Genomic DNA, 230,686 nt, shown 5'->3' with positions numbered 1-230,686 from the left:
CAGGGTCTCGTTGAGGCACTCGTCGCGGAAACTGCCGTTGAAGCTTCGACGAAGCTGTCTGCATCGGCTTGGTACAGGTCACCTGCCGACTGCCTGAAGGGCCCGTCTTGTTGATCTCCTGACATCCTACTCTTGCGCCCTTTAATCTCCCGGCGGACATGCTGACTAGCCGGCGACGATCAGGCGTTTTGCGGCGCTTGAAAATCAGCAAAGGTCGTTGCAAACAAGAGTTGCGGTTTCGTCGGGTCGTTGTTCGCTTTTGGAAGACCGGCAATTACTTCGCGGGCTTTCGTGAGAAGCGCGCCTAAAACGGGGCTTGGCGGTATACTGCGCATACTGCAGCCTTAAGCGATGGGGATACTGTGACGGGCACTGGTACTTCGGTGATGCCGGGCCGTTCCGGCCTGCAAGCCTCCAAGCGTGTCTGCCTGCTGGGCGCCACCGGTACGATCGGTCGGGCGACATCTGCGGCACTTGTGCGGCGGGGATATGAGGTGGTCTGTTTGGTCCGGCCGCCCGCTGGTTCCAGTGGAGCGAGGGTGCCAACGACACTCTCTCGAGTAATGGAGGGTGTCTCTGTCCGGTTCGTGGATGTTTCCGATCCCGTATCACTGGATCGCGACGGGTTTTCCGGCTCCAGATTCGATGCTGTGATCTCGTGCATGGCCTCGCGCACCGGCGCGCCGAAAGATGCCTGGGCCATCGACCACCGCGCGCAGCTGAACGTTCTGGAAGCGGCACAGCGTGCAGGCGTTGATCACTTCGTCCTTTTGTCTGCAATCTGCGTGCAAAAGCCGCTCCTCGCCTTTCAACGCGCCAAGCTGGCGTTTGAGGCAGCCCTGCTGGCATCCGGTCTTCGCTATTCCATCGTGCGCCCGACCGCTTTCTTTAAATCCTTGTCCGGCCAGATCGAACGCGTCCGCAATGGTCGCCCCTTTCTGATCTTCGGAGACGGCACACTGACCTCCTGCAAGCCCATCAGCGATGGCGATCTGGGCTGCTATCTTGTCGACTGCCTGGAAGATGCACGCCTCTGGAACTGCATCTCGCCGATCGGTGGGCCGGGTGAGGCGATCACACCACGCCAGCAGGGCGAAAATCTCTTTGAACTCCTCGGGCGCCAGCCGAGGTTCCAATCGGTTCCAATCGCCTTGCTCGACGGCATTATCGGTGGCCTCGCAACCCTTGGCCTGATCGCACCGTCCCTGCGCGAGAAGGCGGAACTGGCACGGATCGGCCGCTACTACGCAACCGAATCCATGCTTGTGCTCGATCCGCAGACAGGGCGGTACGATGCGGATGCCACGCCCTCGACGGGGACCGAGACTTTAATCGACTTCTACCGCTCTGTCGTGGCCGGCGGTGTCTTGCCTGAGAGGGGAGACCACGCCGTCTTTTAGGTTTCTGTGAGGCCTGAAGGATTAGCGGTCTGAGAACGCAGGGTTCCATTGCCACTTAGTGCCTGGCCGGCGGTGGGTTGAGGCGATCTTAAGGCATGATGGGGTGCAGGACATGGCCAGAAGAGGGAAGATGATGATGACGATATTTGCCTGGGTGGCCGGGTTCACTGTCCTTGGGATCATCGCCATGGCGGTCTGGCTTTATGAACCCGACAAACAGCGTGCCGCGTTGGAAGAAATCTATGCAGGCGAATATCGCATTATCGACGGAGTTCGTCTGCGGCTGCGCGATACCGGCCCGTCGGACGGCCAGGCCGTTGTCATGCTCCACGGTTTTGGCGCCAGCCTGGATACCTGGGAGGATTGGGCAAAGGCCTTGTCGACACGTTACCGGGTTGTTCGCTTCGACTTGCCGGGATTTGGGCTGACCGGGCCAGATCCGACAGGCGACTATACCGACGCTCGCACCATAAAGATCCTGGGCGACCTGATGGACCAGCTGGATGTGGACCGCGCCAGCCTGATCGGCAATTCCCTGGGCGGACGCATTGCCTGGAACTTTGCCGCCATGCATCCGGATCGGGTGATCAATCTCATCCTGATCTCTCCCGATGGTTTCGCCAGCCCCGGCTTTGACTATGACAAGCAATCAGAGACGCCGCTGATCATGCGTGCTTTGCCCTACACGGCACCGCGCAGCATGTTGAAGGCTAATCTGGCAGCGGCATACGGAAACCCGGACGTCCTGAGCGAGGCAAGCGTCACCCGCTACCACGACATGATGCTGGCACCTGGTGTGCGTCCAGCAATCCTCGCACGCATGAGCCAGGTGATCCTGCGCGAACCCGGTCCAACGCTCGCCCGCATACAGGCCCCAACGCTGCTTCTCTGGGGTGAGAAAGACGGCATGATCCCGATCAGCAATGCGGATGATTATCTGCAAGACCTGCCAAATGCCACGCTGGTGCGCCTACCGGGACTCGGTCATTTGCCCTTTGCGGAAGATCCGGTTCAGTCGCTTCTCCCGTTGGAGCGCTTCCTGTCAGGCAAGGCGCCATAGGGCCTCCATTAGGGCAGGGGTACAAACTCTGGATGACGTAGGGACACAACCCCACAATTTGGCCGTTTCAAGGACGCTTCACATCTGTGGTCGGCGGGTGGTTTCAGTGATCGAGCAGAGAAGCTGGGGTATTTGAACCGTTTGCAGGCCGCCGAGCTGGTGTCGATCGGCTATTCCGTCGCCTTCAGCGTTACCCCTTTTTGCTTGAGCAGCCGTACGATTTCCTGCATCCCCAACTGACCGCGCAAGCCGATCGACCCGCGTCACGACCAGGCTGTCGCCGTCGCGCATGAATTCCAGAAGCGTGTTAAGCTCCTTCCTATCCTGCTTGGTCGATCCGGATTTCTTTTCCTCCCGGATGACCGTGCACCCCGCCGCTTTCAGAGCCGCCTCTTGAATCGCCAGATACTGATCGATGGTGCTGACCCGCGCATACCCGTAAATCGCCATGAAGCGTCTCATTAGCTTCTAGACCTTCTTTGGGTAGCGTCTCATAACTGCAGAATCAAACCAAATGATACACTGATTTACGTCTCACGGAGATTGTCTCAGCAGGTATACCCCAAACGAAGCTGTGGCTTCATTTTGCGGAGGGTTCGGTCGTTGACCACCGATGCGCGTAGAATAGAGGGGACAGAGACGTGCCCAATCGAAAAGCTGCGTGATACGTGCACGGTGCGAGAGAGAATGTGTTGCGAAGCTTATAAACTTAGTGTCATCTCTTCATGAGATGAAGCGGGTTGATTGGTGGGGGGATTACCACCTGACCTATGTCGCGATGACGCGCCAAAGGGAGGATCTGTATCTCTATTTCGGGTGCCGCTCCTTCGAGATGAGTGGTGGGCTGACGAAGATCCTGTCGCGGCAAAAGGCGAAGGAGACAACCCTCGACTACGAGCGCGGCACGCTCTACCGCGACGCGCTTCACTTTGCCGAAAACCGAGGCCTACACATCGTTCACGTGGCGCGAACGCTGCTGCGAGACCGCCTCGACTGGACGCTGCGCCAGAAGAAAAAGCTCACGGATCTCGCCAACCGCCTTCGCGCGCTCGGTGAATGGCTCGGCTTGCGGCAATCCCCGCTAGCCCAATCAGCCAAGGAGTCGGAACCCATGGTCGCCGGCGTAACCCGGTTCGAGAATTCCGTCGCAGATACGGTCAGCGAGAGGCTCGACGCTGATCCGGCCTTGAAGAAGCAATGGGAGGAGGTTTCGATCCGGTTCCGCTATGTGTTCGCCGATCCCGAAACCGCCTTCCGGGCGATGAACTCTGACGCCGTGCTGGCGGATAAGGACATGGCGCGGCAGTTACTTCAGAAGCCTAAGACCGAACCGGCATCGATCGGGCCGCTGAAGGATAAGACCGGCATTCTTGCCAGCGAAACGGAGCGCGACGCGCGACGCGTCGCCGAGGTCAATGTGCCCGCCCTGAAGCGTGACCTCGAACGCTATCTGCAGATGCGAGAGAGCGTTACCTGCGCATCGGCTTTGCCCGCGAGGGCGGCCGCGTGCTGGAGGCGGTCAAGGGCGTCGCCTTCCGCGTCGGCCGGGAAAAACTCGGCATCGTCGGGGAGAGCTGTTCGGGCAAGAGCCTGTCCAGCCGGGCGCTGATGGGCGTTCTGCCCCCTCACGCGCGGGTTTCGGCCGATGCCATGTCCTTTGCCGGCATCGATCTTCTCTGGGCTTCGCCGGCAATTGCGCGGCGGCCGCATGGGCATGATCCTACAGGACCCGAAATTCTCGCTGAACCCGGCCTTGCGTGTCTGCCAGCAGATCGCAGAGGCAATCCGGCTCGGCGACTGCACGATGCCCCGCGCCGCCGTGCGTCGGAATGTTCTGGAGGTGCTGGAGGCGGTGCATATCCGTTCTCCCGAGCGCGTCTTCGATCTCTATCCGCAAGAACTTTCCGGCTACATGGACCAGCGCGTGATGATCGCCATGATGGTGGTGCGCGAGCCGGAGCTGCTGATCGCCGACGAGCCGACCTCCGCCCTCGACGTCGCCCTGCAGGCGCAGGTTCTGGAGATCATGGACGAACTGGTGCGCAGGCGTGGCATGGGGCTCATCCTCATTAGCCACTATCTCAACCTCGCCTCGCGCTTACGCGCGGGTTGCTGGCCTGCCTTCCCGCCATTGACGGGCCGCTGACGCCGCAGCCGACCTTTGTGCGCGAAGCGAGCTGGAGCGAGGCCGGCATATGATCCGCATCGAAAACCTCACCGTGTGCTTCGGCAGCGCCATCGCCGTCCGCTACCTTAGTCTCTCGGTGGCGCCGGGCGAGAGTTTTGGCCTCGTCGGCGAAAGCGGCTCGGGACAATCCACCGTGCTGCGCACCCTCATGGGCCTTAACCGCGGCTGGACGGGCACAGTCAGCCTCGGCGGCATCGGCCTGCGCAAGGGGCGGCGAGCGGAGCTGGTCCGCCTTGCGCAGATGGTGTTCCAAAACCCTTATGCCTCGCTCCACCCGCGCTATACGATCGGCTAGGCTCATCGCTGAGCCGATGCGCATCAACCGCCTGCCGGATCCCGACGGCCGCACGGTCGAACTGCTAGAGATGATCGGTCTGACGGCGGCGCACCGCTTCCGCTTGACGCACGAGCTTTCGGGCGGCCAGAGCCAGCGTGTGGCGATTGCCCGCGCGCCTTCGCTGTCGCCGCGCCTTCTCCTGCTCGATGAGCCGACTTCGGCGCTCAATGTTTTCGTACAGGCGAAAATCCTCAACCTGCTCAATCGGTTGCGACGGGAACTAGACCTTACCTTCGTTATCGTCAGCCACGATCTCGCGGTAATTTCCTATATGTGCGACCGGCTGATGGTGATGCAGAACGCCTCGTCCGTGGAAACACTGACCGGCGAACAGTTGCGCGCCGGGGACATGTAAGCCGACTATACCCGTACGCTCTTCCTGGCGAGCCATCGTCGATTGAAGGTCGCTCAACTGGGCGATGAGTTCTGAACCCCAAGCTCAAGCGCCGGACGCTGGAGTTTCCGAGCCGTGATCACGATGACTTGCTGGTTCCGCGCCTCGATCGTCTCACGGCCATCAGCACTAGCGGATGGCACTCAAACGTATAGCCTATTTTAGCTCCGTTCTATCTCTCGCCGTAGTACAATCAAGCTCGTCAAGTCATCTACACTATCCATCGCTGAGACTTCGTTCCGCAGTTCGTTCAGTGCGTTGATGGATCCGACCTCAACCTCCACGACGAGGTCGAGCTGGCCGCTGACCGAAGACACCTTGCGCACGGCCGCGTAGCCGGCTAGCCGGTCCAGCACGCCGAGCGAGGGCGTGCGCTTCAGCGTCACCAGCAGGAAGGCCTGGATCTGGCCGTCGTCGAGCTGGCCGATATCGGCGCGGTAGCCCCGAATTATACCCGCCTTTTCCAGTCGCGTGACGCGCTCCGTCGTCGCACTGCGGGACAGCCCTATGCGACCGGCAAGCGATTTCATCGGGATGCGCGCTTCCTTGGTGAGGATGCTGAGGATAATCCGGTCGATGCTGTCCGTGCCCTGCATAATGCTCCTCTCAGCCACGCCGACAAGATGACGGTTATTGCATACACAGTGCTGGCGCAACCGGCATAATGCCGGGTGCGCCAAAGGGCCGTTCATGCAAATCTTCGTATCGAGAAGAGGATTGCCATGAACGACATACTGAAGACGACCCCGGATTTTTCCCTCGACGCCGCAGCCGGCCTGCTCAAGGAGCATTATGGTCTTGCCGGCAAGCTCTCGCCGCTCGCGAGCGAGCGCGACCAGAATTTCAAGGTGGAATCGACCGAGGGGACCTTCATCCTGAAGATCGTCAATGCCGCCGAGCCGGCGGTGGAGAGCGATTTCCAGACAGCACTCCTCGCCCATATCGGCACCCACGCCGGCGATCTGCCGGTGCCGCATATCCGCCCGACGCTGTCAGGCGAAAGCTTGGCCTTCATCACCAGCACTCACGGCGCCGCGCACCGCCTCCGCCTCGTCAGCTGGGTCGAGGGCGTGCCGCTCGCCGAGACGGGCCGCAGCGAAGCCGCGCTCGAATCCCTCGGCCGCATGCTCGGTCGCTTAGACGCCGCCCTGAAGGGCTTCATGCATCCCGGCGCGTTGCGCGATCTCGACTGGGACATCCGCACTGCCGCCCGCTCGGCGGGCCGCCTTTCGCATGTAGCAAATGCCGAAGACCGCGCCCTCGTCGAACGCTTCCTCAAGCGCTTCGCCACCGTCGCGCCGCGCCTTTCGACGTTGCGGGCCGCCGTCATCCACAATGACGCCAACGATTGGAACGTGCTGGTCGATGCCGCCAACCACGACCGCATCTCCGGCCTGATCGATTTCGGCGATGCGCTGCACACGCCCGTTATCGCGGAAGTGGCGATCGCCGCCGCCTATGCCGGTCTCGATCATGCCGACCCGATCGGCGCCACCGCCGCCATCATCAGGGGCTTCCATGCCGAGTATCCGCTGCTTGAAGAGGAAGTCGATCTCCTCTTCGACCTCATCTCGATGCGCCTCGTCACATCGGTGGCCATCTCCGCCTCGCGCCGTGTCCACACCGAGGACAATCCGTATCTCACGATCAGCGAGCGCCCGGCGTGGACGCTGCTGCGCAAGCTCGACCGCATGAACCCGCGCTTCGCCACTGCCATCCTGCGCAAGGCCTGCGGCTTCGAGGCCGTGCCCGGCGCCCGCGCGGTCATCGACTGGATCGAGACGAACCGCAAGTCGCTAGCGCCCCTCCTCGAAAAGCCCGCGGCGACCTATCCCGCCGCGCTCGTGCCCTATGCGGACCCCGCCCATCCGATGACGATCGCCTCCGCCGCCGAGCGGCCGGACGAGGCGCAAGCGATCTGGGAAGCCTATTGCCGCGAGATCGGCGTCGAGCTCGGCATCGGCCCCTTCGCCGAGGAACGTACCGTCTATGCCGGCGAGATGTTCGTCTCCCGCTTCATCGAAGGCGCGCGCCGCACGCACCATCTCGGCTTCGATCTCTTCCAGGCCGCCGGCACTAGGGTCTTCACGCCGCTTGCCGCGACCGTCGTCAGCGTCGAGGTCGAGAGGGATCCACTCGGTTATGGCTGCCTGATCGCACTGCGCCACGAGCCCGAGGGCTGCCCGCCCTTCATCTCGCTGTGGGGCCATCTCGCCCATGAAGCCGTCAACCGCCTGAAGGCCGGCGACCGGTTGGAAGCTGGCGCGCTGGTCGGCGAAATGGGCGCGCCGAAGGAAAACGGCGGTTGGGCGCCTCATCTCCACCTGCAGATCTCCACCGACACTACGCTCTCGGCCACCGAAATCCTTGGCGTCGGCGAGCCGCGCTATCTCGACGTCTGGACGGAACTCTTCCCCGATGCCCGCACCTTCGCCGGCATCGCGAAGGAATTGTTCAAACGCCAGGGCCGCTCGCATGAGGAGATCGTCAAGATGCGGCGCGATCTGCTCCTGCCGAACCTCTCGATCTCCTACGACAAGCCAATCAAGTTCGTGCGCGGCGAAGGCGTCTGGCTGATCGATGACAGCGGCCGGGCCTATCTCGACTGCTTCAACAATGTCTGCCACATCGGCCATGCCCATCCGGCCGTAGTGGAGGCGATGGCCAGGCAGGCGGCGACGCTCAACACCAACACGCGCTACCTGCACGATAACATTGTCGCCTATGCCGAGCGACTCACGGCGACGCTGCCGAAGGAGCTGACGGTCGCCGGCTTCGTCAACAGCGGCTCGGAAGCCAACAGCCTGGCGTTGCGCATGATGCGCGCCCATACCGGCCGCGAAAACGCCATCACGCTCGACTGGTCCTATCACGGCACGACGCAGGAGCTGATCGACATCAGCCCCTACAAGTTCCGCCGCAAGGGCGGCAAGGGCCCCAAGCCGCATGTCCATATCGCTGCCGTGCCGGACAGTTATCGTGCTCCGTCAGACTGGCCGATCGAGGAGCACGGCAAGCGCTTTGCCGAAAGCGTCGCCGAACAAATCGCCGTCATGAAGGCCAAGGGCGAGGGGCCGGGCTTCTTTCTCGCCGAATCCATCCCGAGCGTCGCGGGCCAGGTCTTCCTGCCGGAGGGTTATCTCAAAGAGGTTTACCGGCTGGTGCGCGAGGCGGGCGGCGTCTGCATCGCCGATGAGGTTCAGGTCGGCTTCGGCCGCGTCGGGAGCCATTGGTGGGCTTTCGAAACGCAGGGCGTCGTGCCCGACATCGTCACCATGGGCAAGCCGATCGGCGACGGCCATCCGCTCGCCGCCGTCGTCACGACCCGCGAAGTCACCGACAGCTTCAACAACGGCATGGAATATTTCAATACCTTCGGCGGCAACCCGGTCTCCTGCGCCGTCGGCCTTGCCGTGCTCGATGTCATCGAGGGCCAGGACCTGCGCGGCAATGCGCTTGCCGTCGGCAATTACCTGATGGACGCCTTCCGCGACATGCAGAAGCGCTACCAGGCAATCGGTGACGTGCGCGGCCTCGGCCTTTTCATCGGCATCGAGCTTGTCACGGACCGCAAGACCAAGGCGCCCGCCACCGAATTCGCCCGCGCCGTATCCAACGGTGCGCGCTGCCGCGGCGTCTTGATGGGCACCGAAGGGCCGCATGACAACGTGCTGAAGATGCGCCCGCCGATGATCTTCTCCAGGCGCGACGCCGATCATCTGATAGCCGTGCTTGAGGAAACCTTCGCCGGCGTAGAGAAGACGCTCGGCTAACGCCCAGACATCATTCTTTCAAAACCTGTCAGCTGGGGCGCTTTCCCCCGGCCGGGAAGACGCATGCCAAAAGGATCAATCAAGGAGGAGAACACCATGAAGACTACAATACTGGCCCTCGCGGCCGCAGCCTTTGCCGCCGGCACGGCCTATGCCGGCACGGTCGATGTCATCAAGGAGCGCGGCGAGGTGCGCTGCGGCGTCAGCCAGGGCGTGCTCGGCTTTTCCGGGCCGGACAAGAAGGGCGTCTGGGGCGGTTTCGACGTCGATTTCTGCCGGGCGGTCGCTGCGGTCACACTCGGTAACCCGGACAAGGTGGCCTATGTGCCGCTTTCCACAAAGGACCGCTTCACGGCGCTGCAATCGGGCGAAGTTGACCTTCTCTCGCGCCAGACGACCTGGACGCTCTCGCGCGACACCGATCTCGGCATGAGCTTCGTCGGCGTCAACTACTATGACGGCCAGGCCTTCATGGTGAACAAGGAGGTCGGCGTGAAGAGCGTCAAGGAGCTCTCCGGCGCCTCCGTCTGCACGGAAACCGGCACGACGACCGAGCAGAACATGGCCGACTATTTCAGCGCCAACAAGATGGAGTACGAGGTCATCGCCTTCGAAAAGCCGGACCAGACGATCCAGGCCTTCAACACCGGCCGATGCGACGTCTATTCGACGGATGCTTCCGCGCTCTACGCCCAGCGCCTGACGCTCAACGATCCCGACCGTTTCGTGGTGCTGCCCGAGGTCATCTCCAAGGAGCCGCTCGGCCCGGCCGTGCGCCAGGGCGACGACCAGTGGTTCAAGATCGTACGCTGGACGCTGTTTGCGCTGATCGAAGCCGAGGAAATGGGCATCACCAAGGAGAATGCGGCTTCCCTCGCCGAGAGCGGCACCGTCGCGCAGAAGCGTTTCCTCGGCATCGAGAGCGAGGCCGGCAAGACGTTGGGGCTTGATTCGAAATGGGCCTATCAGGCGATTTCTGCCGTCGGCAATTACGGCGAAATCTTCGAACGCCACCTCGGCAAGGACAGCCTGCTCAAGATTGATCGCGGCCTCAATCGCCTGTGGAATGACGGCGGCCTGATGTACGCCCCGCCCGCTCGCTGACGTAGACTGGGCAGCTACCGCGGGATGTTTACCGCGGTAGCTGGCTATGTCTCGCAGGCAACCTTGCAGGTTCAAAATTACCTTTTGGATATTCCGACCCGACACCCGTCGAAGACACGAGTGGGCTAGGGAATGATTGTGAGGGAGTGACCCCGCTGAGGCAGCGCATCGACTACGCCATGCGCGCCACCGGTCTGAGTCATCGCAATGAGCCTTGTCTCCTCCGCGGAAGGCGATCCAGCTCGCCTCCCGAGCAGATTCGAAATAATTTAGGCCTATCGAGAACTTAGCTCAATTTAGAAAGTTGAACCGATTCGTTAGCTGATTTGTTTTCGGTGTTAATGGTGACGTTAAGTTTCACCGAGCCGTCTCGCGACGTCTTTCCTGGTTTCCTCTCCTGAATAGCCCTGAGTTTCGTAGACACCCTCGGGTTAGATTTTCTGTTGCTTCTCGAATTCGACGGGCGACAGTATTCCGTTTCTGACGTGCTTGCGTTTGGGATTGTAGAACATTTCGATGTAGTCGAACTCGTCCTGGTGAGCTTCATCGCGTGAACGGTAGACCTTGCGGCGTATCCGCTCCCGCTTCAGAAGATTGAAGAAGCTTTCAGCCATCGCATTGTCATGGCAGTTGCCGCGTCGGCTCATCGAGTGAACCCGATTGTGGTGCTTGAGGAACGATGCCTAGTCCATGCTGGTGAACTGCGAGCCTTTATCCGAGTGGACCAACACCTGATCCTTCGGCTTGCGTCACCACACCGCCATGAGCAGCGCCGGCAGCACGACGTCGGTGGTTTGACAGCCGGAAAACTCTAGTTCCCGGCGGTCCAAGGTTTGGTCCCAGAGCAAGCCGCTTGGCAGCAGAGGTCTCGCGCCAGTTGGTAAACGAGCGTTCGCCTTCTTCGGTCAAAGAGATAGCATAGATGCCTAGGCGGAAGGGTATATCGGTTCGGCTTTGTGCGATCCCAATGCCGTTGCTAGCCATAAACTCAATCTGCCGCTGGGAAAAAGCGTCTGCGCCGAAGGCCGAATGAAAGTCGGCGTGGAGCGTGTCGCCAAGGCATCCTTTCATCATCCACACGTGTTGAACGTGTCTCCGGCATAGGAAAGGCGCCACAGTTCCTGCGCGCCTGACAACTCCATCATGCACTCGCCGCCTGCCGTAACTTCCATGAAACTTCCTTATAAGGGAATGTAGATTGCAATTATGGCATCTTATTGCGCCAGTCTTTGAGTTTCAAGACGTGAAAATTTTCAGAAGGTCATCGAGAACGCTGGAAATACGCTATTGACTGCTATGTAAAATAATGCCGAAATAAGGTGGTATGTTCCACTATTAGGGAGGCTCTCGTGCGAACACTCAAGTTTATCGCGGCTACTACGCTGTTGGTGGGGACAGCCATATCAAGTCCAGCCGTTTCTCAAACCAAGCTCGACATTGCCATCATTGGTGAACCGCAGTCACTCGATCCGATGATGTCCACCCAAGACGTGGTCAGCATTGTTACGCAGCACTTCATCGAGACGCTTTACACATTCGACAGCAACTGGAACATCGCTCCACTCCTCGCTGAAGCACTGCCGGAAATCTCGAACGAGGGAAAAACCTATCGGATCAAGCTTCGCGATGGCATCATCTTCCATGACGCATCTGGGATGGATAGCGCCGATGTGGTTGCCTCTTTGGAGCGTTGGAAGGCCCAATCGACCCGAGGCAAGGGGGTGGCAGAACGTATCGCGGCGATCACGGCTATCGACCCATTGACCGTTGAGATTTCGCTAACGGAACCTTATGCGCCTCTTCTGTCGTTGTTGGCATTTTCGAATTCTGCTGCCGCCGTCTACCCCCAGGAAGTTCTTGGCGAGACACTGAGTGCCATCGTCGGGACAGGGCCCTACCGCGTTGTCGAGCATAAGCCTGATCAATACATCCAACTGGCTCGGTTTGATGGCTACAAGCCACGCAGCGAGCCTGCCGACGGTACGGCGGGTGCCAGAGCCGCTTTGGCCGATGAACTCCGCTTCGTACCTGTTCCTGATGCCAACACCCGTGTCGAGGGGTTGTTGTCGGGTCAATTCGACTATGCCGACGGACTTCCCGTCGAAGCCTACGACCGAATTGCCACGAGTAACGCGGCGGAGCCTGTTTTGCTTGATGGCTTCGGCTGGCCTGTCTGGGCAGTCAATCACAAGGCGGGCTTGCTGACTGACCGCGACATCCGGAAGGCTTTGCAAGCGGCTTTGCCTTTCGAAGACATGATGTTTGCGGCTTTCGGTGACGACAAGTTCTTTGCCACCGAGGCGTCCATGTATCCTGAAGGTTGGCCTTGGTCAGTTTCGAACGGTACGGAGCTCTACAATGTCAATGATCCAGCGAAAGCCGGCGAATTTCTGAAGGCTGCTGGCTATGACGGAACCCCTCTGCGCATCCTGACTTCACGCCAATACGAGTTCCATTTTAAAATGGCGGAAGTTGCCAAGGTCGCACTGGAGGCAGCCGGTTTTACCGTGCAGATGGATGTGGTTGACTGGGCCACTCTCGGGCAGCAGCGTAATGACCCGACAGCGTGGGACATCTACATCACGCATTCGCCGTTTCTCCCCGAACCAGCGCTGACCGATCTTTACTTCGCTACGTCCCGGCTCGGCTGGGCGAATGCGGAGAAAGATGCCGTCCTTGCCGCCTTTACTGCGGAAACCGATCCGACCAAGAGGTTGGAGCTTTTCGGAAAGCTGCAAGGGCATCTGATGGAGGATGTCGGTTTCATCAAGACTGGCAGCTTCGCCGCCCTGCAAGGTCAACGGAAGGGTCTCACGGGCGTCAATCTCTCGCCTTGGCCCTCCTTCTGGAATGCCGCCAAACCCTAAGGGTTGTGAACTATCGCGGGTCAGTTTTCTGGCCCGCTCCTCCCTCTTGAAAGGTCCCTATAATGTGGCGGTATGTCCTCGAACGGCTAGCCGGTCTGGTCGTTGTCGTCTTCTTTGTTCTGACGATCGCTTTCGTGATTGTCAGGCTCGCACCCGGTGATCCAGCAGCGCTTCTGCTTGGGCCTGATGCGACAGCCGCTGATGCCGCATCATTGCGAGAACGTCTGGGATTGGACCGCCCGATCTTCATCCAGTATCTGTCCTTTCTCGCAGGTGTTGTGACGGGCGATCTTGGACAATCGATCTTTTTCAACCAGCCGGTTACCCAAGTTCTGGCCGAACGGGCGGAGCCGACTGTGTTCCTTGCACTCTTTTCGCTCCTCTTTGCAGTCATGATTGCCGCACCGATTGGGATCTATGCCGCCTACCGGCGCGGATCACTACTGGATCAGGGCGCTGTTTCACTGGCGATGCTTGCGGCCTCCATTCCCTCCTTTTGGACTGGCCTCTTGTTCCAGCGCTATCTCGCCACGGATTTGGGATGGTTTCCATCGTCCGGCTACGGTGGTCCGGATGCTGTTTTTCTGGAGCGGATGCAGCATCTCCTTTTGCCCTCCTTGGTCCTCGGAATTGTGAATTCTGCGCTGATCCTCCGTTTCACACGCGCCTCCATGCTGGATGTGCTGGGCGAGGACTACATCCGGACTGCGCGGTCCAAGGGTATGGGGGAGCGCCGCGTCATCCTGCGCCACGCGCTGAAGAACGCGGCTATTCCCATCGTCACTGTCGTTGGTCTTACCTTCGCCTTGCTGGTGTCGGGTGCAGTGGTAACCGAGCGAGTATTCAACTTACCCGGTATGGGAAATCTTGTCGTGAACTCAGTGCTGAGGCGCGATTATCCTGTCATCCAAGGCACGCTGATTGTGGTTGCTACACTTTATGTCGTCATCAACCTTGTCGTCGATCTGCTCTACGCCGTTATCGACCGGCGTGTGAAATATTGAAAGGTCTCGAGAGATGGCAGGCAGCAGTATCGCCACCACACCCGGCTTCACTCGGCTTCTATTCGCGCGACGCAGCGTTCTTGTCGCATTCCTTTTGTTCCTGACAGTCGTCGCCTTGTGTCTCTTGGCGCCAATGATTTCCCCTGCAGATCCAATGAAGATGTCAGTCCGGGCGCGATTGACCCCGCCATCAGAAGTCTTTCTTCTGGGCGCTGATGCCTACGGTCGCGATGTGTTGTCACGCTTGTTGCATGCGGGGCAGACCTCACTTCTGATCGGACTCGGGGTGGCAATCCTGTCAACTTTGATCGGCGTTACGCTGGGGCTGTTGGCCGGCTTTGTGAGGCCACTGGATACCGCGCTGTCCAGGCTCGTCGATGCCATGATGGCCTTCCCGGACATCCTGCTTGCAATCGCGCTCGTGTCTATCTTCGGCGGGTCAGTCTTCAATGTGATGCTTGCGCTGTCCATCGTCTATGCGCCGCGGTTCGCACGCATCAGCCGCGCATCGACCTTGGTTATCCGTGAACTGCCGTTTGTGGAGGCAGCACGGTCGCTTGGTTCAAGCTCCGGCTACATCATCCGCAATCATGTACTGCGCAATATCGTCTCACCGGTCATTGTACAGGCTACCTTCATATTCGCGTACGCGATGCTGGCAGAAGCGGGATTGTCGTTCCTTGGTGTCGGGGTTGACCCGTCGATTCCGACCTGGGGCACGATGATCAATGAGGGACGGCAATACATCGATGCGGCTGCCTTCCTGATCCTGTTCCCCGGCCTCGCCATTTCGATCTCTGTCTTGTCACTTCAGATCACCGGCGACGGGTTGCGTGACGCGCTTGACCCCAAAATTTCCAAGGAGCTTTAACGATGGCACTGACATTGACCAACTTTTGTTCCGTTGCGATGCCTCAAGCGCAGGCAATCTATGTCGGTGACGATGGGCGGTTGTTGGACGGACCCGCACATGGTGCGCAGGCAATCGATTGTGGCGGACAGTTCCTGTCTCCGGGTTGGTGCGATCTACATGTGCATGTCTGGCATGGCGGCACCGACATCTCGGTCCGCGCCGAACAGGCCGGTCGCGCCTACGGCGTAACAGCGATGGCGGATGCCGGATCGGCTGGCGAGGCTAATTTCCTCGGTTTGCGCGAGTACATTATCGACCCGGCCGCTGAAACCATTCGGGCTTTCCTCAATATCGGGTCTATCGGGCTTGTTGCCTGCAACCGTGTGTCAGAGTTGATCGATATGCGCTCAATCGATGTGGATCGGACCCTTGCAGTGATCGAAGCCAATCGAGACGTGATCTGCGGTGTGAAGGTACGCGCATCTGGTGTCATCGTAGGGGCTTGGGGTATCACGCCTGCCAAGATTGCCAAGCGCATCGCCGAAATGAGCAATCTGCCGCTGATGGTCCATGTGGGCGAGCCACCGCCCCTCATTGATGAGATCTTCGATATCCTGACCCCGGGTGACATCGTCACCCATTGCTTCAACGGCAAGAAGGCGGGGTCAATTCGCGATACGGCCGCCATTTTCCAGCAGGCTCTTCGCCTGTCGGACCAGGGCGTACGGATGGATATCGGCCATGGGCAAGCGTCGTTTTGCTTCGCGACCGCCCGTTCGGCGATTGGCGATGGGTTGAAGCCGTGGTCGATTTCGACCGACCTGCATCTACGAAATATTGATGACGCGGTTAAAGACCTGGCCACCACTGCCTCGAAGCTGATGGCCGTTGGCCTATCGTTCGAGGATACCATCACCGCCATCACCAGCCATCCCCGCGAGACAATGGGCCTTAAACCGGTGCCTGAGGTTGGGCATCGGGCTGATTTCACACTCTTCCGAGTGAACGAAACGGCTCATGATGTGGTCGATAGTCTGGGAAATCACGCCATATTGAACAGGATGCTGGAACCCGTTGCTACCTTGATCGGGAAAGACTGGCAACCCGCCGGCCGGAGGGGGGTATGACTACCCTGCTGTCTGTGGAAAACCTCAGTGTTGGCTTCAAAGGACATGGCGGGACAGTCACCGCCTTACGGAATGTGTCGTTCAAGGTGGCTACCGGCAAAACTCTTGCTCTTGTTGGCGAAAGCGGATCGGGCAAGTCGGTATCATCGCTCGCCATCATGGGGCTTCTCGCATCGAACGCTCGGATCCTTGGTGGCAATATTCGTTTTTCGGCGCGAGACGGTCACGACATCGACTTGCTGAATGCAAAGCCGGGGCTGCGCCGTAGCCTTCGCGGCGCGGATATGGCGATGATCTTCCAAGAGCCCATGTCCTCGCTCAATCCGCTTTTCACAGTGGGTGACCAAATCGGTGAAATGGTGCTTGTCCACGAAGGGCTCGATCTCCCCGCTCGTCGTCGTCGCGTAATCGAGATGCTGGAGCTGGTGGAAATTCCGGCAGCCTCCACTCGGCTGGACCAGTATCCTCACGAGATGTCCGGGGGAATGCGCCAGCGCGTGATGATTGCGCTGGCGCTGATCTGTCGTCCACGTCTGCTAATCGCTGACGAACCGACCACCGCCTTAGACGTAACCGTGCAGGCGCAGATCCTGGATCTGATGCGGCGTTTGCAAACGGAAATGGGCATGTCGATCCTGTTTATAACCCACGATCTGGGCGTTGTAGCGGAAATCGCCGACAATGTGGCCGTGATGTATGCCGGCTCGATTGTAGAGGCAGGTGATGTCGGACCGTTATTCGATATGCCAGCTCACCCATATACGCGTGGTCTGATGGCCTCGATTCCTCGCCCAGGTCGAAAACCGGGTACGAAGCTAGTCCCAATTCCTGGTGTCGTCCCAGCGTTGTCCGCTCTTCCATCGGGCTGTGCCTTCGCACCGCGATGCGGCCTTGCAGATGCTGATTGTTCTGCGCCTGTCAGTCTGCGTAACCTCGACTTGGGTACTCAGGTCGCCTGCCATCATCCACAACTGAGGGAGCAGGCTCATGTCTGATGCCTTTCTCCGTCTGCGCGGTCTGAGCAAGAGCTTTCCGACAGTCCGGGGCCAAGTTCATGCGGTCACGGATGTCAATCTGGATATTCCACGCGGATCTATCACCGGATTGGTTGGGGAGAGCGGCTCAGGCAAGACCACACTTGGTCGAGCTCTTTTGCGCCTCACCGAGCCCACCGCCGGACAGACCTTCTTGGAAGGCACAGACATCAACACGCTTGATGCAAGGGCCATGCGCGGACTTCGCAAGCGAATGCAACTTATCTTCCAGGATCCTGTTTCCTCGCTCAATCCCCGGCTCAAGGTAGGACAAATTGTAGCTGAAGGACTGATCGCCCATCGATTGGGCACAGCTTCCGAACGGCGCGCCAAGGTGGCTGATCTTCTCTGCGAAGTTGGACTTTCACCCGAAGCCGCCGATCGCTATCCTCATGAGTTTTCAGGAGGTCAGCGTCAGCGTATCGGCATCGCTCGTGCACTCGCTTTGGACCCTGAGTTCATTGTGGCGGACGAGTGCGTATCGGCACTTGATGTGTCTATCCAGGCGCAGGTGCTGAACCTGCTGATGGAGCTACGTGAACGGCGCGGCCTCACTATGTTGTTCATCGCCCATGACCTGTCTGTAGTGGAATACCTTTGTGACCAGATCGCGGTAATGTATCTCGGGCGGGTCGTTGAGGTGGGGCCGGCAGCGCAGGTTTATCACGAACCTCGACATCCCTATACCCGCGCCTTGATTTCGGCCATCCCAAGCCCTGATCCCGGCCACAGAAAAGCCCGCGAAATTCTGCCCGGTGATATCCCCAGTCCGCTAGATCCACCGTCAGGCTGCGTGTTTCGCACACGGTGCAGACTTGCAGAACCCGACTGCGCCATTGCTTTCCCGGCCCCTGTTCTGGTCGGGAATAAGCACACCGCGCACTGCATCAAGACGAAGGACATTGCATGAACGTGGAACAGACCCAGCCAACCCCAGAGGCGCGACTGAAATCGCTGGGGCTGCTGCTGCCCCAGGCCGCTCCGGCACCAATTGGTGCTTTTCGCAATCTGCGTATCGACCGTGGGACAGTTTACGTGTCGGGCCAAGGCCCGGTGCGACCAGACGGTACTTTGATAAGAGGGCGAGTTGGTGACGAGATCACAGCACAAGACGCAACTGACCATGCCCGTCTCGTCGGACTAAATATGCTCGCTGTGCTACGCGATGAATTCGGCACGCTCGACCGCATTGCCGGTGTGGTAAAGCTGGTCGGGTTCGTTAATGCCGTCCCCGGCTTCGAACGACATCCAGAAGTGATCGATGGCGCATCTCGTCTGATGCATGATGTCTTTGGCGAAGGCGGTATCCATGCGCGGTCGTCGCTGGGCGTCGCATCGCTGCCGAACAATATTCCTGTCGAGATCGAAGGCATCTTCGAGCTTAAGCCCTGACTGCGGAAGGACGAGATCATGCCGCTTCAACATACAATTCAAGACAATTCCGACTGGGCGTGGCACGACGCAAACAGATTGAGCCGCGTTATCAACGTGAACGGTACCATGACATCGCTTGGTGCCAGTCGCGCGCATCCCGAGGTTGCTCATGCGACGGCTCAAGCCATGGGTCACTTTCTGCGCATTCACGAGATGCAGGCAAGGGCCAGTGAAACCATTTCCGCTCTCACGGGGGCAGAAGCTGGCTGTCTAACCGCGTCAGCAAGTGCGGGCATCACGTTTGCAGTAGCAGGATGCATGACCGGACTTGACCCAGTTCGCGCAGAGGCCTTGCCCCGTAACCCTGGTCCCAGATCGGAAATCTTGGTTCAGGCCGGGCATCTCTGCGGCTATGGTGCCCCGGTGTCTACGGCCATTGAACTCGCCGGAGCAACAGTCAAAAGCATCGGGCAGTCAACCTTGGCCATGGACCATCAATTGCGTGGTGGCGTCAGCCCAATGACGGCTGCGGGACTTTATGTCGTATCCCACCATGTGGTTCACTATGGCCAGATCCCATTCGCCCGATTTGTTGAAATCTGTCATTCCGCAGGGATACCGGTGATTGTTGATGCGGCGTCCGAGTATGACCTGCAGGGTTTCATCGCTGCTGGGGCCGATCTTGCAGTCTATTCTGCTCACAAATTCATGGGCGGCCCGACCGCCGGCATCATTGCTGGCCGTCGCGATCTCGTGCGTGCAGCATACCTTCAAAACATCGGTATTGGCCGCGGTATGAAGATTGGCAAGGAAAGCATGGCAGGTGCCATTTGCGCGATGGAGATGTGGATGGCTCGTGACCACGCCGCTGCTCGCTCCGCTGAACGTTCTGCGCTGGAGATGTGGATGTCTCAGTTTGCCGGCATCCCCGGCATACTGCCTCGCATTGTGTCCGATCCAACCGGCAATCCGCTTGACCGGCTACAGATCGACGTGGATGCGGAAGTCGCGGGCTCGACTGCAGCTGCGATCGCGCTCCATTTAGGCCGCCTGGATCCAGCGATTGTCGTACGCAATCATGAAGTGGAGTTGGGCTACTTCCAGCTTGATCCCTGCAATCTGGCCCCTGGTGAAGCGGAAATCGTGGGCCGAACTCTTCGTGAAGTTCTATTGTCTGCCTCTTCAATTCCACACTCCGCCGATGATGCCGACGATGCACGCAACGGAGGGGTAGCTGCATACATGAGTTGGCTATCTTGACGCCAGGGGTTGCAATCGCGCCTAGCTCCCATAATAAGGGAGTAAAAGTTCAGGAGTGGAGCATGGAAGACACACCGCGTTCCCGCACAAGCGGAATCGATCGCAGCCTGCAAATTCTTGATTCACTCACGGAAACAAATCGTGAGATGAACGCCTACGAGCTTTGCAAGGCAATTGGTGCGCCGCAATCGACTGTGTACCGTCTGGTCGATGAACTTGTGGAACGAGGAATGTTGACCCGTAGAAGCGACGGCCAGATCTGGCTCGGGCCTCGGCTTATGCGCTATGGTCTTTGCTACCGTGCCTCGATGGATCTGTTTGCGGAAGCCCGTCGTGAGATGCGCCGGCTTTGTGAGGAAACGGGCGAAACGGTGCAACTGTGTTCGCGCGACGAAGGTATGATGACTGTGATTGCAATGGTGGAAGGCGAAGGGCACTTCCGCGTGACGTCGGACGTGGGGACTCGGGTCCCGCTGAACTGGACAGCATCGGGCCGCCTTCTGCTTGGGCATCTCGAAGAAGGCGAGCGTATCGCAGCTTTTGCAAGGTCGGCGCGGTCATCACCAACGGGTAGAGCTGAAACCGATCCGCTGGTTCTTGCCCGGCAGTCGTCAGAGGACTTTCAGCGCAGACTTGCCATCCAGATGGGGCAATCCGAATATGCGGTTGCTTGCATAGCCGCTCCTATCCGCGATGAGCAAGGAGCTTGCGCCGCTACCATCTCGATTGTCTTGGCGGATAGTCAAGCTGATGCTCGTGCGGATGAACTCGCGACAGCGGTCAAGAATGCTGCGCGTCGCATTGAACTTTCGATTGGCTTTGACCAACCGTCTTGAGCCTGCCGCCAATGATGTGACATCGCCCCCACAGTCTTTAAGAAGGCCGTGGTCACGGCCCGGATGTGACTCCGGGCATTTAGCCTGTCTGACGCCGAGCGGCTGACAGATGCCGTGCCACGAATTCTCGCCGGATTCTCACCCAATCTTCAGATTGAGTGACGCCTTACGGGCCGTCCGAGAGGTCCAGAAAGAGCTTCACCAACGCCGCATTGATGAAGTAGTCACTCTCGCCCGAGCAACGGTCGTGGCGGAAGTCTCAGCCACGGCTTCGAGCATATAGATGACCGAAGCCGCCCAGTCCCCTGTGTCCCGAACGGCCTGAAGGTGCCGATAATAGTCGGCCTTGTCGCGGGTGATGAAGCGCGGCAAGTACAGCACTTGGAAAGCCGTCCAGACGGTATTTCTTAACTCTCATCAGGTGTGGGCAGATATTGCGGGAAGGGGTTCTGTGGTGACCAGCAGCATGGGGGGGCTTTGAGCAAACCATCTTAGCAGGGCGAGGGAAGACATGTTTTGCAACGGCCCCCGATCATTCCGGTCGCCAGTGCCATCCCTTCGACCAACAATCACCTAAGCCTGTTCGGTTTCAATCGTGCAACCCGCGTCAGTCCGGGCCGTGTTGGCTGCCTTCAGCGTCCTGAAGTCCAAATCACCCAAGGCGGCCTTAAGATCACCACCTCACCCTTGCTATCTCGCGTCCCGGACTCTCGGACGGTCGCGTGATGCGCGACGAAAACGACTATCCAGGCATGGACGCCGAAAGGTACCGCATCACCTGCTTTAGAGGTGTCGGCAAGGCAACAGCAGAGTACTGCGAAAAGGGAATGTCCTCGGTCATCGTCGCATCCACTATATTAAGTGGACCGACGCAACCGTACCGACCGCTGTGACGAATTCCCGTTTTGAAAGGAAGGGATTCCCCTAAAGGCCCGGCGGAGACGCCCGCCGGTGCATTGGTGCCTTCGGATCAGATTCTGCTTGACTAAATCACAGCGCCATAGTTAGTTCGTCAACAGAACGAATTAATAAGGTGCTAAATGGAACCCGCCCAGTCCCACTCGTTTTCCCGGCAGGTTTCGCTTTGCATGACGATGCAGTCGATCATCCATTGCGGACCAATCTCGCGCGCTTCGATCTCGAAACAGACCGGGCTTTCAAAGCAAACGGTCTCGGAACTCGTGCGCATCCTCGAAGAGGAAGGCTGGGTCAGCGAAACGGGCCGGACTTCTGGCCACGTCGGTCGTACGGCCACGACCTATGAACTGATCCCAGACAGTGCTTTCATGGCTGCCGTCGATCTGGGTGGCACAAAACTTCGTGTGGCCATCGTTGATCTGGCCGGTTCTATCGTCGCAGAAGTTGTCGCTCCGACCCATCCCGATGGTGGCCGGGCCGTTGCGGTCCAAATAGGTGAGCTGGTCGAGGCCGCGGTCATGCAAGGCAATGTCGACCGGACGCGGGTTCGGCAGACGGTTGTCGGTTGTCCGGGTGTCCCGGATCAGGCCACTGGATATGTGCGCTTCGCGCCAAACATTGCAGGAATCGATAGTTTTGATTTCCGGGGTGCCGTGTCTAAGGAAACCGGCACGCAAGTCATGCTGGAGAATGACGTCAACCTTGCCGTTCTGGGCGAGCAATGGCTTGGGGCAGGGCGCGGGATCGACCATCTCGCTTTCATTGCCCTGGGAACCGGCATTGGTGCAGGCCTGATCGTGAATGGTAACTTGTTGCGTGGGGCGTCCGGCGCAGCAGGGGAACTTGGCTATTTGCCCTTTGGCGCCGATCCGTTCGAGGCCGAGTCACTGCGGGTTGGTGCTTTTGAACGAGTGACAGCCACTCAGAGTATCCGTTCGGCTTATCAGTCGGCGACTGGGCGCGCCATCGAAGTGCCAGCGATATTCTCAGCTGCCGCAGAAGGCGATGCAGCAGCACAGGTTGTCCTTGACGGCGTAGCCCGGCAGCTTGCCCGCGCGGTGGCCACACTAGGCGCTGTGATCGCGCCCGAGGTCGTTATCCTTGGTGGCTCGATTGGCGCGCGCCCGGAGATCATCGCGGCGACCGAAGCCGAGCTGGCGCGCTGTTTTCCCTTCCCAATCCGTGTCGTTCCAAGCCTGCTTGGCAACCACGCTGCTCTCAGCGGTGCCGTGGCGATCGGCCTTACCGAACTGCATACGGCGCTCTTTGCTCAGTCCGCCCCGGGTGCAGTCGTAACGCTCCCGGCGCCTAAGCCTGGCTTGATCCCGAGGGCAGCAGAATGACCGGCCGCGACACCTTGATCACCCGACTGCGCGCCCGTCTGGACACGGCCGCAGCGACCGATCTGCTGGCACGGGCAGTGCAAGCGGCCTCGGTCACCGGTGACGAGGCCAACATGGTTGCGATGCTGCGGCCCGAGATGGAGCGCCTTCGCCTTTCACCACGTGTCGAGGAATTCCTCGCGGGCCGCCCCAACATAAGCGGGCGACGACCCGGCGCAGGAACAGGTCCGGACCTGCTGTTCATTGGGCATACCGATGTGGTCCACCCTCGCGACTGGAGGGATTATTGGGCTGGTCACGCCCAGCAAGACCCGTTTGGTGCGGCAGTCGTCGATGGCGAACTTTGGGGGCGTGGTGCTGCCGATCTTAAAGCAGGCATATGCACTGCGCTGGCCGCGTTGGACTTGATTGACCGGTCGGGCATCCGTCTCGCAGGCAGCGTCTCATATGCTTTCGTCGGCGACGAAGAGAGCGGCGAGACTGGAACGGGCATCAGCGCGGGCGTGCGGCAATGGGCCAATTCCGTCACCTCTGGCAAACTTCCCCGCCCTGACCTTGCTGTCTATGTCGAGCCGACACGATTGCAGGTGCTGCCTACGCAGATAGGGTTTTACATCGCGGACGTGAAGCTAACCGGACAAGCGGCCTACTTTGGTCGCCCCGATCTTGGCCGGGACGCATTGCGGGCCGCGCACAGAGTTTTGCAGGCGATTTGGGATCATTCCGACCAGCTTTCAACAGCCCGCGAGCATCCGCTACTGGGTCGGGCCTTCACATTGGTTACAGGGCTTGAGGCCGGCGGCCTGATCGCAGTACCTGGCGAATGCCGTTTCTCTATGATCGGCAAGCTGCTGCCGGGTGACAGCCTTGATCGCGCGACCGCCGAACTCGAAGCGGTGATCCGCGCAGCGACCCCGGCGGATATCGGCATCGAGATCGTCTTTCCAGCTGGGCGTGACCATCCACGCGGCGGATCGCCTGCCGGCATTGCGGTTGATCATGACTTGGTCAGGACCTTGTCCAACTGCATTGCATCTGTCCGCCCGGATCGCGGCGGCATCGAAGGGGCACCGTTCTGGTCGGAAATGCCCTTCCTCACACAGACGATCGGCATCCCGGCTGTCTACTGCGCGCCCGGTGACATCTCGATCTGCCACACCAACTTCGAGCGGGTGCCGCTGAAGGACTACCACGACGGCATTCTGGCCTTCGCGGCTTTCATCGCCACCACTTGCGGAATCCTGCCCGAGTGATCGGGCCAACATCAGGGAGAACGACCGTGAAAATTGCGACGAGGAAACTTCTGGCATCGCTTTCGGTGCTCACGCTGCTGGCACTTTCCGCCAGCGCGCAGACCGTTGGGCCATCGGGCGAGGCAGCTACGCCCGCGTCCGAAATCACCTTGGACGAAGCGCAGGCGGCTGAACTTAAAGTCAAAGGTCTCAAGGCGGCCCTGCTCTGGCACGACCAGGCCGACTTCGTGAACGCGGTAACGGCAGGTGCGACTGATGAGTTCACCCGCCTGGGGATCGAAGTTGTCGCTACCACCTCGGCTGGGTTTGATAGCGCCAAGCAGTTGGCCGATGTCGAAACCACGATGGCACTGAAACCGAATATCATTCTGTCGCTGCCTTTGGATCCGGTGGCTTCAGCTGCAGCGTTCAAGAAGGCCAGCGAAGCCGGCATAAAGCTGGTGTTCCTGTCGAACCTGCCTGCTAACTACAAACACCCCACGGATTATGGCGCCATTGTAACAGATGATCTGTTCCAGATGGGCAAACAGGCGGCAGATGTTCTGGCGACTTCGATGGGTGGCAAGGGCAAGGTCGGTTGGATTTTCCATGATGCTGCCTATTACGTCACCAACCAACGCGACAACGCCTTCAAGACCACGATCCAGAATGACTACCCCGACATGCAGATTGTGGCCGAAGCCGGGATCAGCGACCCGGCACGCGCCGAAGAAATCGCCAATGCGATGCTGCTGCAAAACCCTGATCTTGGTGGCATCTACGTCACTTGGGCGGGCCCGGCCGAAGGTGTGCTGGCAGCTCTTCGCGCGACTAGCAACACCACAACCAAGATCGTGACGCTGGACCTGTCGGAACCCATCGCGCTTGACATGGTCAAAGGTGGCAACGTGGCCGGGATCGTCGCTGACGAGGCTTACGAGCTGGGTCGTGCCATGGCGGCCGTTGGTGCCCGCGCCGTCTTGGGGGTCGAAAACCCGCCCTTCATCGTCGCCCCCGCATTGACCGTCACCAAGGATAACGTCGTCGAGGGCTGGCAGAAGTCCCTGCACAAAGACGCGCCGCAGTCAGTGCTCGACGCCTTGAAGTGATGCGACCTGCTGCGCCCGGTCGTCGCCTGGCGCAGCACCACTTCTCGCCCTTCTCTCTGTTTGGACGCATGTTATGAACTTTACACTCCCCTCGCGCGCCGCCTTGCAGGGACTGATCGTCTATGCCGGCTTTGTTCTGATCTTCCTTTTCTTCTCGGTTATGCTTTGGGATCGCGGGTTTCTGTCGGCCCAGAACCTGACCAACATCGTCTTGCAGACGGCGCCCGCGACGGTGCTGGCCGTCGGGCTTGTTTTTGTGCTGGCAGCTGGGGAAATCGACCTGTCCTTTGGCGCTGCCGTTGCATTGGCCGCGATCGTCGCGGCCATGGTGATGCGGGTCTATCCTTGGCCTATTGGCGTGCTGGCTGGAATGGCAACCGGCATGGCCGTTGGGCTGGTGAACGGTGCTATTGTCGCCTATGCGCGGCTGCCCTCCTTTCTGGTCACACTGGCCACTATGGGCGTCGTCGCCGGACTGGCGCGTGAGTTGTCGAACCTGCAATCCATTCCTGTCACCGCAGAGCCATTCATCGCTGTCTTCGGCGGCGGCCGCGTTTTCGGCATCCCTTCGCTGGTTCTCTGGACCATGGCAGCGCTGGTAATCGGCCATCTGATCTTTCGGGAAACCCGTTATGGCGCACATGTTCTGGCCACAGGCGACAACCCGAGGGCGGCCCTGGTATCTGGTATACGCGTCGTGCGCCTGCGGCTTTCGGTCATGGTGCTGTCTGGGGCCTGCGCGGGTCTGGCTGGGCTCCTCTATGCAGGCCGCCTACAGGCCGCCCGCTATACCTTGGGTGAGAGCGATCTGATGACGGTGATCGCAGCTGTCATCGTCGGTGGCACAGCTTTGAGCGGCGGTCGGGGGACTATTCCGGGCGCGCTGGTCGGCAGTCTGATGATGGGCATGTTGTCAAATGGGCTGATCCTGATGGGCCTGTCCGTCTCTTGGCAGATGATCATCAAGGGCCTGATCGTACTGGTTGCCGTTGCCGTTTCGTTGCGCGAACCCAACCGCTAACAGGAGGCTCCTCATGTTCCTTGACGTCCTGCGCCGCCGCAATCCTGATTTCATCCGGACCGCACAGTCCCTGCATCAGGCCGGAATGATCCCCGCGAATTCTTATGTTCTCGATCTGGATGCTGTTACCGAAAACGCTCGCATTATGCGCGCTGAGGGCGACCGACTGGGCCTGAAGGTCTATGCAATGACCAAGCAGGTCAGCCGTAATACTGGGTTTTCCCGCGCTGTGATGGCGGGTGGAATTGACCGGGCGGTGGCCGTAGACATGGCCTGTGCCATCGCATGCCAAAACGCGGGCCTGCGGATCGGCCATCTTGGTCATCTGGTTCAAGTGCCCCGCGCCGAAGCCGCCATGGCCGCGCGTGACCTTGCACCCGACTATTGGACGGTGTTTTCAGACGATAAGGCCGCCGAGGCGGCCACTGCTGCAAAGGCGTCGGGCCGCGAACAAGCCCTTCTTGCCCGCGTCCAGACCCAAGGTGATACGTTTTACCGGGGTCACGAAGGCGGATTTGCAGCTGAAGCTGCGGTTGAGGCCGCGCGCCGGATCGACGCGCTGGATGGCGCGTGCTTCGCCGGGATTACCACCTTCCCAGCGCAGCTTTACGATCATGCCAGCCGTAGAGTGCGCCATACCCCGAACTTGGCCACCCTGCAGCGCACCGCAGATGCGCTACGCCGGGCTGGCTTTTCAGACCTTGAAATCAACGCCCCCGGCACGACATCGCTGGTCACCTTGCAGGCACTGGCCGAAGCAGGCGCGACGCAGGTGGAGCCGGGCAATGGTCTGCATGGCACGACGCCGCTGCATGCAGTGGATGACCTGCCAGAACGTCCCGCCGTTCTTTATCTGACCGAAGTCAGCCACCTGCACGCTGGTCGCGCCTATTGCTTTGGCGGCGGGCTCTACATTGATCCGGTGTTCCCGGAATATGATGTGCAGGCTTTGGTTGGCCCTGAACCGACCGTTGATGCCGCATCCTTGCGGTCGGTTGAAATCCCGCCCCCTGCTGCGATTGACTACTACGGCATGATCGACGCCACCGGGCCAACGCCACCGCGCACCGGCGACACCGTTGTTTTCGGCTTCCGCGGCCAGGCCTTCGTCACTCGCGCCTATTCCGTGGGGATCGCCGGAATCTCGACTGGCAACCCGCAGGTCATATCCATTGAGAATATTTTTGGTCAGCCAGAGCCCTGGCCCCGTTTGCGTAAGGCAATATCATGACCCCAGTTCTGCAACTCAAGAACATCCGCAAGTCATTCGGTGGTGTCACCGCGATTCAGGACTTCTCGCTTGACCTTAATGCGGGGGAAGTGGTGGCTCTGGTAGGAGACAATGGCGCCGGCAAATCCACACTGATCAAGATGATCTCGGGCGTTTACCCCCCATCCTCGGGCGAGATCCTGCTGGATGGTGAACCCGCCAGCTTTGCCGATGCCTCAGTTGCGCGCGAGCGTGGGATCGAAGTGGTCTATCAGGACCTTGCCCTTGCCGACCAACAGACGGTCTACATGAACCTCTTTCTGGGCCGCGAACCCGTGAAAGGCCCACTTCGCCTGCTGGATCGTAAACGGATGATCGCGGAAACCGAGGCTCTGGTGAAGGAACTTGATGTGCGCATCCCTTCGGCCTCCGCTACCATCCGCGACCTGTCGGGTGGTCAAAGGCAGGGTGTCGCCATTGCGCGCGCCACACATTGGGCCAAAAAGCTCGTCCTTCTCGATGAACCCACAGCAGCACTTGGGGTTGCCGAAACCGCACGGGTTGAGGCGACAATTGAGGCGCTGAAGCTACGTAAACTTGCTATTTTCATCATCTCGCATAGCCTTGATCAGGTATTCCGCCTGTCTGATCGCATCTGTGTCCTGCGCCGGGGTCAGCAGATTGGCATCAGGGAAACGGCCAAGACCGACAAGAACGAAATCATCGCCATGATCACAGGGGTTGCGGCATGAACGGCCCGGGACACCTGATGGTCGCTGAAGGTACAGAAATTCCTGCAGCGATCGAAGAGGGCTGATGGAGTGGATGCCCCCTCCCGACGGCATCGCAATGTGCACCTCAAGGCATCGCGAACCTAGCCCTGTTGGCGAAGACTATTGAAGATCACGAAGCCGGCCTCGAGCTTATCGTTGTAGAGACCGGCCGACTGTATCTGGACCAAATCGAGGCGCTGTCCTCGCGCATCGCGTCGCTGGTGGCCTGAACCCTAATATCCCTCCAGTGTTAGGGAGCAGAGCAATCAGAGCAGTGATCTTCTTGCCTCAAAGCTAGGAAAGAAGGTGTCTAGAAATCTCGGGGCTATTCAAACGAACGTCCGACGAGCCAATATCCCGGACGATGCGTGATCCGTTTCCAGCGGGCGATGATCTCGCCGGCAACAAGCGAGACGGGTCAAATTTGCCTGACGAGCTTTGCTTTCGATGATCCATCAGTTCATCGCTGGACGGACGTGGAAAACGCGGGGATTTTCGGCAATTGCAGAGGCAAAAATCAGCAAGTGCACAAATGTTGCGCGCCGCAGCATCTGTGCGATGGATTCATGCAGTTTCAGTGGCTGATTTTGAAATTATGCTTTCAATCTCAGGTTTGCGAGACTAAACTGGAAGGAATAGCGGCACCTGAGCCCCGTTTCGATCGCGTCCATGACGCGCATCGGCGGGGCTTTTTGCATTGGGAATCGGATGAAGCGAATCGTAGACATTGGTGTGCTTTTGTCACGCAGCGGCATGTATGCCGCCTTGTCGCGGGCTAGCCGCGACGGCGTGTTTCGTGGCGTCGAGGAGGTCAATGCCGATCCGGGGCTCGATGTATCCTTTCGCGTCACCGAACGCGACCCTGACGGACGGCTTGACCGTTATGCGCCTCTCTGCCGCGAAATCCTGCGTGGCTCCGGCGTGCGCCATATCTTCGGCTGCATCACATCCGCAAGTCGCAAGGAGGTCATTCCTGAACTCGAGCGCTTCGACGGAATCTTGTGGTACCCAGTGCCTTATGAGGGATTTGAGGCGTCCGAGCGGGTTGCCTACATGCATGCCTGCCCGAACCAGCATCTGCTGCCGCTTTTGGACTGGGCGCTGCCCACGCTGGGAAAGCGCGCCTATCTCGTCGGCTCCAATTATATCTGGGGCTGGGAGATGGCGCAGATCGCGCGCGAAAAGATCGCAGCTGCGGGCGGACAGGTCCTGGGCGATCGCTACCTTCCCATCGGTGACACCGAACTCGACCACATCATCAGTGATATAAGGGCATTGAAGCCGAGCTTCATACTGAATTCGCTCGTCGGCGACAGCGCTTACGCCTTTCTGGCGCGGCTCGCCCAGTTAAAGCAAGAGGCCGAATTCGTCGATGGCTTGACCGTGCTGTCGTGCAACTTCACCGAATGCGAGATCGAGGCGGCAGGCGAGGCGGCCGAAGGGCTGGTTTCGGCCGGTCCGTGGTTCGAGCCAGACGGCGGGAGGGGCGGATCGTTTTACGAGATGGCGCGCCAGTCCGTGCATGAACTGGCCCTGCTTCTGCATGGTCGCGCCGAGGCAGAAGAGCTTCCCCTGGCGGAACTCCTGCACACGGCGCTCAAGGCGGGCCGCACGACGCGCCTTGATCCCGTGCACCTGCATGCGCGCCAGCCGGCGATTGTCGCGCGTCTGGAAAATGGTCGGTTTCAGGAGATCAGGCGACTGCCTGTGATGCGTGCCGATCCATACCTCACGCAAAGGACGCAGCCCGCCTATTCGGGCTCCCACTTGAAGGTGGTGTCATGACCCGCATCAGGACAGAAAATCTGGGTGGAGCAACCGCGTGGATCCTGCACCGACCTCACCCTTCCGTAAATGGGCTTGTCCGCCAACTCGGGGTCATTGGCCTTGAGGTCCACGAGGTCTGGCCCGAGCTTCCGGTCGAGACGATCGAGGCAGACTTCATCTTCTACGATGCAGACATGGGCCACGACGAGCAGTTCCCCTGGACGCCCGGACAGTCACCCATGCCGATGATCGCGCTTATCGGATCGGAAGCGCCGGGCCGCTTGCGCTGGGCTATGGAAATGGGCGCGCACGCCCAGCTCCTGAAGCCGATGAGCGACAAGGGCGTCTATGCCGCTCTTCTCGTCGCGCGCAGCAATTTCGATCGGGCCAAGGCCTCCGAAGCCCTGATCGCCGATCTGCAGAGCCGCCTTTCGGCACGTCAGACGATCGTGCGCGCCGTCATGCTCTTCGTGATGAAGGGCAAGACGGAAGCCGAGGCCTATGACCTTCTGCGTCAGACCGCGATGGCTTGGCGCGTGACGATCGAGATTGCCGCCGAGCGGCTGGTGGCTAATCACTCGCATGAAAGGGGTGCCGACGATGGCAGACGCATCGATCCCGCCTGAATCCTTGGCCGCACCGGAAAGCGGGCCATCCGTGTGGCGGCAACTGGCTGAACGCAAGCTGGCGCTATTGGGGCTCCTGATCACCTTTGTCTGCGTCGGTGGCGCGATCTTCGCCCCGTTGCTTGCACCCTTCGATCCCTACGAGCAATTCTTTGACGGCCTCACCATCGAAGGCGCGCCCTTGCCGCCGAACACGATGTTCTGGTTCGGCACGGATCTTCTGGGCAGAGACCTGTTCTCACGCATCCTGTATGGCGCGCAGACCTCGCTCGTGATCGGGCTGGTTGCCAACGGAACCGCCTTGCTGATCGGCACGCTGGTCGGCGTGACCGCGGGTTACTTCCGCGGCATCATCGGTGCGGTGCTGATGCGCTTCACCGATCTGATGATGGCCTTTCCGGCACTGCTCCTGGCGATCTGTCTGGCTGCGATCTTCTCCCCGTCCCTCTGGATCGTTGCGATGGTGATTGCCTTTGTGAACTGGGTCCAGACGGCACGCGTGATCTTCACGCAGACCTCCTCGCTCGCCGAACGCGACTATATCGCGGCGGAAAAGACGCTTGGCGCCGGCCATGGGCGCATCCTGTTCAAGCACATCCTGCCACATCTGATCCCGACTTTGATCGTCTGGGGGACGCTTGGAATCTCCACCACCGTCCTCTTGGAGGCGACCTTGTCGTTCCTCGGCATCGGTGTTCAACCGCCGATTCCCTCCTGGGGCAACATCATCTTCGAGAACCAGACCTACTTCCAGTCTGCACCTTGGCTGGTCTTCATTCCCGGGGCGGCGATCCTGTTGCTGGCGCTTGCGTTCAACCTCGTCGGCGACGCGCTACGCGACATTCTCGATCCGACACAACAGGGGCGTGACTGATGGCTGCCTATATCCTCAGACGCCTGGTTCAGTCGGCGCTTATCCTGCTCGGCGTGTCCTTCATCACCTTCGTCCTTCTTTACGTCCTGCCGGCAGACCCGGTCCGTCAGATCGCCGGTCGCTCCGCAACAGCTGCAACTGTCGAGAGCATTCGCCAGCAGCTCGGGCTGGATCAGCCGTTTCTCGTGCAGTACGGCAACTATCTCTTGAACCTCGTCCAGGGCGATTTCGGACGCTCTTATCTTCAGAAAACGGAAGTCGCCGAGCTCCTGTTCTCGCGCCTGCCGGCAACCTTGCTCCTGCTCGTTGCAGCGATCGGTTGCGAGCTCCTGATCGGCCTGCCGCTCGGCATCGTGGCTGCGCTCAATCGCGGCAAGGCGATCGACAACGGGCTGATGCTAACGAGCTTCCTGACGGTCTCTGCGCCGCAATTCGTCGTGGCGCTGTTGTTGCTGTTCGTCTTTGCGGTGAAGCTCGGCTGGTTCCCGATCGGCGGATACGGCACCTTCGCCCATCTCGTTTTGCCGGCCGTGACACTCGGTATTCTCGGCTCGGGCTGGTACTCGCGCATCATGCGATCCTCCATGGTCGACGTATTGCGGGCCGACTTCATCCGTACCGCCCGCGCCAAGGGCCTCGGCCGCAGCAGGGTCATTCTTGGACATGCCCTGCCCAACGCCATCCTGCCGATCATCGCGATGATCGGTATCGACATCGGCCTCTTCATGTCCGGCATTGTCGTTGTCGAAAGTGTCTTTGGCTGGCCCGGTATCGGTCAGCTGGCCTGGCAAGCGATCCAGCGCGTCGACATCCCGATCATCATGGGCGTCACGCTCGTCTCTGCCTGCGGCATCGTCATCGGCAACCTGATCGCCGACCTGATTTCGCCGCTCATCGATCCGCGCATCAAGCTGCGCTGAAACCGTCAACCCACAGGAGTAAGGCCTATGAAGAAGCTTATCCTTTCAACTGCGCTCGCAACCCTCATGGCCCTGCCGGCCTTTGCGCCGGCCACGGCCCAGGAACCGAAGCATGGTGGCAATATGGTCGTTACGTATAAGGACGATGTCGCGACGCTCGATCCGGCGATCGGTTATGACTGGCAGAACTGGTCGATGATCAAGTCGGTCTTCGACGGTCTCATGGACTACGAACCCGGCACCACCAACCTGCGTCCGGGTCTTGCCGAAAGCCATGAGATTTCCGAGGACGGCTTGACCTATACATTCAAGCTGCGCCCCGGCGTCAAGTTTCACAATGGCCGCGAACTCGTGGCTGACGACGTCGTCTACTCGATCAACCGCGTGATCAACCCGGCCACGCAGTCACCCGGCCAGGGCTTCTTTGCGATGATCGACGGCTATGACGCCGCTGCTGAGGGCGAGGCCGAGACCGTCTCGGGCGTGTCTGCGCCCGATGCCAGCACTGTCGTCTTCAAGCTGTCGCGTCCGGACGCAACTTTCCTGCACGTCATGGCGCTCAACTTCTCGTTTGTCGTTCCGAAGGAAGCGGTCGAGGAAGCCGGAGCAGATTTCGGCAAGAAGCCGGTCGGCACAGGGGCATTCAAGTTGACCGAATGGACGCTCGGCCAGCGCCTCGTCTTCGAGAAGAACGCCGATTATTGGATCTCGGGCGTTCCCTATCTCGACAGCTTCACGGTTGAAGTCGGTCAGGAGCCGGTCGTCGCCTTGCTGCGGGCACAGAACGGTGAGGTCGATATCCCAGGTGACGGCATTCCGCCGGCCAAGTTCGTCGAAGTGATGCAGGATGAGGCGCAGAAAAGCCTCGTGGTCGAAGGCGGCCAGTTGCATACCGGCTACATCACCATGAATGTCACGAAGGCGCCGTTCGACAAGGTCGAGGTACGCCGTGCCGTGAACATGGCGATCAACAAGGATCGCATTGTTCAGGTTATCAATGGACGTGCCGTTCCGGCAACCCAGCCGCTTCCGCCATCCATGCCGGGCTACACTCAAGCTTACGAGGGCTACAAGTTCGACCAGGAAGGCGCAAAGAAGCTCCTGGCCGAGGCCGGTTACGCAGAGGGGTTTGAGACCGAACTCTTCGTCATGAACACCGATCCGAACCCGCGTATCGCCCAGGCGATCCAGCAGGATCTGAAGGCAATCGGCATCAACGCCTCGATCAAGTCCCTGGCGCAAGCCAATGTGATCGAGGCAGGCGGTGCCGGCAATGCGCCGATGATCTGGTCCGGCGGTATGGCCTGGATCGCCGACTTCCCGGATCCGGCAAACTTCTACGGGCCGATCCTTGGATGCGGCGGTGCCGGCGAAGGTGGCTGGAACTGGTCGAAATACTGCAACGCGGACCTCGACAAGATGGCCGCAGACGCCGATTCCATCGTCGATCCTGCAAAGGTGGACGAACGCCTCGCCAAATGGTCCGACATCTACATGAAGGTGATGGAAGACGCGCCCTGGGCGCCGGTGTTCAACGAGCAGCGCTATACGATGAAGTCTGCCCGCATGGGGGGTGATAACGCCCTGTATGTCGATCCGGTGTCCATCCCGGTCAACTACGACTACGTCTTCATCAAGGAGTGATGCAGCCATGTGCAAGCACTGCAATCACACGATCCACGCCCATCAGCACCATTTCGGCTGGGACAATTCCTTTGCTCCGGCACTCAATGCTGCACCGGGCGAGACGATCCTGTTCCAGTGCCTTGACAGTTCTGGGGGCCAACTTGGCCCCCAGTCCACCGTCGAGGATGTGCAGGCGCTCGATTTCGCCAAGATCAACCCGGTGTCGGGTCCGATCTATGTCGATGGTGCGAAGCCCGGTGACGTGCTGAAGGTGACCATCGAGAGCTTCACGCCGCAGCTTCGTGACGGCGCCGGCTTCGGCTGGACAGCGAACATCCCGGGCTTCGGGCTGCTGGCCGACCAGTTCACCGTGCCTGCGCTCAATGTCTGGAAGTTTGACGCGACGAGCATGGAGCCCGCGCTGTTTGGCAAGACCGCGCGCGTGCCTCTCAAGCCCTTTGCGGGAACGATCGGCAATGCGCTTGCCGAGAACGGTCATCATACGGTTGTGCCGCCGCGGCGTGTGGGCGGCAATCTTGATATCCGCGATCTTTCCGCTGGAACGACGCTTTATCTGCCGGTCGAGGTCGAGGGTGCGCTGTTTTCTGTTGGCGATACCCACGCCGCTCAGGGCGATGGTGAGGTTTGCGGCACGGCCATCGAAAGTCCCTTCGATGTCGTTTTGACACTTGACCTGATCAAGGATCAGCCACTGAAGATGCCGCGTTTCACGACGCCAGGGCCGGTCACGCGTCATCTCGATTCCAAGGGCTATGAGGTGACGACCGGCATCGGTCCGGACCTATGGGCTGCGGCGAGGGATGCCGTCTCCGGCATGGTCGATCTTCTCGCAACGACGCAGAAGATGGATCCTGTCGACGCCTATATGCTCGTCTCGACCTGCGGTGATCTTCGGATTTCCGAAATCGTCGACATGCCGAATGTCGTGGTGAGCTTCTACTTCCCGAGGGCCGTCTTCGAATGACCGCATCCATGCTTTCTCCCGTGGCCGAGCCAATGGCTGACGTCGTCTTGTCGGTTCGCGACCTGCAGGTGTCTGCCCGCTCGGACCAGGGACTTGTCCCGCTGGTCGATGGGCTGAGCTTTGACCTGCATCGAGGTGAGACCCTTGCGATCGCGGGAGAAAGCGGTTCGGGCAAGTCGATAACCTCGCTGGCCTGCATGGGCCTTTTGCCCGAACCCGGGGTGCGGGTGACAGGCGGTTCAATCCGCTTCGAGGACACCGAACTGACGACCCTGCCGGAAAAGCGGATGCAGGCGATGCGCGGCGCGCGCATCGCCATGATCTTCCAGGAGCCGATGACCGCGCTCAATCCGGTCATGAGCATTGGCCGCCAATTGATCGAAGCGATCCGCGCGCACGAGCCGCTATCGGTATCGCAGGCGCGCGCCCGCGCGCTCGAAGCGGTCAAGGCGGTGCGTCTCTCGCAACCGGAGAAGCGGCTTGAGCAATATCCGCATGAACTCTCTGGCGGCATGCGGCAACGCGTCATGATCGCCATGGCAATTGCGCTGCGACCCGCCGTTCTCATTGCCGACGAGCCGACAACGGCGCTCGATGTCACGGTTCAGCGTGAAGTTCTCGATCTGCTGCGCGACCTGCAGAAGGAGCTGGGGACCGCCGTCATCCTGATTACCCATGACATGGGCGTTGTTGCCGAAATGGCCGATCGCGTGATTGTCATGCGCAAGGGGCAGATGATCGAGGCCGCGGGCACGGTCGATCTCTTCGATGCGCCGAAAGACCAATACACGCGCGATTTGCTTGCGGCGGTGCCGCGCATCGGGGGCGGGGCTGAGCGTCCCGCTCTTGAGACCCGCGATGTGCTCGTGCGTTATGACGATGTATCGGTGAATTTCCCAATACGTGCGGGGCTTCTTGGACGGGTTGCGGCGCGTGTGCATGCGGTCGAGCATGTTTCGCTGGAGATATACCGTGGCGAAACTCTGTCGCTCGTCGGCGAATCCGGCTGCGGGAAGTCGACAATGGCAAAGGCGCTGGTCGGACTGGTGCCCCACGACGGCCGCATCGAGATCAACGGTCAGGCCATGGGGGAACTTCGCGCTGCCGGCCGCAAGGCGATCCGGCGCGATTTACAGATCGTCTTCCAGGACCCCATGGCAGCGCTTGATGCTCGCATGACCGTCGGCGAGCTTATCCGCGAACCGCTTGTTATCCACGGGATTGGAACGCCGGCCGAGCAGAAGGCACGCGTGCGCGAGCTCCTGGAGCGCGTGGAGATGTCGCCGAGCGTCTACAATCGCTATCCGCACCAGTTTTCCGGTGGTCAGCGTCAGCGCATTTGCATCGCGCGCGCCTTGGCTCTGAAACCGAAGCTGATCGTCTGTGATGAAAGCGTCGCTGCCTTGGACGTGTCGATCCAGGCAAAGGTGCTTGACCTTCTGCGCGACCTGCAGAAGGAAAGCGGCGTGACTTATCTCTTTATCAGTCACGACATGGCAGTGGTGGAGAATATCTCCGATCGTGTCGCGGTCATGTATCTTGGCCAGATCGTGGAAATGGGGACGCGCGCGCAGCTTTTCGGCAATCCGCAGCATCCATACACCAGGCGCCTCTTGGAAGCCGTCCCTGTTCCGGACCCGCGCCGAAAGAGATTGGCCGCTCCCCGCCTGGCGGGTGAGATCCCGAGCCCGGTGTGGAACGTCGGCGTACAGCCAGAGCGGGTCACGTTGGTCGATATCGGCCATGGCCACCTCGTGGCAGATCTCGGCTAGATCACGGGCGCCCGCACCGCGGATTTCGATCACTCTGCTTGTGTGACCAAAACTGGCTTGTCGTCAGAGCAGGACTTTGACCGAACTTCGTTCTTTACCCTCAATGGTGGCGACTTACCTGCCTTGTCCTCGCGCTTGTACAGCATGATGTGCGGGAACGGGATTTCTACGCCTCGGCGGTCGAAGACCTGCTTGATCAGCTCGTTGTAAGCGCGGCCGGTTGCCCAGTGGCCGCCGGGAACGGTCTTGATGCGCGCGCACCTTGACGGGGCTGTCGCCGAAAGCGGTTACGCCATGCATCTCGAGCCGGTCGATGATCATCTCCCGCCATTCGGTCTGCATCAAAAGGTCGAACGCCTCGTGTATCGCCTCCTTCACCTCGGCGATGTCCTCTCGCCAGGCGACGCCGATCTCGGCGCAGAACAGCCCGCCGCGCTACCCTCAATCCAAGACCTGCCTGAGATCCTCGACGTCATAGGGCTTAGCAAGCCACTTCACCTGCGTACCAAGTTGCGCACCATCTTTCAGATCAGAGGCGGACAGGCCCGACGCGATGATGATGCGAATGGCCGGCCATCGCGTCTGTACCTCTTGAGCCAAAGATGTTCCTGACACATCCGGCAGCCCGATGTCCGTTATCATCACGTCAATCGCATTCTCCTGCAGAATTGCCATGGCTTTGGCTGCCGTTCCCGCCTCGAAGACGGTATGACCAAAGTCCGAAACCATATCACTCGCGGCCATAAGGATGAGTGGTTCGTCTTCAACCAGAAGAACACTGAGCGTGCGCGCTTCATCTTGTTTTTGGGCTGAGCCTATATCCAGCTTTGGCGCGCGCCTGCTGTCACGATCCAGGCAGGCTCTTACACGATGGGCCAATTCGTCTCGGGTATAGGGTTTGCTTAAGAGCTCGACGCTTTCGTCCAGACGGCCGCCGTGGACGATCGAGTTTTCGGTGTATCCGGATGTGAACAGAACCGCCAATCCGGGAATGAGCTCTTGAGCGCGTTTGGCCATTTCGTGGCTCTTCAACGGACCCGGCATAACGACATCTGTAAACAAGAGATCGATTGGCATCCCGCTCTCGACGATTGCCAGGCCGCTTGTCGCGTCTCTTGCGCGCAACACTTTGTATTCGAGATCGACCAGCAGTTCGACGACAGTCGCACGCACATCGTCGTCATCCTCGATCACGAGGATGGTTTCGCTGCCACCGCGAGCCGGACCTGTCCAGGTAACCGAGGTGATGGCCTCCTGTTGCCGTATCCGCGGCAGATAAATGCGGAATGTCGTGCCTTCCCCCAATTCACTATAGACTTTGATGTGTCCGTTGGACTGCTTCACCAGACCGTAGACCATGCTCAGTCCGAGACCGGTTCCCTGTCCTGGCGGCTTGGTGGTGAAGAAAGGTTCGAAGACCTGGTCAATGATGTCTTGCGACATGCCTGATCCCGTGTCGGTGACAGCTATAAGGACATACTGTCCGGGCTCGATGTCTGGGTGTTGGCGCGCATACCTGTCATCCAAATAGGCGTTGCCCGCTTCAATTGTGAGCTTGCCGTGTCCGTTCATGGCGTCACGGGCGTTTATTGCCAGGTTGAGAATCGCACTTTCGACCTGTGTTTCATCGACCAGTGCATTCCACAGACCACCCGCAATGATTGTCTCAACTTCGACCCCCTCGCCGAGGGCTCGTCGAAGAAGATCATCCATGCCTCGCACCAGCCTGCCCAGGTTGATGACTTTTGGTGCCAGGGGCTGCCTGCGCCCGAACGCAAGCAACTGTGCTGCTAGCTTTGCACCACGAGACACCCCGGCAATTGCGTTCTGCACCCGCTGCTCGGCGCGGATATTTCCGGCGACATCCTGGGTCAGAAGTTGCAGATTGCCGCCGATGACCTGGAGCAGGTTGTTGAAGTCGTGCGCAATTCCACCCGTGAGTTTACCGACGGCTTCCATCTTCTGGGCTTGCCGTAGCTGACCCTCAATGGCCTCTCTTTCAGCGATCGTTTCATCGACCCGTTTCTGAAGGGCTGCATTGAAATTCTCAAGTGCGGCGCGCGCTTCGATCTCGGCGGTGATGTTACGGGCTTCAATGACCGTCCCAATCGCGACTCCATTGGCGTCGAGGATCGGGCTTGCAGTGAAGCCCACGGGATAGAAGCTGCCATCCTTATGGATAAACGTCTCCTCACCCTGCACCCGATGCTCTTCCGGGAACGCCCGGTCGATTGCACACTCATGCAGCGGGAACGGCCGTCCGTCCGGATAGGTGTGATGAATGACGTCATGAAGCGGACGTCCCTTTGTCTCTTCGAACGTGTATCCCGTCAGTCGTTCCGCTGCCGGGTTCATGTAGACGCATTCCTGGCGATGATCCATCAGGAACACCGCCATGGTGGTGTTATCGAGGACAGTATCCAGACGCTGCGAGACTTGTTCCAGTGCGCGAAGTGCTGCGTCACGCTCCGTCGTATCCTCAATCGCCGCAAAGAAAACGGGGCGATTCTCGTCCTGCAGGAGCTGTAGCGATACCGAGACGTTGTAATCGCTACCATTCTTGCGCCGGTGCACAGTGTTAAACTGTTGGATCAGCTTTTCACCTGAGCGAAGCGGGGCAAGCAACGCGTCGAATTGTTCCGGCGACACCTCCGGCTTGATGTCGATTGGGGTGATCTCTCGCAACTCGTCCATGGTGTAGCCGAGATTTTTTCGGGCCCCCCGATTAACCAGGACGAAGTTGAGAGAATGCGCGTCAAAGACAAAGATTTCGCTGGCAGCATCCTCGACGATCCGCCCGAGCCGCTCGCTGGCCGAAGATGACGTCAAGCGGTGCAATTCGGCAGAGGCGCGTCCTGCATAGAATAACAGCGTCTCCTGCGGCTGCCGCGTAGGATCAAGTGGTTCGTCGTTGACAAGTGCGAGCAGTCCGATGCTGCGCCCGTCCGTCCCTTTCAGTGGTACCCCGAGATAGCTCTCAGCGCCGATCTCTGCCAGAAGCGGATCTTTGGGGAACAGCCTGGATACATCGGCAGGGTAGTGGCACATTTCATCGCCAAGTACCTTTGCGCAGGGTGTGCCATCCAAATCGTACTCAAAGTAGTTCTGTCGACGGCCATCACCCCAGGCAGACAGAACCCTTGCCCGTAAAGGATTGTTCGGGTGAAGGTCGCATAGCAGAACCCACCGTGCGCCCAGCGCCTCAGCCAACCCCTCGACAAGCCCATCCAGGAACGGCCTCCCGATCAACTGCGAGCATTCAATCAGTCTCTGTCTGGCAGCATCGGCGCGTTTGCGAGCAGTCATGTCACGCGCAATCTGCGAAGCGCCTAGCACCTTGCCGTCCTGATCTTTGATCGGCGAGACGGTGAGCGAGATGTCCAGCAACTCGCCATCCTTGCGCAGCCGTTGTGTTTCTAGATGATTCACGCTCCCAGAACGGCCAACCCGAGCAAGGATCTCATCTTCCTCTGCATGGCGCTCGGCAGGGATGACCTGGCTGACGTGGTGCCCGATCATTTCGTCGGAGCAATAGCCGAACAATTTGGTGGCGCCCAAATTCCAACTTGTGACGATGCCGTTGAGCGAAATGCTGATAATCGCATCATCGCAATGCGCCACGATCGCCTCGAAGCTAGTTTCGTCGGATGCGTTCTCAAAGGTCTCAGTCAATGGTCTGTCTCATTGTAAGGCCCAGAGGCTTCAGCATCTGAGGAAATTTGGCGGCACTTAAGGAGAGTAATGCTCCGATACTGACAACCTAGTTATGACAGAAAGAGCAGATGGTACAACGATTTGTCGGACCTACCTCGGTCGGACCAGCGCCGAGCTTGCCGCACCGCAGAGCCCCTGGCTGCGGAGGCGGTAGCAATGGCAGCGTGGCTAGGCTGGGCATGACGCAGCACGAGCCCCTCCTTCGCTGCAAATGACATGAATGTGGTTGGGACCGAGTGCCCGAACGATGTCTGCCTGGGTTCTCGGGCGTGTTTAACGCTAACGGCCGCTTTCGGAAATGATTGCCGCCTAGCGCCTTTATGTAAGTCGTGCAGCTTGTCGTCACACGCAACTAGAAGTGGACATTCGTCCGAGCAAGCTGATCGCCTCCGGAAGGCTGGTGGAGGGTGAATTCCTAGCAGTCATCTCGTTCTGCTCTAGAGATCGAATGCTGACTCGCCATCGATCGCGAACAAGCATCCGTCGGCTGTCGCAACTTGGGAACCATTGAGACATTGAAAGGTTGGGCACCCGATACTTCACAGATTTGGATGGTTCCCCAATGCCCAGCGAAAAGACGTTGTACGACCTGTTCCTTGATACGCTCAAGGACATCTATTTTGCCGAAAAGCAGATCCTGAAGGCGTTGCCGAAGATGGCGCGGGCAGCCCAGTCCGAAGAGGGCAAGGCTGGCTTCCTGCAGCACCGCGACGAAACCCAGGGCCAGATCGAGCGCCTGGAACAGGTGTTCGAATTGCTCGGCAAGTCGCCGCGCGGCAAGACCTGCGAAGCCATACAGGGCATCCTCGCCGAGGGCGAAGAGATCATGGAAGACTACAAGGGGACTGCTGCCCTTGATGCGGGTATCATCTCATCGGCGCAGGCTGTCGAGCATTATGAGATCGCCCGCTACGGCACGCTCAAGTCCTGGGCGAAGCAGCTCGGTATGAAGGAAGCGATCCCGTTGCTGGATGCCAATCTCCAGGAAGAGATTGCGACCGATCAGAAACTGACGGCACTCGGCGAGGCGTCGGCAAACGTCAAGAGCATGAAGAAGGCCAGCTAAGCTGCCTCCAATGACTGAAAGACCGCCCGTTTGAGGCGGTCTTTTGCTTTCCAAGCGGCTTTCCTCACCACCATCAGAGCGCGTGCTCCAGGAGTTCTCCATGGCCAAGACATCAACCCGTGGGTCCGTTGGGTCCAAAACTGTGACTGCCAAGATCCACGACCAGACGATGCAGCGCGGCGAAGGCGGCGAACTGCATCAGATCGCCGAGGATGACGCGCCCCTGCTGACGACAGCTCAGGGCGGCCCGGTTTCCGACGACCAGAATTCTCTGCGCGTTGGGCCACGTGGTCCTCTGGTGATGGATGATTTCCATTTCCGCGAGAAGATCTTCCACTTCGACCACGAGCGCATTCCCGAGCGGGTGGTGCATGCCCGTGGCTATGGCGCGCACGGCTATTTCGAAACCTACGAGTCTCTTGCGGACTATACAAAGGCCGATCTCTTTCAGCGTCCCGGAGAGAAGACCGAAGCCTTCGTTCGTTTCTCGACCGTTGCCGGCAACAAGGGCTCCGCCGACCTTGCCCGCGATGTCCGCGGCTTCGCGGTCAAGCTCTATACCCAGGAGGGCAACTGGGATCTGGTCGGCAACAACATCCCGGTCTTCTTCATTCAGGATGCCATCAAGTTCCCGGATCTGATCCATGCCGCCAAGCAGGAGCCGGATCGGGCATTCCCGCAGGCGCAGACCGCCCATGACACTTTCTGGGATTTCATCAGCCTGACGCCGGAAAGCATGAACATGGTCATGTGGATCATGTCGGACCGGACGATCCCGCGCTCCTTCCGCTTCATGGAAGGTTTCGGCGTTCACACCTTCCGCTTCGTCAACGAGAAGGACGAGTCCACCTTCGTCAAATTCCACTGGAAGCCGAAGCTGGGTCTCCAGTCGGTGGCCTGGAACGAGGCCGTGAAGATCAACGGCGCAGATCCGGATTTCCATCGCCGCGATCTCTGGCAATCCATTCAGTCCGGCAATTTCCCGGAATGGGAATTGCAGGTTCAGCTCTTCGATCAGGAGTTTGCCGACAGCTTCGACTTCGACGTGCTCGACCCGACCAAGATCATTCCCGAAGAAATCCTCCCGCCTGTGGCCATTGGCCGGCTAGTGCTCGATCGCATGCCCGACAACTTCTTTGCGGAGACCGAACAGGTTGCCTTCATGACGCAGAACGTTCCGCCGGGCATTGATTTCAGCAATGATCCACTGCTGCAGGGCCGAAACTTCTCCTATCTCGACACGCAGCTCAAGCGCTTGGGTGGGCCGAATTTCACCCATTTGCCGATCAATGCGCCCAAGTGTCCGTTTGCCACCTTCCAGCAGGACGGCCACATGGCGATGCGAAATCCCGTAGGCAGAGCGAATTACCAGCCGAACTCTTTTGGCGAAGGGCCGAGGGAATCGCCGACGCGTGGCTATCGCCATTTCTCGGCTGAAGAGCAGGGCACCAAGGCACGTCTGCGCCCCGAAAGCTTTGCCGACCACTATAGCCAGGCGCGGCAGTTCTACATCAGCCAGACGCCCTCGGAGCAGCGCCATATCGCGGCGGCCCTGACCTTCGAACTGAGCAAGGTGGAAACCGCCGTAATCCGTGAGCGCATGGTCTCCCATCTTCTCAACATCGATGAGACGCTGGCCAATACCGTGGCCCAGAAGCTCGGGTTCAAGTCGATGCCGAAAGCGGCGGATGCAGCGATGCCCACGCGTCAGGATCTGGAGCCGGCACCATCGCTCAGCATCGTGGAACGCGGCCCGAAACGTTTCGAAGGCCGCAAGCTCGGCATCCTGATCACCGATGGCGTCGATGCAAAGCTGCTCAAAGGTCTGACCACGGCGATCACCAAGGAAAAGGCCGTCTTCGAGCTGATTGCGCCGAAGGTCGGCGGCGTCAAGGCGTCGGATGGGACCTGGATCGAGGTCCACCACATGATCGATGGCGGGCCATCGGTCCTCTTCGATGCCGTCGCGCTGCTGACATCGTCAGAGGCGATGGATGACCTCGTCAAGGAGGCAACCGCACGGGATTTCGTCGCGGATGCCTTCCAGCATTGCAAGTTCATCGGCTACGACCCATCGGCCATACCGCTTCTCGAAAAGGCAGGCATTGCGGATGCTCTCGATGAAGGCATCCTCGTCTTGCCCGGCGAGGAAGGTCTTGAAGGCTTCGTGTCCTCCCTTGGCAAACTCAGGGTCTGGGGACGAGAGCCGTCCGTGAAGCTGGGCAAGGCTTCCGTACCGAAGTAACCGGTTCGGCCCCCAGTTGATGGGGGCCAGCCATCGTCTCTGCTTCAGAGCGACCGGGCCTTCGGGTCGTCGCTTGCAAGCAGGCGTGTCATCGCCTCGGTGATGGTGAGGTCGTCGTAAGGCTTGGAGAAGAAGCGGCTTCCGACCGGCAGCATGCTCTCTTCGACGATGGCTGCACCGGAAGCGACAATCAGTTTCAAGGGTGGCCACCGATCGCGGATGTAGTGGGACAGTTTGATACCGTCCATCGTCCCTGGCATCTGGACATCGGTGAATACGAGATCGATGTCTTCCCGTCCTTCGAGAATGCGGATCGCCTCGTCGGCGTCGCCAGCCTCCAGCGCTTCATAGCCCGCCGACAGGACCAGATCGACTGCGCTCATGCGGATTATCGTATTGTCTTCCACGATCAGGACGACGGGTCTGCCGTTCTTCATTGTTCACTCGCTGTATGAGAATGGCTGCAGTTTTGCAGCCTTGGGCGGCTCAGGAACCGATCTGTCCCTATGCCGCCGGCGAAAAGTCGGTCTGAAGTCCTGACCTTTCCGTATGCCTGATCGTCACAACTGTGCCTGGGGAAGCGTCGCTTACCGTCAATTCGCCTTCGAGATTCTTGACGAGCGCCTCGACGATACCGGTGCCTAACCCGGCCTTGGGCGCGTCGTTCCCGATAGGCATTCCAGTTCCGTCGTCGGATATGGAAAGGGTCCAGTCTTTGCCCGAAGACAGATAGTTGATCTCGATCGTTCCGTTCCGATCGTCGCTGAAGGCATGCTTCAGAGCGTTGATCACGAGTTCGGTAACGATCAGACCCAGACTGATAGAGATATCCGCCGGGACGGTGCTGTCATCGACCGTCACCTGGATCGACACCCGCTCGGGCTCCGCGATCATCGATGCGCCGAGACTTTGGCAAAGCTGCGTGAAATAGGCACGTAGCTCAACGCTGCCGCCGGCAGAGGTGGAGAGCTGACGCTGCAGGGCCGCAATCGACATGATGCGGTGACGGGCGTCATGGAGATGCCCACGGACCTCCTCCGACTGAACGCGGCGCGCACTCTGCATGAGGACGCTGGCAATGATCTGCAGGCTGTTGGCGACCCTGTGCTGGACTTCCTGCAGAAGGATGGCCTTGTCGCGAACCAGATCGTCTTTCAGGCGAGCCTCAGCGCGCATGTCGGTCACGTCGGTGATGGCGACAAGCAGGCGGATATGCTCGAGGTCGCCGTCGTCGAGCTTTCGCGCATTGATGATCAACTGTCGCGTTTTCTGGTCCGGACGCTTCAGGTCGATCTCGTAGGCATCGATGCTCACACTGCCGGTGACGGTCGCCGTCAACAAGGAGTCGAGCCTCGGCATTGCCCATTCCCCGTGCCCGAGTTCGCCGAGGCGCTTGCCTGTGACGGAGGCCGTGGCAATCTCGAATGCTCGGCAGAAGGATGCGCTCGCTGCGATGATCCTCAGATCATCGGACAGAAAAAGCAGCGGTTCGTTAGACGATGTCACCACGGCAAGTGTGCTTGCCGCTTCAAAATGCACTGTTGGTGTCTGTGGCATATAGGGGCCCTCAAGGGCCGAAGACTCACGGCGCAAGTCATCACTCGGCAGGAGTGTCGACAGAAACGATGAGGTCAATTCCGACTGGAGGAGGATAACACACCGGATGTGCCTGCCATGCATCATTTGTTTGATTGATTGGTGAAAACGAAGCTGGAGCGCCTGAAGCTTGCTGATTATCAAGCGAATGCGGCGTTCTGCCTCCGGGAGCGACTGAGGGCCTTGGAGTGTCTGTTGAAGGCCGCCTTAGGTCGAGGTGCAACCCGGTTTGTCATGCTCGATGATAACGCATCTAGCCTGAAGACCTTTCCCATCTGCAGTCGGCATAGGTCCGATCAATGTGTCAGATCACTCACCCGCATCCTCAAGGTCACAACGACCCCTCCGGCGGTCCATTCGTGCGCAATAGAGCCCCCGAGGTGACCACTGACGGTGCGGTGGAGAAGCTTGCTTCCATATCCTTCAGGTGAGCGGCTCGGTATGTCTGGCCCGCCCTGCTCGCTCCAGAGGATCTCGACATCCTCTTCGACGGTAGAGCCGGAGATATCGAGCAAACCTTGCTCGGACGACAGGGCGCCGTATTTCAAAGAATTGGTCGCCAACTCGTGGATCACGAGGGCAAGGCTTGTCGCCGCCTTTTCGCCGATCCCCATGCGAGGAACGGCGACACGGATCCGACCTGCGAAGGCGCCGATGTCATCATAAGGCGCCAGCAGAACCGAGAACAGGTCGCCAAGCAGGGCGGCACTTCCCTGACCATTGGGTAGAGGCCGTACCAGGTCATGGGCACGACCCAGCGCGGTCAGTCGCTGGGTCAACTGCTTTGCCATCTCCTCTTTCGTCTCGGTCGTCCGTGACGTGATTGTCGTCAGGCCAGACGCTAGAGCGAGAAGGTTCTTCACCCGGTGGCTCATTTCGCCGGCAAGCAACTCGTGGCCTTCCTCCGCCTGCTTGCGCCCCGTAACATCGAGAAAAATGCCCGACATCTTTCCAGCGGCGGCATCTCCGTTGCTTCCTTGACCCCGTGCCGAAATCCATCGCACATCCGATGCGCTCGTCAGGATTCTAAAGTCGATCTCGAACTGCCCTTCGATGACGCGGGTCGCCATGAAGGCCGTCCTCACGCGGTCGCGATCCGCAGGATGAACCTGCGCGGACAAGTGTTCAAAAGTCAGTATGGTGTCCGGAGAGATGTCCCAGAGTTCGAAGCCTCTGGCATCCATGACGAATTCGTCGTTTTGAACAATCCACGTCCAAAGAGCGACCCCGGCGGAGTCAATCGCGCTTCGCAGTGCTTGCACGTCCCAGTCTGTATGCGTTGGACCGTCGTCGTTCATGCAGGCTCTCCCGTTCGACGGTGCAGCGCATCGATCCACAATCCGTGGACGACCTTACAGGCAAAAGACTGCCAGTGACCAGTCTGTTCCGTTTCCGACGCAATTCCCTGATGCGCATCCGGAATGCGGAGACGAAAACTCGTCGCTTCAAGCGAAGAAGATGCAAAGCGAGCCAACGTCGGAACATTAATCACGCCGTCGTGTTCTTGCTACGAGACTTAGCAACCAGGTCTGCAAAGAGGAAAACCCATGAAAAAGATGATTTTCGCGGCGGCGCTCGTGTGCGCCTCGGCAGTGTCTGCCTATGCCCAGACCACGACGGTTCCGGCCATGGATGGCGACACGCCTGCCGTAGCGACACCGGATACGCCGAATGCTACTGCCCCTGTGGAGGGCGCAAATTCCTTCACCGAGGAACAGGCACGGCAGCGCATTGAAGAGGCAGGCTACACCGGCATTGCCGACCTCATGCTCGACGATCAGGGCATCTGGCAGGCCACGGCGATGAAGGACGGCAAGTCCATGCCGGTCGCCATGGATTACCAGGGCAACGTCGTCTCGAAATAATTTTGCGGAAACGCAGAGAAAGGTCATTCCCATGAAAACCGTTACCGGACTTTTTGACAACTACAATGATGCATCCGCCGCAGTCAGCGCACTGGAAGCGCGTGGCATCCCGTCCGAAGACATCAGCATCGTTTCGAACAATGCCGACAACCGCCACAGGCATGAAGACAACGACAACGGTGCCGCAGAAGGTGCGGGTGCCGGTGCCGGTATCGGCGCTGTCGTTGGTGGTGCCGGTGGTCTTCTCACCGGTCTCGGCATCATGGCCATTCCAGGCGTTGGCCCTGTCGTCGCCGCCGGTTGGCTTGCGGCCACTGCTGCAGGCGCCATTGCCGGTGCAGTTGCCGGTGGTGCAGCAGGCGGATTGATCGGTGCACTCACCGATTCCGGTGTCTCCGAAGATGAGGCCCATGTCTACGCGGAAGGTGTTCGCCGTGGCGGCACACTTGTCACAGCTCGCGTGGATGACGGTATGGAAGCCGAGGCGGAAGCGATCCTCAAGCAGTCCAATCGCGTCGATGCGATGGCGCGGCGCCAGGCCTATTCGGAACAGGGTTGGACGAAGTTCGATCATTCCGCTGATCCCTACGGCCCAGCCGAAATTGAGCAGGAGCGGGACCGCTATCGCGTTCGCACTCTCTAACCAATAACAATCGAGGATCGGCTCACGCCGGTCCTCGAACTCGTTCTGAAACATCATTTATCAACAGGGATGTCGGTTGGCTTTCCGGAACCCCAGAAGGTCACCCATGCGAAGCATTTCCGATACCATCGAGCGGCTCGCTCGTGCCCGAGCGAATGCGCAAGGCGGCACTTACCAGCCGAGCACGTTGACCAGACTGGACGGCCCGGTGCAAAACCCCGGCCAGCTAACGGGCTGGTATCAGTGCCCGGACAACCCGGCTTCGCCACCTGCTCTTGTGGTGGTCCTGCATGGTTGTACGCAGTCGGCAGCCGCTTACGATCATGGATCCGGCTGGTCACGGCTCGCCGAAGACTATGGTTTCGCGGTCCTCTTTCCGGAACAATCCCGCCAGAACAATGCCAATCTCTGCTTCAACTGGTTCCAGAGCAATGACGTCACGCGCGACAAGGGAGAGATCCTGTCGATCCGCGAGATGGTGGCAAGCATGATCGACCTTCACGGCGTCGATCCGCGTCGTGTGTTCGTCACCGGCCTCTCGGCGGGTGGCGCCATGGCCAATGCGCTCCTCGCCTCTTATCCCGAGGTCTTTACCGGTGGTGCGATCATCGCAGGCCTTCCTTTCGGGGTCGCCTCCACGGTGCCGGAAGCATTTGATCGGATGCGGGGGCATGGCCTTCCATCCTCAACGATGCTCGATGCCAAGCTGAGGAACGCCTCAGCCCATGAAGGACCTTGGCCGACGGTATCCGTATGGCACGGAACGACCGACAACACCGTTTCAGACGCAAACTCCCGTGCGATCATCGATCAGTGGCTCGGTGTCCACGGGGCGGACGTGGGATCGAGCGAGGCTCAGCTTCTCGATGGCGGCCACGCGCTGGAAACCTGGAAAGACGCATCCGGCCGTGATGCCATCGAGCATTACCGCATCGTCGGAATGGGTCACGGAACGCCCGTCGATGCGGCTTCCGGATACGGTCGACCAGCTGCTCACATGCTCGATGTCGGGATATCCTCCACCGTGCACATAGCGCGCGCCTGGGGATTGACCCCGTCCTTTGAGCGGAGAGAAAAACCCGCAGCGTCAGATGCGCCAGGCGCTAAGTCGCAGCCTAGTCAACCACAGATGCCTGAGGGAGTTCAGCAGGTCATCGAAGACGCGTTTCGGGCCGCAGGACTGATAAAGTGAAGTCTCACGGATATCAGGCTTTGCTGCCGAGGCTGCCTGCCGATGTCTGCTTCGCATCGAAGCCGCGTGACCACTGCTGCGAGGCTCATGCCCAAGATCGTTAATCCCGGATTTCCGGAGCTTCCTGGCTCCCCAGATGTTGCCAATCATAACCTGCTACGAAATCTGCCGCTGCCAAAGTGCGGATAGTCCGCGAATGAAGGACAAGTCCATGATTAGATTTTTTGCTTGGTCCATGTTCACCACGATGGCGCTAGTCTTAGCTTACTGAAGTATTGCCCGTGCCAAGCGGTGGGCCCGCTTCGAGCGGCGACTAGGTAACTTGCCACCTCTTTATCATGTGGACGGTGTCCAGACTCTCCTGAACAGCCTCGATTGCACTGCGATTGCCAAGATTGTTGACCCGTCTGCACAAATCAACGAAGGCGGCTACGACATCGAGCATGAGCACACCGGCACCAGCCATCACGTGGCCGATCAGATCATCACCACTGTGGTGCGGAAAGCGGGCGCCCTCGCCACCACGGAGGGACCGGCCGATGCAGAATGAACCGATGATCGCGATTCACTCACTTGTTCGCTTCTCTAGACTGGCAGTCCTGGTCCGGGTCCTTCCAAATGTAAAACGCGTTCCAGACGCCCGGCCACGCGTCGAGCACGTAAACGCTCGACCGGTCCCCCCCGGGGTGGGACCAAATTCTTCGCTACAAGACCGACCGAGGCAACTACCCCCAAGGTGATGATGATCAGCGGGACGACGGGCCAATGAAAAAGACGATCGCCAGACATATGAGCAGGCAAGGGCGGTAGATGGTCAGTTTTGTCATGTGTTGCTTCTGATATTCTGCAGGCGGACGATATTGGGGAGCCAAGTTCAGCGCAAGAGTTCATACACCCCGTCGCGCCGACCGAGGGTGGCAGCCCATATCGGCTGCTTAGTGCCCCAATTCGGCCATTCGCGATGCTGGACCTAAATCCCGTAACCGGTCGCTCGCTGCGCCGCCGACGACAAGCCAGTGTCTTTGTACAACCCTTGTCGTCCAAGTCTGACGCGAACAAACTTCGCTGCTGAATCCAGTGAAGATTTCAAATCGTGATCGTTCAACCTGACTGGATATACAATGCTGTCTGATTTGTATTTGACTGCTGCTGACTTGCGATGAGTTGGGTGGCATCCGCTCCGCTCATGGGCCGTCCGAACAGGTATCCCTGGATGAGATCCGGCTTGAGGGCCGAAAGCACAGCCATCTCCTCACGGGTTTCGACGCCCTCGAGCACGCAGCGCAAGTTGAGCTTGGAGCACAGGGCAATGATCGCGGCGACGATTTCGCGCGATGTGAGGCTGTGGGCAACCTTGCGGATGAAGCTCCTGTCGATCTTGACCTTGTCGAGCGGAAGCTGATCGAGATACTGGAAGCTCGAATAGCCAGATCCGAAATCATCGAGTGCGACCCTGCAGCCGCTGCTTCTCAACCTGTCGAGAACAGCGCTCGATGTTGTGAGATCGGACATCACCGCTGTTTCGGTGATCTCGAATTCCAGACGACCCGGCGAAATTTCCTCCTTCATGATCTGACCTAGAAGCGAGAGGACAAAGGTCTGATCCGAAATGTCCCGTGCTGACAGGTTGAAGGACAGACTGATGTCGTCAGGCCATTTCTTCAGCTCCGCCAGGCCCTTGCGGAACAGGATGGCGGTGACCTTCTGAATGAAGCCGGAGCGCTCGGCGACACGGATGAAATCGTCAGGACGGACAAGCCCGAGCCTGGGATTTTGCCAGCGGGCCAGTGCTTCGAAGCTGACGATCCGCTGCCTGCTTGGCGAGTATTGTGGCTGAAACAGCAGGAACAGCTCCTGCTCGAGGTTGCCTTCGCGCAATTCCCGTTCGATGGCGATGGCGTTCTCCATCTCCTTGCTGTCGGTGGTGTCGAAAACGATGCACTGTCCGCGGAACCGGGCCTTGGCTTTGTAGAGAGCAAAGTCGGCCTGCTCGTAGAGCTGTGTGCTCGCCATTCCCATGTCCGGATAGTGCGAGAAACCCGCGGAAGCGCCGACCGAGAGCTCCTGGTTGTCAATGATATAGGGCGCAGTGATCGCCTTTAGCCAACTGCCGGCAAGCGCTCTGACCTGCGATTCTGTGACGTTGCCGGTCAGAACGACGGCAAACTCGTCACCACCGATCCGGCCAATCATGGCCCCCTCGAAATGCAGCTCCGTGGCCCGCGCCACGGAGGCGCGCAACAGGCGGTCGCCCATCGAGTGACCGTACACATCGTTGATGCCCTTGAAGCCGTCGAGATCGAATATGCCCAGCCAGAATGGCGTACGCTGCTCGATCAGCCGGTCGATCTTTTCGAAGATGGCGCGCCTGTTCGGGATCCCGGTCAGCATATCGGCATCCGCAATGGCCCGCGCCTTGACCGTCAGCTCATCGGCCAGCAATCGTGCGTCGATCTGGCGAATGATCGCATGCCTGAGCAGTCCCGTCATACTCACTGAAGCGAAGGCAGTCGCAACTACAATGGAAACATATTCTGCGTAGAGGTCCTCAGGGAGAGACGTGGAGAACCAGTAAAGGGTGGCCAATGTCAGTGGAACGCTAATCATGACCGTGCGCGTCGTGGCGCCGGTGATTGCAAAAATGAAGGCGAGCAACACGAAGTATATGTAACGCGTTTCCACATTGTAGACGAGCAGGTAGCTCAAGAGGTTGAGGTACATGAACAGATGCATGGCCAGATTATGCAATTCGAGCTTGGCCAGAGACATTGTCCGGTTGTTCGCTAGAAGCTTGTGAAACAGATAGAAGCCGAAAGCCGTCGTCGTACTGATGAGGGAGAACGCGACTAGCATAAGGCCGGTCTGTGTCTGCCAGTGCTCCCAGGTGACGAAGAGATAGTAGCCGCAGGCGGGGATCAGGATCGGTCGCAGGATCGGGATATAGGCATCCACCATTGCCTGCTGTCGTGCCGGGTCGGTCGATATCCTGAGCTGATTGAGCAGATTGGCAATTTTCATGGAGAGAGTTTTTTGTTTTCGCCTGATCCGGAAGTTTGGCGCTCTGATGGAGATAAACGCATAGATTTTCCCCGTTTATTGTCTGCCGTCAAAGCGTGTAGTCGCGGTCCAGCCCGACTTTTTGTGATTGTCGGGATATATATCAGTGAGATTTAAAACAGGTTTACGGCATGCCCAATTTGGAGCAGCGCGAAATTTTCCCAAGCCAATGCGTGCGCGATGATCGAAATCGTCAGTCTCAGCAAGGCCTATGGCGCCAGCACGGTTCTGGACGATGTCAGTCTGACGCTTGCCAAAGGCGGGTTGAGGGCGATCATCGGGCCAAACGGCGCGGGCAAGTCCACCCTTCTGTCGATCATCGCGCGCCTGATGCTGCCTGACGCTGGCACGGTTCATCTCGAAGGGCTCGATGTCTTCCAGGCCAAGGGCGAACTGCTCGCCCAGCGCCTTTCGATCCTCAGGCAGGATAACCACATGGCCGCGCGGCTGACCGTCAGCGATCTCGTCGCCTTTGGTCGCTATCCCTATTCGAAGGGACGGCTGACGGTTGCCGACAAGGCAAAGATCGACGAGGCGCTGGCTCATCTGAAACTGCGACCGCTTGCCGATCGATATCTCGATGAACTCTCGGGCGGCCAGAGGCAGCGCGCCTTCTTCGCGATGATCCTGTGTCAGGACAGCGATTACATGCTGTTCGATGAACCGCTCAACAATCTCGATATTCCGCATGGCGTCGCCATGATGGCGCCCTCAAGCAGCCGAGCCGGGATCTCAGCAAAACCCGCAAACGTTGGTGCGCACAAGCTCTTCCCGTTGATCCTCGAGCCTGTCGAACTCCTGGTCAAACCTTGAAATCCGACAGCGGCCTTCCGCCACCCTCTGTCATATCCGGGCGATGATGCTCCCTTGCAATCTCGCCGGTTCTGCTCAGGCTTTGTGATCGAGGAGAGCTTCAGCGAGACGAACTGATCCACCGAGCCCAACAGCCACACATACTGAGCCAGACAGAAGATGGGGTCAGGCAGAAGCATCTCGACACGGCTGCGAATGGTGTGGAGCATGGCTTCATGCCGATACCGATGAGCAGTGACCTCATACAAGTCGAGATCCAAATACGGGGTCATCGATGCGTCGATGATCAGCCAGATGAAGGCTCTGGAGGATGAGAGCCATCGGATGAGGAAGATGTATGCCGAGATGAGCGTGCAGGCCGAGCTTCTGAATGAGGCTCTTGGGAAGTAACGCGGCTATCTCAACGACGGGAGATGGCTGGGCAAGCAGTGGTGGGGGTGCACGGGGTGAGCATTGCGGTTGCCTGCCGTTGCTTCCATGTCAGTAAGACCTGCTCTCTTTATAGCGCCAAGCTGAACGACGATAACGAGGAGGTCGCCGATCTCCCCGTCGGGCTGACGCGGGCGAAGAAGACCTGGGGCTTCGGCCTGTGCTTCCTTTACCTGCGCAATATGTCCGGGGACATCGCTGGAACCACAGGCGTGTGTGCGGCATCTGTCGCAAGTTCGACTTGTATCTTAGGATCAAGCCACGCTGGCGTTTGAAGCAGGACAAGCCCGATGCGTTGACTGTGCCGGAAGCAACGAGCCTGGTCTGGTCCAGGGGTTTCATGGCGGATCGTTTGGAGGATGGTCGGCAATTCCGACTGCTGAAAGTCTTGGATAACATCAACCGCTGGGGCCTGGCATCCAAGTGAACTTTTCGACGCCTGCAGAACGCGTCATCCGCACACTGAGCCAGATCGTCGAATGGCGCGGTAAACCGACGATGATCCTCCGTGACAATGGCTTCGCGCGCCGTCGGCAATGTTAGAGCAAGATTGCCGATAACGAACGGCCGAATATGGGCATTGGCAGTTCGGAAAAAGTCGGCAATGAACTTGATGTCGGCGAATGCTGCGATCGCTAAGGGTAGCCAAGCTTATTCAGGTCAAAGACAGCCTAGCTCGTCATGGAATTTCATCGGTAAAAACATGATAATAAAACTCATGTTTAAACTTGACTCCTTTTGTATCCTTTAATACGACCCGCTCTGTCCACTAGTTCTGAGGGGTTGAACCATGAAATTCCGGGCCATAGCGACGCCATGCGCGTCCACGCGTCACCGTGTCCAATTTCTTGCTGCAAGTGTTGCAGTGATAGGCATTTGCTTGCCGAGTGCCGGTCAGGCCGACGATACGATCCTTGATCAGATCGTGGTTTCGTCGCGATCGGACAAGAAGCTCCTCGATGTGCCGCAAAACATCACGGTCGTGACCCAGGAGCAGTTGGACGACTACAACATCCGAGACATTCAGGATCTCGTGCGGCGGGAGCCCGGCGTATCGGTCTCAAGACAGACTTCAAGCGTCAATCCCTGGGGGCAGCTGACTGGCTTTACGATCCGCGGCATGGGCGGTAACCGCGTGCTGACCATGGTCGACGGTTCGCGCGTTCAGGAACTCATCACCGACGGCAGCCGCGACTTCTTCGACATGAGCAATTTCAAGGCGGTCGAGATCGTCCGTGGGCCCAATTCGGTCCTGTGGGGTGCCGACGCACTCGGTGGGTCCGTCATGTTCCGCACGCTCGATCCCTCGGATCTCCTTGCAGATAGCGACAAGCCCTGGGCGTTGGAGATGAAGACCAGCTATGACAGCTTCGACGATAGCTGGAACAAGCAGGTGACCGGCGCCTATGATTTCGGAGACCTGCAGATCCTCGGCAGCTACGGCCAGACCTCTTCGCATGAGGCCGAGTTCAGCAATGCGCGTGCCGACGGCGGGATCTGGGGCTGCAGCCGGCTCTATCTGGGATGCAACGAGCTCTTCCCCGCGGACACAGATGTCGACAACGCACTTCTCAAGATGGTCTGGGCGCCGGATGCCCAGAACACGGTGAAGCTGACGGGAGAGCTCTTCGGTCGCGCGACGGAAGTTCTCCAGCTCTACGACATGAGCGCATCGGGCACGGGCATCCCGTCCACCAGCGCCTATATCAACGACCCCTATGTCCGCGATCTCGACATGAGCCGCAAGCGGTTCGCGCTTGAACACGAGTGGCTGGCGGATCTGCCCTGGCTCGACAGCCTGAATTGGCGTCTGTCTTATTCGCCCCAGGAGCGCGTAACCGACAGCGATCAGCGCCGCGTCTATTCGAACCGCGTCGAACTGCGCAATCAGTATCGTGACTACAGCGAAACTTTCCTGGAAGGCGACATTCAGCTGAAGTCGAGCTTTGATCTCGGACCAACCCGTCACAGCCTTACCTACGGCTTCGATGGCGATCATACCAAGGGTGATTACGCGGGTATCAACACCACCTACAACTCCCTGACCGGGACGACGACGGTGGCCACCAACCAGGGTTTCAGCTTCCCCCGCGTCGAGACACAGCGCGCCGACGTCTACATCCAGGACGAAATCGCGCTTCTTGATGATCGCCTGACCCTGACGCCGGGCCTCCGGCTCGCCACCTATTCGATCGACCCGACAGGGGATGCGACATATCCCGGGCTGCCCGGCTATGCGCCCGCGAAAAAGGAAAGCACCGAGCTGCTGAAGGCCTTCAGCGCAACCTACAAGCTCGACGAGACCTACTCTGTCTATGCGTCCTACGGAGAGGGCTTCAAGATGCCGACCTCGGCGCAGCTCTTCCAGTCGAGCACGGACATCTTCAGCGGCTCCTCCATCATCCCCAATCCCGACCTGCGACCAGAATCGGTTCAAAGCTACGAGATTGGACTTCGTGGTGAGTATGAGCGCGGCTTCTTCAGCGTGAACGGCTTCTATGCCGACTACAAGGACTTCATCCGCAGCCTCCAGGCAACAACGATCCTCAATGGCAGCGGCACGCCCGTCACGGCCTATACCTCGAACAATGTCGAGGATGTCATGCTCTGGGGCATCGAGTTCGGTGGCGAATACGAAGTTCTGGATTACACCACGCTCTCGACCAATCTGAGCTGGAGCAAGGGGCGCCAGAAAGTCAGTGCATCCTCTGCCGAAACGGCCTTCGATGGTGCGGCACCGTTTACCGCGGTTCTCGGGGTGAAGCACGAACTGCCGGAATACCACCTGCAATTCGAGCTGTTCGGCACCTTCGCTGCCGGCCGAACCGAGGCAAGCAACAGTGCCTATTACCTGCCCTCCGGCTACGCGGTCTTCGATGCCTATGCCAAGTGGACCCCGAGAGAAAACCTGGAAGTGACCTTCGGGATCGAGAACATCTTCGACCGCCGATACTTCCCGAACACGCTGACCGGCTACAACACCGTCGCCGGCTCGGCGGCGGTTGCCAATGTCAATCCGCTGGAACTGCAAACGGGGGCCGGTCGCACATTCAAGGTCGGCGCGACGGTCAAGTTTTGAGCCATACCGGTGCCGGGCAAGCAACCGGCACCACCCTTTTCAGAGGGAGCATCATGTCGACCCTGTTTCAACAGTTCAAACGTCTGATCGTCATTTGCATCTCGGCTCCGGGAGGCAAGTTCAGCGTTGCGCTTTATGCCCTGGCCATCGCTCTCAACCTCGGCAGCGTCTACGCTGCAGTTCGTCTGGTCGAGTGGACGGGTCAATTCTATTCTGCCATCGAAAAGGTGGACGGACCCGAAGTGCTCCGGCAGATTGGTATCTTTGCCCTGATCATCGCTTTGAATTCCGCGCGCGGCTTATCTTACGAATACCTGCGCAAGGTGCTGGAGATCCGCTGGCGGAAGGCTCTGACTGACCATGCGATCGCCTTGTGGACCCGCAACAAGGCCTTCTGGCATATGGCGGCTGACCCGGTCGATCGCATCGACAATCCCGACCAGCGAATTGCGGAAGACTGCCGCCTGTTTGCGCGCGGCCTGCTCGGCGAGACATTGGATTTGATCGGCGAGATCGTCGGCCTGTTTTCCTATCTGACAGTGCTATGGGGACTGTCCAACTTTGCCCTGTCGCTGGCTCCCCTCGGGCTGGACCTCGAGATCCCGCGCTACATGGTCTGGGCGGCCTTCCTCTATGTGGCGATCAGCAGCCTGATTACCCATCAGCTGGGTAAGCCGCTTAAAGGTCTGCTTGCCGAGCAACAGCACAAGGAGGCGAGCTTTCGGTTCGGCCTCGCTCGCTGGCGGACGGCTTTCGACGAGGTCGCACTTTCAAATGGCGAGGCGGCCGAACGGCGAAGCTTTTCTGCCCGCTTCGACGCGCTGGCTGCCAACTGGCGGCGACTGATCCGCGCCGAGCTCGTTCTGGGCAGCTTTACCTTCCCGTTTCGGCATTCCGTGCTGCGGATCCCGCTCTTCGTGGCGCTGCCGGGCTATCTGGCCGGTCATGTTGCCTTCGGTGGTTTGATGCAGCTCAGCATGGCCTTCTCCCAGGTAGTCACCACACTGTCCTGGTTCATCTTCTCCTATCGGGATCTCGCCGAACTTGTGGCCACGGCATCGCGCCTCGACGGCTTCCTTCAAGCCGCCGAGCGCCACGGATCGCATCCTTCGCCACTATCCAGGATAAGCCAATCACAGTCTCTCACGCTGCAGGACATTAGGGTTTGCTCGGCCCAAGGTGAGCTTCTCCTGAAACTGCCTGATATCTCGCTTGATCCCGGCTCTACCTTGCTTCTTCGGGGGCGATCTGGAATCGGCAAGACGACGTTGGTCAAGCTTCTCGCCGGTTTCTGGCAGCATGGCTCCGGTTCAATCGCGCTTCCTTCGGACAAGGTTCTTTTCCTGCCGCAGAAGGCCTATATGCCGCTCGGCTCCCTGGCCGATGCCGCCGCCTATCCCCGCACAGTGGGTGATTTTGGACAGGAGACTGTGGCATCGGCCCTGCACGCCGTTGGTCTCGAACGAATGCCGGAACGTGCCGCGATCGAAGCCGAACGCGACCTTGCCTCACTGTCGGGCGGTGAAATGCAGAGGCTCGCACTGGCCCGTATTCTGTTGCAACGACCGGATATTGCAATCCTCGACGAGGCAACCAGCGCGCTCGACCAGGCGGCCGAAACCGAGCTTCTGGCACGGATCCGCGAGCATTTGCCCGACATGATCCTGATCCTGATCTCGCATCGCGTCCCCCAGACGCCATCAGACATGCAGATCCACGATATCGACACCCATCCGAAAGTGCTGGCTGTCGCCAGCTGACGCCATCCTCCATCGAACCCATGACGGAACAGACATGACCATCAACGAACCCGTAACCCGACACCACCTGCAGGCAAAGGCAGAAGATATCATCCGGCGGCTCCCCGACATGGGCAAGTTGATGATTATCGGAAAGGGCAAGGGCGCCACCCACGAACGCATCGGCAAGGTCGAGATGGTAGGGGAAGTCTCTGGCCGCTTCGTCTGCGGTGGCGCCCATCACAAGTCCAGTATCGATCCGACCCTGGTCTGCGAGATCGTCTTCGATATCTCCAGCATCATGCAGAACCAGGTTTATCCGCGTCTGGAATTCAACAAGGCTGACGGCGGCACGCTTTTCGCAGTGGTCGGCTTCGAAGGGCTCGAACCTTTCGCAAATGTCTTGTCGGATCTGCAGAGGACTGTCGATCCGAAGAAGCGGGACCTCACCCGGCCTGACAGACCGGATCTGGACCCTGCCGATCCGGGACGTCTGCCACTGGATCTAGCCTTGGCCGAGGGCTCTGCGATCACCATTCGTTATGACGAGCCCGGCTTCAGCCAGAGCTGGACGGGACCGGTTACCAAAGTCAGCCCCGGCATGGGCTTCATCAACATCATGACCGAGGATTTTCATCTGCATCTGCTCGGCGGCACTGTCGCACGCTGGGAAGAGACAGAGGTGGCCGAGGGACGGATGCAGCTTGCCGCCATAAACCACGAAGGGCAGCTGGTCGGCTTGACCCTACTGGTTCCAGCATTTGAAGATGCAGTTTGACGGTGGAGAAGGGCATGGTGGAACATCAGCCGGGCAGTTGGCGGGACGGTCATACGGGCGAGATCCTGCAGCATCAGGCGCTAATGCAGACGCTTGCTGAAAAGCAGGCGGTCTTGCTGGGCGAGACCCATGACCGATATGATATACATCGTTGGCAGTTGCATGTCCTTGCGGCGTTGCATGCTTACAAGGCTGATATCGTCGTCGGTTTCGAGATGTTTCCGAGACGCGTTCAGCCGGCGCTGGATCGCTGGGTTGCTGGTGCGCTCACCGTTGAGCAGTTTCTCGAGGAAGCGGAATGGGCAACGGTCTGGGGCTTCCAGGCCGAACTTTACCTGCCGATCTTCCACTATTGCCGGCAGTTCCGTCTGCCGATGAAAGCGCTCAATTGCCACCGACAACTGGTGACGGAGGTTGGCAAGCTCGGGTGGGAGGCGATCCCGGAGGCGGAGCGGGACGGGTTGACGCCGGCACAGCCAGCGACGGCAGCCTATCGTCGCTTTCTCTTCGAGTATACGGGAGGTTCAAGGCCGGAACGTACGGCTCAACATGCGGACGATCCTCAGTTCGATCGATTTGTTCGGGCCCAGCAGACCTGGGACCGTGCGTTTGCCTGCAATATCGCAAAGGCGATTGCGGCGGATCCGTCGGCTCTGGTCGTCGGCATCATCGGACGTGGGCATCTGGAATATGGTCACGGCACGCCAGCGCAGCTTGCCGATCTGGGGATTGAGCACGTTGCGGTTCTGTTGCCCGAGGACAGCTTGGAATTCGAGATTGAAAGAAAGCCCGGCATGGCCGATGCCCTCTTCTGGCTTGCTCGACTCGAGGCACCTGAATGAATCGCCAAATTCCACGGTGCTTCTTTGCGCAGCACTCGTCTCTTGGCGATGTTCATCTCAACTGGCGCTCATCCTTGGCTCTCTAGACAGAGATGGTCCGTAGAGGCGAGAGGTCGTTGTGGGGCCGAGCCGGCGACGTCTTATGTTGCTCAATCCTCAGTTGGACGACATGTCCCTGGGAACTGTCGATGGTGTCGACATGTTTCCGTCGGTGCCACTTGGCACTCCCACCCAAGCGAGGGGACGGCCCCAATTTTCCAAGCGCATCCTGCCCTTCGATCTAGCTACTTCTCAATTCCAATCCGAACTGATGGTTTGCTCGGGTATTTTGGAATGCTATTGGCACTGCTTGTGGCGATACTGGAGGCAAAGCGACGGCAAACAGCCTCACGATCGCAAACCGCAACATAAGCCCTTTCGAGGCTATTGCGCTGAAGGTGATCAATTCCTTGTCCGCATGTTACTCTTCTCTAAACGCCCTGGTGATCTGGTCGGTAAAGGGCTTCGCGAGGAACGAGATGACAGTCCTTTCCTCGGTCTCGATATAAACCTCGACGGGCATGCCGGGTGTGAGCTTGGCCGCGAGGTCGCCGAGGTCATTTGGGGAGAAGGTCACGCTGGTCTTGTAGAAGGGCAGGTTTGTTGCCTTGTCGACGATGGTTGCGCCTGGGATCATGTCGACGGCACCAACGATTTCCGGCGTGGTCTGCCGATTGAAGGCCGTGAAGCGCATGCGCGCGGTCTGGCCCACGAAGACACGATCGATGTCGGTGGGGGCGACCTTGACATGGACGTTGAGGGCACTGTCCCTCGGTACGATGGCCATGATCACCTGGCCCGGTGCCACAACGCCGCCGACGGTATGCGCCTGCAGGTCGTAGATCGTGCCGCTTTCCGGCGCCTTGACCACCGTGCGGTCGAGCCGGTGGGTGAGCTGAAGGGCACGTTGCTCCAGTTCTGAAAGCCGGGCTTCGACCGAGACGATCTCCTTTTGCAGTTCCGTCCGGCTGGTCTGGTCGACCGACATCAGTCGGACCTTGAGTTCGCTGATCTGGCCTTCGGCCTCGGCAACACGGGCGAGAAGATCGCCGATCGTGCCCTCGATGCGAACCATCTGGCGGCGCAACCCGCGCAGTTCAGCCGCCTTGGCGAGGCCCTTCTGCACAAGACCTTCCTGCATGGCGAGTTCTTCGGCGAGCAGTTCGCTCTCGGAGTGGTTCGCCTTTTCCTGTTCTCTCAAGCCGTCGATCTGGTTGCCCAGCTGCGAGATCTGCATTTCGATCTGCTGCTTCTGGTTTGCCCGCATGTCCCGGTTCTCGGCAAACAGCTTGCTCTCCTCCCGCGTGATGTCCGGGGAAAGATCGAGACCGTCAAAGGACAGGAGGTTTTTACCGTCGCGCTCGGCAACGAGGCGCGCGCGCATCGCCTTCAGCTGGGCGACCTGCGATGTGACTATACCGAGCTCGATGCGCAGCTGCGTGTCGTCGAGGCGCAAGACGACGTCGCCCTTGTCGACCAGAGAGCCTATCTTCACAGGGATCTCGACGATTGTACCACCATCGACATGCTGGACCTGTTTGGTCTCGCCGATGACGACGAGTTCGCCCTGCGAGATGACGGCGCCCGCGAGCTTCGCCTGGGCGGCCCAGCCGCCAATCCCGACCGTCAGGGCAAGACCGAGTACGGTCGCTGCGAGCATGCGTCCCTTCAGCCCCTTGCCGGAGAGCGAGACTTGCGTGTTCTTGTCATCAAGGCGCTGTGACATGGTGTGTCCCCTTACGCAGTTTACAGTTTCGGCCCGAAGCGGTGCCGATGATGAGGTTCTGATCAGGCCACGAGGCCCTCGACCTGGCCCGGCAGATGGAAAGCTGTTAGGATCAGGTCGTCTTCATCGAGGTCGTGCGCACTGATGATGACGATCTCGTAGTCCTGATCACCGTCGATGTCCGTCACGAGCTGCAGCACCTGATGGCCCGCATCGTCGTCGTCGATCATCTTCTTGTAGAGTTTGACCAGGGTCTTGTGGTCGTGGCGGTCGAGTTCCAGCGAGTTCTCGCCATCGTCGAAGTAGAGTCGGCCCAACTCCCGTTCGAGCTTCGACAGGTCGACCTTGTCGCCGACGTCGAAGTCGCGGATCTCGTCATGGCCTGCACCGTAATTGCTGATTGAGGCGACGGAGCCGAAAACGAAACTGTCCTGACCGCCCCTGCCATAGAGAATGTTGACGGCAGAACTCGCAGTGATCGTGTCATTTCCGGCCCCACCGACGGCATTCTCGATCGAGGTCAGGCGATCGCTGCCGATCTCCGCCCCCGCTGCGACGCCCGCCTCGAGATCGATCCCGACCGCCATGGTCGCGGAAGATGCATCATAGGTGTCCGCACCTTCACCACCATGGATGACGTCGTCGCCGTCATCGATGCCCGGTGTCGGCGCATCCAGCGGCATCTGGGCCGAAGTGCGCGCTTCAAGAACGGTCTGGACACCTGCGACGAACACATCGTCGCCCTCATCACCGACCATGACGTCATCGCCAGCACCGCCGGCAAGCGTGTCGTGGCCCGTGCCGCCGTCCAGCACGTCATTCCCTGCGTCTCCCGTCAGGACATCATCTCCAGCCTCGCCGAACAGCCGGTCGTCGCCGTCACCACCGGACAAAATATCCTGCCCTTCGCCCCCCATCAGTGTGTCGCGTCCGGCCTCGCCGAACAGCATGTCGTTGCCGGCGTCGCCGAACAGGACATCGTCGCCCTCGCCGCCGAAGATGCGGTCATCGCCATCACCACCATGAATGACATCGCGGCCTTCGCCACCGATCAATACGTCGTCACCCAGGCCGCCGAGGATCAGGTCGTCGCCCTCGCGCCCATAGACCGTATCGTTGCCGGCTCCGGCGTCGATCAGATCCTTGCCCGGTGTGCCGAGGAGAATGTCGTCTCCATCGGTTCCGGTGATCTCGGTTTCGGCATGCGCACGCAGATCGAGAAAGCCCTGGCCCTGGACCGAGGCCTTGCCGTCGCTCAGCGTAAAGGTAAGGTTTACCAAGCCTTGGCTGTCGCGTTCGGGGACATAGATCCAGGCATCGTCGCCATAAGCGCGGATCTCGCCCGATGTCGCGCGGATGGCGGAGATCGTCAGCGGATCGCCGTCCGGATCTACGGCTGCGCGCGCAAGGTCGGCCCACATCAGGAGCATCGACAGGTTGACGAGGCCCGTTCCCAGATAGATCGGCCCACGGGACAAGGGGGCACGATTGGTCGGCGCCGGCGGGTTCCCGGAAGTGCCTCCACTCGAGGAGCCCCCGCCAGACGAGATATCGACCGGCAGACCGCCGTCATCAGGCGCATCGCTGTTGCCGTCTCCCGCCTGACCAGCGGCCGGGGCATCGTTTGCAGCACGAGGAAGCCCGAAGGCTGCAAGCTTCGGCTTGGCCACGCTTGGCGTGACGAAGCGGAAGTCGTTGGCCGCGACATCAATCGATACCCCCTGGAACGGGCGTCCGGCATAGCCGCCTTCGAGCGTAAAATCCTGAGCGTTGAAGCGGATTGAGGAGTAGAGCCGGCGCGGTGGCTCGATCTGCTCGACCACGTCCTCATAAGCCCGCTGGATCTCCTGCCAGAAGGCGGCGATGTCCAGCCCGGCCTCGGGCGCATCCAAAACCGGTGCTGTCGTACCGTCGTCGAGAGCCACGGGCTTCTGTTCGTCCGGGGCTTGTGCATTGGGCGACGGATTGACGATCTCGCGCAGCCGCCCGAGATAGGCGCCGAGCCCCATGGAAAGCACGGCGAAGATGCCCGGCGACCAAAGCGTGCGATCAGGCGTATCGGGCAGAGCAAACCTGCGCGCCGGCGCCTTGGCCGATTGGGCATCGCCATGGCCGAGCTTCAGGGCCTCGTCATGATCGGTAATGGAGCTTGCCATGACCCCTTACTCCGCCGCGATCGGCATCAAGCGGGTCGGCCGCAGCGGCTTCTCCTGCGTGTTGGCCGGGACCTTGATGATCTCCTCCTTCGGACCGAAGGAGACGAGCTTGCCGCCCTGGACCACGCCGACCATGTCGACAGCCTGCAGCACGCTCGGGCGATGCGCAACGATGACGACGATGCCGCCGCGTTCGCGCACCTTGACGATCGCCTTCATTAGCGCCTCTTCGCCCTCGGCATCGAGATTGGAGTTCGGCTCGTCGAGCACCACCAGGAAGGGATCGCCATAAAGCGCGCGGGCAAGCGCCACGCGCTGCCGCTGGCCGGCCGAGAGCGACTGGCCACTCGGGCCGATCTGGGTCTGGTAGCCGTTCGGCAACCGCACGATCAGATCATGAATGCCGGCGGCGCGTGCGGCCCGGAAGATCATCTTGGAATCGGCATCCGGATCGAAACGGGCGATGTTGTCGGCGACCGTCCCGTCGAGAAGGGCCACTTCCTGGGGGAGATAGCCGACATTCTCGGTGAAGAAGCTGGTCGGCCACTGCTTGAGATCGGCGCCATCGACGCGAACCGAGCCGCGCAAAAGCGGCCAGATACCGAGGAGCGAGCGCGCGAGCGTGGTCTTGCCGCCGCCGGACGGACCGATCAGCGCCAAGGCCTGACCGGCCGAAAGCCTGAAGGAGACGTCGCTCAGAAGCACGGTACCGGTCGTGGGGGCGACCGTCGTCATGCCTTCGACGACAAGGTCCTCGCTCGGCGCCGGCAGGTCGAACTGTGTCGGCGGACGGTCGAGCACGGCGAGCGTGTCCTTGATCCGCGACCAGGAGCGGCGTGCCGAGATCACGCCCTTCCACTGGGCGATCGCCTGGTCGACCGGGGCAAGGGCACGGCCCGTGACGATCGACGAGGCGATAATGGCGCCGGCTGACATCTCGCCCTGGATGGTAAGATAGGCGCCAAGCCCAAGTGTTGCCGACTGCAGCATCATGCGCAGGACCTTGGAAATGCCGGCAAAGGTGCCGGCGATGTCGGAGGTCGCCGTCTGGGTATCGAGGTGACGGCGGTTGGCGCTTTCAAAGCGGTCGATCGCGCGGTCCGTCATGCCCATCGAATGGAGGATGTCACCGTTGCGGACATGATTGTCCGAGACGTTGTTGCGCTGGATCGCGGCCCGCGTCATCTCCTTGGCGTGGCGGCGCGAGAGAAGCTCTGCCGCGATTGTCAGGCATGCGAGGAAGAGCGCGCCGCCGAGTGTCATCATTCCGAGCACCGGATGCAGCATCCAAACGAAGACCAGGTAGACCGGGATCCAGGGCAGATCGAACAGAGCGACCGGGCCTGCACCCGACAGGAAGGAGCGGACCGTATCGACGTCGCGGCCGCGCTCAGACGCTTCCGCCGAGGAATAGCCGAAGCGCGGCATGTCGATCACCACCCGGTGGACGAGCGGCGCGATCTGGCGATCGACATTCGAGCCGAAACGCACCAGCATCTGCGATCGCAGGATGTCGAACATACCCTGGAACAGGTAGAGGCCGACGGCGATCACCGAGAGCCAGATCAGGGTCGGCACGCTGCCGCTGGTCAGCGCCCGGTCGTAGATTTGCAGCATGTAGAAGGCGCCGGTCAGCGCCAGAATATTGATAATGCCCGAAAGGCCGAAGACGAAGCCCGTCACGAGGCCGATACCGGACAGTTTGTAGCTTGACTGCTTGTTCATGGCTTCCCCCACTCAACGTCTGTCTGCCGGCCCGGGCGGGCCGGCAGTGCTGCCATGTCGTCCTCAGGATACGCCGAGGAAGTCGTTGATCGTCAGGTTGTGGCGGCCTTGCAGCGAGAGTTCGAAGTCCGCCGCATTGTCCCCTTGCGTATTGCCCCTGATCACCGTGAACTCTTCGCCGTCGCGCATCTCATGCGTGATGGTCACGTCGCCGATCGCATCGATGGTCTGGCCTGCCTCGAGCTTCATCGCACCCATGCCGGAGAAGTCGATCCGGTCGCCGGTCTGGAAGCCGTAGATCGTGTCGCCATTCGCATTGGCTGCCGAGGTGAACTTGAAGATATCGTCGCCAAGCCCGCCATCGATGACGTTGACCGCAGAAGAGGCTGTGATCGTGTCGTGGCCGGAACCGCCGATGAAATTCTCGAAGCCGTAGAAGGTATCCGAGCCCGTTGTCCCGCCGCTCACCGAGCCACGCTGGTTGAAGCCATTGCCGAGATCGACCGTCAGGTTGGCGCTGGTCGCTGCATAGTCCAGCGTGTCGGTGCCGTCTTCGCCATAGTAGACGTCATTGCCGTCATTCAGCGTCGCAATCACCGTGTCGTCGCCGGCACCCGCCCAGACACGGTCGTCGCCTGCTCCACCCTCGATCACGTCATTGCCGGCATCGCCGAAGATGAGGTCTGCACCGGCCCCGCCGAAGACGATGTCGTTGCCACCGCCGGCATGCACCTCGTCATCGCCGAGCCCGGCATTGATGACGTCATTGCCGTCACCGCCCGACACCACGTCGTCGCCGTCCTCGCCACGCAGAATGTCCGAGCCGCCCTGACCGACCAGAACATCCGTCCCAGCACCACCCAGGATCGTGTCGTCACCACCGGCGCCAACAAGTGCATCCGCCGAGGCTGTGCCGATCAGCGTCAGTGCTGCAATCGGAACCGGCGTTGGCGTCGTTCCACCACCCGTGCCTGTGCCGCCGCCTGTGCTGCCACCAGAGCCACCACCTGTGCCAGAGCCGGCGCCATCGCCGTCCCCTTCGCCTTCCGAGGCGCCGTCGTCCTCATCTTCACCATCGTCGATGCCATCGTCGTCTTCATCGTCGTTGTCGGTCTGGCCGTCATCGCCGCCGTCATCGTCGCCATCACCGTTGTCTTCCCCGCCATCGGTGGGGCCATCCTCGAGATCCGACGAGAAGATGTCTTCCGGCAGGCCGGTGAGACCGGTGTTGCGGGTGACGATGTCAGAGAAGCCCTGGCCATCAATGAAGTTCTCATAGAGGTCGAAATTGTCGAAGCGCTCCAGATAGTAGAGGCGATCCGCTTCCTGCAGGCGATCGAACTGCTCATGCAGGACGACCCAGAAGGTGTCGCCGGCCATGCCACCGTTGAAGTGCCTCTCGGCAAGACCACCGACCCAGAGATCGACGCGATCAATGCCCTTAACCAGACCGGTACCATCGGGCTGGACCGCGACGACATTGCCGTTGATCGCCTTGAAGGCTGCGATCTGGTCGGCCTGCAACACGAGATCCGGATACGCTGCGATGAACTGCGCAAGCACGACATCGCTGAGCCCGTTGCGCTGCTGGAAGTCCTGCCAGCTCGAATAGGGGTTCATCGAACCGCCATTGGCTTCGAGGAACTCGACAGCGAACTTGATGTAGGGATCGGTCGAGGCTTGCAGATCGGCCTTGACCTGATTGAGCGTGCCGAGACCGACGTCGCGTCCACGCGCCACGTTGAAGGCGAAGAGATCGGCGCGGATACGCACGAGGTCGTTTCGAACCGCATCGACGATGTTGAAGTCCACGTCTTCCGCGGGTTGCTCGACGATGCCAGCAAGGATCGCACCGGTGCCGAGCTGCTCGTAGCCGGGCTTCGGATCGTAACCCATCGCCTGCAACTGGGCGATCTCTGCCGCTGTGAACACGTCGTTGGTCGGGTTCAAAAAGGCATCGAACAGATTGACCGAGACGTTTTGCCCATCCGGCCCCTTGACCATGATCGTGTCGCCGATCAGCGAGTGGCCGATACGGTAGACCGCAGCCGCAAACTCGTGGCTGATGCCGGCGTCTGCCTGATCGTTATAGCCTTCGAAGCCGTGGCTGCCGTCGCCCTGGATGCCGCCGATGAGCGCATCGGCGAATTCCGTGAATACGACGCGCTGGTACTCGGCCTCGTTGACCATCTTGGCCGCCTGGAAGAGTTCTTCCGGGGTGCCCTCAAAACCCGCAGCCTGCAGCTTCTCGACATGGAAGTTGTGGTTGCGGGCCCAGATGGTGTGCATCGAGGTCAGAGTGAAGTTCTCGTTCGCACGACCGTCACCGCCGATATAGTGATCAAGCGGGCTGATCATCGGGTTGGCGTCGAGCAGAAGCGCATGGCTCGAGCCCATGAAGTCACCGGCGAGTTCTCGGACAACGGTCATGTTGTACCCACCCGCCTGCGTCCACAGGGTCGGATAGTACTCGAGCAGGGTCTTGCCAGTGCCGAGGCCCGGCCCTTCGAAGATGGTTCCGGCTGCCCGGTGATGATCGAGCAATTCGCGCAGCGTCGACATCAGGTGGAAGCCCTCCGCCGAGGGATCTTCCGGACCCATCAGGATCCGCGAACCGACACCGCCGGCGCCGTCGCTTTCCCGCAGGAACTGACCTACGATCACATTCGAACCATAGACCTGGTTCTGGTCGACGTAAGGCGAGGTCTTGTTGATATGCTGGGGCGTATCACTCGCCGATTGCAGCGGGCTCGCCAGCGAGCCACGGGTGAGATCGGTGAAGTTGGCCGCCGTCGGTCCGGGGATGTCGGCACCGTCGATGATCACCTTGCCGGCCCCACCCTTTGGCAGGAAGTCGAGACCGTGGTCGAAATACTGACCGAAGGCCATGAAGAAGATGTTGGCCTCATTCGGCGCCTTTGGCAGGTTTGCCTCCTGCGCACCGATGGCATTGGAGATCGCCCGTGGATCGAGCCCGTCGAAGATCGGGTTGAGGGCCCGGTTGATGATGTTGCCCTGGGCATCCAACTCGACACCGTCGCCATAGCGGGCTTCGGTCAGGCGGAGGAAGGGCTCGTCGGCAGAGCCGAACGTCGGATTTTCGATGTTGTTGCCGTTGCCCGAGAGATCACGGACGCCGCCAGCACCTGCCGTATCATCATCTCCCTCGAAGGCGGGCAAGCCCTTGAGGAGGTTGGTGATGCCCTGGATGTCGCGCGCTGTGTATTCAAAGGCGCCTGCGGGACCGGGAATTGTACCGGGGTTCTCGACCCCATGTTCGCTCGGGACAGCAAGCTGTGGCACCTCGCCCGAGAAGGTTATCGAGTGCGGCCCATTCGAAAGCGTTTTCGTGCCGTCGCCGTTCTCTGTCAGCGCATAGTCTGTCGGATTCGCGCCTTCGGGGATCTCAACGACATCCTGTGCACGCAGGGTACCGATGATCGTGTCCTGGCCCCCGGCGCCTCGGAATAGAATTCGATGCGCGGACTCCAGATCCGCAATGTTGACCGTGTCGTCTCCCTCGGAACCTTCGATCGTAATCGTATTGAAGTTGAGGCTGGTCGGGTTGAAGTTACCGATCGGGATGACAAGATCGTTCCCCGGACCGGTGTTGATGATGATTTCCTCGATATTGTCGAGCTCGGCGATCACGTTGTTGTTGGCCGTACCATTGCGAGTGATAACGATCTCGGTGTTGGCATTGAGAGTCCGGCCAGGCAGCGCGAGCCAGTCGGCTCGGGCATAGATGCGATAGGTTTCTGCTGTATTGTTTCCGTTGACGATGAAGGTGTCATTGGTGCCTGCGCCACCATCGATGAAGTCGCGACCATCTGTACGGGTAAAGACCGGTATGCCCAGTACCAAGATCGGATTATCCACCGTCCAGCTAATGGTGTCATCGCCAGCGCCAGCGTTGATCGTGTCATTGCCACCATTACCTGCGATGATATCTGCCCCATTCGTGCCGTTGATGCTAGTGCCGAGACCACTTCCGCCGATCGTGTCACCGACGGGAGTGGTCGGTGCGGAGGTCACCGTCGTCAGCGCACCAGCGCCATCGGTATATGTCACTTGAACCCGCAGCAGATTGCCGACCTGTGCCGCAACTGGCGTAAACGTCGACGCGGTGGCAGCTGCGATGTTACCCCAGGTCGCCCCATTGTTGGTCGACACCTGCCACTGATAGGCAAATGCGCCGAGGCCATCCGGATCTGCAATACCTGCCGTATTGACGGACAGTTGCTGGGGCCGCGTGGGCGTCAAATCGGAAATCACGGGAACACCGCTCTGACCTTCCTGCGCGTTCGTTACGGTGACCGCGAGAGCCTGGGTGTCGACTGCAATTCCGTCCGAGACCTGGACCACTACGTCATAGACGTTGTTGCCGCCGGCATCCGTCGGTGCTTCGAAGTTCGGCGCAGAAATGAACGACAGAACACCAGTGTTCTCATCAATCGAGAACAATCCGGCATCTGCCCCACCGCTGATCGAATAGGTCAGCACCTGACCCGCATCGAGCTCCGTTGCGGTTACGGTGGTAACGACGGTCAAGTTTTCGGGACGAGAGACTGCGGCCGTATCACCGCCGCCGTTCGACGTAATGACGGGTGGCCGGTTCAGCAGATCCTCGAGCAAGACCGTTGAACCGTCTCCGAAGCGCAAGGCTTCGATGTTCGACAGGCGGTCCGTTCCGTCAGACGTAACCAGCCCAAGCGTACCGTCTGGATCGACCGATACATGGGTGACAGTGACGCTACCGTCCGTGTTGACTTCAAACGAGTAATTTTCGCGCACATCAGAGTAGACTGCGACGTCGACATCTCCCGATTTGCCGCCGTCGACGATTTCGCGAACGATCTTCATCTGGCCTGGCGTGATCGTACGCTCAAGCAGAAGGTCGGAGAGAGCCTTGCCGCCGAAAGCCGGCGCCGTATTCGCCGGGATTTCACCATTGACGAGCTGCGACTGCAGATAGACGGGACCTGCGAGGCTGTCGGCCGTATAAATGGGTCCATCTGGCGTTGGCGAGATCCTGATCCGCACATTCAACCAGGCGTCGCCATCAATGACGTCGTCGCCACCGCGGCCTTCGATGAGATCGCTGCCGCCGCCGCCGAGCAGGATATTGCCGTCGTCGAAGGCGATTTCGGCTTCGCGGGCGGCTTCGCCTACAGTTGTGGATGTCTGGACGAGGTTGCCCAGCAGTTCCCGCAGGCCGGCGATGCGATCGATGCCTGCCTGGCTGAGGTGGTGCTTGACCATGGTGTTTTCGGCGCCGGCAAGGTTCGCACCCGGCTCGGCCTCGGGATCCGGCGTTGACGGGAAGGCCGTCGCGCGATTGTCACCGCGAAGCACGTCGTTCTGCTTGTAACCCGAAAGACCTTCGACAGCGTCGAAGCGGTTGCGCAGGATGTCTTGCTGGTCGGTCGTGAAAATCGGCTTGGTCAGATCCGCATCGGCATTTTCGCTGTTGCCCTTGTAGATCGCCCAGTCATAGCCCCACATGCCTTCATTGCGCATGACGCTTTCGCCCTGCACCATGATGTCGTCGCCGGACTCGGCGTCAAAGTCATGTTCGTTCTCGCCGGCGAACATGACGTCGTGGCCGAGGATAGTCGAGTTGAAGAACAGTTCGGAATTGTCGCCGGCTGTCGTGTCGAAGCCGTTGCCGCCTTCGATCCAGTCGTCGCCTTCGTTGCCGAGCAGGAAGTCGCCGCCTTCGCCGCCGAGCATGAAGTCGTTACCCTCGCCGCCGAACATCTCCTTGCCATCGGGGCCGGCGATGAGGACGTCGGACCCCTGGTTGCCGAAGACGAGCGCCAGGCCGGAGCCGCCATGGATGACGTCGTCTCCTTCCTCACCCATGAGGAAGTCGGTTTCGCCGATGTCGGTGCCGGAATTGGTGATGATATCGTCGCCTTCACCCCCGTGGATCTTGTCGACACCATAGCCGGCTTCGATCCGGTCATTGCCGCCACGGCCCCAGACGGTGTCGTCGCCGCCACCAGAAATGATGATGTCGTCACCGTCAGTGCCCTGGATCAAGGCGTGATCGAGACTGTTGAACTGGAGGAAATTGGTGCTCGCATCCCGCTTCACCATGGGCGACAGCGCGTTCTGGAAGAGATCGGTACCCGTCGGATCGTCGTACCCCCACTTCTCCTGCTCGGTGAGGTCGACGTAGAGCACATGATCCGGGACGGAGAAGATGTCGCCCGGCACGGCATATCCGGTCTCGCCGATATCGGTGTTGCGGATGACCATTTCGGCGAAGGAATTGGCTTCCAGTTCGTTGAGAAGGTTCAGACCCTGGGTGCGCGACAGATAGTAGAAACGGTCGCCGTTCTGCAGGTTTTCAAGCTGGAGTTCGAAGACGAAGGAGAAGGTCGAGCCCAGCATGCCGCCGAAGGCCATCTTCTTCTCGGCCAGACCGCCAATCCAGAGATCGACGTCGTTGAGGCCGCCAAGGCTCTGCGCATATTGCCCTGTGCCATTGAGGAAGGCCTGGCGATCCGTCTCATTCAGCGTGCTGTCACCGAAGACGAGCTTCATCGCTGCATCACGTTTGGCCTCAGCAGTCGTGGCACCGGTAATCGTCGCATGCGTTCCATAGGCAGCGATAAAGTTAACGATCGACGCCGGGTTTTTGAGGTTCATGCCGAAGTCGACCCAGTTCTTGTAGGGGTCGAGCTGTGTGTCGCCGTTGGCGATTTCCTTGAACTGGGCGCGCGCAGCATTGAGGCCCGGAAGACCGGTCTCGCGGCCGCGAGCGATGTTCAGCGCCGCAAGGTCGAGCGGAATGCCAACCAGATGGTTGCGCAGAACGTCCGTGACGAATTCGTCGATCTCGTTGCCGACCTGCCCGGTCATGCCGCGGATGACGGCGCCGGCGCCCTGGTCGGCGGTGATCTGACCAGGTGCGTAAGCTGTCGGGTTCAGGAAGGCGGTGAACAGGTCCATCGACGACTTGGCACCTGAGGCGCTCACGCTGTCTACGGTCTCATTCAGCATCGAATGGCCGAAGCGATATACGACATGGGCGAACTCGGCGAAGATTGCCGGATTGATATCCATCGACGGATTGAAGACGAAGGCGTCGACATCCGGCTGGACCTTGCGGGCGAACTCTTCGAAGACCAGATGCTGGTACTGCATTTCGGTGGTGAAACGGGCTGCCTGGAACAGACGCTCGCCATCCCAGTTCAGCGTGGCAAGGTTGCCGGGCAGAGCCGTCACGTCCGTCGCGAGCCATTCGTTCAGGAAGGCGAAGTTGCCGCTTTGGGCCGCAGCGATCGCCTTTGCCTTCACCTGCTCGACAATGCGGTTGTGCTCGGAGTGGAAAATGTGGTGGACGGCGGTTAGGCCGATGTTTTCGTTGCCGCGACCGTCGCCCGTGACGAAATGCGCGTCGAGGAGCTCGTTGTCATAGGTGGTGGCCTGACCGAACTCATTGAGCGGGATGGCATTGTTTGCGACAGCATCGGTATCCGCCGTCTTCATGATGGCGGGGGTGGCCGGGTTGCGGTCGTTGTCGACCAGGCCGGGCACAGCATTATGCGCGATGTCGTCGAGGAAGGCATGGCTGGTCAGGACGGCATTTGCGAGGCTTATCGGCGTCGTGAGGTTGCCTTCAACCCAGACGATGTTGTTCGGAGTGCCAGTGGCGACCATCGGAAGGCCATTCGGGCCGCGGACGAATTCGCCGTAGGCGTCCATCTTGAACAACGGCACGGCCCCGACGAACTCATCCGTCAGGTTAATGCCAAACATGTCACGCGCCTGTTCCTTGACTTCCCCCCATGTCGCGATCCCCTTGGCCCCTTCGAGCAGGTGACCCGTCGATACGGGCTTGCCGTCGACCAGCTTGTATTCGCGCAGGAAAAGTTGCTTCGAAGCGACGGAGGAGTAGGTCTGGTTCTGATCGACGAACGGCGTGGTCAGGTTGAGCGGCTGTTGTGGCGCGCGTGTCAGCACCATGTAGTTGGTGAAACTGCCGGGCACGTAGAGCGGGTCATCCTGTGCCAGCGGAATGTAGATCTTGTCGTTGCCGCCCTTCTGGACCAGATCGAGGCCGTGATCGAAGAACTGGCCGAACAGCGTGAACCAGGAATTGTAGGGCGCCGATAGGCCTTCGTCCGGCGCCACGTTCTCGATCAGTATGGAAGGGCCATCGAAGGTGATGCCGTAGGTCGTCTCAAGCGCAGGCGCCACCGTCTTCGTGACGTCAGCAATGAGCACTGCAACAGTCTTCTGTTCGGCTGCCGGAAGCAGACCGTTGGCCGTCTTGGCCGAAGCCAGAAGCCCATCGAACTGCGTCTTGATTGCCGTCACAGCGTTGAGGACATTGCCTGTGAAGCCGGCCTGCAGGAGGGCCGTGTAGATCGCAGCGGGGTTGGACAGCGTCTGATCGACGATGAGGTTAGAGATCAGTCGGGGATCCGCATCGGCCACGGCGCCGGTCGGGTTGTAGGCGCCGCCGATCGTTGTGAAACTGTTCTGCCCGGTCCGGATCTGAAACGTGTCCCCGTCGCTGACGCGCCACTCGTCGCCCAGCAGGTCGAGGAACGGCTGATCGACGGCGCCCCAATTCTCGCGACCGGCGCCCAGATTGTTGAAGCTGCCGTCCACCGTACGAAGGCCGTAGGGAACGTGCTCTGCGCTGATGGCGAGCGTCGCACCGGGCATGCCTTCCGATACAACATTGCCGAGCTCGTCGACCCAGATATTGGTCAAGGCCTTCGCATCGGCCCCAGAATGAGCGATCGAGTTTGCTTCGGCGATCTTGATCTGCCGCAGGATGAATTCGAGATCGTGCTGGTTGACCTGGACCATGCTTTTATCGGGGAAGCCCCCGCCTCCGATGTTCGCCCCTGTACGTCCTGTCAGGGTTTTGTCAGGAGAGCAGGGTCTCACAGCCACGCGGAATGGTAAGGGTACTTGGTCTCGCGAAATCATGGATCAAAGTCCAAACTTAGTTCAGACCTTGGTCTGAACTTCTGCAGAACGCAGTCGACAAGAAGACTTAAGCGTGCATCAATTCGAGCCCAAGTGTAGGCAGGGAAACTGCATCACTATACTGGGTGCCTCTGGAAGGCGCGGGGGAAGGGAAAACCGATGCTTATGCCCTGGGCAGAACTCGGCCCGGTGTGATGAACACCAAGTCGAAGAAGATTGCACATGAAATTGCGCCGCTATCCTTGGTCCAGAGCGCCTGGACAAGGCTGAAATCCCTGTCGCTGTCGGCACAGTTCCTGATTGCGGCATCCCTGATCGTCTTTGGCCTGATGACCGGCGTGAGCCTGTTTGTCGCCGCACAGGTCGAAAAGGCGGCCCGGAATGCGGCGGGCTCCGCAGGAGGCGTCAGACTGCAGACCCTCGTCGCCCCCCTGTTGGAGCGCGCCGAAGACGGGGAGTTTCGCTTCGATGAGAAATTTCAAGCCAATGTTTCGAGACTGATCGGGACCGGGCCTCCGGGACAGCGGATCATCAACATCAAGATCTGGTCTGCCGATGGCCGACAGGTCTATCCACCTGATGCCTCCGGGGAGCCCCTGCTGTTTGACGAGCTCGAACAAGCCCTCGCCGGAAGGACGATCGTCTCCCGTACCACGGTTGCCAAACACGCCTATACGGACGAAGAGGAAGCCCAGTCTCTTCTCGAGGTTTATAGTCCTCTCGTCAGGTCGTCCGAAGGTGTGGTTTTGCTGGCGGGTGAGATCTACGAAGAATCCGAGGTGCTCGAACGGCAGATTGCAGAGACCCGGCGAACGTCGATGGCTGGCGTCTTTCTTCTGTCTGTGCCGATGCTGTCAATGCTCTATCTTGTGGTCAGGCGAGGCGCGCAGCTTATCGAACAACAGCGCCGAACTCTGAAGGAAAGCCTCCGCAACGCGATCGAGCTGTCGGTTGAAACAATCGCCTCCGCCTCCTCGCCGACAATGCGCGGACAGAAGCCGGCAAGCTGAATGAGCGCATCCTGGATCAGATCGGTGCGGACCTGCATGATGGTTCGGTTCAGCTTCTCACGCTCCTGAAGCTGCGTTTGAGCGATCTGGTCACGCCGCGGCCGGATGTCTCCCCAGAGATGCGGGATGCCCTCACCAAGATCCTGGATCTCGTAGGCAGTGTTCTCGATGAGGTACGTAACCTGTCGGCCGGGTTGGTGCTTCCCGAGCTCGAGCACGCCACCATCGACGAGGCTCTCCAGTTGGCAACCAAGCGTTACCTCGAGATCACGGGACGTGAAACGGTCTTGACTGGGGGCGCGGGCACGGATCTGCGCATTCCTGATCTGTCGATCTGCCTCTACCGGTTCGTTCTCGAAGGGCTGATGAACAGCTACCGTCACGCCCACGGTAATTCTCACATGGTGCGCTGCAGCTTCAAACGCGGACGTCTGTTCGTCGCGGTGGTGGATATTGGCCAACGCCCGGTCTTGTCGTCGAAACGTGAGGTGCAGAGGGCGCGATTGGGCAAGGTCAGCCAGAAGCGACGCGTTCGCACATTTGGTGGTCGGGTACGCTACTTCCCACGCCGAAACGGTTCATTTGTTGTGGCCAGCTTGCCGATCGGAAATGTCGACTGATACCAAGTGTTGATGACAAGAACCCATAGGATCGGTTCCTATCATCGACACTTGGTACGATCGTCAGCTTGCGATCCGGTCCCGCGGCGACGTCCGGTTCCTCACGGCAATCACGAGTTCGACGCGATTGCGGACGTTGAGTTTGCTCATCAGTGAAGTCATGTAGTGTTTGACCGTCTTTTCGCTGATGTTCAGGCCGACACCGATTTCCCTGTTCGTCATGCCCTTGAGCAGGCCGCTGACGATCTGCTCCTCGCGATGGTGTAGCTGCTCACGCGGCTGTGCCTTGCGCCGCAGCTCCGACGTCTTCATCGACACGATGACTTTGGTTGCAAAGCCGGGTGTGATGTAGGTCTCGCCGCTGTGAGCACTGATGATGGCGTGATGCAAATCCGAAGATGATGCGCCCTTGAGGACATAACCGCTGATACCAGCTTCGATGAGTTCGACGGCGGGCTGGATCGCGCTGGAAGCCGTGAAGACGATAACCTTGGTCGCGGGATAGGACGCCAGCATAACGTCGATCGCTGCGAAGGCATCTCCCGGCATGCTCAGATCCATGACGATTACGTCCGGATGATGGTTTTCCAGGATGTTCAGGGCATCCACGCTGTTATGCCCCATCGCCACGACATCAAGATCAGCCTTGGTCCTGTACAGGCTGACCAGTCCCTCCAACAGTATCGGATGATCGTCTACAAACGCGACACGTACAAGCATTACCCCTACCCCTCTAGGGATATATTTACCATGGCAAATACCTTTCAGGAAGCAGTTGTTTAAGTTTCAGTTAATACTGGCGCGGCCTTTTCTGGTAGAGTCGGCGAGCCGGCGCCTCGGCTGCAGTTGCTGGTCTGCGCTGGGCCACGACTACTGTGATACCAGTTTGACCCTCAAAGCGATTTACGGCGGGCCAGCTTATATTCTAAACTGTATATGTTTATTATCTAATATTTACTTCTTGGAAGCCGTTAGTTGGCGAGTGATGAGCTTGGCGTTTGCGCTTACTGTCGGGTTCGACCAGACAATCTGGAAAGCCCGTCATTGGGAATTGCGCGCTGTCGGTGGACGAGCTTCAACGCAGCCTAACGCGCAATCGCCAGAGGTTTCCCCGTTGGCTCGTGGATCATGACGTCCATCGGCAAACCATAGATGCGCTGGAGTGCTTCAGGCGTCATGATCGTCTCTGAGGCTCCCTGTATGATCACGCGGCCTGAATGGAGCACCGTGATGGTATCGCAAAAGCGGGACGCCATGTTGATGTCGTGCAGCACGATGATGATGCCGAGACCCTTCTCCTGAGACAGCTTGCGGACCAGTGAGAGGACCTCGATCTGATGGGAAATGTCGAGGGCCGAGATCGGTTCGTCGAGCAACAGGTATTCCGTATCCTGAGCCACCAGCATGGCGAGCCAGGCACGTTGTCTTTCACCGCCGGAGAGCGTGGCGACGAGGCGGTCAGCGAGCGGGGCGACACCGGTCAATGCAATTGCTTCCTCTGTCTTTTGTCTGTCCACCTCGCCGAAACGACCGAAGGCGCCTTGCCAGGGATAGCGTCCAAGCGACACGAGTTCGCGGACGGTCATTCCGGCAGCCGAGGGTAGGTGCTGCGCCAGATAGGCGACCTTGCGCGCCAGCGCCCGGTCGCCCCAGGTGTCGAGCCGTCGTCCGTTCAGGGTGATGCTGCCGCTCGTGGGCATTTGCTGACGTGCCAACAGTTTCAGAAACGTCGATTTGCCTGAGCCGTTGTGCCTGATCAGTCCGAGAACCTGGCCATCGATCGGGATCTCAAGCGTCAGTGGCGCAAGAATGGGCCGTTCGGCCACATCGAAGGCGACGTCGCAAAGAGAGAAGGTCGATCTCTGTCTGTTCAAGATTTCATCCTTTTTACTCGATCTGGGCAGAGACTGCGGCAATCCTCGATGCCCGGAATGCGATCCCTCAGACAGCAGACTTTCCGGCGACGCACGCGCATCCGTCTTCCTCGACGTAGCGGATGGCATCCGTCATCGGGGCGGGTAGGTTGAAGGCTGGGTTTTTCCCGGGAAGCTGCCGGACAATCCACTCGAGATAATGCGCCGCATTGCCCCAGAATACTTTTCTCGACAGGCCGCTCTGCCTTGCCAAGGCATCAATGAGCGGGGTCAGGTGCGTGGAGACCAGCAGGGAGGCTGCCTGGTCTGCCTCCTCTGTCGTGAAAGCGGTGGGCAGACGCAAGGCGACCGGCTCGCCGTCGTCGTCGACGACGATCACTGTGTTCTCGATCTCGGCATGAACGGCTTTTCCCCCGATCACGGATAGGGCCGTGACGGGGATGATCACGGTTGCCAGATATTTCTGCGACCATAGGGAAACCAGATAGCCATCGGGTTTGACGCCAAAGCGACGTGCGTAGCTTTGTATGAGACAAGCAAAGGCATCGGCTTCCAGCACCTGTGCGGATGGCTCCACCCTGCGGATTTCCGTTCCATGGGACAGTCTGTCCCTGATCGGCGACAGCAGGCCGCTCAATCGTGCGAGCCGATCCTGCGGACTGCTGATCCCGTTCATGGGTGTCTCCGGTAAAGGAGCCACAGGAAGTAAGGTCCACCGACGAAGGCCGCGAGGACGCCTGCCGGGATCTCGTAGGGGAAGTGAATGCTGCGACCGAGCCAGTCAGCTGTGGTCATCAAGGCTGCCCCGATCGCTGCGGCGCACAAGGCCCGGTTCAGCGGTTTCGGAGGCGTGGTCATCGCCGCGATATGGCGCGCGATCAGTCCGACAAAGCTCAAGGGGCCGACGATCAAGGTTGCCGCGGCGGTGAGGACGGCTGACAGCGACAGGAGCCACGTTCGGCACCGTCGTGGGTGAAGCCCCAGTTCGCGCGCCGCCTGGTCTCCGAGTGGCAGGATTTGCAGCCAGCGTCGAAAAAGCGGAAGCAGAGCAAGAGCGACCAGCAAGATCGCCAATCCCGCCCACCCGGTGATTGCGGTCGCACGGTAGGTCGGGCCCATCGACCAGGCCAGCACATAGACCGCACGCGGATCGCCGCTTGCCAGCACGACAGTGATGAGCGTGGCGGAAAAGGTGCCGATGGCGGCACCTGTGAGCAAGGCCGGTCCGGGCGCATGGGCGGATTTGGCGGTGATGGCCATCATCACCAGAAATGTCGCGAGCGCCCCGCCAATGCCGCCGAGCAACATGACCAGCGGAGAGGACAACACTCATGGCGGTGCGGGTCACAAAGAAACATGTCTTGAAAGCTCATGTTAAGCTTTTGCGGGCGCTGCATGCAAGCACAAAGCCCAAGCCGCGAGCCGGTATCGCCCAAAGGAGTTGGCGTGCGCCACTGTCGATCCTCTCGCAAGCAGACAGCCAACGCCCAGCAGGACCTGATATCGGTTGGAACAAAGTCGGGTCGGGTGGCTTTTGCAAACTTGGCGCGGCTGTGGCTGGTCGAGTGTCGGTCGCATCCCGGCGAATAGGCCGGAACCGTTCCCGTGGGGACGCGATAACGAGGTGAGTTGATGAATGAGACTAGCAAGGTTCGCCTGACGGTGAACCGGATATCCCGCGAGATCGACCTCGACAACCGAACCACATTGCTCGACCTCTTGCGAGAAAACCTGCAGCTCACGGGCACCAAAAAAGGCTGCGATCATGGCCAGTGCGGCGCATGCACCGTCATCGTCGACGGACGTCGGATCAATTCGTGCCTGACACTCGCCGTCATGAACGAGGGCGCTGAGGTCACCACGATCGAGGGGCTGGGCGCGCCCGGCGATCTGCACCCGATGCAGGCCGCTTTCGTCAAGCATGACGGGTTCCAGTGTGGCTACTGCACGCCCGGTCAGATCTGTTCCTCCGTCGCGATGCTCGAAGAGATCGCGGCCGACGTCCCCAGCCACGTTACCGATGACCTGATGAACAAGGCACGACCGACCGCCGAGGAGATCCGCGAGCGGATGAGCGGCAATATCTGTCGCTGCGGTGCCTATTCCAACATCGTCGATGCCATTACCGAGGTCGCGGAAACACGCTCATGAAAGCCTTCACCTATGAACGCGCGGCCTCGGCCGAAGCGGCAGCGCAAATTGCCGCGTCAAATCCGCATGCCAAGTTTATTGCAGGCGGTACCAATCTTCTCGATCTGATGAAGCTCCAAATCGAGACGCCGACCCATCTGATCGATGTCAACGGGCTGGACCTCGACGAGATTGAACCGACGGCGGAAGGTGGCCTGCGGATCGGGGCCTTGGTGCGCAATACAGATCTGGCAGCCCATGAGATTGTCCGTCGAGACTACCCGCTGCTTGCGCGGGCGCTGCTTTCCGGTGCTTCCGGGCAATTGCGCAACCGCGCCACGACCGGCGGAAACCTTCTGCAGCGGACCCGCTGTCCCTATTTCTACGACACCAATCAACCCTGCAACAAGCGGCAGCCGGGCAGCGGCTGTTCGGCCATCGGCGGCTTCAGTCGGCAGCATGCGGTCCTCGGGGTAAGCGACGCCTGCATCGCGACCCATCCCAGCGACATGGCCGTTGCGATGCGCGCGCTCGATGCCGTCGTCGAGACTGTGAAGGCGGATGGCAGCCGGCGGGTCATTCCGCTTGCCGACTTTCACCGTCTGCCGGGAGACACGCCGCATATCGAAACGGTCCTGGAGCAGGGCGAGATCATCGCGGCAGTCTGTCTGCCGCCGCCGATCGGCGGCACCCAGATCTATCGCAAGGTTCGCGACCGCGCATCCTATGCCTTCGCGCTCGTGTCTGTCGCAGCCGTGATCCAGCCGGACGGGTCCGGGCGGATCACTCTCGGGGGCGTCGCGCACAAGCCGTGGCGGATCGAGGATGCGGAGGCACAACTGCCGAACGGTGCTCAAGCGACGGCGGCAGTCTTGCTCGCTGGCGCCCGACCCACGGACCAGAACCGTTTCAAGCTCGCTCTCGTGGAGCGCTTGCTGAGCGCCGTCATTGCGCAAGCCAAGGATTAAAGCTCATGAAGTTCGACAGGCCAGAAACGACCAATCCCATCGACAATCTGAAGGTGATCGGCCGGCCCACGCACCGGATCGACGGCGAGCTCAAGACGACGGGTCGCGCCACCTATGCCTATGAGCACTGGGATCTCGGTCTCAAGATCGCCTATGGCTATCCGGTGGCTGCCGGCATTGCCAAAGGGCGCATCATCAAGATCGACAGCGAGAGCGCCCGGCAGGCACCTGGCGTCATTGCCGTGGTCACCACACTTGACGTCGGAAAGCGCGAGAAGGGTGAGCACAATACGGCAACGCTCTTTGGCGGAGATGTCGTGCAGCATTATCATCAGGCAATCGCGCTTGTCGTTGCCGAGACATTCGAGCAGGCACGGGCGGCTGCTTCGCTGATCGACGTCTCCTACGAGCGCGAGGAGGGGGTTTTCGATCTGTCCGAGGCCATGAAAACGGCAGAAAAGCCTTCGGAAGATGAGGCGCCCGACAGTGCCTTCGGCGACTTCGATGATGCCTATGCTCGCTCGTCTGTGACGCTCGATGCCGAGTACAGCACGCCGGACCAGTCGCATGCGGCGATGGAGCCGCATGCCTCGATGGCAGTCTGGGACGGCGATGAACTGAAGATCTGGACCTCGAGCCAGATGATCGACTGGTGGCGGACGGATCTTGCGACCTTCCTTGGCATGGACAAGGAGAAGATCCGGCTGATGTCACCCTTCATCGGCGGAGGCTTCGGCGGCAAGCTGTTTCTCAGGGCGGATGCGGTGCTTGCCGCGCTGGGTGCCAAGGCTGCTCGATGCGCGGTCAAGGTCTCCCTGCCGAGGCCGGTGATCATGAACAATACCACCCATCGGCCGGCGACGATCCAGCGTGTCCGGATCGGTGCCGATACAAAGGGCAAGATTGAGGCGATTGGACATGAGAGCTGGTCCGGCAACTTGCCGGAGGGAAGCCTCGAAACGGCGGTCAACCAGACGCGACTTCTCTATGCGGGCGAAAACCGCATGACCGCCATGCGCCTGGCCATGCTCGACCTGCCCGAGGGCAATGCGATGCGCGCGCCGGGCGAAGCGCCGGGCCTTATGGCGCTCGAAATTGCCATGGACGAGATGGCCGAAAAGCTCGACATCGATCCCGTCGACTTCAGGGTCATCAACGACACGCAGGTTGATCCGGAGAACACGGATCGCCCGTTCTCGAAACGCGACCTGATCGGTTGTCTGCGCCTCGGGGCGGAACGCTTCGGGTGGAGCGATCGAGGCCAGCCGGGAGCACGACGCGACGGCAACTGGCTGATCGGAACCGGTGTCGCCGCTGCCTATCGCGACAACTTGCTCGTTGAGTCCGGTGCCCGTGTCCGCCTCGAAAGCAATGGTCGGATTACCGTCGAGACTGACATGACCGATATCGGCACGGGCAGCTACACCATCATCGCGCAGACCGCTGCCGAAATGATGGGGGTGACGCTGGAGGAAGTCGATGTCCGGCTCGGCGATTCCAGCTTTCCGGTATCCGCCGGCTCCGGCGGTCAGTTCGGTGCCAATTGTTCGACGGCTGGCGTCTATGCAGCCTGCGTCAAGCTGCGCGAGGCCGTCGTCAAGAAACTCGGTCTCAATGCTCAGGACGTTCGATTCGAAGGCGGTCAGGTTCGCTCGGGCAATCATGCTATCCCGCTATCGGATGCTGTCGGTGCTGATGCTCTGGTCGGCGAGGACACGATCGAATGGGGTGATCTCTCCAAGATCCATCAGCAATCGACCTTCGGCGCGCACTTCGTCGAAGTGGGTGTGGATGTCGTCACCGGAGAATGTCGCGTACGGCGCATGTTGGCCGTATGCGCCGCTGGCCGCATTCTCAACCCGATTACCGCGCGGAGCCAGGTGATCGGCGCGATGACCATGGGCATTGGGGCCGCGCTTTCGGAGGAGCTTATCGTCGACACGAGCCGAGGCTTTTTCGTCAACCACGATCTCGCCGGTTACGAGGTGCCCGTGCACGCGGACATTCCGAGCCAAGAGGTGATCTTCCTCGACGAAACCGATCCGATGTCGTCACCGATGAAGGCCAAGGGTGTCGGCGAACTGGGGCTGTGCGGCGTATCCGCGGCGATTGCGAATGCCATCTACAACGCCACGGGTGCTCGTATCCGCGACTATCCGGTCACGCTGGACAAGCTGATCGGACATCTGCCCGCCGATTTTTGATCTCGGACCGCTAGAGGGCGCGCGCGGCATCGATGTCGGGCGCGTCTTTGCTCCCCGTGTGAGGGTGCCGCCTATGGAAGGCGGAGCGTTGCGATCCTGTCGAGTTTGAGGATAGCATCACAGCCTCGGAACTGGCGTACTTTTCGCGGTGCGCCGGCAAACTACGATGGCGAGGTCACAGGGCCGCCTGTTCGCTAATGCCTTCGGGAGAGGCCAAGTGCATGATCGAAAGACCAGAATTTTTCCTGCGCCAGCTGTTCGACCGTGCCGTAGAGGTGGCGGATCCGATGCGGACGCTCAAGGATTTTCTGCCTGAAAAGCCGAAGGGTCGGGTGATCGTCGTCGGAGCTGGTAAGGCGAGTGCGCGGATGGCGGAAGCGGTCGAGGCGGTCTGGGGTCCCTGTGAAGGCCTCGTCATCACGCGTTATGGTTATGGCAGGCCATGTCATGGCATCGAGATCGTCGAGGCGGCCCATCCGGTTCCCGACGAAGCAGGCCTGAAGGCGACGGCGCGTCTGCTGGATCTGGTCGAAAGTGCCGGCGAAGGTGATTTCGTGCTGGCGCTGATCTCGGGCGGAGCCTCGGCGTTGCTGGTCCAGCCGGTGCCGGGCGTCTCGCTTGCCGAAAAGCAGGCGGTCAATCAGGCCCTGCTCGCGTCAGGCGCTCCGATCGACCGGATGAACACGGTTCGAAAACATCTCAGCCGAGTGAAGGGTGGGCAATTGGCCGCCGCAGCCTGGCCGGCTCAGCTCTTCGCCTTGATGATCTCGGATGTGCCGGGAGACGATCCGGCCTTCATTGGCTCCGGTCCGACCGTTGGCGATCCGTCGAGCCCGGACGACGCTCTGGCCGTGATCGATCAATGGAAGATAGCGCTTCCTGGCGGGGTTCGCGAGGCATTGGCACGGGGCTCCGGGGTCGTCAGACCCGGCGATCCGCGCCTCGCCCGCGTGCGCAACGTTATCTATGCCGCGCCCCGGCAATCGCTGGAGGCGGCTGCGGAACTTGCCCGAGAGGCGGGTTGCGATGTTCGCATTTTCGGCGATGCCCTGGAAGGCGAGGCGAGGCTGGTGGCCGAGGCCCAGGCGAAAGAGGCTCTAACCTTGCAGCACTCCCTGCGTGCCGGGGATCCGCCGATCCTTCTCCTCTCCGGCGGCGAACTGACGGTCACCCGGCGCGGCGACGGCATTGGCGGGCCCAATGCCGAGTTCTGTCTGGCGCTTGCGCTGGCTCTGGATGGCGCCGCAGGTATCCATGCGCTCGCTTGCGACACGGATGGCGTCGATGGTGCCGCCGAAGTCGCCGGCGCTGTCATCGGTCCCGAACTTCTGAAGAAGGCTGCCGAACTGCGTTGCGACCCAGAGGTCGCTCTGCAACGAAATGACGCCCATTCGTTCTTCGCAGCGTTGGACGCGCAGGTTGTCACCGGCCCCACCCTGACCAACGTCAACGATTTCCGCGCGATCCTCGTGCAGCCGCGTCCGACCCCATCAAGGCTTTAGCCGAAATTTCCGTTCACTGACGAAACCCGACGCGTGATGGGGGCTGGTGCTCGCTGCATTGGTGTGCCTGCGAGAAATCCTGTGGTTGGTATCTATCATGATAAATTATTGCATTCGAGTTATCTATGTGAATTAATAGCGCACATAAAGGATGCCAAATCGAAAGGATTTCCCCATGAAGAGGCTGTTCCGGAGCGCATTTGCCGCTGCCGCCTTGAGTGCCGCCATGACCGCCGCCCAGCCGGCGAGCGCGCAGACCCCGCCCAATGTCCTCGTCGTCGGGCAGATCGCCGAACCCAAGTCTCTCGATCCGCATACGGTGACCGCCACCAATGATTTCCGCATTCTGGTGAATGTTTATGAGGGCCTTGTGCGCTTCAAGGACGGGACGCTGGAGATCGAGCCGGCACTTGCCGAGCGCTGGGATATTTCTGAGGACGGCAAGACCTATACGTTCAAGCTGCGTCAGGGCGTGAAGTTCCACGACGGTTCGGACTTCACCGCCGAGGCCGTCAAGTTCAACTTCGACCGGATGCTGAAAGAGGACCATCCTTTCTACAATACCGGCCCCTTTCCCCTGTCGTTCAACTTCGCCTCGGTCGAGGCCGTCAACGTGATTGACAGCCAGACTGTCGAGTTCAAGCTGAGCGAGGCTTTTGCGCCCTTCCTGTCCAATCTCGCCTATCCCACGGGGCTGATCGTTTCTCCGGCTGCGGTGGAGCAGCATGGCGCCGACTATGGCCGGAACCCCTCTGGTACCGGACCCTTCAAGTTTGCCGAATGGCTGTCCAACCAACGTGTGGTCGTCGAGCGCAACCCGGACTACTGGGGTGAGGCTGCGGCCCTCGAAGCCGTCGTCTTTCGACCCGTGACAGATGCAAACACGCGTGTTGCCGAAATGCTTTCCGGAGGCATCGACGTGATGGTCGAAGTGCCGCCGGACAATCTCACGACCTTCCAGCAGGATGCCGCGTTCTCTGTCGCCGAGCAGGCGGGGCCGCATGTCTGGTTCGGCATCCTGAACACGAAGAGCGGTCCGTTCGCCGACAAGCGCGTTCGTCAGGCCGCCAACTACGCCGTCAACAAGGAGACGCTGGTCAACGATGTGCTCCAGGGCACGGCAACAGTGGCCGCTGGACCGATTCCGCCTGCCTTCAACTGGGTGGAAAGCTCGGTCGAGCCATATGCCTACGATCCAGAGAAGGCCAAGGCCTTGCTTGCCGAGGCAGGTGTCGAGGCGCCGGAACTGACATTCTACGTCACTGAAGGCGGCTCGGGCATGCTCGATCCGGTGACGATGGGCGCAGCCATTCAGGCCGATCTGCAGGCTGTCGGCTTCAACGTCAAGATCGAGACCTATGAGTGGAATACCTTCCTCGGTCGCGTGAACCAAGGTCTCGACGGTCAGGCTGATATGGCCGAAATGGCCTGGATGACGAATGATCCCGACACCGTGCCCTATCTCACGCTGCGCAGCGATGCGATGCCGGACAAGGGAGGTTTCAACTCGGGCTACTATTCCAATCCTGAGGTCGACGCTTTGCTGGAGAAGGCGCGCACATCGACGGATCAGGCTGAACGCGGCAAGCTTTACGCCCAGGTCCAGCAAATCGTGCATGACGATGCGCCCTGGCTGTTTGTTGCCAACTGGAAGCAGAACGCGGTCACGACGGCTGCTGTCCAAGGCTTCAAGCTTCAGCCCTCCTTTCTTCTCAACCTGCACGGTGTGACGAAGCAGTAATCCTCCTGCGACTGACGCCAGCGGGTAATCCGCTCGCCGGCGTCAGCCTTGAACGTTCCCGGAGGTTGCGATGTCGGCCTATATTCTCAAACGTCTGATCGCGGTCGTGCCCGTGCTGTTCGGCCTGTCGATCATCGTCTTCCTGGTGATGGCCCTCATTCCCGGGGATACGGCAACTGCCATTCTCGGCGCTTACGCAACGCCTGAGAACGTCGAGCGGATCAATCGTGACCTCGGTCTCGACCAGCCTCTGTTTCAGCAATACCTGGTCTGGATCGGCAATGTGCTACAGGGTGATTTCGGCCGCTCCTATGCCCTGAACCGACCCGTTCTGGACGAGGTCCTCGAGCGTTTCGGCGCGACCCTCATCCTTGCCGGCGTCTCTCTCGTCTTGTGCACGGTCATCGGCCTTCTCGCCGGTGTTGTCTCGGCTGTCCGGCAATTCGGATGGGCGGACCGCGCGATCACATTCTTCGTGCTGGCCGGGATCTCCATGCCATCCTTCTGGCTGGGGCTCCTTCTCATCTACCTCTTCGCGGTCAAGTGGCGCATGCTGCCGGCCTCGGGCATGTATGCCGTCTATGGGGGAGGGGACATCAAGGACCTTCTGCTTCATCTGGTGCTGCCCGCCGTCACGCTGTCGGTCGTCGCGGCAGGCGTGATCGCGCGTCTGACGCGGGGCGCCATGCTGGAAGTGCTTCGGCAGGACTTTGTCCGTACAGCCCGTGCCAAGGGACTATCGGAACGGCGGGTCATCTATGGTCACGCGTTTCGATCGGCACTGGTCAGCATCATTCCGGTGATCGGCATCCAGTCCGGCTTCGTGCTCGGCGGCGCCGTCTATATCGAGACCGTGTTCCAGTGGCCGGGTGTCGGGGCCATGCTGGTGAAGGCCATTTCAAGCCGCGACATCCTGCTGGTCCAGGGCGGTGTGCTCGTCGTTGCCGCGAGCTACGTGCTCTTCAACCTCGTCGCCGACGTTCTCCAATCCATGCTCGACCCGAGGATCCGCACGTGAGTACTGTTTCTGCGGTCATCCAGCCCAAGGTCGCGTCGGGGCGGATTACATCCTGGCGGCTGCTTCTCAACAACCGTCTCGCGGCGGCAGGTCTCGTGCTTATCGGGTTGATCGCTCTCCTGATCCTGCTGGTACCGATCCTGCCTCTACCCGATCCCGATGCCACCGCGCCGGCAGATCGGCTGAAGCCGGTTCTGACGGCCGGACACCTTCTCGGTACGGATCAACTTGGCCGCGATATCCTGAGCCGGCTTTTGTGGGGCGCGCGTCTGTCTGTCACGGTCGGCTTCACGGCGACGCTAATCGCCGCGCTGATCGGGTCGGTGATCGGCATTGTCGCTGGCTATGTCGGTGGACGCACGGACAATGCCATCATGCGTGGCATCGACATGCTGATGGCCTTTCCCTACATCCTGCTGGCGCTGGCGATCGTTGCCGCGCTCGGGCCGGGCCTGATGAACGCGCTCTATGCCATCGCCATCGTCAACATCCCCTTTTTCGCGCGCAATGTGCGCGGCGTGACGCTCGGATACGCCCATCGCGAATTCGTCGATGCTGCGCGCCTGTCCGGCAAGGGGCACCTGTCCGTCATGTTCACCGAGGTGTTGCCGAACGTGGCGCCGGTCATCGTCATCACGATGTCGACGACGGCCGGCTGGATGATCCTGGAGACGGCGGGCCTCAGCTTCCTCGGTCTGGGCGCGCAGCCGCCCCAAGCCGATCTCGGGTCGATGCTGGGCGAGGGGCGGGCGCAGCTCTTCACCGCTCCGCATGTGTCGATCGTGCCGGGCATCATGATCTTCCTCATCGTCATCAGCTTGAATGTGCTGGGTGATGGCATTCGCGACGTTCTTGATCCGCGTCTGCGCTCCGGGGCGCTGGCGCGTCCCGGACCTGTCACGGAAATTGCGACCGATCGAAACGTTCCGGAGAACTCAGTCCGGGACGCTGCTCTTTCCATCGAAGGTCTGGAGACCGGTTTCCGCAGCGGAGACGACATTATTCCGGCCGTGCGTGGGGTTTCCCTGCATGTGAAGCGTGGCGAATGTCTCGGGTTGATCGGTGAAAGCGGGTCGGGGAAGAGCGTTACGGCACTATCTGTGATGGGGCTCGTTGCCTCCCCACCGGGCATCATCCAGAGTGGCGCCATTTATGTGGGCAATGAAGACGTGCTGGCGATGCCGCAGACACGACTGATCTCCCTGCGTGGCAGCCGCGTCGCCTATGTATTTCAGGATCCCCTGACCACCCTGCACCCCATGTATCCCGTCGGACGGCAAGTCGAGGAAGCGATCGCCGCGCATCAGTCGCTCGGCACACGTGAGCGCCGTGAACGGGCGATTGCGCTGCTTGAAAAGGTTGGCATACCGGAGGCCCGGGAAATGGCGAAACACTATCCGCATCAGCTTTCGGGCGGCCAGCGCCAGCGTATCGGCATTGCGATGGCGCTTGCCAACGATCCCGATGTGATCATCGCCGATGAGCCGACGACCGCTCTCGACGTCACCGTGCAGGCCCGCATTCTGGAGCTCTTGCGTGATCTTCAGCGCGAGCGCGGGATGGCGCTTCTCTTCATCACCCACGATTTCGGCGTCGTGTCGGAGATTTGTGACCGCGTCGCCGTGATGAAGGACGGTCAGATCGTCGAGACCGGTGAAACGCGTGCGGTTCTCGCCAACCCGCAGCATGACTACACGAAGCGGCTGATCGCCTGCGTGCCCGAACTCGGCACCGGGGCGCAATTCCTGGAGCGTGTCGCCAGGCTCTTCCCTAAGCAGAACGCGGAGGCGTCATGACGAAGTCTGCGATCCAGGTCCGTGAGCTCACCAAGTCCTTCGGTGGCGGGCGCAGCCTGTTCGGCAAGGAACGGCACGAGGTCAAGGCCGTGAAATCCGTGTCGCTGGATCTTATGCGCGGTGAAACGCTTGCCGTCGTCGGGGAAAGCGGATCGGGAAAGAGCACGCTTGCCCGCATGCTGGTCGGGCTCGAGACGCCGACCTCCGGCAGTATGCTGATCGGGGGCAAGGATGCGGAGGCGCTTCGGCGGGAAGGGCCGCGGGCCTTCGGCAAGACGATCCAGTATGTCTTTCAGGATCCGGTTGCTTCGCTGAACCCGCGCAAGACAATTAGCAGCATCCTCGAGACCCCGCTCAAGCTGCTGTGCGGATACGAGGCGCCCAAGCGGCGCCAACGGATGAACGAGCTGCTGGACGCGGTCCAGATGCCGGAGAACACGCTCTCGCGCTATCCGCACGAATTTTCCGGCGGTCAGGCGCAACGGATTGCGATCGCCCGGGCCCTGGCAGCGGAAGCGGAGATCCTGGTGTTCGACGAGCCGGTGAGCGCACTCGACGTCGGTGTGCAGGCGCAGGTGCTGTTGCTTCTCAGCGATCTGAAAACGCGTTTCGACTTGTCCTATCTGTTCATTAGTCACGACCTTGCCGTTGTCGAGGCAATCTGTGACCGCGTCGCTGTCATGTATTTCGGTGAGATTGTCGAGCTGGCACCCGCTGCAAGGCTTTTTGCCGATCTTGAACACGCCTATACAAGGCGGCTCGTGGCCAGTGCGCCTCGCATCAGGAGAGAATGACGCGCGATGACCGATACTGAGGAGAGGGCGAAGGCAGGCAGCGAAGACGGTAAGCGCTTGTTCACCCCGGCGGGAAAGCCGAAGCGCCGACCTGATGCCATCGCCGATCTGATGAAAGACTTCATCCGTTCGCAGGGTCTCCAGCCCGGCGATCGTCTGCCGCAGGAGCGCGAGTTGATGGACCGCTTCAAGGCCGCCAAGGGTACGGTGCGCGAAGCGATGAAGGCGCTGGAAACCCAGGGGCTGATCTTTACGCGCAGCGGCCCCGGCGGCGGTGCCTTCGTCGCCGCTCCTTCCGCCCGGCACGCCATGGAGCTCTTGTCCACCCACTTCTTCTTCAATACGCCCACCCTCTCCGACATCTATGCAATCCGCAAGACGCTGGAGCCTGAGGTTGCCGCCTCGCTTGCGGGCCTGATTTCGGGCCATCAACTGGCGCTGCTCGAACGGACGATCCGCCTCTACGATCACCCTCCGGTCGATCCTGACGATCAATATCGTCAACGCGTCGCTGAACTCGATTTCCACTCGCAACTGGCTCAGTTCTGTCCCAACCCGCTTCTCGGGTTTCTCTGCGGCCTGATGCACAATCTGTTGCGCGATCTGCCGCTAGCGAGGCAGATCTATGCCGACCCGGCGCCCAGCTCGCGAGAAGAGGGGCTCTCCTACCAGTACCGGCTCATGGCGGCCATGAAGGATGGACGGACGGAGGATGCGCGCTCGATCGCGGCCGAACACATGGCATTCGCCGAGGCCTATATGCTGGGGCGGGCAAAAACGATCGGATAGTGGCGGGGCAGGCGAGGAGATCGAGCTATGGATTGCACGTGGCACGTGCAAAGTGCAGTGGGTCACTTCGCCTTCGATATTTTTGCGAGCCGGTGGAGCCAGATCGCGTGTCGCGCGTTTATTCCCGCGGTCAGTCGGGGGCTTTTCGAAATAACATGATGCAATTCTTCTCGGGCTACGAGGCTCAGATCTCTCTGGGTCTGGTGATCTTGCTGTTTGGTCTGTTCGTCTGGGAGAAGTATCCCGCAGAGGTGACCGCATCCGCCGGTGCGGCAGTCTTCATCGTTCTCGGCTTCGTGCCGACCGACAAGGCGATGGCGGTGTTTTCGAATTCCGCGCCGCTGACGATCGGAGCGATGTTCGTTCTCACCGGGGCTCTGGTGCGCACGGGTGTCCTGGAACGGGTGGCGGCCGTGGTTCTCGAACGATCGAAGAAACGGCCACAGCTGGCGCTTGCAGTGTTCCTGCTGACTGCCCTTGTCGCGTCGGCTTTCATGAACAACACGCCGGTAGTCCTTGTCCTGATCCCGATCGTGATCCGGCTCGCCGCCTCGCTCGACATTGCCGCGACAAGGCTTCTCATTCCCGTATCCTATGCCGCTATCCTGGGCGGAACCTTGACGCTGATCGGCACTTCGACCAACCTGCTCGTCGATGGTGTCGCGCGCGGGCAGGGCCTCGAGCCCTTTTCGCTTTTCGAAATCACGCCGATCGGTCTCGCGGCAGTCGTAACGGGCATGCTCACCATGCTCGTGCTCGGAAAGTTTCTTTTGCCGGATCGCCGCGAGGAAGGTGGCGAGCTGGATGACCAGGACGAGGCCGAATTTCTCTCGGAAATCACCGTGCTCGCAGATGGTCCGTTCACCGAAAAACCGATCGGCGAAATTGCGGAATTCAAGCAGCCGGGCCTGCGCATCGTCGGCCTGCATGCCAATGGCGAGGTGATCCGCAAGGATGTCGAGACCATGACCCTGAAGAAGGGCGATGGGCTGATCATTCTCGCCAGATCGACCGATCTCTTGACTCTGAACGATAAGGAAGGGTTGCGTGTCGGTCAAAGACGCGGAGCCGCGCCCAAGGGCGAGGTCATCGTCGTCGAGGCGGTCGTTGCCCCCGGCCGCTACGGCAATCGGACGCGTCTTTCCAGTCTGACCCTTGGCCGCCGTTTCGGCGTACGCATCATCGGTGCCCACCGACACCGGCATGTGCCGGGTCCGGACCTTGCCAATGTCCGTCTTCGGCCGGCAGACAAGCTGCTCATCGAGGGTACCGCCGAAGCGCTGGACGAACTCTCGCAGCAGAATGAGCTGATATCCGTCACGCGTTCGTCCGCCCGTGCCTTCAGGCCGACCAAGGCGCCTTTGGCGTTGCTTGCTCTCGGTCTCGTGGTGCTGCTTGCTGCATTCAATGTCATGGACATCGGCATCCTGGCGATGATCGCCGTGCCGGCTATCCTGATCTTGCGCTGTATCGACGCCGATGAAGCCTGGGGCTCAATCGAAGGTGGTATTCTGATCCTGATCTTTGCGATGCTGATTGTGGGGCAGGGATTGCAGGAAACCGGAGCCGTTGCACTGGTTGTTGAAACGGCAATGCCGCTGATGTCGACTGTCTCTCCCTTTGTGCTGGTGCTTCTGGTCTACACGCTGTCGTCGACGCTCACCGAATGCGTGACCAACAACGCGGTGGCCGTCATCCTGACGCCAATCGTCATCGGTCTCGGTCAGCAATTGGGTATTGATCCCAGGGCTCTTGTGGTGGCGGTCATGTTTGGTGCAAGTGCAAGCTTCGCCACGCCGATCGGCTATCAGACGAACACACTGGTCTATGGCGCCGGGAACTACCGCTTCAGCGATTTCGTCAAGATCGGCTTGCCGATGAACATCATCGTGGGCTTGGCGTCCTGCTACGCCATCTATCTTTATTATGGTCTTTGAGGAGTAGACGCATGGATATCATCACCGGATTTTTCGGACTGGTCGAGGATCTCACATGGGGATGGGCTTTGATCCCCATGCTCGTTGTCTTCGGCGTGTTCATCACGGTGATGACTGGGTTCGTGCAGGTCAGGTTCTTCAAGCGAATGTTTCGCGTGCTGTTCGCCAAGAACCAGACCGGCGATCCGAATGCGATCAGCGCACGTGAGGCTCTGCTCGTGTCGGTCGGTGGACGCGTCGGTGGCGGTAACATTGCAGGTGTTGCGGTCGCGATCACGCTCGGAGGGCCGGGTGCGGTCTTCTGGATGTGGGCGATTGCGGTCATCGGCATGGCGACGAGCCTCGTCGAATCGACGCTTGCCCAGCTTTACAAGCGTTCCAACGGTGACGGCACCTATCAGGGCGGGCCTGCCGGCTACATCATCTATGGGCTCGGCGCGAAGCACAAATGGCTGGCCGTGGTCTATGCCGTGTGCCTGATGCTGGCCTTCGCCTTCGGTTTCAACGCCTTCCAGGGCAATACCTTTGCCGGTGCCGTCTATGACAGCCTCGGCGTCGAGCGTGTCTGGAGCGGCATTGGTCTTGCGATCATCACCGGCTTCATCGTCTATGGCGGCATCCGCCGTATCGCGAAGGTCGCTGATGTGATCATTCCGATCATGGCCTTCATCTATATCGGCCTGACACTGCTGGTCATCCTGTCCAACATCACGGAGATTCCGGGCGTCATCTGGTCGATCATTGCCAATGCCTTTGGCCTGGAAGAGGTCGTCGGCGGCGGCTTCGGCGCTGCCCTGGCGCAAGGACTTCGCCGTGGGCTGTTCTCCAACGAGGCCGGCCTCGGATCCACCCCGAACGTTGCGGCGACGGCCGATGTCCGCCACCCTATCAGCCAGGGTATCACCCAGTCCTTCTCGGTGTTCATCGACACCATCGTGATCTGCACCTGCACGGCCTTCATCATCCTGCTCAGCCCCGTCTATCAGCCGGGCGTGGAAGGCATCGACGGCATCGTACTCACCCAGCAATCGCTGGTCAGCCAGGTCGGCGAGTGGTCGCAGTATTTCCTCACCTTTGCCATCCTGCTCTTTGCCTTCAGTTCGATCATCTACAACTACTATCTCGGTGAGACGGCCCTGAAGGTCATGACCGCACGGCCGGGCGCCTTGCATGTGCTGAGGTTTGCCATCGTCATCGTCGTCTTCCTGGGGGCAACGGCTCCAGGCGCAACGGCGGTCTTCTTCTTCTCCGATCCGCTGATGGGCGTGCTCGCGGTGGTCAACCTCACCGTAATCCTGATGCTCTTCCCCGTCGCCTTGCGGATCCTCGACGATTTCCGCGCGCAGCTGAAGGCCGGTGTGGAGCGGCCGGTCTTTGAGCCGACGGCGTTTCCGGATCTCGATCTTGATCACTCCGCCTGGCCTCATGCGCAAAGAGTGGCGGGACCGAACGGGGGCGCTCTCGCCAAGGCTTGAGGATGTTTGTGGGGCGGCGGCAACGCGGCCCCCGCAAACGTCTCAAAGCGGTTGATGATATTGTCGGCTGATTGATGCCGCCTCGGTTTTCCGGGGCGGCATTTTTGTGCTCGCCTCGCTAGGGGAACGTCCCCATCATTTCCGTTGACACGCTATGGGCGCGCTACTAGCCTGTGTGGAAACGTTACCACATCGGGAGGAGATAACGATGAAACAGGCGCGGTTGAACCGCCTCTTCGGCACGTCTGGAAACTGCTTCGACGTGGCCATCGATCACGGCATGTTCAATGAACGCACGTTTCTCGCCGGTATCGAGAACATGCGCAAAGCCATCGAGGTCATCGCTGCGGCAGGCCCTGACGCGATCCAACTGCCGCCGGGTACGGCGCCCATGCTGCAGTCGATCCCGGGCAAGGCTCGCCCAGCGCTCGTGCTGCGTACCGATATTGCCAACATCTATGGCAACCCGCTGCCGAGTGCTCTGTTCTCCGAGGTGATCGATCGTCCGGTCGAGCAGGCGATCGCGCTCGATGCCGCCTGTGTCGTGGTCAATCTGCTGATGCTGCCCAACCAGCCCGAGGTTTATCGGGCCTGCGTGCGCAACGTGAACAGCCTCAAACGCGAATGCGAGATCTACGGCATGCCGCTGATGGTGGAGCCGCTGGTCATGCAGGACAATTCCAAGGGCGCCTATATGGTTGACGGCGCAATCGACAAGATCCTGCCGCTGGTCCGCCAGGCTGCCGAACTCGGCGCGGACATCATCAAGGCCGACCCCTGTGACGACGTCACGGAATACCATCGGGTGATCGAGATCGCTCAAGGGCTGCCGGTGCTCGTGCGCGGCGGGGGCAGGGTCTCCGATGAGGAAATTCTATCGCGTACCAGGGTGCTGATGGAACAGGGAGCTCGCGGCATCGTCTACGGCCGCAATGTCATCCAGCATGCCAATCCGGGCGGCATGACGCGGGCGCTGATGGCGATCGTGCATGAAGGCGTAACGGCGGAGGAAGCGTCGCGCCATCTCGCCTGAGATTGCGTGACGGGAGGAGGACCCCATGAAGACCTTTCGTTTCGGCGTCATCGGCTGCGGCCTGATGGGCCGCGAATTTGCCAGCGCCGCTGCGCGCTGGATGCATCTGACCGACGCCAAGGCGAGGCCAGAGATCGTCGCCGTCTGTGACACCAATACGGAGCTGATGGCGTGGTTCCAGACCCACGTTCCCTCCGTTCGACAGGCAACCACTGACTACCGCGAACTTCTCGCCAATCCGGAGGTCGACGCCATTTACTGCGCCGTTCCGCATGTGCTGCACGCCGAGTTTTACACCGACATCATCAAGGCAGGAAAACATCTGCTGGGTGAAAAGCCCTTCGGGATGGACCTGGCGCAGAACAGGGCGATCATGGCCGTTCTTGCCGAGCATCCGGAAAGCATCGTTCGCTGCTCGTCGGAAATGCCTTTCTTCCCCGGCGCGCAGAAGGTCATTGCCATGGCGGCGAGTGGCGAGATGGGCGACATTCTCGAAGTCGAAGCCGGCTTTCTGCATTCTTCCGACATTGATCCCAACAAGCCGATCAACTGGAAGCGCATGGAGCATGTCAACGGCGCCTATGGCTGCATGGGGGATCTGGGCATGCATGTGCTGCATGTTCCCTTGAGGCTTGGCTGGCGGCCGGAAACGTTGCATGCCAACCTCGTCAAGCGGATCACCGAGCGGCCGGATGGCAAGGGCAACAGGGTACCCTGCACCACCTGGGACAATGCGACGATCAGCAGCCGCGTGCGTACCGCCGACCAGGATTTCCCTCTGGTTCTCAAGACATGGCGCATCGCACCGGGCGAATCCAACACCTGGTACATCCGCATCCTCGGCATGAAGAAGAGCGCCTTCTTCTCGACCAAGCAGCCGCGCCAGTGGCAGTGGATGGATTACCAGGGCAGCACCCAGTCCTGGAACACGGAAGACCTTGGCTATGGCTCTGTCTTCCCCGCCATCACAGGCAAGATCTTCGAATTCGGCTTCGCCGATGCGATCCAGCAAATGTGGGCAGCCTTCGTCGACGAATTGGCGGGTGGCACGGCGAACGGCTTCCCCTGTGCAAGCCCCGCGGAAGCGGCTGCCCATCACGCCGTGCTGACGGCCGCGCTGCAATCCGGTCTGGAAAACCGGGTCGTTTCTGTCGACTACGATTGAGGTGGGACCATGCGACGCTCCGAGATCAACGAAGCCCTGCGGTTTGCCATCGGGATGCTCGAGATCTGGCGCTGGTCCCTGCCTGTCTGGGGGCAGTGGGGCGCTGCCGACTTTGCAGCCCATCCCGAGGCCTCGCGCTATCTGGCCAGCCGACAGCTCGGCTGGGACGTTACCGACTTTGGCTCCGGCCGCTTTGTCGAGCAGGGGCTCGTGCTCTTTTGCCTGCGCAACGGCATCCTCGGCATGGAGGGCGAGCGTAGCTACGCGGAGAAGCTGCTCTTCATCCAGGAAGGCCAGTTGACCCCGGCCCATCTGCACAAGGCGAAGCAGGAAGACATCATCAACCGGGCGGGTGGCGATCTCGTCATCGAATTCTGTGCGGCTGATGCGACGGGCAAGGTCACCGAATCCGAGGTCTCTGTCCTTGTCGACGGCATCGAGCAGCGTCTCCAGACCTGGGAGCCTCTTGTCCTGCATGCTGGCCAGAGCGTAACGATCCCTACGGGTCTCTATCACCGCTTCTATGGCGCGAAGGGCAAGGGCCCGGTGCTGGTCGGCGAAGTCAGTCAGGTTAACGACGACAGGACCGACAACTATTTCCTCGAACCCATCGGCCGTTTCGCCGAGATCGAGGAGGATGAGCCGCCGCTGAGACCCCTCTGGAACGAGGGGACTGTCTGATGAGAGCCGGGGAGGAGGTTCAAATCAGACAAGACACCGGAACGGCTGGTGGCATCGTCTGCGTCGGCAACTTCATCGTCGATCGCATCCACACTTTGTCCTACTGGCCGGAACAGGGCAGCCTCGCGCATATTCTGCACCAGGATATGGGCGTCGGCGGCGGTGCGGCCAATGTGGTGACCGACCTCGCTTCGCTTGGGTTCAAGGGGCGGCTTTCGGTGGCGGGTGCGGTGGGGAACGATCGGGACGGCGCCTATGTCCGGGATCGTCACGCGGCCCTCGGTGTCGATATTGCCGGTCTCCGCATTCTTGATGGCCAGGCGACGGCACATACCCATGTCATGAACGTGCCGGGCCAAAGCCGTACCTTCTTCTATCACGGCGGCTCCAACGACCTGCTGACGGACGATCTCATCGACCCTGCTGCCTTTGCAGCCAGTGGGCACAGGTTCTTCTATCTCGGCTATCTCATGCTCCTGCCGGCTCTCGACCGGAAGGATGCAAGCGGCTCTTCCGGGGCGGCGCGTCTGTTGAAGGCGGCACGCGAGGCGGGACTGAAGACCTGCGTCGATTTCGTCTCCAGCGAGGACCCTGCCTTTGCCGACCAGGTCGCCGTTGCACTACCCCATTGCGATTATGTGATCGTCAACGAGACCGAAGCCGGACGCGCAACGGGTGTGGCCGTCCGCGACAAGTCGGGCACTCTGCTGCTGTCAGCTGTGGAAGAGGCTGGTCAGCGCCTTCTGGACGGCGGGGTGGCGCAAGGCGTCGTCATTCATGCGCCGGAGCTCTCCATCTGGCTTTCACCTGACAAGGCCCCGGTTATCACGCCTGCACTTGCCGTCGATCCGGCCGCCATCGTCAGCCCCGTGGGGGCCGGAGATGCCTTCTGCGCGGCGGTGCTCTACGGTCTGCACGAGGGCTGGCCGATCGAGACCATTTCGGCTGTTGCCCATCGCGCGGCGGTCCATTGTCTCGGCGGCGCGACTGCTACCGACGGCATACCCGACATGTCGATCCTGCTCGCCGAAATCTGAACGACTGCAATCAGATGTCTGCAGGGGCCGGCCCGGTCGATTCCCGGATGACCAGATCAACGGGCATGCGCGTGAGCGAGGCGGGCCGGCGTTCCAGATCCTGCCTGTGGTCCTGCAGGCGCTCTTCGAGCCTGCGGGTCGCTTCGAGTGCGACAGCGCGGATCGGCTGGGCGACCGTTGTCAGCCGTGGCAGGACATAGGCTGCCTCCGGCAGGTCGTCGAAGCCGATGACGGAGCAATCGTCCGGTACGATGCGGCCGCTGTCGCGGACGGCGTGGATCGCTGCAATGGCTGCGATGTCCGTGGTTCCGATGATCGCGGTGATGTCGGTGTGATCTTGCAGAACGGATTGCGCCAGCGCGTAGGTGGCGGCGAAGCTGTGATCCTCGCCGATCGCTTCGATGGCCGGTGCAAGTCCATGTTCGCGCAGCACGGCCCGAATGCCTTCCATGCGAAGCCGGATCGGCTGGCTGTGTCCCGGCGCCCCGACAACTGCGATCTTCTGATGGCCGAGATCCACAAGGTGCCGGGTCATCATGCGTCCGCCTTCCACATGATCGGCCATCACGGTATCGTCTGATATGCCGACGAGTTCGCGGTCGATCGCGATCATCGGGATCCCGGAACTGACCAGCGGCCGGAGATGCGCCGTGCCGCCGTAGGCGCTGGCGACAATGACGCCCTCCACCCTTTGCGCGCGCAGCATCGCGACATAGCGGGCCTCGTGCTCTTCGTTTTCCGCCGAACTGCAGATCAGGGTGTGGTAGCCGCGTTCGAAAAGTTCGCGCTCGATGGTGTTTGCAAGAATACCGAAGAAGGGGACATCTATGGAGGGCAGCATAAGGCCGATCATCCGGCTCGCTTCGCCGCGCAGCATGCGAGCGCCCTTGCTGGGCGCATAGTTGAGGTCCCTGATCGCGGCTTCCACGCGCTGGCGCACCTCTGGCGAGACATAGCCACTGTTGTTCAGGACGCGCGAGACTGATGATACCGACGTTTCGGCAACCTTCGCGATCGTCCTGATACTGGCAGCCATTCCGGTATTCCCGCATCCGTTATGGTGATCGGAGTACGCAGAATTGCGGGCCCCGGCAAGTCGCGATTGTATCGTCGGCCAAGACTACCAGAGAGGGGCGCTCGCCTCGTCTTCGAGTATGGTGTCTCTCCAGCTATTGCTTGGGGGCCGCACCGGTGTCTCAAAGAGCGTTTGCCTGATCATTCCCTTCCGGCCGTATCTGTCATGCTACGTCGTCCCTTTGCTTTGCAAAGAGAGGCGCATTTTACTTAAGATTCACGATAATTCCGAACGTTCGCTTGCCGTTAATCTGCCTTTCGTGGCTGTTTGGTAGGGATCGGTGCATGGTTATTGCAAGCGATCCACGTCTGACTGAGGCAGGCCACGCCGATGCGGGGGCAGAAACGTCGTTCGTCGTCGAGGCCGTGACGGAAGCCTTCTTCCAGTCCGCCGACTATGCGGCGCTGCATGCGCGCTCGAATGCGTCGGCTTTCCAGCATCCGCTCTGGCTCCAGGCTTTCCACCGTCATCTTGCCCCGTCGCGGGGCGCGCAAGGCGTGACGCTCGTGGGACGGCCGGGACCCGGCAATCCTCCGTGTTTCGTTCTGCCGATGATAGCCCGGAAGCTCTCCGGCGTAACGATCCTTGAAAGTGCGGATCTCGGCGTCAGTGACTACGCGGCGCCGCTGGTTGATCCTGACTGGTGGGAGCGACAGCATGATCATGCTGCGGTTCGCGCCTGTGTTGCCGCTGCCTTGCCATCACATGACATCTTGCGGGTGAAGCCGATCCGCGATGAGCATCTGGCCCTCTGGCAGGCGTTCCTGCCGGGAAGCACGAAGACACTTGGATTTTCCGCCCATGCCACTTCGCTCGTAGCCTCGGTAGAGCATTGGCGAGAGCAGGCGCTGACCGACAGTTTCGCACGCTATCTTGCCCGCAAACGCAAGCGCTTCTTCAAGACGGAAGGGGCAAGGCTTGTTGTCGTTCAGGGAGAGCAGGCGATCGCTCATGCGATGGAGCGGTTGGCACAGCTGCGCGAGGGCCGTTTCGAGCAGGACGTGATTGCCGCGCCCGCAGCGCGAGCCTTCTACAGCGCCGTTGCGCAATCCGGGGAGCAGGCAGGTTTTGCCCGCGTCTATGCGCTCGAACTGGGCGGCGAGGCGATCGGTTATACCTTCTGTCTCGCGTTTGGCGGACGGCTCCACTACCTGCTGATCGGCTGCGATTACCAGACCCATGGGCGCCATTCGCCGGGTTTGCTGCTCTATGATGGGATGATCGGCGACTGGATCGAGGCCGGTGGCGAGATCTTCGACTTCACGATCGGTGATGAGCCCTTCAAGGCAGATTTCGGCACGGTGGCCACCCCCCTTCATGTGTTGACGCATACGCCGACCGTGCGAGGCGCATTGGCGCTGGCCGCGATCCGTTGGCGCGAGCGGTGGCGCGAGGCTTCTGCCGCCACAACCACGACACCTTTTGCCCGCCGCCAGACATCCGGGGAGGACAATGGATGAACGCGCGCCCAGCATTCCTCGAAAATTCGGTCATCGTTGCTGCGCATCCGGACGATGAACTGCTGTGGTTCAATGCGATTTTGCATGAGGTCGACGAGGTGATCGTCGTCTACAGGGATTTCTGGGCCCAGCCGGGGCTCGGCGAAAAGCGAGCTGCCGCTCTCGCCGATTTTCCCCGCGCGGGCGTCAGCTGTCTGAATATCGCGGAATCCGGTGCGGCTGGCTGCGCAAATTGGGATGACCCGCGAGAAAGCCCGGATGGTCTCGTCCTCAGCTTCGAAAGCCAGCGACGGGAACTGACGCGCATGTCGCGCCTCGCGCTTGGCAAGGTCGGCATGGGTGAGCAGCGCGTGGCCGAATATAGTGTTCTGACGGCCTATCAGAACAACTTCGTGAAGATACAAACCTTGCTGCGGGAGCGCCTGCGTCCGGGCATGAACGTCTTCACACACAATCCCTGGGGCGAATACGGACATGAGGAACATGTCCAGCTCTTCCGCGTGCTCCAAGGGCTGAGGGATGAGATCGGCTTCAATCTCTGGATGTCGAATTATTGCACCAATCGGTCTCTGCCTCTGGCGATGCGATACTTCCAGACATCTCCCGGACAGCCGATCCGTCTGCCGACCAACAAGGCATTCGCGGAAGAGGTGGCCTCTGTCTACAAGAGGCATGATTGCTGGACCTGGGCGGACGATTGGCAATGGTTCGATGACGAGTGGTATCTGCCGGCACCCCGTCAGGGCGCGACGCCACAGCCACATCAGCACCTGTTTCCGCTCAATCTTTTCACCATCGATGTCGCGCAGAAGCGACCCTGGCTCTCGATGGCCGTCGGCTCGGCTGCGGCGGCCTCGGCGCTCATGGTTGCCGCCGACTTCTAGCTGTGCGCGGACGGGTAACGATCAACGCCGGCAGAACAACAAACGTCAGTGACACGGGCTTAATCTTGAACGGTGTTCCAGTGCAAACAACGCATGAAAACTTCAACATCGCCGCACCCTTCTGGCAAGGCGCGCATGCTCATCCCGGTGCGACTGCCCTGGTCGTTGCGCGGCGCGAGTTTACCTATGAGGCCCTCGCGCAAAAGGTTGCGCGCCTCGCCGGCCATCTGGCGCCGCGGCTGAGACAACGGCGCGTCGGGATTTTCGCCACCCGAAGCCTGGAGGGTTATGTCGGCATTCTCGGCGCCTGCATGGCGGGTGCGACCTATGTGCCGCTTAACCAGAAATGGCCGCCGGAGCGGCTGGTCACGCTGCTGGGGCTGCTCGAGCTCGATGCGCTGATCGTCGATCGCAATGGGATCGGCCTTCTGACGCCGGAGGTCCTGGCTGCCGCGCCCGCCATCATCATCGGACCGGAGCAGGCCGATATGCCGGCAACGGCGGATGCCGCGATCACGCCGCTCGACGCCCTGACTGACCCGCCGCTTGGCGAACCCGCGATAGTGGGGCCGGATCATGAGGCCTATATCATCTTCACCTCCGGCACGACCGGGCTTCCCAAGGGCGTGGTGATCTCGGCCGCTTCTCTTGCGTCCTATCTGGTGCAGGCGCGCCCATGGACGACGCTTGGGAAAGAAGACCGGGTCGCCGAAGCGCATGACCTTACCTTCGACCTCAGTGTCCACAATCTGTTCCTGACACTGGAATCGGGCGCCGCACTGCATGTGATGTCGGCGCTTGAGCTATCGGCACCGCAGCATTTCATTCGCAGCCATGGCATCACGGCCTGGATGTCGGTGCCGACGATCGTCAACATGATGCGTACGGCGGGTTCACTGAAGCCCGGACTGTTCGAGACGATTCGCCTGTCGGTCTTTTGCGGTGAGCCGCTGCCGGGCATGACGGTCGAGGCCTGGAAGGTTGCCGCGCCGAACAGCGCCATCGACAACATCTATGGGCCGACGGAATGCACCGTCGTGATGCTCAGGCAAAGCGTGGGTGCCGAGATGCCGCTTACGCCAGGGCGCGGGGTGGTGGCGATCGGCACACCCTTCAGCGACGGCAAGATCGCCATCCTCGGTCCTGACCTGCAGCCGGTGGCCCCGGGTGTGCCGGGAGAAATCGTGCTGGGCGGGCCGCAAGTCGGCATTGGCTATTTTGCGTCGCCGGAACAGACGGCGGACCGTTTCCGCGACATGAATGGTGAGCGCTGGTACCTGACGGGGGACCTCGGCCTGTGCGATGCCGAGGGCATCTACCACCATCTTGGCCGGACGGATAACCAGGTCAAGGTCAAGGGTAACCGGATCGAGCTGGAAGAGGTCGAGGCGCATCTGCGGCTGGCGGCGGACAGCACGGTCGTTGCGGTCGTGGCCTGGCCTCATGTCGATGGCGCTGCCACCGGACTGGTCGGATTCGTCGCCGGCAGCGATGAAACGGCTGCATCGATCCAGGCGAAGATGTTGCGGTCGCTGCCGCGCTACATGGTCCCGGAAGCCATTCATCTCCAGGATACGCTACCCGTCAACATCAACGGCAAGGTGGATCGGCGCGCATTGCGTGACATCCTTGAAGGGGGCGCGTCTTGAGCATCGTTTTCGAGCAAGAGCCACTTCGCCCGCTCAGCCGCCTCATGCAGTGGCGGCGTGCCTGGTTGACGATCGACGCCAATCCAGCGGCGCGCAACTTTGCCGGGACCATCCGCGGGCTGCTTCTGATACACGGGCTTTTCCTCGCGGCTCTTGCCGTGAGCCTGCAGATCAGTCTGTCGGCACTTGCACTGATCGGATTGACCCTTCTTGCTGCCGCGCGCTGGCCAGAGCGCCGGCTCACCATTCTGATCACGTCGAGCCTGGTCTTCCTGTTGCTCCGGCCCTTCCGAACCGCTGACATGAACACGCTTGTCGTCGACTTGGCTGCGGTGGTCGGGAACGGCGTGTCCGTGCCTCCGCTCGCCCTCCAGGTGTTCGGTGTCGTCCTTTTCCTCGGTTTTGCGCAGCTCATGATCGCAGGCCAGCGCATGAGCAGCGGCATCTGGTCCCGCCGTCCTGTGTTGGTGCAGCTTGTCGGCTTCCTCGCGGTGCTTGCTGTTGCCGCCTTCGTGCCGCCGGGGGACTACGGGCATGCCATGCTCTGGGCTTTCCTCGCTGTCTGGGCATCCTGCTTCTGGTTTCTCGCCTATGCGGCCGTTGACCTGAAGGCCAAGGCTGCAGCACCGGACGGCGTGCGGGCGCTCTACATGCGTCCGGTCTGGGGCGGTGACGTCGCGCCGTTCGGCAAGGGCCTGTCCTTCCTCAAGCGCTTCGAAGCAAAGGATGACGACGCCCTGGCGGTGACGCGTCTGAAGGCACTGAAACTCGCCGTCTGGACGGCCATTCTCAGCTGGACTGGGCTTGCGGCCACGACACTGTTTCATGAGATGCTGGGTGTGCCGAAACTCGGCTTCATGATCCTCAATCCGCAGGATACTGCGGCCATGCCCCTTGGCCTGCAATGGGCAGGTTTGATCGTCAACTACGGTGTGGATCTGCTGATCATTGCGGCCTGGGGCCATGCGATTGTCGCCGTGGCGCGGATGATGGGTTACAATATTCCGCGCAACACCGTGAACCCGCTGGCATCCCGCTCGATCGCCGAGTTCTGGAACCGCTACTACTATTACTTCAAAGAGGTTCTGGTCGATTTCTTCTTCTATCCGGCCTTCATGCGCTGGTTCAAGACATCGCCACGCCTGCGGATCGCGTTCGCGACCTTCTGTGCGGCCGGGTTCGGCAATTTCCTCTACCATCTGATCTTCGTCTCCCATGTCTTCGCAGACGGGACGCCGTTCGACGAACTCGATCGTTTTGCAACGCTGGCCTTTTATGTCGGTCTGCTCTCGGCGGGCCTGATCATCTCGCAGATCTGGGGCCGCAAGACCTCGCCGGCGGATGGCTTCTGGCGTCACGATGTTCTGCCCCGGATCAATGTGGCGCTGTTCTTCTGCTTTCTGAAAATCTTCGACAGTGTGTGGCTCGAAGGCCAGCTGTCGGATCGCTTCCACTTTCTGTTTGGCCTGTTTGGAGTTTGACCTGCCATGACCGTCGACAAGATTGCATCCATCCGTGCTCGTGTTCAGGGACTGCTCGAAGAGCGCGGCGACAGGCAGCCGCTTCTGGATACGGATTCGCTCTTCTTCAGCGGACGGCTGGATTCGCTCGCGGCCACGCATTTGATGATGCTGCTCGAGGAGACTTTCGGGATCGATCTGGCTGCTGCCGATTTCGACGTGACCCGTCTCGACAGTCTCGCCGAGATCGAAGCCTTTGTCAGCGAGACGCAAGGATAAGGCTTCACGGCGGATAAGATTTCCCGGCAATCCACGTCGTCGTGTCGTGTCAGGACGGCGCTCTGCATAGGTCCGGTCCGTCTTCAAGGAAGTGCTTGTATCGATCTCCGCAGTGGCCTAGTAAATATTTTCCTGAGGTTTACTGGTTTCCTTGGGAAACAGGTGGAGGAGGGACAGGCCGCCGTGGTGACGATCAAGGAAATCGCGAAGGCCGTCGGCGTTTCGTCGGGGACCGTCTCCCGTGTCTTGAACTACGACCAGACGCTGTCGGTCTCCGAGGCCAAGCGGCAGGCGATCATCGAAACGGCCGAAGCGCTGAACTATGCGACGCCACGCGCGCGCAAGAGCGCCCATCTTCCTCCGCTCAATATTCCGATGGCCAGCCATGCGGACGTGTCGGCGCATGTCGCCATCGTTCACTTCCTGGCGCCGCAGGAGGAGCTGGTCGATCCCTATTATGTCGGTGTGCGGCTCGGCATCGAGGCCCGCTGCCGCGAGTACAAGATCGAGATCGCACGGGTGTTCAATCCCGATGTGCCCGTCGATCTTGCGCTGTTGACGGGTATCTCCGCAGCGATCGTGGTCGGGCATCATCCCAAGGCCGAAATCGAGGCGATGGCCAAGGTCTGTCCGCATCTGATCATGGCCGACTACAATCCCCGTATGCCGCAATTCGACTGCGTTCGCGCTGATCTGGGCGAGGCGACGACAACTATCCTCGACAGTCTGGAACAGGCGGGATATCGCCGGATCGGCTTTGTCGGCGGCTACGAACTGATGGACAATGATGCGCTGATGCATGGGGAGCAGCGCTGCAAGGCCTTCATCGAATGGCACGAGGCGCGCGGGAGCTACCAGCCCGAGCTCATGGCGCTTGGGCAAAGCGAGCGCTTCGGCCAGAACCTCCGGCTTGAGACCGGCTACCAGCAGGCGAAATCGCTGCTCGCACTCGATACGCCTCCCGATGCCATCGTTGCGGCGAACGACAATATGGCGATCGGTACCTACAGGGCCATCCAGGAGGCCGGGATGTCCATACCGGATGATGTCGCTGTGGTGGCCTTCAACGACATTCCTGTTGCGCAGTTTCTCAACCCGCCGCTGTCGACCATGCGCATTCCCGGCGAGCTGATCGGCGAAGTGGCTGTCGACCTGCTTGTCGAGCGGCTGAACGGGCGCGACTATTCCAAGCATGTTACCCTGCCGACCGAAATGGTCTGGCGCGGCAGTGCGAGAAAGCCTGTGCGCACTTAAGTCTTCGTGGAAAGGTTCTGAGATCCTCGTGACTTACCGCAACGCACAAAATATTTAGTAAAAATTTTCTTGGCTGGCTTCCGATTTTGAGGAATAGTGACCGTGAGGCAGGGGATGGAGCTGCCGCGTTCAACGACACATTGGGAGGAAGACATGGATTATTCTCGCGCGTTCAAGCGCTCGATTTCGGCCACAGTCGCCGGCGCAGCACTTCTCTGCAGCACCGCCGCCTTTGCCGGCGAAGTCACCATCTGGTGCTGGGACCCGAACTTCAACGTCGCCATCATGAAGGAAGCGGCGGCGCGCTATACCGCCAAAAACCCTGACACGACCTTCAACATCGTCGACTTCGCCAAGGCCGATGTCGAGCAGAAGCTGCAGACGGGTCTGGCCTCCGGCATGACTGACACGCTGCCGGATATCGTGCTGATTGAGGACTACGGCGCGCAGAAATATCTGCAGTCCTTCCCCGGCTCCTTTGCCGCGCTGACTGACAAGATCGACTATTCCGGCTTTGCCAAATACAAGGTCGACCTGATGACACTCGAAGGTCAGGTCTATGGCGTTCCCTTCGATTCCGGCGTCACCGGCCTCTATTATCGCACTGATTATCTTGAGCAGGCCGGCTACAAGCCTTCCGACATGGAGAACCTGACCTGGGACCGCTTCATCGAGATCGGCAAGGACGTGAAGGCCAAGACCGGCCATGAGATGATGGCGCTCGACTCGAATGACGGCGGCCTGATCCGCATCATGATGCAGTCCGGCGGCCAGTGGTATTTCAACGAGGACGGCAGCCTCAACATCACCGGCAATGCTGCGCTGAAGGCCGCACTCGAAACCCAGGCCCGCATCGTCAACGAAGGCGTTGCCAAGCCAACCAGCGGCTGGAATGACGGCATCAGCGCTCTGACTTCGGGCGATGTGGCCTCGGTTCTGATGGGCGTCTGGATTACCGGCACCGTCAAGTCGCAGGCCGACCAGGCCGGCAAGTGGGCGCTGACCGCGATCCCGAAGCTCAATATCGAGGGTGCGACGGCTGCGTCGAACCTTGGCGGTTCGAGCTGGTATGTGCTTGAGGCGTCTGCCGAGAAGGATGAGGCGATCGACTTCCTCAATGAGATCTATGCCAAGGACCTCGATTTCTACCAGAAGATCCTGACCGAACGTGGCGCCGTGGGCTCGCTGCTTGCTGCCCGCACCGGTGAAGCCTATCAAAAGCCCGACGAGTTCTTCGGCGGCCAGACGGTCTGGCAGAACTTTGCCGATTGGCTCGTACAGGTACCTGCCGTCAACTACGGCATTTTCACCAACGAGCTCGATACGGCTGTCACGGCCAATTTCCCGGCGCTCTTGAAGGGCACACCGGTGGATGAGGTCTTGAAGGCGATCGAAGACCAGGCTGCCACTCAGATCCAGTAAACCCATCCCACAGGGGCGTCTTCCCAAGATTACGCCCCTGTCCTCCCGGAGACGTGCGGCGGCAACGCCGCGCGCCTTCCCTTTGCATAACATGGTTCAGTGACCACTGATCGGGTTCGGGGATAACCGCATGGCCACCACATCCAGATCCAGTTTGAAGCGCCATTACGATGTCAACGGATGGCTGTTCGTGGCGCCCGCCATCGGGCTGATCTCGCTCTTCATGCTCTATCCGATTGCCCGCTCGCTCGTTCTCTCCCTGTATTCGGGACGCGGAATGATGCTGAAGTTCTCAGGCACGGGTAACCTCGTGCGTCTCTGGAACGATCCCGTCTTCTGGCAGGCACTGCAAAACACCGTCATTTTCTTCATCATTCAGGTGCCGATCATGATCACCATGGCACTGATCCTGGCGGCCATGCTGAACAATCCGAAACTGCGCTTTTCCGGCCTCTTCCGGACGATGATCTTCCTGCCCTGTGTTGCCTCGCTGGTGGCCTATTCCATCCTGTTCAAGAGCATGTTTTCGCTCGACGGCGTGGTGAACAACACGCTGCTGGCGATCGGCATCATCGGCGAGCCGATCGGCTGGCTTACCGATCCCTTCTGGGCCAAGGTGCTGATCATCATCGCCATTACCTGGCGCTGGACCGGCTACAACATGATTTTCTATCTGGCGGCGCTGCAGAATATCGATCGCTCGATCTATGAGGCGGCGAAGATCGACGGCGTGCCGTCCTGGGGGCGTTTCGCCTTCCTGACCATTCCGATGTTGAAGCCGGTGATCCTGTTCACCACGATCACCTCGACGATTGGCACGCTACAGCTCTTCGACGAGGTCTATAACTTCACCGAAGGCACGGGCGGGCCGGCCAATTCGACGCTGACCTTGTCACTCTACATCTACAATCTGACCTTCCGCTTCATGCCGAGCTTCGGTTATGCGGCAACCGTCTCCTATGTCATCGTGCTGATGGTGGCGGTTCTCTCCTTCCTGCAATTCTATGCCGCGAGGGAACGTCGATGATGACAACGCTTCGCCGCCGCCTGCCTGATATCGTGCAGTATGCCGTGCTGTCGCTTGCCGCCTTCCTCTCGATCTTTCCGTTCATCTGGATGGTGATCGGCGCGACCAATACGACAAGCCAGATCATCCGCGGGAAGGTTACCTTCGGCACGGCGCTCTTCGACAACATCGCGTCCTTCTTCGCGCAGGTGGATGTGCCGCTGGTGTTCTGGAATTCGGTGAAGATCGCGCTTGTGGGAACGGCGCTCACGCTGCTCGTCTCTTCGCTTGCCGGCTATGGTTTCGAGATGTTCCGCTCGAAGCTCCGCGAGCGCGTCTATACCGTGATCCTGCTGACGCTGATGGTGCCGTTCGCGGCTCTGATGATCCCGCTCTTCATGCTGATGGGGCAGGCGGGGCTTCTGAATACCCATATCGCCATCATGCTGCCGATGATCGCGTCTGCCTTCATCATCTTCTATTTCCGCCAGGCCTCGAAGGCCTTCCCGACCGAGCTTCGCGATGCGGCCAAGGTCGACGGGCTGAAGGAGTGGCAGATCTTCTTCTACATCTATGTGCCGGTGATGCGCTCCACCTATGCGGCGGCCTTCGTCATCGTTTTCATGCTGAACTGGAACAATTATCTCTGGCCGCTGATCGTGCTGCAGTCGAACGATACCAAGACGATCACGCTTGTCGTGTCCTCGCTCGCTTCTGCCTATTCGCCCGAATACGGCACCGTGATGATCGGCACGATCCTCGCCACCCTTCCCACTCTTCTCGTTTTCTTCGCCATGCAACGCCAATTCGTGCAGGGCATGCTCGGCTCCGTGAAATAGGACTTTGAAATGCGCATTATCGAGAACTTCAACCGGGACTGGACCTTCCTGGCCGGCTTCGAACTCGCCTTCGCCTCGGCCCGCCAGTCGGGCGAAAACGTCCAGCTTCCCCATACGGCGGTCGAGCTGCCCTACAATTACTTCGACGAGAAGAGCTATCAGAAGGCTTTTACATACCAGAAGGTGATCGCCTGGGATCCGCGTTTTGAGGGCCGCGAAGTCTCGCTGGTTTTCGACGGGGCCATGGCTGATAGCGTGGTCTATCTGAATGGTATTGAGATCACTGCCCACAAGGATGGCTACACGCCGTTCGAGGCCCGGCTCACGCCGCATCTGAAGGCTGGTAACAATCTGCTGACAGTGAAGATCGACGGCTCGGAAAACCCCGAGATCCCGCCCTTCGGCGGCGTGATCGACTATCTCACCTATGCCGGCATCTATCGCGACGTCTGGCTCAAGATTACCGCGCCGGTTTCGATCAAGAACGTCAAGATCGAGACGCCGGATGTTCTGGCCGAAGCCAAGCAGGTGACGGCGAAGGTCTGGATTTCCAATCCAACCGATCAGGCGCTTTCGGGCAAGGTCACGGCTGTTCTGAAAGATGGTGCAGGTCAGGAGATCGCGCGGACCGAGGCGACCGTATCAGGCGCAGAGGTCTCGCTCGGCTTTTCCGGACTTCAGGGCATCACGCTCTGGGATATCGACAATCCGGCGCTCTACCGTCTGACCGTTATGCTGGAGACCGCTGCCGGTACCGATGAGACGACGAGCCGTTTCGGCTTCCGTTCTGCCGAATACACGATCGAGGGCTTCAAGTTGAATGGCCGTGTGGTCAAGCTGCGGGGCCTCAACCGCCATCAGGCCTGGCCGCATCTCGGCTATGCCATGGGCCGGCGCGGTCAGGAGAAGGATGCCGACATCCTGAAATACGACCTCGCTTGCAACATCGCCCGCACCTCGCACTATCCGCAGTCGAAATACTTCCTCGACCGCTGCGACGAGATCGGCCTGCTGGTCTTCGAAGAAATCCCCGGCTGGCAGCATATCGGCGGCGATGCCTGGAAGGCGGAGAGCGTTCAGAACGTCCGCCGGATGATCGAGCGCGACTGGAACCATCCCTCGATCATCATCTGGGGCGTGCGCATCAACGAGAGCCAGGATGCCCATGACTTCTATGTCGAGACGAATGCCATGGCGCGTTCGCTCGATACCACCCGCCAGACAGGCGGCGTGCGCTACATCACCGAGAGCGAGCTGCTCGAAGACGTCTACACAATGAACGACTTCATTCTCGGCATGGAGGAAATGCCGGGGCACAACCGGGAGCGCCTGGTGCTGCGCGAGCAGCGCGAGGTGACAGGGCTCGACCGCAAGGTGCCCTACATGATCACCGAATATGGCGGTCACATGTATCCGACCAAACGCTTCGACCAGGAACAGCGGCAGGCTGAACATGTTGGCCGGCATCTGGCGATCCTCAATGCTGCTGCGGGCGACCCGTCGATATCAGGCTCCACCGGCTGGTGCATGTTCGACTACAACACGCACAAGGATTTCGGCTCCGGCGACCGCATCTGCTATCACGGCGTCACCGACATGTATCGGGAGCCGAAATTCGCCGGTTACGCCTATGCCTCGCAGGGCGATCGGAAGGACGGGATCGTGCTTCAGCCGGTCAGCTTCTGGGCGCGTGGTGAGCGCAATATCGGCGGCGTGTTGCCGCTGATCGTGCTCACCAATTGCGACTATGTCGAAATCCGCATGGGGCATATCGTCAAGCGGATCGAACCCGATACGAAGGCCTATCCGCATCTGCCGCATCCGCCCTGCATTCTCGACCACAGCATGGTGACGCCGGAGGAATTCGGCGAATGGGGCATGACCTGGCGGGATGGCGAACTCGTCGGCTTTATCAACGGCGAGGAAGTGGTTCGCCGCCATCTGCCGGCCGATCCGCTGCCGACGACACTCGACATCGCGGCCGATGACACAGAGCTCAGGTCTGGCGAGAAGGACACGGTTCGCGTCATCCTGCGTGCGCTCGATCAGGGCGGCAATGTCTTGGGTTTCTTCGACGATCCGGTCGAGGTCAGCTTGCAAGGCCCGGGCCGTATCGTCGGCCCCTCGCTTCTCGCCTTCAAGGGTGGCGCGGTGGGCGTCTATGTCGAAGCCGGAAACGAAGCCGGTCACTTGACGCTATCTGCGACTTGCCGTCCCTTCGGGACCAAGCGCATCACCTTCAACGTCACCTGAGCGAGGCTTAAATGGCAGAGGTCCGGCTCACCGATATCCGCAAGTCCTATGGCTCGCTCGAGGTCATCAAGGGGGTAAACCTCGAGGTGCGTTCGGGGGAGTTTGTCGTCTTCGTCGGTCCCTCCGGCTGCGGCAAGTCCACGCTGCTCCGGATGATCGCAGGGCTTGAGGATATCTCCTCCGGGGAGCTGACGATCGGCGGCACCGTGATGAACGATGTCGATCCGTCCAAGCGCGGCATTGCCATGGTGTTCCAGACCTATGCGCTTTATCCGCACATGACCGTGCGCGAGAATATGGGCTTTGCGCTCCGCTTTGCCGGCATGGCGAAGGACGAGATCGAGCGCCGCGTCAATGCGGCGGCGAAGATCCTGGAACTCGACGCGCTGATGGATCGCAAGCCCAAGGCCTTGTCCGGTGGTCAGCGCCAGCGTGTTGCCATCGGCCGTGCCATCGTGCGTCAGCCTGACGTTTTCCTGTTCGATGAGCCGCTCTCCAACCTCGATGCGGAGCTGCGCGTGCATATGCGCGTCGAGATCGCCCGGCTGCACAAGGAGCTCAACGCCACGATCGTCTATGTCACGCATGACCAGGTCGAGGCGATGACGCTGGCCGACAAGATCGTCGTCATGCGTGGCGGCATTGTCGAGCAGGTCGGAGCGCCGCTTGTGCTCTATGACGATCCTGACAACATGTTCGTCGCCGGTTTCATAGGTTCGCCCCGGATGAACTTTTTGCCGGCGGTGGTGATCGGGCAGGCGGAGGGTGGACAGGTGACGGTGGCGCTCAAGGCGCGACCGGATACGCAGCTGACGGTTGCCTGCGCGACCCCGCCAAAGGTTGGCGATGCCGTGACCATCGGGGTGCGCCCCGAGCATTTCCTGCCTGATGGCAGCGGGGATACGCAGATGGTGGCGCATGTCGATGTCGTTGAGCATCTCGGCAATACCAGCTATGTTTATGCCCATACGGTACCCGGCGAGCAGATCATCATCGAGCAGGAAGAACGCCGTCATGGTGGCCGGCTGGGTGATGAAATCACGGTCGGGCTTGCGGCGAAGACCAGCTTTCTCTTCGATGCCTCGGGGCGGCGTATTCGCTAGACGAAAGGCCCGGATCGATAAGGCCAAAAGGCGTGTGGAGGCACGCTTTTCCCTTTCGCACACGTGCTCGCCGCGCTAGGCTCAAGCCCATGAAAAAGGTCTTCAATCCTCCTTCCGTCCGCCGTCCATTCGGGCACTACAATCACGGTCTGCTTGTGCCGCCGGGTGCGAGCATTCTGGTCACCTCCGGCCAGCTCGGCATCCGCCCCGATGACACGATCCCACCTGATGTCACCGGCCAGGCCGAGCTTTGCTTCGAGGCGATCAAGGCCATTCTGGAAGAGGCCGAGATGACGTTCGCGGATGTGATCCGGATCTCCGGCTTCGTGACGCGGCGGGAGGATTTTCCGGCCTATATGGCGGTGCGTGATCTCTACACGCTTGATCCCAAACCGGTCTCGACTCTACTGGTGGTGGGGGGCTTCACGCGACCGGAATTCCTGGTCGAAGTCGAGGTGACGGCCGCCAAGGTGGTTTGACCGCCAGCCTTTCGCTCAGAAATTTTCCATCTCGCGGCGCACCTTGGCCATGAAGGCGGCACGGGTTTCTTCCGTGCAGTTGTTCATGTCGTAATGGGCGAGATATTTGACCGGTGCGCCGATCTTGATCTGGGCGCGGATGACGCGCTTGACGATCTTCTTCGGTGGATTGCCGGCGAGGAAGGCGCGCATCGGGGTCGCGCCATAGGTCATGACGGCGGCGAGCTTTCTGATGTGACGCAGCGTCGGGGTGAGCTTGCCGTCTACCAGGTCGAACGAGACGCCGGGCAGCCAGACGCGGTCGAAATAGCCCTTCAGCATAGCCGGGAAGCCGAAGTTCCAGACGGGTGTGACGATCACCAAACCTTCTGCCTTTTTCAGGCGGTCGACATAGGGTTGCACCAGCGAAAGATTGTCGGGAATGTCGTGATAGACGCGGCGGTCATGGGCTGACAGCACCGGGTCGAAGCCCTCTTCGTAGAGATTGCAGCCGTCGACTTCGTGGCCGGCCTTTTCCAGGCTCTCACAGGTGAGCTTGTAGAGCGCCCGGCCGAAGCTTTCATCGAGGGGGTGGGAGTGAAGGACGAGTACGCGCATGTCAAAAGCTCCAAGTCGTTGCCCGCCGCCTCAGCAGTCGGGGTCCAGTTGAAAACTTCCGCGCCGTTTGTCCCAGCATCCCAGTCCTTCGCCGCCTGATGCCGAGGGATGGAGGATGCCATGTGATGTCGCATGAGCCGAGCGGTTCGGCCGGGAGTACCTTCGGAATGTGTGTGTGGCGGCTTCTTTCGTTCATCCTTCAGATGTTATGCGTTGAGTGTGGGGTACCCCCCTCTGTCCTGCCGGACATCTCCCCCACAAGGGGGGAGAGCGGATGGGCGCGCCGGCTTCGTTCCGTCAATCGTTGTGGGTGGCGCAATCTCGTCAAACCGTTTTTCATAAGTTCAGCGTCCTCAATCACTAACCCCGGACTGAAACGGTACTGGCTAGGTGGGGCGCCGGCCCCATCCCGCTCTCCCCCCTTGTGGGGGAGATGTCCGGCAGGACAGAGGGGGGTACCAAGCGCACCAACCTAACCGCCGAACCCCTATTCCCCAGCCTCCGCAAACACCTCCAAGCCCGGAAACAGATAATTCTTCCCCGCGGCAAAATCGAAATCCGGATTTTCCCAGGCGATCATCTTGCCGGGGTTCAAGAGACCCTTCGGATCGGTTTCCCGCTTGAAGGCGAGCTGCACCTGGTCGGTCTGCTTCATGCCGCCTTCCTCCAGCGTATAGCGGTGCGGGTTGAAGATCGGGCAGCCGTTTTCCTCGTGGATGCGGATGATTTCTTCCAGCCGTTCCTTGGTGGTGTAGCGCACCAGCGGCAGGCCGGCGCACTGGATCTGGCCGTCGAACTTGATGAATTCGAGATGGCCGATGACCTCGTCGGGGAAGAGGTCGGTCATCACGCGCACCTTCTCGACATGATCGGGGCCGGGATACTGGACCTGCAGATAGGTGATGTTGGTATCGAGCTTCAGGGCTCGCAGCGTCGTGTGGTTCCAGGTCAGCTCATAGGCATGCGGAATGCCCTTCATGCTTTCGACCGTGTCGGAGCGGAAGCAAACATCCCCCTTCATCCGCTCGGCGAGCGCCAGGAAGGGTTCCATCGAATGCGGCGCGACCATCAACACGACCACTGACTGGCCTTCCTTCAGCCAGGGCTTGTGGCGGGTGAAGTAGTCGAAGGGAATTGGGGCTGCGATAGGGGCGACTTCCTTCAGCAGGATGCCGTTCTTGTGGGAGAGCGCATCGGCGAATTTCACCGCGTCCATGAACTCGTCATAGCCGACGATGACATCGACCCAGTCGTAAGCCGGGGCAAGCGGCATCTCGACTTCGGTGATGATGCCGTTGGTGCCATAGGCGTGGGAGACCTTCTGCAGATCCCAGGCGGAGAGTTCGAGCACACGCGGCTCGGCCTCCATGGTGACGACACGCAGGCGCAGGATGTTGCCGAGGTCGCGCAGGCCGCCCCAGGTGATAGAGCCCACGCCGCCGGAACCGCCAGCGATGAAGCCGGCGACTGAGGCTGTCTGCTTGGTCGAGGGATGGAAGCGCAGTTCCTGGCCGGAATGTTCCTTGGTCTGGCGGTCAAGCTCGGAGATGATGATACCGGGCTCGCAGATGACGCGACCGGGCAGGATCTCCTTCACCTTGTTCATGTTGATGAGGTTCAAGACGATGCCACCCGAAAGCGGCATGGCCTGGCCGTAATTGCCGGTGCCGCCACCGCGCGGGGTGACGGGCACGCCATGGGCATAGGCGACTTTCAGGACCCGGATCACCTCTCCTTCTGATGTTGGCGAGACGATCAGGTCACCCACCACATTGTCCAGTTCGGCCTTCAGGATCGGCGAATACCAGTAGAAATCGCGGCTCTTCTGTTTGACCAGAGCCGGATTGTCCTCGACGGCGATGCCTTCCAGCTCCTCGATGATTTTGGCGTAATCAGCCATGTCTAAGCTCCAAGAAGTGGGTCAAGGTCGCGGTAATCCGGCAGGCTTCGGTCGATGCCCATGCCATTCCGCATCACGATGCGGTCGGCCTGCGGACGGGAAAGGAATTCGCTCCAGCGGCGGGCGCTGAAGAGGACGAGATCCGCCTTGCCGCCAACCGCGATGCGGCCGTGATCGGAGCGTTTCAGGATGTCGGCCGGTGTGCGGGTGACGACGCGGGCGGCCGTCTCCAGCGGATGGTCGAGATGGATGATGCGGACCGCCTCGCGGAAGACTTCGACGGGATCGAGATCGCCGTAGGCATAGAAGGGGTCGCGGGTGTTGTCGGAGGAGACGGCGGTGGCCAAGCCTGCGGCAGTGAGTTCATGGAACAGGGTGACGCCGCGCTGGCGGGGTGTGCGGCTGGGATGGCGGTCCTGCAGATACATGTTGCACATCGGCAGCGAGACGACCGAGAGGCCTGCCTCTGCCACCAGATCGATGGTGCGTTTCGCCAAATCGTCGTCCTGGCGCGCCAGCGAGCAGCAGTGGCCGACGGTGACTGCGCCCTCGAAGCTGTTGCGGATCTTGGCTTCTGCGATGGTCTTCAGCGTCAGGGTTTCCTTGTCCTGCGTCTCGTCGACATGCAGGTCGATGTCGAGGCCTTTCTCCCTTGCGGTGCGGAAGAGGATGTCGAGCTTTTCGTCGAGACCCGGCATCAGATAGGTGACGCCGCCGAGCAGGCCCTTATGGGTGACGATGACATCGACCAGATCCTTGAAGAAGGCCTCGTCGGTGATCTGGTCGAAGGGGAAAAGGGCGGCAGCCTGCAGATCGACCTTGCCGGCCCAGGCGTCACGGACTTCGGCGAAGACCTCGAAAGAGATGCGGTGCTGGGGCGCCAGGCTGTCGAGATGGGTGCGGATCAGGCTGGTGCCATGGGCATAGGCCGTGCGCAGCGAGAATTCCATGCGGGCCCTGACGTCTTCAGCCGTCCAGCGGGCCTCGCGATCGGCCTTGACCGCTTCCAGAGCGCCCCTGAAGTCACCTGTCGGGTTCGGCCGGCGGTCCCAGATATGGCCTTTGTCGAGATGGGTGTGCATGTCGACGAAGGTCGGCCAGACCATGCCGTTGCGGAGATCCGTCGACGGCAGGCCTGATGGGGCCTCGCCGGGCTTCAGGATCGCCTCGACCTTGCCGTCGGCCACCACGATGTCGGCGCTGATCAGGCCCTCGCAGGCGGGTGCTTCGACGCCGTCGACGCAGACTTCCGGCAGCGTCGCATTGGCAAGGACGAAGCGCTTGGCGGCGGGCAGGTTGGTAATCGGGCTCGACATCAGTTTTCTCGTTTCAGGCTGCTCTCGTGCCAGCGATGCAGCGCCAGCCAGGAAATGAACGAGGTAATGGCGAAGATCACCACACCGAGGCAGGAAAGCAGGAAGAGGGCGGCAAACAGGCGCGGAATGTTCAGACGGAACTGGGCCTCGAGCAGGCGGAAGGCAAGGCCCGATCCGGCGCCCGCCGAGCCGGCGGCAAATTCTGCGACGACGGCAGCAATCAGGGCGAGGCCGCCACCGATGCGCAGGCCCGTCATGAAATAGGGAAGCGAGGCCGGGAGCTTCAGATAGAGGAGGGTCTGCCAGCGCGAGGCGCCGTAGAGGTCGAAGAGATTGAGCAGGTTATGATCGACGCTCTTCAGGCCCTGGACCATGTTCGACAGGATCGGGAAGAAGGCGACGAGGAAGGCGCAGATCAGCAGCGCCACTTGCGTCGAGGGGGAATAGATCAGGATCAGCGGGGCGATCGCGACGATCGGGGTCACCTGCAGGATGACGGTGATCGGGTAGAAGGCGATCTCGATCCATTTCGACTGGACGAGGGCAACGGCGATGCCGACGCCGCCCAACAGCGCTAGCCCAAGCGACATCAGGGTGATCTTGGTGGTGACCCAGAGGGCTGGCGACAGCGTGCCCCAGTCCTTGAACAGGGCGCCGGCAACCGCGATCGGGCCGGGCAGGATGTATTGCGGAACGCCCGAGACCCAAACGCCGACCTGCCAGACGATAATCAGCAGACAGACAACGAGGATGGGAACGAGGATTTTCAACAGCGTTTCGGCCGGTCCGGTCATCAGTGATGCTCCCCGCCCATGGCTTCGATCAGGGTCTTCGAAACGGTTTCACAGGCCTGACGGTATTCCTCGGAGGTGCGGTAAAATGCGTCCCGTTCCAGGCTGGTCTGCAGCGGGAAGTCGGCATGCACGCGGCCTGGCCTTGCCTTCATCACCACAATGCGGCTCGAGAGGTAAGCGCTTTCGAAGACGGAGTGGGTGACGAAGATTACCGTGATGCCGGTCTCCTTCCAGAGGGCTAGCACATCGTCGTTCAGCTTCTGCCGGGTGATTTCGTCGAGGGCGGCGAAGGGTTCGTCCATCAGGAGCAGCTTCGGCTTGGTGACGAGGGCGCGGGCGATCGAGACGCGCATCTTCATGCCGCCGGAAAGTTCGCGCGGATAGGCGTCGACGAAATCCTTGAGGCCGACGCGGTCGAGGGCTGCGAGGATGTCGGCCTTCGCCGCAGACTTGGAGATGCCTCGGAGCTTGAGCGGCAGGTAGACATTGCCGAAGACGGTCGCCCAGGGCATCAGCGTCGGTTCCTGGAAGACGAAGGATATGTCGCCGTCGGGCAGGCCCTTGGAGTTGATGCGGGAGCTTGGCCAGTCGATGGTGCCGGTTGTGACGTCACCGAGGCCGGCGATGATGCGCAGTGCCGTCGACTTGCCGCAGCCGGAGGGGCCGAGCAGCGAGACGAACTCGCCGCCGTTGACGGTGAGCGACATGTCCGTGAGTGCGACCGTGCCGCTGGAAAAGACCTTGGACACGTCCTTCATCACCACGAGCGCCCGGCGCTGTTCGGGAGGGGGCGGGGTGATGGGGTCTTCGGTGGCTGGCAAACTGGTCATTCTGTCTCGCGTTACATCCGCGTTGCATTCTGGTGTTGCGGTAGGCGGAGGCATAGGGGTCCAAATTAGTGGGTGGGCCGCCCCCTCTGTCCTGCCGGACATCTCCCCCACAAGGGGGGAGAGCGGATTGCGGTAACCGTTCTACCCTCCCCTTGAGGGGGAGGGTCGGCACGCAGTGCCGGGGTGGGGTGATGTCAGCGGATACGGCCGATCACCCCCACCCGCAGCTTCGCTGCGACCTCCCCCCTCAAGGGGGAGGTGGAGACTACTTCTTCAGCCCCATGCCCACGCCCTTGCAGACGAACTGGGTGGTGTAGGCCTTCTTATAGTCGAGGTCTGCCGGCTGGACGCCGATCTGGACCATGGCGTCGAAGAAGGCCTTGTACTTCTCGTCGGTCATGCAGCCGATGCCCTTTTCCAGCGCTTCGGCGGATTCGACGATGCCATATTCCTTCATCTTGGCGATCGAATACTCGATCTGACCATCCGTCATTTCCGGATTGTCCTTCTTGATGAGGTCGTTGGCGGCCTTGTTGTCGCCGTAGAGGTAGTTGTACCAGCCTTCAGCCGAGGCATCGACGAAGCGCTGGACGAGATCGGGCTTGCTTTCGACCATGGTCGTCGTGGTCGTGATCATCGTCGAATAGGGATTGTAGCCGTTGTCGGCGAGAAGGAAGACCTTCGGTGCCCAGCCGGCCTGCTTCTCGATCTCATAGGGTTCCGACGTCAGGTAACCCTGCTGCGCGGACTTCGGGTCGGCGATGAAGGGGGCGGGGTTGAAGGTATAGGGCTTGTACTTCTCGTCGGTGAAGCCCTCGAAGTTCTTCTTCATCCACTCATAATAGGTGACGTAGCCGTCCTTGCCCATGAAGATGCTATCGAGCTTGGCGAGGTCGGCAAACTTCTCGATGCCCTGATCGGGATGGGCGAGCAGGACCTGTGGGTCCTTCTGGAAGATGGCTGCGACGTCGATGAGCGGGATGCCTTCCTTGACGGCATCCATTTCGCCGAGCGGGCTGCCCATGTAGAAATCAACCTTGCCGGCGATCAGCAGTGCGCGGTTCGCAGCCTGCGGGCCGCCCTGGATCACGGTGACCTTCAGGCCGTATTTTTCATAGGTGCCGTCGGCCACGGCCTGGTAGAAGCCGCCATGTTCGGCCTGGGCCAGCCAGTTGGTGCCGTAGGTGACCTCGTCCAGAGCGAAGGCCGTCGTGGTCGAGGCCAGCGCGGCGCTGAGGCCGAAAAGGGCGAGAAGGCTTGTCTTGGTGAGCGTGTCGCGCATTGATCGTTCCCCTGTTCGTTGCAGGACCCGTTTTCGGGCTCCCTTTTCAGTCATTTGATCGGTCCGATTGCGTCTTGAAAAGCATCAAATTTCGCCCGCATCGATGCTTTTTTTGCACTGCTCACGAGATTGATGCATAGTGATGCGGCATGACTAATTTTTACGCAGCGGAGGCCTCGTGCTGCACTCCAGAAAGCTCATCTACATCAACGAAATCGTCCGTTGTGGCTCTATCCGGAAGGCGGCCCAGCGCCTCAATGTCGCATCATCTGCGGTCAACCGCCAGATCCTGGCGCTGGAGGAAGAACTCGGGGCGCCACTCTTCGAGCGTTTGCCGAAAGGGCTCAGGCTGACGGCCGCTGGTGAGCTCTGTGTCGAGCACATCCGCGATGTGCTGAAGAACTACGAGCGGCTTGAGGGTCGGATCCGCGGCTTGAAGACGCCGCATGCCGGCAAGGTGTCGCTTGTCACGACGGTCGGGCTTGCCTCCGGGCCGCTGCCGGAAATCCTTGCCGGTTTCGTCGCCGAGCATCCCCGCATCCAGATCAAGCTGCGCAATGATGGGGGCTCAACGACGATCAATCCCGTGCTGACCGGCGAGGTCGATCTCGGTCTCGGCTTCAACATCCCGGCGACCCCCGGTATCCGCACGCTTGCGAATGTCGATGTGCCCGTGGGCGTCGTGTTGCCGCCCGGGCATCGGCTGGCGCGGGAGGAGGGGCCGATAGACCTCGTCGAGGTGGTTCAGGAGCCCTTGATCCTGGCGCAGTCAGGCACCAGCCTGCGCAACATCATCGATCTGGCGCTCGCTCCGCTGCCGCTGCTCGTCGAGCCTGTTGTGGAGACCAATTCCTCGGAATTGATGAAGCAGCTGGTCAAGGCCGGTACGGGGCTCACCATGCTCAACCCGCTCGATGCCGTCGCCGAATGCCGACGCGGCGAGCTGATCTTCCGGCCCTTGACCGAGGCGCATGTCCGTCATCAGCCGATGAAGCTTTTTGCCCGTGCAAGGGCGCCGCTCGACTCCGCGACCAGCCTTTTCGTCGAATATCTGATGCAGGAGCTTTTGGCGCTTGTTCAGGATCTCAAGGCGCGGGGACATATTCCTGAGACCATTCGCGGTCAGAGCTGAGGGGTGAGTGTCCGGTCAGCTGGGCGTGTAGAGGTTCGAGAGCGGATAAGCCACGACGTCGCGCAAGAGTTCGATGAAGCCCGCGACCTGATGGCGGCAGATCGCGGCACCCTTTTCGGCAGTGCCCTTCGAGGCGTCGCCGACCACGCCGTGCGGGTTCAGGTCATGGGCGATCCAGGCGAGCGAATGCGGCGGCAGGGGTGTCAGATAATTCGAGCTGGCGCGCATCTCCTCGGCTTTCGAGATAAAGTTCTGGGCCTTGTCCATTCGGACGAGCTCGGGGCGAAAGTGCAGCATCAGCGATGTCTCGACTTCACCGCCATGGATGCCGTAGCGGCTCTCATGCTCGGAGATCATGCCCTCCGGGTTTCCGAAGCGGCCCCATTGGGTCGAGACGACGACCATCTGGTGTCGGACCCGCAGTTCGCGGCCGACAATGCTCATGATGTCGACATTGCCGCCATGGGAATTGACGATGACGAGCTTGCGAATGCCGGCTTCTGCCACCTTCGCGCCGATGGCCGTCCAGGCCGGGATCAGGATCTCCGGGCCGAAGGACAGGCTGCCGGGCCCGTACACATGCTCGTTGGCCTTGCCGATTTCCTGGGTGGGAAGAACGAGGAAGTCGAGATCATCGGGGCGCTGGGTCTGCAATTCCGCCAGCATGCCGTTTGCGATGGCCACGTCGGTGGCAATGGGCAGGTGGGGTCCGTGCTGCTCGGTCGAGGCGATCGGCAGGATGGCGATCGTCGTATCCGGCGAAAGCCCTGCAAAATCCGTCGTCGTCAGTTCGTTCCAGAAAAATGGTCTGGTCATTGCCGTCTGCCTCTGCGTCTCTGTTCACCTCGTTCGATAAGGCAAAATCGTGGGGTCAGAAAAGCATCATATTCCGCTCGCGCCGATGCCAAATTGCGCTCGCGCGGCTTGCCGCTTTCAAGTTCCGGGTCAAAGGCGACCGGCGACAGCAGTGAGGCAGCGGCGCGACGCCGCATTGCCGGAAGGCAGCTTTGACCCCAGTTATGGAAGACGAAAACTCTCCCCGTGAAAGGCGACCATGTCCGCGCAGGTGACCGTCTGGTTCGACAGCAGTTGTCCTCTCTGCCAGCGAGAGATCGCCTTGATGCGCCGTCTCGACAGTCGCGGTGCGATCAACTTCATCGATGCGTTCGACCCTCAAGGCAGTTGTCCGATCGATCGAGCCGAGCTTCTGGCCCGGTTCCATGCAGAAGAAGGGGGAAAACTCCTGTCGGGTGCAGCGGCTTTCGCGGCGATGTGGCGGGCCATTCCCGTGTTGCGACCGCTCGGTCTCCTGGCCGGATGGAAGCCGCTGACGCCCGTCTTCGAAGCCGCCTATCGGGGTTTTCTGCGCATCCGCCCGCGCCTGCAGCGTCTGGTCCGTTCCTCCTCAACTTCATGATTCCGTTGCGGTAAGTTGTTCCTTGAGGCTGTCTCTTCGTGAGGTTTGCCAGCCTTGTCTGGGCGAATGACGCAAAGGCTCTGGATCGCCGATCTATTCATGTGTTTCCGTCTCAATTCTTGCTGCAATGCAGCAAGCGCTCCGGCAATACAGTGACTCCTGCGACTAACGGAGAATGTACGATCTCCGGGGGATTCGTTACTCCTAAACAATTGTCTATTCCGCCTTGGGACAAGGATTGGCGGAATCGACGTGGAGGCAAGGGGCGTCCCGGGGGACGTCTCATCGAGGAAAGGGAGGAGTACTCGTGACGGATAAATCTTCGTCTAACGCTTACTGGTCAGCGAACGTTCGCATCATCTACATCTGCCTGGCGATCTGGGCCATCGTATCCTACGGATTCGGTATCCTGCTCCGCCCGGCTCTGTCCGGCATCGCCGTCGGTGGAACCGATCTCGGCTTCTGGTTCGCCCAGCAAGGCTCGATCATCGTCTTCATCGCGCTGATTTTCGGCTACTCGGCGTACATGAACAAGATCGACCGCGAATTCGGCGTCGACGAGCAGTAAGGCGGACCAACAATGGATCAGTATACACTTAATCTGCTGATCGTAGGCGCGTCCTTTGCGCTCTACATCGGCATTGCCATCTGGGCTCGCGCCGGGACCACGGCCGAGTTTTACGCTGCAAACCGCGGCGTCAACCCGGTCATGAACGGCATGGCCACTGCAGCCGACTGGATGTCGGCGGCTTCCTTTATCTCGATGGCTGGCCTGATCGCCACTGTCGGCTACGGCAACTCCACCTTCCTTATGGGCTGGACCGGCGGTTACGTTCTGCTCGCGCTCCTGCTTGCTCCCTACCTGCGTAAGTTCGGCAAATACACCGTTCCGCAGTTCATCGGTGACCGCTTCTACAGCCAGGGCGCGCGCCTTACGGCTGTCGTCTGCCTGATCATCATCTCGGTGACCTACGTTATCGGTCAGATGACCGGTGCCGGCGTCGCCTTCTCGCGCTTCCTGGAAGTCAACGTCTCGACCGGTCTGTGGATCGCGTCTGCCGTTGTTTTCTGCTACGCCGTTCTCGGCGGGATGAAGGGCATCACCTATACGCAGGTCGCCCAGTACATCGTTCTGATCATCGCCTATACCATTCCGGCGATCTTCATTTCGCTGCAGCTGACCGGCAACCCGATCCCGTGGTTCGGCCTCTTTGGCACGCATACGGAATCGGCACTGCCGCTCTTGCAGAAGCTTGACCAGGTCGTCACCGACCTCGGCTTCAACGCCTACACTGCTCAGGGCTCCATGCTGAACATGACCCTGTTCACGCTGTCGTTGATGATCGGCACCGCCGGTCTGCCGCACGTCATCATCCGCTTCTTCACCGTTCCGAAGGTCTCGGATGCCCGTTGGTCTGCCGGTTGGGCGCTCGTCTTCATCGCCCTTCTCTATCTGACGGCTCCGGCTGTTGGCGCCATGGCACGCCTGAACATCATCGACACGATCTTCCCCGGCGGCACGCAGCAGGAGGCTGTCCTTTACGACGAGCGTCCGGACTGGATGCGCAACTGGGAAGTCACGGGTCTTCTGAAGTTTGAAGATAAGAATGGCGACGGCCGTATCCAGTACTACAACGACAAGTCCGAAGGCTTTGCCGCCACGGCTGCCGAGCGTGGCTGGACGGGCAACGAGCTGACGATCAACAACGACATCCTCGTTCTCGCCAATCCGGAAATCGCACAGCTGCCGGGCTGGGTTATCGCTCTCATCGCTGCCGGCGGTCTTGCAGCCGCTCTGTCGACTGCGGCCGGTCTGCTTCTCGCCATCTCGTCTGCGATCAGCCACGACCTGATCAAGGACTTCCTGAAGCCTGATATCTCCGAAAAGGGCGAGCTTCTGGCTGCCCGTATCGCGATGGCTGGTGCAATTCTGGTCGCAACGCTTCTGGGTCTCAACCCACCGGGCTTCGCGGCACAAACGGTTGCTCTCGCCTTCGGTCTGGCGGCTGCAACGATCTTCCCGGCTCTGATGATGGGCATCTTCTCGAAGCGCATCAACTCGGTCGGCGCCACGCTCGGCATGATCGTCGGCCTCGTGGTCACCTGCTTGTACCTGTTCACCTATCTGGGCTGGTTCTTCATTGCAGGCACCAACATGATGGAGAACGTTCCGGCCAACTACATCTTCGGCATCCCGCCGACGGCGTTCGGCCCGATCGGTGCACTGCTCAACTTCGCCACGGCCTATATCGTGTCGATGATGACCCAGGCTCCGCCGAAGCATGTACAGGATCTCGTCGAATCCATCCGCGTTCCGCGCGGTGCGGGTCAGGCGACTGGTCACTGATACCGATCAACCGGGAGGGGCGAGCATATCGCCCCTCCTGTCCCTCAAACAGCCAGGGCACGGTCGTGCCGCATGAGGGCAAATCCGATGATCCAGGCACAATCCGACGTGCTGGCATTCCTCGAGACGGTCCATCCTTACGACAGTCTCCCGAGAGACGAGATCGAACGGGTCTCGACCCGCTTCCAAGAGTTTTCCTTTTCGGCCGGTGCCGAAATCTATCACCGCGGCTCTCCGCTGCCCGGCATATTCCTCATCATGGACGGGGCCGTGGAAATCATGGATGCCACCAATACGGTGGTCTCCGAGCTCGCGCCTCGCAACTCCTTCGGCGAACGCGGCCTGTTGGCCGACGGCTTTGCGGCAACGACGGCAACGGCCCGCGGCGACTGCGCGCTGCTGATGCTGCCGACGGACGAGTTCCGCCGCCTGATGCAGGAACAGCCGGTATTCGCCCGCTTCTTCACGCGCGGCCGGTTTGCCGATAGCCGGCGCGGCGACATGGCCATCCAGAAGGTCAGCGAGTTGATGTCGCGACCCCCTATCGTCTGTGCGCCGACCGATACGGTGCGCTCGGCTGCCGCCCTCATGCGGGAGCGGCATGTCTCGAGCCTCGGCGTCGTCGATGGCGGGCGCTTTCTCGGTATCCTCACCACCCGAGACCTTGCGGGGCGCGTGCTTGCGGAGGGGCTCGACCCTGACGCGACCCCGGTATCTGCGGTGATGACTGCCGACCCGGTCGGATTGCCCGGAGAGGCGTTGGGCTCCGACATCCTGCATCTGATGCTCGAGCGGCGTGTCGGCCATCTTCCCGTCGTCGAGGGTGAGCGGCTGGTGGGAATGATCACACAGACCGATCTCATTCGCTTCCATGCGATAAGCTCGGCGCAGCTGATCCGGGACATCGCGACGGCTGAAACGCCGGAGGCGATGCGTGCGATCACGACACGCATCCCGCAGCTGCTCGTTCAGCTCGTCGGCAGCAACAACGCCCATGAGGTGGTGACTCGGCTGATTACCGATATCGCCGATAGCGTCACTCGCCGGCTGATCATGCTGGCGGAGCGGGAGCTTGGACCGCCTCCTGTTCCCTATGTCTGGCTTGCCTGCGGCAGTCAGGGGCGGCAGGAGCAGAGTGGCGTCAGCGACCAGGATAATTGCATCTTCATCGAAGACGGCGTCGAACCGGAGGAAATGCCCTGGTTCCAGCAACTGGCCGCCAAAGTCAGCCGTGGTCTCGACATCTGCGGATACTTCTATTGTCCGGGCGACATGATGGCGACCAATCCGCGTTGGTGCCAGCCGGTTTCGGTCTGGCGAAACTATTTCCGCGACTGGATCTACAAGCCCGATCCGACCGCGCAGATGCTGGCCAGTGTGATGTTCGATCTGAGGCCGATCTGCGGTGCGTCGTCACTCTTTCAGGATCTTCAGGCGGAAACTCTCGAAGAGGCGAGCCGCAACTCGATCTTCACCGCCCACATGATCAGCAACTCGTTGAAGCACGCGCCGCCGCTTGGACTTCTCAGGGGCTTTGCCACGATCCGCAGCGGCGAGCACCGCAACCAGATCGACATGAAGCACAATGGTGTGGTTCCAGTTGTCGATCTCGGACGCGTCTATTCGCTGATCGGCAAACTTGCCCCGGTGAATACGCGAGCGCGGCTGCTTGCGGCGGAAGAAGCGGGTATCATCTCCGGTGCCGGAGCCCGGGATCTCGTTGCAGCCTACGATCTCATCGCGGACATGCGCCTGCGCAACCAGGTTCGGCAGGTGCGCGACGGTCGCAAGCCGGATAACTTTCTGGCACCCTACGATTTCGGTGATTTCGAGCGCTCGCATCTTCGCGATGCCTTCGTCGTCGTCAGAACCATGCAATCGGCGCTCGCCAATGGCGGACGGGCGCCCGTCTGAAGGAATGAAGAATGCTGTTTGAGTTGATCGCCGCGGTGGTGACCGGTGTTGCTCTGGCCGGTGTGGCGATGCTGCTGCGCTGGATAAGCCGGGGTTTGCTGCCTAAGTGGATCGTCCCGGCCATGGCTGGCCTCGGCATGTTGAGCTATTCGATCTGGAGCGAGTACAGCTGGTTCGATCGTATGAACATCGCCTTGCCCGGTCTCGCGGTCTCCTGGAAAAACGAGCAGACGGCGTTCTGGCGCCCCTGGTCCTATATCGAGCCTGTGACCACGCGTTTCACAGCCGTTGATCTGAAGTCTGCCAAGCGGAATCCGAACCAGCCGGGTCTGGTCATGATTGACATTCTGCTGTTGGCCCGTTGGCAGCCGGTTACGCCGGTCAGAGTGGTTTTTGACTGCCAGAATGCGCGGCGCGCCGATCTGGTCGATGGGAATGTCAGCATTGCGGATGATGGGAGTCTCATGGGGGCAGAGTGGATCAAGCTGGAACCTGACGATGCGGCCTTGAAAATTGCATGTTCGGCCGGATGAGGGGATCATGGTGACCAGGATCAGCCTGCGCGGACGTATCCTGCTCTTCTTCGTGGGGCTGGCTGTCGGTGCTGTTGCGGCTTTGGCCGTCGGTCTGTGGTTCGGCTACCACCGCGAAGGCAGCCCGGACATGCTGAACGCCTTCGTGCAGAGTGCTATCGCTGCCGGCTTTCTGATCCTCGCTCTGATCACCTGGGTCTGGTTCCTCTTCGACACCCATCTCGCCCGTCCCATCGACAAGGTGGCATCGGCCATGCGTGCCCGGGCGCATGCCGATGTGGGCAATGACTTTCAGGCAGAGGAAGCGCGCTATCTTGGCGATCTTGCCGATGCCGCCTCCGCAACCGCAGCGACCCTTGCGCAGACGCGGGGCGCCCTGGCGGAACAGGTGCAGCGGGAGACCACGCGTCTGTCGTCCGACAAGAACAAGCTCGAACAGCTGCTCGCCGACGTGCCGCCTGCCGTTCTTCTCTGTACGGGCCGACATCATCTCGTCTTCTACAACGGGGTGGCGCAGCAGATGCTGACGGGCTCGCAGCGCCCGGTCTGTCTTGATCGCAATATCTTTGACTATCTGAGCGACGGGCCGATCCGTGACGCGCATCACCGGCTTCTGGAAAGCTCGGATCCGGACACGGTGGTCGAGTTCATCTGTCTCAGCCCCTGCGGTCGGCGCAGGCTCGCCGGGCGCATGAGGCTTGCCAGCGACAACGGCGGCGATCAGGCGGCCTATGTCATGACCCTTCGCGATGTGACGACGGAGGTTGCGGCCTATGCCCGGCGTGACGCTCTTCTCGGTGACGTGTTCCTGCAGGTCAGGCCCATCGTCTCTGACCTGCGCCATGCACTTGTCTCGCATGGGCCCGGCACAGGAGGCGATGCCCCTGTTTCGGTGCAGCTTCAGGCGCTGGATGCGACGCTCGCGGATCTCGAAGCCCGCTTTGAACGCTGTCGATCCGATGGTTGGCCAATGGCGCCGACGGATGTGAGGGAGCTCGCCGGCCAACTCCGCCGTGACCTTGAGGGGCAGAAGCTCACGCTCGACGCCGAGGTCGCCGAAATTGCCGTCCGCTGCAATGCCTTCGATATCGTCAGTCTCCTGGGACACCTCGTTTCCCGGGTCAGCAAGGCGACTGCTGCTGCCCATTTTCATCTTGCGGTTAGCGAGGCCCAGGGGGCTGCCGATCTTACCTTGTCCTGGAAGGGCGGCGCCGTGTCGCCCGAAAGCGTGGATGAATGGCTGGGAGAGCCGGTCTTCGACGGTGGGGTGACCTGTGAGACGATACTCAGGACCCACGGCATCGTTCTGGTCGTTGGGGCCGATGATGACGCGCCGTCGATCTCGACCCGGCTGCGGCCGATCGAGCGGCTGCGACCGGTCGGGGCGGACGTGTCGCGGCATGTCGTCTACGATTTCGATCTGCTCTCGCGCCTGCACTACGAGAAACTGTCCGACGCGCGGCTCGATAGCCTGACCTATGTGGTCTTCGATACGGAAACAACGGGGTTGCTGCCGGAACAGGGCGATGAAATCGTCCAGATCGCGGCCGTCCGCATCGTCAATGGAAAGCGCGTCAAGAACGAGGTTTTCGACCTGCTCGTCAATCCGGGGCGGCCGATACCGCCGTCCGCATCCGCAATCCATGGTGTGACCGAGGCGATGGTCGCAGATGCCGTCAATGTGCAGGAGGCCGTGCGCCAGTTTCACCGCTTCGCCGAAGGTGCTGTGCTCGTGGCACACAATGCGCCATTCGACATGGAGTTCCTCACGCGGCGGGAGAAGGAAGTCGGGCTGCGCTTCACGAACCCGATCCTGGATACGGTGCTGGTGTCAGCCACCGCCTTCGGCCGCGCCGAAACACATACGCTCGATGCTCTCGCCGACAGACTGGGCGTGCACATCGATGAAGAAGACCGACACACTGCGCTGGGCGATGCGATTGCGACCGCCGACGTCTTCATCAAGCTGAAGGACATGCTGGCCGGCCGCGGCCTGGTGCGGTTTGGAGAGGTCCTGACAGAGTTGCGCACTCATCAGAGGCTCGTTCGCGATCTCAATGATCAGGCACGCGTGTCCTGAGCGTAAGTCAGCCCTGACGCTATCCCCGCCAACGACCGCTTTCAGTCAAGGTCCGTGGCGATGACAGGTGGGTGACAGGTTTCGCTGCTAGGTCTATGGTTACATCTTCCCGTGGAGGCGGGACAGGTGGGACTGGGAGGAGCAGGTCACGGCCTGAAGCGGCGTCGTCCGCATGCTGCGCATCTGCGCTCTCCCCACAGATCATTCGTAAGCGGCAATGACCGCATTGATGGTGGAGGACTATCTTGAAACACTTTTTCCTGGCTTCGTTCCTTGCAGGCGCTCTCGCCCTTCCGGCTGCGGCTGCGGACTATACGATCATGGCTCCTGCAGCGCCTGGCGGCGGCTGGGACCAGACGGCCCGCTCGCTGCAGCAGGTCATGCAGGCTGAAGGCATTTCCGGCAATGTTCAGGTCGTGAACGTTCCCGGCGCCGGCGGCACCATCGGTCTCGCCCAGTTCGCCAGCCAGCAGAAGGGCAATGCAAACGCCCTGATCGTCGGTGGTTACGTCATGGTCGGTGCGATCCTGACCAACCAGTCGCCGGTTACTCTGGCGGACGTTACCCCGATTGCGCGCCTGACCGGCGAGTATGAGGCCATCGTCGTTCCCGCCAATTCCGAGATCCAGAACATCGGCCAGCTCGTCGAAAAGCTGAAGGCCGATCCCGGCGCCGTATCCTGGGCTGGCGGTTCGGCTGGCGGCGTTGACCACATTGGTGCCGGCCTGATCGCCAAGGCTGCCGGCGTGGACCCGACCAAGATCAACTACATCGCCTATTCCGGCGGTGGTGAAGCGCTTGCTGCCATCCTCGGTGGTCAGGTCACCGTTGGCATCTCCAGCTACGGCGAGTTCCAGGCACAGGTCGCTGCAGGCACGCTTCGTCTGCTGGCCGTCTCCAGCGCCGAGCGCATCGAAGGTGCGGACGCTCCGACACTGAAGGAAAGCGGCCTTGATGTGGTTCTGCAGAACTGGCGCATGGTTGCTGCCGCTCCGGGCCTGACCGACGAGCAGAAGGCGGCCGTCTCGGCAGACGTCGAAAAGCTCGCAAAGTCGGCCGGCTGGCAGGAAACGCTGAAGACCAAGAACTGGCAGGACACCTACCTTGCTGGCGCTGCCTTCGAAGAGCAGCTCGCCAAGGACATCGCTGCCACCGAGACCATTCTCAAAGACATCGGTCTGGTGAAATGAGCACGGAAGATCGTTCTTCCGGACATCGTACGCGTCGCCCAGATTGGGCGGCGCTGGCCATTGCCGCGGTGCTTGTCGCCGTGGCGGGCCTTATCTTCTACGATGTCGCCCGTCTGCAAGGCGGAAACATCTATTCCGGGATTGGTCCAGCGACGGTGCCAAAGGGCATTGCCATCGGTCTGATCGGCCTTGGCATCTGGACTGTGTTCGCTGCCATACGCCGTGATTTTCCCGAGCGCGAGCACCAGGAGCTACCGCCTGTGCTTTTCATCGTGGCCGGGCTCGCAGCGCAGATGCTGCTCCTGAAAACGCTGGGCTTCTCGCTTGCAACAGGTGTGCTGTTCGCTCTTACCGCGGCCGGCTTCGGCAAAAAGCAGTTCTGGATCTCGCTGCCCGCAGGCATAGCTCTCTCGTTCGTCGTGTGGATCCTCTTCGCGCGCTTCCTGCAACTGTCCTTGCCGGCGGGTCCACTCGAACGGCTGTTCTTCTGAGGGGAACCCCGTGAATACGTTTGATTTCCTTCTCCAGGGGCTGGCGATCGCCGCTCAGCCGATCAACCTGTTCTACGCGCTCATCGGTGTTACGCTTGGCACGCTCGTCGGCGTCCTGCCGGGCATCGGTCCTGCGCTCACCGTCGCGCTCCTGCTGCCGGTGACCTACCAGCTCGATCCGGCCGGATCGCTGATCATGTTCGCCGGCATCTATTACGGCGGCATGTATGGCGGCTCGACGACGTCGATCCTGCTCAACACGCCAGGCGAGAGCGCATCAATCGTGACAGCGCTCGAAGGCAACAAGATGGCCCGCGCGGGCCGCGGCGGGCCGGCCCTTGCCACGGCCGCGATCGGCTCCTTCGTTGCCGGCCTTCTGGCAACCATAGCACTTGCTTTCATTGCGCCCTATGTCGTGAAATTCGCCCTGTCCTTCGGTCCGCGGGAATACTTCGCACTGATGATGCTCGCCTTCGTCACCGTCTCGGCAGCATTCGGGGATTCGACTTTGCGTGGTCTCACCGCGCTCTTTGTCGGCCTCGCCTTCTCGATCGTCGGTATCGATCAGCTGACTGGCCAGACGCGACTGAGTTTCGGCGTGCCGGATCTGCTCGACGGCCTCGAGGTCACCACGCTTGCGGTTGCGATGTTCGCCATCGGCGAGACGCTCTACGTGGCCGCGCAAGGTGCGCGGGCGCCTGAGAAGGTCGAGGCGGTGCGTGGTTCGCTCTGGATGAACAAGTCCGATTGGAGCCGCTCCTGGAAGCCCTGGCTTCGCGGTACGGCGATCGGTTTCCCGATTGGCGCCATGCCTGCCGGTGGTGCTGACGTGTCGAGTTTTCTCTCCTATTCGACGGAGAAGCAGTTCTCCAAGCATCCGGAAGAGTTCGGCAAAGGTGCGATCGAGGGCGTCGCCGGGCCAGAAGCGGCCAACAATGCCTCGGCTGCCGGAACACTGGTTCCGCTGTTGACGCTCGGCCTGCCGACCACGGCTACTGCTGCGATCATGCTTGCAGGTTTCCAGCAGTTTGGCCTGCAGCCGGGCCCGCTGTTGTTTGCGACCAATCCGCAGCTCGTCTGGGGTCTGATCGCCTCGCTGTTGATCGCCAACTTCATGCTGCTTGTGTTGAACCTGCCGCTGATTGGCCTCTGGGTGCGGCTCCTGACCATTCCAAAGCCCTGGCTCTATTCCGGCATTCTCGTATTTGCCACGCTTGGCACGATTGGCGCCAATCCGTCGGTGTTCGAACTCGGTCTGCTTTTGACCTTCGGTGTGCTCGGCTATGTCATGCGTGTCTTCGGTTATCCGATCGCGCCTGTGATCGTCGGTCTGATCCTGGGTCCGATGGCCGAGCAGCAGCTGCGCCGGGCCTTGTCGATCAGCCAGGGCGATCCGACCGTGCTGGTCACGTCTCCGATCGCAGCGATCCTGCTGGCGCTCGCCGCCATTGCGCTGGTTGTCCCGATGATCCTTCGGGCGCGGGGTAGGGGCCAGGTGCTGGCACAGGTTGCCGCCAGCGAAGACTGATGCCTCAATTGCCATGTGCCGATGCAGGATCCGATTAACTCGGCCTGCATCGGTTGCATGGCTGTCGTGACTTTCCGTCCATTGTAATCTGGCCTTCGGAGTATCATCTTCTGCTTGCAAACGAAGAAAGCGAGCAAAGAAATGTCTAGCCTCCGCAAGTCCATCCAGCAGGGTTTCCTCGGTCGTGCCATCGCCGTTCTCGGTGCAGCAAGCTCCGCAGCGGCTGCTGTCGAAGGGCATCGTCGTCCGAAGGATCACCACCTGAAGACACTCGGCATCAACCCTGCCGATTTCCCGCGCTACTGATTGGCCGCGAGACAAAGGGTGCCGATAAGGCGCTCGGGTGAGGGCGAATAGCCCAGATGCATGTTTCTGAGCGCCCCATCGTGGGCGCTCTTTTTGTTTGAACGATCTCGAAGCGCGCTATCTGCCGAGCCGTTCCCCTGCTGCAGTGAGGGCAATGTTCACGCCAGCCGGCAGCCACTCAAAATCGATGCTTCCGCCGAGTTGATGGATAGCACTGGTTCGTGCCAGCTTGCTGCCGAAGCCTTCCTGGCTGGGAGCCTTGATCTCGGGCAGAGCGACATTCTCCTGCCATTCCAGATGCAGCGCATCCTTGTCCATCCGCCATCGCACATCCAGTCGTCCCTCCGCGTCGCGGAAGGGGCCATACTTTGCCGCATTGGTCGCTAGCTCGTGAAAGATCAGGGCAAAGCTCGTTGACGCATGTGGCCCGAGGAGTATTTCCGGACCTTTCAGGGTGACTTGTCTGTCGCGATCCGCCAGGTGCGGGGACAGGATTTCTTCCAGAAGTGTATGGAATGCAACGGTTTCCGCAACTGATGATCCGGCAATGATGGCCGGCTGGATCAGGTGATGCGCCTTCGCCAGGGCCTGCAGGCGACCGTGCAGTGATTTTGCCATCTCGCCGACCGACGGCGATGAGCGCGCGGTCATGTTGATCATGCCTGCAGTTATAGCGAAGAGGTTCTTGACGCGATGGTTGAGCTCCCGCAGCAGAAGCTGACGTGCTTCTTCGGCCACCTTGAGATCGTGAATATCCGTGCAGGTGCCATACCAGCGGCTGATCTCGCCGTTCTTGTCGCGCACACATTGAGCGCGCCCGATGACCCAGCGATAGACACCGCTGCGATGCCGAAGACGGTACTCCACGTGATAGGGTTCACCTGTCTCGAGGCTATGGAGCCACTTCGCGCGGGTTTCTGTCCGGTCATCGGGGTGAAAGACATTCTCCCATTCCGAGCCGTCGGTGAAGCCCTCGCTGACGCCTGTGTATTCGTACCAACGCTGGTTGAAGTAGTCGTGGTAACCGTCCGGTCGTGTCGACCAGATCATCTGGTCGATCGAGTTCACGATGGCTTCGAAACGCTGTTCACTGTCCCGGAGAGCGGCCATGGCCGTTGCTGCTTCGGTGACATCAGACGCTTGGACGAAGATGCCAACTGACTGGCCAGTGGCATCAATGACAGGCTGATAGACAAAGTCGAGATAGCGGGCCTGTCTTTCGCCCTCAGGCGATACCAACTCGATCGGGACGGACTTGCCCTGATAGGGCTTTTGCGTCGTGTACACCGTATCGAGCAAGCTGATGAAGCCTTGATCCTGGACTTCCGGCAGTGCATCCGCGACCGGGCGGCCGACAAGATCTGAACGCTGAACCAGCGCTTCGTATGCAGGGTTTACCAGCTTGAAGATATGCGAAGGCCCTTCCAAGATGGCGATCGCAGCCGGTGCCTGAGCAAAGAGGCGACCTAGCCGGACAATCTCTTCTTGCGCCTGCCGACGTGCCAACACTGCAGCCGTCGTTTCGTTGCCCTGGTTGAAGATGCCGCAGATCGCTCCGAATTCGTCACGGATCGGGGTGAAGCTGTAATTCCAATAAGTCTCGGTCTGCACACCGTTGCGCATGATGGGCAGGAGCTGGTCATAAGTCGAAAGCCCGATCCCCGTCGCCATGACGGAATCGAACTGCGGTCCGACAACCTCCCAGATGTCCGACCATACTTCGGCAGCCGGTCGGCCCAAAGCCCAGGGATGGCGGTCTGCCGGAATGGGTGCCCAGCTATCGTTATAGAGGAGCCGCATTTCCGGGCCCCAATAGATGGCACTCGGAAAGCTGGAGTTCAGACAGATGGAAAGCGCCGAGCGCAGGGCGGCGGGCCACTCCTGGATGGGGCCGAGACTGTCCGCCCAGTCATGGTTCAGGATGAGTTCGGCCATCTGGCCGCCATTCCTGAGAAAGCCGGGTGTCAAGTTCTGTTGCTCGTCGTTGGACATATATCCGCCTGCCTTGAGCTTTCCGTTACGGCTTATGCCATGTCAGATAAGACAAACACGTTTCAGTGTCTATTGCCGCTTATCGCCCGGTCTGGGCAGTCTTCGCATTTCAAAATCGCCAGTCGCCAAAATATTTTTGAGCGCGTACGGAACTTTTTTATGGGGCCGTTGTTGTCGATGGTGGCCTGTTCCAGGACTGGGTATGAATGTCTGATCAAAACTCCTCGCGCCGCGACGCACAAGACGCCGGCGACCGCCTTCTTGCGTCCCATCCATCCGAGGATCCGTTCGCGGCAGCCTTCAAGGCTACCCGAATGCCGATGCTGATCACGGATCCGCGCCAGTCCGACAACCCGATCATTTTCTGCAATCAGGCGTTTTCGAACCTCACTGGCTACAGCACCGATGAGCTCATCGGGCGTAACTGCCGTCTGCTGCAGGGACCGGAAACGGACAGCGGTGCGATTGCCCGTCTGCGCGAGGCCATTGCGGCAGAGCGCGACCTTGCGATCGACATCCTCAACTATCGCAAGGACGGCAGCCAGTTCTGGAATGCGCTTTTCGTCAGCCCCGTCAGGGATGCTGACGGTGAGGTTGTGTATTTCTTTGCATCGCAGCTCGATTTCACGACGATCAAGAGCAAAGAGCTCGACCTGGCAGAGGCGCGGCAATCGGCCGAACGTGAGGTCGCACGGCGGACGCATGACCTGTCCGAAGCGCTGAAGGCCCAGACCCTGCTGGTGCATGAGGTCGACCACCGTGTGAAGAACAACCTCTTGACCATTGCCTCGATCGTCAAGCTGCAGGCGCGAATGTCCGAAGACGACCTCGTGAAACGAACCTTGTTTTCGGTGCTCAATCGCGTCGAGGCGCTGAGCACCGTGCAGCGAAAGCTGTTCACGAGCAGCGACCTCGGGCGTTTTGATGTTTCGGACTTTGCCAAGGATCTGATTGAGGATCTGGTGGGCGCCTTGAAGCGCGACGACATCCGCGTGACGACCGACCTGTCGCCTGTGCTCGTTCCAGCGGTGAAAGCTTCGCCGCTCGCTCTCATCATCAACGAACTGGTGCTGGATGCCGTACGCCGGGGACTGAGCGATGGGGGTGGCGATATCCATCTGCAGGTGCGCCGGACCAACGGGCATTTCGTGATCCGGGTTACGGACACGACGAAGCCGGTCTCCGTCAATCCGGGGGAAGAGGCTTTTGGCAGACTCATGTTGGAGACATGTGCCAAACAGCTGGATGCCAAGATCGGACGGGAGGTCGAAGGCTACCGGACCGACGTCCAGGTCACAATGCTCGTCGAAGACGCAAAGGAAACAGACACTTGAAGATCATGATCGTCGAGGATGAGGCGCTTCTTGCCCTGGAACTGGAGCTTGAGGTGGAGGCCGCCGGCCATGTCGTCGTGGGCACTGCTGCGTCGCGCAATGCCGCATTCGACATCATCGAAGCCAGTACGCCGGAATTCGCCTTCGTCGATGTTCACCTAAGCGATGGTCCCTCGGGAATCGAGATTGGTCGTCGACTGGCTGAGCGCGAGGTCCCGTTCGTGTTCGTCACGGGGAATGTCAAACGGATACCGGAAGATTTCGTCGGCGCCATCGGGGCAATCGAGAAGCCTTACACGATGAACGGCCTTCAGAATGCCCTGACCTATATCAGTGAGCAGGTGGCCGGCGGTCAGGTGGCTAACCCGCCGCCGGGCTTGATCCTCGCCAAGGGTCAGGCGGTTCAGAACGACGCCATCAGCTGACAGGGCTGGCGCGGACCGCCGCCATAAGGCTGGTAGGTGTTGTCGCTCGGACGATAGGAGCGATAGCGTTCCATGCAGGCCATGACGTGGCCTTCGTCTTCCATGCCAGCACCAGAATTGCTCCCGTCGGCACTGACGGTCATGACCCTTGCGTTGCCTTCTTCCAGCTCCGCCATGACCTCGACCTGATAGGGTGAATCACAAGCGCGAATGTCGCCGCTGAAGCTGCGATAGGCATTGCGGACGGGATCGTAGGAACGATAGCGCGCTTCACACCAGGAGAAATGCTCCGGAGGCAGCGTGTCGGCGCCGAAACCGGACGTCGCTTCGTCGATCGCTGCAGTGACAAGAGTGTCGATGTCACCAGCCTCGGAACCCTGTTCTGCGGTCGCGGTCTGCACGCTCTGATCCGATGCCCCCACGTCGGGTTCGACCATCACCACATGGCTTGCATAGCGCGGCGGCAGACGCTCCAGGTTCTGTGCGGACCTGTCGATACGGACGGGGTCCATCGTCCAGAGGTCCCTGATATCAAGGCCGGTGAAGTTGTGGGGGGCTTCTTCCGGTGCGAGCGCCGCTGACGTGAGGACGACGCCACCAATCACCATCCCGGCGGCGAGCGCTGACGCTGACAGCAGTTTTATCAAGGGTTTCATCGGGATCTCCATTCATCGTCTGTGACAGAAGAATGAAGTTCCCGTCGGAGGGTTCCCGATGAAACGTGTCTTGCCCTTGATTATTCGACTGTTTCTCCGAAAGGAGGTTAACAATCGAAATGCTTCTCAATGGTTGTGACGCGGAGGCGTCTTGGAAATCTGGCGGAATTCCTCTGCGTTTTTGATCGTCGCGCCATCGGCCAACTGGGTGACTGTCTGACGATAGAGCCGCTGCCAGGGTGTCGCGTCTTTCGGCACGGGCGGAATGCCCTCGGCCTTGCGCCTTTCGATTTCCTCGTCGCCCACCAGCATGTCGCAACGCCCCTCATTCAGGTCGATGCGGATGGTATCGCCGGTCCTGACCCAGGCCAGACCGCCGCCGGCTGCACTTTCAGGCGATGCATTGAGGATCGAGGGGCTGTCGGCCGTGCCGGACTGGCGGCCGTCGCCGATCGTCGGAAGGCTGAGGATGCCCCGCTTGATGAGGTGATCCGGCGGCTGCATGTTGACCACTTCGGCCGAACCCGGCCAGCCAAGCGGGCCTGCGCCGCGAATAACGAGAACGCAGTCTTCGTCAATGTCGAGGGCCGGGTCGTTGATGCGCTTGTGGTAGTCCTCCGAGCCGTCGAAGACGATCGCGCGGCCCTCGAAGATGCCTTCGCGGCCCTTTTCCTGCAGGTAGCGTTGGCGGAAACCCTCGGAGATGACGCTCGTCTTCATGATCGCAAAGTCGAAGAGGTTGCCCTTCAGCACGACGAAGCCCGCACGTTCACGCATCGGCTCAAGGTAGGGCTTGATCACCTCCCGATCCGTCGCCTCCCTGCCTTGCAGGTTCTCGGCCATGGTGCGGCCGGTTACCGTGCGACAGGTTGCGTCGATCTTTCCGGCCTGCATTAGCTCCCACATGATCGCCGGTACACCGCCGGCGCGGTGGAACCGCTCGCCGAGATAGGCGCCGGCCGGCTGAACGTTGGCGAGCAACGGAATGTCGTAGCCGTGAACCTGCCAGTCCTCGGGCAGGAGTTCGACGCCAGCATGTTTGGCCATGGCCATCAGATGCGGCTGAGCGTTGGTCGATCCGCCGATGGCAGAGTTGACCCTGATGGCATTGAGAAAGGCTTCACGGGTGAGAATGTCCGAGGGGCGTACATCCTCCAGAACGAGTTCTACCGCCCGCTTGCCGGTGCGATACGCCATCTGGCCGCGTTCGCGGTAAGCGGCGGGAATGGCGGCGCAGCCGGTGAGCGACATGCCGAGTGCCTCGGCAATCGCGTTCATGGTCGAAGCGGTGCCCATGGTGTTGCAATGGCCGGGAGAGGGGGCCGAATCGAGGGCGCGTTCGAGGAATTCCTCGCGGCTGATCTCACCGGCCGCATATTTGCGACGCGAGCGCCAGATTACCGTGCCGGAACCCACCAGTTCGCCATCATGCCAGCCGTCAAGCATCGGGCCGCCGGAGAGCACGATCGCCGGGATGTCTACCGTCGATGCAGCCATTAGGGCAGAGGGCGTGGTCTTGTCGCAGCCGGTGGTCAGCACGACGCCGTCGAAGGGATAGCCGTAGAGCAACTCGACCAGGCCCAGATAGGCAAGGTTGCGGTCAAGGGCGGCCGTCGGTCGCTTGCAGTTCTCGAACAGCGGATGCGACGGGAATTCGATCGGAATGCCGCCAGCGTCGCGGATGCCGTCGCGTACGCGTTTGGCAAGATCCAGGTGATGACGGTTGCAGGGATTGATGTCGGAGCCCGATTGGGCGATCCCGATGATCGGCTTGCCGGAGCGCAGCTCCTCCGGCGTCGTGCCATAGTTCATGAAGCGCTCCAGATAGAGGGCGGTCATGTCGAGGTGATCGGGATTGTCGAACCAGTCTTGGGAACGGAGGCGGCGTTTCGGTGTTTCAGACTCGGTCATAGGCGGCACCTTTGCGGTGGTTGATTTTTTCCAGGTGAAGCAGAAGGGCACTGTGGTCGAGTTCGCCATTACCGTCTGCAACGAAGGCTTCGAAGGCCTGGCGAACCTCCGATGTCAGTGGGAGCTCAAGGCCAAAGGTCTCGGCCATGGCGGCGACGGCATTCAGATCCTTCAACTGCAGGCGCGAGGGGCCACCCGGCTCGAAGCGCCGCTCGACCATGCGCTGGCCGTGCAATTCCAGTATGCGGCTTTCGGCGAAGCCGCCGCGGATTGCTTCGCGGAACTTCTCCCGCGACGCGCCGCCGGCTTCAACGAGCATCATGGCTTCTGCAATGGCGCCGATGGTGATCGCGACGATCTGCTGGTTGGCGAGCTTGCAGATCTGGCCAGCACCTGATGGGCCGACATGCGTGACCCGGCCCAGCGGGGCGAAGATTTCCGCAAGGCCCTCGATGATCTCGGCATCGCCGCCCGCCATGATCGCCAGCGTGCCGGCTTCCGCCCCGACGACGCCACCTGATACGGGTGCATCGACATGGGCGACGCCGCGATCAGCGAGGCGTTTTGCGTGATCTTTTGCAATGGGCGGTGCGATCGATGATGTGTCGATGACGACCGTGCCCTTTTCCAGCGCTTCGGCCGTACCCTTGGTGAAAAGCACGTCCTCGACTACGGAGCCATCCGACAGCATGGTGAAGACCACGTGGGCGCCGGCGACGGCGTCTGCCGGGCTCTCTGCAAGCCTGGCACCGGCTGCGGCCAGAGGCTCTGCCTTGCCGCTATCGCGGTTCCACACCGTGACGAGGAAACCTGCCTCAAGCAGGCGCCTGGCCATGGGCGCGCCCATCAGCCCGGTCCCTAGAAAGGCGATCTGCCTGTTTTCAGTTCCCGTCAAAGCTTGCCTCCCAGTTCATCCTCGATATGCACCCGAATGATTTCATCGAAAGAGTTTTCGGCGGTGAAGCCGAGTGCGCGGGCGCGGGTTGCTTCGAAGCCCGGCGCCCAGCCGGCGCAGATGCGCATGATCATCTCGTCGGGCTCGTGGCGGATGAGATTGACCGCTTTCTCCCCTGCCACGCGGCGCAGCGCTTCGATCTGCTCGCCAACGGTTGCGCTGAGGCCCGGCATCGACAGGTTGCGGCGTGGGCCGACCGTTTCCAGGTCGATGTTTGCGCCGTGGATGAGGAAGCCGACCGCAGATCTGGGCGAGGCGTGCCAGTGGCGGACATCCTCGCCCACCGGCAAGACGGCCTCCTGGCCGACCAGCGGCTCGCGCAGGATGTTGGAGAAGAAGCCCGAGGCTGCCTTGTTCGGCTTGCCGGGGCGAATGCAGATCGTCGGCAGGCGGATGCCGATTCCGTCGAAATACCCCTTTCGGGAATAGTCGGAGAGCAGCAGTTCGCAAATCGCCTTCTGCGTGCCGTAGCTGGTGAGCGGCGTGGTGTGGAACTCGTCCGGGATCGGGTAAGGCAACGGCGCACCGACGACCGCGATCGATGAGGTGAATACCACTCGGGGGCAATAGCCGTCAGCCATGTGCGCAAGCCGGATTGCCTCGAACAGGTAGCGGGTGCCGTCGAGGTTGATCTTGTAACCCTTTTCGAAGTCGAGTTCCGCTTCCCCTGAGACGATCGCAGCGAGATGGAAGATGACATCGGGGCGCGATGCGATCAGGCGCTCGGCAGATGCGGGCTCAGACAGATCAACGGTCTCGATCGTCACCCTGCCGTCGAAGCCTGCGGGAGCATCTGCAGCCACGAGATCGGCGAGCGTCATCGCCTTGATCTGCCGTCCCTGCAGCTCTCCATCGCGTGTGAGCCGTTGCGCCAGCTTGCGTCCGACCATGCCGGCCGCGCCAATCACCAGAATATGCATGTGACAAAGTCCTCCCATGTCATTCTTCGACCCTGCGTGCATCTGCACAAGGGCCTTCTTCAAAAACTATTTGTAAGGTTGTCTGATAACCTTATATCATTCTCGTGGAAACCGAATTCTTTGTCCATCTCCAGATGGGCCGACGGGGAGACTGATGATGGCCATGGAAAGCGCAATTGAGGGCAAGGATTTGTGGAGCATGGCGGGCAACCCGATTCCTAGCCTCATCGAAGTGCTCGGACCTGACATGGTCGTCGTCGGCGCCGAAGTCGAGCGCTACTGCCGGGATTGGCATGGGGATGTCACGACCGGCGCTGTGGCGGTTGTCCGTCCGCGAACGACTGAGGAGGTCTCGCTTGTCGTTCGAACCATCCGCTCTCTGGGGTTAGCGATCGTGCCGCAAGGCGGCAATACGGGGCTGGTTCTCGGGGGCATTCCCGATGCACCGGCGAGCCAGGTTGTCGTCAGTCTCGAGCGCATGACGGCGATCCGCCGCATCGACGCGGATGATTTCTCCGCCGTCGTTGAAGCGGGCGTCATCCTGCAGGACTTCAAGGACAAGGTGGAGGATGCAGGGCTCTACTTCCCGCTTGCGCTCGGTGCGCAGGGTACCTGCCGGATCGGCGGCAATGTGTCGACCAATGCAGGCGGCATCAACGTGTTGCGTTACGGCATGACGCGCGAACTCGTGCTTGGTCTCGAAGTGGTGCTGCCGGATGGCTCGATTTTCGAAGGTTTGTCCACGCTGCGCAAAGACAATCGCGGGATCGATCTGAAACAGTTGTTCATCGGGGCGGAGGGCACGCTTGGTATCGTCACCGCCGCTGCCTTCAAGCTTGCTCCGCCGGCTGAGAAGGTTGCGACGGCTTTGCTGGGGCTCGGAGCCTTGTCAGACGCGATCACGCTCTATCGGCGTGCACGACGCGACTGCTGCGACCTCATGTCGGCCTTCGAGTTCATGCCGCCGATCGCCTTCACCCTCGCGCAAGAAGCAATTCCTGATCTCGCCATGCCGATGAGCGCCGATTATCCGGCCTATGTGCTGCTTGAGATCTCGGGTTCCGGCCTTGTGGATATCGAAGACCTGATGCACCGCTTTCTTGAAGGCGTGCTGGAGGACGGCCTGGTGCTGGACGGCGTCGTCGCAACGTCGCGGAGCCAGGCCCGCTCTCTCTGGCTCTTCCGCGAGGGGATGAACGAGGGGCAGGCCAAGAGGGGCCCGCATCTGCGAACGGATGTGTCCGTGCCCCTGTCGCGACTTCCGGAGTTCGTTGAGCAGGCTGAAGCGGCCATCGCAGCGCGCTTGCCGGATTGCACCTGCGTTTCCTACGGTCATGTCGGTGACGGCAATGTCCATCTCAACGTGTTGCCGCCCTCGGGTCTTTCCCGCGACGAGGTGGCCGAGAGGATCTACACGGCGAAAAGTGTCGTGAATGATGTTCTGGATGGTTTCCAAGGTTCGATCAGCGCCGAGCATGGCATCGGCCGTCTGAAGAAATCGGACTTTCTCTTGCGTGTGCCAGCCACGCAGTTGCACCTTCTGACTGCTATCAAGCGTGCCATCGATCCCTCTGGGGTCATGAACCCCGGTTGCCAATTGAATTCGAGTGCGGATTCGTGAAATACCGGAGCAGGTGGCAAGGAGACCAGCGGGCATGTCGATCGATCTCGGGCAGTTGAATTTCGGACAGATCAGGCGCAGTGAGCACCTGCCCGCCCGAATTGCCGCGCAATTGGCCGACGAGATCAGCCAGGGACGTCTTAAGCCCGGCGAGCGATTGCCGACCGAGCATGTGCTGGCCAAGACGCTCGGCGTCAGCCGCTCTGTCGTGCGCGAGGCCATCGCGCAGTTGCGGAACGAAGGCCTGGTGGAGACTCGACAGGGTGTCGGTGCCTTCGTCAGCGAACCTTCGGCCAGACCGATCCGTATCAAGGATGGCGAACTCTCCGAGCCTCAGAGCTTTCGCGCGCTTTTCCAGCTGCGTGTGCCACTCGAAATCGAAGCGGCGGGGCTCGCCGCCGTGCACCACACCTCGGAGGATCTTGCGAAGATCGACGAGGCGCTGTCGCGCATGACGGGGGCCGAGAAGTGGACGGAGCAGGGCATCGTCGCCGATCTCGCCTTCCACCGGGCCGTCGCCGAGGCGACACACAACGAGTATTTCGCGCTGTTCATCGGCTTCATCGCCGAGCGCATCAGCCTGGCGATCGATGCGGCACGCTCCCGCGCCGTGCTTGAGGAAATCGTTGAAGTGACCATCGCCGAACATGTCCGGCTGAGAGACGCGATCGCCAGGCGCGACGGTGCGGGCGCACGCGAGGCCATGCGCGCCCATCTGCACGGTGCTGCAAGCCGGATCGATCTCAGCCTCGAGCAATTCTGACGCGGTTCGCGCGGCGGCTTTGTCCACAAGTCTGTCGTCCGGGGTAGACAGGCGTCAAATCTGACCCTATGAATTTGCATCAAGAGTTGTCAGACATCCTGACAATATGGCAGGCGACAGGGTCGTTCATGCCGGAGGACAAGGAGGAGGTCCGTCTTGCAGCGCCGTCAAAGTCTCGAATCCGTCTATATTCTGCCGGAAGATTCCTCCCAGGCTGTACTGGTCGGCAGGGTTTGGTCGAAGGCCGCCGCGGGTCCTTGCCCGGTAATCGTGCGTAACGGCACCCTCTACGACGTGACGGGTCTTGCCTCCACGGTTTCCGGACTGTTCGAGTTTGAAGATCTCGCCGAGCGCTTGATGGCTGAGGAGAACCTGCCTGCTCTGGGCACGCTCAACCAGTTCCTGTCCGGCGAGGCCGGTCATCTGCTCGCCCCCATTGATCTTCAAGCCGTCAAGGCCGCCGGTGTCACCTTCGCAGATAGCATGCTGGAGCGGGTGATCGAGGAGCAGGCGAAGGGGGATGCCGGGCGTGCCCAGGCCATCCGCGAGAAGCTTGCACCCGTTTTGGGCGACAGCTTGCGGGGACTGGTCGCCGGCTCCGAGCAGGCGGCGAAGGTGAAAACACTGCTGCAGGACATGGGCCTCTGGTCGCAATATCTGGAGGTCGGGATCGGCCCCGACGCGGAGATTTTCACCAAGGCTCAGCCGATGTCGTCGGTCACCTGTGGCGATAGTGTCGGCATTCATCCGATTTCCCAATGGAACAATCCGGAGCCCGAAATCGTTCTTGCCGTTCGTTCCGATGGCAAGATCATCGGCGCGACGCTCGGCAACGATGTGAACCTGCGAGATGTCGAGGGCCGGTCGGCGCTGCTCCTGGGGAAGGCGAAGGACAATAATGCCTCGTGTTCGATAGGGCCCTTCGTCCGGCTTTTCCATGGCAGCTTCACGATGGACATGCTGCGCAAGGTTCGCGTCTCGCTGCTCGTGCGCGGCGAGGACGGCTTTGAAATGACGGGGGAAAGTCCGATGGAAGCGATCAGCCGGGCGCCGGAGAACCTTGTTGCCCAATTGCGCAACCGCAACCACCAATACCCCGATGGTGCGGTTCTGTTCCTCGGCACCATGTTCGCGCCGGTCAAGGATCGCCGTGCTGCTGGCCAAGGCTTCACGCATGAGGTTGGCGATCGCGTCGAGATTGCGACACCAACGCTTGGTCGTCTGGTCAACTGGGTCGATCGCACGGATGCCTGCCCGGAATGGACCTTCGGAACACGTGCTCTTTTCCGCAACCTGGCCCAACGCGGCCTGCTCGACAAGGCGTGAGGGCGTATGACCAGAATTGTCGATCTCTTCTACAAATTCCTCGAATTGCTTCTGATCCTGCTCTTGTCGGGCATGGCGATCATGGTCTTCGTCAATGTCATTCTGCGTTACGGCTTCAACTCCGGCCTGACTGTCTCGGATGAAATGGCCCGCTATTTCTTCGTATGGTTGACCTTTGTCGGCGCGGTCGTCGGCTTTCGCGAATACGGACACATGGGCGTGGAAAGTCTGGTGGCCCTATTCGGTCGGCGCGGCCGGGTCATCTGCATGATCTTGTCCAATCTCCTCATTTTCGGCGTTTCTGCCATCTTCTTCTGGGGAACCTGGAAGCAGTTGCCGATCAATGCCAGCATGAGCGCACCCGTTACGGGACTTTCCATGGGCTGGGTGTACGGTATCGGCTTCTTCACCGGCGCCGGCTGTAGTCTGATCGCGCTCGAACGCCTCTTCCGTCTGGTCACCGGGCGTGTCACCGAAAGTGAAATCGCAGCCTTTGCAGGCGAACACCACGGCATTGAGAAGCTGGTGGAGCGCGCCTGATGACCCTTCTTGTCTTTATCACCTCGCTCCTCGGCGCCATGGCCATTGGCGTTCCGGTCGCCTTCGCTCTGATGTTCTGCGGCGTGACGCTCATGTGGTACATGGGCATGTTCAACAGCCAGATCATCGCGCAGAACATGATCGGGGGCGCCGACACGTTCACGCTGCTCGCCATCCCGTTCTTCGTGCTGGCCGGCGAGTTGATGAATTCCGGCGGCCTGTCGCGGCGCATCATCGAGTTTGCGATTGCCTGCGTTGGCCACATCCGTGGCGGCCTCGGTATCGTTGCCATCATGGCCGCCGTGATCATGGCCAGCATCTCAGGCTCGGCCGCTGCCGATACGGCAGCTCTGGCCGCAATCCTGATCCCGATGATGGCAAAGGCGGGATACAACGTGCCGCGCTCTGCCGGCCTCATTGCGTCCGGTGGTATCATCGCACCCGTCATCCCGCCGTCGATGGCGTTCATCGTTTTCGGTGTTGCCGCGAATGTGTCGATCACACAGCTCTTCATGGCGGGGATCGTGCCGGGCATGTTGATGGGGATCGCGCTTGTCATTGCCTGGCAGATCGTGGTTCGCAAGGACAACGTGAAGCCCTTGCCGAAAGCGCCGGCGAAAGAGCGCTTGCGAGCCACAGGGCGTGCGGCCTGGGCGCTCGGCATGCCGGTTATCATCCTGGGAGGGATCAAGGCCGGGGTGGTGACGCCTACGGAGGCGGCTGTCATTGCGGCTGCCTATGCCATGTTCGTCGGCATGGTGATCTATCGGGAACTGAAACCGAGGGATCTGCCGCGGGTCATCCTGCAGGCGGCCAAGACAACCTCGATCATCATGTTCCTGGTGTGCGCGGCCCTGGTCTCCGCCTGGTTGATCACTGCGGCCAATATTCCCGGCGAGATCACGCGCTACATCGAACCTCTGATCGATCGGCCGATGCTGCTGATGTTCGTCATCATGGCACTGGTTCTCGTCGTCGGAACCGCATTGGACCTGACACCGACCATCCTGATCCTGACACCCGTGCTGATGCCGATCATCAAGCAGGCGGGCATCGATCCGGTCTATTTCGGCGTCATGTTCATCATGAACTGCTGCATCGGCTTGATCACGCCGCCCGTTGGCGTGGTGCTCAACGTGGTCAGCGGGGTCGGGCGCGTACCGCTCGGCAAAGTCGTGACGGGCATTGTTCCGTTCCTGCTCGCGCAGGTGCTCGTTCTCGTATTGCTCGTCATATTTCCCGAGATCGTCATCGTGCCGGCGCAGTGGCTACGGTGAGGAACGAAGTTCAACCAACTCATTAAAATCCAAGGGAGGATACACCATGAGGAAGATACTACTCGCAACGACAGCACTGGCATTCGCCGTTTCCGGAGCCGTTCCAGCTTTTGCGGAATTCAACGACCGCACCATCCGCGTATCGAACGGCATCAATGCCGATCACCCTGTCGGGAACGGCATCGAGGCCATGCAGAAGTGCCTGGATGACAAGTCCGGTGGCAAGCTGAAGCTGCAGGCGTTCTGGGGCGGTGCCCTCGGTGGCGACCTCCAGGCGACCCAGGCTCTGCGTTCGGGCGTCCAGGAAGCCGTGGTGACGTCTTCGTCGCCTCTCGTCGGCATCGAGCCGGCGCTTGGTGTCTTCGACCTGCCGTTCCTGTTCGGCTCCGCTGACGAGGCCTACAAGGTACTCGACGGCGAGTTCGGCGACATGATGAACCAGAAGCTCGAAGCCGTTGGCCTCGTGAACCTCGGCTATTGGGAGAACGGTTTCCGCAACCTGTCCAACTCGGTTCGTCCGGTGACGAAGTGGGAAGACTTCGAAGGGATGAAGGTTCGCGTCATGCAGAACAACATCTTCCTCGATACCTTCCAGAACCTCGGCGCAAACGCTACCCCGATGGCATTCGGCGAAGTTTTCTCGGCACTCGAGACCAAGACCATCGACGCCCAGGAAAACCCCTATGTGACGATCGACACCTCTAAGTTCTTCGAGGTGCAGAAATATATCACTGAGACGAACCACGCCTATACGCCGTTCCTCTTCCTGTTCTCCAAGGCGATCTTCGATACCTATACGCCGGAAGAACAGGCGGCCTTGCGCGAATGCGCAACGGTTGGCCGTGATGTCGAGCGATCGGTTATCGCCGACCTCAACAAGCAGTCGCTGGAGAAGATCAAGGCAGCCGGCCTTGAGGTGAACACGCTTTCGCCTGAAGAGCAGCAGCGCATCCGCGAAAAGTCCATGATCGTCTATGAAAAGCACAAGGAGACGATCGGTGCCGAGGTGGTGGACGACATTCTCGCCAAGCTCGCCGAACTCCGTAAGTGACCTCCCTGGTCGTGGCGCTCTTGAGCGCCGCACCAGAAGAAGCCCGCAGCGGGAAACCGCTGCGGGCTTTTTATACCAAGTGTCGATGATAGGAACCCATAGGATGGCTTATTTCGAGTTCCTGGCTAGGCGCGGCGCGCCGGGCGATGCCTCCCGCATCGGCCAAGCGGCGCAACAACGCCAGGGGCCTGCAATAAGCCACCCTTGGTCGGCTTCCCGCCCATTCTGGCGTCGTCGAGTTCCTTGACCGATGCTTCAGCATCGCTCTTCGGACCTCTCCTAGTCAGAAAGTGCGGTCGAGCTGATCCTATAGCTCCCTATCATCGACATTTGGTATTAGTCTGTCATTCGGGGACAGATGGCAGGACCTTGTCTCGCTTCTTCAATTGCTGCTCACGGAAGAAGATGAACAGGCCCGATCCGACGATGAGGGTCGCACCGACGATCATTGTCAGTCGAGGCACTTCGCCGAAGAAGAAATAGCCGAAGACAACAGCCCATAGCAGCAGTGTGTATTGGAGCGGCGCGACGGTCGCGGCGTCCGAAATTTTCAAGGCGCGGTTGACCAGCATGTGCGCGCTCATGGCAACGATGCCGAGAAGCCCCAGCAACAGGATTTCATTCACCGACGTGATCGGTGTCCAGCCGAAGGGGGCGGCAATCAGGCCGACCACTGCGGCTCCACCCGTCTGGAACAGTACAAGCGTCTTGTCCGGCGTGCCGCGCAGGCTGCGGCCCGAGAGCATCATGAAAGCGAAGGCGGCAGTGCCGATGATCGAGATCAGAGCGGGTGTGGTGAACATGGCGCTCGACGGCTCGAGCGTGATCACGACCCCGATGAAGCCGATAGCAATTGCGGACCAGCGCCGCCAGCCGACCTTTTCTCCCAGCAGGAAAGGCGCTGCCGCCGCCACATAGATCGGCGCTGCGAGCCAGTAGGTCATGACATCGGCCAGCGGCAGATACATGACCGCGTAGTAGAAACAGAAGAGTTCCAGCGTCGAAAGCACGACGCGCGTGAACTGCAGCCAGGGTCGCTCTGCCTCGACGATCGGCTTCAGGCCGGCCATCCAGAGGAAGGGCGCAAGGATCAGAAGTGCTGCAATGCTGCGGATCAGGATGACCTGGCCGAGGCCATAGCTCGCAACCAGCCATTTGCCCATGGCATCGTTCATCGCAAAGAGCAGCATTCCGAGCAGCATGACTGCAGGGCCTGCCATCCCGGCCAGTCCGAGTGCCCTTCGCGAAGCCTCATCTGTCGTGTGCGTTGTCATGGCTCCTCCTTACAAGCGTCCGATTCTCGTCTGTCATGTTGTCTGACAATTCAACAGTTGTATTGGCTGATGGGCCGTCGGTTGACAAGACCACAAGGGTGGCGTTTCGCCTTGGACCTGCTGATCGCACGGGCTGGGCGAACTCCGTTGACGTCCCGGCTCACCCGAGAGAGGAATTTTCCCAACACGCATATCTTTAGAATACCAATCTAGTCGTGATTGTTGACGTGGCGCTGATTATGACGAAAATGTGTCAATATCAGCCGGAGCCAATGAGTGGCTCCGTTCGTGGGAGACTGCCATGTCACATGCGATCGCGAAGCTTTTCGGTGACCCCAAATCCAGGCGTTCTGTCGAGGTTTGCCGGCAGCGGGCCGCGGTTGCCGCCGCGACTGTTTCGATCGGCTTTATAGCGGTGCTGATCGTCACGCTTTAAGTTTCTGAGCATCCGGATCAGCGGGTAAACGTTGATTGTCCGTGCCGGACGATCTTCGTCACGGCCTAGGTTTTACCGGCCCTTGAGCGCCACTCCCGGGCATAATCGTCCAGTCCGTCTAGCGTGTCGACGATGCTCCGCATTTTAACATCAATCGTGATCCCCGTCAGCAAGGCCGCGCCGATTGCCGTGCCGGTGGTCGCTTCCGATGCGTGGACTGGACGCTTCATTAGCGTGTGGAGCGCGCGAAGATAGAGTTGATTGGCGGCAAATGGACCCTCGACGATGATCGGCCCCTCTGCCTCGATGAGGTCGAGACAGGTTTGGGTCATCAGGGCCTGGTAGAGGCTGGCCGCGGCCAGTCGTTCGCTCACAGAGCTCGTCTCGTTCATCCAACGGAAATGCGAATCCGGGAATGGGCCGGTACCCATCACCACGCTCGGCAGGATCATCGAACCTGCGTCGATCACCGCTGTCGCGGCAATCAGTTCCTCCTCCATGGGGACGACCGCCATGTCGCGGGTCAGAAGGTCCCATTCGCGTCCGCCCATGAAGCGGGCCGAAGGAACCGCCTGACCGTTGGCGTCGACATTGACCAGCGTATCGCGCGAGGGATCCAATCTTTGCGGCTTGGCGCCGACGCCGAAGCAGATCACCCAAGTTCCCGTGGACACGACAGTGCAAGGGCTGCCGAAGCCGACGAGATGCGGCAATAGCGACGCGTTGGAATCGTGAAGTCCGCAATAGACGGGTACCGGGATCTGCAGGCCGATCGCGTGGGCCACCTCCGGTCTGATGGGCCCGAGGGCATCGAAAGCGGAGCGCAAGGGGGCCATCCGCTCGCGGATACCAAGGGTGTCAACCAGCTTCGAATAACGCCCTTCAAACGGGTGCCAGAGATCGGTGTGGCAACCAAGCGAGGTCCGCTCGTTGGCGACAACACCCGTCAGGCGGTAAGCCCAGTACTGCGGATAAGTGAGGATCGTTGCGACCTTGTCGAACTTGTCCGGGAAAGTTGTCTTCTGATAGTGTAACTGCGCCCCGACGTTCAGGCCCCCTGTGAGAGCTGGCGAGAAGGTTTCCGAAAAATGCGGCCGCAGCTTGCCATAGGCCTCAGTTGTCTCGTGTGGGTAGAGATGTTCGTAGTCCAGCACCGGCATCGCAAGGCTGCCCTCGTCGTCCAGCAGGGCTGCCGATGCGCCATGCGTGGTGATCGACAAGGCGTCGAAGCCAGGTCCGGCGGCGAATTCCCTCAGAGACCCCAGCAGGAACGCCCAAAGCGCCTCGACATCGAAGTGCGGGTAGGGGGGAGCGGGGATGACCGTATTCGCGGTTTTTCGGATTGCCAGTTCGGTGCCGGTCGTCCCATCAACCAGCACCACCTTGGCATTGGTCTTGCCGATGTCGATGACGGCGATGCGTTGGAAAGACTGGCTCATGGCATGTGAAAGACGGGTTTTAGATCGACGGCCCAGGGCGAATTGTCGGGGTTGGTGGCCATGATGTCGGACATGTGGCCCCACCAGCGTATCATCACCGGGTGAGATGGCAGCGCCGCCATGCCGTGGTTCCGGGTGCGGGTCAGGACGCCGATCAGCAGGTTCGTCTCCGGATCGAGATGGATCGTGTAGTCGCTGATACCGGCATCATGCAGCAAGTCGACGAGATCAGGCCAGATCTCGTCATGGCGCTTTTTATACTCCGCCTCCATGCCCGGATTGAGCTTCATCTTGAAGACGTGGCGTTCGGTCTCGCTCATTGCGCGTTCCTCGCATGCTTGATCCGCCGCGCGACGATGGGGAGCGCGATGGTGATGATCAGGAGTAGGCCGATGAAGATCGACATGACGATGCCGGGTACGTTGAGGAGACCGAGGCCGAAGGTGACGAGGCCCATGACGAAGGCTGCGATGACCACGCCGACGATGGTGCCCGAACCGCCGAGGATGGAGACGCCGCCGAGCACGACCATGGTGACGACTTCAAGCTCCCAGCCTTGAGCGATCGAGGGGCGGGTCGAGCCGAGGCGCGATGTCAGGCAGACGGCGGCGATGCCGCTCATCAGGCCGGTCAGCAGGAAGAGGATGAATTTGACCCGCTCGACCGGGATGCCGGAGAAGCGTGCGGCGAGCGGATTGTTGCCGATGACATAGACATGGCGGCCGAAATTAGTCCGGTGCAGGAGGATGGCGAAGAGCAATGCCATCACCAGGAAGAGGACGAATTCGAAGGAGATGACCCAGAAGACGTAACCCTGGCCGAAGAAGGCAAATTCCGGCGGGTATTTGCCGAAGGCCTGGTCGCCCAGAACCAGATAGGAGATGCCGCGGAAGAGGCTCATCGTGCCGATCGTCACGACGATCGAGGGCAGCTTCAGGCCGGCGACCAGCAGGCCGTTGAAGGCGCCGCAGGCAAGGCCGGTGGTGATCCCGATCGCGACCAGACCCGGTGCCCCGACGCCAAGCTGTGCTGCATAGCCCATGGCTGTCGATGCGAGCGCGATGATCGCGGCAACCGAGAGGTCGATCTCGCCGGCGATGATCAGCAGCGCCATGGCAAAGGCGATCAGCGCCTTTTCCGTGAAGTTGAAGGTGGCGTCCGACAGGTTCCAGGCATTCAGGAAGTAGGGTGAGGCAAACGAATTGGCGATGAAGATCAGCACCGCGACGCAGAAGAGCAGCACTTCCCAGCTTCCCAGCAGTCGGCGGAAGGGTGTTTCTAGCCGGTCGGGGATGACGCGCTTTGTGTGTTCATGTGCGGTGCTCATGCCGTCGCCTCCTTTCCGGCTGCGCGGTCACGCAGGATGATACGGCCCTTCTTGGCTTCTGCGCGGGCGTTGAAGACGACGGCGAGCACGATGACGATGCCCGAGATCGCCATCTGGGCGAAGGGCGAAATGCCGATGACGGGGAGCGCATTCTTGATGACCCCGAGGAAGAGGGCGCCCAAGACCGTGCCGATGACGGTGCCTATGCCACCTGCAATCGAGATGCCGCCGATGACGCAGGCAGCCACGCTGTCGAGCTCGAAGCCGGCGGCGATATCGACATAGGCGACCGCATAACGCGACACCCAGAGGTAACCGGAGAGGCCGGCCAGCGCGCCCGAGAGCACGAAGGCCAGGAAGCGGGCGCGACCGACATCAATGCCGGCATAGATGGCTGCGACCGGATTGCCGCCGGCGGCATAGGTCGAGCGACCGAAGGCGGTGCGGGCAAGAATGAAGCCGACGAGCAGGATGACTGCGATCGCGACCCAGGAGAGGATCGGCAGGCCCAGCACCGGCAGGCGCGGCACGCCGAGAAAGTCCGGCTGCATCTGGTGTGCATTCACCCAGGCGCCGCCCGAGAGCACGAAGCTCATGCCGCGATAGATGGTCAGCGTGCCGAGGGTGACGACGATGGGCGGGATTTGCAGCGCCCAGACGAGGAAGCCGTTGATCGCGCCCAGCGCTGCACCAATGCCGATTGCAATGAGCACGAGGAGCGCCAGCGGCAGGCCCGGATAGGCGCTGTCGAGCATGGCGACTGCCATGCCGGTAAAGGCGAGATTGGCGGCAACCGAGAGGTCGATCGACTTCGTCAGGATCACGACCATCTGGCCGAGCGCCAGAATGATCAGGATCGAGGTGTCGTTGAAGATCGTGACCAGATTGTCCGGGTTGGCGAAATTGGGCGCGCGGGTGGTGAAGCCGAGGATCATGCCGATGATGATCAGGCCCAGCAGCATTTCCCGGTTTTTCAAAAGGTTCTGCATTGTCATTCCTCACGCATTGCCGGTGGCGGCGCGCACTAGCGTCTCTGCGGTCAGGCCTTCGCGCTCGAAAATGCCGGCTTGCAGGCCCTCGCGCATGACCATGACGCGATCCGACATGCCGAGGATTTCGGGCAGTTCGGACGAGATCATGATGATCGAAAGACCTTCGCTTGCGAGCTCCGAGATGAAGGCGTGGACGGCGGCCTTGGAGCCGATGTCGATGCCCTTGGTCGGTTCGTCGAGAATGATGACCTTGGGCGAAGTGGCGAGCCATTTGCCGATCACGACCTTCTGCTGGTTGCCGCCCGAGAGTGTGCCGACGGGCACCGAGAGGGCAGCCGCGCGCAGGTCGAGCCGTTCGGCAAAGCGGCGCGCAAGCTTCAATTCATTTGTCGCCTTCAGGAAGCCTGCAACCGAGGTGCGGATCAGCGAGGGCAGCGACATGTTCTGGTAGATCGGCAGTTCCAGCGCCAGACCATGTCGGCCCCGTTCCTCGGGTACATAGACGATGCCGGCTGTGATCGCATCGGAGGTGTTGCGAATGGCGACCTCGCGACCTTCGAGTTCCAACCTGCCGGATTTCGGCCTGTTGATGCCGAAGATCGACTGGCAGAGCTCCGAGCGGCCGGCGCCGATCAGGCCGTATACGCCGAGGATCTCGCCCTTGCGCAGGGTGAAGCTGATATCGCGGAATTCGGTTTCGTGGCTGTAGCCCACGACACTGAGGACCGGTGCACCGATCACGGCCTCGGTCTTCGGGAAGACGTCGTGCACGTCGCGTCCGACCATCATACGGACGATCTCGTCCTGGGGCGTGTCCTTGAGAATGCCGGAGCCGACCATGCGACCATCGCGGAAAACGGCATAGTTGTCGGCGATCTCGTAGAGTTCGTCGAACTTGTGGCTGATGAAAAGGATGGCCTTGCCCTGGCGCTTCAGGCCCTCGACGATGCGGAAAAGATCGTCGATCTCCTTGCGCGACAAGGCTGCTGTCGGTTCGTCCATGATGACGATGCGGGCATCGACGGAGAGTGCACGGGCGATCGCGACCAGATGGCGCTGGGCGATCGAGAAGTCCTTGAGCTTGGTGGTCGGGTCGATGTCGCTTTCCAGCGCCTTCATCAGCTGCCGGGACCGCTCATTGATGGTGCGCCAGTCGATCAGGCCGAAGCGGGTGCGCGGCGCGTGGCCGAGGAAAATGTTTTCGCCAACGGTGAGTTCGTCGAACAGCACGGTTTCCTGGTGGATGGCGGTGACGCCTGCATCGATGGCTTCCTGGGCGTTGGCGAAAGCGGTCGGCTTGCCGTCGATCAGGATCTCGCCTTCGTTCGGGCGGTAGATGCCCGTCAGGATCTTGACGAGCGTCGACTTGCCGGCGCCGTTCTCGCCGATCAGCGCGGTCACCTTGCCCGGATAGAGGGCGATATCGACCCGATCCAGGGCCTTTACGCCCGGGAAGATCTGGGAAATGCCCCGCATTTCGAGAATGGGCTCGCCAGCCGGGATCGCGCCCGCCGCGAGCTTGGCAGATTGAACGGTCATCATTTGCTTACCGAATGAAAGAGAATCCCGGCGGCTTTGGCCGCCGGGTCTGGTCCGCCGAGATCAGAAGATCTTGGAGAATTCCTCGATGTTCGAGGCGTTGTAGACGAAGGGATCTGCCATGGCGGCTTCGCCATTGTCGCCAACCTTGATCTTGCCCATGCGACCGGCTTCGATTTCCGAGCCCGGAGCCGCATCGGTTTCGCCCTTGACGATGCGATAGGCGATCTGGGTTGCGGAGTAGCCGAGGTCGATCGGGTTCCAGATGGCGAATTCCTTCGTCGCACCCGACTGGATGGCGCCGGCCATCTCAGAGGGGAGGCCGAGGCCGGTGACATAGACGTCGCCGATCTTGCCGGCATCCTTGACGGCCTGCGAGGCGGCGAGAACGCCGACAGTCGTCGGAGCGACGATGACCTTGACGTTCGGCTGCGAGGTCAGGAGGCCATTGGCTTCGCGGTAGCTCTTGTCTGCCAGGTCGTCACCATAAACGGTGGTGACGAGGTTCAGGCCGGGGAAGTCCTTCAGCTGTGCCTTCATTTCCTCGATCCAGATGTTCTGGTTGGTCGAGGTGGTGGTGGCAGACAGGATCGCGAAGTCGCCCTTGCCGTCGGGCAGGTGGTTGGCGGCGAGTTGCAGGCACATCTTGCCGATCAGCGCGTTGGATGACGGGTTGAGGTGCATGATGCGGCCTTCAGGCGCTACGCCCGAATCCCAGGAGATGACCTTGATGCCGCGGTCCATGGCCTTCTTGAGGGCCGGGACGACCGCATCAGGATCGTTTGCCGAGATTGCGATGGCGTCGACGCCCTGGGCGATCAGCGAGTTGATGACTTCGATCTGGCCTTCAGCCGTTGTCGAGGTCGGGCCGGTGTAGATCACTTCGACGCCGCCGAGTTCCGCAGCTGCTTCCTGAGCGCCCTTGTTGGCGGCTTCGAAGAAGCCAATACCAAGTGACTTCACCACGAGTGCGATTTTCATGTCAGCTGCCTGTGCGGCAGAGCCCATGGTGGCGAGTGCAATGGCGGCACTGGCCAGCAAGATTTTCGTCAGTTTCATGTTTTCCTCCCAGGTTGATGAACTGCTTTACTCTCCCTCCCGGCGCCTCCTCTTAAGCGACCGACGAGGTATCCTCTCTTGCCGATGAAGCCATGGGCTTCACGGTTATGAGCTTCACGCCGGCGTCGGTGACCATGGCGGCCGCCTCGTCGGAAATTCCGTCATCGGTGATGATCGTCGACACCTTGTCGAGCGAACACAGGATCAGGCTCGACCGCTTGGCGAACTTGCTGGAGTCCACCATGACAATCAGCTCTTCGGCCTGGCGCACCAGCTTCTGTTCGCTCTGGATGACGAGTGCGTCGGACTCCATCACGCCAAGCGCGTTGATGCCCTGGGCGCCGATGAAGATGCGTCGGGCGTAGAAATTGCGGATCGCGTCATTGTCGAAAGGCGACAGGATCAGGCTCTGGTCGCGATAGATCGCGCCGCCAGGAACCGAAACCGTGCATTTCGAGTGCTTCACCAGGTGCTCGGCAATGGCGAAGGAATTGGTCATCACCTGCAGGCGGCGGGCCGACATGAAATGCACCATCTGGAAGGTGGTGGTGCCGCCATTGATGATGATCGAATCACCTTCTTCGCAGAGATCGACCGCTGCGCGCGCAATTGCGCGTTTCTTGTCGATGTTGACCGATTCGGAGACGCGGAAGGGGCGTGCTGCAAGATTGCCAAGCTGTGGCGGGTGAACCGCTTCTGCGCCGCCACGGACGCGTCTCAGCTTTCCCTGCACATGGAGAGACGCGATATCCCTGCGGATCGTGGCTTCTGAAGCCTCGGTCAGCTCGGCAATATCCTGCACCGTGATCACAGGCTTTTCCTGGATCGCGCTCAGAATGATGCGATGGCGTTCGCGTTCGTGCATGGGGTCCTCCTGACGTTGATTTATTCGCAATGTTTTTACGCTGTCAATCAGAAACGATCAAAAATAATAATACTGCAGCGCAACATGAAAAGTAATGATCGAAATTGATTGACAATCAGGTGAGGGCTGCGCGATATCTGCCAACAAGATGGAGATGAGCCGGCACTGTCGGTTCATGAGATAATTGCAGGGAGGATGTCATGACGGGCCAAACCCGCCTTCTCGAAAATCGTTGGGATGATGCTTATGCCGCCACGCTTGATGAGCCTGGCAAGCTTCTGTATCGATCCAACCTGCTGGGTGCCGACAAGCGCATCACCAATTACGGCGGCGGCAACACCTCCGCCAAGGTGATGGAGATCGATCCTCTGACCGGTGAAACGGTCAAGGTGCTCTGGGTCAAGGGGTCTGGCGGTGACGTCGGGACGATCAAGCTCGATGGTTTCGCGACTCTCTATCAGTATAAGCTCGAAGCACTGAAGGGCATCTACAAGGGTGTGCATGACGAAGACCGCATGGTCGGTTTCCTGCCGCATTGCACTTTCAACCTGAACCCGCGCGCGGCGTCCATCGATACCCCGCTGCATGGTTTCGTATCCTTCACGCATGTCGATCACATGCATCCTGACGCGATCATTGCGATTGCGGCCTCGAAGAATTCCAGGGAATTGACGCAGAAGATTTTCGGCTCCGAGATCGGATGGCTGCCCTGGCGCCGCCCGGGTTTCCAGCTCGGTCTCGACCTCGAAGCCTTTGTGAAGGCCAATCCGACTGCAAAGGGCGTCGTGCTCGAAAGCCATGGTCTGTTCACCTGGGCCGATGATGCCAAGGACTGCTATCTCCTGACGCTCGAGATCATCAACAAGGCGATCGAGTGGTTTGCCAAGGAGACCGAGGGCAAGACGGTCTTCGGCGGTGCGGTATCGAAGAGCCTGCCGGCATACGAGCGTCGTACGATTGCTGCCCGTCTGATGCCCGAGATCCGCGGACGGATCGGCAAGGGCGAGCGCAAGCTCGGGCATTTCGACGACCAGGATGCCGTGCTGGAATTCGTCAATTCGAAGAACCTGCAGCCGCTGGGGAGCCTCGGGACGTCCTGCCCTGACCATTTCCTGCGCACCAAGATCCGGCCGCTCATCGTCGATTTCGATCCGGCAAAGCCGGATGTGGACGCGGTTCTTGCCGGTCTGGACAAGGCTCTCGAAGCCTATCGGGCCGACTACACCCGCTATTACGAGACCTGCAAACACGACAATTCGCCCGCCATCCGTGATCCGAACCCGGTGATCTTCCTGGTTCCTGGCGTTGGCATGCTGTCCTTTGCCAAGGACAAGGCGACGGCCCGCATTGCCGGTGAGTTCTATGTCAATGCGATCAACGTCATGCGCGGCGCCTCGACGGTTTCCGAATATCAGGGACTGCCGGAGCAGGAAGCTTTCGATATCGAATACTGGCTGCTCGAAGAGGCAAAGCTGCAGCGCATGCCGAAGCCGAAGAGCCTCGCAGGACGCGTAGCCTTCGTCACCGGCGGCGCCGGCGGCATTGGCCGGGCGACCGCCGACCGGCTGATGGCGGAAGGTGCCTGCGTGGTGCTGGCCGATATCGATGCTGCAGCACTGGAGCAGACGGTCGCCGACTTCTCGAAGCGCCATGGCGCGGATGTGGTCCGCTCCGTTCAGCTCGACGTGACGCGCGAGGATGCGGTTATACGCTCCTTCTCCGAAGCCTGCGTGGAGTTCGGTGGCGTGGATATCCTTGTCTCGAATGCCGGGATTGCCTCTTCGGCGCCTGTCGAGGACACGACGCTTGCGATGTGGGACAAGAATATCAGCATCCTGGCGACCGGCTATTTCCTCGTCTCGCGTGAGGCTTTCCGTCTGTTCCGGCGTCAGAAGCTCGGCGGCAACGTCGTCTTCGTTGCCTCGAAGAACGGTCTTGCCTCTTCGCCCAATGCCTCCGCCTATTGTACTGCGAAGGCTGCCGAGATCCATCTCGCCCGCTGCCTGGCGCTCGAAGGTGCAGACGCCGGCATCCGGGTGAACACGGTCAATCCGGACGCGGTGCTGCGTGGGTCGAAGATCTGGAACGGCGAATGGCGCGAGCAGCGGGCGGCCTCCTCGAAGATCGAAGTCACCGATCTCGAGGAGCATTACCGCAACCGCTCGATGTTGAAGCTGAATGTTTTCCCGGAAGACATCGCCGAAGCCATCTACTTCCTGGCGTCGGACCTGTCCGCGAAATCGACCGGCAACATCATCAATGTCGATGCCGGCAATGCGCAGAGCTTCCCGCGCTGATCTCCCAAGCCGTCGCGGCGCATGCGCCGCGGCGGGATCCTACTTGCGGATGATCACCCAGATGGCATGGATGATGCCCGGGATATAGCCGAAGAGCGTGAGCAGGATGTTCAGCCAGAAATGCAGGCCGATGCCCACCTGGAGGAAAACGCCGACCGGCGGCAGGAGGATGGCAAGCAGAATGCGAAGAACGTCCATGATGGCTCCGATTTTCAATTCAGACAGCAGATAAACGCGCTTCGATGGTAATCGTTCGCGCGAGGTGGAGGAAAGAATGAGCGAGATCCGAATTCCCGTCGATATCGTTGCGGCTGACAATGACAAACGCGAGGCGGCTCACCGCAGCGATTTCCAGGCGCTGGGCGAGAAGCTGGCGCGGAGCTCGATCGATATCGAGAGCGTGACCGCGAAGGTCGCGGACTTTTTTGTCGCCGTTCCTTCCTGGGGCGTGGGCACCGGCGGCACGCGCTTTGCCCGATTTCCGGGGCAAGGAGAGCCGCGGCACATCTTCGACAAGCTCGACGATTGCGGCGTCATCCAGCAGCTGACCCGCGCCACGCCGACAGTCTCTCTGCATATCCCCTGGGACAAGGCGGATCCGAAGGAGCTGAAGGCCAAGGCGGATGCTTTGGGGCTGGGCTTCGACGCGATGAATTCGAACACTTTCTCTGATAGCGCCGACCAGCCGCATTCCTACAAATATGGGTCGCTCAGCCATGTGGATGCAGCGACCCGCCGGCAGGCCGTCGAGCACAATATCGAGTGCATCGAACTCGGTGCAGCCCTCGGCTCCAAGGCACTGACCGTCTGGATCGGTGATGGATCCAACTTCCCCGGTCAGAGCAACTTCACCCGCCAGTTCGAGCGTTATCTCGACGCGATGCGCGAGATCTACAAGGCGCTGCCGCACGACTGGCGACTGTTCTCCGAACACAAGATGTACGAACCGGCCTTCTATTCCACCGTCGTGCAGGACTGGGGCACGAATTATCTCATCGCGCAGACGCTGGGAGAAAAGGCCTATTGCCTCGTCGACCTCGGGCATCATGGGCCGAACACCAATATCGAAATGATCGTTGCGCGGCTCATTCAGTTCGGAAAGCTCGGCGGCTTCCACTTCAACGATAGTAAATATGGCGATGACGATCTGGATGCCGGATCGGTCGAACCCTACCGGCTGTTCCTGGTGTTCAACGAGCTGGTCGATGCCGAGCATCGCGGCGTAAAGGATTTCCACCCTGCCCATATGATCGATCAGAGCCACAATGTGACGGATCCGATCGAGAGCCTGATTTCCAGCGCCAACGAGATCCGTCGTGCCTATGCGCAGGCGCTGCTCGTCGATCGGACCGAACTGGAGGGTTATCAAAACGGCAATGACGCACTGATGGCATCCGAAACGTTGAAGCGTGCCTATCGGACCGATGTCGAGCCGATTCTTGCAGAAGCGCGGCTGCGGGCTGGTGGTGCCATCGATCCGGTGGCGACCTATCGTGCCAGTGGCTACCGGTTCCGCGTTGCGGCCGAGCGTCCTGCGGTCAAGGGTGGCTCCGGCGGGATTGTCTGAGCCAGGCTTGCTTCTCATCTCGTGAAAACGCCCGGGCAATACCCGGGCGTTTCCTTGTCAAAGCGTTCTCCCGACGCGTTTTTATCTTATTCTTCGCGCTGGCCAGTGAGGCTCAGCAGAAGCTGGAACAGGTTGACGAAGTTCAGGTACAGCGACAGAGCGCCGAAGACGGCGAGCTTCTGCTGGCTCTCCTGGTCGAAGTTCTCGGCATACTGCTGCTTGATATTCTGGGTATCCCAGGCGGTCAGGCCGACGAAGACGACGACGCCGATCACCGAGATCGCGAACTGCAGGGCGCTCGAGCCGAGGAAGATGTTGACGATCGAGGCGATGACGACACCGATCAGACCCATCATCAGGAACGAGCCGAACTGCGACAGGTCACGCTTGGTGGTGTAGCCGTAGAGGCTCATTGCGCCAAACATGGTCGCGGTGATGAAGAACGTGCGGGCGATCGAGGTTCCGGTGAAGACCAGGAAGACCGACGACAGCGACAGACCCATCACGGCCGCGAAGGCCCAGAAGGCCATCTGCGCGGTCGCGGCCGACATCGCGTGGATGCGGAACGAGAAGAAGAAGACGAAGGCGAGCGGGGCCAGCATCACGACCCACTTCAAGGGGGTCGAGAAGATCGGCACGTAGAGCGCCGGGGTCTGGCTCACGACGAAGGCGACGATGCCGGTGATGACCAGCCCGAGGCCCATGTAGTTGTAGACACGCAGCATGTGCTTGCGCAGACCTTCGTCGAAAAGTGCTGCGGACTGGGCCTGAGCACCGTAGCCGAAGCGGTTCTGGATGGGATCCATAGTCAGTTACCTCCTTGAATGGATCAGTAAAGGGTCCGGGCAAGCTTGCGGGCCTGTTCGGCCAGCCTGTCCGGGTTTTGGGTTTCGGAGATCAGCGCGTAAGCAACCTCGCCGATCTGCCAATAGGCTGCGTTGGTCTGACCCTCCTGCTTCAGCAGCACCTGCTGAACGGCAAAATTGCCAGGCCTGACGGCGAAGAGGGACAACCTCTCGCCGAATTGGGGCTCGACCTCGAGCTCGACGCTCGGTCCGTAGGTCGAGGGGAAAATCTGGGCGTCCCGCACGGTCCAGTCATCCGGCATGGCCGGCAGAACGATGGCCGTGGCGGAACGGATCTCGGCCGGATCGAAGCGGCTCGTTTCGGACTGCGAGCTCATCTTTTCCCGCAGCTCCGCCGTCTGATGCGCGCGCACGGCCTCCTCGACGAACTGCGGCGGCGGCACTGAGGCCACAACTTCGCCGATGCTGCCGGGGGCGATCCAACCATGGGCGATCCAGCCGGCGCCCACGAGAAGCACGACTGCCGCCGCACGCCGAATGACGTCGATCGTGCGCGGACGGTTGAAGGCGCTTTCCAGCACCCGTGCCGCATCGCGCGTTTCCTGACGCACGACTGCTGGCATGCCCGCAAGCGCCAGCCGCAATTCGTCGCGCACACGCAGATCGGCCATGACCTTGGCGGCGATCGCAGGATTTTCCGACAGATAGGCCTCGACCTCGATACGGCGACCAACATCCAGCTGGTCGTCGACATAGGCGTGCAGGTCGGCCTCGATTACAGGATCATTGCTGGTCATCGGGGTTTCCTCCAACGATTCTGAGGTGGGGCACGAGGTTCGCGTCCTCGCCGCTTTCCATCGCCCTTAGCCGGGCGCGGGCGCGGGAAACGCGGGACATCAGCGTGCCCACGGGGATATTCAGGACATCGGCCGCTTCCTGATAGGAAAGCTCCTCGATGGCCACGAGATGGAGCGCTTCGCGCTGGTCTTCCGGAAGAGACAGGAAGGCGTCGCGTACCTGTGCAAGCCGTACCGAATGCTCCTGACCCGCAGGCGCCACCATATCGGTCAGCTCCAGTGTCGCATCCTGGCGCCGACTGGCGGCGCGGTCCCGGCGAAGGCGGTCGATATGCGTATTGTGCAGGATGGACATCAGCCAGTTGCGGATGCTGCCCCCGCTCTTGAAGGTCGACCTGCGCTCCAGGGCCCGGATAAGTGCATCATGAACGAGGTCTTCCGCCTCGTCCGGATTTCTGACGAGCGAACGGGCGTAGCGTCGCAGGGCTGCGAGCTGGCCAATCACATTGAACGGGTTCGAGTTCGTCGTCATGCCCCAGTATACGGAGCCGACAGCGATCCTATTCCATCGCCGAAAAGATTTTTTTCACGGGCCGACAATCGAGCCCAGTCCCCAGGCCGCAGCATAGACGAGGCCGCCGGTCGTCCCAAGTGCGATCACGCCCATGCCCAAACCCAGGATCGTCACCAGACCGTCCCGCTCCATGAGGCCAAGCGCGATCATCACGAGGGCCGCCACGGGAAGCATGTTGCCGAAAGGGATCGGTAGCGCGACGGCGATGGCAAGCAAAAGAACGGGTAGGCCAAGAAATGCCTGAGCACGTGGTCCGGCGAAGTGCCGCAGGCGGTTTTTGCGCAGGAGAGTTTCCACGCGCGCCACGAGGGGCGCCGTGTAGCGAACCATGAGTTCGATCGTTCCGCCGGAAACCTGCCGTCGTCCCAGAAATTGCGGCAACCAGATGCGTCTGAAACCCGCGATGATCTGGAGCGAGATGATCGCGAGGCAACTCCCGAAGACGAGGCCAAACGGACCGGGGATGGGAGTGAGCGCCGGAAGAGAGAGGATCAGGATTGCAAAGGCGATGCTGCTGCGGCCCATGGCCGACATCAACTCATCCAGGGTTACTGAACCCGCTTCGGCGACATGGCCTCGAAGCCTGGCCAATCGTCTGGATGCCACCCCGCCCTCAGCAGTGGTGCTGTCTAGCGGCGCGATTATGGTCATGGGTTTGGCTCTCCTGTAACCGCCAAGATGTAGGAGAGCTTTTGGTCGACGCAAGATCGCCTGCCCGCATTTGGTCGGCTACTGGCGCGCCGCGATTAGCCGGACCAGAGCGCGGAAGCTTTCGACGTCGCCGTCCGCCTTGTCGAGGAGGTCGATCGGAAAGAGGACTGCCTTCCGGTTGGCGTCGGAGAGCGAGGACGTTTGCAGATCCTGTTCCGCCGCTTGCCGGGCCTCTGCCATCGCTTGATGAAGGTCATCCGGGTCGAGCAGGCCCTTGTCGATCATGCGGCGGACAAGAGCAGAAATCGCGAGATAGAGACCTTCAAGCTGAGGATTGGCTGTGTTCATGGTGATTGCCTTCAATCTATCCGACGCTTGGAATCGAGATCTATGCCCTGTTCGGTTGGTTCGTCCTCAAGGTCGGCCTTTTCGTCTCGTTCGGACAGTTCCAGGCGATCGCTCCTGGTGTCGTGCTCCTCGCGTGGCGTCTGATGGCCGTGCGCTTCGGTGGTCTTTGCGGTGGTCATGCGGGCTCTCCTCCACTTCACATGCATATCGAACGTCGTCGTCCATCGTCGGTTCCGGCGCGGTCGTGTCGAATGGGCGGAACCTCGGCGCTTGTTTGCAGGTTTCCAATGTCCCAGCAAAGGAGACATCCATGACTGAAGAGATCGAACATTCGCGCAAGCGGCAAGTCGAAGAGGGCAAGTCTCACGCGGAAGACATGCCGGCGGCCGGTCCTCACGACAAGAAGGAGCTGCAGGATCCGATGAAGACGCCGGGCACGGGATCGCTGCCGGAGATCGGATCGCAAAAGACGGATCTCGGCCCGGAGTGACACTTCGCGCATCCGAAACGACAAAGGCCGGCGCGAAGGCCGGCCTTTCTCACTTTTCTCAAACGCTCTCAGTCAGATATTCTCGGCTACGCTTTCGCCGGCGAGACGTTCTTCTTCTTCCCGCTCTTCCCGATTGTACTTGATCGAGGACCACAGCGAGATGCCGATGAGTGCCGCACCGCCAAGACCGGTGATCACTTCCGGGATGTGGAACAGTGTCTGCACATACATGATCACCGACAGGATCAGGATGGCGTAGAAGGCGCCGTGTTCGAGGTATCGATATTCGGCGAGCGTGCCCTTTTCGACGAGCATGATGGTCATCGAGCGCACATACATGGCGCCGATGCCAAGGCCGATCGCGATAATGAAGAGGTTCTGCGTCAGTGCAAAGGCGCCGATGACGCCGTCGAAAGAGAAGCTGGCGTCCAGCACTTCAAGATAGATGAAGGCGCCGAGGCCACCCTTGGCCGCTTCGCTCATGGCACGCTGCGAGGCGTCGAGCAGACCGCCGAGAACTTCGACGGCGAGGAAGGTCACGAGACCATAGATCGCCGAATAGACGAAGGTCGTCGCCTCTTCGCCCTCAAGAAGATTGGAGAACAGCAGGATCAGGAGCAGCACGAGCGCAATCTCGATACCCTTGATCGAGGCGGAGCGCGCCATATGACTTTCGAGCCACTCGATCCAGTGGATGTCCTTCTCCTGGTTGAAGAAGTAGGTGAGGCCGACCATCATCAGGAAGGTTCCACCGAAGGCCGCGATCGGCAGATGCGCATCGTTCATGATGCGCGCATATTCCGCGGGCTCGCGGGCGGCGAGGATCACGGCTTCGATCGGGCCGATCTGCGCCGCGATCACCACGATCAACAGCGGGAAAATGATGCGCATGCCGAAGACGGCGATGAGGATGCCCCAGGTCAGGAAGCGCCGTTGCCAGACGGGCGTCATGTCCTTGAGCTTGTTGGCGTTGACAATGGCGTTGTCGAAGGACAGGGAGATTTCAAGCACGGCCAGGACCGAGCAGATGAAGAAGATGGTCGCCATGCCGGAGATTGTGCCGCTCATCTGCCATCCGAGAACGGCGCCGAGAAGCAGGCCGATCGCCGTGACGATGAAGGCCCAGCGGAAGTAACCGAGAGTGGAAATGCCACCCGTTGCTGCTGCAGTGCTCACGTGCGGTCCTCCAGGCTGGAGGAGACGAGATTAGGGGAGATGCGAAGCGCCCTGCACGCCTTCGCATGAAGCATGATCCAAGTGTTCATTTTTCTAGAATCCGCCGGCTGAAATTGCTGGCGGTACCGACATCACGAGAGCGCCGTAAACTCTCGCCAGAGGGGCCCGGCACCAGGTTTGGGCGCGGTGATGCTGAAATCACGGCGCCTCACATTCTTGTTAACGAACATTGGTCCGACGTCAAGAATTAAGGCGGATAGGGCGGATTAGTTGATCGTATCAGGCATTGGCGATGGCCTGCCCGACCAGCGTTGAGGCAAGAGGAGCAAGGCTCAAATGGCTGAAGATCATTCTCTCGTCGACCTCGAGCGCTTCGTCGAAGCGCAGCGGGAAACTTACGCACAGGCGCTTCGGGAATTGCAGGGCGGCCTGAAGCGCAGTCACTGGATGTGGTTCATCTTTCCGCAACTGGAGGGGTTGGGCCGATCGCCCACTGCCCAGCGATTTGCCTTGAGGTCGCTTGATGAGGCGCGTGCGTATCTGGCGCATGCTATCCTCGGAGAGCGCCTGCGTACGGTCACCCGGGCCGTATTGGCGCATCAGGACCGAAGCCTTGTGGAGATTTTCGGTCAACCCGACGACATGAAGTTCCGATCATCCATGACGCTGTTTGCGGCTGCTGCCGATCCCGAAGACACTGCGATCTTCCGCGAGGCTCTCGACGTGTTCTGTGGCGGAGAGCCTGACGCAATCACGTTGCAGCGTCTCGCCGGTTAGGCGGAGCTGATCAGTAATATGGGGCGAATCGAGAGGCTGTTGCTGACGGTGCAGATTTCCTCGGCGCGGTGCGCAATCCTCGACTGATCATGCGGATCGAGAGTGCCCTCGAAAGCCAGTGTCACGGTGATCGAGGCGAAACGCGAGGGCTCGTCCGAGGCCTTTTCCCCTGTCACCCCGACCTGCAGCCCCTCGAACTCATCGGTGAGGCCCAGTTCGCGGGCGGCGATCCGCGCGCTCATGCTCATGCAGGCGGCAAGCGATGCCAATAGCAGGTCGAGGGGGTTGAAGCCGGCCTGGGTCGGCCCGGTCACGATTTCAAGCTCACCGCCGGTCGCGGATCTGATAACGGGATAGCCCCGTCGCCCCAATATGGCTGTCGCGCCGATCGGGCGGCTCCTCAGATCTGCCATTCCAATCCCCATTCTGCTTTATGGTTCAGAATAGGGATCGATGCATGGCGCGACAAGCTGTGTCAGATGCTGTTGCCTATGCGCGCCGTGCCGGTTTCGCCGTTGTCGCGGATCCATTTCAGGCGCTTGTCACCGGTGCGGATCAGTTCGAAGCACATCGGCGCCCCCTTGTACCAGCTGGTAAATTGCTGACAGAGGCGGTCACCGTTGATCCACCATTTGCCTTTGTCATTCGGCTTGGCGAAGCGGCCGAGACCTAGGGCTTCGCCCGACCCATCCACCTGACCGTTCGGACGATAGTTCAGCGGAAATTCCCCACCAAAGGGCACGGCGAGGTAGATGCGCTTGCCGATGATTTCTTCCTTGATGGTAGAGGCGGTAAAGCGCTCGTTCGCCATCGCTGCCGGGGCGATGAACGCGATCGTCAGGAGCGTGATCAGTCCGGCACGCATGCTGCTGGTCATAACGAAGATCTCCCGTTCAAATGGGTTAACGGGATCGTCTACGCGAGCCGTCTTGCGGTGGATCACGGCTGCCAGCAACAGGCGTGTCAATTCCGGACGAAGACATTGACTGAAGCGGCTCGCCCTTCCGCATCGATCACGGTCAGAGTCGATTGCCCTATGCCTTCGGGATGCCACTCGCCGGTTCTGCGGCGCGTGGATTCACGCATCGGTTTGCCATCGACGAGCCACCGAAAGGGCGCGCGTCCGGCTTGCATCTTCATGACGACAGGCAAAGCCTCGCCATCCGCGCCCTTGCCGCGTTCGAGAACCGAACCTTCCAGGGGATAAACGATCCGTGGTGGCCGCTCGCGCGCGGAAACCGCGACCAGGCCATTGGATTCCAAGGAAAAGCGGCGAAGCGATTGCGGCAGGTCCGATGCGGCGATTCGGTTTGCACCTGTCGGGGCGCGGGGCAGGGGCGTTCCGGCAAGGCCGGATTTGGCAAAGGCTTCGAAGAGGATCGGGGCTGCCGTCTGATAGCCCGATATGCCGGGGACGGCGGCATTGTCTGGGCGACCGATCCAGACGCCGAGCACATAACGACCGTCATAGCCGACCGACCATGCGTCGCGGTACCCGTAGCTGGTGCCGGTCTTGTAGGCGATGCCGGCGGGCGGGCTGCCGCTTGGAGGCAGGACGTCGCCGAGGACGTCTGCCACCGTCCAGGCGGCTGCGGGTTCGAAAAGCGACTCTTCGTCAACAAGTTCGGCCTTGTCGCGGATGCCGTCGCCGAGCCGGACCGGCTGTTCGCGGTTTGCGAGACCGGCATAAAGCTGCACAAGGTCTTTCAGCGTGATGCCGGCACCGCCAAGCGCAATCGCGAGGCCTGGCGCTTCGTTGGGGGGCAGTTTCAGGGTGACCCCGCCGCGTCGGAGGCGAACCATCAGGCGAGACGGACCGACGGCATCAAGAAGACGCACGGCCGGCACGTTGAGCGACAGCTGCAGAGCCTGTCGGATGCTGACATCGCCCTGATACTGCATGTCGAAATTCTTCGGGCGGTAGCCGAAGAAGTCGGCCGGGCGATCCTCGACAATGGTTTCCTGAGCCACCAGACCCTGCTCGAAGGCGAGGCCGTAAATGAAGGGTTTCAGCGCCGAGCCCGGCGAACGCTCGGCGCGCGTCATGTCGATCCAGCCGGAGCGGGAGGCATCGAAGTAATCGGCAGCTCCAACTTCTGCGACAATCTCGCCGGTGGTGGCATCGGCCATCAGCAAGGCGAGCGAGACCTTGGGATCGAGCTTGCGGCCCGCTTCGAGCGCCACTTTTTCCAGGGTCTCCTGTACCGGTCGCAGGATGGTGGTCTGGTGGGTGCTGATCTCGGGTGCCTTGCGCCGTGCGGCTTCGGCGAGATGTGGGGCAAGCGCCGGCAACTGCCTGCGCATAGAGGGGAGGGATGCGTTCAGCGCGAGCTCGACCTCCGTCTTGTCGACGACTTCGGCTTCGCGAGCGCGTTCCAGAACCCGCTTGCGCGCTTCGTGTGCGTTGTGGCGGTAGCGGTCGGGGCGGCGCTTTTCCGGCAGTTGCGGCAGGGCGACCAACAGAGCGGCCTCGGCAGTCGAGAGCCGCTTCGGCTCCTTGCCAAACCAGGCGAGGCTTGCTGCGCGCACGCCTTCCAGATTGCCGCCATAGGGGGCATGGGTCAGGTAGAGATTGAGGATCTCGGTCTTCGACAGACGCCGCTCCAACTGGATCGCGCGGGCGATCTGGATGAGTTTGGCGGTCAGCGATCGCTCGCGACGAGGCTCGATCAGGCGGGCGACCTGCATGGACAGGGTGGATGCGCCCGAAACGATGCGGCCGTTGGCGGCCAGTTGCCAGGCGGCACGTCCCAGCGCCATGAGGTCAACGCCGTGATGGTCCGCGTAGCGCTTGTCCTCATAGGCGATCAGCATGCGGATGAGAGCAGGGTCGACGTCATCGACTGTTGTTTCCAAGCGCCAGAGGCCTTCTTTCGTGGCAAAGGCACGCAAGAGCTGGCCGTCGCGATCGAGAATTTCGGTCGAGACTGCGCGCGCTTCCTCCAGCGGGGGAGGGTAGTTTCTGTCTGCCCAATCCAGCGCAGCGAGCGAGGCGGTGGCCGTGATGGCAGCCACCCCCAAGCTTATACTGATGCGCCTCAGGCGGCCCATCAGGGTGCCGTCGAGACCGTCATCGCACCGGCTGCCGTGCGCGCCGACAGCTGCGGACGATACATGTCTTCGACGTTCGCGGCCGGCAGGTCGTAGGTACCAGGCGTGACGGCGCGGACGACGTAAGCCAGCGTGATGGTCCCGTTTTCGCCCTCGCCGCGATTGACGGCAGCCACGAAGCGATCGCTGCGGAATTCGAGATGCGCGGTCTCCGTCTGGCCGATCCAGTCGAAGTTGGCGAGCGCTGCGCTGTCGACCAGGCTCGGATTGTCGATCTCGAAGCCCGCCGGAAGCTGATCGGTCACCAGCAACTGGGCCGGCCAGTCATCCGCTTCCGTCACTTCCAGCACCACGACATAGCGTTCGTTCTGGATGACCTCTGTGATGTTGGCCTCTTCGCCGGTCAGGCTGTAGTAGGTCTTGTTGATCTCGAAGCCTTCCCCGCCGGCTGCCGGTGGCAGGGCCGGGGCTGCGACCGTGGTGACCGCAGCGCTAACGGGATCAAGGCCGGTGTTGGTCAGCGTCAGCGGCGCCTCTAGGAGTGCGTCGCCCGGGATCGTGGCCGCATAGGCGCCAGTCTTTTCGGTACCATTGACCTCAAGCTTCAGCCCCTCGTCATCCTGCTGGAGTGCGCGGGCGGCTAGCAGCATCCAGGTCTGTTCCTGGGTGCTGAGCGTCTGCTTGGCCTTCCACTCGTCGGCCACGACCTTTGCCAGGATCGGGACGACAGGCGGAACCGGACGGCTTTCGGCGGCAAGGGCCAGAACACCAGCGGCATCGCGAAGCGCCGAGCCATAGTCGGAACGGGAGAAGCTGACCGGCGTCATACGGGCCTGTTCGCTCATGCCGGCTGCATCAAGGAAAACGGCGTTGGCTCGCTCGCTATCACCGTAGAGCGACAATGCCGCTGCCAGATGCGCTTTCGACAGGGGCGTCGGGAAGTCGCCTAGCATCGTGTCCGCGTAGTAGCGAAGGTCACTCAGCGAGGCCTTGCGGCTGCGTGACAGCACGTAGAGAGCATAGGCGATCTCGTTGCCGCGCGTGCGGATGTCGTTGTCATAGGCGATGCGGTTCTGCAGGTTCTGCAAGGCCTGGACGAGAGCTTCCTCCGGCACGTCGAAGGTCTGTTCGCGGGCGCGGGTCAGGAAGTCGGTGACATAGGCGTCGAGCCAGAGGCTTTCGGAACCCGGTGCCCAGAGGCCAAAGGAGCCACTCGACGATTGATAGGCCAGCACGCGCAGGATGCCGTCCTGGACGCGCTTGTTGATTGACTCGTCCTCCGGCAGGCCGGAAAGCTTGGCCAGTTCATCAAAGTATAGAAGCGGCAGCGCGCGGCTGGTCGTCTGTTCGGCGCAGCCATAGGGATAGCGGTCAAGGGCCATCAACAGGCCCGGAATGTCCAAGCCATCGGCGCGAGCGACATTGAGGCTGACGGAGGCTCCCTGCAAGAGGCTGTCTGCGAGCAGGTCGCCGTCGACGGTCAGGCTCTTGCCGGGTGCGAGCGCAATGACCTGACGCTCGGTGATCGGCAGCGTTGCTGGGCGTACGGGAAGATCGAGAGACTGGGAAATGGCTATGCCGTCTGTACCTGTGAGCGCGATGTCAATCGCGCCGTCGCCGGGTGTGTTGGCAGTGAGCGGCAGGGTTACGGTGGTGGTTTCACCCGCCGTCAGCGTGACCTCCTGGCTTTCCGATCCTCCGATACTGACGGGACCGTTGCCGGTGACGGCCAGCGTGTAGGTGCCGGATGGAGCGTCCGTCGCGGCGATGTCCAGACGAAGACTGCTTTCGTCCTCAGGGGCGAGGAATTTGGGCAAACTCGACGTCACGACGATCGGATCTCGTATGATCACGTCCGCCTCGCTGTGACCGACGCCGGTCTTCGACCAGGCCCAGGCCATGATACGCGCCGTGCCATTGAACTGCGGGATGTCGAAGGAGATCATCGCCTTGCCTTCGGCATCGAGCTTCACCGGACCTGAGAAGAACGCCACAAGCTTTTCGCGCGGTGGATTGCCCTGCAGGGCAACTTGGCCGCCGTCACCACCGGTGCGCAGGCGTCCGGTTGCGCCCAGCGAGCCATCGATCAGACGGCCATAGAGGTCGCGCAGTTCGAGACCGAGGCGGCGCTGGCCGAAGTAGTAGCTTTCCGGATCGGGTGTCTCATAGCGGGTGAGGTTGAGAATGCCTACATCGACGGCGGCGACCATCACATAGGCCTCCTCGCCGATGCCAGCGCCGGTCACTTCCACCGGGATTTCCAGGGGCTGGCGGGGCAAGGTCTTTTCCGGTGGCGAAAGCTTGATGGCAAGCTTGTCGGCGCCCGGATCGACGGCGAGCCAGGCAATGCCGATTGCACGCGCCGGCATGCGGCTTTCCTCGGCATCACCGGGGCGGAAAAGGGTCGCGGTCACATAGGCCCCGGCGCCGAAATCCGCAGTAACTGGAATTTCGATTTCCGTGCCGGTGGCCGGGACTTCGGCAACCTGCGTCGAAATCAGGGCATCGGTGCCCGAGGTAACGATAACCTGGCCTGCGAAACGCGGCGAGATCTTCAGCTTTGCGGTATCGCCGACCTTGTAAGCCGGCTTGTCAAGGCCAATCTCGAGTGCGTCTGGCGTTTCGGTAGAGCTTGCTGTGACAAACCAGCCGGCATCGAAGTCGACGCTGGTGACGGCGCCGCCCTGCTCGACTTCCAGACGATGGGCGCCCCAGGTCACCGGTGTTGAAAGTGGTGTGCCTTCCGCTGCGATATCGACGGTGCCGTCGGCCACGAGCTTGGTCGTGGTGATCGGCTCATAGCGCCAGGAGGAACCATCGCGATACCACTGGTAGTTCCGCTCCAGCTTGATCAGCTTCCAGCTCGCGCCGGCTAGGGCCTGGCGCTCGCCATCAGAGCCGAGCGCGATCAGGTTGAAGGCGGCATTCGAGTTCTCGGAGACCTCGCCTTCGAATTCCGGCTTGATGCCGATGACGGGTCCTTCCGGCGTGACGGGAAGGGTTAGCTTGCGCTCGACCGCGCGGCCTCCACTTTCGCGCAGACGCAGGACAATATCCGCGTTCAGGAGGCGTGTCGTCGAGGGCAGATCGGTCAGGGCAACCTCGATTTCGGCGAGGCCATCGTCATCCAGCGCGTCCAGCCCTTCGAGCGGCAGACGCATGTCTTCGATGCCCTCCTCGTCCGAAAGGCCGAAGCTGTAACGGGGAAAATCGGGATGGCTGGTCGTCGGGCGGATCACCACCTCGCCTTCGAGCGTCAGGCCGGCTGCCGGCGCGCCATAGAGATAACGGCCATCGGCCGACACGGTAACGGCTTCGTCTATAGAGATTGCCCCGGCTTGGCTCGAAAGCTTCAGGTCGAGACGGTCGGGCACGAAATCGTCGACCAGGAATGTCGACCGAGCGATGGCCGGTTTTTTCGGATCGGTGTGGATGGCGACTGTCCAGGTGCCACGCATCGCATTGGCAAGGATCGGCAGGTCGACGGCATAACCGCCCAGCGTTTCGCTTGACACCGCGAAACGGCGGAACTCGACCCCGTCGGGTCGCGAAAAGAGGAAGGTGAGCGGCAGGCCGGAAATGGCGTCGGCATTGGTGTCGCGGGCCAGCGCTACGGCATGCACGGTCTCGCCGGGGCGGTAGATGCCGCGTTCGGTCCAGGCGAGGATATCGACCGGGCCCGGTGCCGGGCGACCGGTGACGCCGCGGTCGGAGAGGTCGAAGCCGGCACGGGTCATGTCGAGGAAGACGTTGTCGTCAGCATCGCTGCGGGCCGCAATCACGGCCGGAGCCAGCGCTGCGCCACCGCGCACGAGGCCGGCGTCAAAACGGGCCCGGCCTTCGGCGTCAGTTGTGGCGGTCGCCAGGATCTCGTTGTTCTTTGCGATCAGCTGCAGCTCGATATTGGCAAGTGGGCTGGCCGATGCCAGCGAGCGTGCAAAGACATGCAGCCCATCGGTGCCGGCAAAGGTCGAAAGGCCGATATCGGAGACGACGAACCACTGCGTCGCGCGGCTGTCCCAGCTCTCGTTCACACCAGTCGGGGAGACCGCAGTCATCACATAGATGCCGGGCTTGCGGGTCGGCAGGGCCTCCTGCAGCGGAATGCTGGTAACGACCTCCCTGTTCTGCTCGTTGGCAATCTCGACCGAACCCTGCCAGACAAGTTCGCCGATCTCGTCCTTCACGCGGCCGGCGGTGTAGCCGTCCATCTGGGTGAGAAACTGCGAGGCGGCGAGAAGCGGGGCGATGTTGCGGTCGCCGATCCGGTAGAGTTCGAGATTGGCGCTTTCGCTGTTGATCGAGACGAGCGGAATGCCCTGGCGCGCGGATGATGGGAGAACGAAACTGTCGCCGGTAAAGCGTACGGTCGATGTGCGGTCACGGACATAGAGCTCGAGTTCGACCGGAGCATCCAGGTTTTCGTCGACCGAGGAGGGGAGGCCGGCGCGGATTGCGAGGCGATAGCGCCCGCCATGCTCCAGGCCCTCGACGCAGATCTGGTTGTTTTTTGCTTCCAGCGCCTTCGGCGTCTTGCCGTCAAGCGTGACGAAGGACGAGTAGTCGACGCCGCGCTTGACCAGAGGTTCGGAGAACTCGACGCAGGCGCGCGGCGAAGCGCTGTCGGAATCAACAGTGTTGTTGACGACGCGGAAACCCTGGCGGGAGCGCAGGTCTTCGAAGGCGGCGCGTACTTGCGCATTCGACGCGAGTTCGAGGCTTGCCTTGTAGGCGCTGAGGGCTGGACGCCAGTTCTCGCTGTTCTCAAGGGACTTTGCCAGCGTGGCGAGCGCGTCGGCGCGGGTGGAGGCGCCACGGGTCAAGAGGTAGCCGTTGATCGACGCCATCGCGCCTTCGTTGGCCATGCCGTAGTTGTTGATGACGGTATTGGCCATCCGGGCCATTTCGAGCCAGAGTGATTCGTCGTCTGCATCGATCGCCAGCGCACCCTTCAGGGACAGAATGGCGTAGTCGATGTTGCCACTTGCAAAGGAGGCGCGCCCTATTTCAATCAGCGAGTCCCGTCCCAGGCCCTGCTGTTCGGCTGCAATGACAAGATTGCTGCGCTGATTGCGGGCTTCCGATTTCAGGTAGTCGGAGACGAAGGTCAGCGCCGGCGGAGCGCCGATGTCCTCTTCCGCCGTCTGAACCACGATGCGGCCCGCGATCGCGCCCGGGAAGCTGTTCAGCTGGTCATAATCGGACTTCAGGAAGCACCAGTTGACCTTCGGATTAAAAGTGAAGGCGCGGCAGGAGGCGTCGCCGATGCAGCTCGCCTCGCATTCATCGATGGAGACGTTCTTTTCGGTTCGCAGGTCGAATCCGAAATAGTCCGCATCGTCAATGCGTTCGATTGTCCTGATATCCTGCGCGTAAGCTGAAGGGGATAATGGCAATAGAGCCAGCGCGACTGTGAGCAACGCCGAAAAACGGTTCGTAAACATGGTCCCCTCCAAGCCTGATCATGGCTTCGGAGGTTAGTCTTTGCTCATGACGGAGGCTTGTCAATCGGCACAGGACACACCCTACGAGTCATTTCTTGGTGGTCTTCAAGCACTCGCGGGGCGTCGCTCGCTGAAGCTTCTTGCCTGTTCGATGATCCAGGTGGCAAAGGTGCTGGCCGGCCCATAGGCCATCTTCGACAGCGGGCGGACGAGGTAGTAGGCGCTTGCGCTTTTCACCTTATGATCCCAGGCGCGGACCAGCTGGCCACTCGCCAGCTCCGGCTCGATCAGGAATGTCGGGACGAGCGCGATCCCCAGGCCCGCGTGACAGGCCTGGACGACGTTGGAGAATTGCTCGAAGCGCATGCCGCCTCCGCGGCCCTCGCTGATGCCGAGGCTGGAAAACCATTGTTCCCAGGCCCGTGGGCGGGACGCCATGTCGAACAGCGGCTTGGACAGAAGGTCTTCCGGCCGGTTCACCGGGTTGGCATCGAGAAAGGCCGGACTGCAGACCGGCACCACCAATTCATGCATCAGAAACTGGCAATCGGTGCCTGGCCAGTTCGGTTCACCGATATGGATCGCGGCATCGAGACCGGAGCCCTCGAAATCGAACTGGCCGATGCGGGTGGCGAAGTCCATGATGATGGCCGGATTCTTCGCGAGGAAGTCCGGCATGCGCGGCATAAGCCAACGGGTGCCGAAGGTCGGCAGGATGGCGAGGCGCAGATGGGTGTCATCGCGGGTTGCCATGGCCTCCAGCGACAGCGTGCGGATCGTGGCAAGCGCGTCGCCGATGCCCTTGGCATAGGTGCGGCCGATGGTGGTCAACGCGACGCCGCGATTGGTCCGCTCGAAAAGCTTGACGCCGAGTTGGTCTTCGAGAAGGCCGATCTGACGGCTGATCGCGCCTTGTGTCAGCGCCAGCTCGTTGGCGGCGGCCGAGAAGCTACCGAGCTTGGCGACGGAATCGAAGGCGGCGAGAGCACTCGTCGATGGCAGGAAGCGGCGTTGATGTGTGAGCATGCGATATGAATAGACCTAATAGCAACATGAGTAAACATGGGTTGAATTGCACTCCGACATGAGCAATCTGGGATAACGAAACAAATGGATGAGACCGATGAGCGAGATGCGACCCTTTTCCTGGAGTGACCCCTTCCTGATGTCCGAGATCCTGAGCGAGGATGAGCGGATGATCCAGGATGCGGCAGCGGCCTTTGCAGAAGCCGAGCTCGCGCCGCGGGTCGCCGACGCCTATCTCGGCGAAACGGTCGAGCCGGAACTCTTCCGGCTGATGGGCAAGGCTGGCCTGCTTGGTGTCACCCTGCCTGAAAAATACGGCGCTGCTGACGCGAACTATGTTTCCTATGGCCTCGTCGCACGTGAGATCGAGCGCATCGACTCGGGCTATCGCTCGATGATGAGCGTCCAGTCCTCGCTCGTCATCTATCCGATCTATGCCTATGGCTCGGAGGAGCAGAAGGACAAGTATCTGCCGGGTCTCGTCTCCGGCGAACTGATTGGCTGCTTCGGCCTGACCGAGCCGGATGCCGGCTCCGATCCGGGTGGCATGAAGACGCGCGCCGAAAAGATCGAGGGCGGTTATCGTCTGCGTGGCTCCAAGATGTGGATCTCCAATGCGCCGATCGCCGACGTCTTCGTCGTCTGGGCGAAGTCGGAAGCGCATGGTGGCGAGATCCGCGGTTTCATTCTTGAGAAGGGCATGAAGGGCCTCTCCGCACCAAAGATCGGCGGCAAGCTTTCGCTGCGCGCTTCGGTCACTGGCGAGATCGTCATGGATGGCGTCGAAGTCGGCGAAGATGCGCTGATGCCCAACGTGTCGGGTCTCAAGGGTCCCTTCGGCTGCCTCAACCGTGCTCGCTACGGCATTTCCTGGGGCGTTCTCGGTGCGGCGGAGGATTGCTGGCATCGCGCTCGGCAGTATGGCCTTGATCGCAAGCAGTTCGGCAAGCCGCTTGCCGGCACGCAGCTCTTCCAGAAGAAGCTGGCCGACATGCAGACCGAAATCTCGCTTGGTCTGCTTGCGTCACTCCGCGTCGGCCGTCTGATGGACGAACACCAGTTCGCGCCGGAGATGATCTCGATCATCAAGCGCAACAATTGCGGCAAGGCGCTCGACATCGCCCGCATGGCCCGCGACATGCATGGCGGCAACGGTATCCAGATCGAGTACCATGTGATGCGCCATGCGCAGAACCTGGAAACCGTGAACACCTATGAAGGCACGCATGACGTGCATGCCCTGATCCTTGGCCGCGCCCAGACCGGCATCCAGGCCTTCTTCTGATCGCTCTTTCGAACTCAAGCAGTCCGGCGTCCCTGACTATTTATGGGTTTGGGCGCCGGACTGTCGCATTCTTGCGTCGCTCCCAGAACTCAAAGATTTCAGCTTAAACATTCATATACTTGTCGGCGGCTAGAAACACATTCAGAAGCCGCGATGTTTGCTTTATGCTGATATTTGGCGATTCCTGATCTATCAGGCAGGATGGCCTTTGCTGTATGCTACGGCCGGTTGTGGAGGACGCGTCATGTATGCTCTAACAGTGCTCGACCACTCTGCGCTTGCAGTGTTCCGGAGTGAACACCCCTGGCTGGAATTCCCTGATGCGATCTTAGAGGTCTGCATATACTTCGACGACAATGGCGGACCGACCCGGCTGACGGCTCTCAAGGTAGGGCCCAATGGCCAGACCGCGGAAGCCGATGTCGACACGTTTGGTGTCGATACCGTACTCAGTCTGATCCGCTATGCGCCGCAAGGGGCCGCGAAGCACGAGGAATCTCCAGAAGAGCGTCATATCTGGGCACTCCTCGAAGAGCTGCCCGTTGCCGACGGCTCTCGTCCCGTCGAAGTGGTGGAGGCGGAGCGGGCAGCCAAGCTGCAAAACGCCTATGCCATCCTGCAGGATATCGCCCAGGGCAAGCTCCGCAGCCTGTTGGACTCCGCTCGAAGCCCGCGTGAGACACAGCGTCTCACCGATGCGATCAACGCGCTTCCGGAGCGTCTCGAAAAGGTAGACGACAGCCACAAACCGCAGTTTCTGGAGATCGACCTCTGGCGTTTCGTTGCCGTTCTCCGGGACGAGCTTGCAATGCCTGCCGACTATGAAATCACTGCCGGCCGAGACGATGAGCTGATGTTGAGGGACGTCATCGAGCAGGCCGAGTCAACGGCGCTATCCGGGCCGGTCATTCAGGCGCTTTTCGAATTGTCGCCGGTGGCCTTCTCCATTTCGAGTATCGGCCAGAAGAGCTCGCGCTATATCCGGGTCAATCAGGCCTATCTCGATCTCGTCGGCAAAAGCTGGGATGATATCGGTGGAAACGAAATGATGGCTTCTGGCATCGTGTCGGGGAGTGAAGCGCGTGCCGAGCGTCTGATGCTGCTGGACCGTGACGGTGGCTATGCAGGCATGCGAGGTGAAATCCATGACGCAGCCGGCAATATGGTCCCCGTCATGATTTCTGCCCGGCGCATTTCGGTCGCCGGACAGCTTTACGATTTCGAGGTGCTGCAGCGCGCCTCGCGGGATTGACGGCAAGGATCAGGCGCGTCTGAGCAGCGCAAGCGATCGTGCCTGCAGCCTGAACGCCTTGCCTTCTTCCGCGATATCGCCGTGCCGCTCCACATCGAAGGTCGTCAGCTCGAGTTGCCAGTTCCCGCCGCCGGTTTCAGGTAGGACGAAATCAATGTCCTCGGCGACCGGATTGAAGAGCAGGAGCGCCTCCGGCCAAACACCCTCTTCCGCCTCCAGATCAGGTCGCCGGAGCCTCAGCGCCAGCGGGTTTCCATCGAACCAGTGTTCGGGCTCCTGATGGCCGCCTTCGACATGGTACCAGTCGATAAGCATCCCATCGCGCCAGTTCGAGCGACGCAGAAGAGGTTGCGCCTTGCGAAGAGCTATCAGCCGGCGGGTGAATTCCCGCAGATCCTCGCAGGACTGCGGCAGGTCTTCCCAGTGCAGCCAGCTGATCTCGCTGTCCTGGCAATAGCCGTTGTTGTTGCCCATCTGCGAGCGGCCAAATTCGTCGCCCGCGAGCAGCATGGGTGTGCCGTGCGAGAAAAACAGTGTTGCCAGGAGATTGCGCTTCTGACGGTCGCGGATCGCATTGATCTCGGCATCGTCCGTCGGACCTTCGTGACCGTAGTTGTGGCTGCGATTATGGTCGTGGCCGTCGTTGTTGTCCTCGCCATTGGCTTCGTTGTGCTTCTGGTCGTAGGACACGAGGTCGTTCAGGGTGAAGCCGTCATGGGCGGTGATGAAGTTCACGCTCGCCCAGGGGCGACGGCCGCGCAGGTCGTAGATGTCGCCTGAGCCTAGCAGGCGGGCGGCAAAGTCCTGAGAGGTGTTGTCGGCGTTCAACCAGTATTCACGGGTCGAGTCGCGATACTTGTCGTTCCATTCGGCCCAGCCCGGCGGGAAGCCGCCGACGTGGTAACCGCCGGGGCCGATGTCCCAGGGCTCGCCGATCAGCTTGACCTTGGAGAGAACGGGATCCTGGCTGACGGCGTCGAAGAAGCCGCCGCGCTGATCGAAGCCTTCCGGTTCCCGGCCGAGGATCGTACCCAGATCGAAGCGGAAACCGTCGACATGCATCTCCTCAGCCCAGTAGCGCAGGCTGTCCATCACCATCTGCAGGACGCGCGGGTGGGACGTATTCACCGTATTTCCCGTGCCCGTGTCGTTGATGTAGTAGCGGTGATTGTCCGGCATCGTCCGGTAGTAGGAGAAATTGTCGATGCCCTTGAAGGAGAGCGTCGGGCCGAGTTCGTTGCCTTCGGCCGTATGGTTGTAGACGACGTCAAGGATAACCTCGATGCCGGCATCGTGGAACGCGCGGACCATGTCGCGAAAGCCCACCAGACCTTTGGGACCGTAGTAGCGGCTCGCGGGCGAGAAGAAGCCGATCGTGTTGTAACCCCAGAAGTTATGAAGCCCCTTGTCCATCAGGTGGCTATCGTCCGGGAAGGCATGCACGGGCAGAAGTTCGATCGAGGTGATGCCGAGGCTCTTTACATAGTCGACGGCCGCCTTGTGGCCGAGGCCGTCGAATGTGCCTCTGAGATTGTCAGGGATCGCGGGATGCAGCTTGGTGAAGCCTTTGACATGGGTCTCGTAGACGATCGTGTCGGACCAGGGGATGCGGGCGAAGCCGTTTGACATGCGGTTCTCATTCGGATCGATCACCCGGCATTTCGGCGAGCATGACGCGCTGTCGAGCGTGTTGAAGGTGAGGTCCTTCTCTTCCGCATCCAGGTCGTAGCCGAAATGAGCCTTCGACCAGGCGAAATCGCCGACGATTTCGCGCGCATAGGGGTCAAGGAGTAGTTTGTTCGGATTGAAGCGATGACCGTTCTCCGGCTCATAGGGCCCGTGGACACGGTAGCCGTAAAGCTGTCCGGGGCGCACGCCCGGGACATAACCATGCCAGACTTCGTTTGTGTATTCTGGAAGCTCAAGCCGGGCGATTTCGACGCTGCCGCTGTCGTCAAAGAGGCAGAGCTCGACACGTTCCGCATGGGCTGAAAAGAGAGCGAAGTTCGTGCCCTCTCCATCGAAGCACGCGCCGAGACTGTGCCATTCGCCCGGCGTGACATGAAAATGCGTGCTCTTGGCGTCCATCTGATCCTCTGATGTCTGGAGTTGCGCAGCTTAATTCCCGAACGCGAAGCTTTGTTCCAAGCCCCTCTCCGGCTGGAACTTTCAGCCCCTTTGCCGGTTTGCCTCGCATCGAAATCGGATGAAACAGGAGGTGTGCAGATGCCGGCGAAATCGAAGGCGCAGCAGAAGGCGGCTGGTGCTGCACTGGCCGCCAAGCGGGGTGAGGCTAAGGTGTCCGATCTCAAGGGCGCGTCGCGCAGCATGGAACATAGCATGAGCAAGAAGGAGCTCGAAGAGCTCGCCTCAACGAAGCGTCAGGGCAAGCCCGAACATGTCGAGGGCAAGTCATGAGGCGCGGCGAACTCGACGGGAGAACCGCCGTGGTGACCGGAGCGGGCTCCGGGATCGGCAAGGGCGCTTCTCTCAATCTGGCAAAGGGTGGTGCCTTTGTCGGTCTGCTGGGGCGGACACGAGAGGAGTTGGACGAGACGCTCGCGGAGATCCGCGCAGCCGGGGGCGACGGGATGGTCCTGGTCGCCGATGTGAGCGATCATCATGAGATGGAGCAGGCGTTGACGCGACTGACCGACGAACGAAAGCGGCTGGACATTGTCATTGCGAATGCCGGGATCAACGGCACCTGGGCGCCGATCGATGACCTCAAGCCCGAGGAATTCGACAAGACGATCGCGATCAACCTGCGCGGCACCTATCTCACGCTGCATCATGCTGTGCCGCATATGAAGAAAAATGGCGGCTCGATCGTGGTGATCTCCTCGATCAACGGAACCCGGACGTTCACCTCACCGGGTGCAACAGCCTATTCGGCGACCAAGGCCGCCCAACTTGCCATGGTGCAGCAATTGGCGCTCGAGCTCGGCCGCCATGGCATCCGGATCAATGCAGTTTGCCCGGGCGCGATCGAGACCGAAATCGACGACAACACGCATATTCGCAAGAAGGATCAGACCGAGGTACCGGTGACCTTCCCTGACGGCGACATTCCTTTGACGGGTGGGGAACCCGGCACGATAGAGGAGGTGGCCGATGTGATCGGTTTTCTCACGTCTGATGCATCGCGCCATGTGACCGGAACGCCGATCTGGGTCGATGGTGGCCAGAGCCTGTTGAGGTAGGATCGTCTTGCCGAGCGCGGCTTCAGTCGCGCTCGGGAGGTAGGGGCAGCCGGTGTTCAAGCAGCCGCAACAGCCACAGCACGCTCAGCGCAAAGCCGCTTGCAATGAGGCCGATCTGCCAAAAGCCGAGCCCGCAGGCAAGGCCGATAGACCCGGCAAACCAGAGGCCGGCGCCCGTCGTCAGGCCTTTCACCTCTCCCTTGTTGAAGACGATCATTCCTGCCGCGAGGAATGCAACACCTGCCGTTACGGCTTCAATCAGGCGGATGGGGTCCAGACGGATCTCGTCTCGGTCGAAGGCGCCGTGATGAGCGATTTCGATGGTCAGGATTGCAACAATCGCCGCCGACAGGCAGACGAGGATGTGGGTGCGCAAGCCGGCAGCGTGGCTGCGCCATTCGCGCTCCACGCCGATACAGGCGCCGCAGACCATCGCGATCAGTAGCCTGATGACGATGGCCGACAGTTCCAGAGTGGTCGCGGTGCCGAAGCTGTTCAGTTCAGAAGGCATGTCCCAAATCCCTGACGGTACCGTTCCCTTACGAGATCAATGCTTCCGGTCAATGGCGATAGTGGAGGTGTAGGACGCCGAGACCGGGTCACTGGCGGGGAAGGTGTCTTCCAGTCCTTCCTGCAGGGCGGAGTTGCTGTTCGGATTGTCGGCTGTCTCCTGCTGCTCCTGACGCAGGCTCTCGACAGCTTCACTCTTTTCATCGTTTCCGCTTTCGGCGGTTGCACCGAAGCGGCTCGCCTGCACGAGCAGGACCTGCGCCTTTTGCAGGGCGTTGTCCCGGTTCAGGCTGCCGTTTTCAGACTGTGCCATGTGAACCGATACCTTCTCGCCGCCGTCTCCGAGGAATTCGACGACGAAGCCACCTTTTGTGTCGTGGCCTTCAATGACTTCTGTTTCGATGATCTGCATGGATGAACTCCCGTGGTTTCCGGCATGGGAAACGCGTGGCTTCGCAGGGATGTTCCATCGGACGGCATGTTCTATTTATGCGAGCAACATGTCTCCTGCTTGAGCTGTTAAGTCTATGTTTACCATATTGTTTAGCAATTTATGAAAATCTGAACAAACAGCGGTTGTGGGCGTTGTGGTGGCAAAAGGAGAACGAAGATGAGACCAGGACAGCCCCTTGCCATCGATACGATCCTCATTGTCGAAGACGATGTCTTCATTTCCATGGATGCCGCCGACGCGGTCGCCCGCGCTGGGGTCAATGTCATCACGACCGAAACGGTCCGAGACGCGCTCGAAATTCTCGAAAACGAGCATATTTCAGGGGCGATCCTTGACTTCAAGGTTCGTGATGGGGACGTGACGCCGATCGTTCAGCGGTTGCGCCGCAGCGGGATACCGTTTCGCATCGTCTCGGGATCAGCCATCCGGGAGATCGAGGAGAACGGCATACCGCCGGAGCTTTGCGCACCGAAGCCTGCAGACTACGGGAAGGTCCTGGTTTCCATTCTGAACGACGTGCTGCCGCAGCGACCGGGTGGTCAGCACTAATATCGCGTCAGGCGCGCTTGGACATCAGACGTTCAAGTGTGCGCTCAACCACGTCAACCATCACCATGGTCTGATGATCGACCTCAATGTTCAACGCATCACCAGCTTTGTAACGTGGAAACGTGGTTTGGCGCAGCGTCTCCGGGATGAGGTTGATCGTAAACGTGTCGTCCTCGGCCTCCGCCACCGTGAGGCTTGCACCATTCACGGCAAGATAGCCCCGCTTGAAGACATACTTCGCCCACTCCTCGGGCACGCGGAAGCGGATGAACGCACCCGGCATTTCCATCTTTGCCGCGACCAGTTCTGCCGTCGTCGCGATGTGTCCGGCAATGTTGTGACCGCCATTTTCGTCGGTCGGCTTTGCCGAGCGCTCGATATTCACCCGGTCTCCGGCTTGCAGCATGCCCAGATTGGTGCGCTCCAGCGTCGCATCCATGGCGTCGAAGGTGACGATTGTGCCGTCCATCGAGGTCACGGAAAGGCATACGCCTTCGACCGAAACACTTGCACCCAGTTGCAGATCCACCATCAGCCGCTCGGGGAGTTCGACGTAGAACGTCGTGTAGCCGTCATGGCGGATGACGGACTTGATCGGGGCGACTGTCTGGACGATGCCGGTATACATGGTGCTTTCCTCGGTAAATGCGTTGGGAAGGTAATGTCTCAGGCGCCAAAGACAATGCCCTGCGGCGATACCGCAGTGTTCACCATCCATGCAAACGGGAACGAGGCGGTCCAAAGTCGGTTGAGCAAGTGCGGCTTTCGACCGGGTTGCGGACGGGACCTTGCCCGTCCTAGATCTGTCGTATCTTTGTTGCAGTCTGGCATTCTGACTTTTCCATGGTGGCCCCTTCTATGACCAAAATCCTTTGCCTCGCACTCAATCCGGCGATCGACATCTCCAGCGATGCGGAGGTGGTGCGTCACACCCACAAGACCCGGACCTATAATCAGCAGCAATTTCCAGGTGGTGGCGGGATCAATGTCGCCCGCGTCATCGTCACCCTCGGCGGGACATGCGAGTTGATGTTCCTGTCGGGTGGGGCCACGGGCGAATTGCTCGAGGCCATGTTGAAACCCCTGCCGATCATGGAGCGAACATTCCGGATTCACGATCCCGTCCGTGTGGCTTTTGCGGTGCACGAGACCTCGACCAATCTCGAATATCGTTTCGTGCCGGAAGGGCCTCTAGTGACGGAGGAGGAGCTTAAGCCCGTATTCGACGCCGTCGAAGCCAGTGATGCCGAATATGTCGTTGCAAGTGGCAGCCTGCCAAGGGGCCTACCGGATGACACCTATGTCCGTCTCGCGGATCTCGTCGCGGCGCGGGGCGGCAAGTTTGTCCTCGATACATCGGGAAATCCGCTTGCGCAGGCGTTGTCGCGATCGCGCATGTTCCTCGTGAAGCCGAGCCACGGTGAGTTCGAAGCCTTCCTGGGGCGCAAGCTGGCGCATGCCGAGGTGGGACCTGCGGCACAAGCGCATGTTCGAACGGGCGCTGCCGAACATATTGCCGTCACCCTGGGGGGCGACGGTGCGATCCTCGCCTCTGCCGATGAGATCATTCGACTGCCGGCAATCGATGTGCCGGTCAATTCTGCGACCGGGGCCGGCGACAGCTTTGTCGCAGGCATGGTTTGGTCACTTGCCCAAGGCTACACAGTCGGCGACGCCTTTCGTTTTGGTCAGGCGGCTGGTGCTGCAACGGTCATGACATCGGGCACGGAACTCTGCCGCCAGAAGGACGTCGTCGATCTCTACGAGCGCGAGCGGCAAAGAGCCAGTTGATCGTTATCCGAGCGATTGCGTCCGCGGGAAAACCGCGCTTTGGTTGTTTTATTACTTGTCACAGATTATCAAGTTTTATATGGGGAAGGCAGCGTGACGGGCGGCGATGAGCGCCTGTTTTGTATCACAAGTTCATAAGGAGCTCCCAATGCCGCTCAACCATTCGGGACCTTCGCTGAAGCGATTTGGCATTCTTCTTACTTTTCTTCTATCTGCATCACTGGTGCAGGCGCAGCAGCCGGCTCCGGCGGCCACGGAAACACCCGTCGTCGCGCCTCAGGCTGGCGCGACGACCGCGCCGACTGCAAGTGAAAGCTCTGCAACTTCGCCTCGCGTCGTGACACAGCCCGATGCTTCCGCGCCTCCGGCAGCGACGGCCGCTCCCGTTTCGCCTGCCAACCCCAACAGTGAGGCTTCTCCACCAGCACCAGAGGCCGTGGCTGCTCCCAGCGCGCAGGCCCCAGTCTCCGACGCTGCCAACCTTCCTTCTGCCGTGCAGCCGGCAGATGCCGCTGCCACCGGCGGTGAAGCCGCGCAATCTCCGACGGATCCGCTTGCCTCCGTGGTCGATGCGGTGCCCGCCGACACGGTTACGGACGTGCCGCCGATGAAGGCCATGCCGCATGATCTCTCGCCCGAGGGCATGTTCATGGCTGCCGATTGGGTGGTCAAATCAGTGATGATTTCGCTGGCTGTGGCTTCGGTTCTGACCTGGACCGTGTGGCTAGCGAAATCCTTGCAGCTTTTCGGTGCGCGGGCACGCGCCAAGCGCGGCCTCAAGGCCGTCACGAATGCCCGCCAATTGCGTGATGCCCTTCAAGCCCTCGAAAATCGCGGCGGTGTGGTGGCGACCATGGTTCGTGCCGCCCAGCATGAGGTCAGTCTTTCCGACGCGGCAATTGACCAGGTCGGTGGCGAAGGCGTCAAAGAGCGCGTCGGCTCGGCGCTGGCCCGGATCGAAGCCGGGGCAGGACGCGGCATGGCGAAGGGCACGGGTGTTCTCGCCAGCATCGGCTCGACTGCGCCATTCGTCGGTCTGTTCGGTACGGTCTGGGGTATCATGAATTCGTTCATCGGCATTGCCGAGACGCAGACCACCAATCTTGCCGTCGTCGCGCCGGGTATCGCCGAGGCGCTTCTGGCAACGGCCATCGGTCTCGTCGCGGCCATTCCGGCTGTTATCATCTACAATGTCTTTGCACGCTCCGTGACGGGCTACCGCCAGCTTCTTGCCGATGCCGGGGCTGGCATCGAGCGGCTGGTCAGCCGTGATCTCGACTTCCGAAAGAGTGCCCGCATCGCTCAGGCGACCAAGGCCATGGCGATGGCGGCGGAGTGAACCAATGGCCGGTGGCATCAGAGAAAACAGTTCCGGCGACGATCTGGCCGAGAACCACGAGATCAACGTGACGCCGTTTATCGACGTCATGCTTGTGCTGTTGATCATCTTCATGGTCGCTGCGCCCTTGTCGACGGTCGATGTGAATGTCGATCTGCCCGCTTCCACGGCGAAGCCGGCCGAACGTCCCGATGAGCCCGTTTATGTCACTCTGAAGGAAGACATGAGCCTGGCACTTGGAAACGATACCGTCGCACGCGAGACGCTCGGCACGTCGCTCGACCGGATGACCGAAGGCAACAAGGACGCGCGCATCTTCCTGCGTGCCGACAAGACGGTCGACTATGGTCAGTTCATGGAGGTCATGAACCTCTTGCGGGATGCGGGATACCTTAAGATCGCCCTCGTTGGGCTGGAAGCGGTTGCCGCCGCGCCGGCGCCTGATGCTGCTGCAGCGACAGAGCCCGTAGGACCGGCACCATGATCGAGCCTCGCTCCACGAAACGGATCCTTGGTGAAGGGCTGTTGTGGACAACGGCCGGGGTCCTGATCGCCACGGCCCATGCGGGTGCGGTGGCTGTTCTGTTGCGCGAACCGGACATGGTGATGGCCGATAGCGGGCCGCCGCCAGCGATCATGATCGAGCTTGCGCCGGAACCTGAGGCCGTCATCACAGACGAGACCGAGATCTCGACCGAACAGGTCGATGCAGAAGAGGTCAAGACCGCAACCAGCGAGCCGCTGCCGGAACCCATCCCGGAGCCTGTGGAGCAGCCTCTCCCGGAGCCGCCGCCTCCAGAGCCTGAGCCAGAACCAGAACCCGAGGTCACAGAACTTCAGCCCGAAGTGCCGCCGCTGATCGAGCCCGAGCCGCTGCCGGAGATCGATCCGATCGAACAGATGGTGATGGCGGAACTGGAGAATGTCGAGGTTCCGATCCCGATGCTGCGGCCGCCCGCGCCGAAACCGGAAATCGAGAAGAAGAAAGAACCGGCGCCGAAGAAAGTGGTCAAGAAGCAGGCCCAGCCTCCCGCGTCGCAGGCGGCCCGCACGGCCAAGGCCGAGGTCGCCCAATCGACCCGCAATGCGGCTGCGGCAACCGCCAGCGGTGCCGGTCGGAGTGTTTCGCCGGCGAGATGGCAGTCGCGTCTGATGTCCCATCTCGAACGTCGCAAGCGTTACCCGAGTGCTGCCCGCAGCAACCGGGAAGAAGGCACCGTCTATGTCCGGTTCCGGATCGACGATTCCGGCAATGTGTTGTCCGTCTCGCTTTCGCGCTCGTCGGGCTTTCCGACGCTCGACAACGCGGTTCTCGACATGGTGCGCGCTGCTTCGCCGGTGCCGGCCCCCCCTGTCGGGGTCAACAAGACGATCACGGCACCCGTCCGCTTCAATCTTCGCTGAGTTTGCGGACGGCAACCAAATCAAGCGCGTCCTGCGCAACGGATGCGGCGGGTTCCGCCGCATTGATGCGATGCCAGTCGATGGGACCCGTACCGCTCTGCAATTGCTTGTCGAGCACGCCCACCGTGGCGTCCGAGTCGACAACCGGTCGGGCCTCGACGCGGGCTCTGAGAACAGCCGGGTCCGCCTCCAGCCACAGTCCGACGAACGGCACATGGTTCGCCCGCGCGACCTCCTCAATGGCTATTCTTTCGTCAGCATGGGCGAAGACGGCATTGGCGACGACGCAGCCGTCGGACCTCAGAACCATGCCAGCCTTTTCGGCGAGGGTCGCATAGACGCGTGCTGATATTTCCGGCTTGTAGGCGTGCTGTGGCATGGGATGACCTCGCGCATGGCCGAGCATTGCGCGGCGCAGGCGGTCGCTCTCGAGCAGGCGCGCGCCGGGAGCAAGCCCCAGACGGGGCGCCATGGCTTCGGCGAGGGTGGATTTGCCAGAGCCGCTTAGCCCGCCGATGGCAACCAGCATCGGTTCCTTCCGCTGCAGCAGTTCGAGCGCCAGATCTCGGTAGGCGATCGCTTCCTCTGCGCCATGGCCGGTGCGATCTCCGAGGTTGCGCACCAGTGTCGCGCCGACATGAGCGCGGATCGCGGCCCTCAGCCCCAGGAGGAAGGGCAGGAGCCCAAAGCCTGCGTCATCGCCCGTTCGATCGAGATAGCGATTGACCACGGCGTTGGCATACTCCGGCAGGTTTCGATGCCAGAGATCCATCAACAGAAAGGCAAGATCATAGAGGATGTCGGAGGTCGCAAGGCCTTCGTTGAAGTCTATGCAGTCGAACATGCGCGGACCCTCGGGCCCGAGGAAGATGTTATGCAGATGAAGGTCGCCGTGGCAGTGACGGATCATGCCATCCTGCTCACGCTCGTTCAGCAATGAAGCATGGCGGTCGAGGGCATCCCGGAAGAGCCTGTTCAGACGGTTTGTCTCGTCGGCTGAGAAGAGCGGCACGGCGGAAAAAGCTGCATGGTTGATATCGAGAACAGCGGCGAGGTTGGCTTCACCGCTACCCGTATGCAGCACCTCCGCCATCCCGTGAAAGTCTGCAATGCGCTCGGCCGTTTCTTCCATCAAGGTCTTCGGCAAGCTGCCCGTTTCCGCCATCCTGTCGAACAGCTTGTCCTGCGAGAAGCGGTGCATCTCGACCACGTAGTCGATAGGTGACGCTTCAGCGTCGAAGGCGACATCGCCGTTTGCGTCTCGGCCGATGGACCTCACACCGGAGTAGATCTCCGGCGCGGTTCGGCAGTTCAGCTCTACTTCTCTATGGCAGTATCGTTTTCTGAGATCGAGCGTCGAGAAGTCGGCATAGGGCAGCTTCACCGCGCGCTTCAGCTTGTAGGCCTTGTCGCCGGCCAGGAAGATGAGGGAGATGTGGGTTTCGATCAACTCGACAGGCGAGGTGATGCCATGGCTCCCGGGATCGCGGAGAAAGGCGATGGCGGCGGACTGGTCCTCAACTGGCATGCATCCCTCACGTCTGACGGCTGCTTCAGTCTCACTCATCCGTTGATCAAAGGCCAGCGTCTGGCGCATGGACCTTTGTCGCAGGAAAGAAGGGCCGACGGTTGGCCGCCGACCCCTTCATAGCTTTACTCGATGTCGAACTTAACGCCCTGGGCGAGTGGCAGAGTGCGGCCGTAGTTCACCGTATTGGTCTGGCGACGCATATAGGCCTTCCAGCTGTCCGAACCGGATTCGCGGCCGCCGCCGGTTTCCTTCTCCCCACCGAAGGCGCCACCGATTTCCGCACCCGACGGGCCGATGTTGACGTTTGCGATGCCGCAATCCGAACCGCGATCGGAGACGAAGGCTTCGGCTTCGCGGATGTCGTTGGTGAAGATCGACGAGGAAAGGCCCTGCGGTACGTCGTTGTTGAGGGCGAGGGCGTCATCGAAGTCGGCATACTTGATGACGTAGAGGATGGGGGCGAAGGTTTCCTCGACGACCGGGCCGCACTGCTCCGGCATTTCAACGAGGGCCGGGCGAACGTAGAAGGCGTCAGCTGCTTCGTCAGAGCGAACGCGGTCACCGCCATGCACCTTGCCGCCATTGGCCTTGGCAGCTTCCAGGGCGTGCTGCATGCGCTCGTAGGAGCCCTTGTCGATCAGCGGTCCGATCAGATTGCCGGCTTCCAGTGGGTTGCCGATGGTGACGGAGCCATAGGCCTTGACCAGGCGCGGCACGAGCGTGTCGTAGACGCTTTCGTGGACGAAGAGGCGACGCAGTGTGGTGCAGCGCTGGCCGGCGGTGCCCATGGCGGAGAAAGCAACGCCGCGCAGCGTCAGATCAAGATCGGCGGTCGGGCCGACGATGGCAGCATTGTTGCCGCCGAGCTCGAGGATCGAGCGGCCGAAACGGGCAGCGACACGCGGGCCGACGGCGCGGCCCATGGCGGTCGAACCGGTTGCCGAGATCAGCGGGACCTTGGGGTTGTCGACGAGGATTTCGCCGATGTCACGACCGCCAATGAGGAGCGTCGACAGATTGGCCGGCGCCTTGCAGCCCTGTGCGTTGTAACGCTTCACGGCCTTTTCGAAGATCGCCTGGGTGGCGATGGCAGTCAGCGGGGTCTTTTCCGACGGCTTCCAGATCGTCGAGTTGCCGCAGACGAGGGCGAGTGCTGCATTCCAGGACCAGACGGCCACAGGGAAGTTGAAGGCCGAGATGATGCCGGTGACGCCGAGCGGGTGCCAGGTTTCCATCATGCGGTGTTCGGCGCGCTCGGTCGCGATGGTGAGACCGTAGAGCTGGCGCGACAGGCCGACGGCGAAATCGCAGATGTCGATCATTTCCTGGACTTCGCCGAGGCCTTCGGAGGTGATCTTGCCGACTTCGATGGAAACGAGGCGACCGAGTTCGGTCTTGGCGGCGCGCAGTTCCTCGCCGAGCAGACGGATCAGCTCACCACGCTGAGGTGCCGGCACGAGGCGCCATTCGAGGAAGGCCTTGTGGGCTGCATCAATGGCCTTGCGGGTGTCGTCGCCAGAGATTTCGGCAACGGCTGCGATGGTTTCGCCGTTGATCGGCGAGCGGACAGACATCGTGCCGCCGGTCAGAGCCTTGGCGTCGACGCCGAAGCTTGCCATCAGCGATGCCGTTTCGGCAGAAAAATTGAGAGTGGCGAGGGTCATGGTGGTCCTTCCGTCAGGTCTACCTGGTTCTTGTTCGTTCAAAATCGTGCGCCGGCCAGATGCGCCACCTGGGCGCCGGCCTCGTACCATGCTTCCTTCAGGGTGCGGAAGGCCGGTGCTTGTGGATCGGTGAGTGGCAGGGGCAGTTCTTCCTCTGACATCTGGCCGAGGATGTGGCTTGCGATGGTCTTGCCGAAGACCGTGCCCGGCGAGATGCCTCGACCGTTATAGCCGGAGAAGCCGATGACGCCGGGCGCAAACTTGTGGAAGCGCGGAAGCGCATTCGTGGTCATACCGATCTGACCATACCATTCGCTTTCGAATTCGATGTCCCCGATCTGCGGGAAGATCGCCTTCAGCGCGCGGCGAGTCCAGGACCGATGGATCGAGAGCCCGGTGCCGCGTAGGGCACCGACGCTGCCGAAGACCATGCGGCCGGCCTTGTCCATGCGGAAGGAGGAGAGAACTTCTTTCGTGTCCCAGCAACCCTGGCGCTCCGTCAGTATCGACTTACGCAAGTTGTCGCTGAGGGGTACAGTGGCGAAGTTGAAATAGGGCAGGTGGACCTGCTCCTCGCGCACGGCGGCAAAGGGGCCGTGGCTATAGGCATCGGTTGCGACGACGATCCATTGGGCATCGACAGTGCCTTCTGCCGTGGTGACCCTCCAGCGATCGGCTGTCTTGCCATAGGCTTCAACCGGGCTTGCCGTATGCAGAACCGCTCCGGCCTTTTGTGCCGCATGAGCAAGGCCCCGGGCGTAAGCGAGCGGCTGCAGCGTGCCCGCGCGGCGGTCGAGGAGGGAACCTTGGTAAGCACGGGTGCTGATCTTGGATTCCGTTTCTGCCTTGTCCAGCAGGTCGACGGGGGCGCCCCGGCGCTGCCATTGCTCGGCGCGCGCCTCGATTTCCTTCTGGCCGGCGCTGCCGACTGCGCAGTGTAGCGTGCCAGAGCGCTCGAGTTCGCATTCGATGCCGTGGCGATCGATCAGCTCCATCACGGTGCGCGGTCCGTTGCCGAGAAGGTCCAGCAGCCGCTCGCCATAGACTGGGCCGAGTTCGCTCGGAAGATCGTCTGGCATGACCCACATGCCGGCATTGATCAGGCCGACATTGCGGCCCGCGCCGCCGAAGCCGATTTCCTTCGCTTCAAGCAGGATCACGCTGGTGCCTGCTTCGGCGAGGTGCAGGGCTGCAGAAAGCCCGGTATAACCGCCGCCGACGATCACGACATCCGCAGTCGCGGCGCCGCGCAGGGGCGCGGTCTGGGGCGCGGCAGGGGCCGTCTTTTCCCAAAGTCCGTGGGAGCGAGGATCGTTCAGCATGGTGTGGCCCCGAGATCTGCAATGTGCCGGGGCTGGCCGCACGAGATCACTCCGTGTCCCATGTCATTCCGCCCCGTACAGTCTTGTGATTTCTAGAAGAGCGTTCTACGCCATTCCAGCGATAAATTCTCAAGAGATCATTCCAAAAAGGCATGACCATGCTGCCTGCCCGCCGCTTCCTTCCATCGCTGTCGCTGCTCACTGCATTCGAGGCCGCAGCCCGGACGGGGAGCATCACGGCGGCGGCACGGGAGCTCGATCTGACGCAGAGTGCGGTCAGCCGACAGATCAAGGCATTGGAGAACCAGCTTGGTGTCGAGCTGTTTTTACGCGAGCGCCAGACGATCCGGCTGACAGTCGCCGGTGACAGCTATGCCCGCGAGATACGGGAAGCGCTTCGCCGCATCTCCAGCGCGTCCCTGAACCTGCGTGCCAATCCGCATGGCGGCACGCTCAATCTTGCAATCCTGCCGACATTCGGTGCCCGTTGGCTCGCCCCGCGGCTGGGGCAATTTCTCGCCGGCAATCCCGGGATCACGATCAATCTGGTGACGCGACTGTCGCCATTCGACTTCCGACTGGATTCGATCGATGCGGCGATCCATTTCGGCGATGCCGTCTGGCCGGGCGCGGAACTGACGCTCTTGATGCGGGAGGAGACGATCCCCGCATGCAGCCCGGACTTCAAACAGGCGCATGCGATCGATGCGCCATCCGATCTTCTGCACGTGCCTTTGCTGCATCTCACGACCCGGCCGGATGCATGGGAACGTTGGTTCACGGAAACCGGTGTCGTGTTCGAGAACCTGCATGGAATGCTCTTCGACCAGTTCGCCACTGCATCGCAGGCGGCGATCGGCGGTCTCGGCGTGGCGCTGCTTCCGACCTTCCTCATCCAGGACGAGCTCGCACGGGGCGAGTTGGTGGCCGCAGTCGATCGCCCGATGCAGAGCGCGCAACGATATTATCTCGCCTTTCCGCGGGAGCGGGCGGCCTATCCGCCGCTCGTCGCTTTCCGGGAGTGGATCGTCAAGGAACTTGCGCAGCGCTAGCAGCTTCTGGTCACAGTCAACTCGCCGCAGCCGCAATCCAGACGGCGAAGGCGAGATGGGTGAGATGGTGCAGGGTCTGGTCGGTGCCGAAAAGCCACCAATAGGCCGCCTGGTCCACCTTGAAGTGGTAACGCTGCTGGACCAGCGCCTTGCTTCTATCGATCAGTGCGTGAACGACAAGATCGACAACCGCAAGCCAGGCGAGTTGCGGTGCCATCGTGAGGCAGATCAACAGCGTTCCCAAGGCATGGACGGCAACATGCGCGAACAAGGGAGCTATCCACCCTTTAAGCCGCTCCTTGCCTGTTGCCATCCAACCGGTCTGAAGCAGAAAATCGGCTAGGAGATGCTTGATGACGAACAGAGCGACGGCCCAGATCAAAAGATCACTGGCGATTTGCTCCGGGATGGTGGGCATGAATATTCCTTCGGCTGTATGTTCTGTCCGAAGATAGACCACTCTCCAAAACGCTGTGAAGCTGCCATTTAGTGTACCCAGATTTGGGCTTTGCGTTTCCTTTACGCAGCTATCGTGTTTCGGAGCACGGAATTAGGAGGATAGTAGTGATTGCGTCCGTCATCACCATCCGTCGGAAAGCACCTTTTCCAGCATGTCCGCGAAGAAATCGGCGCTCTCTTTGCCAAGGCAGAGCGGCGGCTTTATTTTCAAAACGTTAAGATGATCGCCCGTTGGTTGCATGATGACGCCGAGTTCTAGCAGGCGGTCGCATAGGGCTGCAGTCTCTTCCGTTGCAGGTTCCAGCGTCTCGCGATCACGCACGAATTCCAGCCCGAGATAGAGGCCCATTCCGTGGACGGCGCCGACGATCGGGAAACGCTGACCCAAAGCTTCAAGCCGTGCTTTCAGATGGTCACCGGTGTCTCGGGCATTTTGCTGCAGTTTTTCGTCCCGCATGATGTCGAGAACGGTCATCCCGACGACACAGCTCACGGGGCTGCCGCCGGAGGATGAGAAGAAATAGCCCTCTTTTTCGAGGCTGTCGGCGATCTCGCGCCTGGTGATCACGGCGCCGAGCGGCTGGCCGTTGCCCATGCCCTTGGCGACAGTGATGATGTCCGGGACGACGCCCTGCTGTTCGAAGCCCCAGAAATGATGACCGAGGCGGCCGTATCCGACCTGAACTTCATCGGCGACGCAGAGACCTCCACGCTCGCGAACGAGTGCATAGACGTCCCGGAGATAACCCGGCGGGAGCGGAATGCCACCGGCATTGCCATACACGCTCTCTGCGATGAAGCCGCCCAGTTGACCGCCCGCATTTTCGATCTCGGCGATCTTCTCGATCACGGCCTGAACATAGCCATCTGTCGAACCGTCACCGCGGTATTTGCCGCGGTAGGTGTTGGGGGAGAGCACCGGGTGCACCCAGTCCGGGCGCGTTTCCAGGGCGCGCGGATTGTCGGCGAGCGATGTCGAGACCGCGTCGCTTGCGACTGTCCAGCCGTGATAGGCCTCCAGGAGGCTCAGGATGTGACGGTGGCCTCTATGGGCCCAGGCGAGCCGCAGCGCAAGGTCCACGGCTTCGGAGCCCGAATTCACGAGGAAGACCGTGTCTAGCCCCTCTGGCGCGAGTGAGGCGAGGCGATCCGAGAATTCGGCGACGGCGGCGTAGTGAAAGCGCGAGTTCGTGTTGAGCATGGCCCATTGTCTGCCGACCGCCTCGGCCAAACGTGGATTGCCGTGGCCGAGGATCGTGACATTGTTGACCATGTCGAGATAGGCGCGGCCGTTCACGTCGAAGAGATGCTCTCGCCAGCCCCGTTCGATCTGTGGTGGGTCGGCATAGTAGTTCTTCTGCGGCTTGGCGAAGCTGTTCTTGCGGCGTTCCAGAAGCGCATGGCTCTCCGGTGCCGGTGCATCAACGCCGACGCCGAGCAGCGTCGAAGGCGAGGGACATATGCGGCGCCAGACTGCGCTTTGCTGCGGCTTGGCAAAGAGTGGCGGGACGAGATCCGGATCGCGGCAAAGCTGGATGCGCAAGCCGCCGACGCCACCGGCTGCGCCGGCCACCGCACCGATTGCGTCACCCGCCTTTACGGTCGTGCCCTCTTCGAGGCTGCAGTCGATGCCATCCAGATGAAGCGACAGCTCAGGCGATGACAGGATCAGGTGGTGGCCGTCGAGTATAATGGTTCCGTCGAAGGGAGCGAAGGCTTCGGTCGCTCCTGGCAGGCAGACATCGATATGCAGTGCGAAGGTTGCCGGCGGCGTCTGGGACAGAGGCTTGGTGTAGGACAGGCGGAATTCGCCATAGCGGGTCGAGGCAACGCCTGTCTCCATGGCCGCTCGGGCCAGAAGCTTCCAGTCGATCTCCTGGTCGCTCCAGGTGTCGCGCGGCAGGTCCTGGCTCGTCACCGACAGGTCTGTCAGGCGGAAGTCTGCGGGTGCGAGCGAGGGAAGAAGTGGATGCGACTTCGTCAGCTCCGGTTCGTCCGGAAGCATGCCGGCGGCGTCCAGGATGGCCGCTTCCATCAGCGGGTAGGGCACCGAGGTCGCCACCTCGAAAATGGTCCGCTCGTGCTCGATATTGCCAAGCACATAGTCGTTGTCAGGGTCGATCGACAGCTGCTGCTCGCTGCTGGCGACCAGCACCCCGGCGCGGGCGACGATCAGCGGCCAGAGCGCCTTCAACTCCGCCTCGTTGAGTGGATAGCGTGCGTGGAAGGCCTTGACGGCCGGCAGGATGAAGCAAGGGTCTCCATCGGCGTGGTGCAGGAGTGCGGCGCAGGTCACCGCGAGGTCGGCCACCAGCCATCCATAGAGAACATCACCGAAGTCGATGACGCCATCGGGCATCAGACGGCCGGTTGCGTTCGGTGTGGCCACCACGTTGTCGTCGGTGATGTCGTGATGAATGCATTGAATGCGCAGTTCTGAAGCCAGTGGCTGCAGGCGCTTCACCGCCATGATCATCGCCTTGGCAATCCGGTCCCGCTGTTTCTGGTCCGCGACTGATTTCAGGAGATGCAAGGCAACCGGGCCTGCGCGGCGGAGATCCCATTGCAGTTCCCGTTCCAGCCCGCTGTGACGGAAGTCCTTGAGCCCGCCTGCAATCCGGGCGACCACGTCACCGAACGAGGCGACAACCTCAGGAGCAAGATATTTCTGGCGCGTCAGGGGCTCGCCATCCAGATAGGACAAGAGCCTGACCCAGTAGTAGTGCCCGCCAACTTCGATCTGGGGGATGTATTCCCCTGTCAGGGCCGGGATCGGTTCGGGTATGCGCAGACCGAGATCAAGATTGCGCAGGTGCTCCATGGCCCTGTTCTGGGCATCCAGTTCCGGCTGGGGATATTCCGCCCGTGTGACCTTGAGAACGAGCCGCTCTTCGCCGGTGTCGATCAGGAAATTGCGGTCCTGCTGGCTGCCGAGTTCCCGGATCGTCCCGCTGAAGCCGTAGAATTCGTTAAAAATGACCCTGGCATCTGCCAACGTGACGTTCGGGCGCGGCAGTTCGGTGCGCTGGAGCAGAGCCGAGTCGGCCATACGTTTCCTCCCACGGGAATCATGTCGGGAGATTAGCAGAGCCTTGTGTCGCGTCTATCCCGCAGAGCCATGGCAGCAAAAGACGAAGGGCGTCGTTTCCGACGCCCTTTTCATGCTCAGCCCATGCGCTCGGAGGCATAGGAGCCCGGGCTCGCCGGGAAGACGACCGTCCGGTTGCCGTTGATAAAGGTCCGGTGGTGGATATGGGCGTGGATGGCACGCGCCAGGACCTGGCTTTCGACGTCGCGGCCGATCGAGACGTAATCGTCTGCCGACTGGGCATGGGTGATACGGGCGACGTCCTGCTCGATGATCGGACCTTCGTCGAGATCGGCGGTGACGTAATGGGCCGTGGCACCGATCAGCTTCACACCGCGTTCGAAGGCCTGCTTGTAGGGGTTTGCGCCCTTGAAGCTCGGCAGGAAGGAATGGTGGATATTGATGATCTTGCCCGACATCTTCTTGCACATGTCGTCGGAGAGGACCTGCATGTAGCGGGCGAGCACAATCAGTTCGGTACCGGTTTGCTCGACGAGATCCATGATCCGGGCTTCGGCTTCCGGCTTGTTCTCCTTGGTCACCTTGATGTGGTGGAAGGGAATGTCGTGGTTCACGACGACCTTCTGGTAGTCGAAGTGGTTGGAGACGACGCCAACGATCTCGATCGGCAGCGCGCCGATCTTCCAGCGATAGAGAAGGTCGTTCAGGCAGTGGCCGAAGCGCGAGACCATCAGGAGGACCTTCATGCGCTTGGCGGCGTCATGCAGGTTCCAGTTCATGCCGAATTTTTCGGCGACGGGCAAAAAACCCTTTTCGAGCTTGGCTTCATTGGCGCCTTCTTCCGAGATGAAGGAGACGCGCATGAAGAACTGGCCGGTGTGGAGGTCGTCGAACTGAGAGCTGTCGACGATGTTGCAGCCCTGCTCGGCGAGATAACCCGAAATCGCCGCGACAATGCCGCGGGTCGACTGGCAGGATACGGTCAATACATAGCTCGTCATCGGTTCTCTTATCTCCTCGGCATGGCGCAGGCGCCGTGTCTCTATCGCATGTCCGACACGATCGGAAGCGTGCCGTGTTGCTGATCCTCATCGTCTTTCAAAGGAAGTCGGCACGCGCGCCTGCGGTTTCCGCTCCTTTGCGATGGCCAGAGATTAGGGCAGGAAATGCAAAACCCCGTTCCCATTGCGTCTTTCCAGGGCGCATCTTCGCCGTTCGTCTCTTGATGGGGGTGGAATATTCCGGCCTGTAAGCGCCGTTCGCGGTGACTTGCGCATGAAGGATCGGGAATGCCTTCCCGGTGCCGCTCCTCAAAGTGTGATTTGAGGCGCGGTGTAGACCACACGCATGAATACTGCTGGCAGAACCAGAATGACATTACGCCGGTGACCGGCTAGAACGTCCGCGATATTCAGGCCAAGACAGGATTGAAAACGATGAAACGGAATTTGATGCTCGGCCTGATTTCCGCTGCTGTCGCCATGGCAATGCCCATCAATTCGTTTGCTGCCACAAGCAGTGCTTGCTTTCGTGGAATAAACCTCGCGGGGGCGGAATTCGGCAATCTGCAGGGCGTGTTCGGCGAAGGCTATATCTACCCTTCGTTGGAGACGATCACATATTTCGCGGGCAAGGGTTTCAATACCGTGCGGCTCCCGTTCCTTTGGGAGCGCCTGCAGCCGAAGCTGAACAGCGACTTCGACCCTGCGGAGCTAAGCCGTCTCAAGGAAACCGTCGCGACGATCGGATCCTTCAATCAGACCGTGATCCTCGATCCGCATAACTATGCGCGCTATTTCGAAAAGCTGATCGGAACCGAGGAGGTTCCGGTCTCGGCCTTCGTCGATTTCTGGGAGCGGCTGGCCAAGGAGTTCGAGGGAGACCGCCATGTGGTCTTCGGCCTGATGAACGAGCCCTTCGACATCTCGTCGACGGATTGGCGCGATGTCGCCAACGAAGCGATCGCGGGCATTCGCGACGTTGGCGCAGACAATCTCATTCTGGTTCCGGGTACATCCTGGACGGGTGCGCATAGCTGGTTCGGCGACTGGTATGGCGGGGCGAATGCCGAGGTGCTTTTGAGCATCAAGGACCCGGCGAATAACTATGCCTTCGAGATTCACCAGTATTTCGACGACGACTTTTCAGGCACCTTGAACAATTGCAGCCGTGCCGCTGATGCCGTCGATGCGATCCGCGAGGTCGGAGAATGGTTGAAGGAAACCGGTCAGCGCGGCTTCCTCGGCGAGTTCGGTGTTCCGGGAACGCCGGAATGCACGGCGGTGTTGACGGAGGTGGTGAAGCTGCTCGATGAGGACAAGGCATCGTGGATCGGCTGGACCTATTGGGCGGCTGGTGACTGGTGGCCCGAAACCGAAGAGCTCAACATCCAGCCGACCAAGAACGGCGATCGACCCCAGCTCCGTGGTCTCGCACCCGTGCTCAACGATTTCGTTGGTGCAGCGGAAGGTTGCCCGGGCCTTGAACGTCCCTGAGACCGCCAGCCGTGTGAAACGGCGCAGAGGTTAAGCTGGTATCAACAGTTTTGGTATTTGCTCGGCGAAGTTCCGCACATTCGAAAGAGCTCCCGATTGGCCTTACCGGATCACATCGAGCTGGTCACGCAGACGCCTGATCTGGCGCATGACGCCGTCACGGTTGTCGTGACGGTACCGACCTTTCGTCGACCAGTGCACCTTCTCAAGACGCTTGAAAGTCTGGCGGCCCAAAGGACAAACCGTCGCTATGCCGTCGTGCTGGTCGACAATGACAGTGATCACCGCGAGGGTGTGGTGGCGGCCCGGCCCCTGTTCGAAACGGGGCAGATCAACGGCATCCTGATTGTCGAGACGCTCAGGGGAAATTGTAATGCCTATAATGCCGCCTGGCTGACGGCGCTTCAGCACTTCCCCAACATGAGCCATCTGCTTGTTATCGATGATGACGAGATTGCCGATCCGGACTGGATCGAGGCCATGAGCCGCACCAAGGAAATGTTTGGTGCCGATCTGGTCGGTGGCCCGCAAGTGCCGGTCTTCCCGACGACTGAAACCGGCGATGTGCCCCGGCATCCGGTATTCACGCCGCCTTATCAGACGACTGGGCTTGTCCCGCTCCTCTATTCCTCCGGCAATCTCCTGGTCTCCCGCGTTCTGCTTGAGGCAAATACCTATCCGTTTCTCGACCAGAGGTTCAACTTCACCGGTGGCGGGGATGCGAACTTCATTGATCAGTCTGTGCGCAAAGGTTTCAAAACTGCCTGGTGTCATGAGGCGCCGGTCCTGGAGACCGTGCCTGCAAACCGTCTTGAACGATCGTGGCTGCGCGCGCGCGGCATTCGCGATGGTGTCATCTCCAGCCTGGTCGAAAAAGGACGGCGCGCCAGCGAGCCCTTGGGGGCTGTCCGGGTCTTCCTGAAGAGTGTCGCCCTGCTGACCCTCTCGCCGCTGAAGGCGATCATGGCCGCCCGCCGCCTCGGATCGCTGCAGAACAGCCTCTATTACGTCCATGTCGGCCTTGGTCGGACGCTCGCACATTTCGGATATGCCGATGAACAGTATCGACATACGGACGGGCGCTGACCGCGACGTCGCGGGGCGGAGGCCTGCCTATCCCGCGCAGATGCTGCGCCGGGCGGCCGTCGTCGTGAGCATCCTGCTGTTTACGATCATGCTGATCTCGTTCCAGCCTTTCTCGCCGGTTCATGAAGGCGTGGAAGAAGGCGGCAATCTGGTTAATCAGCTGGGTTTTGGCATGCTTGGCCTCATTGCGCTCGGCTCGCTGCTGACGCTGGCCGATCTGCGCAGGCTGCCGTCCCTGATCGGTCCGGCCTGGTTGCTGATGATCGGTTTTCTTGTGCTGTCCGGATTCACCGCTCCAGATCCGAGTGCGACCTTGCGCGGCATCATTCTCACCCTGATCGTGATGATGACCATCGTGACCGTGCTGGCGCTGCCGCAGGATGGAGATGGCTATGCCCGCATGTTGAGCGTGGTCGCAGGCATCCTGATCTTCATCTGCTATGCCGGGCTCCCCTTGGTCCCGTCTCTGGCAACCCATGGCTTCGACGCGCTGGAGCCTCAGAATTCCTATCTCTGGCGCGGGGTCTTCACGCACAAAAATATCGCCGGGCCGGTCATGGCGGCATTCGTCTTTGCGGCCATCTATCTCTGGCGACGCGGCGACCGCTGGTCCGGCGTGGTGATCGCGGTGTCGGCCCTGATCTTTGTCAGCCAGACGGGCTCCAAGACCACGCTTGGACTGGTGCCCGTTGCCGCTCTCCTTGTCCTCCTACCGAGTGCGATCGGGCTTCGCGTGCTGACACCGATCGCGGTCTTCTGCTGCCAGCTTGCCTTTGCTCTCCTGACCTTCGGTTCCGTGCTGATCGAACCGATCCACCAGTTTATTCTCTGGCTCGGGATCGACCCGACATTTACCGGACGTGTCTCCATCTGGAAGTTCGGGCTCGATGCACTGGCCGATCGCCCGCTCACGGGCTTCGGCTATGAGAGTTTCTGGAGTACAGATCTGGTCCGCTATGCCGCCAATCCCTATTATCTCGACTGGGATGTGCGCGGCATCGTGCATGCCCATAACGGCTATCTCGATATCGCGATCTCCATGGGGATACCGGCGCTCATCGCCGCGCTGGCGGTCCTGATCGTGCTTCCGTTGATCGACTACATGCGCTGCAGGCCGGTCCGGGAGAACAGGTTGCTCGCGGACTTCTTCATGATGATCGTCTTCTTCACGACGCTGAATGCGATGATGGAGAGCTTCTTCTTCCGTCGCATGGACCCGGTCTGGATGCTCTGCTTCTTCGGGGTGATCGGCCTCAGGCTCGTGGCGAGAGTGTCCATCCCACGAAGGCTTGCCTGAGCTGCCTTTCGTTCAGGCCTGCGCGTCTTCGCGGCGTTTCCACAAGCGTGTCAAATTGAGGCCAAGGGCGAGCAGAACGCCGATGCCAAATCCAGCGATCAGGCCGCCAAGGGCGATCACCTTGCGAGAGGGACCGACCGGATCCAGCGGTGGGCGGGCCTCCGACAGGACCTGAATATTGGCGAGCGTAATGGCCTCCTGTTCCCCGGTTTCGCGGGTTCTGAGCAGGAAGGACTCGTAGACGGAACGGCGTGCCGCCGCCTCGCGCTCGAGTTCGCGCAATGTGACGAGGCTATCATTGTTCGATGCCTGGGTGTCCTTGAGTTCCCGGAGGCGGCTGGTGAGTGCCACTTCCTGCTGGAGGGAGCGATCCAGCTCGACCTGGAGGGCGCTGCGGATGCGGCTGAGTTCCTCACGGATCTGGTTGAGCATCCCACTGGCCTGCGATTGTGCCTCGATATATCTCGGGTGTTGCGGTCCATAGCGGGCCGCGATCGATTCGAGTTCCTTGCGCAGATCGGCATAACGCGTGCGCAGGACCGCGATCGTGTCGGAACTCACGTCTTCGGGGAGCGCCAGTTCACCGCCGCTGGAGGCTGCCATCTTCGCGATGCTGGTAATCTTGGCGCGCAGGCCGGCGGTTTCGACGCGCAGCGAACTCAGTCTTTCATTCAGCAGTTTCAGATCGTTGTCCACGATCAGTTTGCCGTCGACATTCACGAGGTCATTCGAGTTGCGGAAGCTTTCGGCGGCCTTTTCCGCCTCTTCGAGCTTCATGCGCAGGTCGGTAAGGCGGCTCGACAGTTCGTCCGATGTGCGGCGAACAGCTTCGGATTGCATCGAGGCCAGTTCGCGCTGAAAGACGTCGCTGACGATGTTGGCCAGACGCGCGGACTTCTCCGGATCCCGCGTTTCTGCAGAGATCGAAAAGATGAATGTCTTCTGATCCCGGTTCACATTGATAACCTCGTGGAGGTGGTTCAAGACCCGTGACTCGACATTCTGGGCGTCGCTCTGGGATGCTGGCGACCAGAGGGCGCTCAGGCCCGAGGGGCGGAGGGTGCCGTTGAATTCCGGGTCCTGCTTGAGATCGGCCTGCTCGATGACTTTCAACAGGACACTGTTCGACTTGACGATGCGCGCCTGACTTTCGACCACGGCGAGCGAGGCATCGGTGGGCAATTGATCGGTGGTCAACTGGTCGCCGACGGTGCGGATCTGCCTGGGGTCGACGAGGATGTCACTGCTGGCGACCCAGAGTTTCGGCAGGGTCATGGCATAGGCGGCACCAAAGAGGCCGCCGATCACCGTCGAGGCAATCAGAATGCGATGGGACCGTTTGAGAATGTCGATGACGATGAGGGGGTCGATCAGAGGCTTCCATTCGGCCTGATCCCGCCGGACGTCATGGCCGTCTCGGTTTCCATCCTGACGACTGTCCGTGGAGATTTCAGGCGAAGGCTCCTGGATCGGCACGACAACGGGGGCGGGAGCAGGGGGGCTGGATTCTCCGACCTCCATGCTGTTCACCTGGCCCTCGAGCATGGATACGCGTGCCCGCAGAAAATCGAGGTGGTCGTCGTGGCGTTCCAGCATGTCCCGCAGGGAAGGTCGCCCGACACGGGTGTCTGCGGAGTGTCCGGATAGGCGCTCTGCGCCTGCGGCGCCGGGCTCTTTGCCTCCGTGACTGGTGCGATCATCGCGCAGATACATGTCAGCCCTTGCTTCGGGAAATGGTTCGCGTGGCGCGAATTTAATTTTTTATCAAAAACAAATGGTTAAAAGATCGGAAAATTAACCGTTTCGGACGTAGCTTCTGCAGGTGTCGACGCCGTCCGAAATGTGACCTGCGCCTTCAGCAACTCTGGACACCACGTGAACGCGATCCTTCGGCACCTTTCTGCAAACCGGCAGCTCCTACACTCCTATTTCTCGGTGATATCGGGATCTGCGGGGCGACTGGTCGTGTCTCTCGCCTACTTTGTCGTGCTGGCCAACACACTGCCGCTTGCGGACTACGGCATCTTCGCCACGGCGTCGGGCGCCGGGCTCGTTCTCTCCCGGCTGCTGGCGCTCGGTTTCAGCTCACCGCTTTATCGCATTGCGGTCGTCAAGCCGCGGCTACTCGGCGTCTACACGGTTGGCTATCTGCTCGCTTCTCTTCTCTCCCTGCCGCTCGTCATCATCTCAGCGCTGCTGATCTATCTCCTGTTCTTTTCCGACGATGTCGGTCTGCTCACCTTTTCCCTGGTGATCATCGCCGAGATTTTGCTCTGGCGGTCTGCCGAGATCGTCATCATCGTCAACAATGGGCTCAAGCGTTTCGGGCTCGCTGCTCTCCTGGTGATCTTTGGAACTGCTGCACGCGCGGCGGCCGCTGGCCTCTTCTGGAGCCAGGCCTCGGTCCAGGACCTCGAGCATTGGGCATGGTGGTACATGGGCGCGAATGCCGTATCGCTGGTCGTTGCCCTCTGCTTCTACCCCCACGTTCGGCTGCGGTTCGATATGCGGCTCTATCTTCGGCGGGTGCAGGATTCTCTCGCCGTCGCGGGTGCTGAACTGCTGTTCTACCTGCAGTCGGAGCTCGACAAGCTGATGGTGCTCGGGATCGGTGGGCCGGCCGTTGCCGGTGTCTATGCGATCATCATGCGGGTCGTCGACCTGACTGCGCTGCCGATCCGCTCCTTCAACACGATCCTGGTGCAGAAACTGATGCAGAGCCCTGACATGTTGAGGTCACTCAAGGTCAGGGTGCTCATCGAAGCAGGGTTGATGATCGTCTCCGTTGCCGGCCTTGCGACACTCGCCTTTCTCCTGCACCTCTATCCGAATGCGCTCGGCCGCAACGTGGCACCAGTTGCCGAGTTGCTGCCGCTTGTTCTCCTCGTTCCGGGGTTTCGCAATCTCGCGGAGTACCAGGGGGAACTGATGTATGCCCGTGGGCAAAGCTGGCTGCGCACGTTGTGTCTTGCACTTCTGACACTGAGCAAGGCCGGGCTGATCGCGCTCCTGCTCAACAGTTTCGCACATGAGGGCCAGGACTGGATTGTTGCCTTGAATGGTGTCTTTGCCGGTCTCTATGTGATCTCGGCCATCTTCACCTATTCGAGCCTCAGGCTGCCGGCCAAGCGGGTCTGACGGTTCTCGCGGCGAACCTCACCAATCGTAGTCATAGGCCGAGGATGCGTCGGATTTCTGCGGGTTCAAGACCCAGGAAGGACTGCATGCCGAGCGCCACCTGTTCAGGTGCCATGTCCGCCACGAAGGCACGGAATTCGTCCTCCGTGGGCGGTGGAGCCAGCCAGAAGACCTTGCAAAGCTCCGTCTGGTCGTGGAAATGACCCGCGCCGTGCTCGACGTCATCCACGAAGCGGCCATACATCATGCATTCCGAGAAACAGCGCTGCTTGCCCATCGCCGCGATCCAGTGCTCGCCCGTGACGCTCTCGATCCGCGCACACATGTCCCTGATGCTGCTTCGTTTCCAGGCGATCATCGTGCCGACATAGTCGTTCGTGGAGCGCTGCGTTTCGGGCAGGCCGAACAACGCCCCGGCATTGGCGGACCAGCGTCGATGTTCGTCCATGGAGTCTGCCGTCAAGGCGCCGGGCCTGACCAGCAGGCGCAGCGCTTCGTCGCGCCAGAGCTGGCTGCAATCATAGGGCCGAAGGAATGCGACATCGGAATCCAGATAGAGAAACGCATCGTCCTCGACCAGGTCGGCGATGGCTATCCGGCGAAACTGCTGAACATGCCAACCGCGAAGCGGCTTAGTCTTGAACGATAGCCAGATGCGACGTCGGCCCATGGTCAGCGGATCGGGAAAGACCTTCAGCCAGGATGGCAAGAGGTCCTTCTCTCCGATGATCACCCTGCGCGGCGATTGCAGTTGCCGGAACAGCGGAACATCGCGGTCTTCGACGAGCACATAATGTTTCGTGTATCCCGTGACATGCGTGTCCAGCGTCTCGCAGAGCAAACGGAACCGTTCGAAGTCCGCGTGATAGCTCGCGGTGACAATGGCTGTCTTCATGACAGAGCTTCCTTTGCGCCTGATGTGGCCCCGGTCAGCATGTCGAGCATCTGCCTGATGCCGGCATCCATCAGCTGGGCCTGTGTTTCGGCAAAGACCCGGCCATCGAGCCGCTGAAGGTTGCCCGCCCGCGCCCGAAGTATCTTGTCGTTGAGCGCTGCAGCGAAACTTTCGGGATCGTCAGCAATGGTGCAATTGTCGGGGATCGCCGCAATGCCGCGGACCGAGCTTGTCGTCGCCACGCTCGGCAGGCCGAGCGAGAAGGTTTCGATCGTCTTCAACTGGACGCCCGTGCCGGCTCGACTGATCAGCGGGATCACGGCGCTTTCAGCGACGAAGTCGGTCGCGCGTTCCACCCTTCCGACGAAGTCGACATCGGGCCAGGCAGAGGCAAGATCGGCCGGGGTGCTGCCAGCGACCCTGATGCGCACATCGTCGAGCAGCCTGGGCGTCACCTCGTTCAAGAACCATTCCAGCCCGATCCGATTGGGATGCCATGTCCAGGTGCCCAAGAGGGCAAGATCATGCGCCAGTTTTCTCGTCTCCGGGAGCCGCGTCGATCTCTGAATACTTAAGGGGAGGAATACGGAGCGCTCCGGCGGAACGCCGAGATCCACCGCGTCCTCGGCAGCGAAGGTCACGACGCTGGTCGACCGGTCCCTGAGCCTTTGCTCAAGTGTCTTCAGAAGTCGCGCATCACGGACGAACAGAATGCGCTTGATCAAGGAGCCGGCATTGCGGGCGTTCTCGGCCGACGAGCGATGCTCGACATTGTGAGCGACAAAGATCGATGGCTTGTCGGTGAAGAGATCCGGAAAGGCTCCCGCGAGGGCGACGCCGTTCAAGACATAGCCGTCGAACGGGCCAGCGGCCGTGATTGCGCTTCGCACAGCTTCCTTTCGTATCACACGCAGCTTGGCGCTCGACATCGGCAGTCCCGTCGCAAGAGACATGAGTAGCCATTTGATCTTGAGCCAGGGGCCAGCCTTTTCGGTTCGCACTTCCACCTCGCCCAGAGCGGCCTCCGCATCCGGTGCGACGGCCTGTCCTGGCCAGGCGCAGCCGATGACCGTGATGCGCACGCCTGCCCGTGCCAAGCCTTCCAGCAGGGCCGCATTGGCAAGTTCATAACCTGTTGAGGGATTGGCTTGTGCAACGAGCGACGTGACGAAGACCAGATGCAAGGACAAATCGCCACCTATGCGAGACACGATACTTTTTCGAGATGCAATTCTTAAACCTTATTCTCAGTTAGGGGCGTGAACATTCCTTTAAACCTGGCCACTTCGGTACCCCATTAACTCCGAATTCATGCCTCGACACCTAACGTTTCACAGGTTCGTGACGGGGCTTTGCCTATTGAAGGCAGACGTCCCTCTCGATCGCGTAAGTTGTTCAGACATGTCACGGGTGGCCAGCCTTGCGAGGTAAAGGCGCATCAAGTGATCGGAAGCACGGCGCATTGCTTCCCTTGTTTCAGTTGTTTGCATGCCGGGTTGGTCCTGCTGCCATGCATCTTTGATTGGTATTGCGTTCTGGGAGTGCAGCGAGAATGGACGCCAGATTACAAGAGAGCCGGGATCTGCCGCTTGCGGTCGATCTGGATGGAACGCTGATTGCGACGGATCTTCTTTGGGAGACGATCTTTCTCGCCCTCAAGACCAACCCGCTCATCGTCTTTCTGCTTCCGATCTGGGCGCTGGCTGGCAAGGCGCGCCTCAAGCTTGAGCTGGCTCGACGGGTCACGCTCGACGCATCGCGGCTGCCATATCGTCAGGACTTCCTCGACTATCTCAGGGCGGAACGCGCTTCAGGCCGCACCATCGTTCTCGCGACCGCAGCGGCGGAGCCCTTGGCGCAGGCGGTTGCCGCCCATCTCGGCATATTCTCCAAGGTGTTTGCCACACGCGACGGGATCAATCTCGCCAGCAAGGCGAAAGCGTCGGCGCTGGTCGACGAATACGGAGAATACGGGTTCGACTATGCGGGCAATGATCGCGCTGACCTTGCGATCTTCGACCGCGCCCGCAACGCCGTCGTCGTTGCGCCCGACCGGGCGGCCTCGCGCTTCCAGCAGGCGCATGACACCATGCGTTTCGACGCGCCCCGCACCCATTTCAAGACATATCTCAAGATGTTGCGGGTGCATCAGTGGCTGAAAAACCTTCTGGTGTTCGCTCCGCCGGTGCTGGCCCATGATTTCCTGATTGCCGAAACGATGTTTTCGGCGACGCTGGCCTTTATCGCGTTTTCGGCGTCGGCCTCGGCGATCTACATCATCAACGACATCATCGATCTGCCGCTCGATCGCGTCCACCCGCGCAAACGGCATCGGCCCTTTGCCAGCGGTGCGCTGTCCATCCCCTTTGGCCTCATGTGTTCTGCGGCTCTTCTGGCGATTGCTGCGGCGATCTGCTTCTTTCTGCCGCCGATGTTTGCCGCGATTATCGCTGTTTATATCGTTACCACCACGGCTTATTCGCTGGCGATCAAGCGGATGCTGCTGCTCGACGTCATTTGCCTGGCCGGACTGTACACTCTGCGCCTCCTCGGCGGCAAGCTGGCGGCGGACATCCCAATGTCCTTCTGGCTGATGGCCTTTGCGTTGTTCTTCTTCCTCTCGCTCGCATTCCTGAAGCGCTATGTCGAATTGCAGCATTCCGGAGCCCCGGAGCAGTCACGGATCGCCGGCCGCGGATATCGGCCGGAGGATATCGGCATCGTCGGTCAGAGCGGCGTGTCTTCCGGTTTCACCGCCGTCCTTGTTCTGGCGCTCTACATCAACAGCGACGTCGTCGGGAACCTCTATTCCGAGCCCTGGCTGATCTGGCCGCTGGTGCCGATCGTGCTCTATATCAACATGCGCGTCTGGGTTCTCGCCCATCGCCGGGAAATGAACGAAGATCCGGTCGTCTTCATCGCCTCGGACTGGCGCAGCCAGATCTTCATTGCGATCGGTGCGGCACTCCTCATCGTCGCCGGGATGGTGTGATGCTGGGCGCTTTCGACAGCTTCGGGCGGGTCGAACGGCGGCAGCGCATGGCGCTACCGGTGGCCGACGCCCTCGCAAGACTGCGGGCCCCGGCTGATGGCGCTGGTTTGTCGCTTTTGCCGTTCGGCAATGGTCGGTCCTATGGGGACAGTTGCCATAACGACAGCGGCGCGCTGGTGCCGATGCGTGCGCCCTCGGCCGATATGTCGCTCGATCCCGAAAGCGGTCTCCTCGACGCTGCCGCTGGCGTAACGCTGGAAGACATCATCGCTCTGGTGGCACCGCATGGCTTCTTCCTGCCGGTGACGCCAGGAACACGCCATGTGACGCTCGGCGGGGCCATTGCCAACGATGTCCACGGCAAGAACCACCATCTGCGCGGCACTTTCGGCTGCCATGTGGCAAGCTTCGAACTTCTGCGTTCCGATGGCGAAACCCATCACTGTTCGGCGACGAGCAATGCAGCTCTGTTTGCCGCGACGATCGGCGGCATGGGACTGACCGGGATCATCACCCGCGCACGGCTCAAGCTGATGCGCGTGTCTTCGCTGGATATTGACGAAGAGGTCGTCGCCTTCGCCAATCTTGGCGACTACTTCGATCGGGCCGAAGAGGCCGACCGGATCAACGAATATGCGGTGGCCTGGGTCGACCAGCTGGCGGCGGGTCGTTCCGCAGGACGCGGCGTGCTGATCACCGGCAACCATGCCGAAAACGGCAATCGTGACGTCGAGAGGCGGGCCAGCCGTTTGGCTGTTCCCTTCGATCTCCCTTTCTCGGCCCTCAACCGCCTCAGCCTTTCGGCTTTCAACGCAGCCTATTTTGCGGCGAAGAGCCGCAAACACGGCGTGCACCGGGCGAGCTACGGAAGCTTCTTTTATCCGCTCGATGGCGTCGGTCACTGGAACAGGCTCTACGGTCCGCGTGGCCTTTTCCAGCACCAGAGCGTCATTCCGTTCGAAGCCGCACGGCAGACGATCCCGCTGCTGCTTCAGGCGAGCCGGGATGCTGCTCACGCCTCCTTCCTGACGGTGTTGAAGCGTTTCGGCGATATCGGTTCTCCCGGTCTCCTGTCTTTCCCGCGACCGGGCTACACCCTGACCATGGATTTTCCCAACCGCGGCGCGCCAACCCTTGCGCTTCTTGAGACACTCGACCGCCTCACGATCAAGGCCGGCGGTCGCGTCAATCCCTACAAGGACCAGCGGATGAGCCCGGCCACCTTCAAGGCCGGCTTTCCCAGCTGGTCCGAACTCGAGACGTGGCGCGATCCGGGGTTCTCATCGAACTTCTGGCAACGCGCTGTACTGAATTCATCGCACTCATGACGAGACCGGACAGACCATCCGACGAGAGGACATCATGAAATACATCCCCTTCATCCTGTTCACGGTGATGACCAATGCAGCCGCACAGCTGATGCTGAAATACGGCATGATCACGCTGGGTCCGATCAGCTTTTCGGCCGATACGATGATCCAGCGGATCTTCCAGATCCTGTTCAATCCCTGGGTCTTCTTCGGCCTTGCCATGTTCGTGGTGTCGATGGCTTCGCATCTCTACGTGCTCTCGAAGGTCGACCTTTCCTTCGCCTATCCCTTCCTAAGCCTTGCCTATGTCGCCGTCGCTCTCTGCGCCTGGCTTCTGTTCAAGGAGGAGCTTGGCGGGCTGAAGATTGCCGGCATCGCCTTCATCTGCATCGGCACCGTCCTGATTGCCCAAAGCGGCAGTAGCAGCACCAAAACAGCGGAAGACAGCTCGATTGCGAAAGCGGTCGAGACCTGAGCTTCAAACCAATCTGACACGACAAAAAACCAAGAAGAAAACGGGGTTTAGAACATGAGACACATCATCTTCGGTGGAGACGGGTTCGTCGGACGCTACCTGGCACCCAGACTGCTTGCCGACGGTCACGAGGTCGTCGTTGCCGATATCGTGAACAGCGACCTGCCGCATTACCGTGATGCGCGCTTTGTCCCGACGGATGTCACGGATCCGGATTCGATCCGCAAGCTCGGCATCGGCGCCGACGACATGGTCTACAACTTGTCCGCCAAGATGCTGTCGCCGATCCAGGTCCGCGCCAAGCGGCACGACTTCTTCTTCCCGGTCAATTTTTATGGCACCGAAAACATCATCAAGGCGATGGATGCCGCCGGCGCGAAGTCGCTGGTGCACTTCACCACCGACATGGTCTATGGCCATACCTATAGCTGGCCGCAGACGGAGGATCATCCGTGTAAGCCGCTCGGCGAATACGGGCTTTCCAAGCTGAAGACCGAGGAACTGGCGGCGGACTGGCGCAAGCGCGGCATGAATATCAGCCTGTTTCGCCCGCGCCTGATCATCGGCCCGGGCCGTCTCGGCATTCTCGCCAAGCTCTTCAAGCTGATCGACAACAATCTGCCGGTGCCGATGATCGGTTCGGGCAAGAACCCCTATCAGTTCATCTCGGTGTTCGACTGCGCCTCGGCGGCGCATGCCGCCTTCAAGGCCGGCGTACCGAACGAGGTCTACAATCTCGGCTCGCTCAACCCGCCGCCGGTGAAGAAGCTGCTCGGCGATCTGGTCAAGCATGCGGGCTCGAAGTCGATCCTGGTGCCGACTCCCGCCTGGGCGGTCAAGCGCACGCTCGATTTCCTCGATCTCATCAACATGCCGCTGATGGACCCGGAGCAATATCTGATCGCCGACGAGATGTGCATCCTCGACGTGTCCAAGGGCGAACGCGAACTCGGCTGGGTGCCGCAGTATCGTGACGAGGACATGCTGATCGCCGCCTATAGCGAATACCGGAAATCGCTTGAAGGTCGTGTTGAACCCCATGCCGCAGCATCAAAGGCTGCGTGAGGAGACAGTGATGAATACTGCAGTCAGATTGAACGAACAGCCGACCCTCGATGCGGTGAAGGCGCCCCGCGCGAAAACCGAAAAGCCGAACCTTCTGTCGGTCGATCAGGCCAAGGCGCTTGACCTTCCGCAGATGACCGACCTCTTCACGCAGCACCTCAATCCCGGCCAGCTGCATTTCATGAAGCTGCTCGGCTTCCACAAGATCAAGGTCGAGCGTGCCGAGGGCATGTATTACTACGACCAGAACGGCCGGAAGATCCTCGACTTCTTCGGCGGCTTCGGGTCGCTTGCCTTCGGCCATAATCATCCGCGCATCATCGAGGCGCGCAAGACCTTCCAGGACGAGAAGCGCCACGAGATCGCGATCGCTTTCATGTCGCAATATGCGACGGCGCTTGCGCACAATCTGGCGGCCTGCTCGCCCGGTGATCTCGACATGGTCTTTCTTGGCTCGTCCGGTTCGGAAGCCATGGAAGCTGCGATCAAGGTGGCCGAGCGGGCTGCCGGCCCGCAGAAGCCGAAGGTCGTCTATGCCGAGAATTCCTTCCACGGAAAGACAAAGGGCGTCCTGTCGATCACCGACGGTTCGCTTTATCGCGGCCAGTTCAAGCTGGTCGACAATACGGTTCGCGTGCCGTTCGGCGATATCGAAGCGATCGAGAACGCCTTCCGCAGCGATCCGGAAATTGGTGTCATCGTGCTCGAAACCGTCCAGGGCGGTGGGGGCATCATTCAGGCGGATGCGGCCTTCTGGCAGAAGCTGCGCCAGCTCTGCGACCAGTATGGCGTTCTCTGGGTTGCCGACGAGGTCCAGTGCGGTCTCGGCCGTACCGGCAAGTTCTACGCCTTCGAGCATTACGGTGTCGTCCCTGACGTGACCGCGCTCGCCAAGTCACTCGGCGGGGGCAAGACCGCGATGGCTGCGATGATCGCGCGACGCGAGGTTTACATGAAGGCATATGGTACGCCTAAGACGGCGATGATCCACGCCATGGCGACCTTTGGCGGCATCGGCGAAGCCTGCATCACCTCAATCGAAGCCCTCAACGTTCTCTACGACGAGGGCCTGATCGATCGCACCGCAGAGGTCGGCGATTACCTGCTCGACCAGCTCCGGACCCTGCAGGCGCGTTACCCGAGCCTGATCAAGGAAGTCCGTGGCCAGGGGATGATGGTGGGCCTCGAATTCCACGACTTCTCGCAGACCATGCCGCTGGTGCTGCGTCCGGTCATCGCGATGCTCGACGACAAGCTGAAGGGCTCGCTGCCGGGCTTCATCGGCAGCCATCTGCTGCGCGATCATGGCGTGCTGGTGGCGTTCACCGAGTATAACCGCAACGTCATCCGCCTCGAGCCGCCGCTTATCTGCGAGCGGGAACATGTCGACCAGTTCATCGCGGCGCTGGACGAGGTGATGTCGCGCGGGATTATCCGGATCGTGAAGGATTTCGTCACCGCTCAGGTGAAGTGAACCCCACGACCATGAAAGCCTACCGGCCGGGCCCTGAGCCCGGCCTTTTTATTGGGGCTTCAACATGCCCGGACGTAGCAGGAGATCCCAGCAAGGGTCGAGAGCGACCACCTGGCGTCCGCCGAGCGCTGCCGCATAACGTTCCTCAAGCATCCGCCGCCCGGTCGTGACAGGGCATTTCGGGCGAAGCACCCCGTCGGTTGCTCGAACCGCTTCCAGTGCGTCGGCTGACACCTGTCTCACGGTTCGGAATGGGTCTGCCCCGATCTGGATCTTGCGGGTCGCGTCGCGGTCGAGGATCCAGGGAAACGGATTGACGAAATCGAGCGTCATCAGACTTTGCAGGCGGATCTGGTTGTCCGTCTCGAATTGCAGCAGCGCCTTGACCAGGATGTCTGCGGAAATGACCCAGTAGGTCTGATAATCGAGCTCGCTGTAGAGTTGCCAGCTCGGTAGTTGGCCCTGGTTTGCCAGGTCAATGTATGCCGCTCCCTGGGTGGCGTAATGGTTCTCCAGCATGACTGCCCGCTCCAGTACATCCGGCCGCATCGACACCTGCTGCATGTTGCGCAGGAGAGGAACGTCGGGCTGGACATAGGTCGGAGCGACCGCGACCGATCTCAGGGTCTTGTGTGCGACCTTGCTGAGTGTCGGGACGGTGCAGAAGGCGGCCAGCACGAGAAAGGCTATCTTCGTCCGGTCGACCAATTGCGGCAGTCGGTCATAGGCCATCAACAGAACCGGCCAGATAAAGATGAATTCCTGGCTGCCCGTGTTCTGGGTCTCAAGGATCGTTCCGCCGAGCAGGGAGATGCCGAACCACCAGTAGGATCGGTCGAAGAACCGTCTCGGCTCGGATGCATAGTTGAGATCCGCCCAGATCATCACCAGCAGAAGCAGACCGGCCGGCATCAAGACGTCGAGCTTGCCCGAGGCGACGGTCAGGAACCGCGGCAGCAAGGCATCCTGGTTCATGGCGATCAGGTCTAGGATATCCCGGATGTAGGCCGAGATCATGCCGGTGCCGAGTTCGATGATCACGAGTGGAAGCAGAAAGGCGGCCGCGGCAAGTACGAGATTGCCAAGTGAAATCCGGCGGGCGAGCACGGCGCCGAGGCCGACCAGGCCACCGACGAGGAAGCCTGTGATCTTGGTGAGAAACAGGGCCAGCATGACCAGGGCGCAGAAGAGCGCAAAGCGCGGGCCGCCGCGCATGAAAACGAGGCCTGCGGTCAAGACATAGAGAAGAAGCGAGGTCTGCCGGTTGTAAATGCCGAAGCCATCAAGCCCCGGATAGGAATGGAAGAACTGGGCATTGGCCGGGAAGGCGGCAAAGACGAGAAAAGGGATCAGCAGGAGGAAGGCCGTGGCGCGGCTTTTCCTGTCGGCGTCGATCAGCACCAACGTCATCAGCGGTGCGGTGACCGCGAGCTGTGACCATTGGACCAAAAGAAGCGGCTGCGCCCGCGGGAAGAGGTCGAGCCCCCAGGCAAAAAGGTAGTAACCCAGCGCGCCCACAGGCGTGGAAAAGTCGATGCTTGGGATCTGGCCCATTCGGATGCGCTGTGCGGCATCCAGATAGATATAGGTGTCCCAGTACATCGGGCCGATCGGCACCGCGAGCGGGAGTGTGAGCAGGACGAAAAGCGCGGCTACCGTCAGCCAGAGCCAAGCGATCGGAGACAATAGAAGATAAGACATCGTTTTTCGATCACGCGTCTTCGAAGCCGAAATATCCACCACCGCTATTGTCCCGTCCGTCAATGCTCTGCCACAAATCGGGTCATGGTGTGCATGAAAGCTTAACAGGCCGGAAACGGTGCCGATCATCGTGCATGGTCTGTCGGCTGGCGCGGTCGCTCAGGGGTAGAGATGTTCCTGCCCCTTGCGGTCGCGCACAGCGTACCGCCCATCACCGAGATCGCGGACCGCGTCCTCACCGAGTGCCACCTTGCCGTGCCCGCCGGGCAGGTCGAGGATGTAGTGGGGGATGCAAACGCCTGATATCCGCGTGCGAAGCTCCCGCATGAGAGCCTGCCCTTCGGCGATGGATAGGCGGAAGTGGCCGGTGCCCGGCGCCATGTCGGGGTGATGCAGATAGTAGGGCTTGATGCCGGTCTCGACGAATGCCCGCATCAGCGATGTCAGTGTCTCGGCGTCATCATTCACACCCTTGAGGAGCACGCTCTGGCTGACCAACTGGACGCCGCCGGCGATCAGCCGCCGACAAGCAGCGCGCACCTCCGGCGTCAGTTCACGGGGATGGTTGGCGTGCAGCGCAAGGATCACGCTTTTGCCGCTCAGCGTCAGCGCCTCGACCATCTCGGTCGTAATGCGCTCGGGATCGACAGCCGGCACGCGGGTGTGGATCCGCAGGACCCTCACGTGATCCATGGCAACCAGACGCTCGGACACTTCCCGCAGGCGTCGTGGAGACAGGATCAGTGGATCACCGCCCGTCAGGATGACCTCCCAGATGCCCGTATTTGCCGCGATATAGTCGAGCGCGTTTTTCAGGCGCTCACCCGCAAGGTTGCCGTCGCCCTGCGGGCCGACCATTTCGCGGCGGAAGCAGAAGCGGCAATAGACCGGACAGACATGCACGAGCTTCAGGAGAACCCGGTCAGGATAGCGGTGAACGATACCCTCGACAGGGGAATGCGGATGGTCGCCGATCGGATCGAGGCGCTCTGCCGGATGATCGATCAGCTCGGCAGCCGAGGGAATATACTGGGCGGCTATGGGATCGTGCGGATCTGTCGGGTCGATGAGGGCGCGTACCGTGGGAGTGAGCGCTATCGCGTAACGCTCCGCCACGGCGTCGAGCATCGTGGTCTCCTCCTCACGGATGAGCCCTTGTGCCACGAGGTCGGCCACGGAGCGCAGGGTCGTCTCAGCCAAAATGCGTCTCCGCCACCGGCGCCCAGATAACCTGGTCGATCCTCAGCGCGCCTGTCGCCAGCATCACCAGACGGTCAAAGCCGAGCGCGATGCCCGATGCGTCCGGCATTTCTGCGAGGGCTTCGAGGAAGTCCTCATCGAGTGGATAGGTCTCGCCATAGACGCGGCTCTTCTCTTGCATTTCAGCTTCGAAGCGCCGGCGCTGTTCGGCAGGGTCCGTCAGCTCGCCGAAGGCATTGGCGAGTTCAACGCCACAGGCATAGACCTCGAAACGTTCCGCGACACGGGGATCGTCGGGGCACGGGCGCGCAAGCGCTGCTTCTGCCACCGGGTAGCGATCCAGGATGGTCACGCGGCCGTTGCCGAGCCTGGGTTCCACCTTTTCGACGATGACCCGGCTGAAGAGGTCGGCCCAGGTGTCGTCATCTGCCGTGCGAATGCCAGCGTCCGCGAGTTGCCCGGCCAGTGCATTGCGATCCGTCGTGCCATCCGTTGCGATCGTGGCCAATAGATCGATGCCGGCGTGTTGCGCGAAAGCGTCTGCGACAGAGATCCGCTCTGGCTCGGCGAATGGGTCGACGCTCTTGCCAGCGAATGCGAATTGCCGCGTTCCGACCGTGCGTGCGGCCAAGGCGATCAGATCGACGCAGTCGCGCATAAGTTGCTCGTATCCCTCGCCGACCCGATACCATTCCAGCATGGTGAATTCCGGGTGGTGCAGCGGTCCGCGCTCGCGGTTTCGATAGACATGCGCGAAGCAGGCGATCCTGGCTTCACCGGCGGCGAGCAGTTTCTTGCAGGCGAATTCCGGCGAGGTGTGCAGGTAGAGCGGCGCTGCCGTTCCATCGTGGCCGATGGCATCTGTCCGGAAGGCGTGCAGATGGGCCTCGTTGCCTGGAGAGACCTGCAGGGTCGCGGTATCAACCTCGACGAAGTCATGCTCGGTGAAATGCGCGCGAAAAGCCGCCTGGATCCGGTTTCGGCCCATCAGGAAGGGACGGCGGTCCGCATGTACGGACCTGCGCCACCAAGAAGGGGATGATTGGCGGCTGTCAGTCATGCCGGAATCTCGGTCCATTTCTCAACACGGGCTGGCTATTTTACCGGATTTGGGTTAGTTGCGCCCGAGAAATTCAAAGAGGTCAGTCGGGACGGCCGTCCTTTACGACGGGTCTTACGCAGATACAAGGAATTCCAATGGTCAAGATTATCGCCTCGTCGGTGCGCAAGGGCAACGTGATCGACGTCGACGGCAAGCTCTACGTCGTCCTGACGGCTGAAAACTTCCACCCGGGCAAGGGCACGCCTGTCACTCAGGTCAACATGCGCCGCATCGTTGACGGCGTGAAGGTTTCCGAGCGCTGGCGCACGACCGAGCAGGTCGAGCGCGCGTTCGTTGAAGACGTCAATCACCAGTTCCTCTACGAGGACGGCGAAGGCTTCCACTTCATGAACCCTGAGAACTACGACCAGGTTGTCGTTGACGTCGAAACCATGGGCGACCAGAAGGCCTATCTGCAGGAAGGCATGGTCTGCATCCTGTCCATGCACGAAGGCGTCGCGCTTGCCATCCAGCTGCCGCGCCACGTAACGCTCGAGATCGTCGAGACGGAACCGGTCGTCAAGGGCCAGACGGCCTCGTCGTCTTACAAGCCGGCGATCCTGTCGAACGGCATCCGGACCATGGTTCCGCCGCATGTCGACGCCGGCATCCGCGTCGTCATCGCGACCGAAGACAATTCCTACGTCGAGCGCGCCAAGAACTAAGAGCTGTAGCTCGACCGATATCGAAAAGCCCGGCGTGGATCACGCCGGGCTTTTTTATTTGCTCGTCATTTCCCCTAATGCCGGCGGGGCGCAGGGTGCCCCGCCGGCCGTTCTCACCGGTCACGCTTGCGCCATCACGGAGCGCCCGCGTGATCAGCGTCCGGCGAGAATGGGACTGCCGAAGTTCGATGCCTTGGGGCGGGCGGCGTTTGCCTTCATGGCATCGCCCCGCTCGAGCAACATGATCTGCTCCTTCAAGTGCAGCTTGATCTTCTTCAAGGCGCGGACCCTGATGCCATCAGGCTGCGGACGGCGCTGTTCCTCGTCAATCTTGGCGGCGACGATCGAATGGCGGGCTCTGAGGGCTTTGAGCAGTTGCTTCATGGCGATCTCCTTTCGTACGTCGACAATATGAGTCTTCCGAGTTGATTGTTCCAATTGATTGATTGTATGATTTCGATAGATTCTATCTATCGAGGTCGACATGCCATTTCGCCCCAGTCATCGGCAGTTGGAATATCTGGTCATGCTTGGCGAAACCGGGCATTTCGGCGAGGCGGCCAAGAGGTGCAACGTCTCCCAGCCGACGCTTTCCGTGCAGGTTTCGCTACTCGAGAAACAGCTTGGCGTGACGCTCATCGACCGGATGCCCGGTCAGGTGATGCCGACGCCTGTTGGCGCCGAGATCATTGCGGCGGCGAAGGTCATTCTCAATGGGCTTGATGAGATCAGGGCGCTTGCCATGGGATCAAAGGCCAATCTGGGAGGAGCTATCCGGCTGGGTGTGGCGCCGTCCTTCGGGCCCTATTTCATGCCCTATCTTCTGCCGCCGCTTCACCAGACGTATCCGGAGCTCAAGGTCTATATCCGGGAAGACAGGCCCCGCCAGTTGGAGAGGGCCGTGTTGCAGGGCGAGACGGAATGCGGGCTCGGACCGCTGCCTTCCAACGAAGAAGGCCTGGTGGCGTTCCAGATATGCCGGGAGCGCATCCTGCTTGGCGTGCCCAAGGCCCATCGGCTGGCCGCATTCGATACAATTACCTCGCAGGAACTCAAGGGCGAGAAGCTGCTAACGCTCGGACCGGGGCACCGACTGATGGACGAGGTACGGCGCTTAGCGGACATGTCCGGTGCCATTCTCGCCGAAGAGTATGAAGGATCGAGTCTCGATGCTATCCGTCAGATGGTCTCCATCGAAATGGGACTGTCCCTGTTTCCCGAACTCTATGTCCGCTCCGAGTTCGGCAAGGAGGATGGGATCAAGCTTCTGACGATCGAAGACTGGCAGGGGATTCGCGACATCGGCTTCTTCTGGCGACGGTCATCGGCGCGGGGCGGTCACTTCGAGGCCCTGGCCGGTCTCGGCAGGACGGTGGCTGAACGGATATTCCGGTCCGGGGACGTCAAATGAAAATCCCCGGCAGTGCCGGGGATTTCAGATGGTTCAGGCGATGCCGCCGAGGCAGATATACTTGATCTCGGTATAGTCATCCACGCCGTATTTCGAGCCTTCGCGGCCGAGGCCCGACTGCTTGATGCCACCGAAGGGCGCTACTTCCGTGGAGATGAGGCCCGTGTTGACGCCGACCATGCCATATTCGAGCGCTTCCGCGACGCGGAACACCTTGGCGATGTCCTTCGAGTAGAAGTAGGAAGCAAGACCGAATTCGGTGGCATTGGCCAGCTCAATCACCTCTTCTTCCGTCTCGAACTTGAAGAGCGGCGCAACCGGCCCGAAGGTCTCTTCGGTTGCTACCTTCATCGCGGTGGTGACGCCGATCAGGATCGTCGGTTCGAAGAAGAGGGCGCCGGCCGCAGACGGCTTGCCGCCGAGGGCAACCTGGGCACCCTTGGACACGGCATCCGCCACATGCTCCTTGACCTTCTCGACCGCCTTGGCGTCGATAAGCGGGCCCGTGGTAACGCCATCAGCGAAGCCATCGCCGACCTTCAACTGGCCGACCTTCTCGGCCAGCTTCGTGGCGAAGGCGTCATAGATGCCCGACTGGACATAGAGGCGGTTGGCGCAGACACAGGTCTGGCCGGCATTGCGGTACTTCGAGATCATCGCGCCTTCGACGGCAGCATCGAGGTCCGCATCGTCGAAGACGATGAAGGGCGCGTTGCCACCAAGCTCCAGGCCGAGCTTCATGATCTGATCGGCCCCCTGACGCATCAGGATGCGACCGACATTTGTCGAACCGGTGAAGGTGAGCTTGCGGACCTTGTCATTGGCGCACATTTCCTCGCCGACCATCGCCGCATCGGTGGAGGTCAGGACCGAAAAGAGACCGGCAGGCAGACCGGCGCGCTCGGCGAGAACGGCAAGAGCCAGTGCCGAGAGCGGGGTCTGGGCGGCCGGCTTCGATACCATCGCGCAGCCGACGGCAAGCGCCGGTGCCACCTTGCGGGCGAGCATGGCGTTCGGGAAGTTCCACGGCGTGATGGCTCCGACGACGCCGACGGGCTGCTTGATGACCATGATCCGCTTGTCAGCCTGGTGCCCCGGGATCGTGTCGCCATAGACACGCTTGGCTTCCTCGGCGAACCACTCGACGTAAGATGCGCCGTAGAGGATTTCGCCGCGGGCCTCCGGCCAGGGCTTGCCCATTTCCATCGTCAGGATCGTGGCCAGGTCGTCGGCATGGGCGACCATCAGATCGTTCAGCTTGCGCAGAATGGCCGCACGCTCCTTGCCGGTCTTTTTGGCCCAGGCTTTCTGGGCGGTATAAGCCGCATCGATCGCCTTTTCGACGTCTGCCTTGCTCAGATCCGGGAGCACGGCGATCACGTCGCCGGTGGCCGGATTGGTCACTTCGAAAGTCTTGCCCGACTGGCTGGCGGCCAGCCACTCATTGCCGACCAGTGACTTGTCGGTCGCCAGCGTCGGGTCCTTGAGTTTGTCCGTCAGAATGTTCGAGATGGTCATGCGTCAGGCTCCTGCTGCAACTTCGCGGATCGAGGCTTCGATCAGATCGAGTGCCTCGTTGAAGACCTCGTCCTGAATGGTAATCGGGGCGAGGAAGCGGATGACGTTGCTGTAGACGCCGCATGTCAGAAGGATCAGGCCCTTCTCCAGCGCCTTCAGACGCACCGCATTGGTGAAATCCGCATTCGGCTTGTCTGTTCCCGGGATCTTGAATTCAACGGCGTTCATGAAACCAAGGCCGCGGATGTCCATGATCTGGGGAATGTCCGACCGCAGGCTTTCGAGGCGCTGCTTCAGGCGGTTGCCGAGCTGGTTGGCGCGGTCGCAGAGGTTTTCCTCTTCGATCACGTCAAGAACGGCATGAGCAGCTGCGATCGCCAGCGGGTTGCCGGCATAGGTGCCGCCGAGGCCGCCGGGGCCGGGGGCATCCATCAGTTCGGCGCGGCCGGTTACGGCCGACAGCGGGAAGCCGCCGGCAAGGCTCTTGGCCATGGTCGTGAGGTCCGGAACGGCATCGTAGTGCTCCATGGCAAACATCTTGCCGGTGCGGGCAAAGCCGGTCTGGACTTCGTCGGCGACGAGGAGAATGCCGTGTTCGTCGCAGAGTTCGCGCAGCGCCTTCATCAGAGCGCGCGGAACGTCATAGAAGCCGCCTTCGCCCTGGACGGGTTCCAGGATGATGGCTGCGACGCGCTTCGGGTCGACATCGGCCTTGAACAGCTTGTCGAGCACGTCGAGCGAGGTCTCGACGTCGATGCCGTGCATTTCGAGCGGGAAGGGCACGTGGAAGACGTCGCCCATCATCGGGCCGAAGCCGACCTTGTAGGGCACGACCTTGCCGGTCAGCGCCATGCCGAGGAAGGTGCGGCCGTGGAAGCCGCCGGTAAACGCGATGACAGCCGAGCGGCCGGTGGCGCAACGGGCGATCTTGATGGCGTTTTCTACGGCTTCGGCGCCGGTTGTCGCGAAGATCGTCTTCTTCTCGAAATTGCCCGGCACGATCTTGTTGAGACGCTCGGCAAGCGCGACGTAGTTTTCGTAAGGCACGACCTGATGGCAGGTGTGGGTGAAGCGGTCGAGCTGGTTCTTCACGGCTTCGACGACCTTCGGATGGCGATGGCCGGTGTTGAGAACGGCGATGCCACCGGCGAAATCGATGTAGCGTCGGCCCTCGACATCCCAAATCTCCGAGTTCTCAGCCTTGTCGGCATAGATCTGCGTGGTCATGCCGACGCCGCGGGAAATGGCGTCATTCTTGCGAGCTGAGATTTCGGCGTTCTTCATCGTTTTCGTCCTGTGCGAAGGGTTGCCAGCGGCGTTGCAGAGGGCTGCAATCGCGCGGTGCTATATTTCCTACATTTTTTCTGTAGACTTGCAATATGCCTTATCGGCATTATCACGCAAGACTGCGACATTTGATGAGGGCAGCGTGGACGATATCCGGTTCAAGATTGCAGAGGCAGCGCGCATGGCGGGCGTGTCGCCGTCGACGCTTCGCCTCTGGGAAAGCCAGGACCTGATCCAGCCGTTCCGGACACCGACCGGCCAGCGCGTCTATGATCGGGTGTTGGTGGATCGGCTGAAGCGGATCGCCTGGCTGCGGACGGAGAAGGGCCTTAATCCGGCGGCGATCCGCGAGACGCTGCGGGAATTTTCGTCTGATGCCGACGAGGAGAGCGTCGAAACTGAGGATGATACTTCCGATATCCGCGCAGGCACGCGAATGCGGCGTCTGCGGCGAGAGGCGGGCAAGACGCTCGAATACGTCGCCCAGGCGACGGGGGTGTCGGTATCGCAGCTCTCGACATTCGAGCGGACCTCGCAAGGACTGTCGTTTACCGCCCTGCATGAGGTTGCCCGGCATCTCGGCACGACACTCGCGTCGCTCAGCGGCCAAGAGGAGGGCAGGGGCGGCGAAAGCCTGATCCGCGACGGCAAGTGGTCGTCATGGCCAACCACTTCCTCCGGTGTGGCCGTTCAGGTTCTGGCGGAGGGTCGCAACATGATGGAGTGCAACCGCTTCCAGCTTGCCCCCGGGGCGTCGAGCGAGGGCGCCTATCAGCACGAGGGAGAAGAGTTCATCCACATGCTCTCCGGAAGCCTCGAGATTATCCTCGACGGCGACCAGTTCTTTGAACTGCATGCCGGCGACAGCTTCTATTTCGAAAGCCGCAGGCCACATTCCTGGCGGAACATTTCGAGTGGCGAGACGGTCCTCATCTGGATCAACACGCCTGCGACCTTCTGAGGTGAGGCAAAGAAAAACCCGGCAACCGTTTCCGGTGCCGGGCTCTGATGTGTTTGCCGGAGGTGCTTACCTGCTGGCGACGACCGTCTTCGATCCGTCCCACGCATAGCCGCCGCCGATCGCAACGTTCAGCTGGACATAACCATTTGCCAACTGCTGAACAGCCTGGGCGAGGTTGGCCTGAGCGCTGGCGACGTTGCGCTGTGCATCGAGGACGTCGAGCAGCGAGGAGGCGCCGTCACGGTAGCTTGCGGTAGCAAGCGACAGGGCTTCCTCGTAGGAGCGCACGGTAGCCGTCAGGGCCGACACCGTCTGACGGGTACGGCTCACGGCAACAAGCGCGTTCTCGACTTCGGAGACGGCGCTCAAGACCGTCTGCTTCCAGGCGAGATAAGCTTCGCGGGCCGCCGCTTCACGTGCCTTGATGTTGGCGCGGCGTGCGCCGGCATCGAAGATCGGCAGGTTCAGGCTCGGACCGAAGCCCCATGATGTCGCGCTACCGCTCGCTGCCGATGTGGCGACCAGTGTCGGCGAAATCGAGCCGCTGAGGGTGATCGACGGATAGAGGGCTGCTTCCGCAACGCCGATTTCGGCGGTTGCTGCTGCGAGATTGCGCTCGGCTGCGCGGATGTCCGGGCGGTTGCGGATCAGGTCCGCGGGAACGCCCGCGTTCACGCCACGACGAGCGTAAGGCTGGGCTGCACCCTTCTGGAGGTCGGCAAGCAGGCTTGTTGCGGGCAGGCCGAGCAGCAGTGAAATGCGGTGGACCGACTGGCGGAAGGAGATCTCAAGGCCCGGAATTTCCGCGAGCGTCGAATTGACGAGACCTTCAGACTGGACGACGTCGAGGCGTGAAGCTGCTCCGGCCTCGAGCTGCAGGCGTGTCAGCTCCAGTGTTTCACGACGCGAGGACAGGTTCTTGCGGGCGATCGCGATCCGTTCCTGGTAGTAGCGTGCATCGACATAGGCCGAGACGACACTGGACAAGAAGGTCAGGCGGGCCACATCGGCGCCGGCATAGGCCGCATCGAGGGTTGCCTTCGCGCTTTCCTTGGAACGGCGGTACTGGCCGAAGAGATCAATCAGCCAGGAAACGCCGAGCGTGCCGCTCGTCGTGTTCGTGGTGTCGCTATCACGGGTTCTCAGCGCGCCGCTGCCGTTCGTCTTCGATACCTGATGATCGGTAGATACGTTCAGCTGGGGAAACGCTGCCGAGTCTGCCGCTTCGAAGCTGGCTTCCGCAGAGGTAATCCGCTCGATCGCCTGCAGTACATCGAGGTTCTGGGCGAGGCCGGTTTCAACCAAGCCGTTCAGACGGCGGTCGTTGAAGGCGGTCCACCAGGGAGCCAATGTCACGTCGGCCGACGCGCGGGCGCTGCCTTCGGAGAACTTGACGGGGAGGGCGGTCTGCGGCGCCTCATGGTTCGGACCGACGACACAGCCGGAAAGGAGGAGCATTGCGAGTGGTGCGGCGGCACGAATCTTGAGCATCACGTGTTCCTGTAAAAGTCCCCCGGTCTTGCCACGACGAGGTTTAGCATGACCTCGAGCCAACGACCGACTTACACACGCAGGCTACCGCAGCAGCCTACGCATTAGTTGGTTAACATAGTTTGTCAATCACGACGACGACAGCGCTTCCTTCGGTTTTGCACCGCCGAAAATCTGCCGGATTATGACGAAAAACGACGGTACGAAGAAGATTCCGAGCGCCGTAGCCGTAAACATGCCGCCTAGGACGCCAATACCAATCGAATTCTGTGCTGCAGAGCCCGCACCGGTCGCGATCGCCAGCGGCACCACACCCAGAATGAAGGCGAGCGAGGTCATGATGATGGGGCGCAACCGGAGCTTTGCAGCTTCGAGTGTTGCATCAATGACACTGATTCCGGTAGCCTGGCGATCCTTCGCGAACTCCACGATCAGAATCGCGTTCTTTGCCGCTAGACCAATTGTCGTGAGCAGTCCGACCTTGAAATAGACGTCGTTGGACTGGCCGAAGACATAGGCCGCCGCGACCGCTCCCAGGACCCCCACCGGTACCGCCATGATGACGGAGAACGGGATCGACCAGCTTTCATAGAGGGCTGCGAGGCAGAGGAAGACGATCAGGACCGAGAGCGCGTAGAGCATGGGGGCCTGCGAACCAGACAGGCGCTCCTGATAGGAGATGCCCTGCCAGGCTACGGTATAACCACCACCCAGATCGGCGGTCAGCTGTTCCCATCGTGTCCATGGCCGTGCCGGAGCTCACGCCGCCGCCTGCTGCGCCTTCCATCGAGATGGCGCCGACGCCGTTAAATCTGCTGAGCGTCGGTGCGCCGCTGATCCACTGCGTCCTGATGAAGGACGAGAAGGGAACCATCTCGCCGTTGGCATTGCGGGCATGCCAGTCGTTGATCGCGGTTTCCTGCATGCGGTAGGGTGCATCGCCTTGGACATAGACCGGCTTCAGTTCGCCGTTCAGGGTAAAGTCGTTGACGTCACGGCCCGCAAAGATGGTCGACAGCATGCTGTTGACCGTTGCGATGTCGAGGCCCATGGCGCCCATCTTTTCCTGGTCGAGCAGAAGCTTCAACTGGGTTTCAGCCGGCGGGTTGTTTGAGCGCAGCGAACTCACGTTCGGATTGGAACTGCCCACCTGCATCAATTGCTGCGATGCGGCCGTCAGTGCTTCGGTGCCTCTATTGCCGCTGTCGACCAGATACATGGAGAAGCCACTCGACGTGCCGAGACCGGGGATCGCAGGCGGCGCCAGTGGGAAGACCATAGCGTCACGAAGCGTGAAGAAATAGCCCATGGCGCGCTGTACGACGGCAGGCGCGGCAAGCTGCGGGTCTTCGCGCAGTTCGAAGTCCTTAAGCTTGGCAAAGACCAGCGCGTAGTTCTGGCCGGCACCGACAAAGGAGAAGCCGGAGACGGAGAAGACGTCCTGGATCGCGTCCTTTTCCTTATCGAGATAGTAGTCCTCGATCTTCTTGATGATCTCTTCGGTGCGCGTGACAGTTGCGCCGTTCGGCAGCTGGACGATCGTCATCAGCACGCCCTGGTCCTCTTCCGGGAGGAAGGAGGAAGGCAGGCGCAGGAAGAACCAGCTCATGCCAGCGATCACGATCGCGAACATCAGCATGACCCGAAGCGGACGCTTGAGAAGATAGCCGATCGACGAGACATAACCGCCGGTCGCGCGATCGAAGTTACGGTTGAACCAGCCACCAAGACCGCCCTTCGGCTTGTGGTGGTCGACCGGCTTCAACATCGTCGCGCAGAGCGCCGGGGTTAGAACAAGAGCAACGACAGCAGAAAGCAGCATCGCCGAGACGATGGTCACGGAGAACTGGCGGTATATGATGCCGGTCGAGCCGCCGAAGAAGGCCATCGGAATGAAGACGGCCGTCAGGACGAGGGCGATGCCGACGATTGCGCCGGTGATCTCGCCCATGGACTTCTGGGTTGCCTCGAGCGGAGACAGTCCTTCCTCGGACATGATGCGCTCGACGTTTTCAACCACGACGATCGCGTCATCGACAAGCAGACCGATCGCCAGAACCATGGCGAACATGGTCAGCGTGTTGATCGAGTAGCCCGTCAACGCGAGGATGCCGAAGGTACCGAGAAGAACGACGGGCACCGCAATCATAGGAATGATGGTGGCGCGCAGGTTCTGAAGGAAGACGAGCAGGACTACGAAGACCAACACAATGGCTTCGAGCAGGGTGTGAACGACCTTTTCGATCGACAGCTGCACGAAGGGCGTGGTGTCGTAGGGGTAGGTGATCACCACGTTTTCCGGCAGCGATGGTGCGATTGTTGCAAGCTGCGACTTCACGCGTTCTGCCGTATCCAGTGCATTGGCACCGGTCGCCAGATTGATGGCGAAGCCGGTCGCCGGATTGCGGTTGGAGCGGGTCTTGGTGGCGTAGCTTTCCTGGCCGACCTCGATGCGCGCGACATCGCTCAGTCGCACGGTGGCGCCGTCTGTCTCGGTCTTCAGGATGATGGATTCGAAGTCGGATACGGACTGCAGCTGGCTTTGAGCGGTCACGGTGACCGTCAGCTGCTGACCCGCCGGCGCCGGCTGGCTGCCGAGGGCACCAACGGAAACCTGCGTGTTCTGCGCCTGGATGGCGGAGGTTACGTCCGTCGGTGTCAGCTGGAACTTGTTGAGTTTGAACGGGTCGAGCCAGACGCGCATGGCGTAGCCGGTACCGAACACTTCAAGGCTTCCCACGCCTTCCAGACGCTTGATCTGATCCTCGATCTGCGAGGAGAAAATGTCGCCAAGCTCGACATTGCTGCGGGCGCCATCCGTGGACACCAGTGCGCCGACGAGCAGGATGCTCGAGGTCGAGCGCGTTACCGAGATGCCGGCCGACTGGACGATATCCGGCAGTTGCGACTGGACGAGCTGCAGCTTGTTCTGGACCTGAACCTGGGCAATTTCGGGATCGATCGAGTTGCCGAAGGTCAGCGATACGGAGGCCGAGCCGGTGCTCGACGATGACGTCATATACGTCAGGTCATCAAGGCCGGTCATGCCGTCTTCGATGATCGATGTGACTGACTTCTCCACCGTCTCCGCGCTTGCGCCATTATAGCTTGCCGATATCTGCACGGTTGTCGGTGCAATTTCCGGGTACTGCGAAATTGACAGCGTCGAAATCGCGAGCGCACCGCCGAGCATGATGATGATCGCGATCACCCATGCGAAGATCGGGCGTCGAATGAAATACTGGGCCATGGATTATCCTCTACGCCTCGATTGCCTTGTCTGTCGCACAATCAGGGTTGTGCGGCAGGGGCGGCAGCCGGCGCCGCAGTTTCCTGGACGATCCCGTTCTCATCAATCTGCGCTTCGACCGGCTGGACGGGGGCGCCGTCGCCAATCCACTGGAAGCCGTCGACTATGAGCTTGTCGCCATCATTGATGCCGCTGGCCACGAGCCAGTTGTTGCCGGAAACCTGCGCTTCGTCGAAGATCCGGGTCTCGACCGTGTTCTCTGCCGTGACGAATTTTGCCGAAAGCTCTCCATTGGCGCTGCGCGTGGCTGCCCGCTGGGGGATCAGGAAGCCGTCTTCCGTGCCGACGGTCACCGTGGCGCGGACGTACATGCCTGGCAGGATAAGGCCTTCGGGATTGTCAAACACAGCACGGATCGAATAGGTACCGGTCGTCTGACTGACCGCCATTTCCGACATGTCGAGCTTTCCGACAACTGGGTATTCGTGGCCGTCCTCAAGCGTCAGCCGGATTTCGGATGCGCCGTTTTCGTTGCGGTTGATGCGACCCTCGGTGATGGCCTCGCGCAGACGAAGAAGATTGACGCTCGATTCCGTCAGGTCGATGTAGATCGGATCAAGACGGCGCAGGGTCATAAGGCTGTCGGTCTGGTTTGCGGTGACGACGTTGCCGACCGAGTAGCGCGACGCAGTGGTCACGCCTTCGAAGGGGGCGCGAATTTCTGTGAGAGCGAGTTCGATCTCGGCGGAGCGCAGCGCTGCGTTTGCCTGAGCGACATCTGCCTCAGCCTGCAGAAGCGTCACACGGGCGTTTTCGAGTTCCACCTGGGTGGCGCCGCTGCCGACCAGCCGTTCCTGACGCGCAAGGTTGGATTGGGCCGTCGGCACGCCGGCTTCAGCCTTCTGCAGACTGGCCTGGGCCTGGGCCTGGGCGGCGCGGTACGTGTCGTCTTCGATCTTGTAGAGCAGATCGCCCGGCTGAACTTCGCTGCCTTCCTTGAAGGCAATTTCCTTGATGATGCCGCTCACGCGTGGGCGGATTTCTGCGGTCTGGAAGGCGGCTGCGCGTCCCGGCAGGGTACTTGTCAGCGGTTGCAGTTCCTTCTTCATCACCACAACGCTCACGGCTGCAGGTGGCCGTTCGCCGCCAGCCCCTGCGGCGCCGCCGTTGTCAGCCGTTCCCTGATCGGAGCAACCCGCCAGGACGGCGGTGCAAACGAGAATGGCGGAGGCAAGTCTGAAGCTTGGGCGCATCAAGGAATCCCACTGAGAAAGGTCACAGAACATTACAAGTCATGGACCAGCGCCGCTGAAATCAGGCACTGGCGAGACGGCGAGAAAGGGCGCATCCAAGGGAGGCGGTTCTCTTCAGTCGAAGTGACGTAAATGAACAATCGTCACTTTGCAAGTGGTGACCGCAGTGCAGTATCGATCAGGGCGACGACTTCCCGACAACGTGTTGCCATTATGCCAGCCTTCTCCATTCCCGTCATGACAGGGTGGATGACGCAGGCCAGTGCATCGAAGGATGTGTTTGCCAATCGCGGCACGTCGCCTGCATGGTAGACGCCTTCCCGAATGCCGGCATGGATGATTTCCGCGATCATGCCGACGACGATCTCGCGGTACCGATCGCCGCAATCGAGTTCCTCTGTGATCGTCACGAGGATCATTTCGAACACGAAGGGTGCATCCTTCTGCTCGGAGAGGTGCTCCTGCATGAGATGGTGGGCGAGGGCGTAAAGCCGTTCGGGGGCGGGCTTGTCGCTGGCCAGGGACTTCAATGCATGGAGCGTCTGCTCGATCGCGCGGGTGGCAATCGCATCAACAAGGCTCGTCTTGGTTCGAAAATGCTTGAAGACATTGGCCGGTGACATCGACAGTTCGGCTGCAATGTCTGCAATCGTGACGCTGGCATAGCCATGGGTCCGGAAAAGCTTCTCGGCGGTGTTCAGGATCTCTTCGCGCGTCTCCTCAGCGGGTCTGCGCGGACGACGCACGGGAACGCCGGCACCCTTGTCGGGGCAGCATGCGCCAGATCGTGCGCGAGGGTCCTGATCCATGGGGCCACCTTTCTCAGGGGAAGTACGATGCCAGATTCTGGCGGATACGGGCGAAGGGGCTTTCGCCTGTGTCATCAGGCTGGAACGGCAGCCCCGTGATCGCTTCGAATGCCCTAATATAGACCTTCGATGTCTCCTCGACCAGTGATGCCGGGATTTCCGGAATGGCATCGACATAGGGATCGCAACGTTCGGCAACCCAGGCGCGGACGAAATCCTTGTCGAAACTCTGCGGGCGCTCTCCCTTTTCAAAGCTCGCCTGGTAACTGTCGGCAATCCAGTAGCGGCTGCTGTCAGGGGTGTGGATTTCATCGGCGAGGATGATCGTGCCGTTTTCGTCCGTGCCGAATTCATATTTGGTGTCGACGAGGATCAGGCCGCGCTCGGCGGCAAGCTTCTGGCCACGGGCGAACAGTGCCAATGCATAGGTTGACAGCGTTTCCCACTGCTCGGCCGTCAAAAGCTTCTTCTCGACGATCTCGTCGGGCGTCAGCGGTTCGTCGTGGCCACCGTCGAATTCCTTGCTGGTCGGCGTGATGATCGGGGTCGGGAGCTTTTCGTTGTCGCGCATGCCGTCTGGCAGGCTGATCCCGTACATCTCACGCTCGCCCTTCTTATAGAGAGTGAGGATCGATGTCCCGGTGGTACCGGCGAGGTAGCCACGGACCACGATCTCGACCGGCAGGATCTCCAGGCGCTTTCCGATCACCACGTTGGGGTCGGGATAGGAGATGACATGGTTCGGGCAGATGTCGCTGGTCTTTTCGAACCAGTAGCGTGCCGTCTGGGTCAAAACCTGGCCCTTATAGGGAATGCAGGTGAGGATCCTGTCGAAGGCGCTCAGACGATCGGTCGAGATGATGATGCGGCTGCCGTCTGGAAGGTCGTAGTTCTCACGCACCTTGCCGCGATAGTAGTTCGGCAGTTCCGGATAGTGGGCTTCGGAAAGGATGCGCATGGATGTCCTCGATGTCTCGTCGGCTGTGGCAAGTTTGACGGTGTGCCCGTTGTCCCGCGGTACCCGAAAGAGGCGGCGGTTTCAAAGAAAAAGCGCATGAGGCTTGCCCATGCGCTTTCTATATCAAAGGTGGTCAGACGGCTGCGCGATGCAGGCGACCGTTGAAGAGGCCGTTGTCCGTCGCCTGCCGAAGCGACTTGGCGGCGGCGAGCACGGCAAGGTCGACGAGCGGCTCGACCAGGA

General features: G+C 60.7%; 184 protein-coding genes and 8 pseudogenes (2 of these 192 cut by a window edge). 116 read left to right on the top strand and 76 right to left on the bottom strand.

The annotated features are described in order from the left end of the window. Positions 1 to 45, bottom strand: a pseudogene (locus GH983_RS24240) (transposase); its annotated part reaches 141 nt to the left of the window's first position; the annotation flags it as partial. Positions 46 to 428: 383 nt separating this feature from the next. On the opposite strand from GH983_RS24240, the gene GH983_RS17845 reads away from it, so the two are divergent. Then, on the top strand, positions 429 to 1,400 hold the full coding sequence (locus GH983_RS17845; RefSeq protein ID WP_305765077.1) for an NAD(P)H-binding protein: 972 nt from the start codon (positions 429 to 431) through the stop codon (positions 1,398 to 1,400). A gap of 130 nt (positions 1,401 to 1,530) precedes the next feature. Beyond that, on the top strand, positions 1,531 to 2,460 hold the full coding sequence (locus tag GH983_RS17840; RefSeq protein WP_210251760.1) for an alpha/beta fold hydrolase: 930 nt from the start codon (positions 1,531 to 1,533) through the stop codon (positions 2,458 to 2,460). A gap of 173 nt (positions 2,461 to 2,633) precedes the next feature. On the opposite strand, the pseudogene GH983_RS17835 reads toward GH983_RS17840, so the two are convergent. Next, positions 2,634 to 2,910 (bottom strand): annotated as a pseudogene (locus GH983_RS17835) (recombinase family protein); the annotation flags it as partial. 304 nt (positions 2,911 to 3,214) lie between these two features. Between GH983_RS17835 and GH983_RS17830 the strand changes: the two are divergent. The 3 pseudogenes from GH983_RS17830 to GH983_RS17820 form a co-directional block, all read left to right on the top strand. Then, positions 3,215 to 3,934 (top strand): annotated as a pseudogene (locus GH983_RS17830) (BID domain-containing protein); the annotation flags it as partial. Further along, a pseudogene (locus GH983_RS17825) lies at positions 3,934 to 4,659 on the top strand (ATP-binding cassette domain-containing protein). The pseudogenes GH983_RS17830 and GH983_RS17825, both read left to right, overlap by 1 nt. Further along, a pseudogene (locus GH983_RS17820) lies at positions 4,656 to 5,340 on the top strand (ABC transporter ATP-binding protein). The pseudogenes GH983_RS17825 and GH983_RS17820 overlap by 4 nt, the downstream one beginning before the upstream one ends. 200 nt (positions 5,341 to 5,540) lie before the next feature. Here GH983_RS17820 and GH983_RS17815 read toward each other — a convergent pair. Continuing rightward, complete coding sequence (locus GH983_RS17815) at positions 5,541 to 5,975, bottom strand: Lrp/AsnC family transcriptional regulator (RefSeq protein ID WP_153763129.1); 435 nt, start codon at positions 5,973 to 5,975, stop codon at positions 5,541 to 5,543. Positions 5,976 to 6,101: 126 nt separating this feature from the next. Here GH983_RS17815 and GH983_RS17810 point away from each other — a divergent pair, with 126 nt between their 5' ends. Together GH983_RS17810 and GH983_RS17805 are read left to right on the top strand one after the other, a co-directional pair. Next, positions 6,102 to 9,152, top strand: a complete 3,051-nt coding sequence (locus GH983_RS17810) for an aminotransferase class III-fold pyridoxal phosphate-dependent enzyme (protein ID WP_153763128.1) — start codon at positions 6,102 to 6,104, stop codon at positions 9,150 to 9,152. 96 nt (positions 9,153 to 9,248) lie between these two features. After that, positions 9,249 to 10,256 carry an amino acid ABC transporter substrate-binding protein gene (locus GH983_RS17805; RefSeq protein WP_153763127.1) on the top strand — a complete coding sequence of 336 codons (1,008 nt, stop codon included), beginning with the start codon at positions 9,249 to 9,251 and terminating at the stop codon, positions 10,254 to 10,256. A gap of 431 nt (positions 10,257 to 10,687) precedes the next feature. On the opposite strand, the pseudogene GH983_RS17800 reads toward GH983_RS17805, so the two are convergent. Further along, a pseudogene (locus GH983_RS17800) lies at positions 10,688 to 11,044 on the bottom strand (IS3 family transposase); the annotation flags it as partial. A gap of 561 nt (positions 11,045 to 11,605) precedes the next feature. On the opposite strand from GH983_RS17800, the gene GH983_RS17795 reads away from it, so the two are divergent. The 22 genes from GH983_RS17795 to GH983_RS17690 all read left to right on the top strand — a co-directional run bounded on the left by GH983_RS17795 (position 11,606) and on the right by GH983_RS17690 (position 36,787). Further along, on the top strand, positions 11,606 to 13,123 hold the full coding sequence (locus tag GH983_RS17795) for an ABC transporter substrate-binding protein (protein ID WP_083229641.1): 1,518 nt from the start codon (positions 11,606 to 11,608) through the stop codon (positions 13,121 to 13,123). Positions 13,124 to 13,185: 62 nt separating this feature from the next. Continuing rightward, on the top strand, positions 13,186 to 14,127 hold the full coding sequence (locus GH983_RS17790; protein ID WP_069042967.1) for an ABC transporter permease: 942 nt from the start codon (positions 13,186 to 13,188) through the stop codon (positions 14,125 to 14,127). Positions 14,128 to 14,140: 13 nt separating this feature from the next. Beyond that, positions 14,141 to 14,998 (top strand): ABC transporter permease, encoded by an 858-nt coding sequence (locus tag GH983_RS17785; protein ID WP_069042968.1) that lies wholly within the window; start codon positions 14,141 to 14,143, stop codon positions 14,996 to 14,998. Between the two features lie 2 nt (positions 14,999 to 15,000). Beyond that, a complete protein-coding gene (locus GH983_RS17780; protein WP_069042969.1) occupies positions 15,001 to 16,107 on the top strand; it encodes an amidohydrolase/deacetylase family metallohydrolase in 1,107 nt (368 codons plus the stop codon). Continuing rightward, positions 16,104 to 17,102 (top strand): ABC transporter ATP-binding protein, encoded by a 999-nt coding sequence (locus GH983_RS17775; RefSeq protein WP_069042970.1) that lies wholly within the window; start codon positions 16,104 to 16,106, stop codon positions 17,100 to 17,102. The genes GH983_RS17780 and GH983_RS17775 overlap by 4 nt, the downstream gene beginning before the upstream one ends. Beyond that, positions 17,095 to 18,051, top strand: a complete 957-nt coding sequence (locus GH983_RS17770) for an ABC transporter ATP-binding protein (RefSeq protein ID WP_069042971.1) — start codon at positions 17,095 to 17,097, stop codon at positions 18,049 to 18,051. Before GH983_RS17775 ends, GH983_RS17770 begins: the two co-directional genes overlap by 8 nt. Next, positions 18,048 to 18,533, top strand: a complete 486-nt coding sequence (locus tag GH983_RS17765) for a RidA family protein (RefSeq protein ID WP_153763126.1) — start codon at positions 18,048 to 18,050, stop codon at positions 18,531 to 18,533. Before GH983_RS17770 ends, GH983_RS17765 begins: the two co-directional genes overlap by 4 nt. An 18-nt stretch (positions 18,534 to 18,551) precedes the next feature. Beyond that, entirely contained in the window at positions 18,552 to 19,775 is a 1,224-nt protein-coding gene (locus tag GH983_RS17760) for an aminotransferase class V-fold PLP-dependent enzyme (protein WP_153763125.1), read from the top strand. 62 nt (positions 19,776 to 19,837) lie between these two features. Continuing rightward, on the top strand, positions 19,838 to 20,611 hold the full coding sequence (locus GH983_RS17755; protein ID WP_083229642.1) for an IclR family transcriptional regulator: 774 nt from the start codon (positions 19,838 to 19,840) through the stop codon (positions 20,609 to 20,611). A 1,094-nt stretch (positions 20,612 to 21,705) separates the two neighbouring features. Beyond that, the gene (locus GH983_RS17750; protein WP_236759265.1) at positions 21,706 to 22,872 is read left to right on the top strand and encodes an ROK family transcriptional regulator; all 1,167 of its coding nucleotides are present in this window, start codon (positions 21,706 to 21,708) and stop codon (positions 22,870 to 22,872) included. Positions 22,873 to 22,985: 113 nt separating this feature from the next. Next, positions 22,986 to 24,125 carry a M20 family metallopeptidase gene (locus tag GH983_RS17745; RefSeq protein ID WP_246727429.1) on the top strand — a complete coding sequence of 380 codons (1,140 nt, stop codon included), beginning with the start codon at positions 22,986 to 22,988 and terminating at the stop codon, positions 24,123 to 24,125. 26 nt (positions 24,126 to 24,151) lie between these two features. Then, positions 24,152 to 25,213 carry a substrate-binding domain-containing protein gene (locus GH983_RS17740; protein WP_371418369.1) on the top strand — a complete coding sequence of 354 codons (1,062 nt, stop codon included), beginning with the start codon at positions 24,152 to 24,154 and terminating at the stop codon, positions 25,211 to 25,213. A 73-nt stretch (positions 25,214 to 25,286) separates the two neighbouring features. Beyond that, positions 25,287 to 26,234 carry an ABC transporter permease gene (locus GH983_RS17735; protein WP_054149573.1) on the top strand — a complete coding sequence of 316 codons (948 nt, stop codon included), beginning with the start codon at positions 25,287 to 25,289 and terminating at the stop codon, positions 26,232 to 26,234. Between the two features lie 13 nt (positions 26,235 to 26,247). Continuing rightward, positions 26,248 to 27,465, top strand: a complete 1,218-nt coding sequence (locus GH983_RS17730; protein ID WP_054149572.1) for an alanine racemase — start codon at positions 26,248 to 26,250, stop codon at positions 27,463 to 27,465. Further along, positions 27,462 to 28,196 (top strand): ATP-binding cassette domain-containing protein, encoded by a 735-nt coding sequence (locus GH983_RS17725; protein WP_054149571.1) that lies wholly within the window; start codon positions 27,462 to 27,464, stop codon positions 28,194 to 28,196. Before GH983_RS17730 ends, GH983_RS17725 begins: the two co-directional genes overlap by 4 nt. A 729-nt stretch (positions 28,197 to 28,925) precedes the next feature. Further along, the gene (locus GH983_RS17720) at positions 28,926 to 30,002 is read left to right on the top strand and encodes a transporter substrate-binding protein (protein WP_153763124.1); all 1,077 of its coding nucleotides are present in this window, start codon (positions 28,926 to 28,928) and stop codon (positions 30,000 to 30,002) included. Further along, entirely contained in the window at positions 29,999 to 30,610 is a 612-nt protein-coding gene (locus tag GH983_RS17715) for an ANTAR domain-containing response regulator (protein WP_069042979.1), read from the top strand. The genes GH983_RS17720 and GH983_RS17715 overlap by 4 nt, the downstream gene beginning before the upstream one ends. Next, on the top strand, positions 30,585 to 31,484 hold the full coding sequence (locus tag GH983_RS17710) for an ABC transporter permease (protein WP_194842748.1): 900 nt from the start codon (positions 30,585 to 30,587) through the stop codon (positions 31,482 to 31,484). The genes GH983_RS17715 and GH983_RS17710 overlap by 26 nt, the downstream gene beginning before the upstream one ends. Beyond that, positions 31,484 to 32,404: an ABC transporter permease gene (locus tag GH983_RS17705; protein WP_054149568.1), complete on the top strand. Its 921-nt coding sequence runs from the start codon at positions 31,484 to 31,486 to the stop codon at positions 32,402 to 32,404. Before GH983_RS17710 ends, GH983_RS17705 begins: the two co-directional genes overlap by 1 nt. A 27-nt stretch (positions 32,405 to 32,431) precedes the next feature. After that, positions 32,432 to 34,048 carry an ABC transporter substrate-binding protein gene (locus GH983_RS17700; protein WP_153763123.1) on the top strand — a complete coding sequence of 539 codons (1,617 nt, stop codon included), beginning with the start codon at positions 32,432 to 32,434 and terminating at the stop codon, positions 34,046 to 34,048. A gap of 7 nt (positions 34,049 to 34,055) precedes the next feature. Then, on the top strand, positions 34,056 to 35,015 hold the full coding sequence (locus tag GH983_RS17695) for an acetamidase/formamidase family protein (protein WP_054149566.1): 960 nt from the start codon (positions 34,056 to 34,058) through the stop codon (positions 35,013 to 35,015). Further along, on the top strand, positions 35,012 to 36,787 hold the full coding sequence (locus GH983_RS17690; protein WP_153763122.1) for an ABC transporter ATP-binding protein: 1,776 nt from the start codon (positions 35,012 to 35,014) through the stop codon (positions 36,785 to 36,787). Before GH983_RS17695 ends, GH983_RS17690 begins: the two co-directional genes overlap by 4 nt. A 441-nt stretch (positions 36,788 to 37,228) precedes the next feature. On the opposite strand, the gene GH983_RS17685 is transcribed toward GH983_RS17690, so the two are convergent. After that, positions 37,229 to 40,459, bottom strand: a complete 3,231-nt coding sequence (locus GH983_RS17685) for a PAS domain S-box protein (RefSeq protein ID WP_153763121.1) — start codon at positions 40,457 to 40,459, stop codon at positions 37,229 to 37,231. Between the two features lie 604 nt (positions 40,460 to 41,063). Between GH983_RS17685 and GH983_RS17680 the strand changes: the two genes are divergently transcribed. Further along, positions 41,064 to 41,567 (top strand): ferritin-like domain-containing protein, encoded by a 504-nt coding sequence (locus GH983_RS17680; RefSeq protein WP_153763120.1) that lies wholly within the window; start codon positions 41,064 to 41,066, stop codon positions 41,565 to 41,567. Between the two features lie 100 nt (positions 41,568 to 41,667). Beyond that, on the top strand, positions 41,668 to 43,812 hold the full coding sequence (gene catE, locus GH983_RS17675; protein ID WP_153763119.1) for a catalase C: 2,145 nt from the start codon (positions 41,668 to 41,670) through the stop codon (positions 43,810 to 43,812). A gap of 44 nt (positions 43,813 to 43,856) precedes the next feature. Here catE and GH983_RS17670 read toward each other — a convergent pair whose 3' ends face one another. The 3 genes from GH983_RS17670 to GH983_RS17660 form a co-directional block, all read right to left on the bottom strand. Further along, on the bottom strand, positions 43,857 to 44,249 hold the full coding sequence (locus GH983_RS17670; RefSeq protein ID WP_069042985.1) for a response regulator: 393 nt from the start codon (positions 44,247 to 44,249) through the stop codon (positions 43,857 to 43,859). A gap of 67 nt (positions 44,250 to 44,316) precedes the next feature. Continuing rightward, positions 44,317 to 45,369 carry a sensor histidine kinase gene (locus tag GH983_RS17665; RefSeq protein WP_153763118.1) on the bottom strand — a complete coding sequence of 351 codons (1,053 nt, stop codon included), beginning with the start codon at positions 45,367 to 45,369 and terminating at the stop codon, positions 44,317 to 44,319. Between the two features lie 335 nt (positions 45,370 to 45,704). Continuing rightward, complete coding sequence (locus tag GH983_RS17660; protein WP_153763117.1) at positions 45,705 to 46,706, bottom strand: sensor histidine kinase; 1,002 nt, start codon at positions 46,704 to 46,706, stop codon at positions 45,705 to 45,707. Between the two features lie 249 nt (positions 46,707 to 46,955). Between GH983_RS17660 and GH983_RS17655 the strand changes: the two genes are divergently transcribed. From GH983_RS17655 to GH983_RS17640, 4 genes are all read left to right on the top strand, one after another. After that, positions 46,956 to 47,273 carry a PepSY domain-containing protein gene (locus tag GH983_RS17655; protein ID WP_153763116.1) on the top strand — a complete coding sequence of 106 codons (318 nt, stop codon included), beginning with the start codon at positions 46,956 to 46,958 and terminating at the stop codon, positions 47,271 to 47,273. A gap of 31 nt (positions 47,274 to 47,304) precedes the next feature. Next, positions 47,305 to 47,916 carry a general stress protein gene (locus GH983_RS17650; protein WP_153763115.1) on the top strand — a complete coding sequence of 204 codons (612 nt, stop codon included), beginning with the start codon at positions 47,305 to 47,307 and terminating at the stop codon, positions 47,914 to 47,916. A 106-nt stretch (positions 47,917 to 48,022) separates the two neighbouring features. Further along, on the top strand, positions 48,023 to 49,108 hold the full coding sequence (locus tag GH983_RS17645) for a PHB depolymerase family esterase (protein WP_153763114.1): 1,086 nt from the start codon (positions 48,023 to 48,025) through the stop codon (positions 49,106 to 49,108). 322 nt (positions 49,109 to 49,430) lie between these two features. Further along, positions 49,431 to 49,658, top strand: coding sequence for a hypothetical protein (locus GH983_RS17640; protein WP_153763113.1), 228 nt, complete (start codon positions 49,431 to 49,433; stop codon positions 49,656 to 49,658). Between the two features lie 551 nt (positions 49,659 to 50,209). On the opposite strand, the gene GH983_RS17635 is transcribed toward GH983_RS17640, so the two are convergent. Further along, positions 50,210 to 52,126 (bottom strand): bifunctional diguanylate cyclase/phosphodiesterase, encoded by a 1,917-nt coding sequence (locus GH983_RS17635; RefSeq protein WP_153763112.1) that lies wholly within the window; start codon positions 52,124 to 52,126, stop codon positions 50,210 to 50,212. Between the two features lie 219 nt (positions 52,127 to 52,345). Between GH983_RS17635 and GH983_RS17630 the strand changes: the two genes are divergently transcribed. The 6 genes and pseudogenes from GH983_RS17630 (at position 52,346) to GH983_RS17610 (ending at position 59,845) form a co-directional block, all read left to right on the top strand. Beyond that, the gene (locus tag GH983_RS17630) at positions 52,346 to 52,978 is read left to right on the top strand and encodes an ATP-binding cassette domain-containing protein (RefSeq protein WP_153763111.1); all 633 of its coding nucleotides are present in this window, start codon (positions 52,346 to 52,348) and stop codon (positions 52,976 to 52,978) included. Between the two features lie 243 nt (positions 52,979 to 53,221). Further along, a pseudogene (locus tag GH983_RS24155) lies at positions 53,222 to 53,926 on the top strand (IS3 family transposase); the annotation flags it as partial. A gap of 361 nt (positions 53,927 to 54,287) precedes the next feature. Further along, positions 54,288 to 56,486, top strand: coding sequence for a TonB-dependent hemoglobin/transferrin/lactoferrin family receptor (locus GH983_RS17625; RefSeq protein WP_194842747.1), 2,199 nt, complete (start codon positions 54,288 to 54,290; stop codon positions 56,484 to 56,486). Positions 56,487 to 56,539: 53 nt separating this feature from the next. After that, positions 56,540 to 58,246: an ABC transporter ATP-binding protein/permease gene (locus GH983_RS17620; RefSeq protein ID WP_153763109.1), complete on the top strand. Its 1,707-nt coding sequence runs from the start codon at positions 56,540 to 56,542 to the stop codon at positions 58,244 to 58,246. 34 nt (positions 58,247 to 58,280) lie between these two features. Further along, entirely contained in the window at positions 58,281 to 59,003 is a 723-nt protein-coding gene (locus GH983_RS17615) for a hypothetical protein (protein ID WP_153763108.1), read from the top strand. A gap of 14 nt (positions 59,004 to 59,017) precedes the next feature. Next, positions 59,018 to 59,845: a ChaN family lipoprotein gene (locus tag GH983_RS17610; protein ID WP_153763107.1), complete on the top strand. Its 828-nt coding sequence runs from the start codon at positions 59,018 to 59,020 to the stop codon at positions 59,843 to 59,845. A gap of 460 nt (positions 59,846 to 60,305) precedes the next feature. On the opposite strand, the gene GH983_RS17605 is transcribed toward GH983_RS17610, so the two are convergent. The 4 genes from GH983_RS17605 to GH983_RS17590 form a co-directional block, all read right to left on the bottom strand. Further along, the gene (locus GH983_RS17605; protein WP_153763106.1) at positions 60,306 to 61,610 is read right to left on the bottom strand and encodes an HlyD family type I secretion periplasmic adaptor subunit; all 1,305 of its coding nucleotides are present in this window, start codon (positions 61,608 to 61,610) and stop codon (positions 60,306 to 60,308) included. 62 nt (positions 61,611 to 61,672) lie between these two features. Then, a complete protein-coding gene (locus GH983_RS17600; RefSeq protein ID WP_153763105.1) occupies positions 61,673 to 63,766 on the bottom strand; it encodes a calcium-binding protein in 2,094 nt (697 codons plus the stop codon). 6 nt (positions 63,767 to 63,772) lie between these two features. Then, positions 63,773 to 65,491 carry a type I secretion system permease/ATPase gene (locus GH983_RS17595; protein WP_054149548.1) on the bottom strand — a complete coding sequence of 573 codons (1,719 nt, stop codon included), beginning with the start codon at positions 65,489 to 65,491 and terminating at the stop codon, positions 63,773 to 63,775. 63 nt (positions 65,492 to 65,554) lie between these two features. Continuing rightward, positions 65,555 to 74,323, bottom strand: coding sequence for a peroxidase family protein (locus GH983_RS17590; protein ID WP_153763104.1), 8,769 nt, complete (start codon positions 74,321 to 74,323; stop codon positions 65,555 to 65,557). Between the two features lie 317 nt (positions 74,324 to 74,640). Between GH983_RS17590 and GH983_RS24370 the strand changes: the two genes are divergently transcribed. Then, a complete protein-coding gene (locus GH983_RS24370; protein WP_246727428.1) occupies positions 74,641 to 75,456 on the top strand; it encodes a hypothetical protein in 816 nt (271 codons plus the stop codon). A 77-nt stretch (positions 75,457 to 75,533) separates the two neighbouring features. Continuing rightward, complete coding sequence (locus GH983_RS24365; RefSeq protein ID WP_246727426.1) at positions 75,534 to 76,076, top strand: sensor histidine kinase; 543 nt, start codon at positions 75,534 to 75,536, stop codon at positions 76,074 to 76,076. 63 nt (positions 76,077 to 76,139) lie between these two features. On the opposite strand, the gene GH983_RS17580 is transcribed toward GH983_RS24365, so the two are convergent. From GH983_RS17580 to GH983_RS17565, 4 genes are all read right to left on the bottom strand, one after another. Further along, positions 76,140 to 76,796 (bottom strand): response regulator transcription factor, encoded by a 657-nt coding sequence (locus tag GH983_RS17580; protein ID WP_054149545.1) that lies wholly within the window; start codon positions 76,794 to 76,796, stop codon positions 76,140 to 76,142. Positions 76,797 to 77,161: 365 nt separating this feature from the next. Then, positions 77,162 to 77,950 carry an ATP-binding cassette domain-containing protein gene (locus tag GH983_RS17575; protein WP_194842746.1) on the bottom strand — a complete coding sequence of 263 codons (789 nt, stop codon included), beginning with the start codon at positions 77,948 to 77,950 and terminating at the stop codon, positions 77,162 to 77,164. Between the two features lie 67 nt (positions 77,951 to 78,017). Continuing rightward, positions 78,018 to 78,626 carry a siderophore-iron reductase FhuF gene (gene fhuF / locus GH983_RS17570; RefSeq protein WP_153763102.1) on the bottom strand — a complete coding sequence of 203 codons (609 nt, stop codon included), beginning with the start codon at positions 78,624 to 78,626 and terminating at the stop codon, positions 78,018 to 78,020. Beyond that, complete coding sequence (locus GH983_RS17565; RefSeq protein ID WP_246727425.1) at positions 78,623 to 79,276, bottom strand: iron chelate uptake ABC transporter family permease subunit; 654 nt, start codon at positions 79,274 to 79,276, stop codon at positions 78,623 to 78,625. Before GH983_RS17565 ends, fhuF begins: the two co-directional genes overlap by 4 nt. 306 nt (positions 79,277 to 79,582) lie before the next feature. Here GH983_RS17565 and paoA point away from each other — a divergent pair, with 306 nt between their 5' ends. The 15 genes from paoA to GH983_RS17490 all read left to right on the top strand — a co-directional run bounded on the left by paoA (position 79,583) and on the right by GH983_RS17490 (position 98,220). After that, positions 79,583 to 80,101, top strand: coding sequence for an aldehyde dehydrogenase iron-sulfur subunit PaoA (gene paoA / locus GH983_RS17560; RefSeq protein ID WP_153763101.1), 519 nt, complete (start codon positions 79,583 to 79,585; stop codon positions 80,099 to 80,101). Continuing rightward, entirely contained in the window at positions 80,098 to 81,048 is a 951-nt protein-coding gene (locus GH983_RS17555; RefSeq protein ID WP_069043006.1) for a xanthine dehydrogenase family protein subunit M, read from the top strand. The genes paoA and GH983_RS17555 overlap by 4 nt, the downstream gene beginning before the upstream one ends. 5 nt (positions 81,049 to 81,053) lie before the next feature. Further along, on the top strand, positions 81,054 to 83,252 hold the full coding sequence (gene paoC / locus GH983_RS17550; protein WP_153763100.1) for an aldehyde oxidoreductase molybdenum-binding subunit PaoC: 2,199 nt from the start codon (positions 81,054 to 81,056) through the stop codon (positions 83,250 to 83,252). A 221-nt stretch (positions 83,253 to 83,473) separates the two neighbouring features. After that, the gene (locus GH983_RS17545) at positions 83,474 to 84,754 is read left to right on the top strand and encodes a glycerate kinase (protein WP_153763099.1); all 1,281 of its coding nucleotides are present in this window, start codon (positions 83,474 to 83,476) and stop codon (positions 84,752 to 84,754) included. 175 nt (positions 84,755 to 84,929) lie between these two features. After that, complete coding sequence (locus GH983_RS17540) at positions 84,930 to 86,495, top strand: ABC transporter substrate-binding protein (RefSeq protein WP_153763098.1); 1,566 nt, start codon at positions 84,930 to 84,932, stop codon at positions 86,493 to 86,495. A gap of 70 nt (positions 86,496 to 86,565) precedes the next feature. Continuing rightward, a complete protein-coding gene (locus tag GH983_RS17535) occupies positions 86,566 to 87,513 on the top strand; it encodes an ABC transporter permease (protein WP_069043010.1) in 948 nt (315 codons plus the stop codon). Then, entirely contained in the window at positions 87,510 to 89,309 is a 1,800-nt protein-coding gene (locus GH983_RS17530; RefSeq protein ID WP_153763097.1) for a dipeptide/oligopeptide/nickel ABC transporter permease/ATP-binding protein, read from the top strand. Before GH983_RS17535 ends, GH983_RS17530 begins: the two co-directional genes overlap by 4 nt. Beyond that, positions 89,306 to 90,103: an ATP-binding cassette domain-containing protein gene (locus GH983_RS17525; RefSeq protein WP_153763096.1), complete on the top strand. Its 798-nt coding sequence runs from the start codon at positions 89,306 to 89,308 to the stop codon at positions 90,101 to 90,103. The genes GH983_RS17530 and GH983_RS17525 overlap by 4 nt, the downstream gene beginning before the upstream one ends. A 6-nt stretch (positions 90,104 to 90,109) precedes the next feature. Next, positions 90,110 to 90,892 carry a FadR/GntR family transcriptional regulator gene (locus GH983_RS17520; RefSeq protein ID WP_153763095.1) on the top strand — a complete coding sequence of 261 codons (783 nt, stop codon included), beginning with the start codon at positions 90,110 to 90,112 and terminating at the stop codon, positions 90,890 to 90,892. A 155-nt stretch (positions 90,893 to 91,047) separates the two neighbouring features. Then, the gene (locus tag GH983_RS17515; protein ID WP_153763094.1) at positions 91,048 to 92,829 is read left to right on the top strand and encodes an SLC13 family permease; all 1,782 of its coding nucleotides are present in this window, start codon (positions 91,048 to 91,050) and stop codon (positions 92,827 to 92,829) included. 11 nt (positions 92,830 to 92,840) lie between these two features. Continuing rightward, the gene (locus tag GH983_RS17510; RefSeq protein WP_153763093.1) at positions 92,841 to 94,304 is read left to right on the top strand and encodes a sodium:alanine symporter family protein; all 1,464 of its coding nucleotides are present in this window, start codon (positions 92,841 to 92,843) and stop codon (positions 94,302 to 94,304) included. A 208-nt stretch (positions 94,305 to 94,512) separates the two neighbouring features. After that, on the top strand, positions 94,513 to 95,337 hold the full coding sequence (locus GH983_RS17505; RefSeq protein ID WP_153763092.1) for a class I fructose-bisphosphate aldolase: 825 nt from the start codon (positions 94,513 to 94,515) through the stop codon (positions 95,335 to 95,337). A gap of 25 nt (positions 95,338 to 95,362) precedes the next feature. Beyond that, positions 95,363 to 96,502, top strand: coding sequence for a Gfo/Idh/MocA family protein (locus tag GH983_RS17500; RefSeq protein ID WP_153763091.1), 1,140 nt, complete (start codon positions 95,363 to 95,365; stop codon positions 96,500 to 96,502). A gap of 9 nt (positions 96,503 to 96,511) precedes the next feature. After that, positions 96,512 to 97,183, top strand: coding sequence for a D-lyxose/D-mannose family sugar isomerase (locus GH983_RS17495; RefSeq protein WP_153763090.1), 672 nt, complete (start codon positions 96,512 to 96,514; stop codon positions 97,181 to 97,183). Next, the gene (locus GH983_RS17490; protein ID WP_153763089.1) at positions 97,183 to 98,220 is read left to right on the top strand and encodes a carbohydrate kinase family protein; all 1,038 of its coding nucleotides are present in this window, start codon (positions 97,183 to 97,185) and stop codon (positions 98,218 to 98,220) included. Before GH983_RS17495 ends, GH983_RS17490 begins: the two co-directional genes overlap by 1 nt. 10 nt (positions 98,221 to 98,230) lie before the next feature. Here the strand turns inward: GH983_RS17490 and GH983_RS17485 are convergent, their stop codons facing one another. Continuing rightward, positions 98,231 to 99,256, bottom strand: coding sequence for a LacI family DNA-binding transcriptional regulator (locus GH983_RS17485; protein ID WP_153763088.1), 1,026 nt, complete (start codon positions 99,254 to 99,256; stop codon positions 98,231 to 98,233). Positions 99,257 to 99,579: 323 nt separating this feature from the next. On the opposite strand from GH983_RS17485, the gene GH983_RS17480 reads away from it, so the two are divergent. The 12 genes from GH983_RS17480 (at position 99,580) to GH983_RS17425 (ending at position 113,383) form a co-directional block, all read left to right on the top strand. Continuing rightward, positions 99,580 to 100,755 (top strand): GNAT family N-acetyltransferase, encoded by a 1,176-nt coding sequence (locus GH983_RS17480; RefSeq protein WP_153763087.1) that lies wholly within the window; start codon positions 99,580 to 99,582, stop codon positions 100,753 to 100,755. After that, the gene (locus GH983_RS17475; protein ID WP_153763086.1) at positions 100,752 to 101,639 is read left to right on the top strand and encodes a hypothetical protein; all 888 of its coding nucleotides are present in this window, start codon (positions 100,752 to 100,754) and stop codon (positions 101,637 to 101,639) included. The genes GH983_RS17480 and GH983_RS17475 overlap by 4 nt, the downstream gene beginning before the upstream one ends. Before the next feature lie 80 nt (positions 101,640 to 101,719). After that, on the top strand, positions 101,720 to 103,288 hold the full coding sequence (locus GH983_RS17470; RefSeq protein ID WP_194842744.1) for an AMP-binding protein: 1,569 nt from the start codon (positions 101,720 to 101,722) through the stop codon (positions 103,286 to 103,288). Further along, the gene (locus GH983_RS17465; protein ID WP_153763084.1) at positions 103,285 to 104,769 is read left to right on the top strand and encodes a hypothetical protein; all 1,485 of its coding nucleotides are present in this window, start codon (positions 103,285 to 103,287) and stop codon (positions 104,767 to 104,769) included. The genes GH983_RS17470 and GH983_RS17465 overlap by 4 nt, the downstream gene beginning before the upstream one ends. A 6-nt stretch (positions 104,770 to 104,775) precedes the next feature. Further along, positions 104,776 to 105,027 carry an acyl carrier protein gene (locus GH983_RS17460; RefSeq protein WP_054149523.1) on the top strand — a complete coding sequence of 84 codons (252 nt, stop codon included), beginning with the start codon at positions 104,776 to 104,778 and terminating at the stop codon, positions 105,025 to 105,027. A 183-nt stretch (positions 105,028 to 105,210) separates the two neighbouring features. Then, complete coding sequence (locus tag GH983_RS17455) at positions 105,211 to 106,281, top strand: LacI family DNA-binding transcriptional regulator (RefSeq protein WP_054149585.1); 1,071 nt, start codon at positions 105,211 to 105,213, stop codon at positions 106,279 to 106,281. Positions 106,282 to 106,434: 153 nt separating this feature from the next. After that, positions 106,435 to 107,703, top strand: a complete 1,269-nt coding sequence (locus GH983_RS17450; RefSeq protein ID WP_153763083.1) for an ABC transporter substrate-binding protein — start codon at positions 106,435 to 106,437, stop codon at positions 107,701 to 107,703. Between the two features lie 130 nt (positions 107,704 to 107,833). After that, positions 107,834 to 108,730: a carbohydrate ABC transporter permease gene (locus GH983_RS17445; RefSeq protein WP_153763082.1), complete on the top strand. Its 897-nt coding sequence runs from the start codon at positions 107,834 to 107,836 to the stop codon at positions 108,728 to 108,730. Then, entirely contained in the window at positions 108,727 to 109,548 is an 822-nt protein-coding gene (locus GH983_RS17440) for a carbohydrate ABC transporter permease (protein WP_082347585.1), read from the top strand. The genes GH983_RS17445 and GH983_RS17440 overlap by 4 nt, the downstream gene beginning before the upstream one ends. A 9-nt stretch (positions 109,549 to 109,557) precedes the next feature. Continuing rightward, positions 109,558 to 111,801 carry a glycoside hydrolase family 2 protein gene (locus tag GH983_RS17435; RefSeq protein WP_153763081.1) on the top strand — a complete coding sequence of 748 codons (2,244 nt, stop codon included), beginning with the start codon at positions 109,558 to 109,560 and terminating at the stop codon, positions 111,799 to 111,801. An 11-nt stretch (positions 111,802 to 111,812) separates the two neighbouring features. Then, entirely contained in the window at positions 111,813 to 112,904 is a 1,092-nt protein-coding gene (locus tag GH983_RS17430) for an ABC transporter ATP-binding protein (protein ID WP_153763080.1), read from the top strand. A gap of 89 nt (positions 112,905 to 112,993) precedes the next feature. Beyond that, a complete protein-coding gene (locus tag GH983_RS17425) occupies positions 112,994 to 113,383 on the top strand; it encodes a RidA family protein (protein ID WP_153763079.1) in 390 nt (129 codons plus the stop codon). A gap of 15 nt (positions 113,384 to 113,398) precedes the next feature. Here GH983_RS17425 and GH983_RS17420 read toward each other — a convergent pair whose 3' ends face one another. The 6 genes from GH983_RS17420 to GH983_RS17395 all read right to left on the bottom strand — a co-directional run bounded on the left by GH983_RS17420 (position 113,399) and on the right by GH983_RS17395 (position 120,102). Beyond that, positions 113,399 to 113,980 carry an NAD(P)H-dependent oxidoreductase gene (locus GH983_RS17420; protein WP_153763078.1) on the bottom strand — a complete coding sequence of 194 codons (582 nt, stop codon included), beginning with the start codon at positions 113,978 to 113,980 and terminating at the stop codon, positions 113,399 to 113,401. Positions 113,981 to 114,467: 487 nt separating this feature from the next. After that, positions 114,468 to 115,880, bottom strand: coding sequence for an FAD-binding oxidoreductase (locus GH983_RS17415; RefSeq protein ID WP_153763077.1), 1,413 nt, complete (start codon positions 115,878 to 115,880; stop codon positions 114,468 to 114,470). Between the two features lie 2 nt (positions 115,881 to 115,882). Further along, entirely contained in the window at positions 115,883 to 117,196 is a 1,314-nt protein-coding gene (locus GH983_RS17410; RefSeq protein ID WP_153763076.1) for a cytosine deaminase, read from the bottom strand. Beyond that, positions 117,196 to 117,990 carry an ABC transporter permease gene (locus tag GH983_RS17405; protein WP_069043031.1) on the bottom strand — a complete coding sequence of 265 codons (795 nt, stop codon included), beginning with the start codon at positions 117,988 to 117,990 and terminating at the stop codon, positions 117,196 to 117,198. Before GH983_RS17405 ends, GH983_RS17410 begins: the two co-directional genes overlap by 1 nt. After that, positions 117,990 to 118,820 (bottom strand): ABC transporter ATP-binding protein, encoded by an 831-nt coding sequence (locus GH983_RS17400; protein ID WP_153763075.1) that lies wholly within the window; start codon positions 118,818 to 118,820, stop codon positions 117,990 to 117,992. The genes GH983_RS17405 and GH983_RS17400 overlap by 1 nt, the downstream gene beginning before the upstream one ends. A gap of 265 nt (positions 118,821 to 119,085) precedes the next feature. Continuing rightward, entirely contained in the window at positions 119,086 to 120,102 is a 1,017-nt protein-coding gene (locus tag GH983_RS17395; protein WP_153763074.1) for an ABC transporter substrate-binding protein, read from the bottom strand. A gap of 178 nt (positions 120,103 to 120,280) precedes the next feature. Here GH983_RS17395 and GH983_RS17390 point away from each other — a divergent pair, with 178 nt between their 5' ends. Continuing rightward, a complete protein-coding gene (locus tag GH983_RS17390) occupies positions 120,281 to 121,234 on the top strand; it encodes a LysR family transcriptional regulator (RefSeq protein WP_069043034.1) in 954 nt (317 codons plus the stop codon). Between the two features lie 15 nt (positions 121,235 to 121,249). On the opposite strand, the gene GH983_RS17385 is transcribed toward GH983_RS17390, so the two are convergent. Then, on the bottom strand, positions 121,250 to 122,050 hold the full coding sequence (locus GH983_RS17385; protein ID WP_153763073.1) for a creatininase family protein: 801 nt from the start codon (positions 122,048 to 122,050) through the stop codon (positions 121,250 to 121,252). Between the two features lie 238 nt (positions 122,051 to 122,288). Between GH983_RS17385 and GH983_RS17380 the strand changes: the two genes are divergently transcribed. The 10 genes from GH983_RS17380 (at position 122,289) to GH983_RS24145 (ending at position 133,040) form a co-directional block, all read left to right on the top strand. Further along, positions 122,289 to 122,651, top strand: a complete 363-nt coding sequence (locus GH983_RS17380) for a DUF393 domain-containing protein (protein ID WP_153763072.1) — start codon at positions 122,289 to 122,291, stop codon at positions 122,649 to 122,651. Between the two features lie 307 nt (positions 122,652 to 122,958). Then, the gene (locus GH983_RS17375) at positions 122,959 to 123,219 is read left to right on the top strand and encodes a DUF4212 domain-containing protein (protein WP_054148556.1); all 261 of its coding nucleotides are present in this window, start codon (positions 122,959 to 122,961) and stop codon (positions 123,217 to 123,219) included. 12 nt (positions 123,220 to 123,231) lie between these two features. Further along, positions 123,232 to 124,998 (top strand): sodium:solute symporter family protein, encoded by a 1,767-nt coding sequence (locus GH983_RS17370; RefSeq protein ID WP_054148557.1) that lies wholly within the window; start codon positions 123,232 to 123,234, stop codon positions 124,996 to 124,998. A gap of 87 nt (positions 124,999 to 125,085) precedes the next feature. Further along, entirely contained in the window at positions 125,086 to 126,912 is a 1,827-nt protein-coding gene (locus tag GH983_RS17365) for a DUF294 nucleotidyltransferase-like domain-containing protein (protein ID WP_153763071.1), read from the top strand. An 11-nt stretch (positions 126,913 to 126,923) separates the two neighbouring features. Beyond that, positions 126,924 to 127,445, top strand: coding sequence for a hypothetical protein (locus tag GH983_RS17360; RefSeq protein ID WP_153763070.1), 522 nt, complete (start codon positions 126,924 to 126,926; stop codon positions 127,443 to 127,445). Positions 127,446 to 127,452: 7 nt separating this feature from the next. Then, positions 127,453 to 129,525, top strand: a complete 2,073-nt coding sequence (locus GH983_RS17355) for an exonuclease domain-containing protein (protein WP_153763069.1) — start codon at positions 127,453 to 127,455, stop codon at positions 129,523 to 129,525. 245 nt (positions 129,526 to 129,770) lie between these two features. Beyond that, entirely contained in the window at positions 129,771 to 130,715 is a 945-nt protein-coding gene (locus tag GH983_RS17350) for a tripartite tricarboxylate transporter substrate binding protein (protein WP_054148561.1), read from the top strand. Continuing rightward, entirely contained in the window at positions 130,712 to 131,206 is a 495-nt protein-coding gene (locus tag GH983_RS17345; RefSeq protein ID WP_054148562.1) for a tripartite tricarboxylate transporter TctB family protein, read from the top strand. The genes GH983_RS17350 and GH983_RS17345 overlap by 4 nt, the downstream gene beginning before the upstream one ends. A 10-nt stretch (positions 131,207 to 131,216) precedes the next feature. Continuing rightward, positions 131,217 to 132,734 (top strand): tripartite tricarboxylate transporter permease, encoded by a 1,518-nt coding sequence (locus GH983_RS17340; protein WP_054148563.1) that lies wholly within the window; start codon positions 131,217 to 131,219, stop codon positions 132,732 to 132,734. Between the two features lie 141 nt (positions 132,735 to 132,875). Then, positions 132,876 to 133,040 (top strand): hypothetical protein, encoded by a 165-nt coding sequence (locus GH983_RS24145; protein ID WP_166601365.1) that lies wholly within the window; start codon positions 132,876 to 132,878, stop codon positions 133,038 to 133,040. 117 nt (positions 133,041 to 133,157) lie between these two features. On the opposite strand, the gene GH983_RS17335 is transcribed toward GH983_RS24145, so the two are convergent. Beyond that, positions 133,158 to 134,975 (bottom strand): sensor histidine kinase, encoded by a 1,818-nt coding sequence (locus tag GH983_RS17335; protein ID WP_153763068.1) that lies wholly within the window; start codon positions 134,973 to 134,975, stop codon positions 133,158 to 133,160. Positions 134,976 to 135,238: 263 nt separating this feature from the next. Between GH983_RS17335 and GH983_RS17330 the strand changes: the two genes are divergently transcribed. Then, positions 135,239 to 136,366 carry a PAS domain-containing protein gene (locus GH983_RS17330; RefSeq protein ID WP_153763067.1) on the top strand — a complete coding sequence of 376 codons (1,128 nt, stop codon included), beginning with the start codon at positions 135,239 to 135,241 and terminating at the stop codon, positions 136,364 to 136,366. Then, entirely contained in the window at positions 136,363 to 136,791 is a 429-nt protein-coding gene (locus GH983_RS17325) for a response regulator (RefSeq protein WP_153763066.1), read from the top strand. The genes GH983_RS17330 and GH983_RS17325 overlap by 4 nt, the downstream gene beginning before the upstream one ends. On the opposite strand, the gene GH983_RS17320 is transcribed toward GH983_RS17325, so the two are convergent. The 4 genes from GH983_RS17320 to denD all read right to left on the bottom strand — a co-directional run bounded on the left by GH983_RS17320 (position 136,770) and on the right by denD (position 141,233). Beyond that, the gene (locus tag GH983_RS17320; RefSeq protein WP_194842743.1) at positions 136,770 to 137,447 is read right to left on the bottom strand and encodes a BA14K family protein; all 678 of its coding nucleotides are present in this window, start codon (positions 137,445 to 137,447) and stop codon (positions 136,770 to 136,772) included. The genes GH983_RS17325 and GH983_RS17320 overlap by 22 nt on opposite strands. Positions 137,448 to 137,573: 126 nt before the next feature. Further along, positions 137,574 to 139,358, bottom strand: coding sequence for an IlvD/Edd family dehydratase (locus GH983_RS17315; RefSeq protein WP_153763064.1), 1,785 nt, complete (start codon positions 139,356 to 139,358; stop codon positions 137,574 to 137,576). Continuing rightward, positions 139,345 to 140,205 (bottom strand): NAD(P)-dependent oxidoreductase, encoded by an 861-nt coding sequence (locus tag GH983_RS17310; protein ID WP_246727582.1) that lies wholly within the window; start codon positions 140,203 to 140,205, stop codon positions 139,345 to 139,347. Before GH983_RS17310 ends, GH983_RS17315 begins: the two co-directional genes overlap by 14 nt. Before the next feature lie 44 nt (positions 140,206 to 140,249). Then, complete coding sequence (denD, locus tag GH983_RS17305) at positions 140,250 to 141,233, bottom strand: D-erythronate dehydrogenase (protein WP_153763062.1); 984 nt, start codon at positions 141,231 to 141,233, stop codon at positions 140,250 to 140,252. A 163-nt stretch (positions 141,234 to 141,396) separates the two neighbouring features. Here denD and GH983_RS17300 point away from each other — a divergent pair, with 163 nt between their 5' ends. From GH983_RS17300 to GH983_RS17275, 6 genes are all read left to right on the top strand, one after another. Further along, on the top strand, positions 141,397 to 142,854 hold the full coding sequence (locus GH983_RS17300) for an FAD-binding oxidoreductase (protein WP_371418366.1): 1,458 nt from the start codon (positions 141,397 to 141,399) through the stop codon (positions 142,852 to 142,854). A gap of 34 nt (positions 142,855 to 142,888) precedes the next feature. Beyond that, the gene (locus tag GH983_RS17295; protein WP_054148568.1) at positions 142,889 to 143,617 is read left to right on the top strand and encodes a FadR/GntR family transcriptional regulator; all 729 of its coding nucleotides are present in this window, start codon (positions 142,889 to 142,891) and stop codon (positions 143,615 to 143,617) included. Between the two features lie 156 nt (positions 143,618 to 143,773). Further along, complete coding sequence (locus GH983_RS17290; RefSeq protein ID WP_153763061.1) at positions 143,774 to 144,943, top strand: fumarylacetoacetate hydrolase family protein; 1,170 nt, start codon at positions 143,774 to 143,776, stop codon at positions 144,941 to 144,943. A 6-nt stretch (positions 144,944 to 144,949) separates the two neighbouring features. Continuing rightward, positions 144,950 to 145,483 carry a TRAP transporter small permease gene (locus GH983_RS17285; protein ID WP_054148570.1) on the top strand — a complete coding sequence of 178 codons (534 nt, stop codon included), beginning with the start codon at positions 144,950 to 144,952 and terminating at the stop codon, positions 145,481 to 145,483. Then, a complete protein-coding gene (locus tag GH983_RS17280) occupies positions 145,483 to 146,760 on the top strand; it encodes a TRAP transporter large permease (RefSeq protein WP_069043045.1) in 1,278 nt (425 codons plus the stop codon). The genes GH983_RS17285 and GH983_RS17280 overlap by 1 nt, the downstream gene beginning before the upstream one ends. A gap of 46 nt (positions 146,761 to 146,806) precedes the next feature. Further along, positions 146,807 to 147,811, top strand: a complete 1,005-nt coding sequence (locus tag GH983_RS17275) for a TRAP transporter substrate-binding protein (protein ID WP_054148572.1) — start codon at positions 146,807 to 146,809, stop codon at positions 147,809 to 147,811. Between the two features lie 344 nt (positions 147,812 to 148,155). On the opposite strand, the gene GH983_RS17270 is transcribed toward GH983_RS17275, so the two are convergent. Next, the gene (locus tag GH983_RS17270) at positions 148,156 to 149,085 is read right to left on the bottom strand and encodes a DMT family transporter (protein WP_371418365.1); all 930 of its coding nucleotides are present in this window, start codon (positions 149,083 to 149,085) and stop codon (positions 148,156 to 148,158) included. Positions 149,086 to 149,386: 301 nt separating this feature from the next. On the opposite strand from GH983_RS17270, the gene GH983_RS24485 reads away from it, so the two are divergent. Continuing rightward, entirely contained in the window at positions 149,387 to 149,521 is a 135-nt protein-coding gene (locus GH983_RS24485) for a hypothetical protein (protein WP_256367274.1), read from the top strand. Between the two features lie 65 nt (positions 149,522 to 149,586). On the opposite strand, the gene GH983_RS17265 is transcribed toward GH983_RS24485, so the two are convergent. The 7 genes from GH983_RS17265 to GH983_RS17235 are packed head-to-tail and all read right to left on the bottom strand — an operon-like array spanning position 149,587 to position 156,742. Then, positions 149,587 to 150,960 carry an FGGY-family carbohydrate kinase gene (locus tag GH983_RS17265; protein ID WP_069043046.1) on the bottom strand — a complete coding sequence of 458 codons (1,374 nt, stop codon included), beginning with the start codon at positions 150,958 to 150,960 and terminating at the stop codon, positions 149,587 to 149,589. Further along, the gene (locus tag GH983_RS17260; RefSeq protein WP_054148574.1) at positions 150,957 to 151,280 is read right to left on the bottom strand and encodes an L-rhamnose mutarotase; all 324 of its coding nucleotides are present in this window, start codon (positions 151,278 to 151,280) and stop codon (positions 150,957 to 150,959) included. The genes GH983_RS17265 and GH983_RS17260 overlap by 4 nt, the downstream gene beginning before the upstream one ends. Continuing rightward, positions 151,277 to 152,287: an ABC transporter permease gene (locus tag GH983_RS17255; RefSeq protein ID WP_054148575.1), complete on the bottom strand. Its 1,011-nt coding sequence runs from the start codon at positions 152,285 to 152,287 to the stop codon at positions 151,277 to 151,279. The genes GH983_RS17260 and GH983_RS17255 overlap by 4 nt, the downstream gene beginning before the upstream one ends. After that, positions 152,284 to 153,276 (bottom strand): ABC transporter permease, encoded by a 993-nt coding sequence (locus tag GH983_RS17250; RefSeq protein ID WP_153763060.1) that lies wholly within the window; start codon positions 153,274 to 153,276, stop codon positions 152,284 to 152,286. The genes GH983_RS17255 and GH983_RS17250 overlap by 4 nt, the downstream gene beginning before the upstream one ends. 9 nt (positions 153,277 to 153,285) lie before the next feature. Beyond that, positions 153,286 to 154,821 (bottom strand): sugar ABC transporter ATP-binding protein, encoded by a 1,536-nt coding sequence (locus GH983_RS17245; protein ID WP_153763059.1) that lies wholly within the window; start codon positions 154,819 to 154,821, stop codon positions 153,286 to 153,288. Between the two features lie 60 nt (positions 154,822 to 154,881). Next, positions 154,882 to 155,877: a rhamnose ABC transporter substrate-binding protein gene (rhaS, locus tag GH983_RS17240; protein ID WP_153763058.1), complete on the bottom strand. Its 996-nt coding sequence runs from the start codon at positions 155,875 to 155,877 to the stop codon at positions 154,882 to 154,884. 52 nt (positions 155,878 to 155,929) lie between these two features. Further along, a complete protein-coding gene (locus GH983_RS17235; protein ID WP_153763057.1) occupies positions 155,930 to 156,742 on the bottom strand; it encodes a DeoR/GlpR family DNA-binding transcription regulator in 813 nt (270 codons plus the stop codon). A gap of 200 nt (positions 156,743 to 156,942) precedes the next feature. Between GH983_RS17235 and GH983_RS17230 the strand changes: the two genes are divergently transcribed. Further along, positions 156,943 to 159,039, top strand: coding sequence for a bifunctional rhamnulose-1-phosphate aldolase/short-chain dehydrogenase (locus GH983_RS17230; RefSeq protein ID WP_153763056.1), 2,097 nt, complete (start codon positions 156,943 to 156,945; stop codon positions 159,037 to 159,039). 39 nt (positions 159,040 to 159,078) lie between these two features. Here GH983_RS17230 and GH983_RS17225 read toward each other — a convergent pair whose 3' ends face one another. Then, positions 159,079 to 159,237, bottom strand: coding sequence for a YqaE/Pmp3 family membrane protein (locus GH983_RS17225; RefSeq protein ID WP_069043052.1), 159 nt, complete (start codon positions 159,235 to 159,237; stop codon positions 159,079 to 159,081). A 76-nt stretch (positions 159,238 to 159,313) separates the two neighbouring features. Here GH983_RS17225 and rhaI point away from each other — a divergent pair, with 76 nt between their 5' ends. Beyond that, positions 159,314 to 160,606, top strand: a complete 1,293-nt coding sequence (gene rhaI / locus GH983_RS17220) for an L-rhamnose catabolism isomerase (RefSeq protein WP_153763055.1) — start codon at positions 159,314 to 159,316, stop codon at positions 160,604 to 160,606. Between the two features lie 86 nt (positions 160,607 to 160,692). Here rhaI and GH983_RS17215 read toward each other — a convergent pair whose 3' ends face one another. The 6 genes from GH983_RS17215 to GH983_RS17190 all read right to left on the bottom strand — a co-directional run bounded on the left by GH983_RS17215 (position 160,693) and on the right by GH983_RS17190 (position 163,961). Next, positions 160,693 to 161,412, bottom strand: a complete 720-nt coding sequence (locus GH983_RS17215) for a Bax inhibitor-1/YccA family protein (RefSeq protein WP_054148582.1) — start codon at positions 161,410 to 161,412, stop codon at positions 160,693 to 160,695. Positions 161,413 to 161,435: 23 nt separating this feature from the next. Then, the gene (locus tag GH983_RS17210) at positions 161,436 to 162,209 is read right to left on the bottom strand and encodes an anti-sigma factor (protein WP_054148583.1); all 774 of its coding nucleotides are present in this window, start codon (positions 162,207 to 162,209) and stop codon (positions 161,436 to 161,438) included. Continuing rightward, positions 162,196 to 162,741, bottom strand: a complete 546-nt coding sequence (locus tag GH983_RS17205; RefSeq protein WP_054148584.1) for a sigma-70 family RNA polymerase sigma factor — start codon at positions 162,739 to 162,741, stop codon at positions 162,196 to 162,198. Before GH983_RS17205 ends, GH983_RS17210 begins: the two co-directional genes overlap by 14 nt. 54 nt (positions 162,742 to 162,795) lie before the next feature. Beyond that, on the bottom strand, positions 162,796 to 163,434 hold the full coding sequence (locus GH983_RS17200; protein WP_153763054.1) for an exopolysaccharide biosynthesis protein: 639 nt from the start codon (positions 163,432 to 163,434) through the stop codon (positions 162,796 to 162,798). 78 nt (positions 163,435 to 163,512) lie between these two features. Beyond that, positions 163,513 to 163,782, bottom strand: a complete 270-nt coding sequence (locus GH983_RS17195; protein WP_069043055.1) for a hypothetical protein — start codon at positions 163,780 to 163,782, stop codon at positions 163,513 to 163,515. An 11-nt stretch (positions 163,783 to 163,793) separates the two neighbouring features. Continuing rightward, complete coding sequence (locus GH983_RS17190) at positions 163,794 to 163,961, bottom strand: hypothetical protein (protein WP_153763053.1); 168 nt, start codon at positions 163,959 to 163,961, stop codon at positions 163,794 to 163,796. 131 nt (positions 163,962 to 164,092) lie between these two features. Between GH983_RS17190 and GH983_RS17185 the strand changes: the two genes are divergently transcribed. Continuing rightward, the gene (locus GH983_RS17185; RefSeq protein ID WP_153763052.1) at positions 164,093 to 164,272 is read left to right on the top strand and encodes a hypothetical protein; all 180 of its coding nucleotides are present in this window, start codon (positions 164,093 to 164,095) and stop codon (positions 164,270 to 164,272) included. Positions 164,273 to 164,344: 72 nt separating this feature from the next. Here GH983_RS17185 and GH983_RS17180 read toward each other — a convergent pair whose 3' ends face one another. Beyond that, entirely contained in the window at positions 164,345 to 165,448 is a 1,104-nt protein-coding gene (locus GH983_RS17180) for a DUF475 domain-containing protein (RefSeq protein WP_153763051.1), read from the bottom strand. Between the two features lie 336 nt (positions 165,449 to 165,784). Here GH983_RS17180 and GH983_RS17170 point away from each other — a divergent pair, with 336 nt between their 5' ends. Further along, entirely contained in the window at positions 165,785 to 166,225 is a 441-nt protein-coding gene (locus GH983_RS17170) for a DUF1810 domain-containing protein (protein WP_153763050.1), read from the top strand. Here GH983_RS17170 and GH983_RS17165 read toward each other — a convergent pair. The 5 genes from GH983_RS17165 to GH983_RS17145 all read right to left on the bottom strand — a co-directional run bounded on the left by GH983_RS17165 (position 166,222) and on the right by GH983_RS17145 (position 175,746). Further along, entirely contained in the window at positions 166,222 to 166,638 is a 417-nt protein-coding gene (locus tag GH983_RS17165; protein WP_153763049.1) for an OsmC family protein, read from the bottom strand. The genes GH983_RS17170 and GH983_RS17165 overlap by 4 nt on opposite strands. Positions 166,639 to 166,700: 62 nt before the next feature. Continuing rightward, positions 166,701 to 167,102 carry a hypothetical protein gene (locus GH983_RS17160; protein ID WP_083229649.1) on the bottom strand — a complete coding sequence of 134 codons (402 nt, stop codon included), beginning with the start codon at positions 167,100 to 167,102 and terminating at the stop codon, positions 166,701 to 166,703. Between the two features lie 86 nt (positions 167,103 to 167,188). After that, a complete protein-coding gene (gene pbpC, locus GH983_RS17155) occupies positions 167,189 to 169,276 on the bottom strand; it encodes a penicillin-binding protein 1C (RefSeq protein WP_153763048.1) in 2,088 nt (695 codons plus the stop codon). Next, positions 169,276 to 174,720 carry an alpha-2-macroglobulin family protein gene (locus GH983_RS17150; RefSeq protein ID WP_153763047.1) on the bottom strand — a complete coding sequence of 1,815 codons (5,445 nt, stop codon included), beginning with the start codon at positions 174,718 to 174,720 and terminating at the stop codon, positions 169,276 to 169,278. The genes pbpC and GH983_RS17150 overlap by 1 nt, the downstream gene beginning before the upstream one ends. 105 nt (positions 174,721 to 174,825) lie before the next feature. Then, positions 174,826 to 175,746, bottom strand: a complete 921-nt coding sequence (locus tag GH983_RS17145) for a LysR family transcriptional regulator (protein ID WP_153763046.1) — start codon at positions 175,744 to 175,746, stop codon at positions 174,826 to 174,828. Between the two features lie 97 nt (positions 175,747 to 175,843). Here GH983_RS17145 and GH983_RS17140 point away from each other — a divergent pair, with 97 nt between their 5' ends. Beyond that, positions 175,844 to 177,031: an acyl-CoA dehydrogenase gene (locus GH983_RS17140; RefSeq protein WP_069043063.1), complete on the top strand. Its 1,188-nt coding sequence runs from the start codon at positions 175,844 to 175,846 to the stop codon at positions 177,029 to 177,031. A gap of 244 nt (positions 177,032 to 177,275) precedes the next feature. Further along, a complete protein-coding gene (locus GH983_RS17135) occupies positions 177,276 to 178,283 on the top strand; it encodes a diguanylate cyclase (RefSeq protein ID WP_153763045.1) in 1,008 nt (335 codons plus the stop codon). Positions 178,284 to 178,292: 9 nt separating this feature from the next. Here the strand turns inward: GH983_RS17135 and glgX are convergent, their stop codons facing one another. Next, the gene (gene glgX, locus GH983_RS17130) at positions 178,293 to 180,371 is read right to left on the bottom strand and encodes a glycogen debranching protein GlgX (protein WP_069043065.1); all 2,079 of its coding nucleotides are present in this window, start codon (positions 180,369 to 180,371) and stop codon (positions 178,293 to 178,295) included. 138 nt (positions 180,372 to 180,509) lie between these two features. Between glgX and GH983_RS17125 the strand changes: the two genes are divergently transcribed. Both GH983_RS17125 and GH983_RS17120 read left to right on the top strand, forming a co-directional pair. Beyond that, positions 180,510 to 180,701, top strand: a complete 192-nt coding sequence (locus GH983_RS17125) for a DUF3008 family protein (protein ID WP_054148597.1) — start codon at positions 180,510 to 180,512, stop codon at positions 180,699 to 180,701. Beyond that, on the top strand, positions 180,698 to 181,486 hold the full coding sequence (locus GH983_RS17120; RefSeq protein ID WP_069043066.1) for an SDR family NAD(P)-dependent oxidoreductase: 789 nt from the start codon (positions 180,698 to 180,700) through the stop codon (positions 181,484 to 181,486). The genes GH983_RS17125 and GH983_RS17120 overlap by 4 nt, the downstream gene beginning before the upstream one ends. 22 nt (positions 181,487 to 181,508) lie before the next feature. Here the strand turns inward: GH983_RS17120 and GH983_RS17115 are convergent, their stop codons facing one another. Continuing rightward, the gene (locus tag GH983_RS17115) at positions 181,509 to 181,997 is read right to left on the bottom strand and encodes an MgtC/SapB family protein (RefSeq protein WP_054148599.1); all 489 of its coding nucleotides are present in this window, start codon (positions 181,995 to 181,997) and stop codon (positions 181,509 to 181,511) included. Positions 181,998 to 182,033: 36 nt separating this feature from the next. Further along, positions 182,034 to 182,408 carry a hypothetical protein gene (locus GH983_RS17110; RefSeq protein ID WP_153763044.1) on the bottom strand — a complete coding sequence of 125 codons (375 nt, stop codon included), beginning with the start codon at positions 182,406 to 182,408 and terminating at the stop codon, positions 182,034 to 182,036. Positions 182,409 to 182,606: 198 nt separating this feature from the next. Here GH983_RS17110 and GH983_RS17105 point away from each other — a divergent pair, with 198 nt between their 5' ends. Next, the gene (locus tag GH983_RS17105; protein ID WP_153763043.1) at positions 182,607 to 182,999 is read left to right on the top strand and encodes a response regulator; all 393 of its coding nucleotides are present in this window, start codon (positions 182,607 to 182,609) and stop codon (positions 182,997 to 182,999) included. 7 nt (positions 183,000 to 183,006) lie between these two features. Here the strand turns inward: GH983_RS17105 and GH983_RS17100 are convergent, their stop codons facing one another. Next, complete coding sequence (locus GH983_RS17100; protein ID WP_153763042.1) at positions 183,007 to 183,627, bottom strand: riboflavin synthase subunit alpha; 621 nt, start codon at positions 183,625 to 183,627, stop codon at positions 183,007 to 183,009. 230 nt (positions 183,628 to 183,857) lie between these two features. Between GH983_RS17100 and GH983_RS17095 the strand changes: the two genes are divergently transcribed. The 4 genes from GH983_RS17095 (at position 183,858) to GH983_RS17080 (ending at position 187,533) form a co-directional block, all read left to right on the top strand. Then, positions 183,858 to 184,790: a 1-phosphofructokinase family hexose kinase gene (locus tag GH983_RS17095; protein ID WP_246727422.1), complete on the top strand. Its 933-nt coding sequence runs from the start codon at positions 183,858 to 183,860 to the stop codon at positions 184,788 to 184,790. Between the two features lie 148 nt (positions 184,791 to 184,938). Next, a complete protein-coding gene (gene exbB / locus GH983_RS17090) occupies positions 184,939 to 186,129 on the top strand; it encodes a tonB-system energizer ExbB (RefSeq protein ID WP_153763040.1) in 1,191 nt (396 codons plus the stop codon). Between the two features lie 4 nt (positions 186,130 to 186,133). Beyond that, positions 186,134 to 186,613, top strand: a complete 480-nt coding sequence (gene exbD, locus GH983_RS17085; RefSeq protein WP_153763039.1) for a TonB system transport protein ExbD — start codon at positions 186,134 to 186,136, stop codon at positions 186,611 to 186,613. Next, complete coding sequence (locus GH983_RS17080) at positions 186,610 to 187,533, top strand: energy transducer TonB (protein WP_069043071.1); 924 nt, start codon at positions 186,610 to 186,612, stop codon at positions 187,531 to 187,533. Before exbD ends, GH983_RS17080 begins: the two co-directional genes overlap by 4 nt. On the opposite strand, the gene GH983_RS17075 is transcribed toward GH983_RS17080, so the two are convergent. From GH983_RS17075 to GH983_RS17065, 3 genes are all read right to left on the bottom strand, one after another. After that, positions 187,520 to 189,061, bottom strand: a complete 1,542-nt coding sequence (locus GH983_RS17075; protein ID WP_153763038.1) for a bifunctional aminoglycoside phosphotransferase/ATP-binding protein — start codon at positions 189,059 to 189,061, stop codon at positions 187,520 to 187,522. The two genes, GH983_RS17080 and GH983_RS17075, sit on opposite strands and share 14 nt — an antisense overlap. 125 nt (positions 189,062 to 189,186) lie before the next feature. Beyond that, the gene (locus GH983_RS17070) at positions 189,187 to 190,728 is read right to left on the bottom strand and encodes an aldehyde dehydrogenase family protein (RefSeq protein ID WP_153763037.1); all 1,542 of its coding nucleotides are present in this window, start codon (positions 190,726 to 190,728) and stop codon (positions 189,187 to 189,189) included. Between the two features lie 38 nt (positions 190,729 to 190,766). Next, positions 190,767 to 192,050 carry an FAD-binding oxidoreductase gene (locus GH983_RS17065; RefSeq protein ID WP_153763036.1) on the bottom strand — a complete coding sequence of 428 codons (1,284 nt, stop codon included), beginning with the start codon at positions 192,048 to 192,050 and terminating at the stop codon, positions 190,767 to 190,769. A 152-nt stretch (positions 192,051 to 192,202) separates the two neighbouring features. On the opposite strand from GH983_RS17065, the gene GH983_RS17060 reads away from it, so the two are divergent. Next, complete coding sequence (locus tag GH983_RS17060; RefSeq protein WP_171901587.1) at positions 192,203 to 193,102, top strand: LysR family transcriptional regulator; 900 nt, start codon at positions 192,203 to 192,205, stop codon at positions 193,100 to 193,102. A 16-nt stretch (positions 193,103 to 193,118) separates the two neighbouring features. Here the strand turns inward: GH983_RS17060 and GH983_RS17055 are convergent, their stop codons facing one another. From GH983_RS17055 to purU, 3 genes are all read right to left on the bottom strand, one after another. After that, the gene (locus tag GH983_RS17055) at positions 193,119 to 193,520 is read right to left on the bottom strand and encodes a DUF3307 domain-containing protein (RefSeq protein ID WP_069043075.1); all 402 of its coding nucleotides are present in this window, start codon (positions 193,518 to 193,520) and stop codon (positions 193,119 to 193,121) included. 162 nt (positions 193,521 to 193,682) lie between these two features. Next, positions 193,683 to 196,610, bottom strand: coding sequence for an aminotransferase (locus tag GH983_RS17050; protein WP_153763035.1), 2,928 nt, complete (start codon positions 196,608 to 196,610; stop codon positions 193,683 to 193,685). Positions 196,611 to 196,726: 116 nt separating this feature from the next. Continuing rightward, positions 196,727 to 197,611 (bottom strand): formyltetrahydrofolate deformylase, encoded by an 885-nt coding sequence (gene purU / locus GH983_RS17045; RefSeq protein ID WP_054148612.1) that lies wholly within the window; start codon positions 197,609 to 197,611, stop codon positions 196,727 to 196,729. Positions 197,612 to 198,046: 435 nt separating this feature from the next. Here purU and GH983_RS17040 point away from each other — a divergent pair, with 435 nt between their 5' ends. From GH983_RS17040 to GH983_RS17030, 3 genes are all read left to right on the top strand, one after another. Continuing rightward, positions 198,047 to 199,105, top strand: coding sequence for a glycoside hydrolase family 5 protein (locus tag GH983_RS17040; protein WP_153763034.1), 1,059 nt, complete (start codon positions 198,047 to 198,049; stop codon positions 199,103 to 199,105). A 96-nt stretch (positions 199,106 to 199,201) separates the two neighbouring features. Continuing rightward, positions 199,202 to 200,191 (top strand): glycosyltransferase family 2 protein, encoded by a 990-nt coding sequence (locus GH983_RS17035; protein WP_153763033.1) that lies wholly within the window; start codon positions 199,202 to 199,204, stop codon positions 200,189 to 200,191. Further along, positions 200,160 to 201,488, top strand: a complete 1,329-nt coding sequence (locus GH983_RS17030; RefSeq protein WP_371418364.1) for an O-antigen ligase family protein — start codon at positions 200,160 to 200,162, stop codon at positions 201,486 to 201,488. The genes GH983_RS17035 and GH983_RS17030 overlap by 32 nt, the downstream gene beginning before the upstream one ends. 12 nt (positions 201,489 to 201,500) lie before the next feature. Here GH983_RS17030 and GH983_RS17025 read toward each other — a convergent pair whose 3' ends face one another. Then, the gene (locus GH983_RS17025; protein ID WP_236759271.1) at positions 201,501 to 203,084 is read right to left on the bottom strand and encodes a GumC family protein; all 1,584 of its coding nucleotides are present in this window, start codon (positions 203,082 to 203,084) and stop codon (positions 201,501 to 201,503) included. Positions 203,085 to 203,363: 279 nt separating this feature from the next. On the opposite strand from GH983_RS17025, the gene GH983_RS17020 reads away from it, so the two are divergent. Beyond that, the gene (locus GH983_RS17020) at positions 203,364 to 204,626 is read left to right on the top strand and encodes a lipopolysaccharide biosynthesis protein (RefSeq protein WP_153763032.1); all 1,263 of its coding nucleotides are present in this window, start codon (positions 203,364 to 203,366) and stop codon (positions 204,624 to 204,626) included. Between the two features lie 31 nt (positions 204,627 to 204,657). Here GH983_RS17020 and GH983_RS17015 read toward each other — a convergent pair whose 3' ends face one another. Together GH983_RS17015 and GH983_RS17010 are read right to left on the bottom strand one after the other, a co-directional pair. Continuing rightward, a complete protein-coding gene (locus GH983_RS17015; protein WP_153763031.1) occupies positions 204,658 to 205,521 on the bottom strand; it encodes a DUF6492 family protein in 864 nt (287 codons plus the stop codon). Next, a complete protein-coding gene (locus GH983_RS17010) occupies positions 205,518 to 206,711 on the bottom strand; it encodes a glycosyltransferase family 4 protein (RefSeq protein ID WP_153763030.1) in 1,194 nt (397 codons plus the stop codon). Before GH983_RS17010 ends, GH983_RS17015 begins: the two co-directional genes overlap by 4 nt. A gap of 362 nt (positions 206,712 to 207,073) precedes the next feature. Between GH983_RS17010 and GH983_RS17005 the strand changes: the two genes are divergently transcribed. From GH983_RS17005 to GH983_RS16985, 5 genes are read left to right on the top strand one after another with little or no spacing between them, the layout of a single operon-like run. After that, entirely contained in the window at positions 207,074 to 208,513 is a 1,440-nt protein-coding gene (locus GH983_RS17005) for a UbiA family prenyltransferase (protein WP_153763029.1), read from the top strand. Continuing rightward, a complete protein-coding gene (locus GH983_RS17000; protein WP_153763028.1) occupies positions 208,513 to 209,841 on the top strand; it encodes an FAD-binding oxidoreductase in 1,329 nt (442 codons plus the stop codon). The genes GH983_RS17005 and GH983_RS17000 overlap by 1 nt, the downstream gene beginning before the upstream one ends. Positions 209,842 to 209,875: 34 nt before the next feature. Next, on the top strand, positions 209,876 to 210,298 hold the full coding sequence (locus tag GH983_RS16995) for a transporter (RefSeq protein ID WP_153763027.1): 423 nt from the start codon (positions 209,876 to 209,878) through the stop codon (positions 210,296 to 210,298). Between the two features lie 54 nt (positions 210,299 to 210,352). Next, on the top strand, positions 210,353 to 211,363 hold the full coding sequence (locus tag GH983_RS16990) for an NAD(P)-dependent oxidoreductase (RefSeq protein WP_153763026.1): 1,011 nt from the start codon (positions 210,353 to 210,355) through the stop codon (positions 211,361 to 211,363). Positions 211,364 to 211,373: 10 nt separating this feature from the next. Further along, the gene (locus GH983_RS16985; RefSeq protein ID WP_082347589.1) at positions 211,374 to 212,837 is read left to right on the top strand and encodes an aspartate aminotransferase family protein; all 1,464 of its coding nucleotides are present in this window, start codon (positions 211,374 to 211,376) and stop codon (positions 212,835 to 212,837) included. A 48-nt stretch (positions 212,838 to 212,885) separates the two neighbouring features. On the opposite strand, the gene GH983_RS16980 is transcribed toward GH983_RS16985, so the two are convergent. The 3 genes from GH983_RS16980 to epmA all read right to left on the bottom strand — a co-directional run bounded on the left by GH983_RS16980 (position 212,886) and on the right by epmA (position 216,798). After that, the gene (locus GH983_RS16980) at positions 212,886 to 214,538 is read right to left on the bottom strand and encodes a hypothetical protein (RefSeq protein WP_153763025.1); all 1,653 of its coding nucleotides are present in this window, start codon (positions 214,536 to 214,538) and stop codon (positions 212,886 to 212,888) included. 159 nt (positions 214,539 to 214,697) lie between these two features. Then, positions 214,698 to 215,741, bottom strand: a complete 1,044-nt coding sequence (locus tag GH983_RS16975; protein ID WP_371418494.1) for a lysine-2,3-aminomutase-like protein — start codon at positions 215,739 to 215,741, stop codon at positions 214,698 to 214,700. Then, positions 215,731 to 216,798: an EF-P lysine aminoacylase EpmA gene (gene epmA, locus GH983_RS16970; protein ID WP_153763023.1), complete on the bottom strand. Its 1,068-nt coding sequence runs from the start codon at positions 216,796 to 216,798 to the stop codon at positions 215,731 to 215,733. The genes GH983_RS16975 and epmA overlap by 11 nt, the downstream gene beginning before the upstream one ends. Before the next feature lie 137 nt (positions 216,799 to 216,935). Between epmA and efp the strand changes: the two genes are divergently transcribed. Continuing rightward, a complete protein-coding gene (gene efp / locus GH983_RS16965; protein WP_054148625.1) occupies positions 216,936 to 217,505 on the top strand; it encodes an elongation factor P in 570 nt (189 codons plus the stop codon). A 153-nt stretch (positions 217,506 to 217,658) separates the two neighbouring features. On the opposite strand, the gene GH983_RS16960 is transcribed toward efp, so the two are convergent. Further along, positions 217,659 to 217,889 carry a YdcH family protein gene (locus GH983_RS16960; protein ID WP_054148626.1) on the bottom strand — a complete coding sequence of 77 codons (231 nt, stop codon included), beginning with the start codon at positions 217,887 to 217,889 and terminating at the stop codon, positions 217,659 to 217,661. Between the two features lie 100 nt (positions 217,890 to 217,989). On the opposite strand from GH983_RS16960, the gene GH983_RS16955 reads away from it, so the two are divergent. Further along, complete coding sequence (locus tag GH983_RS16955; RefSeq protein ID WP_054148627.1) at positions 217,990 to 218,916, top strand: hydrogen peroxide-inducible genes activator; 927 nt, start codon at positions 217,990 to 217,992, stop codon at positions 218,914 to 218,916. 33 nt (positions 218,917 to 218,949) lie between these two features. Here the strand turns inward: GH983_RS16955 and GH983_RS16950 are convergent, their stop codons facing one another. Next, positions 218,950 to 220,434 (bottom strand): NAD-dependent succinate-semialdehyde dehydrogenase, encoded by a 1,485-nt coding sequence (locus tag GH983_RS16950; RefSeq protein WP_153763022.1) that lies wholly within the window; start codon positions 220,432 to 220,434, stop codon positions 218,950 to 218,952. 3 nt (positions 220,435 to 220,437) lie between these two features. Beyond that, positions 220,438 to 221,718: a 4-aminobutyrate--2-oxoglutarate transaminase gene (locus GH983_RS16945; protein ID WP_054148629.1), complete on the bottom strand. Its 1,281-nt coding sequence runs from the start codon at positions 221,716 to 221,718 to the stop codon at positions 220,438 to 220,440. A gap of 184 nt (positions 221,719 to 221,902) precedes the next feature. On the opposite strand from GH983_RS16945, the gene GH983_RS16940 reads away from it, so the two are divergent. Then, positions 221,903 to 222,682 (top strand): cupin domain-containing protein, encoded by a 780-nt coding sequence (locus GH983_RS16940; RefSeq protein ID WP_246727580.1) that lies wholly within the window; start codon positions 221,903 to 221,905, stop codon positions 222,680 to 222,682. 66 nt (positions 222,683 to 222,748) lie between these two features. On the opposite strand, the gene GH983_RS16935 is transcribed toward GH983_RS16940, so the two are convergent. From GH983_RS16935 to GH983_RS16910, 6 genes and pseudogenes are all read right to left on the bottom strand, one after another. Further along, positions 222,749 to 224,173, bottom strand: coding sequence for an efflux transporter outer membrane subunit (locus GH983_RS16935; protein WP_153763020.1), 1,425 nt, complete (start codon positions 224,171 to 224,173; stop codon positions 222,749 to 222,751). 129 nt (positions 224,174 to 224,302) lie between these two features. Further along, a pseudogene (locus GH983_RS16930) lies at positions 224,303 to 227,423 on the bottom strand (efflux RND transporter permease subunit). Positions 227,424 to 227,464: 41 nt separating this feature from the next. Further along, positions 227,465 to 228,676 (bottom strand): efflux RND transporter periplasmic adaptor subunit, encoded by a 1,212-nt coding sequence (locus GH983_RS16925; protein ID WP_153763019.1) that lies wholly within the window; start codon positions 228,674 to 228,676, stop codon positions 227,465 to 227,467. A 143-nt stretch (positions 228,677 to 228,819) separates the two neighbouring features. Continuing rightward, on the bottom strand, positions 228,820 to 229,485 hold the full coding sequence (locus GH983_RS16920; protein ID WP_083229653.1) for a TetR/AcrR family transcriptional regulator: 666 nt from the start codon (positions 229,483 to 229,485) through the stop codon (positions 228,820 to 228,822). Between the two features lie 13 nt (positions 229,486 to 229,498). Further along, positions 229,499 to 230,443 carry a phosphoribosylaminoimidazolesuccinocarboxamide synthase gene (locus tag GH983_RS16915; protein ID WP_054148633.1) on the bottom strand — a complete coding sequence of 315 codons (945 nt, stop codon included), beginning with the start codon at positions 230,441 to 230,443 and terminating at the stop codon, positions 229,499 to 229,501. 133 nt (positions 230,444 to 230,576) lie between these two features. Continuing rightward, a protein-coding gene (locus GH983_RS16910) for an energy-coupling factor ABC transporter permease (protein WP_069043090.1) crosses the window boundary here: on the bottom strand, positions 230,577 to 230,686 show its 3' end. It continues 574 nt past the right edge of the window; only the last 110 of its 684 coding nucleotides appear in the window; its start codon lies beyond the right edge, outside the window; it ends in the stop codon at positions 230,577 to 230,579.

Source organism: Agrobacterium sp. MA01 (genome assembly GCF_009650195.1).
Classification (GTDB): domain Bacteria; phylum Pseudomonadota; class Alphaproteobacteria; order Rhizobiales; family Rhizobiaceae; genus Allorhizobium.
The sequence above is the reverse complement of the archived record's forward strand: the minus strand, read 5'-3'. Positions and strand labels throughout refer to the sequence as shown.

Excerpts from the sequence above, each read along its gene's own strand:
- GH983_RS17840 (WP_210251760.1), top strand. The coding sequence starts at position 1,531 with ATGATGATGACGATATTTGCCTGGGTGGCCGGGTTCACTGTCCTTGGG.
- GH983_RS17815 (WP_153763129.1), bottom strand. The coding sequence starts at position 5,975 with ATGCAGGGCACGGACAGCATCGACCGGATTATCCTCAGCATCCTCACC.
- GH983_RS17810 (WP_153763128.1), top strand. The coding sequence starts at position 6,102 with ATGAACGACATACTGAAGACGACCCCGGATTTTTCCCTCGACGCCGCA.
- GH983_RS17805 (WP_153763127.1), top strand. The coding sequence starts at position 9,249 with ATGAAGACTACAATACTGGCCCTCGCGGCCGCAGCCTTTGCCGCCGGC.
- GH983_RS17790 (WP_069042967.1), top strand. The coding sequence starts at position 13,186 with ATGTGGCGGTATGTCCTCGAACGGCTAGCCGGTCTGGTCGTTGTCGTC.
- GH983_RS17785 (WP_069042968.1), top strand. The coding sequence starts at position 14,141 with ATGGCAGGCAGCAGTATCGCCACCACACCCGGCTTCACTCGGCTTCTA.
- GH983_RS17780 (WP_069042969.1), top strand. The coding sequence starts at position 15,001 with ATGGCACTGACATTGACCAACTTTTGTTCCGTTGCGATGCCTCAAGCG.
- GH983_RS17775 (WP_069042970.1), top strand. The coding sequence starts at position 16,104 with ATGACTACCCTGCTGTCTGTGGAAAACCTCAGTGTTGGCTTCAAAGGA.
- GH983_RS17770 (WP_069042971.1), top strand. The coding sequence starts at position 17,095 with ATGTCTGATGCCTTTCTCCGTCTGCGCGGTCTGAGCAAGAGCTTTCCG.
- GH983_RS17765 (WP_153763126.1), top strand. The coding sequence starts at position 18,048 with ATGAACGTGGAACAGACCCAGCCAACCCCAGAGGCGCGACTGAAATCG.
- GH983_RS17760 (WP_153763125.1), top strand. The coding sequence starts at position 18,552 with ATGCCGCTTCAACATACAATTCAAGACAATTCCGACTGGGCGTGGCAC.
- GH983_RS17755 (WP_083229642.1), top strand. The coding sequence starts at position 19,838 with ATGGAAGACACACCGCGTTCCCGCACAAGCGGAATCGATCGCAGCCTG.
- GH983_RS17750 (WP_236759265.1), top strand. The coding sequence starts at position 21,706 with ATGCAGTCGATCATCCATTGCGGACCAATCTCGCGCGCTTCGATCTCG.
- GH983_RS17745 (WP_246727429.1), top strand. The coding sequence starts at position 22,986 with ATGGTTGCGATGCTGCGGCCCGAGATGGAGCGCCTTCGCCTTTCACCA.
- GH983_RS17735 (WP_054149573.1), top strand. The coding sequence starts at position 25,287 with ATGAACTTTACACTCCCCTCGCGCGCCGCCTTGCAGGGACTGATCGTC.
- GH983_RS17730 (WP_054149572.1), top strand. The coding sequence starts at position 26,248 with ATGTTCCTTGACGTCCTGCGCCGCCGCAATCCTGATTTCATCCGGACC.
- GH983_RS17725 (WP_054149571.1), top strand. The coding sequence starts at position 27,462 with ATGACCCCAGTTCTGCAACTCAAGAACATCCGCAAGTCATTCGGTGGT.
- GH983_RS17720 (WP_153763124.1), top strand. The coding sequence starts at position 28,926 with ATGAAGCGAATCGTAGACATTGGTGTGCTTTTGTCACGCAGCGGCATG.
- GH983_RS17715 (WP_069042979.1), top strand. The coding sequence starts at position 29,999 with ATGACCCGCATCAGGACAGAAAATCTGGGTGGAGCAACCGCGTGGATC.
- GH983_RS17710 (WP_194842748.1), top strand. The coding sequence starts at position 30,585 with ATGGCAGACGCATCGATCCCGCCTGAATCCTTGGCCGCACCGGAAAGC.
- GH983_RS17705 (WP_054149568.1), top strand. The coding sequence starts at position 31,484 with ATGGCTGCCTATATCCTCAGACGCCTGGTTCAGTCGGCGCTTATCCTG.
- GH983_RS17700 (WP_153763123.1), top strand. The coding sequence starts at position 32,432 with ATGAAGAAGCTTATCCTTTCAACTGCGCTCGCAACCCTCATGGCCCTG.
- GH983_RS17695 (WP_054149566.1), top strand. The coding sequence starts at position 34,056 with ATGTGCAAGCACTGCAATCACACGATCCACGCCCATCAGCACCATTTC.
- GH983_RS17690 (WP_153763122.1), top strand. The coding sequence starts at position 35,012 with ATGACCGCATCCATGCTTTCTCCCGTGGCCGAGCCAATGGCTGACGTC.
- GH983_RS17680 (WP_153763120.1), top strand. The coding sequence starts at position 41,064 with ATGCCCAGCGAAAAGACGTTGTACGACCTGTTCCTTGATACGCTCAAG.
- catE (WP_153763119.1), top strand. The coding sequence starts at position 41,668 with ATGGCCAAGACATCAACCCGTGGGTCCGTTGGGTCCAAAACTGTGACT.
- GH983_RS17670 (WP_069042985.1), bottom strand. The coding sequence starts at position 44,249 with ATGAAGAACGGCAGACCCGTCGTCCTGATCGTGGAAGACAATACGATA.
- GH983_RS17665 (WP_153763118.1), bottom strand. The coding sequence starts at position 45,369 with ATGCCACAGACACCAACAGTGCATTTTGAAGCGGCAAGCACACTTGCC.
- GH983_RS17660 (WP_153763117.1), bottom strand. The coding sequence starts at position 46,706 with ATGAACGACGACGGTCCAACGCATACAGACTGGGACGTGCAAGCACTG.
- GH983_RS17655 (WP_153763116.1), top strand. The coding sequence starts at position 46,956 with ATGAAAAAGATGATTTTCGCGGCGGCGCTCGTGTGCGCCTCGGCAGTG.
- GH983_RS17650 (WP_153763115.1), top strand. The coding sequence starts at position 47,305 with ATGAAAACCGTTACCGGACTTTTTGACAACTACAATGATGCATCCGCC.
- GH983_RS17645 (WP_153763114.1), top strand. The coding sequence starts at position 48,023 with ATGCGAAGCATTTCCGATACCATCGAGCGGCTCGCTCGTGCCCGAGCG.
- GH983_RS17635 (WP_153763112.1), bottom strand. The coding sequence starts at position 52,126 with ATGAAAATTGCCAATCTGCTCAATCAGCTCAGGATATCGACCGACCCG.
- GH983_RS17630 (WP_153763111.1), top strand. The coding sequence starts at position 52,346 with ATGATCGAAATCGTCAGTCTCAGCAAGGCCTATGGCGCCAGCACGGTT.
- GH983_RS17620 (WP_153763109.1), top strand. The coding sequence starts at position 56,540 with ATGTCGACCCTGTTTCAACAGTTCAAACGTCTGATCGTCATTTGCATC.
- GH983_RS17615 (WP_153763108.1), top strand. The coding sequence starts at position 58,281 with ATGACCATCAACGAACCCGTAACCCGACACCACCTGCAGGCAAAGGCA.
- GH983_RS17610 (WP_153763107.1), top strand. The coding sequence starts at position 59,018 with ATGGTGGAACATCAGCCGGGCAGTTGGCGGGACGGTCATACGGGCGAG.
- GH983_RS17605 (WP_153763106.1), bottom strand. The coding sequence starts at position 61,610 with ATGTCACAGCGCCTTGATGACAAGAACACGCAAGTCTCGCTCTCCGGC.
- GH983_RS17600 (WP_153763105.1), bottom strand. The coding sequence starts at position 63,766 with ATGGCAAGCTCCATTACCGATCATGACGAGGCCCTGAAGCTCGGCCAT.
- GH983_RS17595 (WP_054149548.1), bottom strand. The coding sequence starts at position 65,491 with ATGAACAAGCAGTCAAGCTACAAACTGTCCGGTATCGGCCTCGTGACG.
- GH983_RS17590 (WP_153763104.1), bottom strand. The coding sequence starts at position 74,323 with ATGGTCCAGGTCAACCAGCACGATCTCGAATTCATCCTGCGGCAGATC.
- GH983_RS24370 (WP_246727428.1), top strand. The coding sequence starts at position 74,641 with ATGAACACCAAGTCGAAGAAGATTGCACATGAAATTGCGCCGCTATCC.
- GH983_RS17580 (WP_054149545.1), bottom strand. The coding sequence starts at position 76,796 with ATGCTTGTACGTGTCGCGTTTGTAGACGATCATCCGATACTGTTGGAG.
- fhuF (WP_153763102.1), bottom strand. The coding sequence starts at position 78,626 with ATGAACGGGATCAGCAGTCCGCAGGATCGGCTCGCACGATTGAGCGGC.
- paoA (WP_153763101.1), top strand. The coding sequence starts at position 79,583 with ATGAATGAGACTAGCAAGGTTCGCCTGACGGTGAACCGGATATCCCGC.
- GH983_RS17555 (WP_069043006.1), top strand. The coding sequence starts at position 80,098 with ATGAAAGCCTTCACCTATGAACGCGCGGCCTCGGCCGAAGCGGCAGCG.
- paoC (WP_153763100.1), top strand. The coding sequence starts at position 81,054 with ATGAAGTTCGACAGGCCAGAAACGACCAATCCCATCGACAATCTGAAG.
- GH983_RS17545 (WP_153763099.1), top strand. The coding sequence starts at position 83,474 with ATGATCGAAAGACCAGAATTTTTCCTGCGCCAGCTGTTCGACCGTGCC.
- GH983_RS17540 (WP_153763098.1), top strand. The coding sequence starts at position 84,930 with ATGAAGAGGCTGTTCCGGAGCGCATTTGCCGCTGCCGCCTTGAGTGCC.
- GH983_RS17535 (WP_069043010.1), top strand. The coding sequence starts at position 86,566 with ATGTCGGCCTATATTCTCAAACGTCTGATCGCGGTCGTGCCCGTGCTG.
- GH983_RS17525 (WP_153763096.1), top strand. The coding sequence starts at position 89,306 with ATGACGAAGTCTGCGATCCAGGTCCGTGAGCTCACCAAGTCCTTCGGT.
- GH983_RS17520 (WP_153763095.1), top strand. The coding sequence starts at position 90,110 with ATGACCGATACTGAGGAGAGGGCGAAGGCAGGCAGCGAAGACGGTAAG.
- GH983_RS17515 (WP_153763094.1), top strand. The coding sequence starts at position 91,048 with ATGATGCAATTCTTCTCGGGCTACGAGGCTCAGATCTCTCTGGGTCTG.
- GH983_RS17510 (WP_153763093.1), top strand. The coding sequence starts at position 92,841 with ATGGATATCATCACCGGATTTTTCGGACTGGTCGAGGATCTCACATGG.
- GH983_RS17505 (WP_153763092.1), top strand. The coding sequence starts at position 94,513 with ATGAAACAGGCGCGGTTGAACCGCCTCTTCGGCACGTCTGGAAACTGC.
- GH983_RS17500 (WP_153763091.1), top strand. The coding sequence starts at position 95,363 with ATGAAGACCTTTCGTTTCGGCGTCATCGGCTGCGGCCTGATGGGCCGC.
- GH983_RS17495 (WP_153763090.1), top strand. The coding sequence starts at position 96,512 with ATGCGACGCTCCGAGATCAACGAAGCCCTGCGGTTTGCCATCGGGATG.
- GH983_RS17490 (WP_153763089.1), top strand. The coding sequence starts at position 97,183 with ATGAGAGCCGGGGAGGAGGTTCAAATCAGACAAGACACCGGAACGGCT.
- GH983_RS17485 (WP_153763088.1), bottom strand. The coding sequence starts at position 99,256 with ATGGCTGCCAGTATCAGGACGATCGCGAAGGTTGCCGAAACGTCGGTA.
- GH983_RS17480 (WP_153763087.1), top strand. The coding sequence starts at position 99,580 with ATGGTTATTGCAAGCGATCCACGTCTGACTGAGGCAGGCCACGCCGAT.
- GH983_RS17475 (WP_153763086.1), top strand. The coding sequence starts at position 100,752 with ATGAACGCGCGCCCAGCATTCCTCGAAAATTCGGTCATCGTTGCTGCG.
- GH983_RS17460 (WP_054149523.1), top strand. The coding sequence starts at position 104,776 with ATGACCGTCGACAAGATTGCATCCATCCGTGCTCGTGTTCAGGGACTG.
- GH983_RS17450 (WP_153763083.1), top strand. The coding sequence starts at position 106,435 with ATGGATTATTCTCGCGCGTTCAAGCGCTCGATTTCGGCCACAGTCGCC.
- GH983_RS17445 (WP_153763082.1), top strand. The coding sequence starts at position 107,834 with ATGGCCACCACATCCAGATCCAGTTTGAAGCGCCATTACGATGTCAAC.
- GH983_RS17440 (WP_082347585.1), top strand. The coding sequence starts at position 108,727 with ATGATGACAACGCTTCGCCGCCGCCTGCCTGATATCGTGCAGTATGCC.
- GH983_RS17435 (WP_153763081.1), top strand. The coding sequence starts at position 109,558 with ATGCGCATTATCGAGAACTTCAACCGGGACTGGACCTTCCTGGCCGGC.
- GH983_RS17430 (WP_153763080.1), top strand. The coding sequence starts at position 111,813 with ATGGCAGAGGTCCGGCTCACCGATATCCGCAAGTCCTATGGCTCGCTC.
- GH983_RS17425 (WP_153763079.1), top strand. The coding sequence starts at position 112,994 with ATGAAAAAGGTCTTCAATCCTCCTTCCGTCCGCCGTCCATTCGGGCAC.
- GH983_RS17420 (WP_153763078.1), bottom strand. The coding sequence starts at position 113,980 with ATGCGCGTACTCGTCCTTCACTCCCACCCCCTCGATGAAAGCTTCGGC.
- GH983_RS17415 (WP_153763077.1), bottom strand. The coding sequence starts at position 115,880 with ATGGCTGATTACGCCAAAATCATCGAGGAGCTGGAAGGCATCGCCGTC.
- GH983_RS17410 (WP_153763076.1), bottom strand. The coding sequence starts at position 117,196 with ATGTCGAGCCCGATTACCAACCTGCCCGCCGCCAAGCGCTTCGTCCTT.
- GH983_RS17405 (WP_069043031.1), bottom strand. The coding sequence starts at position 117,990 with ATGACCGGACCGGCCGAAACGCTGTTGAAAATCCTCGTTCCCATCCTC.
- GH983_RS17400 (WP_153763075.1), bottom strand. The coding sequence starts at position 118,820 with ATGACCAGTTTGCCAGCCACCGAAGACCCCATCACCCCGCCCCCTCCC.
- GH983_RS17395 (WP_153763074.1), bottom strand. The coding sequence starts at position 120,102 with ATGCGCGACACGCTCACCAAGACAAGCCTTCTCGCCCTTTTCGGCCTC.
- GH983_RS17385 (WP_153763073.1), bottom strand. The coding sequence starts at position 122,050 with ATGACCAGACCATTTTTCTGGAACGAACTGACGACGACGGATTTTGCA.
- GH983_RS17380 (WP_153763072.1), top strand. The coding sequence starts at position 122,289 with ATGTCCGCGCAGGTGACCGTCTGGTTCGACAGCAGTTGTCCTCTCTGC.
- GH983_RS17370 (WP_054148557.1), top strand. The coding sequence starts at position 123,232 with ATGGATCAGTATACACTTAATCTGCTGATCGTAGGCGCGTCCTTTGCG.
- GH983_RS17365 (WP_153763071.1), top strand. The coding sequence starts at position 125,086 with ATGATCCAGGCACAATCCGACGTGCTGGCATTCCTCGAGACGGTCCAT.
- GH983_RS17360 (WP_153763070.1), top strand. The coding sequence starts at position 126,924 with ATGCTGTTTGAGTTGATCGCCGCGGTGGTGACCGGTGTTGCTCTGGCC.
- GH983_RS17355 (WP_153763069.1), top strand. The coding sequence starts at position 127,453 with ATGGTGACCAGGATCAGCCTGCGCGGACGTATCCTGCTCTTCTTCGTG.
- GH983_RS17345 (WP_054148562.1), top strand. The coding sequence starts at position 130,712 with ATGAGCACGGAAGATCGTTCTTCCGGACATCGTACGCGTCGCCCAGAT.
- GH983_RS24145 (WP_166601365.1), top strand. The coding sequence starts at position 132,876 with ATGTCTAGCCTCCGCAAGTCCATCCAGCAGGGTTTCCTCGGTCGTGCC.
- GH983_RS17335 (WP_153763068.1), bottom strand. The coding sequence starts at position 134,975 with ATGGCCGAACTCATCCTGAACCATGACTGGGCGGACAGTCTCGGCCCC.
- GH983_RS17330 (WP_153763067.1), top strand. The coding sequence starts at position 135,239 with ATGTCTGATCAAAACTCCTCGCGCCGCGACGCACAAGACGCCGGCGAC.
- GH983_RS17320 (WP_194842743.1), bottom strand. The coding sequence starts at position 137,447 with ATGAAACCCTTGATAAAACTGCTGTCAGCGTCAGCGCTCGCCGCCGGG.
- GH983_RS17315 (WP_153763064.1), bottom strand. The coding sequence starts at position 139,358 with ATGACCGAGTCTGAAACACCGAAACGCCGCCTCCGTTCCCAAGACTGG.
- GH983_RS17310 (WP_246727582.1), bottom strand. The coding sequence starts at position 140,205 with ATGGGCGCGCCCATGGCCAGGCGCCTGCTTGAGGCAGGTTTCCTCGTC.
- denD (WP_153763062.1), bottom strand. The coding sequence starts at position 141,233 with ATGCATATTCTGGTGATTGGCGCGGCCGGCATGGTCGGACGCAAGCTG.
- GH983_RS17300 (WP_371418366.1), top strand. The coding sequence starts at position 141,397 with ATGGAAAGCGCAATTGAGGGCAAGGATTTGTGGAGCATGGCGGGCAAC.
- GH983_RS17295 (WP_054148568.1), top strand. The coding sequence starts at position 142,889 with ATGTCGATCGATCTCGGGCAGTTGAATTTCGGACAGATCAGGCGCAGT.
- GH983_RS17285 (WP_054148570.1), top strand. The coding sequence starts at position 144,950 with ATGACCAGAATTGTCGATCTCTTCTACAAATTCCTCGAATTGCTTCTG.
- GH983_RS17280 (WP_069043045.1), top strand. The coding sequence starts at position 145,483 with ATGACCCTTCTTGTCTTTATCACCTCGCTCCTCGGCGCCATGGCCATT.
- GH983_RS17275 (WP_054148572.1), top strand. The coding sequence starts at position 146,807 with ATGAGGAAGATACTACTCGCAACGACAGCACTGGCATTCGCCGTTTCC.
- GH983_RS17270 (WP_371418365.1), bottom strand. The coding sequence starts at position 149,085 with ATGACAACGCACACGACAGATGAGGCTTCGCGAAGGGCACTCGGACTG.
- GH983_RS24485 (WP_256367274.1), top strand. The coding sequence starts at position 149,387 with ATGTCACATGCGATCGCGAAGCTTTTCGGTGACCCCAAATCCAGGCGT.
- GH983_RS17265 (WP_069043046.1), bottom strand. The coding sequence starts at position 150,960 with ATGAGCCAGTCTTTCCAACGCATCGCCGTCATCGACATCGGCAAGACC.
- GH983_RS17260 (WP_054148574.1), bottom strand. The coding sequence starts at position 151,280 with ATGAGCGAGACCGAACGCCACGTCTTCAAGATGAAGCTCAATCCGGGC.
- GH983_RS17255 (WP_054148575.1), bottom strand. The coding sequence starts at position 152,287 with ATGAGCACCGCACATGAACACACAAAGCGCGTCATCCCCGACCGGCTA.
- GH983_RS17250 (WP_153763060.1), bottom strand. The coding sequence starts at position 153,276 with ATGCAGAACCTTTTGAAAAACCGGGAAATGCTGCTGGGCCTGATCATC.
- GH983_RS17245 (WP_153763059.1), bottom strand. The coding sequence starts at position 154,821 with ATGATGACCGTTCAATCTGCCAAGCTCGCGGCGGGCGCGATCCCGGCT.
- rhaS (WP_153763058.1), bottom strand. The coding sequence starts at position 155,877 with ATGAAACTGACGAAAATCTTGCTGGCCAGTGCCGCCATTGCACTCGCC.
- GH983_RS17235 (WP_153763057.1), bottom strand. The coding sequence starts at position 156,742 with ATGCACGAACGCGAACGCCATCGCATCATTCTGAGCGCGATCCAGGAA.
- GH983_RS17230 (WP_153763056.1), top strand. The coding sequence starts at position 156,943 with ATGACGGGCCAAACCCGCCTTCTCGAAAATCGTTGGGATGATGCTTAT.
- GH983_RS17225 (WP_069043052.1), bottom strand. The coding sequence starts at position 159,237 with ATGGACGTTCTTCGCATTCTGCTTGCCATCCTCCTGCCGCCGGTCGGC.
- rhaI (WP_153763055.1), top strand. The coding sequence starts at position 159,314 with ATGAGCGAGATCCGAATTCCCGTCGATATCGTTGCGGCTGACAATGAC.
- GH983_RS17215 (WP_054148582.1), bottom strand. The coding sequence starts at position 161,412 with ATGGATCCCATCCAGAACCGCTTCGGCTACGGTGCTCAGGCCCAGTCC.
- GH983_RS17210 (WP_054148583.1), bottom strand. The coding sequence starts at position 162,209 with ATGACCAGCAATGATCCTGTAATCGAGGCCGACCTGCACGCCTATGTC.
- GH983_RS17205 (WP_054148584.1), bottom strand. The coding sequence starts at position 162,741 with ATGACGACGAACTCGAACCCGTTCAATGTGATTGGCCAGCTCGCAGCC.
- GH983_RS17200 (WP_153763054.1), bottom strand. The coding sequence starts at position 163,434 with ATGACCATAATCGCGCCGCTAGACAGCACCACTGCTGAGGGCGGGGTG.
- GH983_RS17195 (WP_069043055.1), bottom strand. The coding sequence starts at position 163,782 with ATGAACACAGCCAATCCTCAGCTTGAAGGTCTCTATCTCGCGATTTCT.
- GH983_RS17190 (WP_153763053.1), bottom strand. The coding sequence starts at position 163,961 with ATGACCACCGCAAAGACCACCGAAGCGCACGGCCATCAGACGCCACGC.
- GH983_RS17185 (WP_153763052.1), top strand. The coding sequence starts at position 164,093 with ATGACTGAAGAGATCGAACATTCGCGCAAGCGGCAAGTCGAAGAGGGC.
- GH983_RS17170 (WP_153763050.1), top strand. The coding sequence starts at position 165,785 with ATGGCTGAAGATCATTCTCTCGTCGACCTCGAGCGCTTCGTCGAAGCG.
- GH983_RS17165 (WP_153763049.1), bottom strand. The coding sequence starts at position 166,638 with ATGGCAGATCTGAGGAGCCGCCCGATCGGCGCGACAGCCATATTGGGG.
- GH983_RS17160 (WP_083229649.1), bottom strand. The coding sequence starts at position 167,102 with ATGACCAGCAGCATGCGTGCCGGACTGATCACGCTCCTGACGATCGCG.
- pbpC (WP_153763048.1), bottom strand. The coding sequence starts at position 169,276 with ATGGGCCGCCTGAGGCGCATCAGTATAAGCTTGGGGGTGGCTGCCATC.
- GH983_RS17150 (WP_153763047.1), bottom strand. The coding sequence starts at position 174,720 with ATGTTTACGAACCGTTTTTCGGCGTTGCTCACAGTCGCGCTGGCTCTA.
- GH983_RS17145 (WP_153763046.1), bottom strand. The coding sequence starts at position 175,746 with ATGCTCACACATCAACGCCGCTTCCTGCCATCGACGAGTGCTCTCGCC.
- GH983_RS17140 (WP_069043063.1), top strand. The coding sequence starts at position 175,844 with ATGAGCGAGATGCGACCCTTTTCCTGGAGTGACCCCTTCCTGATGTCC.
- GH983_RS17135 (WP_153763045.1), top strand. The coding sequence starts at position 177,276 with ATGTATGCTCTAACAGTGCTCGACCACTCTGCGCTTGCAGTGTTCCGG.
- glgX (WP_069043065.1), bottom strand. The coding sequence starts at position 180,371 with ATGGACGCCAAGAGCACGCATTTTCATGTCACGCCGGGCGAATGGCAC.
- GH983_RS17125 (WP_054148597.1), top strand. The coding sequence starts at position 180,510 with ATGCCGGCGAAATCGAAGGCGCAGCAGAAGGCGGCTGGTGCTGCACTG.
- GH983_RS17120 (WP_069043066.1), top strand. The coding sequence starts at position 180,698 with ATGAGGCGCGGCGAACTCGACGGGAGAACCGCCGTGGTGACCGGAGCG.
- GH983_RS17115 (WP_054148599.1), bottom strand. The coding sequence starts at position 181,997 with ATGCCTTCTGAACTGAACAGCTTCGGCACCGCGACCACTCTGGAACTG.
- GH983_RS17110 (WP_153763044.1), bottom strand. The coding sequence starts at position 182,408 with ATGCAGATCATCGAAACAGAAGTCATTGAAGGCCACGACACAAAAGGT.
- GH983_RS17105 (WP_153763043.1), top strand. The coding sequence starts at position 182,607 with ATGAGACCAGGACAGCCCCTTGCCATCGATACGATCCTCATTGTCGAA.
- GH983_RS17100 (WP_153763042.1), bottom strand. The coding sequence starts at position 183,627 with ATGTATACCGGCATCGTCCAGACAGTCGCCCCGATCAAGTCCGTCATC.
- GH983_RS17095 (WP_246727422.1), top strand. The coding sequence starts at position 183,858 with ATGACCAAAATCCTTTGCCTCGCACTCAATCCGGCGATCGACATCTCC.
- exbB (WP_153763040.1), top strand. The coding sequence starts at position 184,939 with ATGCCGCTCAACCATTCGGGACCTTCGCTGAAGCGATTTGGCATTCTT.
- exbD (WP_153763039.1), top strand. The coding sequence starts at position 186,134 with ATGGCCGGTGGCATCAGAGAAAACAGTTCCGGCGACGATCTGGCCGAG.
- GH983_RS17080 (WP_069043071.1), top strand. The coding sequence starts at position 186,610 with ATGATCGAGCCTCGCTCCACGAAACGGATCCTTGGTGAAGGGCTGTTG.
- GH983_RS17075 (WP_153763038.1), bottom strand. The coding sequence starts at position 189,061 with ATGCCAGTTGAGGACCAGTCCGCCGCCATCGCCTTTCTCCGCGATCCC.
- GH983_RS17070 (WP_153763037.1), bottom strand. The coding sequence starts at position 190,728 with ATGACCCTCGCCACTCTCAATTTTTCTGCCGAAACGGCATCGCTGATG.
- GH983_RS17065 (WP_153763036.1), bottom strand. The coding sequence starts at position 192,050 with ATGCTGAACGATCCTCGCTCCCACGGACTTTGGGAAAAGACGGCCCCT.
- GH983_RS17060 (WP_171901587.1), top strand. The coding sequence starts at position 192,203 with ATGACCATGCTGCCTGCCCGCCGCTTCCTTCCATCGCTGTCGCTGCTC.
- GH983_RS17055 (WP_069043075.1), bottom strand. The coding sequence starts at position 193,520 with ATGCCCACCATCCCGGAGCAAATCGCCAGTGATCTTTTGATCTGGGCC.
- GH983_RS17050 (WP_153763035.1), bottom strand. The coding sequence starts at position 196,610 with ATGGCCGACTCGGCTCTGCTCCAGCGCACCGAACTGCCGCGCCCGAAC.
- purU (WP_054148612.1), bottom strand. The coding sequence starts at position 197,611 with ATGACGAGCTATGTATTGACCGTATCCTGCCAGTCGACCCGCGGCATT.
- GH983_RS17040 (WP_153763034.1), top strand. The coding sequence starts at position 198,047 with ATGAAACGGAATTTGATGCTCGGCCTGATTTCCGCTGCTGTCGCCATG.
- GH983_RS17030 (WP_371418364.1), top strand. The coding sequence starts at position 200,160 with ATGAACAGTATCGACATACGGACGGGCGCTGACCGCGACGTCGCGGGG.
- GH983_RS17025 (WP_236759271.1), bottom strand. The coding sequence starts at position 203,084 with ATGCTGGAACGCCACGACGACCACCTCGATTTTCTGCGGGCACGCGTA.
- GH983_RS17015 (WP_153763031.1), bottom strand. The coding sequence starts at position 205,521 with ATGAAGACAGCCATTGTCACCGCGAGCTATCACGCGGACTTCGAACGG.
- GH983_RS17005 (WP_153763029.1), top strand. The coding sequence starts at position 207,074 with ATGGACGCCAGATTACAAGAGAGCCGGGATCTGCCGCTTGCGGTCGAT.
- GH983_RS17000 (WP_153763028.1), top strand. The coding sequence starts at position 208,513 with ATGCTGGGCGCTTTCGACAGCTTCGGGCGGGTCGAACGGCGGCAGCGC.
- GH983_RS16995 (WP_153763027.1), top strand. The coding sequence starts at position 209,876 with ATGAAATACATCCCCTTCATCCTGTTCACGGTGATGACCAATGCAGCC.
- GH983_RS16990 (WP_153763026.1), top strand. The coding sequence starts at position 210,353 with ATGAGACACATCATCTTCGGTGGAGACGGGTTCGTCGGACGCTACCTG.
- GH983_RS16985 (WP_082347589.1), top strand. The coding sequence starts at position 211,374 with ATGAATACTGCAGTCAGATTGAACGAACAGCCGACCCTCGATGCGGTG.
- GH983_RS16980 (WP_153763025.1), bottom strand. The coding sequence starts at position 214,538 with ATGTCTTATCTTCTATTGTCTCCGATCGCTTGGCTCTGGCTGACGGTA.
- epmA (WP_153763023.1), bottom strand. The coding sequence starts at position 216,798 with ATGACTGACAGCCGCCAATCATCCCCTTCTTGGTGGCGCAGGTCCGTA.
- efp (WP_054148625.1), top strand. The coding sequence starts at position 216,936 with ATGGTCAAGATTATCGCCTCGTCGGTGCGCAAGGGCAACGTGATCGAC.
- GH983_RS16960 (WP_054148626.1), bottom strand. The coding sequence starts at position 217,889 with ATGAAGCAACTGCTCAAAGCCCTCAGAGCCCGCCATTCGATCGTCGCC.
- GH983_RS16955 (WP_054148627.1), top strand. The coding sequence starts at position 217,990 with ATGCCATTTCGCCCCAGTCATCGGCAGTTGGAATATCTGGTCATGCTT.
- GH983_RS16950 (WP_153763022.1), bottom strand. The coding sequence starts at position 220,434 with ATGACCATCTCGAACATTCTGACGGACAAACTCAAGGACCCGACGCTG.
- GH983_RS16945 (WP_054148629.1), bottom strand. The coding sequence starts at position 221,718 with ATGAAGAACGCCGAAATCTCAGCTCGCAAGAATGACGCCATTTCCCGC.
- GH983_RS16940 (WP_246727580.1), top strand. The coding sequence starts at position 221,903 with ATGGCGGGCGTGTCGCCGTCGACGCTTCGCCTCTGGGAAAGCCAGGAC.
- GH983_RS16935 (WP_153763020.1), bottom strand. The coding sequence starts at position 224,173 with ATGCTCAAGATTCGTGCCGCCGCACCACTCGCAATGCTCCTCCTTTCC.
- GH983_RS16925 (WP_153763019.1), bottom strand. The coding sequence starts at position 228,676 with ATGCGCCCAAGCTTCAGACTTGCCTCCGCCATTCTCGTTTGCACCGCC.
- GH983_RS16920 (WP_083229653.1), bottom strand. The coding sequence starts at position 229,485 with ATGGATCAGGACCCTCGCGCACGATCTGGCGCATGCTGCCCCGACAAG.
- GH983_RS16915 (WP_054148633.1), bottom strand. The coding sequence starts at position 230,443 with ATGCGCATCCTTTCCGAAGCCCACTATCCGGAACTGCCGAACTACTAT.